The organism is Variovorax sp. YR216, from assembly GCF_900107745.1.
GTDB lineage: Bacteria > Pseudomonadota > Gammaproteobacteria > Burkholderiales > Burkholderiaceae_C > Variovorax.
Window position 1 is genome coordinate 1 of sequence record NZ_FNRO01000002.1, and the last position, 228681, is coordinate 228681.

The window sequence follows — 228681 nt, forward strand, 5'->3', positions numbered from 1 at the left end:
GATAGTGCGGGTTCCCGTGTGAAAGTAGGTCATCGTCAGGCTCTTACAGCCCCAAAAAGCCCAGCCCCACAAGGCTGGGCTTTTTGCTTTTTGCGGGGTGCTTCGCGTCATCGACAAGAAGGCAAGCAGTCGTTGCTCAGTTGCACGTAGATGACGCCGATTTCGGGACCTACGTGAAATCCTGTCCCATAGCGCCTTCGATTTCCTTGAATCCGAAATGAGCGCTCCAGCGAGCTCAAGCACCGCTGGGTGCACGTACGCCTTCCTGCAGACCGCAGGCGTATTGCCGAGTCGCGCGGCGACCGCGCACAGGAGCATCCTTGATGCTCACCCACCCGGACGGACGATTGGGTCCACATCATCACAGGCGAATCGGACGCGGATCCACTCGAACGCCTGAACCGTTCCGTGCCAAGTCCTGAAGTCTTTGGCGCTGAAATCTCTTCCCGCGATCTCGCGCAGGTAGTCGTTAACGTCGGTCGATGAGATGCTCCGCGGATTGCCGTCCTGCCTTCGTACTGAAACAGCTCCTGCCCCGCCAATAGCTGGCAACGCCGAACCACCTTGGCGATGCGCGGATCATCGATCCTCGTCTCGTGAAGGACGCCGCTCTTCCCGCGGAAACGCAACCGAAGGCTGCTTCCGCGCAGGTCAACGTGTCTGTTGCGGAGCGTGGTGAGTGGCGTGGGGCAGGCATGGCCTTTGCAAAAAATTGCGGTCACGGCAAACGCCGCAGCTGAAAATCCCCGAAAGAGTGCTCATCCGCTGCGCCAGCCGCTGTAGGACGCCGCATCGGCTTCCGGTCCGCCACCGCCCAGCGTCCTGCACCCCCTTCTTCTTGCCAACGAAAGAATCCCATGTCGCTCCTCTGGTCCAGCCGCGCCCGCGCCTTCGCGCTTTCAGCAGCCGTCGTGCTTTTCGCCGGCTGCGCTTCCACGACCCAGCCGCGCGCAACCGAGCCGGTGAAGGTCAAGGTCTTCGTCGCCGCGATGTTCGAGATAGGCCAGAACACCGGCGACCGCGCCGGTGAGTTCCAGCACTGGTACGAGCGCTACTGGAAGGGCGCGACGCCGATTGCCGTCCCAGGTGCCTTGCAGCCTGTGTACTGCAATGCGGATGGCGTCTGCGGCGCAGTCCTCGGCATGGGCAAAGTGAATTCGTCCTCATCCATGCAAGCGATCCTGCTGAATCCGAAGTTCGATTTCTCGCAGACCTACTACGTCATCTCGGGCGTGGCCGGCACGCCGCCTTCTCGCGGGACCATCGGGGAGGTGAGCTGGGCCACGTGGCTTGTCGACTACGACCTCGGACATCGTTGGGCGCCGGAGGAAAACAAGGCCGGGGAGCCGACCTTCATGCCGCGCAAAGGCTACGAGGAGTACCGCCGATTCAAGCTCAACCCGGATCTGGTGGCGTGGGCGATGAAGCTCTCTGCCGACACCCCCCTGAAGGACTCGGACTCGGCCCGCGCCTACCGCCTTCGCTACCCGCAGGCCGCAGCGCGCCGCGCGCCCTTCGTTGGCACCGGCACCCACATGACCGGCGACACCTTCTTCCACGGCCCCGGCATGTCCAACCAGGCGCAGTACATCGCCAAGCTGTACGGCGCGGACGACTATGTCATCACCGAAATGGAAGCCGCGGCCGTGACCCTGGTGATCAAGCGCACCCACGGCACCGATCGCGTGATGAGCCTGCGTGGCGCCGTCAATTTCGATCAGGGCAATCCTCGCGAGACCACGCTGCAGCATCTCGACCCGGCGCCGGGCGAGACCGCCGGTGGCTTCGCAGAGACGGTGGAGAACATCGAACTGGTGGGCAGCCGGGTCGTGGATCACATCGTCGCGAACTGGCCCCAGTGGCAGAACGGCGTGCCAGCCCGCTGAAGCAGCCGGCGCGGCGGGCAGCCAGGCTAGAAGAGCGAAGCCGTCCTGGCCGTGGCGTCGAGGGTGTCCGCGGCTTGGCGCCCTCCGCCCGGATTCGCGCGCGCCAGCTTCGCCGCATCCGCCTCTGTCGCCTTCAGCAGCGCACCCACGCGCACGCCGAGCAGCCTCAGCGGCCGCTCCAGCGGCACCCGCTTGAGGCACTGTCCCCCGACCTGCCGGATCGCCTTCGCATCGGCCGTGAAATGGTCGATGGTCTGGTCGCGCGTCGCGATCTTGAAATCGTCGTAGCGCAGCTTGATGCCGATGGTCTTGCCCACGTAGCCCTTGCGCTGGAGATCTTCCGCGACTTTCTCGCACAGGTGCGTGAAGATGGCGCCCAACTCGGCGCGATCCCGCACCGCGTGCAGGTCCCTGTCGAACGTGGTCTCGCGGCTCATCGACACCGGCTCGCTCTCCGTGACCACCGGCCGCTCGTCGCGCCCCCAGGCCACTTCGTGCATCCATGCGCCCGTGGCCTTGCCGAAGTTCGCGATCAGCCAGTCGCGATCGCGTGCCGCGAGCTCGCCGATGGTGCGGATGTCGTGACGTTGCAGCTTCTCATCGGCCTTCGGCCCGATGCCATTGACCTTGCGGCAGGGGAGCGGCCAGATGCGGCCCTGGAGGTCGTTCTCGAACACCACCGAGATCCCGTTCGGCTTGTCGAACTCGCTCGCCATCTTCGCGATGAGCTTGTTGGGCGCCACGCCGATCGAGCACGTCAGACCCGTGGCCTCGAAGATCGACTTCTGGATCAGCCGCGCCAGCACGCGGCCGCCCTCGCGCTGACCGCCCGCCACCTGGGTGAAGTCGATGTAGACCTCGTCGACCCCACGGTCTTCCATCACCGGCGCGATCTCGGTGATGACCTGCTTGAAGCGACGGGAATACTTGCGGTACTCGTCGAAGTCCACAGGCAGGATGATCGCCTGCGGGCACAGCTTCGCTGCCTTCATGAGCCCCATCGCCGATCCGACGCCGAACTGCCGCGCCGGATAGGTTGCGGTGGTGATCACGCCGCGTCCGACGTAGTCCTTGAGCAGGGGAAAGGCTCCGACGGGAATATCGGCGAGCGTGCCGCCGTCGGGGACGTCGCGCAACGCCTCGTCGATTTTGCGCCGCCCGCCGCCGATCACCACCGGCAGCCCCTTGAGCTGCGGATAGCGCAGCAACTCGACGGAAGCATAGAAGGCGTCCATGTCGAGATGGGCAATACGGCGGATCGGGGCGGCACTCACGGATGTCATTTTCGCCGCGACACTGCTGGTTGGTTGCCCAGGGTTGCGCACAGCGGGCACCCGGTGCCATCATGCGCCGTATGCAGTCCGTTGCCTTCATGCTCTGGCGCCGCCTCGATGCTCCGGGACACGACGTCTGTCGCCTGGACCGCAACGGCGACAACTGGCAGATCGATGGCGCCGCGGCCTTTCGCCACGAGGATGGCCGCGCCGCGCAACTGCACTACCGGGTACGCTGCGATCGCGCCTGGCACACGCAGTGGAGCACGGTGCGCGGCTGGCTCGGCAACGAGCAGATCGATTTCTCCATCGTGCACGACGCGCACGGCGCGTGGAAGCTCAACGATGCGCCGCTACCCGATCTCGGGCACTGCGTCGATCTCGACCTTGGCTTCACGCCGGCCACCAATCTGCTGCCGCTGCGCCGCCTGCATCTCGCGCAAGGCGAAGCGGCCGACGCACCTGCTGCATGGCTCGATCTCGAGAGCGGCAGCCTGGTCGAACTCAAGCAACGTTACGAGCGACGCGGCGAATCAGACTACTGGTACATCTCCCCGCGCTTCGACTACGCCGAGATGCTGAAGGTCACCGGCGACGGCTTCGTGAGCCGCTATCCGAAGCTCTGGGAAGCCGAGGCCTGAGCGCCGCTCAGTGATCGTGGCGCAGGTAGGTCGCCTGGCGGGGCAGCCGCAGACTCACCAGGAAGGCGATCACCATCATGGCCGTGACGTACCAGTAGAAGGCCGTCTCGTGGCCGATCGACTTGAGGCCCAGTGCCACGTATTCGGCTGACCCGCCGAACAGCGCATTCGCCACCGCATACGCCAACCCGACGCCGAGTGCGCGCACTTCGGGCGGGAACATCTCGGCCTTCACGATGCCGCTGATCGAGGTGTAGAAGCTCACGATCGCCAGCGCCAGGATGATCAGCACGAAAGCCACCAACGGACTCGTGACCCCTTGAAGCGCGGTGAGGATCGGCACGGTGCACAGCGCGCCGAGGCCGCCGAACAGCAGCATGTTGTTGCGCCGGCCGATGCGGTCCGACAGCGCGCCGAACGCCGGCTGAATGCACATGTAGACGAAGAGCGCGAAGGTCATCACGTAGCTGGTCGTCTTGATCGGAAGGCCCACCGTGTTGACCAGGTACTTCTGCATGTACGTGGTGAAGGTATAGAAGATCAGCGAGCCACCGGCGGTGTAGCCCAGCACGGTGAAGAACGCGGCCTTGTGGTGGCGGAAGATGCCCGCCAGCGAGCCCGCCTCCTTGTTCGCACGCGATTCGGCAGTCTGCGTCTCGTGCAGTGTGCGGCGCAGGAACAGCGCCACCACCGCCGCGATCGCGCCGATCACGAACGGGATGCGCCAGCCCCAGGCCTTGAGTTCGGCTTCGCTCAGCAGCTGTTCGAGCACGACGATCACGAGCACCGCGAGCAACTGCCCGCCGATCAGCGTGACGTACTGGAAGGACGAGAAGAAGCCGCGCTGTCCGCGAAGCGCAACTTCGCTCATGTACGTGGCCGTGGTGCCGTATTCGCCACCGACCGAGAGGCCCTGGAACAGCCGGCAGATCAACAGGAGGAAGGGCGCCCACGCGCCGATGGCCGCGTAGGTGGGAAGGCAGGCAATCGCGAGCGAACCGGCGCACATCATCGTCACCGAGATCAGCATGGAGGTCCTGCGGCCGTACCGGTCCGCGACGCGGCCGAAAAGCCATCCGCCGATCGGGCGCATCAGGAAGCCCGCTGCGAACACCCCCGCGGTGTTCAGGAGCTGCGCCGTCGGGTCCGACTTCGGAAAGAACGATGGCGCGAAGTACAGCGCGCTGAAGGCATAGACATAGAAGTCGAACCACTCGACCAGGTTGCCCGACGAGGCCGCCATGATCGCGAAGATGCGATGGCGTTTCTCTTCGCTGGTGTAGGCGCGTGAGGAAATCGCGGAATCGACGATGGCCGATCCCGCGGAGGATGTGACGGAGCTCATGCGGGTGCCTCTCTGCGTGTTGCTAGGGCAATCCCCTAGTTTGCCCCGCCGCAGGAGCCGGCGCCGTCAGCCGGTGCCGTAACCCTGCCTAGAAAGTGCCGGGCAGCAGGATGCTCGAGTCGACCTCGTCGACCTGCGTGCGCCCGCAGAAGGCCATGGTGATGTCGAGTTCCTTGTGGATGATCTGCAGCGCGCGGGTCACGCCCGCTTCGCCGAAGGCACCGAGCCCGTAGAGGAAGCTGCGGCCGATCAGCACGCCACGCGCACCGAGCGCGCGTGCCTTCAGCACGTCCTGCCCGCTGCGGATGCCGCCGTCCATCCACACCTCGATCTCCGTGCCGACCGCCTCGGCGATCGCCGGGAGCGCGGCGATGGAGGAGGGCGCGCCGTCGAGCTGCCGGCCGCCGTGGTTGGACACGATCAGGGCATCCGCGCCGCTGGAGGCCGCGAGGCGCGCATCCTCCACGTCCATGATCCCCTTCAGGATCAGCTTGCCGCCCCAGAGCTTCTTGATCCATTCGACGTCGGCCCAGCTCAGCGTCGGGTCGAACTGCTCTGCGGTCCACGACGACAGCGACGACAGGTCCTTCACGCCCTTCGCATGGCCGGCGATGTTGCCGAAGGTGCGGCGCTTGGTGCCCAGCATGCCCATGCACCAGCGCGGCTTGGTCGCGAGGTTCATGAGGTTCTTCAGCGTGGGCTTGGGCGGGGCGGTCAGGCCGTTCTTGATGTCCTTGTGCCGCTGGCCGAGGATCTGCAGGTCGAGCGTGAGCTGGAGCGCCGAGACGTTCGCGGCCTTCGCGCGCTCGATCAGCTGCTCGATGAACTCGCGATCGCGCATCACATAGAGCTGGAACCAGAAGGGATGGCGGTCGGTGTGCTCCGCGATGTCTTCCAGCGAACAGATGCTCATCGTCGAGAGCGTGAACGGAATGCCGAAGGCCTTCGCGGCGCGGGCGCCGAGGATCTCGCCGTCCGCGTGCTGCATGCCGGTGAGGCCCGTGGGCGCGATCGCCACGGGCATTGCAACTTCCTGGCCGATCATCGTCGTGCGGGTCGAGCGGCCCTCCATGTTGACCGCCACGCGCTGGCGCAGCTTGATCTTCTGGAAGTCATCCTCGTTGGACCGGTAGGTGCCTTCGGTCCATGCTCCCGAGTCGGCGTAGTCATAGAACATGCGTGGCACGCGGCGTTCGGCAATGACTCGCAGGTCTTCGATGTTCGTGATCTTGGAGAGGTCTGGCACAGGGGGTGGCTCCTAGGTTGTCTGATCTTTGCGCGGTGCCTATTATCCGCAGGGCTTCGACCGACCAACTCCTGACAACAAAAGGCGGACATCTATGACATGGCAGCAGGTCTACAACCCGTTCGGAAACATGGTGCTCTCGACGGCACTGGCGGCCATACCGGTCGTCGTGATGCTGGTGTGTCTCGGCTTCCTCCACATGAAGGCGCACATCGCCGCCGGGCTCGGGCTGATCAGCGCGCTGCTCATTGCCGTCGTCGCCTTCGGCATGCCGGCCGGTCTCGCGGGCCGCGCAGCCTTCCTTGGCGGACTCACGGGACTGTTGCCCATCGGCTGGATCGTCCTGAACATCATCTTCCTGCAGCAGCTCGCCGAGCAGAACGGCAGCTTCAAGGTGCTGCAGGACTCGCTCTCCGACATCACCGAGGACCGTCGTCTCCAGTTGCTGCTGATCGCCTTTGCCTTCGGTGCGTTCTTCGAAGGTGCGGCCGGCTTCGGCACGCCGGTGGCCGTGACGGCCGCGATTCTCATCGGCCTCGGCTTTTCGCCGCTGGCGGCTTCGGGCCTTTCGCTGATCGCCAACACCGCGCCTGTCGCCTTCGGCGCCCTGGGCACGCCGGTGATCACGCTCGCCAAGGTGCATGGCTATGACCTGATGGCGGTCACCGCGATGATCGGCCGGCAGTTGCCGTTCTTTTCGCTGCTGGTGCCTTTCTGGCTGATCTGGGCCTTCGCAGGCCGCAAGGGCATGCTGGAGATCTGGCCCGCCATTCTCGTGACCGGCGCCTCGTTCGCCATCCCGCAGTTCCTCGTGTCGAACTTCATCGGCCCCGAGCTCGTGGACATCATCGCGGCCATCGTCTCGATGGTGTCGCTCATCCTCTTCCTGCGTGTCTGGCAGCCGCGCAACATCTGGCGCTCGGTCTCGCTCAAGGGGCACGAGGACGACGGTGGGACGCCGGCGGCCACGGCCACTGCCAAGCGCTCGCCCCATTCGACGGCCGAACTCGTGCGCGCATGGACACCGTGGGCGATCATGACCGTCTTCGTGTTCATCTGGGGCCTGCCGCCAGTCAAGACCTGGCTCAACGGTCTCTTCGCGCCCAACTTCCCGATCGACGGCCTGCACAACATGGTCGAGAAAGTGCCGCCGATCGTGCCGTCGCCCACCAAGGAGGGCGCGGTCTACGCCTTCACGTTGCTCTCGGCCACCGGCACCGGCATCCTTCTGTCGGCCATCGTGGGCGGCCTGGTCGCCAAGTACAGCGTCGGTCAGCTCATCGTCGCCTACGGGCGCACGCTCAATCTTGTGAAGTACTCGCTGCTCACCATCGCGCTGATGCTCGCGCTGGGCACGTTGACGCGTTACTCGGGCCTCGACAGCACGCTGGGTCTCGCATTCGCCAACACCGGCGTCCTCTATCCCTTCTTCGGCACGCTCATGGGCTGGCTCGGCGTGGCGCTGACCGGATCGGACACCGCCTCGAACGTGCTCTTCGGCGGCATGCAGAAGGTCGCTGCCGACCAGCTGGGCCTGTCGCCGAACCTCATGGGCGCGGCCAACAGTTCGGGTGGCGTCATGGGCAAGATGATCGATGCGCAATCCATCGTGGTGGCTTCCACCGCCACGCGGTGGTTCAACCACGAGGGCGACATCCTGCGCTATGTGTTCTTCCACTCCATCGCGCTGGCATCCCTCGTCGGCATCTTCGTGACGCTGCAGGCCTATGTGTGGCCGTTCACGCTGATGGTCGTGAAGTAGGAGGCGGAAGGCGACGATGCGATTCCTGGTCGTGGGCGCGGGTGCGCTCGGCGGATATTTCGGCGGCAGGCTGCTCGATGCGGGCGGAGACGTCACCTTCCTGCTGCGCCCCCGCCGCGCCGCGCAGCTCGCGAAGACTGGGCTGGTGGTGAAGAGCCCGCACGGCAACCTCCGCCTGCCTGCGCCGCCGTCGGTGCAAAGCGCGAACATCGCGGGGCCCTACGACGTCGTGATCGTCGGTTGCAAGGCCTACGATCTCGGCGAGACCATGGAGTCGTTCGCGCCTGCAGTGGGGCCGGGTACGGCGATCCTGCCGGTGCTCAACGGCATGCGGCACCTCGACGATCTCGCGCAGCGCTTCGGCAAGGACCGCATCCTCGGCGGCCTTTGCATGATCTCGGCAGTGCTCGACGGCGAGGGCGCGGTGCTGCACCTCAGCGACGTGCATGGACTGACCTATGGCGAGCTGGACGGCGCGCATTCGCCGCGCATGAACGCGCTGCAGGCGGCCTTCGGCAAGGCGCGCTTCGATGCCGTCGCATCGGACAACATCCTTCAGGACATGTGGGAGAAGTGGGTGCTGATCGCATCGGCGGCTGGCATGACCTGCCTGATGCGCGCCGCGGTCGGCGACATCGTGCGCGCCGGCGCGACGGATCTCTGCGTCGGCATGGTCGACGAGTGCGCCGCCATCGCGGCCCGCAACGGCTTTGTGCTGCGTCCCGCGGCACTCGAAAGGGCGCGTGCGATCGTCACTGCGCCGGACTCACTCATGACGGCCTCCATGTTCAAGGACATCGAACGTGGGGGGCCGATCGAGGCGGATCACATCGTCGGCGACCTGCTGCGTCGCGGCGGTGCGAGCCAAAGCTTGTCTCTGCTGCGCGTCGCGTATGCCCACCTCAAGGCCTACGAAGCGCGCAGAGCGCGAGAGTCGGCACCGAGTTAGCCGAGCCATCTACTTGAGAGGGCAGAAGGGCCAGCCCTCGACGCTTGCCCAGATGCATGCGCGAATCCAGGCGATGACGACTTGCGGATCCTGCCGTTGCGGCACGGTTCTCATCGATATCAACATCTCGCACCTCGTTGTGGTGGTGACTGTTGTGAAAGTTATAGATCGCACAAGGGGCGCGCTCCAGCGGCGTCCTGCGTTCGTCGCCGTGGGCCGGCATGGGCAGCGGCTGTCCGCCATCCGGTGGTGCGGCAGCGTCGGCTGCCGCTGACAGGCGTCGGACGAAACCGCCGACCGCCGTTCAGCGGCTGGCGTTCTTCGCGCCGGTGGCCGCCACGCCGGCGCCCCGCACTTCCAGGCGGATGCTGTCCGCCACCTGGCCGCGCGCATCGATGAGCTCGACGACGTGCCGTCCCGGCCAGGGCAGCCACTGCGCGCGGTTGCCGCGTGCCAAGGGCTTGCCGTCGATGCGCCATTGCACCGCGCGGCCGTCGGCCTCGAAGCGCACACGCTGGCTGCCGGGGGGAATGTCCGGATCGATGGCGATGATGGTCCCGTCCGCCGGCGAGGCAATGCGTGGCGCCGCCTCGGCGACGGCGTCGGGCGCGATCGCGAACACCGCCTGTTCCGTGCCGGCGACGAACCATTCGCTGCGCGCCGCCTCCAGTTCGTCGCCGAAACGCACCTGCTTCTGCACCACGCCGGCCGGCGGCCTGGGCGCGCGGCTCGGCACGCCGCGATGCAGGAAGCCCATCACCTCGGCCCACACCGGCGCCGCGCCGCTGGTGCCGCTCACGTCCCACATCGGCGCGCCGCTCGCGTTGCCGACCCACACGCCGACGGTGTAGCGCTGCGACCAGCCGATCGCCCAGTTGTCCCGCATGTCCTTGCTGGTGCCGGTCTTCACTGCGGTCCAGAAGCGCGTGCCGAGCACGCTGTCGAGCCCGAACGTGCGTGCCCGCGCATTGGCGTCACTCAGGATGTCGCCGACGATGAACGCTGCGCGCGGATCGATGGCCGGCGCACTGCCCGGTTGCGAGGTGGCCGGCGCGGGCAGATAACGCGTCTCGCCGAAGCGCCCGCCGTTCGCCAGCGTGCGATAGGCATTCGTCAGCGCGAGAAGCGACACCTCCGCGCTGCCGAGCGCGAGGCTGTAGCCGTAGTAGTCGCCGCTCTGCGCCAGCGGCAGGCCGGCCGCGCGCAGCTGCCGCGCGAAGGCTTCGGGCGACACCATGACCAGCGTGCGCACCGCCGGCACGTTGAGCGAGGCCGCGAGCGCGGTGCGCACCGAGACGTGGCCCTTGAACTGCCGGTCGTAGTTCTGCGGGATATAGAGGCCGCTTGCGGTATTGATCTGCGCGGACGAATCGTCGAGCAGCGAAGCCGCAGTGAGCCGACGCTCGGCGATGGCTTCGGCATAGAGAAAGGGCTTGAGCGTGGATCCGGGCTGCCGTTGCGCCAGCACGCCGTCCACCTCGGCCGCGCGGCTCAGGGTGCCCGAGGAGCCGATCCACGCGAGCACTTCGCCGCTCGCGTTGTCGAGGACCACCACCGCGCCGTCTTCCACGTTGCGCCCGCGCAGCTCGCGCAGGTGCCTGTGCAGGGTGTCGAGCGCGAAGCGTTGCAGCGGCGCTCGCAGCGTGGTGCGAACGTCGCCGTGCGTGTCTTCAGTGCGCGCCGCCACCGCGCGGCGGGCGAGATGCGGCGCGATGCCTTCGCTCGCATCGAAGCTGCGCCGCTGCAGCGCGGCGCTGGTGAACATGTCGACGGCGTCGCAATCCGGCCGACTGCCGGCTTCCATCGTGCGCATCAGTTCGCAGGCGCGCTGGGCGACCAGGGTGGGCTTCGCGTTCGGCGCGCGCACCAGCGCGGCTGCCACGGCCGCCTCGCGCGCATCGAGGCCGTGCGGCGCCTTGCCGAAGAGCGTTCGCGAGAGCGCGTCGATGCCCACGATCTCGCCGCGGAACGGCACGATGTTGAGGTAGGCCTCCAGGATCTGGTCCTTGCGCCAGGTGTGCTCCAGCCGCTGCGCCGCGACCGTCTGCCCGAGCTTCTGGCCGAGGCTGCGGCCGCTCCCGCCGCGCCGCAGGTCGTCGTCCAGCAGCCCGGCGAGCTGCATCGTGATCGTGGAGGCGCCGCGCGTGCGCGTGTTCCAGAGATTGCCCCAGGCGGCGGCAGAGACGGCGCGCCAATCGACGCCGCTGTGTTCGTAGAAGCGCTGGTCCTCGCTCAGCACCATGGCCGTGCGTAGCGCGGGCGAGATGTCGGCGAGGGCGGTCCATTGACCCCGGCGGACCGCCGGATCGATGCGCACGCGCTGCAGCAACTGGCCGTCGCGGTCCAGCACCAGCGTGTCGGACGGGCGGAAGTCGTGCCGAACTTCATCGAAGGTGGCGAGCGCCCAGACCGGCCGCGCCAGCACGAGGGCAAGCGTCGATAGCAGAAGCGAAACGGACAGACGGGATGGCGACATGGGAAGCGGTAGCGACCGCACCCATGCGGCCGCGCGCTAGCTTGCCACAGCCGTGCCTGCGGTGACCGTCGCCATGTGCGCGCAGATCGCGCCGGGCGTGGTGAGCCAGATCTCACCCTCGTCGCGCAGGCGTGCGAGGTGCTTCAGCGCGCGGCGCAGGTGCCGCAGCCGGTAGGGTTGCCCGACGATGTACGGATGCAGGGCCACGCCCATCACCAGCGGCTGGCGGCGCGACTGATCGAGCATCTCGTCGGCGTTGTCGATGATCATCTGCGCGAAGTCCTTCGCGTCCATCTGCCGGGCGATGATCATCGGGATGTCGTTCAGCTCCTGCGGGTAGGGCACCGACCACAGCGTGCGGCCGCTGCGGGTGCGCATCGGAATCGGCTGGTCGTCATGGCACCAGTTCAGCGTATAGCGGTAGCCGGCCTCGGCGAGCAGGTCGGGCGTGAGGTGGCTTTCGGAGATCCACGGCGACAGCCAGCCCGAGGGCGCCTTGCCGCTTTCCGCGAGCATCCGGGCGCGGCATCGGGCGAGCAGCGCTGCTTCGCCGGCTTCGTCCATGTCGCCCTGACGCTCCGCATTGCTGTGGCCGTGGCCGATGAGCTCGTCGCCGCGCGCGACCGACGCCGCGATCAGGTCGGGGCAGTGGTCGTACAGCGCGGTGTTGAGCAGCGTGCCGCAGACCATGCCCAGGCTGTCGAAAAGTTCGAGGCAGCGCCACGCGCCGACGCGGTTCCCGTATTCGCGCCACGAGAAGTTCAGCACATCCGGATGCGGCGACGCGGGGCCGATGCAGGCGCCCATGCCCTCGCCGAACGCGAAATGCTCCAGATTGAGGCCGAGGTACACCGCCAGCCGGGCGCCATTGGGCCACGCATGGTCCGCGCGGCGGGTGATCGGCGCGTAGTCGAACCGGCCGTGCGTGGGCAGCGGGCCGGTGTACTTGGGGCTCATTGGGCGACCCTCGCGCAGCGGCCCTTCGGGATTCGCCTACGGGCGGCCGGGCGGCTCATGCAGGGCGACGTGCGAGCAGCGCCCAGACGCCCGCCGCCGACAGCAGCGAGCCGCCCGCCAGGTTGAAGCGCCGCTGCGCACGCGGCGAAGCCAGCAGCCTGCGTGCCGAACCGGCGAACACCGCATAGAGCGTGGCGTTGAGCGTTGCCATCGTCACGAAGGTGAGGGCGAGGAGCCAGAGCTGGTGCGTCACGTCCGCGCGCGGGTTGATGAACTGCGGCAGGAAGGCGACGAAGAACACGATGCCCTTGGGGTTCAGCGCCGTCACCAGCCAGGTGTTGGCGAACAGCCGCCAGCGCGACCGGGGCGCGGCCGGCGCAGCGAGTTCGGCCGGCGAGATGCCCGCGCGCAGCAGCTTCACGCCGAGGTAGAGCAGGTACAGCCCGCCGACCCACTTGATCACCATGAACCAGAACGCCGAAGTCGCCAGCAGCGCACCCAGTCCGAGCAGCGAGAGCACCAGCGCGGTCGAGTCGCCCAGCGCGACCGCCGCCACCAGCGGCACGTTGGCCCGCCGCCCATGCGCGACGGAATAGCTGATGACCGTGAGGATCGTCGGCCCGGGGATGATCAGCAGCACGGCGGACGCGGCGACGAAGGCGAGCCAGAGTTCGATGGACATGCGGAAAACCTTCAGGGATGGGGGATGAACATGGATGCTAGCGCGGTGCCTTCGCCGCCTTGCGACGCTTCGGCTTCGAATGCTTGCGGGGCAGCGCAGCGATCACGAGCGATTCGCGTGCCAGCATGGCTCGAAATCGGACGAAGAGGTCACAGGTGCGTCAAAAGAGCTTCCACTTCACGACCACGAAGGCGGCGCCCGCGAGCGGCAGCAGGTAGATGAGCAGGAAGATCGGCAACTCCTCGCCGAACGAATAGCCGGCCTTGGCGATCCCGATCCACATGTTCGCCGCCGCGATCACGAACCAGAGGGCGGCGAATGCGATGAGGCTCATGCGCATGCCGTCGCCGAAGCCCCCCGCCATCGACTTGCCGGCGGCCAGGCATACGGCCAGCAGCACAAAGCCGCCCAGGATGAAAAGCAGTGTGCGCATGTCAGCCCTCCAGCACGAGTTGCGTCTGCGTCACCACGGCGCAGAGCTTGCCTTCCTCGGACTTGATGGTGGTCTGCCACACCATCGTGGTGCGTCCGCGATGCAGTGCGACCGATTCACCCACCACCGTGGTGTTCACCTTCGCGCCGCCGATGAACTTGGTGCTCGAGTCGGTGGTCGTGGTGCGCTTGCCCTTCGGCAGATTGATAATGGTGCCCACGGCGCCGAGCGTGTCGGCGAAGGCCATGTACGCGCCACCGTGCATGATGCCGCCGGCCGTGCAGAGATCGGGCCGGACCAGCAGGTTCGCGACGACCCGCTCCGGCTCCAACGTCAAGAGGCGCACCCCCATCAGGCCGGGAAAGATCGGATCGAGCATCTGCTGGATCTGCTCGACGGTCGGCATGGACATGGAACTCCTTCGCAGGTGGACGAGGTTCAGTGACTGTGGCCGAAGCGGACGGACGTGCGTTCGCGCGCCTTCGCGGCCTCGACCTCGCGGTCGCGCGGCCCGGCGGTCGTCACCAGCGATCCGATGAGCGTGCGCGCCACGGCGGCGACGTCTTCGACCGCGCGATCGAAGGCCGCTTCATTGGCCTTCGACGGATGGTTGAACCCGCTGAGCTTGCGCACGAACTGCAGGGCCGCGGCGCGCACTTCCTCTTCGGTCGCGGGGGGTTCGAAATTGAACAGGGTCTTGATGCTTCTGCACATGGGCGGTGGCCTTCATGGGACGGTCCTGCGTTCCATCATGCCGTGGAGTCGTCGCCGGTGGAACCACCGGCAATCGACGTGCTACTTCGGCGCCTCCACCTTGATGCGCGGATTGGGCGCCTCGCCGAACATCTCCGGCGCATACAGCGCCTCGACCCGGCTCGGCGGCATCGCGAATTCGCCCACGTTGTTCAGGCGCACCGTGTATTCCACGCGTGTGAGCCCCTTGGGCAGGTAGCCGTAGTAGCTGCGGAAGGCCTCGAAGCTGCGCTCCTCGAAGGCCAGCCAACCACCGCCGGCGCGCTTCTCGCCCTGGGTGGCGATCTGTGAATCGCGCCCGAGCCCGGTGCCGAGGATGGCCGCACCGGCCGGGACCGGGTCGGTAATCGCGACCCAGGTCATGTCCGTGCTCGCGTCCACTTCGAGGCTCACGCGCAGCACGTCGCCCCGGGTGTAGATGCCCGGCACGGCCTGTTCGACCGGCGTGATCGTCCGCTTGATCGCATAGCCCGCCACGAAGGAGGCCTTGAGCGGCACCGCCGCCACCGACTGCAAGGTGAGCCACGGCTTGCCGCTGCCGGTCTGCGTGACGAGCAGCGTGTCATGCGCGGCAGGCGCGGCCGGCCAAGGAATGAACATGCTGTTGTTGCGCAGGTTGCCCGGCGAGGCCGGTGCGCCGAACGCGGTCGTCTGGTTCGGGGCGCCGCTCGCGTCGGTGGTCTTCACGCGCTCGACCTTGCTCCAGTCCACCTGCGCCTTCGCGCCGCCCAGGCTCGCGGCCGTGACGCCCGTCACCGGCGCGCTCTCGAACTTCTTCGAGAACTTCTCCAGCGCGAGGCCGCCCCAGAGATTCGCGTTGGTCGTGAGCCACGCACCCTTTTGCTGGCGGCCGATGAAGCCGTTGGCGAGCTTGGGGATGTCGTCCTTCCACGCCGGGTCGTCCATCACGGTGAGCAGCAGGCGCGCGGTGTTGACGTCGCCATTGGCCATCAGCCACCACCAATGGTCGTCCTGCTCGGTGCTGAAGGCGACGCGCGTGCCCTGGTAGTTCAGGCGCGCCTTCAGGACGTTCATCGCCTCGTCCTGCCGCTGCTGGCGCTGCGGCACGTCCTGCACGCGCCGGAGGATGTTGATCCAGTCGATCACCGCGCTGGTCGGCCACTGGTTGGGCGCGATGGTGATGCTGCCGGTCATGCGGCCCTGCGCCTTGCCGTAGCGCGACAGCGCCTCGAGCGCCGCGAGCTTGCGCACGTCGAGGTCCTTGCGCGGGCTCCAGAAATCGCGCTGGATGCGGCCTTCGACGAAGGCGATCAGCCCTTGCTCCATCGGTGCGCGCGCCGCATCGGGCAGCGCGAAGGCCGGGTCGAGCGCCGCCGCCTCGTTCGTTGCGGCGAGCAGATAGGCGGTCAGGATGTCGCTGCCCCGGTTGGCCTCGCCGTCACGCGGCGGGAAGTAGTTCGCGAGGCCGTCGCCGTCGAGATAGCTCGGCAACTGCGCGACCACCGTCTGCCAACCCTTGCCGTCGCGCAGGCCGATGGACTTGCTGGCTTTCTGTTCCAGGCAGATGTACGGGTAGGCGGCGAACCAGTCGCGTACGCCGCCCAGGCCTTCTGCCAGCTTCGGCTGCAGCGACAGGCGCACCCCGCCGCGGCCGGGCAGGGCATCCGCGGGCGCTGCGACATCGAGGGTGAAGGGCCCGTCGATCTGCGCCAGCGTGGCCTGCTGCACGGTGAGTGGCACCGCGGGCACGATGCGCTGACGCACCTTGAGGGCATCGCGCGCGCCGCTGACCGTGTCATGGGCCTCGATCTCCCACAGGATCGCCTCGGCGCGCAACTGCGCGAGCTGCGCCGGCGCGGTCACCATCCACGCGATCTCGCGCGCTTCGCCGGCCGGGATGTCGATCGTCTGCGGCTCGAGCGCGAGCAGCGTGGCGCGCGGCGTGGCTTCGACCTTCATGTCCTTCTGCGTGGTGTTGCGCAGCGTGATCTGCGCGCGGAACTGGTCGTCCTCGCGCACCAGTGGCGGCAATCCGCTGATGATTTGCAGGTCCTGCGCGGACTGGATCGATGTCTGGCCGGTGCCGAACAGGCCCACGCCCGAATCGGCGACCGCGACGATCCGGAAGGTGGTGAGTGCGTCGTTGAGCGGCACCGTCACCGTGGCCTGCCCGTTGCCGTCGAGCACGATCTTCGGGTTCCACATCAGCAGGGTGTCGAGCAGTTCGCGCGTCGGGCTCTTGCCGCCGCCTCCGCCGGCCGGCACCGCCTTGCGGCCGTAGTGCCGGCGGCCGACGATCTCCATCTGCGCGGTCGATGTGCTCACGCCCCAGCTTCGCCGCTGCAGCATGGCTTCGAGCAGGTTCCAGCTCTCGTTGGGCATCAGCTCCAGCAGCGCCTGGTCGACCGCGGCCAGCGCCACCTCGGCGCCTGCAGCGGGCTTGCCGTCGGGCAGCTTGCCGGTGATGGTGATCTGCGCCTTGCCGCGCACCGGGTAGCTGGGCTTGTCGCTCGCGACCTTGACATCGATCTGGTGCGCCTGGGTGCCGACGCGGATCTCCGCCAGCCCGAGCCGGAAGGCGGGTTTGCTCAGATCGACCAGCGCGGTGGGAGCGACGTATTCCTTGCCCTCGTACCAGAAGGCGGTCCACCATTCGCGCGGCGCGCGGAAGCCCCAGGTAAAGAAGCTGTACCACGGCACCTCGCGCAGCCGGCCGCGCAGCGCCAGCACGCTGACGTACACGTTCGGCCCCCACTCGGGCTTGATCTGCAGGCTCACCGTCGGGTCCTGTCCGTTGAGCTTCACGACGTGCGTTTCGATCAGGCCCTCGCGCTCCACCGACACCAGTGCGGTCGCGAAGCGGAAGGGGCTGCGCACCTGGAACTTCGCGACTTCGCCGGGCTGGTAGTTCTTCTTCTCGGGCAGCACGTCGATGCGGTCGTGATCTTCGCCGCCGAACCAGAGCTCGCCCTGGCGCGTGACGTAGACCGTGCTGGACGCCCGGCTCTCGCGGCCTTCCTTGTCGCTCGCGATCGCGATGAGCTCGATCTCCCCGGGCTCTTTCAGCTCCGCCTCGCACAACAGCAGGCCGCGCACATCGCTCTTGCCACTGCAGACCGTGCCGATCTCCTTCGTCTCGGTCTTGTTGTCGTAGGTGTAGAAGCCGCCCACCATGCGCTTGCGGCTGGTGGTGGTGATGCGGGCGATGGCGCGCACGTTGAGCGTCGCACCTTCGCGCGGCTTGCCCGCGAGATCGAGCGCCACCGCCTGGAAGCGCAGCTTCTGGCTGGTCGAGACCCAGCCTTCGGTCTTGATGCCCGCGATCACGCCGGCGGGCCAGAGCGTCTGCGTGCTGCGCAGCGTCTGGATCTCGCCGTTCGGATCGGCGTAGCTCGCTTCGAGCAGCAGCTCGCGCGGCGTGAACCGCGCGGGCGGGATCTTGTCGATCGTCACCTTGCCCGCACCGTTGCGGTCGAGCGTGAGCGGCAGCTTGTCGGCGACCACGCGCGCGTCGTCGGCGGGGGATTCCGCATCTTCGGCATTGCCGGTCGCCGCGCCTTCCTTGCGTGGCGGCGAGAAGCTGAAGGCTTCGAAATCAGGGAACGACAGCGACTTGCCGCGCACCATCGCCGACACCCGCACCGGCAGGCTTCCCGCACCGCCGCCCGACACATAGTTGATCTGCACATCGACCGGCACCGCCGTCGCTGCGACCAGCGGGTTCTTGTCGCTCGGGGAGATGCGGCCTTCGAACACCGGCAGGCGGAATTCCTCGACACGGAACTGGCCGGTGCTGTAGTTGCGTTCCGTGTCGCGCGACGCGCCCGAGCCGTTGCGCAGTTCGACTTCGTAGAGCCCGAGCTTGGCGGCGGGCGGGATCTCGAAGGTGTTCTCGCCGCTTAGCCCGCCGGTCGCGGTCCTGCGCCACTTGAGTGGCTGCGTGAACTGCTGCCCGCTGCCGACGTGGGTGACGACCATCGTGTCCGGCTGGCTCGTGGGCAAGCCGAAGCCGCTGCGGGTCTGCGTGCGGATCATGTGCTTCATCGACACCGTCTCGCCGGCGCGCAGCAGCGTGCGGTCGAAGATGGTGTGGGCCACGCGGTCGGGCTCGGCCTCCTGGCTCGTGGGCACGTTGAAGCGCCAGGGCTCGATGCCGCGCTGCCAGTCGGTCCAGGTGAAGGCGAGGTCCTCGACGCCGTCGGCATCCTTCGCGCGCGCGCTGACGAAGTAGGCGTCGGCGCTGTATTCCTCATCGTTGGAGCAGCTCGGCGGATTCACGGGAAGGCTGGCGAAGCGCGCGATGCCGTCCGCATCGGTCGTGCCACTCGCGATCTCCTTGCCGTCGCAGCCGGACACGCGAACGCTGGCTTTGGGCACCACCTTGCCCTTGTCGAGCGTCGTGACCCAGGCCAGCGAGTTCTCGCGCCCCAGCTTGAAGTGCACCGCGAGATTGGTCGCGAGCGCGGTGGTGCGCACGTACATCGTGCGGCCGCCGCCGTAGCGTTCGTCGAGCAGGGCATCGCCGAGCTTCTGCGATGCGATCTCGAGCACGTGGAAGCCCGGTGTGAGCGGGATGCCGATCACCTCGAACGGCCGCGGATCGCCGCTCTCGCTCCTGGGCATGTCGAGTGTGCGCACGCCGCCCTGGCCGCCGAGAAGCGACAGCATGCGGGTCTGCACGTTGTCGCGTTCGTCCTTGTCGATCACCTTCGGCAAGGAGCCCTTCACGTCGCGCGCGGCGGATTTGCGGGAGACCGTGTAGTTGTTGTCGTAGCGGCGCACCTTGCGAAACCACGCGATGATTTCCGCGTCGCTGCGCGGATTGAGATCACTCACCTTGCCGGGTGTCAGCGCCTGTACCTGCAGCGCGGGCTCGACGCGGCGGACCGTCACCGGCATCAGGGCCACGCCGCCGGGCTCTGCAAGCCGCTCAAGCACGCCGAAAGGCGACGCCGCGAACTTGGCGAGCGGCGGCATCGCGCCGGTCGCGACCTTCATCGGAAAACTTCCGGGCGAGGCCAGCATGCGGCCCGATGAATCCTCGAACTTCGCTGGCAGCTCGATGGTGAATTGCGTCTGCTCGGGGAAGGGCGGGGCGAAGCTCACGCCATCGACGAGTGCATCCGCGTTGGCCGTGCTGTCCTCGAACTTCGGCTTGAGCTCCTTGCCGCCGCCCTTGAGCGTGATCTGCGCGGCCAGCTGGCGAGAGACCGAGGCGTTGAAGCGCAGCGCCATCGGCCGCAACGGCAGGCAGGCCGACTGCGCGTTCTCGCGCTCGCAGGTGAAGGAGACGGCGAATGGCTCGCGCACCTCGAAGGTGAGGCGCCGCTCGACATTGTTGGCCACGCCCGAGGGCGTTGCGACGCCCTTGCCGTAGACGATCTGCACGCGGCCGCCCGGCGGAAGGGTGCGGTTGCATTGCAGCGTGACGAACCGGCCGGGCTCCTTCGCGGCGTCGCGGTCGCGGCCCAGGACTTTGAGCAATGCGTTGCGCTGCTCGCCTTCGACGAGCCTGACGGGAATGCGCTCGCCGATGCCGTCGGCAGAACACCAGACGTTGTCCTGCAGGCTCTGCGGCGCGGCGGCGCCATTGAGCTCGAGCATGAAGAGCTGCTGCTCGTCGATCTTTCCATAGCTTGGCTGCCAGTTGCGGATGAACGGTCCGCCGCTGTTGAACTGGTAGCGCTCCGGCCCCGTCAGCGCCGAGCCGCTCGCCGACTTGAATCCGTCCACGCGCGTGACGGTGCAGCGCACGCCGGGCGGCAGGTCGCTCTCGAAGTCGAAGACCCATTGCTTCTCGCCGGTCCAGCGCCCGGTGCCCTTGCCGGCCTGCGCATCGGTGCAGCTCACGGTCAGCGGCGCTGGCGCCCGCGGATCGCCGAAGTTCACGGCGGCCTGGTCGAAGCGGGCGACGACCTGCCGGATGCGGGCGACTTCGCCTTGCGGCGTGAGGCTGGCGATCTGCAGGGCGTGGGCGCTCAGTGCGCCAAAGGCCAGCGCAAGGGCGGCGAAACAGCGCGAAGTCTTTCTTGTGTTCAACGAGGCTTCTCCTTCGGCCGGAAGGGTAGCGCATGGCCGTCGCGCGTCTCTGGCACGCGATGTGCCTCCACTATGATCGATCGATATGAAACTGCTGTTCAGCCACCCCGCCGGCAACCAGAACGTTCGTGCCATGCTCGATGGTCTGCAGCGGGAAGACATGCTGGCGCGTTTCGCCACCACCTTCGCCGCCCGGGAAGACAGCCCGCTGCTCAGGCTGGTGCCGCAGAAGCTCGGCAAGGAGCTGCTCCGCCGTCGCTTCGACGTTCCCCCCGAGAAGATCCTGCAGCATCCCTCGCGCGAGTTCGCCCGCATGATCTGCTTCCGGTTCGGCTGGAATCACTGGGTGCGCCACGAGGAAGGCTTCGCATCGATCGACGGCGTGTTGCACGATTTCGATCGCTTCGTGGCCCGGGCGCTTCCCACCGTCCATCGCGAGCACGGCGTCAAGGCGGTCTACAGCTACGAGGATTCCGCGCTCGACACGTTCAGGCAGGCGAAGTCGCTGGGCATGCGATGCGTCTACGACCTGCCGATTTCCTACTGGGAGGTAGGGCGCCGCCTGATGGAAGAAGAAACGCAACGCCTTCCCGAATGGGTCGGCGCGCTCGGCGGCGGCATGTGCGACACCGATGCCAAGCTGGAGCGCAAGGTGCATGAACTCGAGCTCGCGGACCTGGTCGTGGTGCCGAGCAAGTTCGTTGCCGATTCGCTGCCGGATTGGGCGTCGGGCAAGGCCCGGGTGCTCTCGCCCTTCGGCTCGCCGAGTTCCTCCGGCACCTGGTCGCGCACGGCGGAAGACCCATCGCGCCCGCTCCGGGTGCTCTTCGCGGGCTCGATGGGGCAGCGCAAGGGACTGGCCGACCTGCTGCAGGCGATGCACCTGCTGGGCGGCGAGAACATCGAACTGGTGGTGATGGGCGGGCCGCTCGAATCGCTCGATTTCTATCGCAGGCAGTATGCGGGCTTCACCTACGAGCCGGGCCGGCCGCATGCCGAGGTGCTCAAGCTGATGAACAGTTGCGATGTGTTCTGCCTGCCGTCGCTGTACGAAGGCCGCGCGCTCGTGATGCAGGAGGCCATGAGCCAGGGCTTGCCGCTGGTCATCACGCCGAACACCGGTGGCGAGGATCTCGTGATCGAGGGCAAGACCGGATTCCTGGTGCCGATCCGCTCGCCCGAGCAGATTGCCGAGAAGCTCGCCTGGTTCAACCAGAACCGGCAGGCGCTGATGGCGATGAAGGAGCAGGCGATCCGGCACGCCGCCAGCTACACATGGAGCAACTACAGCGCCACCGTGATCGACGCGATCCGCGCGCTGGCCTAGCCGCTGGCAAGGACCTGACCATGCGGCCTCCGAGGCCGGCATGCCGACGATGAAACGCTATTGGGAAATCGATGCACTGCGCGGGCTGATGCTCCTGCTGATGACCCTGACGCATCTGCCGACGCGCCTCACCGATCCGCTCGGGCAGCCCTTCGGCTTCGTGTCGGCGGCGGAGGGCTTCGTGCTGCTGTCGGCGTTCGTCTCGGGGCTCGTCTACAGCCGGGTCAGCTACAACCAGGGCGTGGATTCGATGCGGCGTGCCTTCTGGCGGCGGGCGCTCAAGGTCTACCTCAGCCAGGCCGCGACGCTGCTGTTTCTCTTCACGATCATCTCGGCGGTGAGTCTGCGCATTGACCAGCCGGCGGTGAAGAACCTGCTGTCGTTCTACCTCGCCAATCCGCGTGAAGGCTTTCTCTATTCGCTGCTATTGATCTACGAGCCGGCGCTGCTCGACATCCTGCCGATGTACATCTTCTTCATGCTGCTCAGCCCGTGGGTGCTGGCCTTCGCGTTGCGGCACGGCTGGACCGGCGTGATGGTCGCGAGCGCGGCGCTGTGGGGGCTGGCGCAGTTCGGCCTGAGCGAATGGCTGTACGGGCTGGTGGTGCGGTTCACCGGGCTCGACGTGCCATTTCATGAGATGGGCGCTTTCAACGCCTTTGCCTGGCAGTTCCTGTGGTTCGCGGGCCTGTGGATGGGGGCCAGCCGCAATTCACCCGATGCGCGGCCATTCCGCTTTCCGGCATCGGTGATTGCAATCGCGACCGCCCTGTTGTTCTATGGCTTCCACTGGCGACACTTCGGCATTCACGGGCAGGCACCCTTCGGTGGCGACGTCGAGCGGAACCTCCTGTTCGACAAATGGCAGCTCGGTCCGCTGCGCATCGTCAATCTCGTGGTGCTCGGCATCGTCGCGATCCAGTGGGGGCCGGCGTTCATGCGGTGGATTCCGCGCCTTCATTGGCTCGAAGCGATGGGGCGTGCCTCGCTGCCGGTGTTCTGCGCGCACCTCGTCGCGGTGCTGCTGGTCCTTGCGATCTACGGCGACAGCCAGACCGCGCGCCCCTGGTGGGGCGATGCGTTGCTGCTGGCGGTCGTGTTCTCTGGGCTCTATGCGGTCGCGCGCGTCAGCCAGTGGCTGGACGGGCGCAAGCCGAAATCGTCGGCGCCGTCAGCGCAGCCCCTGGGCGACTGAGGCATCCACGCGCGTCCCCGGCTCCGCGAGGTGCGACGCGATCACCGATTGCCAGAGGCGGTATCCCTCGTCGGTCATGTGGAGCTGATCCGCGCGGAACAGTTCGGGGCGCGGGCGACCGTCGGCGCCCAGCATCGGCGTGTAGACGTCGATGAATTCTGTGTTGGGCATGCGGCGCAGGTAGGCTGCGATCGCGTCGTTGGTCTCGCGCATCTGCGTCATGAGCTTCACGCGCGAGGGGCTCGGCTTGATCGAGATGTAGGCGATGCGTGTGTCCGGCAACTCGCCCCGCACGGTGTTGGCGAAACGGGCGAAGCTCTCGAGCACCTGCATCGGCGTGCGGTTCTCGGCGAGATCGTTGTCGCCCGCATACACCAGCACGAGCCGGGGCTTGTAGCGCACGACGAGGTCCTGCGCGAAGAGACTGGCGTCCTCCATCGTCGAGCCGCCGAAGCCGCGGTTGATGACCACCGGCTGCTGCGGGAAGTCCTGCGCGATATGGGGCCACATCCGGATCGTGGAGCTGCCGACGAACAGCACGCCGCCGGCGGCCGGCGGCCGTTCCCTGTCGGCCGCGTCGAAGGCGCTCAGCTCCTTCTGCCACCTGGCCTTGGCCGCGACGTAAGCCGGCGTTGCCTGGTGGGGCGCGTCGGCCGGCGCGGTCTGGGCATGCGATGCCAGCGCGGTCGCCAGCGCGAGCGAGGAAAGGACGAGGCGGAGGGTGTTCATCAGCGGCTGTTCCGCCCGATCCCCTGATAGACGATGCCGGCTTCGCGCATCGCGGCGGGCTCGTAGAGGTTGCGGCCGTCGAAGATCACCGGCGACTTCATCATCGCCTTGAGCCGGGTCAGGTTCGGGCTGCGGTAGGCCTTCCACTCGGTGACGATGATCAGCGCGTCAGCGCCGTCCAGGGCGCTCATCGGGTCCTTGGGGGCGCAGTAGCTGATTTGATTGAGCAGCTCGGGCGCATCGGCGAAATCCAGCGCCAGCACGCGGCGCGTTTCCTCGACCGCGATCGGGTCGTGCGCCACCACGCGCGCGCCGGCGCGCACCAGCGCATCGATCACCACGCGGCTGGGCGCCTCGCGCATGTCGTCGGTGTTGGGCTTGAAGGCCAGGCCCCAGAGCGCGAAGGTGCGCCCCTTCAGGTCGGCGCCGAAATGGGCGAGCACCTTGTTCGTGAGCGCGTGCTTCTGGTCGTTGTTCACCGCCTCGACCGATTCGAGCACGCGCAGCGAATGGCCGTACTCCTGAGCGATGCGGGTCAGCGCCTTGATGTCCTTCGGAAAGCAGCTTCCGCCGTAGCCGGTGCCCGCGTACAGGAAGCTGTAGCCGATGCGTGGGTCCGAGCCGATGCCCTGGCGCACCGCCTCGATGTCCGCGCCCACGCGGTCGGCCAGGTTCGCCAGCTCGTTCATGAAGCTGATGCGCGTGGCGAGCATCGCGTTGGCCGCGTACTTGGTGAACTCGGCCGAGCGCACGTCCATCACGCGCGTGCGCTCGTGATTGCGATTGAACGGCGCGTAAAGCTTTCGCATGGACGCCAGCGCTTCACGGCCGTCCTCGTCGTCCGCGCAACCGATGACGATGCGGTCCGGCCGCATGAAGTCCTCCACCGCGGCGCCTTCCTTGAGGAACTCGGGGTTGCTCACCACCGAGAAGCGCAGGTCGGCGCGCCCGCGCTTGTCCAGCTCTTCCTGGATCACGGCCTTGACGCGGTCGGCCGTGCCCACCGGCACGGTGGACTTGTCCACCACGACCTTGAAGCTGGTCATGTAGCGGCCGATGTTGCGCGCGGCGGCCAGCACGTACTGCATGTCGGCGCTGCCGTCCTCGTCGGGCGGCGTGCCCACGGCGATGAACTGGACGTCTCCGTGCGCGACCGAGGCTTCGATGTCCGTCGAGAAATCGAGCCGTCCGGCATCGACGTTCGATGCAACGAGGTCTTCAAGACCCGGCTCGTAGATGGGGATGCCGCCCGCGTTGAGCGTGGCGATCTTGCGTTCGTCCACGTCCAGACAGAAGACGTGGTTGCCGAGGTCCGCGAGGCAGGTGCCGGTGACAAGCCCGACGTAGCCGGTGCCGATGATGGTGATGTTCATGAATTCAGGTTGCGGAAGATTCCGACAGGAGCTTGTCGAAGTATGCAATGGTCTTCTTCAGCCCCTCGTCGAGCTGCGTGCGGGGCGCCCAGCCGCCCAGTTCCTTCTGTGCCACCGTGATGTCGGGGCGGCGCTGCTTGGGGTCGTCGGCCGGCAGGGGCATGCGCACGAGTTTGCTCTTCGAGCCGGTCAGTTCGATCACCTTGTTGGCCAGGTCCAGCATCGAGAACTCGCCCGGGTTGCCGATGTTGACCGGGCCCGGCACCTCGTCGCCGGTGGCCATCATGCGCAGCATCGCGTCGACGAGGTCGTCCACGTAGCAGAAGCTGCGCGTCTGCTGGCCGTCGCCGTAGATGGTGATGTCCTGGCCCTTGAGCGCCTGGACGATGAAGTTCGACACCACGCGCCCGTCGTTCATGTGCATCCGCGGCCCGTAGGTGTTGAAGATGCGCACCACCTTGATGCGCAGCTTGTGCTGGCGGTGATAGTCGAAGAACAGCGTTTCGGCGCAGCGCTTGCCTTCGTCGTAGCAGCTTCGGATGCCGATCGGGTTCACGCGGCCCCAGTATTGCTCGACCTGCGGATGGATCTCCGGGTCGCCGTAGACCTCGCTGGTCGATGCCTGCAGGATCTTGGCGCGCACGCGCTTGGCCAGCCCCAGCATGTTGATCGCGCCGTGCACGCTGGTCTTGGTGGTCTGCACCGGGTCGTGCTGGTAGTGCACCGGCGAGGCCGGGCAGGCGAGGTTGAAGATCTCGTCGACCTCCACATAGAGCGGGAAGGTCACGTCATGGCGCATCAGCTCGAAACGCGGATGCTCGTGCAGATGCTCGACATTGCGCTTGGTGCCGGTGAAGAAGTTGTCCACGCACAGCACGTCGTGCCCCTGCTCCAGCAGGCGGTCGCACAGGTGGCTGCCGAGGAAACCGGCGCCGCCGGTGACGAGAATTCGCTTCGAGGCGTTGTATTGCCGCATGGTCTGGATCACTCCTTGAATCAGATCTGGGGTTGCTGTTGCTGGCGCTTTTCGTACATCTTCGCGTCAACCAGCATCCGGAACCAAAGGGCCTGGAAAAAGGCGAAGTAGAAGCCGGTCCTCCCGTCGAGGAAGCCGAGCCGGAACACATAACGGTAGACAAAGTAGCCGAGCGAGCGCAGGCCCGTCGGCAGCTTGTAGTAGATCTCCTTGATGAAGCGCGTTCGCTCGCGCGCGTCGCCCATCAGTCTCGGCTGAAGCACACTGCCGGATGCCGACGCGGGGCTGAGCTTCTCCTTGGCCTCGGCGTCGCTCCAGCGGTTGTGGCTCGCGATCCAGTCGGTGAGCTTGGCGGCGTTCTTGTCGTGCATGAAGCCGCGCAGCCGGCCGGCCTTGGCGGTGCTGATGAAATGCTGGTCGTAGAGCCGCGCCTCGCAGCGCCCGACACCGGAGCGAAACAGGCGCAGATGCCACGGGTTCACACCACTGAAACGCAGGCGCTTGCCCATGAAGTAGTCGCAGCGCCGGATGAGATAGGCATCGAACCCCGGCTGGCCCGAAAGCAGTGCATCGATCTCGGCGACCGCCCGGTCGTCGAGCACTTCGTCGGCGTCGAGGTGCAACTGCCATTGGTAGTCCTGCTCGATCTGCGAGATCGCCCAGTTGCGCTGGTCGCTGTAATTGGAGAACGGGCGCTGCACCACGGTGCAGCCCAGCTCTGCCAGGATGGCGGGAGTTCCGTCCGAGGAATGGGAATCCACCACGTAAACGTGAGGGCTCACCTTCTTCGCCTGGGCAACCGTTTCGCGAATGATCGAAGCGGAATTGAAGGTCAGGATGACAACGACGCAGCGGGGCTTTTCCATAGGCTTGGCTCGATTGCTGCTTCGACAGAAGCGCAAATCATGCCAAACTTTAGCACTACATTTTTACATTTGGGAACACGTCCGACGGATGGTGTTCCCCCTGCCTATGGCGTATTCCTCACAGGAGGCGGGCGCGATGGCGGGCGATCTGCTGGCGCACCTGTGCAGGCGCGGTGCCGCCCAGGATGTTGCGCGCGGTGAGCGAGCCGCGCAGGGAAAGGACGTCGTAGACATCCTTCTCGATCGTCGGGTTGAAGCCCTGCAGCACCGCCAGCGGCAACTCCGACAGGTCGACCTTGTGTGAAATGGCGGCCTTGACCGCATGCGCCACGGTTTCATGCGCGTCGCGGAAGGGCAGGCCCTTCTTGACCAGGTAGTCGGCCAGGTCGGTCGCGGTCGCGTAGCCGCGCAGCGCCGCCATCTCCATGGCCTCGGGCTTGACGGTGATGCCGCCGACCATTTCCGCAAAGATGCGCAGGGTGTCCTTGAGCGTGTCGACGGTGTCGAACAGCGGCTCCTTGTCTTCCTGGTTGTCCTTGTTGTAGGCCAGGGGCTGGCCCTTCATGAGGGTGATGAGGCCCATCAGGTGGCCGACCACGCGGCCGGTCTTGCCGCGGGCGAGTTCGGGAACGTCGGGGTTCTTCTTCTGCGGCATGATCGAACTGCCGGTGCAGAAGCGGTCCGCGATGTCGATGAAGCCGAAGGACTGGCTCATCCAGAGCACCAACTCTTCGCTCAGGCGGCTGATGTGCACCATCGCCAGCGAGGCCGCCGAGGTGAACTCGATCGCGAAGTCGCGGTCGCTCACCGCATCGAGGCTGTTCTGGCAGACGCCGTCCATGCCCAGCGCCTTGGCCACGGCTTCGCGGTCCAGCGGGTAGCTCGTGCCGGCCAGGGCGGCGGCGCCCAGCGGCAGGCGGTTGACGCGCTTGCGCACGTCGCCCATGCGTTCGGCATCGCGCGAGAACATCTCCACGTAGGCCAGCATGTGGTGGCCGAAGCTCACCGGCTGCGCCACCTGCAGGTGCGTGAAGCCGGGGAGGATCACCTCCACGTTCTTCTCGGCGAGGTCGAGCAGCGATTTCTGCAGATCGGCCAGGAGCCCGCCGATCAGGTCGATTTCGCCACGCAGCCAGAGCCGGACGTCGGTGGCGACCTGGTCGTTGCGGCTGCGGCCGGTATGCAGGCGCTTGCCGGCGTCGCCCACGAGTTGCGTGAGGCGGGCCTCGATGTTGAGGTGCACGTCTTCCAGGTCGAGCTTCCACTCGAATTGCCCGGATTCGATTTCCTCGCGAATCTGCTTCATCCCGCGTTCGATTGCGGCGTGGTCCTGCGCGCCGATGATGCCTTGGGCCGCCAACATGCCGGCATGCGCCAGCGAGCCCTCGATATCTGCCTGCCACAGCCGCTTGTCGAAGAACACGCTGGCGGTGTAGCGCTTGACGAGGTCGCTCATCGGTTCGGAGAACAGGGCGGACCAGGCTTCGGATTTCTTGTCGAGTTGGTTTTGAGTCATGGGAGACGGCCGGGAGGCAATAATGGGTTGGTCACCCAGTGTTTCATTGATGCGCAACCCGTCGATTTTATCGGCCACCCCTTCGCCATCGTCCAGGACGAAACCGGCTTCGGTCCCGGCCGCTTCCGTACCCGCGCCTCTGGGTTCGGTGGTTTTCGACGCCTGCCAGATCGGCGTCGTGCTGCGCGCGGTGCTTTTCGTCGAAGTCGTGGTGGCGGTCGCCACGCTGTTTCTGGCGGCCTCGCCGTCCGAATGGCTGCTGCTGGCGGCGACCGTGACGGGTGGCGCGCTGCCGGCGACCCTGCTCTGGCTGCTCGTCGGATGCGCCCTCAAGAAGCCCCTCGGCCGCCTGCCCCTGCGGGCGCAGTACGGGGCTGGCGCGCTACTCGGCGCGGTGGCGGGGCTCTACGGCTGCGGTCTGCTGCGGTTGACCGGTGTGATCGCGGCCTCTGCCTGGGTGGCGAGCGCCCTGGCCGGCGCGCTGTTCGCGAGCCTGATCGTTGCCGCACTGGTGCTGCGCGCGCGGGGGCGAACACCGGCGGCGACCACGGCGCGCCTGGAAGAACTTCAGTCGCGCATCCGACCGCACTTTCTGTTCAACACGCTCAACAGTGCCATCGCGCTGGTGCGCCACGAGCCGGCCAAGGCCGAAGCCATGCTGGAGGACCTGAGCGAACTCTTCCGGCAGGCGCTGGCGGACCCCGGCGAGTCGGTCACGCTGGCCGACGAAATCGCGCTCGCGGAGCGCTACCTCGCCATCGAGCAGGTGCGATTCGGCGACCGGATGCGCGTGCGCTGGGACCTCGACCCGGACGCCAATTCCGCGCGCCTGCCGCCGCTGCTGCTGCAGCCGCTGGTGGAAAACGCAGTCAAGCATGGCGTGGAGCCAAGCCCCGAGGGCGCCAAGTTGCGCATCCGCACGGAACGCCGCGGCAGCATGGTGCTGATCGAGGTCATCAACAGCCTGCCGCCGCTGCGCTGGGCCGACGAACCTTTGCCGCGCGGCCACGGCATTGCGCTCGGCAATGTGCGCGACCGCCTGCATCTCCTGCACGACATGCGGGCGCAGTTCAGCGCCGGCCTGGACCAGAAGCACTATCGCGTGCGCATTGCCATTCCAGCTGAACCATGAATTCTCTTCGCACCTTGATCGTCGATGATGAAGCCTTGGCGCGTTCCCGGATGCGCGCGCTCCTGGCGGATTGCCGCTCGCCAGCCGCCGACATCGTCGGCGAAGCGGCGAACGGCGAAGCCGCCCTGGAGCAGCTTGGTACGCAGCGTCTCGACCTCGTGCTGCTGGACATCCACATGCCCGGCATCGATGGCCTCGAGTTCGCGCGCCACCTGCGCAGCCGGCCGGACGCGCCAGCCGTGATCTTCGTCACTGCCTATGCGGCGCACGCGGTGACGGCGTTCGAGCTCGAGGCGGTCGACTATTTGACGAAGCCGGTGCGCGTCGAACGCCTCCAGCAGGCCTTGCAGAAGGTGGCGCGCCATCTGGGCGACCGCCAGCCGGCTGCCGTGCAGGAGCCCCAGGACGTGCTGCTGATCCTCGATCGCGGCCGGACCGAGCGCGTGCCGCTGTCGGAGGTGCTCTATCTGAAGTCCGAGTTCAAGTACCTCACGGTGCGTACCGCGCAGCGCAGCCACATCTTCGATGGCTCGCTCTCCGACCTGGAGGAGCGCTATCCGAAGCGCTTCGTGCGCGTGCATCGCAACGCGCTCGTGGCGCGGGCCGCGATCCGTGCGCTCGAGAAATACGACGATGGCGAGGAGGCGGAAGGCTGGGCCCTGCGGTTGGACGGCATACCGGAACCTGTCGTGGTGTCGCGGCGGCAGCTTCCAACCGTTCGCGAGGTGCTGAAGGAGCCGCGGTGAGCGACGGCCCGGACACCAGGAACGAAGCGCCCGAAGCGCCCCCCGAGGCCGAGCCCGAGCGCGTGTTGCTGCACATGCCGGTGGACGTGCGCAGTGCGTCGCTGGTGGCGCTCGCGGTCCTCGGGAGCGTGTTCGCGTTGCACTGGGCGGCGGCGGTGTTCATCCCGCTGATGGTGAGCCTGATGCTCACCTACGCCCTGGCGCCGCTGGTCGATCTGCTCGAACGCTGGAAGGTGTCGCGCTGGGTCGGGTCCGCCGTGATCCTGCTCGCCCTCGGCGGCGCAATGGGATGGACGGGCTATTCGCTCTCCGGCAGTGCGCAGGACCTCGTCGATGCGCTGCCCGTCGCGGCGCAGAAGCTACGACTCGCCGTGCGCGGCGACGGCCGGGCGAAGGACCCGAGCACGCTCGACACCGTGCAGAAGGCGGCCGCGCAGATCGAGCAGGCCGCCGAGGAGAATTCGGCCAAGGTCGCTGCGCGCAAGGGCGTCGCGCGCGTGGTCATCGAGCGGCCAGCCTTCAATGTCAGGGACTACCTGTGGAGCGGCACGGTCGGCCTGATCGCGGCGGCGGGGCAGCTCACGCTGATCGCCTTCCTGACCTACTTCGCATTGGGCTCGGGGGACACCTTCCGCCGCAAGCTGGTCAAGATCACCGGCCCAAGCCTGCAGAAGAAGAAGATCACGGTGCATGTGCTCGACGCCATCACGAAGAACATCGAGCGCTTCCTGCTGGTGCAGATCCTGACCAGCGCGCTCGTCGGCATCGCGACGGGATTGGCGTTCTGGGCCATCGGCCTGGAGAGCGCGGCGGTCTGGGGCATCGTGGCCGGCGTGACCAACCTCATTCCCTACATCGGTTCGGTCATCGTGATGGCGACCGCCGGGCTGGTGGCCTTCCTGCAGTTCAACAGCGTGCAGATGGCGCTGCTCGTGGGCGGCAGTTCGTTGCTCATCCATACCCTGGTGGGCAATCTGCTTCTGCCGATCCTCACCAGCCGGACGAGCCAAATGAACCCGGTGGCGGTGTTCGTCGGCGTGATCTTCTGGGGCTGGCTTTGGGGCATCTGGGGTCTGCTGCTGGGCATCCCGATCATGATGGTCGCCAAGGCCATCTGCGATCACGTCGAGGACCTGCAGCCTATCGGGGAACTCCTCGGAGAGTAGATCCCATCACCGTCAAGGCCGTGGAGCGTTAGCCAGGGCACCCCCGGAACCGGCTTCGCCGGGCCGCCGGGTGCGCCCCCTGGAAGGGGGTGCAGAGCCACACGAAGTGGGCGAGGCTGGGGGTCAGCCCGTATTCCTTAGGCCGGCGGCTACCCCGTTGATGGACATGTGAATGCCACTGCGGAGCCGTTCGTCGATCTGCCCCGCGCGATAGCGCCGCATCAACTCCACCTGCAGATGGTGCAGCGGATCGATGTACGGGAAGCGGTGGCGGATCGAGCGTTGCATCTCGGCATTGCCTTCCAGCCGCTGCTTCTCGCCGGTGATGAGCACCAGCGCGTCCGAGGTGCGGTGCCACTCGGCGTCGATCATCGAGAACACCTTCTGCCGCAGCTTGCGGTCGGCAACCAGTTCCGAGTAGCGTGAGGCCAGCGCGAGATCGCTCTTGGCAAGCACCATGTCCATGTTCGACAGCAGGGTGCGGAAGAAAGGCCACTGCGCGTACATGCGCTGCAGCAGCGCCTGCCGTTCCTTGCGCGCGGCGGGGCTGCCGGCGTTGCCCAGGAACTTCTCGATCGCCGAGCCGAAGCCGTACCAGCCCGGCAGCGTGAGACGGCACTGGCCCCAGCTGAAGCTCCATGGCACCGCGCGCAGGTCTTCGATGCTGCGGCTCGGGTTGCGCGAGGCAGGCCGCGAGCCGATGTTGAGCTCCGCGATCTCGCGGATCGGCGTGGCGCTGAAGAAGTAGTCGCCGAAGTTGGGTGTGTCGTACACCAGCGCGCGGTACGCGGCCATGCTCGCCGAGGAGAGTTCCGCCGCAGCGGCCATGAAAGTGCTCGGCGCTGCCTTCGCGCTCGGCAGCAGCGTCGCTTCGAGCGTGGCCGCGACCAGCGTTTCGAGATTGCGGCGCCCGATCTCGTGGTTGGCGTACTTCGAGCCGATCACCTCGCCCTGCTCGGTCAACCGGATCTGTCCGCGCACCGTGCCCGGGGGCTGCGCGAGGATCGCCTGGTAGCTCGGTCCGCCGCCGCGGCCCACCGTGCCGCCGCGGCCATGGAACATGCGCAGGCGGATTGGGGCCCCCACGCTCGGCGCTGACGCGTCCTCGCTGCCCCCCGAGGGGGCGCTCGCCCGCTTGGGGCGGCCCGGCGCGGGACTCGGCACGCGGCTCTCGGCGTTCAGCTCGTCGAACAGCGCCACCAGCGCGAGGCCCGCGCGGTAGAGCTCCCAGTTGCTGGTGAAGATGCCGCCGTCCTTGTTGCTGTCGCTGTAGCCGAGCATCACGTCCTGCTCGGCGCCCGAGCGCTGGATCAGCCCATGGATGCCCGGCAGCGCATAGAAGGCGCGCACGATCGGCGCGGCGTTGCGCAAGTCCTCGATGGTCTCGAACAGCGGCACCACGATCAGGTCGCAGGTCGCGCTCTCGGCGAGGGTTCCGCGCAGCAAGCCGACTTCCTTTTGCAGCAGCAGCGCTTCGAGCAGGTCGCTCACTGTTTCGGTGTGGCTGATGATGTAGTGCCGGATGGCCGCCGCGCCGAAGCGCGCACGCGCGGTGCGTGCGGCGGCGAAGATGGCCAGCTCGCTCTTTGCCAATGGGGAGTAGTCCGCATCGGGCACGCGCAGGGGGCGCGCGTCGTCGAGCAGGCGCAGCAGCAGCGTCTGCTTGGCCTCTTCGGCGAGGGAGGCGTAGCCGGGCTCGATGCGCGCTGTCGCAAGCAGCTCGGCGACGACGGCTTCATGCTTGTCGGAGCTCTGGCGCAGGTCCACCGTCGCGAGATGGAAGCCGAACACTTCCACGGCGCGGATGAGTGGATGCAGCCGTTGCGCCGCCAGCACCGCGCCATGCTGGTCGACGAGCGATTCCTCGATCGTGCGCAGGTCGGCAAGGAACTCTTCGGCGTGCAGATAGGGGTTCTGCGGCGGAACCGCGTGACGCGCGGCCTGGCCACCGGTGAGGTCGCGCAAGGTGGCGGCGAGCCGCGAATAGATGCCGGTGAGCGCGAGGCGATAAGGCTCGTCCACGCGGTGCTCGTTCTTGTCGGGCGAGCGTTCGGCCAGCGCCTGCATCTCGACCGACACATCCACCAAGGTGGCCGACAACGACAGCTCGCCGCCGAGGTAGTGCACTTCCGTCAGATAGTGGCGCAGCGCCAGTTCGGCCTGGCGCCGCAGCGCGTATTCGAGCGTCTCTGCGGTGACGTTGGGATTGCCGTCGCGATCGCCGCCGATCCACTGGCCCATGCGCAGGAAAGGCGCCACGGAGGGCACGGTGTCGCCGTGCGCGAGGGCCTTCTCCAGGTCGGCGTAGACGCGCGGGATCTCGCGCAGGAAGGTGGCTTCGTAGTAGCTCAGCGCGTTCTCGATCTCGTCGGCGACCGTGAGCTTGGAAAAGCGCAGCAGCCGCGTCTGCCAGAGCTGCGTGACGCGGGTGCGCATCTGCTCTTCGTTCTCCGCGTATTCGATCGGCGTCAGCGCGTCCTTCTTGCCCGCAAAGGCCAGCTGGCGCAACGCGATCTCGTCGCGCGCCGCGAGCAACTGGGCGATCGCACGTTCGGCATCCAGGATGCTCTTGCGCTGCACTTCCGTCGGGTGCGCGGTAAGCACGGGCGAGACGTAGCTGTGCGCAAGCGATTCCACGACAGCTTCCGGCTTGATGCCGGCCTTGCGGATGCGCGCGAGCGCGGTCTCCAGGCTGCCCTCGGCGCTTTCGCCGGCGCGTTCGGCCTCGGTGCGGCGGCGGATCTGGTGCCGGTCCTCGGCGAGGTTGGCCAGATGGCTGAAGTAGGTGAAGGCGCGAATCACGCTCACCGTCTCGGCCGCGCTCAGGCCCTTGAGCAGGTTCTTGAGCGCGCGATCGGCGGCATGGTCCGCATCGCGGCGGAAGGCCACCGAGAGCGTGCGGATCTTCTCGACCAGCGCATACGCCGCTTCGCCTTCCTGCTCGCGGATCACGTCGCCGAGGATGCGACCGAGCAGGCGGATGTCGGCGATCAGTGGCAGGTCTTCATCGTTGGCTTTCCGCTTGTGGGCGGTCGGGGCGGGGCTCGTCTTCATCTCGAAACTTCTCCTCGTCGAATAGGCCTGCGGCGAACGTTGCTGCGGCGCAACATGCTAGCATCCCCGCGGTACTTCTCTCTCAATGGAACGGTCTTGAGCAACATCGTGATCGCCACACGCGAAAGCCGTCTGGCGATATGGCAGGCGGAGCACGTGAAGGCGCTTCTGCAAGAACAGGGCCACGCAGTCAGCCTTCTGGGCATGACGACGCGCGGCGACCAGATCCTGGATCGCTCCCTCAGCAAGGTCGGCGGCAAGGGGCTCTTTGTCAAGGAACTCGAGCTTGCGCTCGAGGAAGGCCGTGCCGACATCGCAGTGCATTCGCTCAAGGATGTGCCGATGGATCTGCCCGAGGGCTTTGCGCTGGCCTGCGTGCTGGAGCGTGAAGACCCGCGTGACGCGCTCGTCTCGTCGCGGTTCGATTCGCTCGACGCCTTGCCGCAGGGCGCGGTGGTCGGCACCTCCAGCCTGCGGCGGGTGGTGCTGCTGCGCTCACTGCGGCCCGACCTTCGCATCGAACCGTTGCGCGGCAATCTCGACACCCGTCTGCGCAAGCTCGACGAAGGCCAGTACGACGCGATCGTGCTCGCTGCCGCGGGCCTCAAGCGACTGGGCCTCGGAGGCCGAATCCGCGAGGTCTTCGAACCCGATGCGATGCTGCCCGCGGCCGGGCAGGGCGCGCTGGGCATCGAGGTGCGCGCGGACCGCGCCGACCTGATCGAGCTGCTCGCGGCATTGGGGAGCCGGCCCGACTGGCTCGCCACCGCCGCCGAGCGCGCGGTGAGTCGCGCCATGGGCGGCAGTTGCTCGATGCCGTTGGCCGCACACGCCCGGTGGCAGCCCGGGGGCGAATTGCGCATCGATGCCGCATGGGGCGACCCGGAAGGTGCCGCGCCGCTGGTGCGGGTGCATGTTGAGGCGAACGTGCCGGACTTCGCGCAGGCGGGCGCGCTGGGTGACAGCGCCGCCGACCTCCTGCGCGCGGGCGGTGCGCACTGAGATGCCGCGACGGCGCGTGATCGTCACCCGTCCTGCGCGGGAAGCCTCGCGGTGGGTGGCCGATCTGCGTGGCGCGGGGGTCGATGCCATCGCACTGCCGCTGATCGAGATCGCATCGCTCGAGGACCGGCATCGCGTCGAGGAAGCCTGGCAGCGAATCGCCAGCTACGACGCGCTGATGTTCGTAAGCGCCGCGGCGGCGACGCATTTCTTTGATGGCGCGAGCATCGACGCAGCCGCCCATTGCCGGTTCTGGGCCACCGGCGCCGGCACCGTGCGCGGGCTGCGCGAGGCCGGCGTGCCCGCGTCGTCGATCGACGCGCCTGCGGCCGATGCGGCCCAGTTCGACTCCGAGGCGCTCTGGGCGCTGGTTCGGTCGCAGGTGCGTCCGGGCATGCGCGTGCTGATCGTTCGAGGCGGCGATGCGACCGGTCAGGCCGTGGGCCGCGAATGGCTGGCGCGCGAGATCGCCGAGGCGGGGGCGACATGCGACGCGGTGGCGGCCTATCGCCGGCTCGTACCCGCCATCGGTGAGGCCGAGCGGCGCGTGATTGCGGAAGCCGCCGACGGTTCGGCCATCTGGCTCTTCAGCAGCTCGGAGGCGATCGCCAATCTCCGCGCGCTGGCCCCGACGGTCGAGTGGCACGCCGCAGGTGCACTTGCGACGCACGAGCGCATCGCGCACGCCGCTCGCACCGCCGGCTTCGGCCGCGTGCGGGTGTCCTCACCTTCCCTGTCGTCGTTGGTCGCGTCGATAGAATCCTTCGCATGAGCGACGCTTCCGTCTTGATCGAGCCTGTGCCAGATCCCGCGGTGCGCGCTGCAGCGCCTGTTGCCGCGATGGCCGGCCCTGCCGCCGCAGCCGCCCTGTTGTCGAAGTTGCTGATCGGCGTCCTGGCGGTCGTCGCGCTCGTGGCCCTGGTGATCGCGATCGCGCTGTGGCAGAAGGTCAGCGGCATGCAGGAGCAACTCGCGCGGCAGAGCGCGGACGCCCTCGCGCAGTCGCTCGAGGCCCGTACCCTGGCACGCCAGGCGCACGAAGTCGTGCGTGATACGGCTGCGCGCCTCGCGCTGGCAGAAACGCGCCTCAACGAGGTCGTGCTCCAGCGGTCGCAGCTCGAGGAACTCATGCAAAGCCTCTCGCGTTCGCGCGACGAGAACCTCGTGGTCGACATCGAGGCCGCCGTGCGGACCGCCTTGCAGCAGGCGCAGGTAACGGGCAACGTCCAGCCGCTTCTGGCGACGCTGAAAGCTGGCGACCAGCGCATCGAACGCGCCTCGCAGCCGAGACTCGCGCCGCTGCAGCGCGCGATGCAGCACGATGCCGACCGGCTGCGCGCATCGGCGAGCGCCGACGTGGGTGAGGCGCTCCAGAAGATCGACGAGCTGATCCGCAGCCTCGACGACCTGCCGGTGATCAACGCGGTCGCAATGCGCGGAAGCGGCAATGCACTCCAGGCCGAGCCGGTGCCGCCGGGCGCGCCGTGGTGGGAGCGCATCCTGCTGGTGATCCGCGGCGAGGCGCGCGCGCTGCTGCGCGTGGGCCGCATCGATCGCCCCGAGGCGGTGCTGCTGACGCCCGACCAGACCTTCTTCCTGCGCGAGAACCTGAAGCTCAAGCTGCTCAATGCACGCCTGTCGATCCTCTCGCGCCAGGTCGAAACGGCGCGCGGCGAACTCGCGGCGGTGTCGGCATCGCTCAATCGCTACTTCGACCCGGCATCGCGCCGCGTGCAGGCCGCGGCCACGCTCCTCCAGCAGATCCAGGCGCAGGTGAAGACCACCGAGCCGCCGCGGATCGATGAAACCCTCGCGGCCCTGGCGACGGCCGCTGCCGGGCGCTAGGGATCATGCGCGCGGCTCTCTGGCTACTCGCACTGTTCGGCATCGCGGCCGCGGTCGCGCTTTTCGCGGGCAACAACCAGGGCACGATCACCGTCTTCTGGCCGCCGTGGCGGGTCGACCTGTCGCTGAACCTCGTGTTGCTCCTGCTGTTCGCGGCCTTCGTCTTCCTTCACCTGGCCCTGCGCGGCCTGTCGGCCCTGTTCTCGCTGCCGAAGCAGGCGCGGCAATGGCGGCTCCAGCAGAAGGAGCGCGCCTTGCATGCGTCGCTTCTCGATGCCGCGGTGCAACTGCTGGCGGGGCGCTTCTCGCGTGCCCGCAAGGCAGCATTGGCCGCTCTGGTGCAGGAGCGGGCGCTGGCCGCGCTCGATGCCCACTTGCCGGCCGCGCCGCAGGTCCGCGTGATGGCGCACCTGCTGGCGGCGGAGAGTGCGCAAGCCCTGCAGGACAGGCCCGCGCGCGACGCGCATCTGCAGCAGGCGCTCAACGAAAGCGCGGATCGCGGCGCCATGGCAACGCCGGAGACCCGCGAGGGCGTGCAATTGCGGGCCGCGCGCTGGGCGCTGGACGATCGCGATGCGCCCGGTGCGCTCGCGCGCCTGGAAGAGCTGCCGCACGGCGCGCAGCGGCGCACGCTGGCTCTGCGCATCCGACTGAAGGCTGCCCGGCAGGACCGGCGGACGCTCGAGGCACTGGAAACCGCGCGTCTCCTCGCGAAGCACCGCGCGTTTTCGGACTCGGGGGCGCAGAGCATCGTGCGCGGCCTGGCGACCGAACTGCTGTCGGGTGCGCACGACCCGGCGCAGCTCCTGCGCGCCTGGAACGAGTTCGAGGTGAGCGAGCGCGAGATTCCGGACGTCGCGATTCACGCGGCCCAACGCATGGTCACCCTGCGCGGCGATCTGTCGGTGGCCCGCGCGTGGCTGTTGCCGATCTGGGAGCGGATGATCCAGCAGCCGCAAAGCCTCGGCGAGTCGCTGCGCGTCAAGCTGGTGCGTGCGCTCGAAGCGGGGCTGGATTCCGTGGATGCGGAGTGGCTCTCGCGCATCGAGTCCGCCCAGCGCAACAACCCGCGCGATGCCAATCTGCAGTACCTCGCGGGCATGGCCTGCATGAAGCGCCAGCTGTGGGGCAAGGCGCAACAGTTGCTCACACAGGCCGGCCTCGGCTTGCAGGACGTCAACCTCCATCGGCGGGCTTGGCAGGCGCTGGCCCAACTCGCCGAGGCGCGCGACGACGCCGATCAGGCGTCCGCCGCCTGGAAGCGCGCCGCGCAGACAGAGAATCCCTGATTCAGCCATGCTGGGTGCGGCTCTGGTGCTACTGAATTTGTAGCGTCGGACTCAAAAGGAGGGCTTTCCGATCCGCTGTATGTCGGTAAATTTCTCCTTTTAATGCAGTCTTTTGGCGTACTGCCTTGCAGGCCTTCATCCACCTTACGCACTAAGCCACGAAAGGGTTTGAGTCGTTATCTTTCCTGAGGTACAGTGGTAACTGTTTGCAAAAGTATTCATTTCAGGGTCACGATGCGGGGTTGGTTTTGAAACGTTATTTCCTCCATGCCACTTGCCTGGCGGCGGCCGCTCTGCTGGTCCAAGGCTGCGCGCCGCTGGGGCCAGGCTTCACCTCCGCGAGCGGTGACGCCGCCAAGGCCGTGTCGCCCTCGGGTTTCTCCACGAACGAGATCGATCCGCCGCCGGCGGGCGCGATCACCGAGATCACGCCCGAACTGATTCACGCGCAGCGCGCCGCCACAGCGCAATCGACTGTCGGCCCGGAAGTGAGAAAGCTGATCGGCGACATCGGCCCCTACCGGATCGGCCCGGGTGACGTGCTGGGCATCCTGGTGCTGGATCACCCGGAAATCATCTACAGCACGCCCCCCTCGAGCGGCGGCGGAGATGTCGGCAGCGTGTCTGCGGCGCCCGGCTACATCGTGTCGACGACCGGGCAGTTGAGCTTCCCGTACGCCGGCACGCTGAATGTGAACGGCATGACGATCGAGGAAGTCGAGCAGGCGCTCGTCAAGCGCCTGTCACGTGTCTTCCGGGATCCGCAACTGAGCGTGCGCGTCAACTCTTTCCGCAGCAAGCGCGCCTATATGGAAGGCGAGGTGCGCACGCCCGGCGTGATCGTCTTCAGCGACATCCCGATGACGCTGGCGGAGGCGCTCAATCGGGCGGGAGGCCTGACCGCCAACGGCGATCGCTCCGCCGTCGACCTCACGCGCGACGGCAAGATGATGCAGTTGAACCTGGTGGCCATGGCGGATGCGGGCATCAATCCCAGCCGGATTCCGCTGAAGCCGGGCGACATGCTGTACATCCGGGGTCGCGACGAAAACAAGGTCGCCGTCTTCGGCGAAGTGAACAATCAACTCGGCGTGCCGATGCGCAACGGCCGGCTCAGCCTGAGCGACGCGTTGGTGGAGGCGGGCGGCGTGAACCTCAACACCGCCAATCCGCTGCAGATCTTCGTGATCCGCAACGAGCCGACGGGCGGCCAATCGATCTTCCATCTCGATGCGAAGACGCCGACGGCGATCGCGATGGCGGATGGATTTGCGTTGCGAGCCAAGGACGTGGTCTACGTCGATCCGGTGCAACTGGTCCGCTGGAACCGTGTGCTCAACCTGATCCTGCCGACCGCGACGACCTGGACCTCCTACCGTGGCGTCGTCAGGTCGGGCTCGAGTCAATGACGGGCTGATCGTGACCATCCGCAACGTCCTCGTCGTCTGCCTGGGAAACATCTGCCGAAGCCCGATGGCGGAAGGGCTCTTCGGCGCTGCGCTGCCGAACGCGCAAGTCGCTTCCGCGGGGCTCCAGGCTCTCGTCGGCAAGCCGGCGGACCCCATTGCCCGCGAGCTCATGGAGGAGCGCGGCATCGATATCGCCGATCACCAGGCGCGGCAGCTCGATGCGCAGATGTGCCAGCGCGCGGATCTGATCCTCGTCATGGACCGCGAGCAGCGCCGTGCGGTCGAGGAGCGCTACCAGTTCGCGAGAGGCAAGGTGTTCCGTCTCGGCGAGTTCAGCGACCGCGACGTGCTGGATCCCTACCGGGCCGGCCGGGATGCCTTCCTGCACTCGCTCACGCTCATCGAAGACGGCGCCCAGCAGTGGGCCAAACGCATTTCCAGAGTATCCAGTTAATGAACTCCACTCTTACCCCCAAGGCCGGTCCCAGCGCGTTCGAAACGCCGGAGGAAGAGGACTTCGACATCAGTCGATACCTCGAGGTGCTGCAGTCCAACAAGTGGCTGATCGCCGGGATCGCGCTCGTGGTCTTCGTGGCCGGTTTCATCTATGCGTTTCTCGAAAGGCCCGTGTACGAGGCCGCCATGGTCATCCAGGTCGAAACCTCGGAAGGCGGCGGTGGCAAGGGCGCCCTGGCCGAGGCCGGCGGGCTGATCGACGTGAAGGCGCCTGCCAGTGCGGAAATCGAGATCCTCCGCTCGCGAATGATCGCGACGAAGGCGGCCGAGGCGGCCAATCTCTTCGTCGTCGCGACGCCGCGCTACATCCCGTACATCGGCGGCTGGCTCGCGCGGCGCTCGACCTCGCTGTCGGACCCGGGGTTTCTCGGCCAGGGCGGCTACGTCTCCGGCCAGGAAAGCATCGAGGTCTCGAAGTTCAACGTGCCGGAACCGCTCGAAGGCGCGGGCTTCATCGTCACCGCGAAGGACGGCGGGCGCTATGCGCTCTCCGGGCCCGGCCTGACCGAGCCGCTGAGCGGAACGGTCGGCACGACGTTGAAAGGCACCAGCACCCAGGGACCGATCGAGCTGATGGTCACCGAGCTGGCGGGCAAGCCCGGTGCGGAATTCAATCTTCAGTCCCAGCCCAAGCTGCCCACCATCATCGGCCTGCAGAACAGCCTGAACGTGTACGAGCGCGGCAGGGCATCGGGGATCATCAACGTGTCGCGGCAGGACACCGATCCGCACCAGCTCACGCGTGTGCTGAACGCCGTGGGCGCGGAATACGTGCGACAGAACATCGAACGCAAGGCGGCGGAAGCGCAAAAGACGCTCGCGTTCCTCGACGTGCAGCTGCCGCAGTTCAAGAAGCAGCTCGAGGCCTCCGAAGACGTCTACAACCGCTACCGCAACCAGAAGGGCACGGTGGACTTCAGCCAAGCCGCCTCGATTGCGGTCACCCAGTCGGTGGACCGCCAGACGAAGCTGCTGGAAGCCCAGCAGCGGCGGCGCGAACTCGAGGCGCGCTTCACCTCCGCCCATCCGCTGGTCCAGACGCTGGACGCACAGATTGCCGCGCTCAAGAGCGATCTGGGCGACATCCAGCAGCGCATCAAGCAGCTGCCCGAGGTGCAGCAGGAAGCGGTGCGCATGGAACGCGACGTGAAGGTGAACACCGAGCTGTATCAGTCGCTGCTCAACAACGCGCTGCAACTGCGGCTGGTGAAGGAAGGCAAGATCGGCAACGTGCGCGTGCTCGACGCGGCTGTCGTGCCGCAATACCCGATCAAGCCGAACCGCAAGGTGATCATCGGCGCCGCGCTCGCGCTGGGGCTGTTCCTCGGCATCGTCGCGGCCTTCCTGCGCAACGCCTTCGTCGAACGCCGCATCCGCGATCCGCACGAGGTCGAGGTCAACAGCGGCCTGCCGGTGTTTTCGTCCATTCCGGTGAGCTCGCACCAGGATGCGATCGCCAAGCGGCGCCTGAGCGGCGCCACGGGTGTGAGGCTGCTGGCAATCGAGCATCCCGACGATCCCGCGGTGGAGAGTCTGCGAAGCCTGCGCACGGCGATGCAGTTCGCGATGCTCGAATCGCCGAACAACCGCGTGCTGATCACGGGCCCGACGCCGGGCGTCGGCAAGAGCTTCGTGTCTGCGAACTTCGCGGCGCTGATGGCGGCTGCCGGGCGGCGCACGCTGCTCATCGACGCGGACCTGCGCCGTGGCCACACGCACCAGTACCTCGGGTTGCAGCGGCACGGCGGTCTGTCCGAACTGATCGCGGGCAGCCTGACGATCCAGCAGACAGTTCACAAGCAGGTGGTCCAGAACCTCGACTTTCTGGCGACCGGCCAGCTGCCGCCGAACCCGGCCGAACTGCTGGTGTCGGATTCGTTCAAGACCGCGCTGGAGCGCCTGTCGGAACAGTACGACCTGCTGGTGATCGACTCGCCGCCCGTGCTGGTGGCCGCCGACACGAGCACCGTGGCTGCGCACACAGGCACCGTGCTGCTGGTGGCGCGCGCCGACCTGTCGACCATGGGCGAAATCAAGGAAAGCACGCGGCGCCTTGCAATGAGCGGCAAGGCAGCCACCGGGGTGCTTCTGAATGCGATGAATCTCGGCCGCCGGACGCTGTCGGCATCGAAGTACGGCCGCTATCGCTACACCCACTACAACTACGAAAGCATCCTGCCCGAAGAGCAGTGATCGCGGGGCCGCGTCAGCGGCGCGTGTCCGCCACGCAGGCTTTCAGGTCGCGCTCGAACTGCCTGAGCACTGCGTCGCGGTCGAAGTTCTCTTCCGCATAGGTCCGTGCGCGGATGCCGAGTTCGCGCCGCCGTTCCGGCTGCGAGGCGAGCGAGAGCACCGCATCGGCAAAGGCTTTCGGATCGTCCGGCGGCACCGCGATGCCGCATTTCGCGGTGACCTGGCCGAGCTCCGTCTCTGACCTGGCGCCCGCGACCACGGGCCTGCCGCTGCTCAGGATGCCGGTGAGCTTGGACGGCATCACCAGATCGGCGGCGTCGGCGCGCTGCGGCAGCAGATGGATGTCCGCGAGCCCGAGGAGATCGCCCAGACGCTCCATCGGCTGCAGGTCGAGGAAGCGCACGTTCGACAATTTCTCGCAGCGCTTCATGAGGTCTGCGCGGCCGGCGCCGTTGCCGCAAAAGACGAAGTGGATATCTCGATGCCCGGCGAGCAGCGATGCCGTCTCGGCCAGCAGCTCGAGTCCCTGCTTGGCGCCCATGTTGCCCGAATAGAGCGCGACGACCGCATCGGGCGCAAGGCCCAGTTCGGCGCGATATGGGCTCGCGCCGGCGAGCGGCCGGATGGCCGAGACGTCGGCCCAGTTGGGCAGCGAGACCAGGCGCGCATCCTCGGTCCCTTTGCTGGTCGCGCGCTCCATCATCCGCATGGATATCGTCGAGATGCGATCGAAGCAGCGCATGAGCCGGCGTTCCATCGAGGCGACGATCGAACGCATCCGCCGGCCCTTGAGCAGGCCGAGCTCGAAAGCTGCATCCACCTCGTAGTCCTGGATGTGCAGCCACGCCTTGGCTGAACGCAGCCGCGCGAAGGCGACCGCGGCCGGCGAGCAGAAAAGCGGCGGCTCGGTCACCCATACCACGTCCGGCTTCCAGTGCCACTGGGCCAGCAGCGCGGGAATGCTGCTCAGCGCGAAGCTGGCGAGATGGATCAGGCGGCGTGTGCCCGTGACCTTGCGCGGCACCCACAGCGGCGTGCGGATGACCTTGGCGCCGTTCCAGTTTTCGGTCCTATAGCGCGCCGCGTTGTAGCCGGGCCAGACCGCCCAGTCGGGGTAGTAGGGCGGCGCGGTGACGACGCGCACGTCGTGTCCCTGGGCGGCAAGCCAAGCGACCATCTCGCCGGTGTACTTGCCGATGCCGGTCAGTTCGGGTGCGAAATTGATGCCGTAGACAAGAAGCTTCATTGACCCTCAGGCAGCGTTTCGATGTTGATTCGAGGCGCGCTCGAGAGGGCCGAAATGCGACGCACCGGGCGAGTGGTCGCTGATGATCCGCACGAGCGTCTCGGCGACCTGCTCGATCTGGAAGCGTGCCTGGAAGCAGCGCAGTGCGGCGATGCGCATGGATGCGACGTCGGCGCGCGACAGGGCAAGCCACTCGCGCAGGGTCCCGATGGTGCCCTCTAGCGTGTCGGGGCCGACCAGCCCGGCGCCGTCCTGCTGGATCTCGCGCCAGATGTTCACCTTGTCGCTGATGAGCACCGGCTTGCCACAGGCGAGGGCCTCCACCACCGCGATGCCGAAGTTCTCCTGGTGCGAGGGCAGGCAGAACACGTCGCAGGCGTAGAACGCGCCCCATTTGAGGTCGCCTGACAGGAGGCCGGTCCAGGTGATGCGCTGTGCGATGCCGAGTTGCCCGGCGCGGCTCTTGAGCTGGCTCACGAGGGCGTCGTCGCCGGGCCCTGCCATCACGAGGTGCAGGTCCGGCGCATCGCCGAGCACGCGCGCGAAGGCATCGATGAGCAGGTCGCCGCCCTTCTTCTCGTGGATGCGGCCGAGATAGAGCAGGACACGCTTGCCCTGGATTTCCGGATAGGCGTCGGCGAATCCGGCGGCCAGCGCACGCGCGTTGGTCGGCGGCTGCGAAGTGCCATAGGAACCGACGACTTCCCGGGCGCGGTAGAGCCAGAACGACTGGCGCGCAAGAAGACGCTCCTCCTCGCAGGTGAAGATCACCGCGGCCGCGTCGCGCAGTACGCGGTAGTCAGCCCAGGGCCAGTACAGCCACTTCTTCAGGTGCTTCAGCGGGTAGCGGCGCTTGAACCATGGGTCCAGCATCCCGTGCGTGTAGACGAAATAGGGCGTCGCCGAACGGCCGAGCGCGCGCCAGGTCGCGAAGCCGGCGTATTGCCAGAGCCCGTTGACGATCACGGCGTCGTACTCCGCCGCGTGTGCCTGCAGCCATGGAATCACCCGGTCGTTGTAGAAATAGCCGCTCGAGGACGGACCCAGGGCGGTCACCTGCCCGGGAAAGCCGGTCACGAAGTCGGCATCTGGGCTGTCGAGGCTCAGGATGTCGCCCGGATGGCCCATGGCCGCGAGCGCGTCCCGAAGTCGCCTGACGCCTTCGATGGGGCCGCCGCCGTGTGGATTAACTGATGGAACGAAGTGGAGCAGTCTCACGTTTTCGAGGCACGTCCAGGAAAGATCTCAAGCCTCGGAAACCGGAACAGCAAGAGGGCGAACGCAAGAATGATCCCCAGCAGCCCGTTGGCGGTCAACTGGCCGCTGGAGGGCCATGAGAGGATCGCCAGTGCGGCGGTGAGCCAGACGAGCACCGGGTAGGGCGAATGGGTCTTCATCGACAGCCTGAAGCTCTTGAAGAGGCCGATGACGATCACCAACACCTTCAGGCCCACATAGAGAAATCCCAGCAAGCCGCCTTCCAGCAGGATCCGCCCGCCTTCGGATTCGGCGAGCGCGAAGTAGCCGGACGAGCCGGTGCGCACGAAGTTGGCGAGGTTGGAGCCGAATCCGACCCCCCCGCCCAGCCAGTTGACGGTCTCGAACACATGCTGCTCGCCCACCAGGATGGTCCGCACGCGACCCCAGAAGTCTTCCGCTTCCGATGCCTGCTCGAAGCGCGTTTGCGTCACATCGATCGCATCCCGGAAGAAGGTGGCGAAGATGCCGACCAGCACCAGCGCCATGACGACTCCGACCGCGGCCGCAGGCTTCTGCTGCATCCGGGAGAACACCAGCCTGCCGAGCAGGTAGGCCATGAACATCAGCCCCGATGAAATGACGGCCGTTCTGGAGCCGCTGACCAGCGCTCCGACCAGGAAAGCGATGAAGACAGCAGTCGCGAACAGGTAGTGCTTGTTGCGTGGCTTTCGGGCCGACAGCAGGCCGAAGACCAGCGGCGCCACCAGTCCCATGAACGTCGCATAGCCGGAAGTGAAGCTGAAGGTGCCGGTGGTGCGAACCACGCCGACCACGACGGTGAAGATGCCTTCCTCGTCATCACTGCCTTCCAGCTGTACGTTGATCCAGGCGCCGGGCGGCGAGTAGTGCTGCAGCACGGCGAGCGGCGCCATGAGGATCATCATCCACGCCGCCGTCAGGATGGCTGCGCGATAGTCGGTCTCGTTCATCGAGGCGGCGGCGGCAACGGCAAACCAGGTGTACAGCAGCCAGAAGCGCAGCCCGATGATGAAGATGAGGGGCGAACTCTGGCCTGCGGCGAGCTGGAGCAGACCCCATCCGAACACAATCAGCGACCACGCGAACAGGGCGACGGTGATCTTCATCTGCTGCCGCAGATAGCCGCGCTTCCAGGCGTAGAAGATCAGCCAGGCCGCGCAGAGGTCTCGCAAGCCGATCAGCGGCAGCGATGCCGCCGAGGCCACCCATTTACGTACGGCGCCTTCGTAGACGACGATGATGAACACCGCCAGAAACAGCTGTCCGGCGCGGCTGAGTGCCTGCGGCCTGCTCGCAGCGCGGGGTGGGGCGGATGAAAGCACGGCGCTCATGGCGTGAGCTTCTCGCTGCCCGCCGGTGCCGGTCCACCCGGCGGAAATGCGTCGGCCGCCGTGACGAGAGCGCCCTTGCTGCGGCCCACCCAGGCCTCGTACGGGGCGAGGAAGATGACCGGGTCGTAATCGAGGTCGTGGGGCCGGACGTTCAGGCGCACGGTGGCGGGATTGCCGGTCGCGACCGCGAGCGGGGGAACGTCCTTGGCGACGACCGCGCCGGCGCCGACCACGGCCCCATAGCCGATCGTGACGCCCGGCAGGATCGTCGCGCCGACCGCGATCCATGCGTAGTCTTCAATGCGCACAGGCTTCCTGAACTGGCGCCATGTCGGATCGCCGACGTGGTGGCTGCCCGTGAGCACGGTCACCCGGTCATTGATGACCACCCGCGAGCCGATCGAGATCTTTTCCAGCGCGACGAGCTCCGCGTTGTGTGCGATGAATGTGCGATCGCCGATGCTGAAGTTGGAGCCCGGCCCCTTCAGGTCTTTCGAATCGATCACCGACAGCAAGCCGATTTCCATGCCGCGGGCACGCAGTCTTCGTCTGTGCCGCACGATGGTCAGGAGCGAACGAAACTGGAGCGCGCGCTTGGCCCACACCACGAGCCAGCGCTTCGATCCGAACGCAGGACGTTCGCGTGCGCTCCAGAGAAACTGCAGGTCGTTCATTTCTGCACCTCCGCCGCCATGGCCTGCAGCGCGGCGACATGGGCGTCAATGCGATGCGGCTCGTACCACTCGCGTGCTTCGCGGCCGATGACCTTGGCGTTCGATATCGAGCCGTCCAGCGTATCGAACCCGGGGACGTAGTGCACGTGCGGCGACAGGCCGTCGTACGAACCGTATTCCTTGGCGAGCAGCACAGGGCAGATGCCGTGCGCGCAATAGGCTGCAAAGACGCCACTCTTCGAGACGTAGTCGGTTGGATAGGCGAGGGCGCCGCAGGCCGCGGCGGACAGCTCGATGCTGACCTGTGCGGCGGAGAGCTTGCCGTGCGCCACCACGCCCTCCTGCTCGAACCGCTGGAGCAGTGCCGGGTCCTGTTGCGGCGGGCCGATGTCGTGGATCTCAAGCCCAGCCGTTCGCGCTCGCCGGAAGATTTCGCCGTCGGCCCACTGATAGACGTTGGCGCGCACGCCCGAGCTGCCGAACACGACCATGCGCGGCAGGCGCTCGGTTTCGATGCTGTCCGGCTCGCCCACATTCGAGAACACCGGCAACACGCGGTGCGGCGTGTCGTGATGCTGGTCGAGCAGCCATCGGGCGGACTCGTCGCGGTTGGTCAGCCAGAAATCGGAAAGAGAGAGCACCTCGCGCGCGATCTGCTTCTGGAGGCCGTTGAGCCAGAAAGCCGAACCCCACGGCGGCCCGAAGGCGAAGAGCTCGTGAAAGACGACGCCGAAGGACCTGAACTGCTGGCGAAGGCTGCTGATCCGCTTGACCAGCCAAAGCGGCACGCCGCGCTTCTGGAAGCCGTAGCCGCTGAAATGCAGCAGCAGCAAGTCACCGGACCACGACGAGGAATCGGTGGTGGGGCTGAGCTCCATGGGCGGCGCGCGAAGCGGCCCACCGACGACGACCGCGTAATCCTTGACGCCGCCGCTGCCCGGAGGAATGAGCGAGATCGAGGGTCCTTGCATCACGCGAATCGTATCGGGAGATCCCCGCTCACGCGACCAGTTCTTCGCTGCGGAAATCTTCGTACGCCTTGGCAACGCCTTCGCGCAAAGGCACTCTGGGCATCCAGCCGAGCTGGCGGATGCGGGAGATGTCGAGCAGCTTGCGCGGAGTGCCGTCGGGCTTGCTCGTGTCGTACTGGATCAAGCCTTGGTATCCCACGACGTCGCTCACCAGTTGGGCGAGTTCGGCGATCGATTGGTCCTCGCCCGAACCGATGTTGATGTGGCTGCTCATGACCTCGGTGTGCGCGGCATAGACCTCTCGGGGAAGGTCCATGATGTGGACGCATGCGCTGGCCAGGTCGTCGACGTAGAGGAATTCCCGCTTGGGCGTGCCGGTGCCCCAGATCACGACCGATGGCGCATCCGACATCTTGGCCTCGTGGAAGCGGCGGATCATCGCCGGCAGCACGTGGCTGTTCTCCGGGTGATAGTTGTCGCCGGGCCCATAGAGGTTGGTCGGCATCACGCTGCGGTAGTCGCAGCCGTACTGGCGGTTGTAGCTCTCGCACAGCTTGATGCCTGCGATCTTGGCGATCGCGTAGGGCTCGTTGGTCGGTTCGAGCTTGCCGGTCAGAAGCACGTCCTCCGACATGGGCTGGGCGGCAAGGCGCGGATAGATGCAGCTCGATCCCAGAAACAGCAGCTTGGCAACGCCAGTGCGCCACGATTCGTGGACCACGTTCGCCTCGACCATCAGGTTCGAGTAGATGAATTCGGCCGGGTAGGTATTGTTGGCATGAATGCCGCCGACCAGGGCTGCCGCCACGTACACCTCCTGGGGCTTCTCCTTGGCGAAGAAGGCCCTGACCTGCGCCTGGTCGGTCAGGTCAAGCTCGGCGCGGCTGCGGGTGATGATGTTGGTGTAGCCCCTGCTGGCAAGACCGCGCACGATCGCGCTTCCGACCATGCCGCGATGACCCGCCACGAAGATGGGCTTCTGGAACTCGTTCATTCAGTATCACCTCGATGTTCGCGGATGAGGATCACGCGAGCTTGCGCTGACTGGCGTCGGAGCCCATGCCGTCTTCGTCGTCGAAACGAACGATGTCGTCGTCGGCCAGGTAGCTGCCCGTCTGGACTTCGATCACTTCGAGCGTGGTCTTGCCGGCGTTCTCCAGGCGGTAGACCGCGCCCACGGGGATGTAGATGGACTCGTTTTCCTTCACGAGCTGGGCATCGCCGTCGCAGGTCACCCGGGCCGCGCCCTTCACGACAACCCAGTGCTCGGCGCGATGGTGGTGCATCCTGAGCGCGAGCCGGGCACCGGGCTTCACCGTGAGTCGCTTGACCGCGAAGCGTTCGCCGTCGTCGATGCTGTCGTAAGCACCCCAGGGCCTCGGGACGCGGCGATGGCGAACCGCCTGGCTCTGGCCCTTGGCGGTGAGCAGTGCGACGACGTCCTTGACCTGTTCGACGCAGTCGTTGTGCACCACCAGCAATGCGTCCGGCGTGTCGATCACCAGCAGATCCTTGGTGCCCAGCGTCACGACAGGACGGATGGGCGCATGGATGAAGGTGTTGGCCGAACTCATCGCAAAGCCATTGCCGCTGATGCGATTGCCGTTCGAATCCAGGTCGTGCAGTTCGGCCACCGCATTCCAGCTGCCGACGTCGGTCCAGCGCCCGCGGAACGGGATGACCGCGACTTGATCGGATTTCTCGAGAACCGCGTAGTCCATGCTCTGGCTGCGGCAGTGCTCGAAGGCGGACCGCTCCATGCGCAGGAAGTCGCCATCGACCTCGACCGCCGCAGTGGCTGCCCGGCAGGATTCGAGAATGTCCGGCGCATGCGTTTCCAGTGCCTTGACCAGCACCTTGGCCTGCACGAGCAAGATCCCCGCGTTCCAGAAGTTTCCTCCTTCGAGCAGCAGTTGCTCCGCACGTGCGGCCGCAGGCTTCTCGATGAACGACGCCACCGTGTGACCTGCTTCCTCGGCCAACGGCCCATCGAGCTTCGTGCCCTGGCGGATGTAGCCGTACGCGGTGCTGGGAAAGGTCGGCTCGACGCCGAATGTCACCAGATGACCGCGCAACGCAGCGGGAATGCCCTTGCGGATCGTCTCGGCGAAACCATCGACATCGGGAATGTGATGATCCGCAGGCGCGAAGAGAAGCAACTGGTCCGGCTTGCTCAGCAGTGCCACGGCGGCCATCGCAGCGGCGGTGTTCCGGGCGACCGGTTCGAGCAGTTGCCGTCCGGTCACTTGCGCTGCATCCACGCATTCCTGCACGAGAAACCGGTGCTCTTCCGATGCCACGCAGGTCACTTCGGTGTTGAGCTTTCGAAGGCGCTCGAGCGTGAGCACCAGCAGGCTCTTGTCACCGACGAGCGGAACGAACTGCTTCGGAAGCGTCTTGCGCGAGAGCGGCCACAACCGCGTGCCACTACCCCCGCAGAGAACAACGGGGTGAACGGCTGTCACCGCGAACCCTCTCCGCTGACCACTGCGCGGACGGTCCTGAAGAGGATCTTGATGTCCAGCCAGAGGGACCAGTTGCACACGTATTCGACGTCGAGCTCCACGCGGCGTGCGTAGGAAAGCCTGTTGCGACCGCTCACCTGCCACAAGCCGGTGATGCCCGGACGCACGGCGCAGTAGTGCTCCCATCCCTTGCCGTAGAGGCTCCGTTGGCGCTCCATGCAGGGGCGTGGTCCGACGAGGCTCATGTCACCCTTCAGGACATTCCAGAACTGGGGGAGTTCGTCCAGGCTCAGCTTGCGGATGAACATGCCGATCGGCGTAATCCGTGGATCCTTCTCCAGCTTCTGGAACGTGTCCCACTCGGTGCGGGCCATGTCGTTCCGGCTCAGGAACTCATCCAGGACGTCCTCTGAATTCCGCACCATCGAGCGGAATTTGTAGAAGCGGAAGCGTTGACCGTTCTCGCCGAGCCGGTTCTGCCAGAAGTGGACCGGGCGGCCCATGCTGATCGCCACGCTCAATGCAACGATGACGTAGAGCGGGCCGAACAGGGCGAAGAACGTCAGCGCACCCAAGATGTCGATCGACCGTTTGGCGGTGCGTTCGAAGTAGGACAGTCGGCGCGGCTGTGCATACGTTGCAGGTGCCGAAGAACCGCCCCCGTCGGGAGAAAAACGTCGGACCACGTTGCCGTTTGCGGTCGAGTCAGAACGAAACATTTGAAATTCTCCCGTAACGGGTACTGCTTCAATCAGAGGGCGTTCCAGTGTAACGCTTTACTACTATTCGCAAGAATTTGAACATATGCTGCGGTCGCTGTCGTGTCAACAAAAGCGCTACATCGTCCGCCAAACGGTCTAGTCTTTGTCTCTGTGTGGTGCGGTTGCTTTGCGGTTGATGCAATGCAGCATGCGTCGATTAAGTGTAGTCCTTTTGTTTAACAACATGTTAATGCGGAGGGGCCTGAATGTGTTGTTTACATACGCCGTTTGGCGAAACGTGACTTTGTGCAGGCTCTTTTCTTGTGCGGTGCAGCATCACAAGTCGCATCGCCCGCGAAATCTCGATACAGGCGCCAGGAGGGGCTGACCCGGCACGGCGCTTCGGGAGCGGGCGCTCACGCATGAAAAAAGCCCGGTGCGTACACACCGGGCTTTTTCTTATGGCTCAGAGAAAGGGGCAGCTGCGGCCCCTTTGGTTCAGGGACTGGGGCTTGCGTCCTGCGTTGCCTTCTCGAAGGGCAGCACGATGCCCGCGAGATCCCGACGCGTTTCGACCAGCACCAGCGGACCGTCGTCAAGCACCATGGCCGGCGGCCGCTCGCGGGGAACATGGACCGGCTTGGGCTCCGCCGCGATCGCGGCGCGGACCTGCGCCACGCGGTCGGCGTCGGAGTTCACCCACTGCAGCCCGGAGCCTTCGGCGATCTGGGCCAGTTCGTCCAACGGCAGGACGAAGGGCTGGATCTTGGGCATCGCGCGGGTGGGTGCGGCGCTCGCCGGAACCACGATCGGTTGCGCTCGCGGCACGGCAATCGCTTCTGCAAGCTGGGGTGCCGCGGGCAACTGAGGGGCGAGATCTTCGCTTGCTGGACGTTCCGCGGAGACGGCCCCGTTGGTCTCGGCCTGCTCGCGTGGAGCGCGTTCGCGGCGATCACGGCCGTACCGGTCGCGCGAACGGCCTCGACGCTCTTCGCCTTCACGGCGCGGTGCAGCCTCGGCGCCTTGCTCCTCGGGCGATGCTCCGCTCGCTTCGGCGACGGACTGCTCCGGAGACAGTTCAGGACGCGCAGCGCCGTCATTGCGGCGCTCGCGGCGGCCTTCGCCTCGCTCGCCGCGCGGTGCACGTTCTTCACGGCCGCCGCGGCCGGCGCGCTCGCCGGATGCGCCGCCTTCGGCCACCTCTGCGCCGGGTTCACGCGCAGCGTCGTCGCTGCGATCGCGTCCCGCTTCCGCGCCACGCTCGCCACGATCACGGCGTTCGCCGCGGCCACGCGGCGCGCGTTCGGTCGGGATGGCGGAATCGTTGGCTGCCCCGGTTGCCGCAAGCGCCTGGGCTTCGAGCTGGGCGTCCAGCGCCTCCACGGGCTGCTGGCGGCCTTCGCCTTCGCGGCGTTCGCCGCCGCGGCCGCGGCGCTCGCCTTCGCGGCCCTGGCGCGCTTCGCGCGGCTCGCGTGCCTGGTTTTCAGCGCGGGCTTCGTTGCGGCCCTCGCGGCGTTCGCCTCCTTCACGGCGATCGCCGTTGCGACCGCCTCGACGCTCGCCATCGCGGCCGCTGCGGCCTTCGGCGCGTCCGCGACGCTGGTCGCCATCACGTTGGGCGCGCTGTCCCTCGCCGTCGCGGCCACCTGCGCGGCCATCGCGGCGCGGCTTCGGTGCCTCGACGGGAATCGGTGCGGGCTCAGGCGCAGCGGCGGGCGCGGCGCCGAAGACGCGCTTGATCCAGCCGAAGAAGCCCGTTTCGGCCGCCTTGGCCTGTGCTGCTGAGGCAGCGGCAGCTGTCGCAGCCGGTGCTGCGACGGGCGCCTGCGCCGTTTCGGGCTTCGGGGCCACGACAGGCGCGGGTGCGTCCGGCAGCACGCCCTTGATCACCGGCGTCTGCTTGTTCGTCGGCTCTTGCGAGCGGCGCGTCACCGAGGTCGGGTCCTCGAATTCATCGGCCATCTTGTAGCTGGCGTCGATGTGGTCGAGGCGCGGATCGTCGTGCTTCAGGCGCTCGAGCTTGTAGTTGGGCGTCTCGAGCGTCTTGTTGGGCACCATCAGCACGCTGACGCGCTGCTTGAGTTCGATCTTGGCGATCTCGGTGCGCTTCTCGTTGAGCAGGAAGGAGGCCACTTCGACCGGCACCTGGACGTGCACCGCCGCCGTGTTGTCCTTCATGGACTCTTCTTGAATGATGCGCAGGATCTGCAGTGCGCTCGATTCGGTGTCGCGGATGTGGCCCGAGCCGCCGCAGCGCGGGCAGGGGATCGAAGAGCCTTCGGAGAGCGCCGGCTTCAGGCGCTGGCGGCTCATTTCCATGAGGCCGAACTTGCTGATCGAGCCGAACTGCACGCGGGCGCGGTCCTGGCGCAGCGCTTCGCGCAGCCGGCTTTCGACTTCGCGGCGGTTCTTCGACTCGTCCATGTCGATGAAGTCGATCACGATCAGGCCGCCCAGGTCGCGCAGGCGCATCTGGCGCGCGACTTCGTCAGCGGCTTCGAGGTTGGTGCGGGTCGCGGTTTCCTCGATGTCGCCGCCCTTGATCGCGCGGGCCGAGTTGACGTCGACCGAGACCAGCGCTTCGGTGTGGTCGATCACGATCGCGCCGCCGCTGGGCAGTTGCACCGTGCGGGCGTAGGCCGATTCGATCTGGTGCTCGATCTGGAAGCGGCTGAACAGCGCCGCGTCGTCCCGGTAGCGCTTCACGCGGGCTGCGTGCTCCGGCATCACGTGCGCCATGAACTGCTGCGCCTGGTCGTAGATGTCGTCGGTGTCGATCAGGATGTCGCCGATGTCGTGATTGAAATAGTCACGGATCGCGCGAATGACGAGCGAGGATTCCTGGTAGATCAGGAAGGCGCCCTTGCCGCCCTTGGCGGCGCCGTCGATGGCGGTCCAGAGCTTGAGCAGGTAGTTCAGGTCCCACTGCAGCTCGGGCGCCGAGCGGCCGATGCCGGCGGTGCGCGCGATGATGCTCATGCCCTTCGGGTACTCGAGCTGGTCCATCGCTTCCTTGAGCTCGGCCCTGTCGTCGCCTTCGATGCGCCGGCTCACGCCGCCGCCGCGCGGGTTGTTGGGCATCAGGACGACGTAGCGTCCGGCCAGCGAGATGAAGGTCGTCAGCGCGGCGCCCTTGTTGCCTCGCTCTTCCTTTTCGACCTGGACGACCAGTTCCTGGCCTTCCTTGATCACGTCCTGGATGCGGGCCTGGCTGGCCGAAACGCCCTCGGCGAAATATTGCTTGGAGATTTCCTTGAAGGGGAGGAAGCCGTGGCGGTCCTCGCCGTAGTCCACGAAGCAGGCTTCCAGCGACGGCTCGACGCGCGTCACGACGGCCTTGTAGATGTTGCCCTTGCGCTGCTCGCGTCCCTCGATCTCGATTTCGTAGTCGAGGAGCTTTTGCCCGTCGACAATTGCCAGGCGGCGTTCTTCGGCCTGCGTGGCATTGATCAGCATCCGTTTCATGATGCGTTGTCCTTCTAAATGTTTCGTCTCGTCTTACCGGTCCATGACGGACCTAACGATGCACGGACGGCGCGCCGCGAAACGAAGGAATTGCCGCTATGCCCTGGCTTGAACTGCCGCGCAAACGCCGGCAGCCGCATCGAGATTCAGCTCAATGCGGGCCAGTGCGGGGGCGCGTGGATGGGTGCGAGCCCGATCGGGTGCTGACTTGCTATCTTTTCGACAGCCAGTGGCGCAATGGTGATGCGCACGGCTGGTGGCTCAATGCCTGTGCTCGCCGGCATCAGCCAGCGCAGGACAAGTTGAACCAGCAGCATCAACACAAGGTACTCGCTTCGATCCGCCGGAAGCCTGGAGCTGCCGGCTGGGTATTCCGTAATGGTGTTTCGTGGGCGTCGGCTTGACTCGGATGAAGCGCCTGCCGCCTTGCGCACTTGCGCGTAGCCTGCGGACTCGACATCAAAGCGGCATCGACCTCGCAGCGCCCCGTGCAGTGCTCTAAACTTCTGATTAATCAAGCACTTACATGACCGCGCTGGTGAAAAATATTATAGGTGCGAAGCCAGGCCCCGGGGCGGCGGAAGTTCGCTTTCTCAGGGTTGACGAGGATTCTGCCGGGCAGCGACTGGACAATTTCCTGTTCCGTCAACTCAAGGGTGTGCCGAAGACGCACGTGTACCGGATCATCCGTTCGGGCGAGGTGCGTATCAATAAAGGCAGAGCGCAGGCGGAGACCCGGCTCTCCGAAGGCGACGTTTTGCGCCTGCCCCCGGTGAGGGTCGCCGCGCGTGCGGAAGAGGGCGCGTCGCCGCCCGCCCCACCTCGGGAATTCCCCGTGTTGCACGAAGACGACGCGCTGATTGCCATCAACAAGCCCTCGGGCGTCGCGGTGCACGGCGGCAGTGGCGTGAGCTTCGGCGTGATCGAACAATTGCGGCGGGCGCGGCCCGCGGCCCGCTTTCTCGAACTGGTGCACCGGCTGGACCGGGAGACCTCCGGCATCCTGCTGGTCGCGAAGAAGCGGTCGGCCCTGACTGCGCTGCAGGACCAGTTCCGCGACCGCGAAACCGGAAAGACCTATCTCGCACTGGTCGAGGGGAACTGGCCGACGAACAAGAAGGTGCTCGACGCGCCTCTTGCGAAATACCTGTTGCCGGGCGCGGCTGGCGGGGCCGATGCGGGCGAGAGGCGCGTGCGCGTGGTGGCCAAGGATCACCCGGATGCGATGCGGGCCGTGACGCTGGTCAAGGTGCTCGCCCGCTTCAATCTGTCGGCCGACGCCGAACCGGTGTCGCTGCTCGCGGTCACGATCAAGACCGGCAGGACGCACCAGATCCGGGTTCACCTCGCCTCGGCCGGCCACGCCATCGCCGGGGACGACAAGTACGGCAACTTCGAGCGCAACCGTGCGCTGCAGAAGATCGGCCTCAAACGCATGTTCCTGCACGCATGGCGCCTGCAGTTCACCCATCCCGCGAGCCACCAGCGCATGGCGCTGCAGGCCGATCTTCCGGCGGAGCTGAATGCGCTGATGCCGCCGGAGGCGCTCGAGGTGCTCGCTGCCCATCTATCGACAACGCCTCATGACTGACCCACGCTCCCGCCGTTTCGATCTGATCGCCTTTGATTGGGACGGGACGCTCTATGACTCCACGCAACTCATCGTCCGCTGCATTCAGGCCGCTGTGGTCGATGTGGGGGGCGCCAGGCCCAGCGAGAGCGACGCTGCCTGGGTGATCGGCCTCGGGCTTGCCGAGGCGCTTGCCAAGGCGGCTCCCGATGTTCCGCGCGAAAAGTATCCGGAGCTGGGCGCGCGCTACCGCTACCACTACCTTCAGCACCAGGACGACGTCGTCCTCTTCGACGGCGTGCTCCCGATGCTGGATGCGCTGCGCGCGCGGGGTCATCTGCTCGCCGTCGCCACCGGCAAGTCGCGCCGGGGGTTGAACGAGGCGCTCGCCACGGTCGCGTTGCGCGATCGATTCGATGCCTCGCGTACGGCGGACGAGACCTTCGGCAAGCCGCATCCGCGCATGCTGCTGGAACTCATGGACGAGCTCGACGTGCCGCCTGAGCGCACGCTGATGATCGGGGACACCACGCACGACCTCCAACTCGCGATCAACGCTGGCTGTGCGAGCGTCGGCGTCAGCTACGGGGCGCACGAGCCGGGTGGCTTCGAGCCGCTTTCGCCGCTGCATGTGGCGCATTCGGTGTCCGGCCTCGCGGAATGGCTACTGGGGAACGCATGACAATCCGGCCATGAGCGAGTGCATTCCTCTGTGCAATGCTGGTGAGCTGGTCGAAGGGGGCCGCGCCGTGCCGTTCGACGTGGTGCATGCGGGGCAGACCTGCCGCGCCTTCGCTGTCCGGTTCGAAGGAGTCGCGCATGCCTACCTGAATCGCTGCAGCCACGTGGCGATGGAGCTGGACTTCCAGCCCGATCGCTTTTTCGACGACAGCGGTCAGTGGCTCCTCTGCGCGACGCACGGCGCGGTCTACAAGCCCGACACCGGCGAATGCGTCGGCGGCCCGTGTCGCGGAGGCCTGGTGAAGATCGCGCTCAGCGAGCGTGACGGTGTCGTGCACTGGCATACTGACTGGAACCTCCAACCTCTCGCTTTCTGACATGACAGATTCAAACCGCACGGAGCCCGAAGGTTTCGAACCCTTCGATCGCGCCGCGCCTTCACCAACCGCCCAGGGGGGCTCGAGAAACATGTCGAGAAACGACCCGACCCAGCAACCGGGATGGGAGCGCGCGACGCTGGAGAAGCTCGCCTTCGCCGCGCTCAAGGAACAGAGAGCCGCGCGCCGCTGGCGGACCTTCACACGCCTGGCGTGGCTGACCTTCTTCGTCGCGCTGACGTGGTTCGTGATCGCGCGAGGTTCGCAGACGGCGGCCAAGACGACGGCGCACACCGCCGTGATTGAAATCAAGGGCGAAATCGCCGACGGCGCCGATGCGAGCGCGGAGTTCGTCGTCGCGGCGATGAAGACCGCGTTCGAGGACGAGGGCGCCAAGGGCGTGATCCTGCTCATCAATTCGCCGGGCGGCAGCCCGGTGCAGGCCGGCATCATCAATGATGAGATCAAGCGCATGCGGGCCAAGTACAACAAGCCGATCTATGCGGTGGTCGAGGAGACCTGTGCTTCTGCCGCTTACTACATCGCGGCAGCGACCGACAAGATCTTCGTCGACAAGGCCAGCATCGTCGGCAGCATCGGCGTGCTGATGGACGGCTTCGGGTTCACCGGGATCATGGAGAAGGTCGGCGTGGAGCGCAGGCTCCTGACGGCCGGGGAGAACAAGGGATTCCTCGACCCGTTCAGCCCGATGAGCGACGCCCAGCGCGCGCATGCGCAGCAGATGCTCGACCAGATCCACACGCAGTTCATCGACGTGGTGAAGACCGGTCGTGGCGATCGGCTCAAGGTCAATTCGCCGGGCCTCTTCAGTGGGCTGTTCTGGAGCGGCCAGCAGGCCATCGAGCTCGGCCTGGCGGACCAGCTCGGCAACGTGGACTACGTCGCGCGCGAAGTGATCAAGGCCGAAGAACTCATCGACTACACCCGCCGCGACAACGTGGCCGAGAAGCTGGCGAAGAAATTCGGTGCCGCCCTCGGCGATGCGTCGGTTCGCGCGTTGCGCACGGCGCCGGCGCTGCGGTGAATCAGGCCGAGTCGGCCGAATTGGCGTAGCGCGCGGAAGCCCCGAGCGCTGCCGCAAAGGCCACCACCACGTACAGCGCGGCGGTCAACGAGCTGATCTGCGCCAGGAAGCCGATCATCGGCGGCCCCGCCATGAAGCCCAGATAAGCCGCCGCCGAAACCGCCGCAATGCCTTGCGCCGGCTCGACCCCTGGCACGCGCGCCGATGCCGCGAAAAGAACTGGCACCACATTCGCGAAGCCGACGCCGACCCCCGCGAATCCGGCGAGCGCAACCCAGGAATTGCTGGTGATCAGGACGAGCGTCATCGAAGCAGCAGCCAGCAGCGCGCTGCCGCGCAGAAGCACGGCGGGTGCGAATCGGGCCCGCATCGCGTCGCCGCCGAATCGCGCCAGTGCCATGGCCGCAGAGAAGCTCCCATAGGCAAGCGCCGCCTGTTGCTGCGCGCTGCCGAGTTCCTGCTGGAGGTACAGCACGCTCCAGTCGTAGATCGCGCCTTCGGCGATCAGGCCCAGCGCGGCCAGAAGACCCAGCACGGCCAGGGCGCCGCGCGGCAGGCGAAAGCCCTCGTCGGAGCGCGGAAACGCAGTGGCCTCCTTCGGCAGCATCCACCGCGATGAAAGCGCGATCGTGAGCGCCATCGCAACGGCGACGAGTGTCAAGTGGTGCTGCGGCACCATGCCTGCGGCGATTGCAGCGCCTCCGCTGGTCGCGCCGACCATCCCGCCGAGGCTGAACATGCCGTGCATGCCGCTCATCAGCGGCTTTCCGATGCGCAATTCCAGCTGCGCGGCTTCTGTGTTGATGGCCACATCGAACACACTCGTCGCGATGCCGAATACGGCGAGCAATGCGAGCACGGCGATGAAGCTTGGCGCGAGCAGCAGGCTGGAGAGCAGGAGCGCGTAGATGCAACCGCAGACCGCCGCCATGCGGCGCGCACCGTGGCGGCCGATCCAGCGGCTTGCCTGGGTCAGGCCCAGCAATGCGCCAACACCCGCGGCGAGCATCGCGAAGCCGAGTTGCGCTTCGTTGACGTGGTAGTGCGCCTTCACCGTGGGGATATGCACGCCCCACGTGGCAAAGACGAAACCGGAGCAGAAGAATTGCGCGCGCGAGGCCCAGCGCATCCGTGCGGAGGTGACCGTCATCGTCGAGCGCGGGCCTAGCGACCGATCGCGAACACGGCTGGCATGCGTTCGTCCTGCGGGCCTGGCATTGCGCGCCATGCCTTCACGGTGTGGCTGCGAATCCGGGATGATGAGAGCGTCAGGCCGCTGGCGACTGCCAGACGGGTGTTGTGCTGCAGCGTCTGCGTCAGGGCCTGCAGCAGTGCGGCGTTTCGGTACGGGGTTTCGATGAAGAGCTGGGTCTGGCCCGTTTTGAGTGCCAGCGCCTCCAGTTCACGGATCCGGCGGATTCGAGCATCCGCGTCCTGCGGCAGGTAGCCGACGAAGGCGAAGTTTTGCCCGTTGAGCCCGCTGGCGGCGAGCGTGAGCAGCAGTGACACGGGGCCGACGAGCGGCACGACCGTGATGCCAAGTTCGTGCGCGGCCCTGGCGACGGACGAACCGGGATCGGCGACGGCAGGCATGCCGGCTTCGCTGAGCAGCCCGATGTCATGGCCGTTGAGCGCCGCGGCAAGAAGCGGTCGGGCGTCGAACTGCCCGCCGTGATCGCCCTTCTTGTGGACCTCGCGCGGAAGTTCCTGGATCTGCTGCGCCTGGAGCGGTGCCGCAAGGGGCGTGACCACGTCGATGCGTTTGAGATAGGCGCGCGCCGATTTGGCGTTCTCGCAGATCCAGTGAGTGATGCGTGCGGCGGCTTGCAGCGTGCCGAGCGGCAGGGTTTCCTGGATATCCGGCTGTTCGTCGCACCCGAAGTCCAGCGGGGCAGGGACGAGGTATAGCTTGCCGTGGGTCTGGTCGTTCACAGCAGGTCGACTCCAGCGGCTCGCAGCATGCGGGCAGTGCGAATCAGCGGCAGGCCGACGAGTGCGGTTGGATCGTCGCTCTCGATGGCGTCGAGGAGCGCGATGCCCAGGCCTTCGCTCTTGGCGCTCCCGGCGCAGTCATAGGGCTGTTCGGCGACGAGATAGCGTTCGATCGCTGCGTCACTGAGGTCGCGGAAGACCACACGCACGGGCGCGAGGTCGCATTGCTCGAATGAGGTCGCCTGGCAAACCACGGCCACGGCAGTCTGGAAGATCAGCGTCTGACCGCGCATGCGGCGCAACTGTGCCGATGCGCGCGCATGGTCCCCCGGCTTGCCGAGGGGCTCGCCGGCAAGGTCGGCAACCTGGTCCGATCCGATCACCACGGCTTCCGGGAAGCGGCGCGCGACAGCGCGGGCCTTCTCGAGCGCAAGCCGCTGCGCGAGCGCGCGTGGCGCTTCGCCCTCGAGCGGGGTTTCGTCGACTTCCGGCGCCTGCACCTCGAAGGGCAGATGCAGGCGGAGCATGAGTTCCCGGCGGTATCGCGAGGTCGAGGCGAGGATCACTTGGCGTTGCATGGCCGCGATTGTGCGCGAGCGGTTTAGACTGGCCGGATGACGAGAGAATTTGTCCCTGGCCGACTCGACGTGAATGGTTTTGCCGAAGCCGGTGCCTCCATCTCCGGGAGCGAGTTCGTGCGGAGCTACCGGCGACTGCATGCCGAGTTGCTCGAGCCGCGTGACGACCTGGCAGTGCAGTGGGCGGCGACCGGGGAGCGCCGGAGCAGTGCCGATGGCAGCGCCGTGCCATGGGTGCATCTGACGGCACGCGCGCTGGTTCCCATGGTTTGTCAGCGCTGCCTTGCGGAGGTCGACGTGGGGCTCGATGTCGATCGGTGGTTCCGCTTCGTCTCGGACGAGACCATTGCCGCTGCGGAAGACGAGGAGGCCGAGGAGGACGTCCTGGTCGCCAGTCGGGACTTCGATCTGCACGGTCTCATCGAGGACGAACTCCTGATGGAAATCCCGGTGACGCCGCGCCACGAGGTATGTCCCGAACCGGCAAGGCTGTCGGCGATCGATCCCGATTTCGACGCGGCGGAAGGCGAGAAGCCGAATCCGTTCGCGGTGCTCAAGCAATTGAAGTCGGACGAGGGCAAATAGAGGTGCGGGCGAGAGGGGTGGCGCTCTTTGGTGCCACTAGGCTATAATCATGGGCTTCGCGCGCGCCGCCGCTAGTGCTTTTAGAGCGTTATCGCCGCCTCGCATGCCCGCCAACCCACCCGAATACATCCAGGAGCCATCATGGCCGTCCAGCAAAACAAGAAGTCGCCGTCGAAGCGCGGCATGCACCGCTCGCACAATGCGCTGGGCGTGCCCGGCATCGCCGTCGAGCCCACGACCGGTGAAACCCACCTGCGTCACCACATCAGCCCGAACGGTTTCTACCGCGGTCGCAAGGTTCTCAAGACCAAGTCCGAAGCCTGAGACCGTTTCAAGGTCGAGGCCCGAAGCTACTTTTCCCGTAGCGTCGGGCCTTTGTTTTGATGGCTACGCCGTCTGCACCTTTGTCTGCGCCGTCCGTGATCACGCTTGCCGTTGATTGCATGGGTGGCGACCATGGGCCGCGCGTCACACTCGCGGCCTGCCGTGGCTTTCTCGAGCGACATCCCGAGGCGTCGCTGCTTCTCGTCGGAATTCCCGACGCACTTTCCGGCTTTTCCCATCCCCGGGCGACGGTCGTCGCGGCCACCGAGGTTGTCGGCATGGACGATCCCATCGAAATCGCACTTCGCAAGAAGAAGGATTCGTCGATGCGCGTCGCCATCCAGCAGGTGAAGGATGGGGCCGCCCAGGCAGCCGTCTCCGCCGGTAACACGGGCGCGCTGATGGCGATCGCCCGATACCTCCTCAAGACGCTGGACGGCATCGACCGCCCGGCGATTGCGCCCCAGTTGCCCAACAGCAAGGGCGGTGCGACAACCGTCCTGGATCTGGGCGCGAACGTGGATTGCGACGCGGAAGATCTTCTGCAGTTTGCGGTGCTGGGTTCGGCGCTGGTCTCGGCGCTGACCGGCAACGAGTCCCCCAGCGTGGGTCTGCTGAATGTCGGCGAGGAAGCGATCAAGGGCAGCGAAACGATCAAAAAAGCGAGTCAACTGCTTCGAAAAGCGGCCAACTCCCAGGATCTCAACTTCTACGGCAACGTGGAAGGCAACGACATCTTCAAAGGCACGACCGACATCGTCGTGTGCGACGGTTTCGTCGGCAATGTGACGCTCAAGGCCACCGAGGGCGTTGCTTCGATGATCGTTGATTTCCTGCGTATCGAATATTCCAACGGCCTCTTCAGCAAATTTGCTGCAATCGTCTCCTATCCGGTTCTAAAAGCGCTTAAAAGACGCCTTGATCACCGCAGGTACAACGGCGCTGCCTTGCTCGGGCTTCGTGGGCTGGTCTTCAAGAGCCATGGCTCTGCTGACGAGGTGGCTTTTGGGCATGCCTTGGATCGCGCTTATGATGCCGCTCGCAACAACCTGCTCGATCGCGTGCGGGCCCGCATCGCCCATGCAGCACCTTTGCTTGCGCGGCAAGAACCTGCGGCCGCCGACGCGGCAGCGCTTCACGTCTGATGACATCTTTTTCTCGCATTACCGGCACCGGCAGTTACCTGCCGCCTCGCCGCGTGACCAATGACGATCTGGCGCGGGACCTCGCCGGTCGCGGCATCGAGACCTCCGATCAATGGATCATCGAGCGCACCGGCATCAAGGCCAGGCATTTCGCTGCCCCTGATGTGACCAGCAGCGATCTCGGGCTGGAAGCCGCCAAGGCTGCTCTCGAGGCCGCCGGCCGAAGCGCAGCCGAGGTCGATCTGATCATCGTCGCGACCTCCACGCCGGACATGGTGTTCCCGTCCGTTGCGGCCATTCTTCAGAGCAAGCTGGGCATAGCCGGCTGTCCCGCGTTCGACGTGCAGGCCGTCTGCAGCGGCTTCGTCTATGCGCTGACGGTCGCCGACGCGATGATCCGCACGGGCAGCGCCAAGTGTGCGCTCGTTGTCGGCGCCGAGGTGTTCTCGCGGATCCTGGATTTCAACGATCGCACCACGTGTGTGCTTTTCGGCGATGGCGCCGGCGCGGTGGTTCTCGAAGCCAGCGCCGAACCGGGAATTCTGGCCACCGACCTGCACGCCGACGGCAAGCACGTCGGCATCCTGTGCGTGCCGGGCAACGTGTCTGGCGGCTCCGTGCTTGGAACCCCATTCCTCCACATGGACGGACAGGCGGTGTTCAAGCTCGCGGTGCGCGTGCTGGAAGACGCGGCGCGCACGACCTTGCAAAAGGCCGGCAAGACCGATCAGGACATCGATTGGCTGATCCCCCACCAAGCCAACATCCGCATCATGGAAGGCACCGCCAGGAAGCTCAAGCTTCCTCGCGAGAAGCTGATCGTGACCGTCGACGAGCATGGCAACACGTCGGCGGCATCGGTTCCGTTGGCGCTCGACCACGCAGTGCGATCCGGCAAGGTCAAGAAGGGTGACACCCTCATGCTTGAAGGCGTGGGCGGCGGATTCACCTGGGGCGCGGTGCTGCTGAACTATTGAAGTGAAGTGCGCATCGCCGCGGCGGCGCATATGGAGCCAAGAACAATGAAGTCTTTCGCATTTGTCTTCCCGGGGCAGGGTTCGCAGTCGGTCGGCATGCTCGACGCCTGGGGCGGTCATCCCGCGGTCGCCGAGACGCTTCGCGAAGCGTCGGACGCGCTCGGCGAGGATGTGGGTCGCCTCATCCATGAGGGCCCCAAGGAAGCCCTTGCGCTGACCACCAATACCCAGCCAGTGATGCTTGTCGCCGGCGTCGCCGCATGGCGAGCCTGGCTGGCGGAAGGTGGAGAGCGCCCGTCCGTCGTGGCTGGGCATTCGCTCGGCGAGTACTCTGCGCTGGTCGCTTCCGGCGTGCTGACTCTGGCTCAGGCGGCTCCCTTGGTGCGCTTCCGCGCACAGGCCATGCAGCAGGCGGTTCCCGTGGGCGCCGGCGCGATGGCGGCCATCCTGGGCATGGATGCCCAGAAGGTGAAGGCGGGTTGCGCCGAGGCGGCGGCCAGTTTCGGTCCCGGCAGCGCCGAGGTCGTCGAGGCGGTGAATTTCAATGATCCGATGCAGACGGTGATCGCCGGCAGCAAGGCCGCCGTCGAGAAGGCCTGCGAAGTCCTGAAGGCGAACGGCGCCAAGCGCGCGCTGCCGTTGCCGGTTTCCGCTCCCTTCCACTCCAGCCTGATGAAGCCCGCGGCGGAAGCGCTGCGCGAGCGCCTCGCTTCGGTGACGTTCCTTGCGCCGCAGATCCCCGTGGTCAACAACATCGACGTGGCAGTCGTGACCGATCCTGAATCGATCCGTGACGCGCTCGTGCGTCAGGCCGCTGGCCCCGTGCGCTGGGTCGAAACGGTGCAGGCCTTGAGGGCACGCGGTGTCGACGCCGTGATCGAATGCGGTCCTGGCAAGGTGCTGGCCGGCATGGCCAAGCGGATCGCTCCCGAATTGGCTGCAGCGTCGGTGTATGACACGGCGAGTCTGGCCGAGACCCGACATCTGCTCGCTGCTTGAGCGTTGATCTTCCAGAGTTATTCCATGAGCACTCTCAAATTTGAAGGACAGGTCGCCTTGGTGACCGGAGCGTCTCGCGGCATCGGCGCCGCCATCGCGCTCGAGTTGGCCCAGCGCGGCCTCAGGGTCATCGGAACAGGCACGACGGAAGACGGTGCCGCAAAGATCACCGCGGCGCTGAGTGCCTACGGTGGTCGCGGTTGCGCGCTGGACGTCAATGACGGCGCCGCGGTCGAAGCGCTGATCGATGAAATCGTCAAGGTCTACGGAGCCATCCATGTGCTCGTCAACAATGCCGGCATCACGCGCGACACGCTCGCGATGCGGCTCAAGGATTCCGATTGGGATGCCGTTCTCGACACGAATCTCAAGGCTGTCTTCCGGCTGTCGCGCGCCGTGATCCGACCCATGATGAAGCAGCGCTACGGGCGCATCATCAGCATTACCAGCGTGGTCGGTGCTTCGGGCAATGCGGGGCAGGCCAACTACGCGGCCGCAAAGGCCGGCGTTGCGGGCATGACGAGGGCGCTGGCGCGCGAACTCGGCAGCCGCAGCATCACGGTCAATTGTGTTGCGCCGGGTTTCATCGAGACCGACATGACGGCCAGCCTGCCGGAGGCTCAGCAGCAAGCCCTGCTGGCCCAGATCCCCCTCGGTCATCTTGGCAAGCCTGCCGACATCGCCCATGCCGTCGCGTTCCTTGCGTCTCCCCAGGCGGCCTACGTCACCGGTCAGGAACTGCACGTCAACGGCGGTATGCACATGTAAGCCGCCAACGCAATACCTTCAGCCTACGGTCGAGCGGCAAATGCCACAATCCGGCCGGCTAAAATCCACCGATTACTTACAACCCTCAGAGGGAACCAAATGAGCGATATCGAAGCACGTGTCAAGAAAATCATTGCCGAACAACTCGGCGTTGAAGAGTCCCAAGTCACCAATGAAAAGGCTTTCGTTGCTGACCTCGGCGCTGACTCGCTCGACACGGTCGAACTCGTGATGGCGCTCGAAGACGAGTTCGGCATCGAAATTCCGGACGAGGACGCCGAGAAGATCACCACGGTGCAAAACGCCGTCGACTACGCCACCAAGAATCAAAAGGCCTGATCGGCCACGCTGAGATACCGTTCCTTCGGCCCGCGGCGTTGATGCTTGCGATGGCCCTGCAGCGGTCTCAGTGCTTCCAGAAAGGTTTGCCGGCATGACCAAACGCCGCGTCGTTGTGACCGGGCTCGGTTGCCTCGCTCCTGTCGGAAACACGGTCACCGAATCCTGGGCCAATTTGTTGGCCGGGAAGTCGGGTATCGACACCATCACCAAGTTCGACGCGAGCGGCTTCGCCTGCAAGTTTGCGGGCGAAGTGAAGGATTTCGACATCAAGCAGTACATCTCCGAGAAGGAAGCGCGCCACATGGATCGCTTCATTCATCTCGGGCTTGCCGCCGCCATGCAGGCGGTGCAGGACAGCGGTCTGCCTACCGGCGACGCACTGTCGGAAGAAGAGGCCGTGCGCATCGGGTGCAATATCGGCTCCGGTATTGGTGGTCTCCCCCTCATCGAGGAAACCCACGCCGAACTGGTGAATCGCGGTCCGCGCCGCGTGTCGCCGTTCTTCGTCCCGGCTTCGATCATCAACATGATCTCGGGTCATGTTTCGATCCAGTACGGATTCAAAGGCCCGAACATTGCAGTGGTGACCGCGTGCACCACCGGCTTGCATGCGATCGGTACGTCCGCGCGCATGATCGAGTACGGCGATGCCGATGTGATGATCGCCGGCGGCGCTGAGTCCACCGTCTCTCCGCTCGGATTGGGCGGCTTTGCCGCGGCGCGTGCCTTGTCCACCCGCAACGACGATCCCAAGACGGCGTCCCGCCCATGGGACAAGGATCGTGACGGCTTCGTCCTGGGCGAGGGCGCGGGCGTGCTGGTGCTCGAGGAATACGAACGTGCGAAAGCTCGTGGCGCCAAGATCTATGCCGAGGTTTCAGGGTTCGGGATGAGCGGCGACGCATTTCACATGACGGCGCCGAACGTGGACGGGCCGCGGCGGTCCATGGAAATGGCCTTGGCCAATGCGGGCGTCAATCCAGACCAGGTGCAGTACATCAACGCCCATGGGACGTCGACCCCGCTCGGCGATTTGAACGAGACCAATGCAATCAAGAACGCATTCGGCGACCACGCCAGAAGGCTCGTTGTCAATTCGACCAAGTCCATGACCGGCCACCTGCTGGGCGGCGCCGGCGGCATCGAGTCGGTGTTTACCGTGCTGGCGCTGCATCATCAGAAGAGCCCGCCGACGATCAACATCTTCAATCAGGATCCTGAGTGCGATCTCGACTATTGCGCCAATGAAGCGCGCGACCTGAAGATCGACATCGCGGTCAAGAACAACTTCGGGTTTGGCGGCACCAACGGAACGCTGGTGTTCAAGCGCGTTTGATCCTCTTCCATCCCCATGCATAGCGCCCCATCGGTGATTTATCCGGTGGGGCGCTCGCGCAATGCGGAGCGGCTCTTGCTCGTTCTGTGGGTGCTTGGCGTGTCCGCCGTCGTCGTTGCCGCCATCCAATCGCCCGGGATCGACTGGCGGGACGGCATGCTGCTTCTTTGCGCGATCATTGCGACGGTGGCGGCGTGGACGGGGGTGTTTCGTACTTCAGGCTGCGCGAATCTGATCTTCGACGGCCAATCCTGGTCGATGTCCGGCGGCATCGACTTGCCCACCGCGCAGGTCGCCGTGATGCTGGACTTGCAGCAGTTGCTGCTCGTCCGACTCAGGGAGCCGCTCGGCGCGACCCGGTGGATTTGGGTCGAGCGCGATGCCATGCCCCATCGGTGGCGAGATTTGCGCCGTGCGCTATATTCGCGCGCCATTCCAACGGAAGCGGCGGTCAGCACGCCCGAATCCGTCTCGGCCGACGCGCACCACCTCTCGCCATGACAGCTTCACCGCCGCCAGTTCCACCGGATGCCGGTCCGGCAGGTGCGCCCGCCGAAGCGGTTAGGCCGGGCGAAGTCGACTTTCAGCTGGTCCAGAGAACCGTCGCGGGCGACCAGAAGGCGTTCGAGCTGCTTGTCGTGAAGTACCAGCGCCGGATAGAGAGGTTGATCGGCCGCATGGTGCGGGACGTCAACCTGATCGAGGATATCGCCCAGGAAACCTTCATCCGTGCCTACCGGGCGCTGCACCAGTTTCGCGGCGAGGCTCAGTTCTATACCTGGCTCTATCGGATCGCCGTGAATACCGCCAAGAAGGCGTTGGTCGACATGAAGCGGGATCCGACCGTGACCGAGAGCGCCTTGCGTTCGTCTTCCGAAGAGGACGATGAAACTTACCGGCCCGGAAACGAACCAATCAGCGACGAGACCCCCGAGTCCGTGCTGGCGGCCAATGAAATTGCGGCGGCTGTCGAGGCGGCCATGGAAGCGCTGCCGGCTGAGCTCCGGCAGGCGGTGACGCTGCGAGAAATCGAGGGTATGAGTTACGAAGAAATCGCCGAGGTCATGAATTGTCCGATCGGCACCGTGCGATCGCGGATTTTCCGGGCCCGCGAGGCGATTTCTGCCAAGGTCAAGCCTTTGCTGGACAACCAGTCCGGCAAGCGATGGTAAGCAGGTGAATGAAATGAAGCACACAAACACAGTTCGTGAGCAGGTGTCGGCGCTTGCTGATGGCCATTTGCGAGGCGAGGAATTTGCCCATTTGGTCGGCAGCATTGGCGCTGACGAGGAATTGCGTGCGACGTGGCAGACCTATCACCTCGTCGGCGATGTACTTCGTTCGGGCTTTCACGCGCCGTGCAGCGACACGACAACCTTCCTTTCGCGATTCCAGGATCGGCTGGCGGCGGAGCCCCCGCTGCAAGCCGTGGCATCGTTGCCTGAAGCGCAGCCTGTGCAGCGTTCGCGCGTGGAGGCGGCCAACGAGCCTGTCTTCCGCTGGAAGCTCGTCGCCGGGGCGGCATCGCTGGCGGCTGCAGCGGCCATCGGTTGGAACTGGGTTGGCATCGAGGGATCCCGTGCGTCCGGGACACAGTTGGCACAGCAACAGGCCGCCCCTGCTGCGATGGTCGCGACAGCCAATGTCACCCCTGCGCCGGTCCAAACCCTTGTCCCTGCGCGAGTCCTGGTCGGAAACGGCAATCCGCAGGTCATGCTGCGTGATCCGCGACTCGACCAGTTGCTCGAAGCCCACCAGCAGGTCAGTGGCGCATCGCAGCTGCCGTCAGGGTTCCTGCGCAATGCCACCTTCGAAAGGCCTTCGCGCTGAGCGCTTGCATCTGCGATGAGTGTTTCGATTCCAATCCCCGAGCGTCGCTACATGATCCTTGCCGCTGCACTGTGCGCGGCACAGGCGGCAACGGCGCAGACCCGGAGCACCGCGCCGCCGGCAAAGGCAAGCCCTGGCAATGGCGAAGCGCCAACCCTCGGGGTCGTCGAATGGCTCCAGCGCATGCATGCGGCGTCGAGGCAGCGCAGCTACGCCGGCACCTTTGTCGTTTCGGCGGAAGCCGGCGATCTCTCGAGCGCGCGCATCTGGCACGTTTGCGAAGGCGATCTTCAGATGGAGCGCATCGAGGCGCTTTCCGGGCCGCCTCGGTCGACGTTCCGGCGCAATGACCGCGTCGTCACCTTCCTGCCTGAATCGAAGGTGGTCAAGAGCGAGAAGAGGGAGAACCTGGAGCTGTTTCCGAATCTCATCGGTGCGCCGGACTCGTCCATCGCCGACTTCTACGTCGCGCGGGTCGTGGGAAAGGGGCGCGTCGCCGGCTTTGATGCCGACGTGGTTCTGCTGGAGCCTCGAGACGAGTTCCGATTCGGTTACCGGGTGTGGAGCGAACGACGATCCGGCCTGGTCGTGAAGCTGCAGACGCTCGATCGCGACAACAAGGTCATAGAACAGTCGGCCTTCTCCGAGCTGCAACTCGACGTGCCGATCAAGGTTCATGCCCTGAACCAGATGATGACCAGCACCTCGGGCTATCGCGTGGAGAAATCGGAGCTTGAACGTACGTCGCCGCAGCGCGAGGGCTGGACACTCAAGAAGCCGGTTGCGGGGTTCAAGCCGGTCAATTGCTATCGGCGTCCGGCTGGCGGCGAATCGCAGGGACACACGATGCAGTGGACCTTCTCGGATGGCCTCGCTTCCGTGTCGCTTTTCCTGGAGCCTTACGATGCCCAGCGCCAGGCCAAAGAGGTCCTGCTTGCGCTCGGCGCCACTTATACGCTGACGCGCCGATTGACCGACAAGGACGGGGGTTGGTGGCTGACCGCGGTGGGCGAAGTGCCGCCGCAGACTTTGGATGCATTCGCCCAAAGCCTCGCTCGTGCGCGTTGAGCCGTCGCTCATGGATGTTGTTGTGTCCAAGCTCTTAGACGAAAGAAGTTGATGATGCTCAAGTTCGAGAGGAACAAGCTCCGTTCATGCGTGCTGGCCTGTGCGCTGGCTGTCGTGTCGACCACTGGGCTGTTGCCAACGTCGCCTGCATTCGCGCAGGCGCGCGTCCTTCCCGACTTCACTGACTTGGTCGACCAGGTCGGGCCGGCCGTGGTGAACATCCGCACGGTGGAGAAAGTTGCCCAGGGAAGCGGCAACCCGGAAGTGGACGAGGAGATGCAGGAGTTCTTCCGGCGCTTCTTCGGCCAGCCGATGCCGGGTATTCCTCGCCAGGGACGCCCCAACAACCGCCCGGCGCCTCAAGAGGAGGAGCGCCCGCGAGGTGTCGGGTCCGGCTTCATTCTTTCCCCGGACGGCTTCGTGATGACCAACGCGCACGTGGTCGACGGTGCTTCCGAAGTTCTGGTGACGCTGCCGGACAAGCGCGAATTCAAGGCCAGGATCGTTGGCGCCGACAAGCGCACTGACGTTGCCGTGGTGAAGATCGATGCGACTGGCCTTCCCGCCGTCAAGGTCGGTGACGTGTCGAAGCTGCGCGTTGGCGAATGGGTGATGGCAATCGGCTCGCCCTTCGGCCTCGAGAACACCGTGACCGCTGGCATTGTCAGCGCCAAGCAGCGCGACACCGGCGACTACCTGCCGTTCATCCAGACCGACGTTGCCATCAATCCCGGCAATTCCGGCGGCCCGCTGATCAACATGCGTGGAGAGGTCGTCGGCATCAACAGCCAGATCTATTCGCGCTCCGGCGGGTTCATGGGGATCTCGTTCTCGATCCCGATCGACGAGGCGATCCGCGTGAGCGACCAGCTGCGCGCATTCGGCCGCGTGTCGCGCGGGCGGATCGGTGTGCAGATCGATCAGGTCACCAAGGACGTGGCCGAGTCCATCGGCCTCGGCAAGGCGCAGGGCGCACTCGTTCGCGGCGTCGAAGCCGGTTCGCCGGGCGAGAAGGCCGGTATCGAGCCTGGCGACATCATCACCAAGTTCGACGGCAAGTCGATCGAGAAGCCGAGCGATCTGCCGCGTCTCGTGGGGAACACCAAGCCCGGAACCAAGAGTTCGGTGACCGTCTTCCGTCGCGGCAACCTGCGCGACCTGAACGTGACCATTGCCGAGATAGAGCCGGACAAGCCTGCCAAGCGTGCCTCGGATCGAGATGAATCGACAGGCAAGGCGCCTGCATCCGCGGCTGCGAAGTCGATGGGTCTCGCACTGAGCGATCTCCCCGATGCGCAGAGGCGGGAACTCAAGCTCAAGGGGGGCGTGAAGGTCGATTCCGCGACCGATGCAGCAGCTCGTGCGGGCCTGCGCGAAGGTGACGTCATTCTGGCCATCAGCAACACGGAGGTGTCGAGCGTCAAGGAATTCGAGGCCGCACTCGCGAAGGCAGACCGGAGCAAGCCGGTCAGTCTGCTTTTCCGCCGGGGTGATTGGGCGCAGTACGCGCTGGTTCGCCCTGCACGCTGATCACGCCGAAGGCGTCAAGTGGCCCCATCCCGCAGTCGGGTTTGGGGCCATTTTTTCGACGCTGTCGCGCCACGGCCGCACTGCCGAGAAAAATTTTTAAGACCGCCCGGACTGCCCAATCGGTTAGTGAAAACTAACTTAAGGGACTTCTAATGATGGATTTCGGTAGAATAGGGACCCCGCAGCCGCCGGACACCGCATAAGCCGACGTGGGTTCTTCACGATGCGAGATACCTGCAGTCCGTCCACCGACGGTCCACAGTTCGCCCACAAGTTGTTAAGCGATTGCTCCACCGATGCTGTTGATAAGTTGTTTATAAGTGTGATGTTGCTGACCTGCAACGACCGTCCGAGGGCCTTGGCCCGACTGTACGCGCCCCCCTTTTTGCCTACAATGAAGTTCCAACTACTGCAGTTGCCATTGCTTGTTGGTTCAGGGCGCGTCTCTTGTGGACGCGCCCTTTTTTCTTGTCCGTAGCCTGTTGCGCCCGAGCCAATTCAAGTACTTAAGCGTTCCCGTTGATGAATCACATCAGAAATTTTTCGATCATTGCGCACATCGATCATGGCAAGTCGACGCTTGCTGATCGCTTGATCCAACGTTGCGGTGGTCTCGCCGAGCGCGAGATGGAAGCGCAAGTGCTCGACTCAATGGACATCGAGAAAGAGCGTGGGATAACCATCAAGGCGCAGACCGCTGCGCTGCACTACAAGGCACTCGATGGACAGATCTACAACCTCAATCTGATCGATACGCCGGGGCACGTCGACTTCTCGTATGAAGTGAGTCGATCGCTCTCTGCATGCGAAGGTGCGTTGCTCGTCGTCGATGCGAGCCAGGGCGTTGAAGCGCAGACCGTCGCGAACTGCTACACCGCGCTCGACCTCGGCGTTGAAGTGGTGCCCGTGCTCAACAAGATGGATCTGCCGCAGGCGGATCCCGACAACGCGAAGGCCGAGATCGAGGACGTGATCGGCATCGATGCAACCGATGCCATTCCGTGTTCAGCGAAGACCGGCATGGGCATCGACGAGATTCTTGAAGCGATCGTCGCCAAGGTGCCGGCGCCGCGCGGCAATCCCGACGGACCTCTGCGCGCCATGATCGTCGACAGCTGGTTCGATGCCTACGTGGGCGTCGTGATGCTCGTGCGCGTCGTCGATGGCCGTCTCGCGAAGGGCGATCGCATCAAGATGATGGCATCGGGCGCCAGCTACAACGCCGACAACCTGGGCGTGTTCACGCCAGCGAACGAGGCGCGCCAGTCGCTCGAAGCGGGCGAGGTGGGCTACATCATCGCGGGCATCAAGGAACTGCAGGCCGCGAAGGTCGGCGACACGGTCACGCAGATCAAGACAGGCACCGGCGGCGCGGCGGCCACTGCGACCGAGCCTCTGCCCGGCTTCAAGGAAATCCAGCCGCAGGTGTTCGCGGGCCTCTATCCGACCGAGGCGAGCGAGTACGACTCGCTGCGCGATGCGCTCGAGAAGCTCAAGCTCAACGACTCGTCGCTCCACTACGAGCCTGAAGTCTCTCAGGCGCTCGGCTTCGGATTCCGGTGCGGCTTCCTGGGGCTGCTGCACATGGAGATCGTGCAGGAGCGCCTGGAGCGCGAGTTCGACCAGGACCTCATCACGACGGCACCCAGCGTGGTCTACCAGGTCGTGAAGAGCGACGGCGAGGTCATCATGGTCGAGAACCCGTCCAAGATGCCCGATGTCGGCCGCATGGCGGAAATCCGCGAGCCGATCGTCACGGTCCACATCTACATGCCGCAGGAGTACGTAGGGGCGGTGATGACGCTCGCCAACCAGAAGCGCGGCATCCAGATGAACATGGCCTATCACGGTCGGCAGGTCATGCTGACGTACGAGATGCCGCTCGGCGAGATCGTGCTCGACTTCTTCGACAAGCTGAAATCGGTCAGCCGCGGCTATGCGTCCATGGACTACGAGTTCAAGGAATACCGCGCGTCGGACGTCGTCAAGGTCGACATCCTGCTCAACGGCGACAAGGTCGACGCGCTGTCGATCATCGTCCACCGCAGCCAGAGCCTATATCGTTCGCGCGCGGTCGTGAGCAAGATGCGCGAGATCATTTCCCGGCAGATGTTCGACGTCGCGATCCAGGCGGCCATCGGGGCCAACATCATTGCGCGTGAGACAATCAAGGCGCTGCGCAAGAACGTGCTCGCCAAATGCTACGGCGGCGATATCACCCGCAAGCGCAAGCTGCTCGAGAAGCAGAAGGCGGGTAAAAAAAGAATGAAGCAGATCGGCTCGGTCGAGGTCCCTCAAGAGGCCTTTCTCGCCATCCTGCAAGTCGAAGACTAAAAGATGGCATTTATCACCTCATTGGTTCTCGCGGCCTTCGTCGGCTACATCGGCGCCTGGTATTTCGGTGCGGTCGAAGGCAACTTTGCCCTCCTGCTGTTCCTGGCCACCGTCGTCACCGGCATTTACTGGCTGGCCGAACGTTTCTATTTCCTTCCCAAACGGCGGCGCGCTGCGGCTTCGCTCGAGTCTTCGCTCGCGAACCGGCGCGAAGAACTTGCCCGCCAGGGCATCACCCAGGTCGACACCGTCGACGCCAAGGCGGGCGAACGACTGCTCATGCAGCCCTGGTGGCTCGATTGGACCGCGGGGCTGTTCCCCGTGATCCTCGTGGTGTTCCTGCTGCGCTCGTTCATTGCCGAGCCTTTCAAGATTCCATCCGGGTCGATGATGCCGACGCTGCTGGTCGGCGACCTGATCCTGGTCAACAAGTTCGTCTACGGCCTGCGCCTGCCGGTCATCAACACCAAGATCACCGAGGGGCGGTCCCCGGCGCGTGGCGACGTCATGGTGTTCCGCTACCCGCCCAAGCCGAGCATGGACTACATCAAGCGTGTTGTCGGCGTGCCCGGCGACGAGGTGGCCTACCTGAACAAGAAGCTGACCATCAACGGCCAGCCGGTCAGCAAGGATGCCATTCCGGACTATTTCGACGAGGAGACGATGCGCTACCTCAAGCAATACGCCGAAAACCTCAATGGCACGCAGCACAACATCCTCAATGACGATGCGCGCCGTGCCGGCCTCTCCGAGGCTGAAATCATGGCGTTCCCTTTTCAGGAGAATTGCCGCTACAGTGTTGAAGGCTTGGTGTGCAAGGTGCCCGCGGGGTATTACTTCATGATGGGCGACAACCGCGACAATTCGCTGGATTCGCGCTATTGGGGATTTGTCCCGGACCAGAACATCGTTGGCAGAGCATTCCTCATCTGGATGAATTTCAGCGACTGGCGGCGCATCGGCACATTCCAATAACTATTCAGGGCTTACATAGGGAAGAGGGCATGAAGTCTTTAGTGGCAAGAAGGAAGCAGCGCGGGATTTCGTTCATCGGGCTGCTGTTCGTGGCGATCGTCCTGGCTTGCGTCGGTGTGGTTGTGGCGCAGGTCATCCCCACTCTGATCGAATATCAGGCCATCACGAAGGCCGCGAACAAGGCGAAGGAGGGCAACACGGTGCCCGAGGTTCGCGCCATCTTCGATCGCGCCCAGGCGATCGACGACTTCACTTCCGTCACCGGCAAGGATCTCGAAGTGCGAAAGGAGGGCGACAAGGTCGTGGTCTCGTTCGCTTATGACCGCGAGATCCACCTCTTCGGGCCCGCCTACCTCCTGCTGAAGTACCGCGGCCGTTCGAGCTGATGGCCCCCCTTCCCAGGCTTGCCGCACAGTGAACCAAGGCGGCCTTGCTGCGCTCCAGGCGCGGCTCCAGTATTCGTTTGCGGACCTTCGTCTCCTGCAGCGCGCGCTGACGCATCGCAGTTTCTCGGCCGATCACAATGAGCGGCTCGAGTTTCTGGGCGACTCGGTGCTCAGCCTGGCCGTCTCGCATCTGCTGTACGCGCGGCTGACTGCGATGGCGGAAGGCGATCTTTCCCGGGTCCGCGCCAATCTGGTCAAGCAGGACACGCTCCACCAGCTCGCAGTCAAGCTCGCGCTGTCACCGCTTCTGCGGCTGGGCGAAGGCGAGGCGCGCTCGGGCGGCCAGAACCGGCCGTCGATCCTCGCCGACGCGCTCGAGGCGGTGATCGGCGCGGTCTATCTCGATGCGGGTTTCGGCGCCGCGCAAGCGCTGGTTCAGCGCCTCTACGAATCCGTGGAAATCAATCCGCGCATGGATGCGGCCGCCAAGGACCCGAAGACCGAATTGCAGGAATGGCTCCAGGGCCACAAAATGAAGTTGCCGGTCTATCGTGTCGTCGGAACCCTCGGCGCCGCCCACAAGCAGACCTTCGAAGTCGAATGCGAGGCATCCGAGCTGGGGCTGCATGAACACGGCATCGGCGGCTCGCGTCGCGCGGCCGAGCAGGCGGCCGCGGCAGCGATGTTGATCCGGCTCAAGGCGCGCGGCGCGAAGGCATCCCCATGAACGAACCCATCGACACCGCGACCCCTTCTCCCGAAACCCAGCGCTGCGGCCTGGTGGCCATCGTCGGCAAGCCCAACGTCGGCAAGTCGACACTGCTCAACGCGCTGGTCGGCCAGAAGATCAGCATCACCTCACGCAAGGCGCAGACCACCCGGCATCGCATCACCGGCATGCGCACGCTGGGCGCGACGCAGTTCGTGTTCGTCGACACGCCGGGGTTCCAGACCCTGCATGCCAATGCGCTGAACCGGTCGCTCAACAAGACGGTGGTCGGGGCGGTCTCCGACGTGGACCTGATCCTGTTCGTGGTCGAAGCCGGCAGCTTCACGCCGGCGGACGAACGCGTGCTGAAGCTGCTCGGCAGCGGGATTCCCACGGTACTGATCGCCAACAAGCTGGACCATGTGCACCGCCGCGCCGACATTGCGCCCTGGCTTCAGGACATGCAGAAAAAGCACGCCTTCGCCGAGTTCGTGCCGATGTCCGCGAAGAACCCGAAGGACGTCGAGCGCCTCTTCGGCATCTGCGAGAAATACCTGCCCCAACAGGCGTGGTGGTACGCGGAGGACGAGCTGACCGATCGCAGCGAGCAGTTCCTGGCCAGCGAGATGGTGCGCGAGAAGCTCTTCCGCCTGACGGGCGACGAGCTGCCCTACACCTCGACTGTCGTCATCGACAAGTTCACCGAAGAGCCGCCAGCCCGCAAGGGTCAGAAGCGCCTGGTCAAGATCGCCGCCACGATCGTGGTGGAGCGAGACGGCCACAAGGCGATGGTCATCGGCGACAAGGGCGAGCGCATCAAGCGCATCGGCACCGAGACGCGGCAGGAGCTCGAGAAGCTCATGGATGCCAAGGTCTTCATCGAACTGTGGGTCAAGGTGCGCTCCGGTTGGGCCGACGACGAGGCCCGCGTGCGTTCCTTCGGGTACGAGTGAGTGGCGGTCAAGCGCGTCTCGCATGAACCGGCCTACGTGCTCCACCGCTACGACTGGAGCGAGTCCAGCCTGATCCTCGAAGTCTTCGCCCGCCACCACGGCCGCATCGCGCTCGTGGCCAAGGGGGCGAAGCGGCCGAGCTCCAATTTCCGGCCGGTGCTGCTGCCGCTGCAGCCGCTGCAACTGAGCTTTTCCGGTGACGCGGAGATCCGCACCCTCAAGAGCGCCGAATGGATGGGCGGCCATGTGATGCCGACCGGCGAGGCCTTGCTGTCCGGCTACTACGTCAACGAATTGCTGCTGCGCCTGCTGGCGCGCGACGACCCGCACGAGGCGCTTTTCGATGCCTATGCCGGCGTGGTGCAGGTGCTTGCCGGCGACCATGCCGCCGCCCAGGCCGCGACGCAGTCGGCCGCGCTGCGCGCCTTCGAGTTGCTGCTATTGCGGGAGGTGGGGCTGCTGCCGGCGCTGGACGCGCAGACGCTCACGCTCGCGCCGCTCGATGGGGAGGGCCGCTACGCACTCGTGCCGGAGGCGGGGCTGCGTGAAGCCTTCGAAGGCGAGCCCTCGTTGCAAGGGGCCGACTGGCAGGCCTTGCAGGCTGCACTCGACGATCTCGCGCCGTTCGTCGCCACGCTCCGCGCCTGCGCCGGGGTCAATGGCGCCCTGCGCAACCAGTTGCGCACCTTGCTCAACTACCATTGCGGCGTTGCAACGCTGCGTACGCGGCAGATGATGCGGGACCTGCAAGCCCTATGAGCTCTTCGAATTCCACCGCTCTGTCGGTCAATCTCAACAAGGTCGCGCTGGTGCGCAACACGCGTCAGCTCGGCATCCCGAGCGTGCTGTTTGCGGCGTCGATGTGCCTCGACGCCGGTGCGCACGGCATCACCGTGCATCCGCGGCCCGACCAGCGGCACATCCGTCCGCAGGACGTGCGCGATCTCTCGGCGCTGCTTCACAAGGAGTGGCCGAAAGCCGAGTTCAACATCGAAGGCAATCCCTTCCATAACCTGATGGAGTTCGTGCGCGAACTGCGCCCGCATCAGGCCACCTTCGTGCCGGACAGCGAAACCCAGTCGACCAGCGACCATGGGTGGAGCTTCCCGGAAGACGCCGAGCGTCTCCGTCCGGTCATCGCGGAAGCCAAGGCCCTGGGTGTGCGCGTGAGCCTGTTCATGGACCCGAATCCCGAAATGATGGCAGCGGCCAAGGCGGTGGGCGCCGACCGCGTCGAGCTCTACACGGAGGGCTACGCGGCGTCGCGTGATACCTCGAAGGCGCATTCAGTGCTGCGGCTCTATGCCGAGGCCGCGCGTGCCGCGCAGGCGGCCGGCCTCGAAGTCAACGCCGGCCACGACCTCAGCCGCGAGAACCTGACCGAGTTCCTGCGCGTGGTGCCCGGTGTGCGCGAGGTGTCGATCGGCCACGCCTTCGTTTCCGACGCGCTGGAGCTGGGCTATGCCGCCGCGACGCGTGAGTACCTGCGTCGCATCGAAGAAGCCGGCGAGCAGGCTCCCAGGTGATCTACGGTATCGGCACCGACGTCTGCGATGTCCGGCGCATTTCGGCGACGCTGGAGCGCCAGGGCGAGCGCTTCGCGCGCAAGGTCCTCGGCGACGCCGAGTTCGCGGTCTGGCAGGCGCGCAGCGCCCGATGGCCGAAGCGCGGCCTGCGCTATCTCGCGACGCGTTTCTCGGCCAAGGAGGCCTTCAGCAAGGCGATCGGCCTGGGCATGCGGATGCCGATGAGCTGGCGCCTGTGCGAGATCGTCAACCACAAGAGCGGCAAGCCGGTGATCGTGCTGCACGGCGAACTCAAGACCTGGTTCGAAGCCCAGGGCTTGATTGCCCATGTCACCGTGACAGATGAAACCGACTACGCGGCCAGCTTCGTCGTGGTCGAACGCAAAGAATGACCGAAACCGCCCTGCATGCCCCGCTGATCATCGATGTCGCGGGGGCCGAACTGAACGCTGCCGACCGTCGACGGCTGGCTGATCCGCTGGTCGGCGGCGTGATCCACTTTGCCCGCAACTGGCGGGACCGTGCGCAAATGACCGCGCTCAATGCAGAGATCAAGTCGATCCGGCCGGACATCCTGATTTGCGTGGACCACGAGGGTGGCCGAGTCCAGCGCTTTCGCACCGATGGCTTCACGCGGCTGCCTTCCATGCGAATCCTGGGCGAGTTGTGGATGAAGGACGCATTGCGCGCGACGCAGACTGCGGTGGCCTGCGGGCAGGTGTTGGCGGCTGAGCTGCGCGCCTGCGGGGTCGACTTCAGCTTCGCGCCGGTGCTTGATCTGGACTACGGCGAAAGCAGCGTGATCGGCGATCGCAGCTTCCATCGCGATCCGCGTGTCGTCGCCGTGCTGGCCCGCAGCCTGATGCACGGCCTGTTGCAGGCCGGCATGGCCAATTGCGGCAAGCACTTTCCCGGGCACGGGTTCGTGAAGGCGGATTCGCATGTGGCCATTCCTGTCGACCGCCGCAGCCTCAAAGCCATCCTCGCGGACGATGCGCGGCCCTATGACTGGCTCGTCGGTTCGCTCGCGGCGGTGATGCCGGCGCATGTCATCTATCCCAAGGTCGATGCAAGGCCTGCGGGCTTTTCCGCGAAATGGCTGCAGGAGATCCTGCGAGGCAAGCTCGGATTCGACGGAGCCGTATTCAGCGATGACCTCAGCATGGAAGCCGCCCGTCGAATCGACGGCGAGCTGCACAGCTACACCGATGCCGCGCTGGCCGCCTTGAACGCCGGCTGTGATCTGGCGCTGCTCTGCAATCAGAGTGTGGACGACGGCGCCGTGCTCGATGAACTGCTCGATGGCTTCGCCGCCGCAGCGCGCAATGGCCAATGGGTGCCAAATTCCGCGAGCGAGATGCGTCGCCGAAGCCTGTTGCCCAAGTCGCCGGCCATCGGCTGGGATGCGTTGATGCAGACCACGGCCTACCGCCGCGCGGTACAGATGCTTCCGAAGCCTTGACTACAGGTTCGGCCCAGGCGACGCGGTAGCGGGCCATAGGCGGTCGCCGCCGCCATCCAGGTGCGTCAGGTACAGCCGCAAGTCGAATTCGAACTGGTGATAGGCCGGCTCCATGTGCGTGCAGAGCTGATAGAAGGCCTTGTCGTGCTCGCGGACCTTGATGTGCGCCAGTTCGTGCACCACGATCATGCGCAGCCACTCGAGCGGGACTTCCTTGAACAGGCCAGCGACACGAATTTCGCGTTTCGACTTCAGCCTGCTTCCCTGCACGCGAGAGACGGTCGTGTGCGTGCCGAGCGCGTTGCGGATCACGTGGAGCTTGCTGTCGAAGGCGACCTTGGACAGTGGCTCGGCATTGCGCAGGAACTCGTTCTTGAGCTCGCTCACGTAGTCGTACAGCGCGCGATCGGTGCGGATGTCGTGGGCATCGCCATACCGCCCACGCAGCAGATCCGCGAGCCGGCCCTGGGCGATGACCTGTTCGACCTGGGCCCGCAGCGCCGCAGGGTATGCGGCGAGGTATTTCATGCCGGCTGGGGCACCCGCGTCGCGGCGGCCGTGTAGGCGAGGCCGGACGCGACGCCGCCGAAGAAATCGCCTTCGACGAGCTTCGCGTCGGGAAAGGCGCAACGCAGTGCCTGCTGAAATGGACGCAGTGCCGAAGAACCGCCGGTCAGGTAGATCGCGTCCAGTCTGTCATTGCCCAGCGCAGCCAGCCGCACGCAGTCCTGCGCGCAAGCGACCACCCGATCCAGCAGTGGGCCGAGATGACGTGCCATGTCGTCGGCTGTAAGCGCGACAGCCAGGTTCCGTTGGGCGCAGGACAGGTCGATCGCGACTTCGGCGTTCGTCGTCGATGAACGGATCTTCGCGGCTTCGACCTCGTTGGCGACGCGGTGCCCTTCGCGGTTCAGAAGCACATTCATCAGTCGGTCGTGCAACCGGGTGTCGGCGTAGCTGGTGCGCAACTCCTGCACCTGGCGGACCGCCTTGGGCGCGTACAGCCAGTTGATCAGGTGCCACGACGAGAGGTCGAAGAAGGTCCGGCTCGGCACCTCGCGCCCCTGCGGGCCGACGTGGCGGAAGCCGAACTCGGGCATCGCGCATTCGAGGCTGAGCCGCTGGTCGTAGTCCGTGCCGCCGATGTGCACGCCCGTCGTGGCGAGCACGTCCGCGGCGCGATCGCCGGCCGACATGCACGCGGGATCGAGCCGCACCACCGTGAAGTCCGAGGTGCCGCCGCCGATGTCGACGACAAGCACGAGCGATTCCTTCTCGACGCGCCGCTCGTAGTCGAAAGCGGCCGCGATCGGCTCGTACTGAAAGCTGACTTCGCCAAGCCCGGCACTCCTGGCGGCGCGCCGAAGCGTGTCTTCGGCCTGCTGGTCGCGCGCATCGTCATCGTCGACGAAGCGCACCGGGCGGCCGATCACCACCCGACCCGGCTGGGCGCCGAGTTGCGCGCGTGCGCGCTGGCCGAGCTCGGCGAGGAACAGGGTGATGATGTCCTCGAAGCCGACGCGCTCGCCGAAGACTTCGGTCTGCTCCTGCATCAGCGAACTGCCGAGCAGGCTCTTGAGCGATCGCATGAGCCGCCCCTCGATGCCCGCGAGGTACTGCGCGATCGCTTCGCGCCCGAAGTGCGTGGTGCGGTCTTCAGCGTTGAAGAAGATCGCCGTCGGGATGGCCGTGGCCGTGCCTTCGAGCGGCAGAGCCCGCGCGAGTCCGTCGTCGGCCACGAAGGCGACGGCGGAGTTCGAGGTGCCGAAGTCGATGCCGATCGCCGGCGCTCGCTCGCTCAAGATTCGCGCCGCAGGGCAGGGAACAGAATCACGTCGCGAATGCTCGGCGAATCGGTCAGCAGCATCATCAGGCGGTCGATGCCGATGCCGCAACCGCCGGTGGGCGGCATGCCGTATTCGAGCGCGCGCACGAAGTCGTGGTCGAAGAACATGGCCTCATCGTCGCCGCTGTCCTTGGCGGCGACCTGCGCGTTGAAGCGGGCGGCCTGATCCTCGGCGTCATTGAGCTCGCTGAAGCCGTTGCCGAATTCGCGGCCGGTGATGTAGAGCTCGAAGCGCTCGGTGACTTCGGGGCGCTCGTCGTTGGCACGCGCGAGCGGCGAGATTTCCGTCGGGTGTTCCATGATGAAGGTCGGCTGCCAGAGCTTTTCTTCGACGGTCTCTTCGAAGTACATGACCTGCAGCGAGGCGAGGCTGCGCTGGGAGAGCTTGTCCTTCTCTTCGTTCAGGCCCAGCTTGCGCAGCGCATGGATCAGCCAGGAGGCGTCATCGACATTCGAACCCGCGTCCGTGTACTTGAGGATGGCTTCGCGAATCGTCAGGCGCTCGAAAGGCTGGCTCAGGTCCACCGCCTTGCCTTGGTAGGTGAGCTGCTGCGTGCCGACCGCCTTGTCGGCGATCGTGCGGATCAGCGTCTCGGTGAAGTCCATCAGGTCGCGGTAGTTCCAGTACGCCGCGTAGAACTCCATCATCGTGAACTCGGGGTTGTGCCGCACCGAGATGCCTTCGTTGCGGTAGCTCCGGTTGATTTCGAACACGCGCTCGAAGCCGCCGACGATGAGGCGCTTGAGGTACAGCTCGGGGGCGATGCGCAGGAACATCTCCTGGTCCAGCGCGTTGTGGTGCGTCTTGAAGGGCTTCGCGTTGGCGCCGCCCGGAATCGGGTGGAGCATCGGCGTCTCGACTTCGAGGAAGCCGTTGCCCACCATGAAGTCGCGCAGCGCGCTCACCGCACGGCTGCGGGCCGCGAACCGGTCGCGCGCGGCTGAGTCGGTGATGAGGTCGACGTAGCGCTGGCGGTACTTCTGCTCCTGGTCGGCCATCCCGTGGAACTTGTCCGGCAGCGGTCGCAGGCTCTTGGTCAGCAGGCGCAGCGAGGTGACCTTCACGGAGAGCTCGCCGGTCTTGGTCTTCATCAACGTGCCTTCGGCGCCAACGATGTCGCCGAGGTCCCAGCGCTTGAATTCGGCATAGGCTTCCTCGCCGATCGCATCGCGCGTGACGTAGAGCTGGATGCGGCCGGTGGCGTCCTGCACGGTCGCGAAGCTGGCCTTGCCCATGACCCGCTTGAGCATCATGCGGCCGCCGACGCTGATGGCGATCGGCGTCGCCTCGAGCGCCTCGGCCGGCGCTTCGCCGTGCGCGGCGACGAGTGCCGCCGCTCGGTCCGCGGGCTTGAAGTCGTTGGGGAAGGCGACCCCTTTGCCCTCGGCCTGCGCCTGGCGCAGCGCCTTCAGTTTCTCGCGCCGTTCGGCGATGAGCTGGTTGTCGTCGATGGCGGGCGTCGAGGCAGGTGCTGCCGCAGGCGTGGGGACGGAGGGGATCAGGTGGTCAGACATGGCGGGGTAGTGGCGCTGTCGGTGTCGAGCGCAACCCGCCATTTTAACCGCGCAGGGGCTTTGACAGACCCGCGCCTGACCCGCATCGACACTGGACCAGTTGCTATCGAATCCGTAGCGCGCTACTTCGCGATGCCAGTGCGCGCCAGCAGATCGCCGACCAGCTCGAGCCGCATCAGCGGGCTGTCGAGTTCCATCAGGCGCTGCTTGAGCTCGGGCTGCGCCGGCAGCAGTTCGCACCAGCGATTGGCCACCCAGCCGCAGTCGTCGAACTGGTAGGGCTCGGAAATCGGCAGGCGAAGGCCCGGCATGCCCTGCTGTTGGCGTCGCTCTTCCAGCGTATCGACCACGCGGCGCAATGCGTCGGACACATGCCGCAAGTCGGCGGGGACGTCCATCCGCACGTCGTTGGCAATGACTTCGACCTTGGCGGTCCAGAGTCCGTGCTTCTGAAGTTCGCTCGCATGAATTCGGAAGCGCTGGGTGCCGCTGCATTCGATCTGCATCAGGCCGGCCTGCGGAGACTCGAGTTCGCGAATGACCGCGAGCGTGCCGATGGTCGCGAAGGCTTCCACCCCGGCCCCAGCCTTGCGCACTTCCGACCCCTGGGTGAGGCACACGACCCCGAAAGGCTCGCCGCTCTTGTGGCACTTGCGGATCATGTCGAGATAGCGCACCTCGAAGATCCGCAGCGGCAGGAAGCCACCGGGAAACAGCACCGTGCCGAGCGGAAACAAGGGGATCGGCCTGAGAGGGGTTTGTGTCGTCATCGGTGAACCTTGGCGTGGCTATCATCGCATTCCGCTCACGACCTCGCGCCCATGTTCTATCAGATCCCATCGTTCCTGCTCGACGTGATCGTCGGCCTCCTGGGCGGCGCCTGCCTGTTGCGCCTCTACATGCAGTACCACCGGGTACCGTTCGGCAATCCGCTCGGGCGCTTCGTGTTTGCGGTCACCGACTGGATCGTGCTGCCCTTGCGCCGGATCGTGCCATCGGTCAAGCGGTGGGACCTTGCGAGCGGCGTCGCGGCATGGCTGCTCGTGCTGGTGAAGTTCGTGCTGCTGGGGCTGCTGCTGGGCGGCCTCGGACGATGGACGATCCTTCCCCTCATCTCGCTGATCGGGCTGCTCCAGCTCGCGGTCTCAGGGCTCACCGCGCTGCTGATCGTCTATGCGATTCTTTCCTGGGTGCCGAGCGCATCCTCGATGCTGCACGACCTGATCGCGCGTCTCGCGGAGCCGCTGGTGCGGCCGCTGCGCCGGGTCATTCCGGCGGTGGGCGGCGTCGACCTGTCGGCGCTCGTCGCGATCGTGCTCCTTCAGGTCGGCGCGATCATCCTCGGCAACGTGATGGGTTCGGTGTTCACGTTAGGCCGGTAGAGGCGCTACCGGCGCGATGCCGGGAATACCGCGGATCCGGCTCCGCCGGTCCGCTGGTATTGCCCCCTGCAAGGGGGCCTGGGGGTGGGCTAAAGAACCGCATCAGCTGGCTGCCGCAACAGCATGGCCAGCGTGTTCGCGATGGTCTTGCGCAGCTCGCGTCGATCGCAGATGAAATCGACCGCGCCCTTGGTCTGGAGGAACTCGGCGCGCTGGAAGCCCTCCGGCAACGTCACGCGAACCGTCGATTCGATGACGCGCGGGCCGGCGAAGCCGATGAGCGCCTTGGGCTCGGCGATCACCACATCGCCCACGAACGCGAAGCCCGCGCTCACACCGCCCATGGTCGGGTCAGTCAGCACGCTGATGTAGGGCAGGCCCTTCTTCGCGAGATGCGTGAGCGAGGCATTGGTCTTCGCCATCTGCATCAGCGACAACAGGCCTTCCTGCATGCGCGCACCGCCGGTGGCAGTGAAGCAGATGAAAGGCACTTTCTGCTCGATCGCGGTTTCGACGCCGCGCACGAAGCGTTCGCCGACCACGCTGCCCATGCTGCCGCCCATGAAGTCGAACTCGAAGCAGGCGACCACCACGTTGATGCTGTGGACCGAACCGCCCATCACCACGAGGGCGTCGGTCTCGCCGGTGTTCTCCAGCGCTTCCTTGAGCCGCTCGGGGTACTTGCGGCTGTCCTTGAACTTGAGGGCGTCGACCGGCAGGACTTCCTGGCCGAGCTCGTAGCGGCCTTCGGGGTCGAGGAAGGCATCGAGACGCGCACGCGCGCTGATGCGGTGATGGTGGCCGCAGCTCGGGCAAACGTTCTGGTTGTGCTCGAGGTCGGTCTTGTAGAGCACCGTCTCGCAGCTCGGGCATTTGATCCAGAGGCCTTCCGGCATCTGGCGGCGCTCGCTCGGGTCGGTCGGTGCGATTTTCGGGGGAAGAAGTTTTTCAAGCCAGCTCATGGGGGCTCCTTGTGGTGGCGGCGATTATCGGGCAGCCGGGCTTGCGGCGGCCGCGCGGGGCAACGCGTCGAGTGCCTGCCTGATTCCGGCCAGGAACTCGCGCACCACGGGCACGACCTTGTCGCGGGGTTGCTCTTCGATCAGCTGGATGATGCGGCTGCCGATCACGACTGCGTCCGCGGAGGCGCCGACCGCCTGGGCGGTCTGCGCATCGCGGATGCCGAAGCCGACGCCCACCGGTAGCTGCACATGCTCGCGAATGCGCGGAACCATTCGGCCGACCGCGTCGGTGTCGAGGTGTCCGGCGCCGGTCACGCCTTTCAGCGAAACGTAGTAGACGTAGCCGGTGGCGATGCGGCCGACCTGCGCCATCCTCTCGGGGGTGCTGGTCGGTGCGAGCAGAAAGATGAGATCGATACCCTTGGATTTGAGCTCGGCAGCGAAGGCCTCGCATTCTTCTGGCGGGTAGTCGACGATCAGCAGGCCGTCGACGCCCGCCGCGGCCGCATCGCGGATGAAGCTGCCGGCGCCATGGACGAGGTCGTAGCGCTCCACCGGATTCGCGTAACCCATAAGAACCACCGGCGTGCGCGGATCCTTCTGGCGGAAGGCCGCGACCATGGCCAGCACCTGCTTCATGCCGATGCCCAGTGCGAGCGCGGCTTCGCCCGCGCGCTGGATCACGGGCCCGTCGGCCATCGGATCGGAGAAGGGCACGCCGAGCTCGATCACGTCGGCGCCGGCCTCGACCATGCCGAGCATCAGCTCAGGCGTGACGTCTGCGTAGGGGAAGCCCGCGGTGACATAGGGAATCAAAGCCTTGCGACCCGCTTTCTGCAGGGCTTCGAAGGTGGCGGCGATGCGGCTCATGCCTTGCCTCCCTTCACGTTGAGGCCGCGCATCGACGGCCGGTCATAGAAGTCCACGCCGGACAGGTCGGCCACCGTGCCGATGTCCTTGTCGCCGCGGCCCGAGAGATTCACCAGGATGGATTGGTCGGGGTGCATGGTCTTCGCGAGCTTCATGGCGTAGGCCACCGCGTGGCTCGATTCCAGCGCCGGGATGATGCCTTCGGTGCGACACAGGTAATGGAAGGCTTCGAGCGCTTCGGAGTCGGTGATGCCGACGTACTCGGCGCGGCCGATGTCCGCGAGGTAGGCATGTTCCGGCCCGACGCCGGGGTAGTCCAGGCCGGCGCTGATGCTGTGCGTTTCTGTCACTTGGCCGTCCTCGTTCTGGAGCAGGTAGGTGCGGTTGCCGTGCAGCACGCCTGGACTGCCGCGAAGGATCGACGCCGAATGCTTGCCGCTGTCGAGGCCTTTGCCGGCCGCTTCCACGCCGATCAGGCGAGTGCCCGCGAACGGGATGTAGGGATAGAAGATGCCCATCGCATTGCTGCCGCCGCCCACGCAGGCGACGACGACATCAGGCTGCCTGCCTTCGGCCTTGCCGGTGATGCCCTGCGCGGCGAGCATGGCCGGCATCTGCTCGATGCACTCGTTGCCGATCACGCTCTGGAAGTCGCGCACCATCGTCGGGTAGGGGTGAGGTCCGGCGACCGTACCGATGATGTAGAAAGTGTTCTCGACATTCGTGACCCAGTCGCGCATCGCCTCGTTGAGTGCGTCCTTGAGCGTCTTGCTGCCCGATTCGACCGGAACGACCGTCGCGCCGAGCAGGTTCATGCGGTACACGTTGGGGCTCTGGCGCTTGACGTCTTCGCTGCCCATGTAGACCACGCATTCGAGCCCGTAGCGGGCGCAGATGGTGGCGGTGGCCACGCCGTGCTGGCCGGCCCCGGTTTCGGCGATCACGCGGGGCTTGCCCATGCGCCTGGCAAGCATCGCCTGCCCGATGGTGTTGTTCACCTTGTGAGCGCCGGTGTGGTTGAGGTCCTCGCGCTTCAGGTAGATCTGCGCGCCGCCCATTTCGCGGCTGGTGCGGGCCGCGTGATAGACCGGTGAAGGACGGCCCACGAAATGGGCCAGTTCGTAGCGGAATTCCGCGAGGAACTCCGGGTCGTCCTTGTACTTCGCGTAGGCGTCGCGCAGTTCGTTGATGGCGTGCGTCAGCGTCTCGCTGGCGAACGTGCCGCCGTAGATGCCGAAATGGCCGCTGGCGTCGGGTTGCTGGTAGGTGTTCATGGTCTCGATCGGTGGGCCGGCGCCCGGTCGATCGAGGCGGGCAGCCGGCTGCAAACTAGGAAGAGGCATCGGCCGCACGGACAGCGGCCACGAAGTCGCGAATCCTGGCGGCGTCCTTGATGCCCTTGGAGGCCTCGACGCCCGAACTCACGTCAACGGACAGCGACTTGCATCGCGCCCGCAACTGACGAATGCCATCGCCCACGTTTGCAGGTGTGAGCCCACCACTCAAGACGAGGTGAGCGTCGACGGCGGGTGGTAGGAGTGACCAATCGAATGCCTTGCCGCCACCGCCATAGGCTTCGACATGGGCGTCGAGCAGGATGGCCTGGGCGCGGGAGTAATCGGAAGCGTATTTTACGAGGTCGAAGCCCGCGCCGGCTGCACCCAGCGGAATCCGTGCCGCGCGCATGAACCGGTATGCGCCGCTGCCGGCGCCTTCCCAGCACTGCGCTGGCGATTCGTCGCCGTGGAACTGGGCCATCGAACCCGCCACGGAAGACAGCGCCGCCATGCTGCGCGCCGCGTCCTCGTTGACGAAGAGCAGCACGGGCGAAACGAACGGCGGAAGGCGCGACGCGAGTTCGGCTGCGCGTTCGACCGTGACCGCGCGCGGGCTGGCCGGGTAAAGAACGAAACCGATGGCGTCAGCGCCGGCTTCGATCGCGGCATCGACGTCCTGCTCGCGTGTGAGCCCGCAGATTTTGATCCGGGTGCGGGCTGCGAGCGGTGCGGAGGGGTTCATGGCGGGCCATCATACGCAGCGCCCCCGCCTTCGATGGTCGCCTCGGCGGGTAGACCCCATCCGGCGGCGTACAACGGCCCCAGGAAGTACAGGCCGTTCGGCGAGAACGTCGGCGCGGCCACCAGCCGGCTGCGCGCCTCGAGCACTTCGCGCATCCATTCCGGCCGCTCCCTTCCCTGGCCGATGCGCACGAGGCAGCCCATGATGTTCCGGATCATGTGATGCAGGAATGCATCCGCCTCGAATTCGACGTGCCAGCGGCAGCGGTCGGTGTCGCCGTGGCGGCTGATCGCGATGCGCCGCATCTCCTTGACCGGCGAAAGTGCCTGGCACGCCGAGGCGCGGAAGGAGCTGAAGTCATGGCGGCCGAGCAGCATCGCCGCGGCGGCGCGCATGGCATCGCCGTCGAGCACGTGCATCGACCAGCCCACCCGGCCTGCTTCGAGACTGGGCCGGACCGGCGATTGCGAAAGGACGTAGACATAGCGCCGGGTGAGGGCGCTCGCGCGGCAATGGAATGGGTCGGGCACCGGTTGTGCCCACTGCACGGCGATGTCGTCAGGGAGGAAACTGTTGGTGCCTCGCACCCAGGAGAACGGTTCGCGGACCGCGGTGGTGTCGAAGTGCACCACCTGCATCAGCGCATGGACGCCGGCATCGGTGCGGCCGGCACAGAGCGTGGAAATCGGCTGGTCGGCGAACTGCGACAGGGCCGCTTGGAGCTTGTCCTGGACAGTCCGGCCGGAGGGCTGGCTTTGCCAGCCGTCGTAGGCCTGACCGTTGTAGCGGATACCGAGGGCCAGCCTCACGGCAGCATGGCAGCCCGAAGGCCGCTTCAGCGCAGTTGGCCGAGCATCTGCTTTGCTTCGGCCTTCACGTCGCCGGAGCTTTCGGCGGCAACTTCCTCGACCAGCGAGCGGGCGCCTTCGACGTCGCCCAGCGCCTTGAGTTCGCGGGCGAGGGATAGCTTGATGACGTGCGGGTTGTCGCCGCCCTCGTCCGCGGGTTCCAGGCGTCCGCGCTCGGTGTCGGCCGGGGTGCGGGTCGACAGGCCGGCGAGCGAGCTCATGTCGAATTCGATGAAACCTGAATCCGTCGGCAAGCCGGCACGCAACGGAGCAGGCTGGGTGCGCTCCTCGTCGCGAACCACCGAGCCGTTTGCCACCGGTTCGAGGGCGCCAGGCGCAGTGTCGAAGTCGTTTTCGAGGTCGATCTTGGGTGCATGAGTCGACGCACCGCCGTTCAGGCCACCAGGAACAGCGATCGGTCGCGGAATCTCGCGGATCGGCGACGGAATGGGGGCTGCCACGGGGGGCAGGCTCACGCTGACGGGCGCAGGCGCGGTCGACGCCGCTGCAGGCGGGGTGGAAAGATCGAGATCGAAGTCCAGCGGTGCGACCGACGGTACGAAGGCCGGAGGCGGCGCTTCTGCTTCTGCCTGCGCGACCGGGCTCGGTGCCGGGGTCGAGACTGCGGCGGACGCCGCTGCCAGCGTGCCTGCGAATGCCGCAGCTTCCGCAGCCGAGACGGTCTTGCCGTCGGCTTCGTACAGCGGGTTGCCGGGGTCAAGGTCCTTGCCGAGTTCGACGACACGGTTCCATTCGGTGCCGCTGCCGCCAGTCAGCTTGTGGACTTCGGAAGCCAGCGCCTCGTAGGCGCGCAGATCGCGGCGCTTCGCGTGGATTTCGAGCAGCTTGAGATGAATCGCGGTGCGCTCCGGATTGACGCGGAGTGCTTCGCGCAGGATCTCCTCGGCCTGGAGGTCGCGACCATAGGCGAGGTAGACGTCGGCTTCGGCCACCGGATCGACGTCGCCAGCATCGAGCTGGCTCGGCGAGTAGGAAAGCGAAGAAACCACGGAATTGCCGCGGTTCTTGGTGTCCACCGATTCGCCGCCGCTGGCGCCGAAGAACGAGTCCTTCGGGATGCGGCTTTCGATGAAGACGCTGTCGCCCGCATCACGGCGCTTGCGGCCGAGCACGCGGTACAGCAGGAAGCTGATCAGCAGGGCCACCAGGGCGGCGGCTGCGACCATCAACGGGTTTTCCATCAGCTCCCCGAAGAAGCTTTGCTCCTTCGGGGCGGGTGCTGGTGCAGCGGCCTTGACCGGGGGCTTCGCGGCAGGCGCTGGTGCGGGAGCGGCGGCGGGCGCAGGTGCTGGTGACGCGGCAGGTGCTGCGGCAGTGGCCTCGGTCGACGCTGCGGGCGTGGGCGATGCGGCCTGAGCAGCGACGGCAGGCGGGGTTGGTCCCGCCGGTGTGGTTGCTGCGGGAGGCTGGGCTGACCCAGCGGGAGCAGGTGCCGTAGCTACCGGCGTCGCTGGTGCAGTGGCGGGCGCAGCCGCGGCCGGAGCGGGGGCCGGCGCCGGACTCGCAGCGTTGGCGCCGCCTGTGGCAGCGGCCTTGAGCTGGTTCAGGTCCTGGAGGTTCTTGCTCAGCTCTTTTTCGCGATCCTGGCGGGCCTTGGTTTCGGCGGCCTGCGCGATTTGCTCGTCCGTCGGGCGGCCGGGAGCGATGCCCTGGGAGATCTTGAGCTTGTCGGTCGAAGCGTTCGCTGCGTTGCGATCTTCGACATTGGTCTGCACCTTGCCGGCGGCTTGGCGGCCGGCATCGGCCACGGGTGTTTCGGGCGCGTTCTCGGCCAGGCGGCGGCGATACTGGCTGAAATCCTGGCTCTGGGCGGTGACCGTGCGCTTCGCCTCGGGCGCCGGGACGGCTTCGGCTTGGGACGAACTCGGAATGTCGAGGACGGCACCGGTCTTCATCCGGTTGACGTTTCCGCCGACGAACGCATTCGGATTGGCGCGAAGGAGCGCCACCAGCATCTGGTCGAGCGAGACGTCGGCCGGCTTGTACGCCGAGGCGATCTTGCCGGCCGTGTCGCCGGGCTTGACCGTGACCTGCTGGTCGCCGCTGCCGGCACCCGTGCCGGTACGGACGTTGTTCGACTCACCCGACGCAGCGGCCGGAGCGGCAGCGGTGCGTTGGCGACGCGCCGGGGGTGCCTCGACCACGACCGGCGCAGCGGCGCGCTGCGGAGCCGCGGTGATCTGCGGTGCCGTCGGCGCGACTGGTGCAGCCGCTTGACGGGTGGTCGGAGGGTCCAGCAGCACGGTGTAGTCACGAACCACACGACCGGAGCTCCAGTTGGCTTCAAGGAGGAGGTCGATGAACGGCTCGCTCACCAGGCGATTGCTGGACAGGCGCACGACGTAGCGTCCGTCGGCTCGCCGCTGAACGCCGACGCGGACGTCGGAAAGCGCCGGGTTGTAAGGCACGCCCGCTGCCTTGAAGGCGTCGACCGAGGCGATACTGACCTTCAGTCCGTCCGCTTCGGCAGGGGTGATCTCGGTGACTTCGATTTCCGCGCGCAGCGGCTCACCAAGCGCCGACTGGACGTTGAGGCGTCCGAGCGCGAGCGCACTGGCGTCGGCGCTGAAGGCGCCGAGGGCCACCGCGATGGCCGCGCTCAGTACCGAAAGCTGGCTTCGACCCATCGTCGTGGGTGCGGGCGAAGTGGCCGAGAGACGGGCCGCGGGCGATGATGGTCGTGTCATGCTGGAGGGGGGCAGCTCGGCCCAGAAATGTAAGAGGACGTTAACATCATCACCCCGCACTGACAAGGCGACAGGCCTTATCTACCCAGTGCGTGCAAACTTCGTCATGCATGGGACGTTGCGGCATAGCAACGTAGCGCGCCCCGCAGGGCGCGCATGTAACGCTTCAGACTTCCAGCAGGATGCGCAGCATCCGGCGCAGCGGCTCGGCCGCGCCCCAGAGCAGCTGATCTCCGATCGTGAACGCGCCAACGTACTCGGGACCCATGGCCAGCTTGCGGATACGACCGACCGGGATCGACATCGTGCCGGTCACCGCGACGGGCGTGAGATCCTTGACCGTGGCCTCGCGCGTGTTCGGCACGACCTTGGCCCATTCGTTGTCAGCAGCGATCAATGCCTCGATATCGGCAAGCGGCACGTCCTTCTTTAGCTTGAAGGTCAGCGCCTGGCTGTGGCAGCGCATCGCGCCGATTCGCACGCAGAAGCCATCGACGGGCGTCGCGGCAGTGCCGAACCCGGCGCCTTGGCCGAGGATCTTGTTGGTCTCGGCGCCACCCTTCCACTCTTCCTTGCTCATGCCGTCGCCCAGATCCTTGTCGATCCAGGGAATCAGGCTGCCGCCCAGCGGAACGCCGAAATTGGCGGTTTCGAGCGCGGTCAGCGATTGCTGCTTGGCAAGGACCTTGCGGTCGATCTCGAGGATGGCGGACTTCGGGTCGTCGAGCAGGGCGCGCACTTCGGCGTTGAGCGTGCCGAACTGCGTCAGCAGTTCACGCATGTGCTGGGCGCCGCCGCCGGAAGCGGCCTGGTAGGTCATGCTGGTCATCCACTCGACCAGGCCGGCCTTGTACAGCGCGCCCACGCCCATCAGCATGCAGCTCACGGTGCAATTGCCGCCGATCCAGTTCTTGCCGCCCTTGGCCAGGGCGTTCTGGATCACGGGAAGGTTGACCGGGTCGAGCACGATGATCGCGTCGTCATTCATCCGCAACGTGGAGGCTGCGTCGATCCAGTGGCCCTTCCAGCCGGCTGCGCGGAGCTTGGGGAACACCTCCGTGGTGTAGTCGCCGCCCTGGGCCGTGATGACGATGTCGCACTTCTTGAGTGCATCGATGTCATGCGCGTCCTTGAGCGTGGTCTCGTTCTTGGCCATCGCGGGGGCCTTGCCGCCCGCATTGGAGGTCGAGAAGAAGACCGGCTCGATCAGTCCGAAGTCGCCTTCGGCCTGCATGCGGTCCATCAGGACCGAGCCGACCATGCCGCGCCAGCCTACGAGGCCGACCAGAGGTTGATTTGCGTTCGCCATTTCAGTTTGCCCTTGTGAAAAAAGAAATCAGTCTTTTCTTTGCGCCCGGCTCGTCAGAGCCGGGGAGGGCGTGACGAATCGGGCTGCGGTTAGCCGGTAATCGTCTTTTTGGTGATGGCAGCCACCACGGCATCGCCCATCTCGCGGGTTCCGACCTTGGTGGTACCTGCGGACCAGATATCTGCCGTGCGCAGCCCCTGAGCAAGCACGTGCTTGACCGCCGACTCGATCCGGTCGGCGGCTTCAGGCTGGTTCAGGGAGAAACGGAGCATCATGGCAGCAGACAGGATTGTAGCCAAAGGGTTGGCAATCCCTTTGCCCGCGATGTCCGGCGCGCTGCCGTGGCTGGGCTCGTAGAGGCCCTGGTTGCTCGAATTGAGCGACGCCGAGGGCAGCATGCCGATCGAACCGGTGAGCATGGCCGCTTCGTCGGAGAGGATGTCGCCGAACATGTTGCCGGTGACCACCACGTCGAACTTCTTGGGCGCCTTGACCAATTGCATGGCGGCGTTATCGACGTACATATGGTCGAGTTCCACGTCCGGGTATTCCTTGCCGACCTCGGTCACGATGTCCTTCCAGAACTGGAAGGTTTCGAGCACGTTGGCCTTGTCGACGCTGGTCACCCGCTTGCTGCGCTTGCGTGCGGCCTGGAAGGCGACGTGGGCGATGCGCTCGACCTCCGGGCGCGAGTAGCGCATGGTGTCGAAGGCTTCCTCGGCGCCGGGGAAGTGGCCATCGACCGCGGTGCGGCGGCCGCGCGGCTGGCCGAAGTAGATGTCGCCGGTCAGCTCGCGGATGATGAGGATGTCCAGTCCGGCGATGAGTTCGGGCTTGAGGCTCGATGCGTCGACGAGCTGTTCGTAGCAGATCGCCGGGCGGAAGTTGGCGAAGAGGCCCAGGTTCTTGCGCAGGCCCAGGATGGCCTGCTCGGGCCGCAGCGAGCGCTCGAGCTTGTCGTATTTCCAGTCGCCCACGGCGCCGAACAGGACCGCGTCCGCTTCCTTGGCGAGCTTGAGGGTCGATTCGGGCAGCGGATGGCCGTGCGCCTCGTAGGCAGCGCCGCCGACCAGCGCGGTTTCGGTTTCGAAGGAGAGGTCGAGCGCTTCGAGGACGCGCAAGGCTTCCGCGACGATTTCGGTGCCGATGCCGTCACCGGGCAGTACTGCGATCTTCATGAGAGTCTTTTCTGAAGTTGAACGGAGGGTCGGTCAGGCAATCATCTGATGCGCCAGCCAGGGTTTCTTTGCCAGCCGCTCGGCTTCGAAGGCCTGGATCTTGTCCTTGTGGCGCAAGGTCAGGCCGATGTCGTCGAGACCGTTGAGCAGACAGTACTTGCGGAACGGCTGGATGTCGAAGGCGATTTCGCCGCCGTCGGGCTTGACGATGACCTGTCGATCGAGGTCGATCGTGAGGCTGTAGCCCGGGAAGGCGAAGGTCTCGTCGAAGAGTTGCGCGACCTTCGAATCCGGCAGCACGATCGGCAGCAGGCCGTTCTTGAAGCAGTTGTTGAAGAAGATGTCGGCGAAGCTCGGCGCGATGATCGCGCGGAAGCCGTACTGGTCGAGCGCCCACGGCGCGTGTTCGCGCGACGAGCCGCAGCCGAAATTCTTGCGGGCAATGAGAACGGATGCGCCCGCATAGCGCGGCTGGTTCAGTATGAAATCCGGGTTGGGCTTGCGCGAATTCGGGTCTTGTCCCGGTTGGCCCGGGTCGAGGTAGCGCCACTCGTCGAACAGGTTCGGGCCGAAGCCGGTCTTGCGGATCGACTTCAGGAACTGCTTCGGGATGATCGCGTCGGTGTCGACGTTCTCGCGGTCCATCGGCGCGACGAGGCCCTTGTGCACGGTGAATTTCTGCATGGTGTGGCTCCTCTGATCAGGCGAATTGACGGACGTCGACGAAGTGGCCGTTGATGGCCGCAGCCGCCGCCATCGCGGGGCTGACGAGGTGGGTCCGGCCACCGGCGCCCTGCCGTCCTTCGAAGTTGCGGTTGCTGGTGGATGCGCAGCGTTCGCCCGGCTCCAGCCGGTCGGCGTTCATCGCGAGGCACATCGAGCAACCAGGCTCGCGCCACTCGAAACCCGCGGCCTTGAAGATCTGGTCCAGGCCTTCGCGCTCGGCCTGTTCCTTCACCACGCCGGAGCCCGGCACGACCATCGCGAGCTTGACGTTCTTCGCGACCTTCTGGCCCAGCTTCTTGACAATTGCGGCGGCTTCGCGCATGTCCTCGATGCGGCTGTTCGTGCACGAACCGATGAATACCTTGTCGATGAAGATGTCGTTGATCGGCTTGTTCGGCTCCAGGCCCATGTAGGTGAGCGCGCGTTCGATCGCGTCACGCTTGTTGGCGTCTTTTTCCTTGTCCGGGTCGGGTACGCGGCCGTCGATCGGCACGACCATTTCGGGCGACGTGCCCCAGGTGACCTGCGGACGGATCTGCGATGCGTCGAGTTCGACCACGGCATCGAAGTGCGCGCCCGGATCGGAATGCAGCGTCTTCCAGTATTCAACCGCCTGGTCCCACTCGACGCCGGTCGGCGAGAGCGGGCGGCCCTTGACGTAGGCGAGCGTCTTCTCGTCGACGGCGACCAGCCCTGCGCGCGCGCCGGCTTCGATCGCCATGTTGCAGACGGTCATGCGGCCTTCCATGCTGAGATCGCGGATCGCGGAGCCCGCGAATTCGATCGTGTAGCCGGTGCCGCCGGCGGTGCCGATCCTGCCGATGATCGCGAGCACGATGTCCTTGGCGGTGCAGCCCGGCGGCAGCTTGCCTTCGACCTTCACGAGCAGGTTCTTGGCCTTCTTGGCGAGCAGCGTTTGCGTGGCCATGACGTGCTCGACTTCGCTCGTGCCGATGCCATGCGCCAGCGCGCCGAAGGCGCCGTGCGTCGAGGTGTGCGAGTCACCGCAGACCACCGTCATGCCCGGCAGCGTGGCGCCGGATTCGGGGCCGATCACGTGCACGATGCCCTGGCGCTTGCTCAGGAACGGGAAGAAGGCGGCGGCGCCGAATTCCTTGATGTTGCTGTCGAGCGTGGTGATCTGTTCCTTGCTGATCGGATCTTCGATGCCGTCGTACCCGCGCTCCCAGTGGGTGGTCGGCGTGTTGTGGTCGGCGGTGGCGACCACCGAGCTGATGCGCCACAGCTTGCGGCCTGCCTCACGCAGGCCTTCGAAAGCCTGGGGGCTGGTCACTTCATGGACGAGGTGCCGATCGATGTAGAGGATCGCGGTGCCGTCTTCCTCGGTGTGGACGACGTGTTCGTCCCAGAGTTTGTCGTAGAGCGTGCGTGCCATGGTGGTCTCTTTCGTGGGGAAATCTGTCGGCCTTACGCGGCGAGCACTTCGGCTGAAGCGGAAGGGGTATGAAGGTGCTTCACGAGCAGCCGGGCGGCGACGGGAAGCGAGGAAAAATCGCGGGCGACCAGCCGGATCTCGCGGTCGGCCCATGTGTCCTTGAGTGCGATGTTCTTGAGCCCGCGGCCGATCCCGCCTTGCATGAGCTCGAACGCGCGCAGCGGCATCACGCCGATGCCCAGGCCGTTGTCGATCATCCGGCACATGGCGTCGAGGCCGGTGACGTGGATGCGCAGCTTGATCGAGCGGCCTTCCGCAAGTGCCGCCTGGTGCATCGCCACGTAGATCGAGCTGTTGGTGTGCAGGCCGACGTGATCGAAGTCGAGCGATTCCGAGAAGTCGATGGCGTGCCGCTTCGCGAGCGCATGCCGCGCGGGGACCACGAGCACCAGCGCGTCGTGGCGATAGGGCAGGCTCTGGAGTTCTGTCGTGCCCTCGGGTACATGGCAGACGCCGAGGTCGGCAGCGCCTTCGTGCACGGCGCGCACGATCTCGCTGCTGAGATGTTCCTCGAGATCGATCTTGATTGCGTCGTGCTCGCGGGTGAAGGCGCCGAGGTCTTCGGGCAGGAATTGCACGATCGCCGAGATGTTGGCGTGAACGCGGACGTGACCGCGAACGCCATCCGCGTATTCGCTCAGCTCGCCTTGCATCTTTTCAAGGCTGTAGAGCACGGACCGCGCATGGTGCAGCAGGCTTTCGCCCGCGGGGGTCAGGTCGACCCCTCTCGCGTGTCGATAAAGCAGTGGCGTGCCGAGTGTCGCCTCGAGGTCCGACAGGCGCTTGCTGATCGCCGACGCCGCGATGAATTCGCGCTCCGCGGCCCGCCCGATGCTGCCGAGTTCGCAGACAGCCACGAACAACTGCAGCGACGTGAGGTCGATGCGGCGGGCAAAACTGCGTTCGGAAGCGATCATAGGGGCTTGGCATCTCGTTCAGAGATGGAGGCCCCTATTTTCTCCCTGTTTTACCCCCTCAGCCATCGTGATCCACGATGACTTTGCTGCTTTGGCGCGATGGGCGCCAAGCTCAGCTGTTACTGCTTCTTCTGAGCAGCGTCCTCCATCTTCTGGCCGCCCTTCTGGATGTCCTGGCCGGCACCCTTCATGGTGTTGCAGCCGGCCAGCGGGATGGTGAAAGCGAAAGTCACGGCGAGCAATGCGGCAAGTTTCTTCATGACGGACTCCTTGGTCGGATGTTGAATAACGAGAGGAGTAACCCTCCGCGTCAAAAGTTACCGGTCCCGTCATGAGTCGCCTGTAAGCCAAAACGCAAGAAAGCTGCCCGAGGGCAGCTTTCCTGGATGAGCGCAAAGCGGAAATCAGCGTTGCGCGATGGGCTTGACGTCGCGCTTGGCCGAGCCTTCGAACAGCTGGCGCGGGCGGCCGATCTTGTAGTCGGGGTCGCCGATCATTTCGTTCAGCTGGGCGATCCAGCCGACCGTGCGGGCGAGCGCGAAGATGGCAGTGAAGAGCGGCACGGGGATACCGATCGCGCGTTGCACGATGCCGGAATAGAAGTCGACGTTCGGGTAGAGCTTGCGCGACACGAAGTATTCGTCTTCCAGTGCGATCTTCTCGAGCGCCATGGCCAGCTTGAACAGCGGATCGTTCTCGAGACCCAGTTCGCCGAGCACTTCCTTGCAGGTTTCCTGCATGAGCTTGGCGCGCGGGTCGTAGTTCTTGTACACGCGGTGACCGAAGCCCATCAGCTTGACGTTGGAGTTTTTGTCCTTGACCTGCTTGATGAACTCGCCGATCTTCTCGACGCCACCCGCCTTCTGGATGTCGTAGAGCATGTTGAGTGCCGCTTCATTGGCGCCGCCGTGAGCGGGGCCCCAGAGGCATGCGACACCGGCTGCGATCGCGGCGAACGGGTTGGTGCCCGACGAGCCGCACAGGCGCACGGTCGAGGTCGAAGCGTTCTGCTCGTGGTCGGCGTGGAGGATGAAGATGCGGTCGAGCGCGCGCTCGAGCACCGGGCTCACCTTGTACTCTTCGCACGGCGTCGCGAACATCATGTGCAGGAAGTTGCCTGCGTAGCTGAGTTCGTTCTTCGGGTACATGTAGGGCTGGCCCACGGTGTACTTGTAGGCCATGGCGACCAGCGTCGGCATCTTCGCGATCAGGCGGATCGCGGCGATCTCCCGGTGCTTCGGATTGTTGATGTCCGTGCTGTCGTGATAGAAGGCCGACAGCGCGCCGACGAGGCCGGTCATGATCGCCATCGGGTGCGCATCACGACGGAAGCCGCGCAGGAAGAACTGCATCTGCTCGTTGACCATCGTGTGGTTGGTCACCAGCTTCGTGAAGGTGGTCTTCTGGTCTGCGTTGGGGAGCTCTCCATAGAGCAGCAGGTGGCAGGTCTCGAGGAAGTCGCAGTTCGTCGCGAGCTGCTCGATCGGGTAGCCGCGGTACAGCAGCTCGCCCTTGTCGCCATCGATGTAGGTGATGGCCGATTCGCACGACGCGGTGGACATGAAGCCGGGGTCGTACGTGAACATGCCCGTCTGGGCGTAGAGCTTGCGGATGTCGATCACGTCCGGGCCCATGGTGCCCTTGTAGATCGGTAGGTCGACGCTTTGTCCGCCGTTGCTGAACGACAGGGTGGCCTTGGTCTCGGATGCTTTCATTTCGGGGTCTTTCAATGGAATGTTCAGGAAGATAGGGATCGCGCACCGTCAGTGCGCATCAGCTGCAGCAGTTCGATCACCCCGGCCCCGGCCCATGCGGGCTCAGGCTCCTTTCGCGCAAGCAGAAGGTCGAGCAGATCGTTGTCCGACAGGTCCATCAATGTCTCCAGTGCCTGTGCCTGCCTCACGGTCAGGCTTTCTTCGTGCCGTTCGAAAAAACGGGCAATGAACAGGTCGTTTTCGAGCAGGCCCCGGCGACAGCGCCATTTCAGCTTGCTCAGCGCGCGTACGCCGATCGGCTGGTCGAGGTCGTCTGGGGCTTGCATGGGGTCCAAAACCGCTTAGATGGCGCGACGCACCATCAATTCCTTGATCTTGCCGATGGCCTTGGTGGGGTTCAGGCCCTTCGGGCACACATCCACGCAGTTCATGATCGTGTGGCAGCGGAACAGGCGATACGGGTCCTCGAGGTTGTCAAGGCGCTCGCCGGTGGCTTCGTCGCGGCTGTCCGCGATAAAGCGGTAGGCTTGCAGCAGGCCGGCCGGGCCGACGAACTTGTCGGGGTTCCACCAGAAGCTCGGGCAGCTCGTCGAGCAGCTCGCGCACAGGATGCACTCGTACAGGCCGTTGAGCTCGTCGCGCTCTTCGGGCGACTGCAGGCGCTCCTTCTCGGGCGGCACCGTGTCGTTCTGGAGATAGGGCTTGATCGAGTTGTACTGCTTGAAGAACTGCGTCATGTCCACGATCAGGTCGCGGATCACCGGCAGACCAGGCAGCGGCTTGAGGACGATCGTGCCCTTGAGCGTGCGCATGTTGGTCAGGCACGCGAGGCCGTTCTTGCCGTTGATGTTCATCGCGTCCGAGCCGCAAACGCCTTCGCGGCACGAGCGGCGGAACGAGATGGTGGGATCCTGCGCCTTGAGCTTGATCAGGGCGTCGAGCAGCATGCGCTCGTGGCCATCAAGCTCGACCTCGACGGTCTGCATGTAGGGCTTGGCATCCTTGTCGGGATCGTAGCGGTAGATCTGGAAAGTGCGCTTCATCGTGAAAACCTTGTTGTGTGCTCAGAACGTGCGGACCTTGGGCGGCACGGTGTCCACCGTCAGCGGCTTCAGGCGGACGGGCTTGTACGAGAGGCGATTGCCCTCGCTGTACCAGAGGGTGTGCTTCATCCAGTTGGCATCGTCGCGGCCGAGCGGTGCGACCGGATCGTCCGCTGGACGCTCGTAGTCCTCGACCGTGTGGGCGCCGCGGCATTCCTTGCGCGCCGCAGCCGAGACCATGGTGGCCTGCGCGACTTCGATCAGGTTGTCGACTTCGAGCGCTTCGATGCGCGCGGTGTTGAAGACGCGCGACTTGTCCGCCAGCGTGACCTTGGAGACGCGCTCGCGCACCGTGGCGATCTTGCGGACACCTTCGTCCATCGAGGCCTGCTTGCGGAACACGGCGGCATGCTGCTGCATGACCGAGCGGATCTCGTTGGCCACGTCCTGCGCGTATTCGCCACCGGTCGACTTCTCGAGCGCGTTGAGGCGCTCGAGCGTGCGATCGGCCGCATCGGCCGGCAGCGGCTTGTGTTCCTTCTGCTTGTCGTTGAACGCGACGATGTGGTTGCCGGCCGCACGACCAAACACCAGCAGGTCGAGCAGCGAGTTGGTGCCCAGGCGGTTCGCGCCGTGCACGCTCACGCACGAGCATTCGCCGACCGCGTAGAGGCCGTTCACGACAGCGTTGTGCTCGTCGCCCTGCTGCACCACCACCTGTCCGTTGATGTTGGTGGGGATGCCGCCCATCTGGTAGTGGATGGTCGGCACGACCGGGATCGGTTCCTTCGTGATGTCGACGTTCGCGAAGTTGACGCCGATCTCGTACACCGAGGGCAGGCGCTTGTGGATCGTCTCGGCGCCGAGGTGGTCGAGCTTGAGCAGCACGTAGTCCTTGTTCGGACCGCAGCCGCGACCTTCCTTGATTTCCTGGTCCATCGAGCGCGAGACGAAGTCGCGCGGCGCGAGGTCCTTCAGCGTCGGTGCGTAGCGCTCCATGAAGCGCTCGCCGTTGCTGTTCAGCAGGATCGCGCCTTCGCCGCGGCAGCCTTCGGTCAGCAGCACGCCGGCACCGGCGACGCCGGTCGGGTGGAACTGCCAGAACTCCATGTCCTGCAGCGGGATGCCGGCGCGTGCGGCCATGCCGAGACCGTCTCCGGTGTTGATGAAGGCGTTGGTCGAAGCCGCGAAGATGCGGCCTGCGCCGCCGGTCGCCAGCAGCACGGTCTTGGCCTGCAGGATGTGCAGGTCGCCGGTTTCCATTTCGAGGGCGGTCACGCCGACCACGTCACCCTCGGCGTCTCGGATCAGGTCGAGCGCCATCCATTCGACGAAGAACTGGGTGCGAGCCTCGACGTTCTTTTGATAGAGCGTGTGCAGCATCGCGTGGCCGGTACGGTCGGCCGCCGCGCAGGCGCGCTGCACGGGCTTCTCGCCGTAGTTGGCCGTGTGGCCGCCGAAAGGGCGCTGGTAGATGGTGCCATCCGGGTTGCGGTCGAAGGGCATGCCGAAGTGCTCGAGCTCGTACACGACCTTCGGCGCTTCACGGCACATGAACTCGATCGCGTCCTGGTCGCCGAGCCAGTCGGAGCCCTTGACGGTGTCGTAGAAGTGGTAGTGCCAGTTGTCTTCGCTCATGTTGCCGAGCGATGCGCCCACGCCGCCCTGTGCGGCGACGGTGTGCGAACGGGTCGGGAACACCTTCGACAGCACGGCCACGTTGAGACCGGCACGCGAGAGTTGCAGCGATGCGCGCATGCCGGAGCCGCCGGCGCCGATGATGACGACGTCGAACTTGCGCTTGGTGATTTGTTCTTTGGTGTAGGTCATGGGGTCAGGACTCCTGCCGGGCCGCCCCAAGGGAGGCCTCGCCCCCGCGGGGGGCAGCGATTACGTGAAACGAAAAGCGTGGGGGCATCACAGCCTCCAGAGCACTTGAATGGCCCAACCCGCGCATGCCACAAGCCAGACGATCGTGAAAACTTGCAGGACGAGGCGGATGCCGACAGGCTGGACGTAGTCCATCCACACGTCGCGCATGCCGACCCACACGTGATAGAGCAGCGAAGCAATGACGACGAAGGTCAGCACCTTCATCCACTGCGCGGCGAAGATGCCGGCCCAGAGGTCGTAGCCGATGGGGCCTCTCGTGAAGATGACCTGCAGCAGAAGAATCAGGGTGAAGAGCGCCATGAGGGCGCCCGTGATGCGCTGGCTGAGCCAGTCGCGAAGACCATAGTGCGCGCCGACGACGGTACGCTTGGAGCCGTAGTTCACAGACATCGATTGCTCCTAATCAGTACAGGCCGAACAGCTTGGCGCCGAGGATCACGGTCAGCGCGATGCTGATGACGAGCGTCGCGACCGCCGAGCTCTTGCCGAATTCCTTGCTCACGGCGGCGTGGCTCACATCCATCCACAGATGGCGCAGGCCGGCAATGATGTGATGCAGGTAGGCCCAGATCAGTGCGAGGGCCACGAGCTTGATGAACCAGCCCGGAACGAAACCAAGGCCGCTGTTGAAGGCGGCCTTGAAACGGGCAAACGAGATTTCGGAGGAGACCGACGTGTCGAACATCCAGATGATGAACGGCAGCAGCAGGAACATCAGCACGCCGCTCACACGGTGGAGGATCGACACGATGCCCGCAGCGGGCAGGCGGTAGGTCCTGAGGTCGGTGAATGCGTTGATGTTGCGGAATTCGCGCCGCGGTGGTCGGGGTGGTGTGGCCAGCTCTGTCATGTGGGCTTTCGGTATTTTTAGATGGGCGGCTTGATCTGTAGCAGAAATGCAAACAACTCAAAATTCTATTGCAACGCAGCAACCTGTTGCTCGTCCTCAGGCTTGCTCGCTGCGCGTGCGCGTTCGCGAAATACCGCGGAACCGGCTTTGCCGGGCCGCAGGCATTGCCCCCTGAAAGGGGGTGTCCGAGCCACACGCATTGGGCGAGGCTGGGTGTTCATCCCAATTCATTGCGGTAGTGGTGCGTGTCGGTGCGATAGAGGCCGCGGCGCAGCTCCATGGGCGTGTCGTGATAGGTGTGCGCCACGCGCTCGACGCTCAGGAGCGGTGTCGCCGGCGTGACGCCGAGGAGGGCGGCCTGCGCCGCATCGGGCAGGACGGCGCGGATTTTCTCTTCGGCACGCACCATTCGCACGCCGAATTCCGTCTCGAACATTTCGTACATCGGGCCGTGCCACTCGGCGAGGCGCTCGGCCGTCAGACCTTTGAAGGGTGTTCCCGGAAGCCAGAGATCCTCGAGGATGGTCGGCGTGCCGCGGTAGGAGAGAACCCGCCGAACCTGCAGCACCGCATCGCCCGTGCGAAGCGCCAGCAAGCGCGCGACGTCCGCGGTCGCGCGAAGCCGGCGGCAGTCCACGATCCGGCGTTCGGCGGGGCCTTCGGTGTCGACGTCGCCGGTGTCCGGCACCAGTTTCAGGAAGCGGTACTGGACATGCTGCTCTGCGTGCGTCGCGACGAAGGTGCCTTTGCCCTGGCGCCGCACCACGAGGTTCTCGGCGGCGAGCTCGTCGATCGCCTTGCGCACCGTTCCCTGGCTCACGCGAAAGCGCGCCGCGAGGTCGATCTCGCTCGGGATCGGCTCGCCCGGCTTCCATTCGCCGGCATGCAGGCTCTGCAGGATCAGCGACTTGATCTGCTGGTAGAGCGGGCTGAACGACGGCGTCGGCAGCTCCGCGGCGGGCGTGGGGATGGTGCTCATGTCTTCGATCGGCGCCACGTTCGGGCGCCTGCGGGTCGACATCTTATATAAGACATAAGACACGCGCCATCAAAACCCCAAATCGGCATAGAATCGCAGACGGCCTGAAGTCGGGGCGACGCTGCTCCTGGCCGACCTTCGCGGCCGCACCCGGCGGCCTTGCACCGTTTTCATCTTTTCCTGGAGTTTTCCCATGAGCAAAAAGCCTGTTCGCGTTGCCGTCACCGGTGCCGCTGGCCAAATCGGTTACGCCCTGCTGTTCCGCATCGCCTCCGGCGAAATGCTCGGCAAGGACCAGCCGGTCATCCTGCAACTGCTCGAGATCCCCGACGAGAAGGCCCAGAAGGCGCTCAAGGGCGTGATCATGGAACTCGAAGACTGCGCGTTCCCGCTGCTGGCCGGCGTGATCCCCACCGGTGACCCGCTGGTCGCCTTCAAGGATGCCGACTATGCGCTGCTCGTGGGCGCCCGTCCGCGTGGCCCCGGCATGGAGCGTGCCGACCTGCTGGCCGCCAACGCCCAGATCTTCACGGCCCAGGGCAAGGCGCTGGACCAGGTCGCGAGCCGCAACGTCAAGGTGCTGGTGGTCGGCAACCCCGCCAACACCAACGCCTACATCGCGATGAAGAGCGCCCCGAGCCTGCCGCGCAAGAACTTCACGGCCATGCTGCGCCTGGACCACAACCGCGCTGCCAGCCAGATCGCCGCCAAGACCGGCACTGCAGTGGGCGACATCGAGAAGCTGACCGTCTGGGGCAACCACTCGCCCACGATGTACGCCGACTACCGCTTCGCCACCGTCGGCGGCAAGAGCGTCAAGGACCTGATCAACGACCAGGTCTGGAACGCCGACGTGTTCCTGCCCACCGTGGGCAAGCGCGGCGCCGCGATCATCGATGCGCGCGGCCTGTCGTCGGCTGCCTCGGCCGCCAACGCCGCCATCGACCACATGCGCGACTGGGCCCTGGGCTCCAACGGCAAGTGGGTCACGATGGGCATCCCGTCGGACGGCCAGTACGGCATTCCGAAGGACGTGATCTTCGGTTTCCCGGTCACCACCGAGAACGGCGAGTACAAGCTCGTCGAAGGCCTCGAGATCGATGCCTTCAGCCAGGAGCGCATCAACAAGACGCTCAAGGAACTCCAAGACGAGCAAGCTGGCGTCGCGCATCTGCTCTGAGCACGCAACACCAGACATGCTCGACTGGAATCCCGCGCTCTATCGTCGCTACGAGGATGAGCGCACTCGCCCCGCCCAGGAGCTTCTTGCGCGGGTGCCGCTGAACGAGGCGACCCGCGTCTTCGATCTCGGTTGCGGGCCGGGCAATTCCACCGAGCTGCTGGTTCATCGGTTTCCCGGCGCGCAAGTCGTCGGGACCGACAACTCCGAAGCGATGCTGGTCAGCGCGCACGAGCGCCTGCCGCAGGCTCGCTTCGAGTTCAGCGACATTTCCTCCTGGCGGCCCGAGACGCCGCCGGACCTGATCTACGCCAATGCCGCGCTTCAGTGGGTGCCTGACCACGAGGCCTTGATTCCGAGGCTCTTCGCGGCCCTCGCGCCCGCAGGCGTGCTGGCGATCCAGATGCCGGACAACCGGCAGGAGCCGACCCACCGCATCATGCGCGAGGTCGCGTCCGAGGCACCGTGGGCCAATGCGATCGGCGACGCCGACAAGATCCGCACCGAGCTGCTCGGCATCGACGGCTATTACGACCTGCTTGCCGCCGATGCGGCCAAGGTCGATGTCTGGCGCACCGCGTACCAGCACCCCATGGCCTCCGCTGCCGCGATCGTCGAGTGGGTCCGCGCCACGGGGCTGAAGCCCTTCGTGGATCGACTGACGCCGGAGCTGCAGGCCAGCTATCTGGCCGAGTACGAGCGTCGCATCGACACCGCCTACGCGCCACGCGCGGACGGCCGCCGCTTGCTGGCGTTCCCGCGCATGTTCATCGTCGCGCAGCGAAAGGCATGAGGCACACACGATGAGCGCGGCATCTTCTTCCTCGGTTCATCCGCGCGCCGTGCTGCTCGGTGCGCAAGCGGGCGCCGTCGTGCTGCCGGTTTGCGACCACTACAGCGGCGTCGAAGCGCGCATGCGCAAGAGCCTCGCGCTGCAGGCCGAGATGGCCGACGAATTCGGCGCCTGTGTCTTCGACGTCACGCTCGACTGCGAAGACGGCGCGCCCGTTGGCGGCGAGGCCGACCATGCCGCGCTGGTCACCGAGCTTGCATTGGCTGCCGCGCCCGAGATGCGCGTCGGCGTGCGGGTTCATCCGGTCGATCACCCGTCGTTCGCGGGTGACGTGATCACCATCGCGGGGCGTGCAGGCCATCGCCTGAGCCACCTGATGATTCCCAAGGTGGAATCCGTCGAAGACGTGCGGGTGGCCGCCGAGGCGCTCGAAGCGGCCGGTGCAGAAGCCCTGCCGCTGCACGTGCTGATCGAGTCGCCGCTCGCGGTTCACCATGCGTTCGAAATTGCCGCCCATCCGCGCGTGCAGTCCCTGAGCTTCGGGTTGATGGATTTCGTCTCAGCGCATGGCGGCGCGATCCCGGCCGACGGCATGGGCGCCAAAGGGCAGTTCACGCATCCGCTCGTGGTGCGCGCGAAGCTGGAGATCGCTTCTGCGGCCCATGCGCACGGCAAGGTGCCTTCGCATTGTGTGGTGACCGAATTCAGCGACGTCGACGCAATGCGCGCGGCCGCGAAGAAGGCCGCGAACGAGTTTGGCTACACGCGGATGTGGAGCATTCATCCGAGCCAGATCCGCCCCATTCTCGAAGCCTTCGCGCCCGAAGAAGGCCAGATTCAAATCGCAACAAAAATAATCGCTGCCGCGGCCGCTGCCGCGTGGGCGCCGGTCAGTATCGATGGCACATTGCATGACCGCGCCAGTTACCGCCATTTCTGGCAGGTCCTGGAAAGGGCGCATGCCACGGGTCGCGCCTTGCCCTCCGAGGCGCAGGCCTGGTTTGCACCTTCCTCATCCTGAAACCCAACCCGCGAGAGAGAACGACACATGAAGACTATTGCGCTGATTGCCGCTGCTGCGCTGACCTTGCCGCTGGCATCGATGGCCCAAACGAACACCACGGGCTCCTCGGCCAAGCCGGCGGCGAATACGACCGGCAAGAAGGTCGTGCAGAAGGTGGTGCCCAAGCGTGTCATCAAGAAGCTCGAAGAAAGCAAGCCCATCACTGAGGAAACCGACGTCACCCTGTCCGAGCAGGATCTGAAGGTGGCCGCGACCGTGCTGACCGGCACGATCAAGTGCGAGCTCGGCGCCAGCGTGAACATCGAAGCCGATGCGAAGAAGCCCGGCTTCTTCACGCTGACGCACGCCGGCGTCCGCTACCGCCTGCACCCGGTCGAAAGCCGCACCGGCGCGGTGCGACTCGAAGATCCCAGCCGCGGCGCGATGTGGCTGCAGCTCGGCAACAAGTCGATGCTCATGAGCCAGAAGCAGGGCCTGCGTCTGGCCGACGAATGCCAGGCGGCCAAGCAGGTCGAGGTCGCCGAGGAAATGAAGAAGAACCCACCCAAGAGCCTGTTCGAAGGCGCCGATACGCCCAAACAGTAAGTCCCCCGAGGCGCGGCTCTTGCTACATCGCGGGAGCCGCCGCCAATTTGTGTTTCCGGAGAAAAGAAGATGTTGCAAGCCTACGCTGACCACGTTGCCGAACGCGCCGCGCTCGGTATTCCGCCCCTGCCGCTGACCGCGAAGCAGACCGCCGAGCTGATCGAGCTCATGAAGGCCCCGGCCCCGGCGAACGCCGAGCAGTTGATTGACCTGCTGACGAATCGCGTGCCCGCGGGCGTGGACGACGCAGCGAAGGTGAAGGCGAGCTACCTGGCGGCCGTGGCCCATGGCACGGAGAAGAGCGCGCTGCTCTCGCGTGCCCGTGCGACCGAACTGCTCGGCACCATGCTCGGCGGCTACAACATCGGACCGCTGGTCGACCTGCTGGACGACGCCGAAGTCGGCGCTGCCGCCGCGGACGGCCTGAAGAAGACGCTTCTGATGTTCGACCAATTCCATGACGTCAAGGAAAAGGCCGACAAGGGCAACGCCAACGCCAAGGCCGTGCTGCAAAGCTGGGCCGATGCCGAGTGGTTCACCAGCCGCCCCGAAGTGCCGCAGAGCCTGACCATCACGGTGTTCAAGGTGCCCGGCGAAACCAATACCGACGACCTGTCGCCCGCACCCGATGCGACGACGCGTCCCGACATCCCGATGCACGCGCTCGCGATGCTCAAGAACAAGCGCGACGGCGCACCGTTCCAGCCCGAGGAAGACGGCAAGCGCGGCCCGGTCAAGTTCATCGAATCGCTGAAGGCCAAGGGCCATCAGGTCGCCTACGTCGGCGACGTGGTCGGCACCGGCTCCAGCCGCAAGTCGGCCACCAACTCGGTGCTGTGGTTCACCGGTGAAGACATCCCCTTCATCCCCAACAAGCGCTTCGGTGGCGTGTGCCTCGGCAACAAGATCGCGCCGATCTTCTACAACACGATGGAAGATGCCGGCGCCCTGCCGATCGAGCTCGACGTGAGCCAGATGGAAATGGGCGACGTGGTCGAGCTGCGTCCCTACGAGGGCAAGGCGCTGAAGGACGGCAAGGTCATTGCCGAGTTCAAGGTCAAGAGCGACGTGCTCTTCGACGAAGTGCGCGCCGGCGGCCGCATTCCGCTGATCATCGGCCGCGGCCTGACCACCAAGGCGCGCGAGGCGCTGGGTCTGCCGGTCTCGACGCTGTTCCGCCTCCCGGTGAGCCCGGTCGACACCAAGAAGGGCTTCTCGCTCGCGCAGAAGATGGTCGGCCGTGCCTGCGGCCTGCCCGAAGGCCAAGGCGTGCGCCCGGGCACCTACTGCGAGCCGAAGATGACCTCGGTCGGCAGCCAGGACACCACCGGCCCGATGACCCGCGACGAACTCAAGGATCTCGCCTGCCTTGGCTTCAGCGCCGACCTGGTGATGCAGTCGTTCTGCCACACGGCGGCCTATCCGAAGAAGGTCGACGTGAAGATGCACCACGAGCTGCCGGACTTCATCTCGACACGCGGCGGCGTCTCCCTGCGTCCGGGCGACGGCGTGATCCACAGCTGGCTCAACCGCCTGCTGACGCCCGACACCGTGGGCACCGGCGGCGACAGCCATACCCGCTTCCCGATCGGTATCAGCTTCCCGGCGGGCTCGGGCCTCGTGGCCTTTGCCGCCGCGACCGGCGTGATGCCGCTGGACATGCCTGAATCGGTGCTCGTGCGCTTCAAGGGCAAGATGCAGCCGGGCGTGACCCTGCGCGATCTGGTCAACGCGATTCCGCTGTATGCGATCAAGCAGGGCCTGCTGACGGTCGAGAAGAAGGGCAAGAAGAACATCTTCTCGGGCCGCATCCTCGAAATCGAAGGCCTGCCGGAGCTGAAGGTCGAGCAGGCTTTCGAGCTGAGCGACGCTTCGGCCGAACGTTCGGCTGCCGGCTGCACGGTTCACCTGAACAAGGAACCGATCATCGAATACATCAACAGCAACATCACGCTGATGAAGTGGATGATCGCCGAGGGCTACGCCGACGCGCGCACGCTGGCACGCCGCATCGCCGCGCAGGAAGCCTGGCTCAAGAACCCGCAACTGCTCAAGGGCGACGACGACGCCGAGTACGCCGCCGTGATCGAGATCGACCTGGCCGACATCCACGAGCCGATCGTGGCCTGCCCGAACGATCCGGACGACGTGAAGACGCTGTCGGATGTGGCCGGTGCGCAGATCGACGAAGTGTTCATCGGTTCGTGCATGACCAACATCGGGCATTTCCGCGCGGCTTCGAAGCTGCTCGAAGGCAAGCGCGACATCCCGGTCAAGCTGTGGATCGCGCCGCCGACCAAGATGGACGCGCACCAGCTCACCGAGGAAGGCCACTACGGGGTGTTCGGCAACGCGGGCGCGCGTACCGAAATGCCGGGCTGCTCGCTGTGCATGGGCAACCAGGCACAGGTGCGTGAAGGCGCAACGGTGATGTCGACCAGCACGCGGAACTTCCCGAACCGCCTGGGCAAGAACACCAACGTGTACCTCGGCAGCGCCGAACTGGCCGCGATCTGCTCGCGCCTCGGCCGCATCCCGACGAAGGAAGAGTACATGGCCAGCGTCGGCGTGCTGGATGCTGCCAGCTCGCAGATCTACCAGTACCTGAACTTCGACCGTATCGAGGAATACAAGGACGTGGCGGCCGGCGTCGCGGCCTGATCGATTCGCCCTGTGTCCCAAGGAACCCCGCTTCGGCGGGGTTTTTTATTGCCGCCGCTTGTTCAGGTGGCGGACTGCGCGGCAAGTGCCGCAAGGGCCCTGGCCGTTTCCGCATCAGCCGGGAAGAACGACTCCACCGCGAGTTCCTGCAAGGTCACGTCCACCGGCGTGCCGAAGATCGTGGTGGTGCTGATGAAGCTCAGGATGCCGCCGTCCGTCATGAGCTGGAAAGGCACCACCACGTTCGCGAGTTCGCCACCCGCCGGCGGCGCATCGTGGCCGACGTTCGGCATCGGGTAGCCCGCGAGCTCGTCATGCAGCGCCGACAGCGCCGCGTCGCCGGTCGCGGCAATCTGCTGCTGAAGCCGCTCCAGAAGGTGTGCGCGCCATTGCTGCAGGTTGGCGATCCTCGGCGCCAGTCCGCCGGGATGCAGGCTGAGCCTGAGCACGTTGATCGGCGGCTCGACCAGTTCCGGCGCAGCACCGGCCATCAGCAAAGGCACGAGCGCGTTGTGCGCGACCAGGTTCCAGTGCCGGTCCACCGCCAGTGCCGGGAAGGGTTCGTGGCCCTTCAAGACAAGCTCGACCGCCCGACGTGCCGAGACGAGCGCGGGGTCGTCGAGCGAACGCTGCCGGTACATCGGCGCGTAGCCGGCGGCGACCAGCAGCGCATTGCGCTCGCGCAGCGGCACTTCGAGCCGTTCGGCGAGGCGCAGCACCATCTCACGGCTGGGTTCGGCGCGGCCGGTCTCGACGTAGCTCAGATGCCGGGTCGATACCTGCGCCTCGTTCGCGAGGTCGAGCTGGCTCAGCCGGCGATGCTGCCGCCAATGCCTGAGGTGGATGCCGAACGGATCGGCTGCGGTTGGCGGTGTGCTTCGAGGCGTCATGCGCGCATCCTAGTGACCTGGTGCGCGAACACCATGACCTCGGGGGTCATGGCGGGGCTGCGGCACCGGATTACTGCCGATGTCACCGAAGCCTGCTATCTTTGCAAAGCTTCCACGAATCACAGGAGTTTCCCAATGGCCAAAGAACCGGCACACGCCTTTGCCCCCATGCTGAAAACCTTCAAGACCGCATCGGGGAAGGCCGGGAAATACTGGTCGCTCAAGGAGCTTGCCAAGCAATACCCGAACGTCGACAAGCTGCCGGTGTCGATCCGCATCGTCCTTGAATCGGTCCTGCGCAATTGCGACGGCCAGAAGGTCACGGCGGAGCACGTCGAGCAACTCGCCAACTGGGCGCCCAACGCCGAACGCACTGAGGAGATCCCGTTCGTCGTGACGCGCGTGGTGTTGCAGGACTTCACCGGCGTGCCGCTTTTGGCCGACCTGGCCGCCATGCGCAGCGTGGCCTCATCGCTGGGCAAATCGCCGAAGACCATCGAGCCGCTGGTGCCGGTCGATCTCGTGGTCGACCACTCGGTGATGGTGGACTACTACGGCACCCCGAAGGCGCTCGACCTGAACATGAAGCTGGAATTCCAGCGCAACAACGAGCGCTACCAGTTCATGAAGTGGGGCATGCAGGCCTTCGACACCTTCGGCGTCGTGCCGCCGGGCTTCGGCATCGTGCACCAGGTCAACCTCGAGTACTTCGCGCGCGGCGTCTACAAGAGCGCGAACGACAACGGCGATCCGCCGGTCTACTACCCCGATTCACTGGTCGGCACCGACAGCCACACGACCATGATCAACGGCATCGGCGTGGTCGGCTGGGGCGTCGGCGGCATCGAGGCCGAGGCCGCGATGCTGGGGCAGCCGGTGTACTTCCTGACGCCCGACGTGGTGGGCTTCGAGCTCACCGGCAAGCTGCGCGAAGGCGTCACCGCCACCGACCTGGTGCTGTACGTCACCTCGATCCTGCGCAGCGAAAAAGTGGTGGGCAAGTTCGTCGAATTCTTCGGCCCCGGCGCGGCATCGATCGCGGTGCCGGACCGCGCCACGATCGGCAACATGGCGCCCGAGTACGGTGCGACCATGGGCTTCTTCCCGGTCGACGAAATGACGGTCGCCTACTTCAAGGGCACCGGCCGCACCGACGCGGAAGTCGAGCGCTTCGAGGCGTACTACAAGGCGCAGGGCCTCTTCGGCATGCCGGCGCCGGGTGAACTCAACTACACCAAGATCGTCAAGCTCGACCTCGGCACGGTCACCCCGAGCCTCGCCGGCCCGAAGCGTCCGCAGGACCGCATCAATCTGGGCGATCTCGCAACCAAGTTCTCGGAGCTCTACAGCAAGCCGATCGAGGCCAACGGCTTCAACCTGCCCGCGGACACCCTCAAGCAGCGCCATGCGCTGCCGGGCGGCGAGACGGTCGCGATCGGCAACGGCGACGTGCTGATTGCCGCGATCACTTCGTGCACCAATACCTCGAACCCGAGCGTGCTGATCGCGGCCGGCCTGCTGGCCAAGAAGGCGGTGGAGGCGGGGCTCACGGTCAAGCCGCACGTGAAGACCTCGCTGGCACCCGGCTCGCGCATCGTGACCGAGTACCTCGAGAAAGCGGGCCTGTTGCCGTATCTGGAAAAACTCGGCTTCTACCTCGCGGGCTATGGCTGCACCACCTGCATAGGCAACGCGGGCGATCTCGCGCCCGAGATCAATGAGGTGATCACGAAGAACAACCTCGTCGGCGCCGCGGTGCTCTCCGGCAACCGCAATTTCGAGGCGCGGATCCATCCGAACCTCAAGGCCAACTTCCTCGCCTCGCCGCCGCTGGTGGTCGCCTACGCGATCGCGGGCAACGTGATGGTCGACCTGATGACCCAGCCGGTGGGCAAGGGCAAGAAGGGGAAGGACGTCTATCTCGGCGACATCTGGCCGAGTGCGAAGGAGATCGACGAGAACCTGCGCTATGCCATGAACGCCAAGGCCTTCCGCAAGAACTACGAGCAGATCAAGGACAACCCGGGCAAGCTCTGGAGCAGCATCAAGGGCACGAAGGGGCAGGTGTACGACTGGCCCAAATCCACCTACATCGCCGAACCGCCGTTCTTCGACGGATTCAAGATGGAACCGCACGCGGCCGATGCGGGCTTCACCGGCGCGCGGATCATGGCGTTGTTCGGCGACTCGATCACCACCGATCACATTTCGCCCGCCGGCTCCATCAAGGAGAGCTCGCCGGCCGGCATCTGGCTCAAGGCGCACGGCGTACAGAAGGCCGACTTCAACAGCTACGGATCGCGTCGCGGCAACCATGAGGTGATGATGCGCGGCACGTTTGCCAACGTGCGCATCAAGAACCTCATGATTCCTGCCAGCGCCGACGGCTCGCGCGAGGAAGGCGGTGTGACGCTCTTCCAGCCGGGCGGCGAGAAGATGCCGATCTACGACGCCGCGATGAAGTACATCGAGCAGGGCGTGCCGACGATCGTCTTCGGTGGCGAGGAATACGGCACCGGCTCCTCACGCGACTGGGCGGCGAAGGGCACGCAGCTGCTCGGCATCAAGGCCGTGGTGGCGCGCAGCTTCGAGCGCATCCACCGCGCGAACCTCGTCGGCATGGGTGTTCTGCCGCTGCAGTTCCGTGGCGCCGATTCATGGGAGAGCCTGGGCCTCACAGGTGACGAGAAGATCGACGTGGTCATCGGGGGCGAACTCAAGCCGCAGATGGACGTCAAGCTCGTCGTGCACCGCGCTGACGGCAGCCACCAGGAAGTGACGGTGCGGCTGCGCATCGATACGCCGATCGAGGTCGACTACTACAAGCACGGGGGCATCCTGCCGTTTGTGTTGCGGCAACTGCTGGCGGCTTGAGCTCGGCCGCAGCCGGCCGTCGTAGCCCGGCCCGTCGCCTCTAGAGGTCGCGGCAGGCCGGGATTTGTGCCTGCGCGTAACAATGGCTTCGACCGAAGTCCGCCCCAGGTCAGCAGTTTTCGAGAATAATTCTCATTTTTGAAGACTCCTGGATTCTGCGGGTGACCAATTCGACCGGTGCGGCCCTTGCCGCCATCAGCCTCCATCAACTTCCCAATCGACAGTGGGCGACCGTACTCGACGTCGCTCGGCCGGATTCCCCCGAGGACCGCGAGCTGGCCTTGCGGCTGACCGAGATCGGATTCGTTCCCGGCGAGGCGGTCTGCATCGTCGCCAACGGCGTGCCGGGGCGCGAGCCGCTGGCGGTGCGGCTGGGCCATACGACGTTCGCGTTGCGCCGGCACGAGGCGGCGCTGATCCGCGTCACTCCGGGAGCGGCCGGTCATGGTTGAGGCAACGCTCGCATTCAAGCCAGGCGCCGCGTCTTCGTCGAGTCCGCCGGAGCGCATCGCGCTGCTGGGCAATCCCAACTGCGGCAAGACCGCGCTGTTCAACCTGCTCACCGGCAGCCGTCAGAAGGTCGCGAACTACGCGGGCGTGACGGTCGAGCGCAAGGAGGGCCTGCTGCGCACCGCGTCGGGCCGCCGCGTGTTCGTGCTGGACCTGCCCGGCGCCTACAGCCTCAACGCGCTGTCGGCCGACGAGGCCGTCACGCGCGACGTGGTCACCGGCAAGAGCAGCGAGGCACCGCCTGATCTGCTGGTGTGTGTCACCGACGCCACCAACCTGCGCCTCAATCTGCGCCTCGTGCTCGATGCCAAGCGCCTTGGGCTTCCGATGGTGGTCGCGCTGAACATGACCGACATGGCGAGGAAGCAGGGCATCGCGGTCGACACGGCAGCGTTGTCGCGCGAACTCGGCGTGCCGGTGATCGAAACCGTCGGCGTCCAGAGCGACGGCGCACGCGCGCTGGTCGAAGCACTGGATGCGCCCGTGAATGCCGCCGCGCCGCGCGCATGGGACGCGCCGGGCTTCGACGAGGTGCTCGACACCCAGCGCGAAGTGCGCCGCATCCTCGCCATCGCGGTGAAGGAGCCCGTCGGCAGCCTCGCCACCAGCGACCGCATCGACCGCATCGTGATGCATCCGGTGTGGGGCATGCTGGTGCTGGCGGTCACGATGTTCCTGATGTTCCAGGCAGTTTTCAGCTGGGCCGCCGTGCCGATGGACGCCATCAAGGAAGCAACCGGCGCCTTCGGTGAGCTCGTCAAGCACGTGGTGCCCGAAGGCATGCTGCAAAGCCTGCTGGTCGACGGCGTCGTCGCAGGCGCCGGTGGCGTGATCGTGTTCCTGCCGCAGATCCTGATCCTGTTCCTGTTCATCCTTGCGCTGGAGGATTCGGGCTACCTGCCGCGCGCGGCCTTCCTGCTCGATCGCGTCATGGGCACGGTGGGGCTTTCGGGCCGCTCCTTCATCCCGCTGCTGTCGAGCTTTGCCTGCGCGATCCCGGGCGTGATGGCGACGCGCACCATCACCAACTGGCGCGACCGGATCACCACGATCATGATCGCGCCGCTCATGACGTGTTCGGCGCGCTTGCCGGTCTACGCGCTGCTGATTGCCGCCTTCATTCCGTCGCGCACCGTCGGCGGGGTGTTCAATCTTCAAGGCGTGGTGCTGTTCGCGCTGTACGTCTTCGGCATCGTCTCGGCGATGGCGGTGGCGTGGGTCATGAAGCGCTTCCGCGACAGCAAGCAGCATTCGCCGCTGATGATGGAGCTGCCGGCGTATCGCTGGCCCAGTCTGCGCAATCTGGCGCTGGGGCTCTACGAGCGTGCGTGGATCTTCCTCCAGCGCGTGGGCACGATCATCCTCACGCTCACCATCCTGCTGTGGTTCCTCTCGACCTTCCCATCGCCGCCGGAAGGCGCGACCGGACCGGCGATCCAGTACAGCCTGGCCGGCATGATCGGCCGCGGGCTCGAGCACATCTTCGCGCCCATCGGTTTCAACTGGCAGATCTCGATCGCGCTGGTGCCCGGCATGGCCGCGCGCGAAGTCGCGGTGGGCGCTCTGGGCACCGTCTATGCGCTATCCGCCACCGGCGACGACGTGGCAGGGCAGCTCGAACCGCTGATCGCGGGGAGCTGGTCGCTGGCGACGGCCCTGTCGCTGCTTGTCTGGTACGTCTTCGCGCCGCAGTGCATCTCGACGCTGGCCACCGTCAAGCGCGAGACCGGCTCGTGGCGCTACGTGATCATCATGGCTGGCTATTTGTTCGGACTCGCCTACATTGCGTGCTGGGTCACCTATCGGGTGGCCCTGGCTCTCACAGGAGGATGAGATGGCACAACAAATCGTCGTCGCACTGATCGTCGCGCTGGCCGCGATCTACGCGGTCTGGCGCTGGATGCCCGGCAGCTGGCGCCGGGGAATGGCTGCCAAGGTGGCCGCCGGCTCGCAGCGCGCGGGCCTGGTCGATGCGGAACGAGCCGGCCGGCTCGCGCAATCGCTGGGCAAGACCTCGGGTTGCGGTTCGTGCGACAGCTGCGGCAGTTGTTCGACCCCCGCCGGCAAGGCGGCTGAAGCAGGCAAGACATCCGTGCCGCGCTCGCACTGAGTGCGTCGGTCGATGGCGGCACACATCCTGATCGCGGGAGGCGGCATCGCGGGCCTCGCGAGCGCGCTGGCGCTCGCGCGCCGGCGCCACCGCATCGACCTGCTGGAGCAGGCGGTGGCGTTCGGCGAAGTCGGCGCCGGCATCCAGCTCGGGCCGAACGTCACGCGGCGGCTGCAGGCGCTCGGTGTTTCCGAAGCCCTGATGCGCGTCGCGGCGCGGCCGGAGGCCCTGGTGGTCCGCAGCGCAACCGCGGGCGACGAAATTGCTCGCCTGCCGCTCGGCAACGCGATGCTGCACAGCTACGCCGCGCCCTATCTTTGCGTTCACAGGGCGGATCTTCACGCGCTGCTGCTGGCGGCGGTTCGCGGCAGCGGGGCGGTCAGGCTCACCACCGGCGCACGCGTGGCGCAGGTGACCGCGCGCGGTGACTCCGTGTGCGTGGCCAGTTCCGATTCCCGGGTCTGGGAAGCCGATGCGCTGATTGGTGCCGACGGCCTCTGGAGCACGGTCCGCCCCAGCGTGATCGAGGATGCCGTGCCGCCGCGCGCCACGGGGCACACGGCATGGCGTGCGATGGTCGACCAGTCCGCGCTCCCGGCGGCGCTGCGCAGCACGCGCGTCGACGTCTGGCTCGGTCCGCGGCTGCATGCGGTGTCGTATCCGGTGCGCCGGGGTGACGCGCTCAACGTGGTGGTGCTGGCCGAGGCCGCGCCCGAAGGCGATGCCCGCGACTGGGATCGCGGGACGAGTCTTGCCGCCTTGCAGCAGGCCACCGGGCGCACCTGCGGCCAGCTGCAGGCCCTGCTCGAGGCTGTACCTTCATGGCGCGCGTGGACGCTCAACGACCGCCCGCCGCTCACCGGCCCGCATCAGATGGCCGGCGAGCGCATCGCGCTGACCGGCGACGCGGCGCATCCCATGCTGCCGTATCTCGCGCAAGGCGCGGGCATGGCCATCGAGGATGCCGTCGCGCTGGCCGACGCGCTCGACGGAGGCGCAGCAGCGCAGGTGCCGGCGGCCTTTGCGCGCTATGCCGACGAACGCTGGGAGCGCAACGCCAACGTGCAGGCGCGCGCGCGGCGCAACGGCGAGATCTTCCACGCGACCGGCCTCGTGCGCATCGGTCGCGACGCGGCGCTGCGCATGCTCGGCGCCAGGCTGCTCGATGTGCCCTGGCTCTACGACGCCTGAGTCAGAGGCTGAAGCTGCGCAGGTGATCCGCGCGCCGGGTCAGGCCGGCCAGCCCCAGGTAGTGCGTCAGCCGGCCTTCGCGGACCTCGATCAACGAGGATTCCAGCTCGGCGAGCATCTCGTCCCTCGCGGCGGCGTACGCGGCCGGAAGGTCGTCGTGCGACTGCGCATAGGCGCCGGCGATGACACGCGCCGCGGCGGGCGCGCCGCAGGCCACGCATTCCGCGATGGCGGTGGCGCTGGGTTGCGCGCCGTGCGTGAGCAGCAGGTCGGCGAGCTCGGGCGAGATCGCGCTGTCGATGGCGTCCAGCGCATCGGGCGCCACCGGCGCGCCCGCGCGCACCAGCGCGGCCGCAGCGGCATGTGCGCCATGGCCGATCGCCAGGTCGGTCGCGATCGCGCTGCCGCTCAGGGGGCCGTCGAGCGATACACCCGCGGCGTGCAGCTTCGCCACGAGTTCTTCGTCGTCGGTCGCGACCGCGTGGCGCAGTGCGATGCGAGACAGCGGCCCGTTGTCGCCCAGCGTGCCGTCGGCAAGCGGCGCGTGCCAGTCCACCATCGCCTGGCGGTAGAAGGCGATCACCTTGTCCATCAGTTCGATCGGCAGGCCGTCCTCCTGGTGCCGGTCGTCGAGGTATTCGAGCAGCGCCTGCCCGGTGAAGTATTCGCCGGCGGGATGGAGCGGATCCTCGTCGAGGCGCAGTGCATCGAAGGCGGCGTAGAGGTCGTGCGCGACCGTCGTCATGCCGTCTTCGTGCATCTCGTGCGCCCAGGCTTCGGGCAGGCCCTGCTTCCACGCGAGCACGTGCCCGTAGTCGGCGCCGGCCTCGACCACCGCGTAGACGCGGTCGCAGTAATCGAAGCCGCCGAAGGGCAGCAGCGTGAGCTTGCCGTCCCAGGCCTCGGCGCTCTCGGCGGCTGCGTCCCTGGCGCCCTGGAGCTCATGCTCGATCCACCCCTGCAGGTCGTGGTAGGTGTCGCTGCCGTTCCAGAAGAGCTCGTTCCAGCTGAACGACTCTTCGTTGCCGTTCATGTGAAGGTGCAGGTCGTAGTCCAGCCGCCCGCCCGCGGTGACGCGCCAGAGCGAAAGAAGATCCGGCGGAATCGGCCCTGCGCAGACGGCCTGCACGGCCGCGACCTGCTCTGCGGACATCGGCGGCTGCGCGTCGAAGATGACGCGCTTGGCGAAGAGCACGACACCGTGCGTGCGCAGTTGGGCGAGTTCGTCGTCACTGAACATCGGTTACCTCCGTTTCATGCCCTCCATCTCGGGCGTCTGATGGATAGCTTACGCCGCCGGTCCCGGGCGCGCCAGTTCGCGCAGCACCGCGCGCACCGGCGACGCATCCGCATCCACGAGCTTCAGCGGCAGGGCGATGAGCTCGTAGTCGCCTTCCGGCACCTCGTCGAGCACGAGGTTTTCGAGCACCCGCAATCCGAGCCGGCGGATGGCCTGATGGCTGTCGAGGGTCTTGCTGTCGGCCGGATCGATGCTTGCGGTGTCGATGCCGATCAGGACCACGCCGAGGGCCGCCAGGCGTTCGATGGTGCGGGGTGCGAAGGCCGCAAGGTTGGCATCCCACCGGTCTATGGGGGCGCGTTCGTAGGTGCGGACCAGGACGCGCGGCGGCAGCGCATCGATCGCATGCGCAAGATGCGCCCATTCGATCAGCGGACCGCGCCCGATCGCATGGATCACGCGGCACGGACCCAGATAGGGAGAAAGGTCGACCCTGCCGATGGTCGCGCCGCCGGGATCGTAGTGAATCGGCGCATCGGCGTGCGCCCCGATGTGCGGCGACAGCGCGATCTCGCTGACGTTGACGGGGCATTCCGGCGTGATCGTCGCGACCCAGCGCTGCCGGTACGGTGTGTCGCCGGGAAACACCGGTGCGCCTTCGTGCACCGGCGGCGAGATATCCCAGAGTCTTGTGTTCATGGCGCGAAGTTAGCGCGACGGACGGGACTTTCCAAATGACCGTCGGTCGGTCGAGGGGATTCAGTTTCCGAGGGCCAGGCAGGCCTGCAGCAGCGCGGTGCGGCACTGGCCGGCGATCATGCCTCGCCATTCGTCGTCGTCCACGTAGAAGGCGTCGCGAAGTGACCGCTTGATGCCGGCGCGCTGTTCGGCGGCGGTGGCGGCATCCGGGTAGCGATGCAGCCAGTGTTCGGCGCGCAGCGCCTCCATCGCCGTCATCTTGCGCGTGCCGTATTCGAGCGCGATGCCGACGCTCTCGGCTTGCGGACACTCATCGAAGACGGCGCTCACCGCATGGCCCACCACCTGGCGCGAGGTCGAATCGCCTTCCCATGCGGCCACCACATCGGCGCCCCAGATCGCGCGGGTGAGCCGAAGGTTGTCGGGCGTGCCCGGCAGGCCGGCGTGGATCTTCTCGCCGTGTCCGCAGCGGCCCAGGCCGGTATGCACGTCGATCCACGCGATGCGCCTACGCTGGGCTGCATGCCGGTGCAGGATGGCGCGCAGGGTGCGGTTGCTCCAGCTCGGCGCGGTGCCCGAATAGAACAGCCCGTCGGCGAATTCGGACTGGCCGGTCGTCACGGCTTCGCGGAAGGCGATCTCGCCGTGCGTGGCGATGTAGTCGGCCACGGCGCGCGCGTTCTCCTCCGTGGGCGGCCACTGCGCGGGCAGCATGAGGTCATGCAGTCCCGCGTAGGCCGGGTTGTGCGTGGGCCGCGCGAAGTCGATGAAGTTGCGGTTGAGGTCGATGTTGTCCTCGTTGGTGCGGCGGATGTGCGAGAAGCCGTAGGGGTTGATCGCGTGGATCAGCAGCAGCGCAACGCCGCGATCGCGTGCCTGGCTCAGCAGGAGTTCGTCGTGCAGCAGCGCGACCTGGCAACCCGATCCGCAGAAGCCCTCGGCGCCGTGCACGCCCGAGCTGAGCACCACGAGCGAAGTCGCGTCGGCCGTGCCGAGCAGCGCCACGTCGGTCGCAAGCGTCTCGCCGCCTGCGCCGGGGATGCCTTCGAGCAAGTAATGCTCGAGATGTGCGCCCGCGCGCTCGGCGGCGGCGATGAACTTGGCGCGGGCCTCGGCGTAGTTCGCCGAAAAGCAGTTTCGAACAGCGGTGTCGGTCATAGGGGTGTTGTCTTGATGTGGCTTATTGCGGTTGGAAGCCGGACAGGCGAATCACCGGACCCCAGGCATCGGAAATGCGCTGGACGCCCTGGGCCAGCGCTTCCGGGCCGCCGAAGTTCGGCGGCGAACTCAGCGCCTGCATCCGTTCCTTGACCTTGTCCGAAGACAGCACGGTGCGCACGGCTTCGGTGTAGCGCGCGATCACCGCGGGCGGGGTTCCAGCCGGCGCATAGAGGCCCGCGAGATTGGGCAGCTCGAGGCCTTTGATGCCGAGTTCGGCAAAGGTCGGCACGTCCGGCAGGTCCGGGTTCCGCGTCGTGCCGGAAACCGCAAGGAAACGCACCTTCTGACTCTTCGCGAACGGCACGAGCTCGAATGTCGACGTGACGCCGAACGGAATCTGTCCGGCGGACAGATCCATCACCAGTGGCGATCCGCCGCGGTAGGGCGCCGACGTGGCGTCGACCTGCAGCCCCTTGGCGATGAGGCCGACCGCGAACTCCGGCATGCTGCCCGGCGCCGGCACGCCGAAGTTGGCCTTGCCGGGGTTCTGGTGCGCCCACTCGGTGATGTCCTTGAGCTGCTTGATGCCCGTGCCGGGATGCGTCGCCAGTGCGAACACGGTCTTGTCGGTGATGAGGGCGACCGGCGCGAAGTCCTTGGCAGCGCTGAACCCGGGGTTCTTCAGCGTGTGCGGAAGGATCGCGACGGTGTGATCGTTGGTGAGCAGAAGCGTTGCGCCGTCGGCCGGGGCGGCCTTGAGGGCCTGCGCGGCAATCAGGCCGCCGGCGCCCGGTCGGTTCTCGACCACGAACGTCTGGCCAAGGGCCTGCCCCAGGCCTTCGGCAAGGATACGGGCCATCGTGTCCACACCGCCGCCAGCGGCGAAGCCGACCAGGATGCGCACCGGCGGCTTGGTATCGGCATGGGCGGCCACGGCGGCCGCGAGGCCGAGCGAAAGCAGGACCGCGCGGCGGGTCCAGCGGGGGAGTGCGAGTGTCATCGGGGTTCCTTGTCGAGGGGGCTTGCGTGAGCGGGAGCCTCCACTGTAGAAACGCTGCGATATAAATAAAAGACAGAGATTTTTTATCGATGATCAATTCAATTGATAGCCAGGAGCGCGCTTCCTCGGTGGCCCTGGAATACCCGAGCCTTCGCCAGCTCGAGATCTTCCGGGCGGTGGCCGAGTCCGGCAGCATCCGTTCCGCCGCGCGCCGGCTGGCGCTCACCCAGCCGGCGGTGACGCACGCCGTGCGCGAGCTCGAGCGCGGCATCGGCGCCAATCTGTTCGCCCGCAGCGTCAAGGGGGTGGCGCCGACCGACATCGGCGCGGCGCTGTTGCGGCGCAGCCATCTGCTGTTCAACGAGGTGCGGCGCACGCAGGAGGAGATCGCCGAATTGCGCGACGGCACCGGCGGCCGGCTGTCGATCGCATTCAGTTCGACGGCAGCGCAACTGTTGCCGGCGGCGCTGGTCGATTTCCGTGCCCGGCGGCCGGGCGTGGCACTCGAACTGCAGGAGCTCACCTGGCCGAATGCCGACGCGCGCTGGCATGGCGGCGACTACGACTTCGCCGTGATCAGCGAATCAGGCGATCCCCCTCAGGACGGCCTGGAGCGCGAGGTGCTGCTGGAACATCCATTGGTCGTCGCCGCGCGCGCGGGCCATCCGCAGGCCAGGGCGCGCTCCTTGTCCAGCCTGCAGCATTGCCTCTGGCTGGTGCCGGGCTATGGATTGACGCTGCTTAAGAGGCTCTTCGCCGCGCGGCGGACCGCGGCGCCGGCCGACGTGATCGCCTGTCAATCGACGCACATGGCGCTCACGCTGCTCTACAGGACCGACGCGCTGGCGCTGCTGTCGAGCAGCGTGGTGAGCGGACACACGATGTCGAGCGGCCTCGTGCGGTTGTCGCTGGCCGGCCCGGCGCTCGCGAGCCTGCGGATCGCGCTGCTGGTGCGCGACAGCCAGGCGCTGACGCCGGCGGCGCGCGTGTTCATCGATTGCCTGCGGCGCGCTGCGAAGGACGCCGCACAAGCCCAGTGCCCTGTGTGAAGGCTCAGGCCAGCCGACCGAGCAGAAGGTACTCCATGAGCGCCTTCTGCACGTGCATCCGGTTCTCGGCCTCGTCCCAGACCACCGACTGCGGGCCGTCGATGACCTCGGCTTCCACTTCCTCGCCGCGGTGCGCGGGCAGGCAGTGCATGAAGAGGGCGTCCGGCTGCGCGACGCGCATCATCTCGGTGTCGACGCGCCATTCGGCGAAGGCGGCGCGGCGGGCCTCGTTCTCGGCTTCGTAGCCCATGCTGGTCCACACGTCGGTGGTGACCAGATCGGCGCCGCGGCAGGCTTCCATCGGGTCCTTGAACACCTTGTAGCTGTCGCTGGAGCGGATGCCGGCGATCGACTGGTCGACCTCGTAGCCGCTGGGCGTGCTCACGTGAACGGTGAAGCCGAGGATCTCGCTCGCCTGCAGCCAGGTGTTGGCCATGTTGTTGCCGTCGCCGACCCACGCGACCGTCTTGCCGGCGATCGAGCCGCGATGCTCGATGTAGGTGAAGATGTCCGCCAGGATCTGGCAGGGGTGGAACTCGTTGGTCAGGCCGTTGATCACCGGCACGCGCGAGTGCGCGGCAAAGCCTTCGATCTTGGTCTGCTCGAAGGTCCGGATCATCACGAGGTCGACCATGCGGCTGATGACCTTGGCGCTGTCCTCGATCGGCTCGGCGCGCCCGAGCTGGCTGTCGCCGGTGGTGAGGTGCACCACGCTGCCACCGAGCTGGTACATGCCCGCCTCGAAACTCACGCGCGTACGGGTCGAGGCTTTCTCGAAGATCATGGCCAGCGTCCGGTCGACCAGCGGCTGGTGCTTCTCGTAGGCCTTGAACTTCTTCTTGATCAGCGCGGCGCGCGTGAGCAGGTAAGCGTATTCGTCCGCAGTGAGGTCCGAGAACTGCAGGTAGTGCTTGATGGCAGGCGTCTGACTCATGGTTGAGGTTCCGCGAGGAAGGCTTTCACGATCGGGGCGAGGATCGCCACGATTTCGTCCGCTTCGGCGATGCTCAGGATCAATGGTGGCACGAGTCGGATCACGCTGTCGGCCGTCACGCTCAGCAAGAGGCCGGCTTCGCAGGCGCGGTTGAGGATGACGCCGCACGGCCGATCGAGCTCGATGCCGAGCATCAGGCCCTGGCCGCGGACTTCCTTCACGCCGGATACGCCCCCGAGTTCGCGTTCCAGTGCCGCCTTCAGGTGGGCGCCGACGTTCGCGGCGTTCTCGAGCAGCTTCTGCTCCTCCATGATCCGGATCGTCTCGATGCCGGCGCGCATGGCAAGCGGGTTGCCGCCGAAAGTCGTGCCGTGGTTGCCCGGGCCGAAGATGTGGGCTGCACGCGGACCCGCGACCACCGCGCCGACCGGAACCCCCGAGCCGAGTCCCTTGGCCAGCGGCATCACGTCCGGCTTGATGCCGGCCCACTGGTGCGCGAACCACTTGCCGGTGCGGCCCATTCCGCACTGCACCTCGTCGATCATCATGAGCCAGTCGCGCTCGTCGCAGAGCTGGCGCACCTGGCGCAGGTATTCCCAGCGCATGGGGTGGATGCCGCCTTCGCCCTGGATGGTCTCGAAGAACACCGCGACCACGTTCGGGTTGCCTTCCGTGGCCTTCTTCAGCGCGTCGATGTCGTTGAGCGGCACACGGATGAAGCCCTCGACCAGCGGCTCGAAGCCCTTCTGCACCTTGGGATTGCCGGTGGCCGACAGCGTGGCGATGCTGCGGCCGTGGAAGGCTGCCTCGTAGACCACGATCTCGGGCCGCTCGATGCCCTTGTCATGGCCGAACTTGCGCGCGAGCTTGAGGGCCGCCTCGTTGGCCTCCAGGCCGGTCGAGCAGAAGAAGGCGTTGGTCAGGCCGGCGAGCTCGGTGAGCTTGGCCGCGAGCGTTTCCTGGCCGGGGACGTAGTAGTAGTTGGAGCTGTGGATCAGCTTGGAAATCTGGTCCTGCAGCGCGGGCACCAACTCGGGGTGGTTGTGGCCCAGCGTGTTGACGGCGATGCCGCCCAGGCCGTCGAGGTACGCGCGGCCTTCGGTGTCCCAGACTCGGCAGCCCTGGCCGTGCGACATCGCGATCGGCAGGCGGCCATAGGTGTTCATGACATGGGGCGAAGAGGGGGCGGCGGTGGCGCTCATGCGTATCTCCGGAAAAGGGAAGGCGGATTCTAGGCGTCCGTTTTGAAGCCTTCATTGAGGATTGCGCATCACACCAATGCCCCTGCATATGTCGCGCGCGGGACCCCCGGATAGAATCGGTTGTGCGGCGCAGCACGAGCCCGTGCATTCATCCCGCCAACCGACCGATGGTCTCTCCCAACGCCAAAGAAATCTTCATTCAGGGCATCACCCACGATGGCCGGACCTTTCGCCCGAGCGACTGGGCCGAGCGGCTGGCCGGCGTGATGTGTTCGTTCCGCCCGGGTGGACCGCAGCCGGGGAGCCACCTGAGCTATTCGCCCTGGTGCATTCCCACGGTGATCAATGGCGTCAAGTGTGTGGTCGTGAATCGCCAACTCCGCGACGCGGAGCCGATGGCCTGGGATTTCTGCGTCAACTTCGCCAAGGACAACAACCTGCAGGTGGCGGAAGCCTGCCTGGTGCCGGATGCGCCGGAAGCCCCGGTCAGGGCGCCCGCCAAGCCGCCTGTCGTGACGGAAAAGTAACCTCGAGGCGCACGCCCCCCCGCGCCGCCCCAAAAACCAAGCGTCCATGAAAAAACCGCCCGAAGGCGGTTTTTCTTTTCTTTGCTGCAGCGCACCCGGATCAAACGGCGGACCAGCGAACCGGTCCGGGCTGTTTGCCTGAAAGTGTCAGGCGGCGAGGGCCAGGGTCTTGACCTTGGCTGCAAGGCGGCTCTTGTCGCGAGCAGCCTTGTTCTTGTGGAAGATGCCCTTGTCGGCGACGGTGTCGAGGACGCTTTGGGCCTTCGCGAAGTTTTCAGCCGCCTTGGTCTTGTCGCCGGCCAGGACGGCCTTCTCGACATTCTTCACGGCGGTGCGGTATTTGGAGCGCAGCGAGGTGTTCGCAGCGTTGAGCTTGACGTCCTGGCGGGCGCGCTTGCGGCCCGACGCGAGGCGCGGGTTCTTTTTCTTGGGCTTGGTAGATGCCACGGTGATATTCCTTGAGTGTCTGTGGATGTTGCAGCAAAGCCGACCATTATATCGCCCCCAGGCTTCGCGCACTTCGTGTCGCTTCGCCAACCCCCTCTCCGGGGGCACACCCAGCGGCCCGGCGGAGCCGGTTCCGCGGGTGCCCCGGCCGATCCCCATACACTCGCGGGCCGTGTCCCTTTTCAAATCCGCCTCCACCGTTTCGCTTCTGACACTCGCTTCCCGGGTGACGGGGCTTGTCCGCGACGTGCTCATGACCTCCGTGTTCGGGGTCAGCGCGATGACCGACGCCTTCTACGTCGCATTTCGCATCCCGAATTTGTTTCGCCGTGTGTTCGGCGAGGGCGCCTTCAGCCAGGCCTTCGTACCCGTCCTGGCGGCGACGAAGACGGAAGAGGGCGATGAAGGCGCGAAAAAGCTCGTCGACCACGTCTCGACGCTGCTGACATGGACCCTGGTGGTTCTCTGCGCGCTCGGCGTGATCGGCGCCCCCGTCATGGTCTGGGCGATGGCGAGCGGCCTGAAGCCGGGCGGCTTCGATGCCGCCGTCGTCATGACGCGCTGGATGTTCCCCTACATCGGGTTCATGTCGCTCGTGGCGCTGGCGGGAGGCGTGCTCAATACCTGGCGCAGGTTTGCCGTGCCGGCCGCATCGCCGGTGCTGCTGAACGTGGCGCTGATCCTCTCGATCGTGCTGGGCGCGCCGTGGTTTCGCCGCTTGGGCATCGAACCGATCTACGCCCAGTGCGTGGGCGTCCTGGTCGGCGGGATACTGCAGCTTGCGATCCAGATCCCGGCCTTGCGCGGCCTCGGCATGCTGCCCAGGATCGGGGCCAGCGCCGCCGCGATCCGCGCGGCGTGGGCCGACCCGACGACCCGCAAGATCGTCCACCTGATGATTCCCGCGCTGATCGGCGTCAGCGTCGCGCAGATATCGCTGCTCATCAACACGCAGATCGCATCGCACCTGGCGACCGGCAGCGTGACCTGGATCACCAATGCCGACCGCCTCATGGAATTCCCGACCGCGCTGCTGGGTGTGGCGCTGGGCGTGGTGCTGATGCCGCAGCTGGCGAGTGCCCGCGCGGCGAAGGACGACGCGCGCTACTCGTCGATGCTGGACTGGGGCTTGCGCCTCGTCGTGCTGCTGTCCGTGCCTTGCGCGCTCGCATTGCTGGTCTTCTCGCAGCCGCTGGTCGCGGTGCTGTTCCACAACGGTGCGTTCGGCGAGGCGGACGTCCGCCGCACCACCGCGGCGCTCATGGGCTACGGCGTCGGACTGGTGGGCCTGGTGGCCATCAAGGTGCTCGCGCCCGGCTACTACGCCAAGCACGACATGCGCACGCCCATGTTCATCGCGGTGGGCGTTCTGGTGCTCACGCAGGCGCTCAACCTCCTGCTGGTGCCGCTGCTGCAGCACGCGGCACTCACGCTCACCATCGGCATCGGCGCGATGGTCAACGCCGCCTGGCTGCTGGTCGGATTGATCCGGCGCGGCAGCTACAAGCCCGAGCCGGGCTGGGGCAAGTTTCTGCTCCAGGTGACGATCGGCACGGTGGTGCTGGCGGTCCTCCTCCTGTGGGGCGCGCGGCATTTCGACTGGATCGCCCTGCGCGAGGCGCGCCTGCATCGCGTCGGCCTGCTGGCGGCGCTGATCGCCGGCGCCGCGGTCCTCTACTTCGCGGTGCTTGCCGTGGTCGGCGTGAAGCTGCGCAGTTTCGTGCGTCGTTGATCGCCTGCCTCGCGACCTCCGTGTCGGCCGCCTTGACGCTCCCCCTTTGCTCCTCTACAAAGCCACATGACGTTCAGCTTTCAGGCGCCCACTGCCCTTGAGTATTTCGAATCGCTCGTCAAGAGCGACGAGCAGTTTCCATTGCTCGAGGCGGCGGCGAGCATTGCGCAGGACGAATACCCTGAACTCGACGTGCAGCAGGTGCTCGGCGACGTCGATCAGCTGCTGGCGCGCCTCAAGCGCCGCCTGCCGGCCGATGCCGCGCCGCTGCATCGGCTGCGCACGCTCAACCAGTTCTTCTTCCATGACCTGAGCTTCGGCGGCAACGTCAACGACTACTACGACCCGGACAACAGCTACCTCAATGCCGTCCTGCGCACGCGCCGCGGCATTCCGATCTCGCTCGCGGTGTTGTGGATGGAGCTGGCGCATGGTCTTGGGCTGCAGGCGCGCGGCGTGGGCTTTCCTGGGCACTTCATGCTCAAGGTCACGCTGCCCAAGGGGCAGGTGGTCATCGATCCGTTCACCGGCAAGTCGTTGTCACGCGAGGAACTGAGCGAGCGGCTCGAACCCTACAAGCGCAGCAACGGGCTCGTGGGCGATTTCGACGTGCCGCTGGGCCTCTATCTTCAGCCGGCGACGCCGCGGGAAATCATCGGACGGATGCTGCGCAACCTGAAGGAGATTCATCACGCGCAGGAAGACTGGCAGCGCGCGATCGCGGTGCAAGACCGCCTCGTCGCGCTGTTTCCCGAAGCGTGGGGCGAGTACCGCGATCGCGGCCTGGCGCACGCGGAGCAGGGCAATTCGGCGCTCGCGGTCCGCGATCTCGAGACCTATCTCGCGCACGCCGACGAGGCGTTGGACATCGACACCATCGCGGAGCGTGTCGCCGCTCTGCGCCGCGCGGAGAGCTGATGGGATCGCCGCCGGCAGCCGGCCCGCATCAAGGCGGCCAGGGCTCGCCCGGCGTCGAGGGCGCGGGCAGCGTGGTGCCGACGGTCGACCTCGGCACGCTGCATGAGTTCCATGGCATCCAGCCGGTGCTGCCGGTGACCGACGCCGCGCGCGCTGCACGCTATTTCCGCGATGTGCTCGGCTTCGAGATCGACTTCATCGCCGGCGAGCCGCCGAGCTATGCGCGCGTGAAGAAGGGCGATCGCACCTACGGGGACCCGGTCTACATCCGCCTGTGGCAATGCGGCCGGCGCGACGCCCAACCGTGGCGCGGCGAGATCGTGATCCACGTCGGGCGCGATGTGGACGGATTGCACGCCGCGTATGTGAAGCGTGGCGTCAACGTGATCGAGCCGCCGACCTCGCAGCCCTGGGGCCTGCGTGAATTCGCGATCCGTGAGCCCGATGGTCACATCCTGCGCTTCTGCGGATATCTTTAGCTCGACCCCAGCCTCGCCCACTTCGTGTGGCTCTGCACCCCTTTCCAGGGGCAACACCGGCGGCCCGGCGGAGCCGGTTCCGCGGTGTTTCGCGACTGGGCCTCGCCGCGCGGGCCGCTATGAGAGGGGCGCGGCAGTCGAAGGGGAACCCGCCAATCCGAACTGACGCCACGCGCGGCGTAGCTGAGTGTCCGATCCGAATCCCGAGATTTCCGCCGCGCGCGTGACGTTGGCGCCGGATTGCAGCGCGACCTGCGCCGTTGCAAGCCGAAGGCGGCGCAGATACGCGAGCGGCGCGACGCCGGCATGCTCGACGAAGAGCCGCGTCAAGTGGCGCGGCGAGGTGTGTGCAACATCGGCCATCCGCGGCACGGTCCAGTCGGCCTGCGGCTGTTCGCTGACGGCGTCCTGCACCTTGTGCAGTGCCGGATGCAGGTGGTTGCGGTAGGCGAGAAAGGGAGAGAGCTCGGGGTCCTGCGGTCCGCGCCGCATCGCCACCACCATGGTTTGCGCCACGCGCGCAGCGAGCGATTCGCCGCACGTTTCTGCGATACGGTGCAGCACCAGGTCGATGCCGGTCGTCACGCCGGCGCTGCTGTAGAGCGGCGGGTCGAGCACGAAGACGCGATTGGAGACGACGTCGCACCGCGCTTCGACGGCCCGCAGCTCGTCCAGATGGTGATGATGCGTCGTGGCGCGCCGTCCCGCGACGAGGCCGGCGTGCGCCGCGAGCAGCGTACCGGCGCAGATGGTCACGAGTTCGAGGCGACCCTGCTCCAGCTGTAGCCCGCGCAACCAATGCAGCAGCGTCTGCGCGGGCGGGTTGTCCACGGAAATGGTCCGCCCCGGCATGCCGACCAGCACGACCCACGACGTCGACATCCACGCCGAGGGCAACTGCTGCAGCCCCGAGAGCGTGACGCCGACCGAGCTGACCGAGGTCGGTTCGGGGCTCGCGAACACGAGTTCGAATCGCGCGGGCCGGCCACTGGCGATCAGCAGCTGGTTCGCGATGCGAAGCGCCTCGGCCGGACCGGCCCAGTCGAGCACGAGGCTCTGGGGCAGCAAGGCGAAGATGACCCGGATCGGCTTGCCGTCTAGGAAGTGGGGCGCGTCCATGCAAAGTCCATCTGCCGGGCCGTGCGCTGTGCGAGCGCTTCGCCTGCAAGCCGCGACACCAGATGCAGGCTCATGTCGATGCCGGCGGTGATGCCTGCCGACGTCACGACGCGTCCCCGGTCGACCCAGCGCGCGTTCTCCTGGACGTCGAGCTTCGGGAAGCGTTGGCGCAGATCCGCGATGTCTTCCCAGTGCGTCGTGACCGGACCGCTTTCCACGACTTGGGCCTCGGCCAGCAGGAAGGCGCCGGTGCAGACGGATGCGACCAGTTCCGCCTCGCGGCTCGCGCTGGCGATCCAGCCGATCGTTTCGACGCAGGCCATGGCACCGTCGACGACCCCGCCGGGCACGATCAATACGTCCGGCGGCGGTGCGTCCGCGAAGGTGAAGGACGGCAGGATCGACAAGCCCGCCCGCATGCGCACCGGCGCGCTCGTGCGGGCAACACAGGCGACGTCGAACAGCGGCGGTGCGGAAGGCGCGGACCGCTGGTGCATGCGGGCGGCTGTCGTGAAGACCTCGTACGGTCCCGCGAGGTCCAGCGCCTCGACGTCGTCGAACGCGAGGATCGAGACGCGCCGGGTCCTCGCCGGGGGGGTCATGCTGCGACCTTCTCGCCGAGTCGGGCCAGCGCTTCCTCCACGCTGCAGAGCGTCGCGAAGCGCCCCTGCAGCACCGTCGCGGTGCGCATCTTGATGTCGCCCGCCGACAGACGCTGGCCGTCTGGCTGGGTCATATCGAAGGTCAGCGTGGCGTCGGTGACGTAGTCGACCTGCCAGCCCATGTCCGACGCATGGCGGGCGGTGGTCTCGCAGCATTGTTCGGTGCGGATGCCGCTGATGACGACGCGGTCGATGTGGTTGCGTGTGAGCCAGACGTCGAGTCCCGTGCCGACGAGCGCGCTGTGGCGGTTCTTCGTGTAGGTCGCCGCGGCCTGGAAATCGGCGAGGCCCTCGAGCGGGCGGACGTGGCCCGATTCGATCGCGAACGGGTTCTCCGCCGTCCTGGGGCCGTCGCTGTGGAAGACCCGGACGATCGGCGCGCCGGCCTTGGCGAAGCCGGCAATCAGGGCGTTCTGGGCCGACAGGTACGGCGCGATGTCGCGATCGGTAAAGAACGGACGATGGCGGAACGACTCCTGCACGTCGATCACAATGAGACAGGCCTTCATGTGCGAAAACTCCGGAAAACTGGTGGATGATGCGCCCGATTTTCAGGTGGCGGGAGCCGTTTTTGCCGCACCCGGCCGGACCTGAATCGATCAATTCAGGACATCACGCGCTCAGACCAGCTCGGCCGCCTTGAGCTCTTTTTTGAGATAGGCGTAGAAGAGCGGCGCCGCCACGAGCCCCGCCGGGCCGTACACCGCTTCGGCCACGAACATGACCGCGAGCAGCTCCCACACCGCCATCTGCGTGCGGCTGCCGACCACTTTGGCGTTGATCAGGTACTCAGCCTTGTGGATCAGGATCAGGAACGCAAGGCACGCCAGTGCGACGATCGGCGAAACCGACAGGCCCACCAGCGTGATGACGGTGTTGCAGACGAGGTTGCCGACGATCGGCACGAGCCCGGCCACGAAGGTCAGCGTGATCAGTGCCGGCGTGTAGGGCAGTTCCATCTTCCATGTCGGGAGCAGGAACAGCAGGAAGACGGCGGTCAACAGGGTGTTGAAGGCTGCGATCCAGAACTGCGCGGCGACGATCTGCCCGAAGGCTTCGCCGAACAGGATGATGCGCTCACGAAGCTCCCGGGCCAGCGGCCTGCGCGAAGGCGCCTGGTTGGCCACTGCCGCGAGCGCGCCGACGATCAGTCCGACGTAGGCGAAGAGCAGGCCGCCGAGCCAGGCGCGGCCGGTCAGCGCCAGTGAGCCCGCCTGCGTGCGCAGATAACTGGCGACGGTGCGCTGAACTTCGGCAGCGCCCTCCGGCAGGTAGGCGGCGATCTCGGCCGGCAGCTTGAGGCGCAGTTCCAGAATGGTGCGGGCGACGAAGTCGAGCAGTTCCTTGTATTGCTCGGGCGCATCGAGCACGAATTCGCGTGCCTCGGCAAAGCCCAGGATCAGCAGGCCGATCGGCGCCAGCATGACCACCGTCGCGGCGACGACGCGGGCGAAGGGCCGCGTCATGGCCCAGGCCGGATCGTTCGCGCTGAGCCTGCGGGAGCCCCGCAGGGAGGCATCCAGCATGCGGGCGATCCACCGCGTCCCGAGAAAGCCGATGCAGACGCAAAGCAGGCCGGGCAGCAGCCCCTGCCACATGACGAGAAGCAGGGTGCAGGCGATGAGGAGATAGCTGGCCGCGACCACGGACCGCGGCGCGGCTGCGAACGGTTCGCTCACCCGGGTGGGTTGCTCAAGCGACGACGACGGCGGCGCCGGTGCCGCGCTCGGCGATGGCGCCGATTTCATACACAGTCTCTCCGGCGGCACGCAGCGTGTCGGCGCAGGCGGCCGCCTCGGCGGCGTCGATCACGACCACCATGCCGATGCCGTTGTTGAAGGTGCGGTTCATCTCGATGTCGTCGATGCCGGCCACCTTCTGGAGCCAGGCAAAGAGCTCGGTCTGCGGCCAGCTGCCCTTGCGCAGATGGGCGGCGGTGCCGTCGGGCAGCACGCGCGGGATGTTTTCGAGCAGGCCACCGCCGGTGATGTGCGCCAGCGCCTTGATCGGGTGCTTCTCGAGCGCGGCCAGTACGGACTTCACGTAGAGGCGGGTCGGGGCCATCACGGCGTCGCGGAAGGGCTTGCCGTCGAGCGTGGCCGGAAGCGCCGTGCCTGCGCGCTCGATGACCTTGCGCACCAGGCTGAAACCGTTCGAATGCACGCCGGCGGAAGCCAGGCCGAGCACCACGTCGCCCGGCTTCACGTTCTGGCCGGTCAGGATCTTGGATTTTTCAACCGCGCCGACGGCGAAGCCCGCGAGGTCGTATTCGCCGGCCGGGTACATGCCGGGCATCTCGGCGGTCTCGCCGCCGATGAGGGCGCAGCCGCTCAGCTCGCAGCCCCGCGCAATGCCGCCGACCACCGCGGCAGCCGTATCGACGTCCAGCTTGCCGCAGGCGAAGTAGTCGAGGAAGAAGAGGGGCTCGGCACCCTGGACGAGCACGTCGTTCACGCTCATGGCCACGAGGTCGATGCCGACGGTGTCGTGCATGTTCCATTCGAAGGCCAGCTTGAGCTTGGTGCCCACGCCGTCCGTGCCGCTCACGAGAACGGGTTCCTTGTAGCGCTTGGGCACCTCGAAGAGGGCGCCGAACCCGCCGATCCCGGCCAGTACGCCTTCGCGCATCGTCTTCCTGGCGAGCGGCTTGATGCGATCGACCAGCGCATCGCCGGCATCGATGTCGACGCCGGCGTCCTTGTAGCTGAGCGGAGTGGTGGAATTGGAGTTCATGGGCTGACCGGGGCTGGAGAGAGGGGCGAAAGGAGAGGAGGACAATGATGCCGGCAACCAAGACGGTCGGGCCGATAGAATTCCACACGATTTTAAGGGCGCTCACCGACCCACCGACCGTTCCCAGGCGGGTCATGCCGTGAACTTGCACCACCCCTCCCGGAAAGAGGCGAGCGCCTTCCGGCAGCCGCGCGGCGTTCTGCACTGTCCTATGAACCTTTATTTCGCGTCATCCGCGTCACCTCAGCCGCCCCGGGCGGGCCGGGCATGAAGCAGCTCGCGCTCGACATCGGCCTCGCGAGCGGCCCGACGCTGGCGGGCTTCTTTGCCGGGCCGAACGAGCCTGCGCTGCGGCACCTGATGCTGTGGGTCGGCGACGGGCGATCGCCGACGGTCCACTCGCCGGTGCCGACCTACCTCTGGGGCGAGGGCGGGAGCGGTAAGACGCATCTGCTCGAAGGGGTGCGGGCCGCGCTGAAGGAACAGGGCGCGAGCGCCGGCTGGCTGCACCCCGGGATCGCCGATCCGCCGGAGTTCGACGAGCGCTGGGGCGCGATCCTGCTCGATGACGTCCATCTCTACACGGCGGTCCAGCAGCACGCGGCCTTCAACTGGTTCGTCAATGCGCAGAGCCTGCAGCGCGGCGTCGTCGCGGCGGGGGCGGTGCCTCCGGCTGACCTGCCGCTGCGCGAGGACCTGCGCACCCGCCTCGGCTGGGGCCATGTCTTTCACCTGCAGGTGCTGAGCGAGGCCGAGCGTCGCGCGGTGCTGCGCCAGGCGGCGGACAGCCGCGGCGTGATGCTGTCCGACGAGGTGCTCGACTACATGCTCCACCGCTTCAGCCGCGATCTCGGAAGCCTCATGGAGCTGCTCACGCAGCTCGATGGCTACGCCCTGCAGACACAACGTGCGATCACGATCCCCCTGATCCGGTCGATGCTCGAAAATGAATGAGGCGCCCGGCGCCGAATCCCTCCACCCAATGATCAAGCAATTCATCGACAAGCTCCTTGGCAAGTCCGGCGCTGCCGCAACGCGCGGCAAGACACGTTTCGGCAAGCGCCAGGAAGTGGCGGCAGCGGTCCACGGCATCAACCCGGCGCTGGTGGACGAGCGCGCCAGGAACGTCGTCACCACCCTCCAGGAAGCCGGTTTCGAGGCCTACATCGTGGGCGGCGCGGTTCGCGACCTGCTGCTCGGCCTTCGCCCGAAGGATTTCGACGTGGCCACCAACGCGACGCCGGAGCAGGTCAAGGGCCTCTTCCGGCGCGCCTTCATCATCGGGCGGCGCTTTCGCATCGTGCACGTCGTTTACGGCCGGGGCCGCGAACATGAAGTGATCGAGGTCTCGACCTTCCGCGCCTACATGGACAGCAATGACGCGGAGCAGGTTGCCGGCAATGAGCGCACCAGCAAGGGCGAACTGGCCGGCATGAAGCACGCCGTGGATGCCAGCGGGCGCGTGCTGCGCGACAACGTCTGGGGCCCGCAGGAAGAAGACGCCGCGCGGCGCGACTTCACGGTGAACGCGATGTACTACGACCCGGCGAGCCAGATCGTGGTCGACTATCACAACGGCATCCGCGACGCGAAGAAGCTCACGCTGCGCATGATCGGCGACCCGGCGACGCGCTACCGCGAGGACCCGGTCCGCATCATTCGCGCCATCCGTTTCTCCGCCAAGCTGGCCGCGCTCGGCTTCAAGCTGGAGCCCAAGACGGCCGCACCGCTGGTGGCGTCAAGCAAGCTGCTCGCCGATGTGCCGCAAAGCCGACTGTTCGACGAGATGCTCAAGCTCCTGCAGACCGGTCATGCGGTGGCGACCATCGAGCAGCTTCGTGCGCTCGGCATGTCGACCGGGATCTATCCCTTGCTCGACATCGTGGTCGAGCGGGCCGAGCAGCCGTTCGTGCGCGCCGCCCTGCAGGACACCGACCGCCGTGTCGGCGAGGGAAAGCCCGTGGCGCCGAGCTTCCTGCTCGCGTGCGTGCTGTGGGCCGATGTGCGCGACGGCTGGGCAACGCGGATGCAGCCACGTGGCAACGAGCGACCGATGGCGCCATTCCCGGCGCTGCAGGATGCGATCGACGACGTGTTCAATGCGCGCATCGGCGATGTATCCGGCCGCGGCAAGCTCGGGGCCGACATGCGCGAGATCTGGATGATGCAGCCGCGCTTCGACAAGCGCAGCGGCGCCACGCCTTACAGCCTGGTCGAGCAGGCCCGCTTCCGCGCCGCCTTCGACTTCATGCGCCTGCGTGCCGATGTCGGGGAGATCGGCGAGGCCGTCGCCGAGTGGTGGCAGGAATTCAGCACGGCCGACGATGTGCGACGGCAGGACCTGATGGACCAGGTCCGCGACGAGCAGCACAAGAAGGTTCGCCAGCGGGCGCCGAAGTCCGGCGGTGCAGCGGCGGCTCGCCCGGTGGCCTCGCCAGCCGCGGAGGCGGATGCCGCCTTGCCGCCCGACGGCGAAGTCGCGCTGGCGCCGGCTCGCAAGCGCCGCCGCCGGCGCAAGCCGCGCAGTGGCGGCGAAGGTGCGGGCAGTGCGGCGGCGGAATGACCGTCCGCGCCTATGTCGCGATCGGGGCCAACCTCGGCGATGCGCGCGCGGCAGTGTTGCGTGCGATGACGGATCTCAACACCCTGCCTGAATCGCGGGTCGTCTCGCGCTCGTCGCTCTACCGCAGCGCGCCTGTCGATGCGAGCGGGCCGGACTTCATCAACGCGGTGGTCGCGCTCGAAACCGGGCTGGAGCCGGGGCCCTTGCTGCGCGAACTGCAGCGCCTGGAGCTCGGCGCCGGCCGCGAGCGGCCGTACCGGAATGCGCCGCGCACACTCGATCTCGACCTGCTGTATCACGGCGAAGCGGTCATGGCGAGCGAGGCGCTGACGCTCCCGCATCCGCGCATTTCCGAGCGCGCATTCGTCCTGCTTCCGCTGGCCGAGATCGCGCCGGACCGCGTCACGCAGGCGCAGTTGCGCCAGGTAGCCGACCAGCGCATCGAGCGGCTCTGAGGGCCGCATCCGGGCCTGCCCATTACACTTGCGCGGTTTTTTCATGAATTTGTCACACGAAAGTGCTGTGACCGCCGCGAACCCAGGAGAGCGACATGTTCGGCAAGCTGCTGCCCCGCGAGGGGAATTTTTTCGAGATGTTCAATCAGCATGCCGACCGCATCGTCGAAGCCGCACGCGCGTTTGAACACCTGGTGGCGAACTACAGCGACCTGCATCTGCGCGAGCAGTACAACCGCGACGTCGACAACGCCGAGCGCGCCGCGGACCGGGTCACCCACGACGTCAACCGCCTGATCCACAAGACGTTCATCACGCCGATCGACCGCGAGCAGATCCACAAGCTCATCAACACCATGGACGACGTGGCCGACCTGATCCAGGACTCGGCCGAAACCATGGCGCTGTACGACGTGCGCCACATGACCGAGGAGATCTCGCGGCTCACCGCGCTCAGCGTGAAATGCTGCGAGCGGGTGAAGGACGCGGTCGAGTTCCTGGGCAAGATCACCGACCCCGTGAAGGCGGAGGCGACGCTCAAGACCTGCGAGGAAATCGACCGGCTCGAGTCGGACGCCGACCGCGTGATGCGCAGCGCCATGAGCAAGCTCTTCCGCGAGGAGCCCGACGTGCGCGAGGTCATCAAGCTCAAGGCCATCTACGAGCTGCTCGAGACGATCACCGACAAGTGCGAGGACGTCGCCAACGTGATCGAGGGCATCGTCCTCGAGAACTCCTGACCGCGGGCTTCGAATGGCATCGGTTCAAGTCGCCCTCTGGGTGGTCGTGGTGCTGGTCGTGCTGGCCATCCTGTTCGACTTCATGAACGGCTTTCACGACGCGGCGAACTCCATCGCCACCGTGGTGTCGACCGGCGTTCTCCGGCCGGGGCAGGCGGTGGTCTTCGCGGCCTTCTTCAACCTGGTCGCGGTCTTCGTGTTCCACCTGAGCGTGGCCGCGACGATCGGCAAGGGGATCGCGCAGCCGGAAGTGGTCGATGTGCACGTGGTGTTCGGTGCGCTCGTGGGCGCGATCACCTGGAACCTGGTCACCTGGTACTACGGCATTCCCAGCAGCTCTTCGCATGCGCTCATCGGCGGCATCGTGGGCGCGGTGATCGCCAAGGCCGGTGTCGGTGCGCTGATCGCGGCGGGCATCTGGAAGACGGTCGCGTTCATCTTCGTGTCGCCCCTGCTGGGCTTCATGCTGGGCTCGCTCATGATGGTGGCGGTCGCCTGGCTGTTCCGGCACTCCACGCCATCGCGCATCGACAGCTGGTTCCGGCGGCTGCAACTGGTCTCGGCAGGCGCCTACAGCCTGGGCCATGGCGGCAACGACGCGCAGAAGACCATCGGCATCATCTGGATGCTCCTGATCGCCACCGGTTACGCCGCGGCCGATGCGCCGGCGCCGCCGACCTGGACGATCGTCATCTGCTACACCGCCATCTCGCTCGGCACGATGTTCGGCGGATGGCGCATCGTGAAGACGATGGGCCAGAAGATCACCAAGCTCAAGCCCGTGGGCGGCTTCTGTGCAGAGACCGGCGGCGCGCTCACGCTGTTTCTCGCGACGGCGCTCGGCATTCCGGTTTCGACCACGCACACGATCACGGGCGCCATCGTCGGCGTGGGCTCCACCCAGCGCGCCAGCGCGGTGCGCTGGGGCGTCGCCGGCAACATCGTGTGGGCCTGGGTCCTGACGATCCCCGCATCGGCCTTCGTGGCCGCGATTGCGTATTGGGTCGGCATGCAGATCTTCTGACGCCGACCCGGGTGGCGCGGGTGCCGCCACCCACATCGACGCTCAGATGACGCCCTGCGCCAGCATCGCGTCCGCCACCTTGACGAAGCCCGCGATGTTGGCGCCGTCGACGTAGTTGACGGTGCCGTCGGCGCGGCGGCCGTGCTGCACGCAAGTCTCGTGGATGCCCACCATGATGTCGTGCAGGCGGCGGTCGACCTCTTCGCGCGGCCACGACAGGCGCATCGCGTTCTGGCTCATCTCCAGCCCCGACGTCGCCACGCCGCCGGCATTGCTCGCCTTGCCCGGCGCGTAGAGCACGCCCGCGTCCTGCAGGCGCTTGATCGCTTCCATCGTCGTCGGCATGTTGGCGCCCTCGGCGACGCAGCGCACGCCGTTCGCGATCAGCGTGGCCGCGTCGCCCGCGCCCAGCTCGTTTTGCGTGGCGCAAGGCAGCGCGACGTCGACCGGCACGATCCACGGCTTGACGCCAGCCTTGAAGTTGACCTTGGCCCTCTCGGCGTAGTCGCTCACGCGGCCGTAGAGATGGTTCTTGACTTCCATCAGCTCGGCGAGCTTTTCGGGCGTGAAGCCGTCCTCGTCGATCACGGTGCCGCTGGAATCGGACACGGTCACTACCTTCGCGCCCAGCGCCATGGCCTTCTCCACCGCGTACTGCGCGACATTGCCGGAGCCGGACACGCTCACCCGCAATCCCTGGAAACTGCGGCCGGCGCGCTTGAGCATCTGTTCGGCAAAGTAGACCGTCCCGTAGCCGGTGGCTTCCGGCCGGATCAGCGAGCCGCCGAAGCTCAGGCCCTTGCCGGTGAATACGCAGTCTGCGCGATTGCTGAGCTTCTTCATCATGCCGGCCATGAAGCCGACCTCGCGGCCGCCGACGCCGATGTCGCCGGCCGGCACGTCGGTGTCGCTGCCCACGTGACGGAACAGCTCGGTCACCAGGGCCTGGCAGAAGCGCATCACTTCACCGGGGCTCTTGCCCTTCGGGTCGAAATCCGACCCACCCTTGCCGCCGCCCATGGGGAGCGTGGTCAGCGCGTTCTTGAGCGTCTGCTCGAACGCCAGGAACTTGAGGATCGACAGGTTCACCGACGGGTGGAAGCGCATGCCGCCCTTGTAGGGGCCGACCGCCGAGCTGTGCTGGATGCGATAGCCCCGGTTGACCTGCACGTCGCCGTGGTCGTTGATCCACGAGATGCGGAACATGACGATGCGCTCGGGTTCGATCAGCCGCTCCAGCAGTCCGTGTTCCGCGTACTTGGGGTGGGCCGCGATGAACGGCCAGAGGCTTTCCATGACTTCCTGAACGGCTTGCAGGAACTCCGGCTGCCCTGGATTGCGGCCGGCGACGTGGTCGAGAAAGTCATGTGCCGAGGTGAGTTTCATTGGGTTCTCTTCTCCTTATAGGTCTTGGTTACTGCGAGATCCTGCGGCCCGCTTCGATCTCGTGTTCGAAGTAGTGCTGGAAACTGAATGCCAGGCTCGCCATCAACACGGTGCTGCCGACAACAAGTGCCAGGACGATGGCACCGATGGTGAGCCAACTCGAGCTGCCGGCGGTCGATTCGGCGTCCGAGGCTGCTCCGGCGTTGTAGCGCGCGTTCCATTTTTCCGGCGTCATGAGGCCATAGACAATGGCCGTGAGCGCACAACCCGAGACGGTGAATCCCAGGAGCGGGATCAGGACCCAACTCAGGCCGTCGTCCAGTCCGTAGGTCCGCGCGCGCTCGATGCCATAGAGACCGAGCGCGGTCGGGATCGGCAACAGCCATCCGAGGGTGCTCGAAAGCCCGCGCAGATAGAAGCAGTGCAGGCCGAGCGGGCCGCCCAGGAAGGCCAGCCACGCGGCAAGGGTCTTGTTCTTCATTCCGGCTTGGTCGAGCTGCCTTCGCCCAGGACCTTCTCCATCAGGACGACGTCGCGCCATTCGCCGAACTTCCAGCCGCAGTCCTTCAGCACGCCGACGTGGGTGAAGCCCTGGGCGGTGTGCACGCCGATCGATCCGGCGTTGGCGGAGTCGCCGATCACGGCGATGAGCTTGCGCACCCCGACCGCTTCGGCGGCCTGCAAGAGGGCGTCGAGCAGCTTCGAGCCGAGCCCCTGGCCGCGGGCGGCGTTGGCGAGATAGATCGAGTCCTCCGCGGAGAAGCGATAGGCCGGGCGCGGCTTGAACCAGTTGCAATACGCAAAACCGAGAATCTCGCCATCGCGCTCCGCGACGAGGTAGGGGAGCTGCTTGGAGAGCACGTCCGCTCGCCGCACCGCCATGTCCGCGGCGCTCGGTGGATCGGTCTCGAAGGTGCCGGTCCCGTGAAGAACGTGGTGGGCGTAGATGGCGGTGATGGCCTCGACGTCTTCGTCGCGGCTGGGGCGGATGTGGGTCATTTGGTACGTCCTGGCGCTGCCAGGTGTGGGGGAAAAGCGGGTACGGGCTATAATCGTGGGCTTTTCAGCGTGTCGCTGGCCGGGTGGCCATGTCGCGTGTCTCGACGCTGGAAGAACTCCGTGGGCGAGCCCTTAGACAAGATTTGGGTTCGCCGCACCACCCGAAGGATAAATCATGGTCGTTATTCGACTCTCCCGCGGCGGCTCCAAGGGCCGTCCGTTCTTCAACATCGTCGTCTCGGACAAGCGCGAGCGTCGCGATGGCCGGTTCATCGAGCGTCTGGGCTTCTACAACCCGACCGCCAAGGACAACGAGGAAAGCATCCGCATCGCTCAGGATCGCCTTGCCTACTGGAAGGGCGTCGGCGCGCAGCCTTCGCTGACCGTCCTGCGTCTGATCAAGCAGGCGGCTGCCGCCGCTCCCAAGGCGGCTGCCTAAGCCGCTGCCCCGGCGATGCTGCCCACACTCGAAGCCGCCGAATTGCCGGCGGATGCGATCGAAGTGGCGCGCATCGCCGACGCCTGGGGCATCAAGGGCTGGTTCAAGGTCCTGCCCCACAGCGCCGAACCCGAGGCGCTCTTTTCTTCCAAGCGCTGGTTCCTGCTGCCTCCGGGCGCTCCCGCAGGCCGCGCGTTCCGGCTTCCGATCCGCGAAGCCAAGGAACATTCCGACTGCATCGTCGCCTCGTCCGCCGAGGTGCCTGACCGCAACGCGGCCGAGGCATTGCGTGGCGCACGGGTCTTCATCCCCCGATCGAGCTTCCCTACCGCCGGCGACGACGAGTACTACTGGGTCGACCTGATCGGCCTTTCCGTCGTGAATCGCGAAGGTGTCTTGCTGGGCGCCGTCCGCGAATTGCTTGCATCAGGTCCGCAGACCACGCTGGTGCTGGATGCGCAGGAAGACGGCAAGCCCGTGGAGCGCATGGTGCCGTTCGTTTCGGCCTTCGTCGACAAGGTGGACCTGGCCGGCCGCGTGATCACGGTCGACTGGCAGCCGGACTATTGACCGAGGCTCTCGGCCCGGCGCCGTCATGCGCTTCGACGTCATCACCCTGTTTCCCGAACTGTTCGCACCGCTCTTGACCAGCGGCGTGACGCGCCGCGCCTTCGAGTCGAAGCAGGTCGACGTGGTGCTCTGGAATCCGCGCAACTATGCGGACGGAAACTACCGGCGGGTCGACGACCGGCCGTTCGGTGGTGGTCCCGGGATGGTCATGATGGCGCAGCCGCTGTCGGCGTGCCTCGATGCCGCCCTCGCGGATCGGGGCGCTGCGGTGCCTGTCGTCCTCTTTTCGCCCGTGGGAGAAGCACTGCGCCACGAGGCGGTCGAACGGTGGTCTGCGGGTGAAGGTGCGGTCCTGATCTGCGGCCGCTACGAGGGCATCGACCAGCGTTTCATCGACGCCAGGGTCACGCACCAGATCAGCCTGGGCGATTTCGTGCTGTCCGGCGGTGAGATCGCCGCCATGGCCTTTCTCGATTCAATTGCGCGGCTGCAGCCCGGGGTGCTCGGCGATGAGGCGAGCCATGTGCAGGACAGTTTCAATCCCGCGCTCGACGGGCTGCTCGACTGCCCTCACTACACACGGCCCGAGCAATGGAACGGGGAGGGCGTGCCGGCCGTGCTGATGTCGGGCCATCATGTCCAGATCGAGCGCTGGCGGCGGGATCAGCGCCTTGCCATCACGTTGCGAAACCGGCCCGACCTCATCGAGAGCGCTCGTCGCGCCGGCCGCCTCAGCGCGGCAGATGAGGCAGTCCTCAAGAAAAAGCTATAATCTTCGGTTCCCCGATCCTCTGCCCGGCCGCGTCGGCAACTGCCAAACATCTGTTAGATAGCTGGCAAGTGCTTCAAATGACGCCTTTTGTGTAGCGTGGGCACGATCGAAATCAGGAAATCATGAATCTCATCCAGACCCTCGAGCAGGAAGAAATCGCCCGCCTCGGCAAGAAGATCCCCGAGTTCTCGCCTGGTGACACCGTCATCGTCAGCGTGAACGTCGTCGAAGGCAACCGCAAGCGCGTGCAGGCTTACGAAGGTGTCGTGATCGCCAAGCGCAATCGCGGCCTCAACAGCGGCTTCACCGTGCGCAAGATCTCCAGTGGCGAAGGCGTGGAGCGTACGTTCCAGACCTACAGCCCGCTGATCGCCGGTATCGAAGTCAAGCGCCGCGGCGATGTCCGTCGCGCCAAGCTGTATTACCTGCGTGATCGCAGCGGCCGTTCGGCTCGCATCAAGGAAAAGCTGCCCGGCAAGTCGGCAGCGGCCGCTCAATAAGAGGCCTCTCTCCTTGTCATGCAAAAAGCCGCCACTCGAGGCGGCTTTTTGCTTTGGGGCCTCCATTCGAAGAGGCGATCGTGATTTTTTTCGTGGTGCCGTGTCCTACGCAAGCACCGTTTCATCGTTGTACTTCCAAAGTCCATCCACTTGACCCCTACATCACCGGCCATGAGCGCATCCCCCGTCGAAGTGATCAACGTCGTGCCCCCGGCGCCTCGGAGGTCGTTCGATCCGCGCGAGGTGCCGGTGTCCTCCATCGACACCAGCCTGCCGGCCGTGGCAGCCGACCAATTGGGCGTCCGGGCGTTGCGCGCACGATTTGCCACGCCGCCCGTGTGGACGCCCGAGCTGCGTCGCGAGCCTCAACTGAGCGACCGTCCGCCGGCCCAGGCGGCCGTGCTGGTGCCTATCGTGACGCGCGAGCAGCCCACGGTTCTCCTGACCGAGCGCACGGCGCACCTGACGAATCATTCGGGCCAGGTGGCCTTTCCCGGCGGCCGGGTCGACCCTGAGGACGCGAACATCTCCGCGGCCGCGCTGCGCGAAGCCTGGGAGGAAGTCGGCCTTTCGGCGGAGTACATCGAGGTTCTCGGCGCGCTGCCGACCTACACGACGATCACCTCCTTCATCGTGACGCCGGTGGTGGCGCTGGTCCGGCCCGACTTCGAGTTGGCCATCAATCCGCACGAGGTCGCCGAAGCCTTCGAAGTGCCGCTTGCCTTCCTGATGAACCCGGCCAACCACCGCCGGCACACCATGACGGACGACGACCTGCGGTCTCGCGAATGGCTGTCGATGCCCTACCAGGACGGCGCCCACGAGCGGTTCGTCTGGGGCGCGACGGCCGGCATGCTGCGCAACCTTTACCGATTCCTCTCGGCCTGATCCGCGAGGGGTCTCGTTATCATCGACGGATGAGCTTCTTTGCGATCCTGTGCGCATTGCTTATCGAGCAGGTGCGCCCGCTGGCCTTGCGCAACCCCGTCTATGGCGGGGTGCTCGCGTGGACCCGCTGGACCAGCCGCAACTTCGATGCGGGCAAGCCGCACCACGGCTGGGTGGCCTGGTCGCTCGCGGTCTTCGTGCCGACGGTGCTTGCGCTGGCCATCCACTGGCTGCTCATCCTGACGCTGGGCGTGCCTTTCGCGGTGCTCTGGAGCATCGCGATCCTGTACGTCACGCTCGGTTTTCGTCAGTTCAGCCATCACTTCACCGGCATCCGCGATGCCCTCGACGAAGGCGACGAGCCGCTGGCTCGTTCGCTGCTCGCACACTGGCAGCACGTCGACGCCATCAATCTGCCGCGCAGTGAAATCGTGCGGCATGTGATCGAGCACTCCGTCATTGCCGCCCATCGCCATGTCTTTGGTGTGCTGGCATGGTTTTCCATCCTGGCCGCCGTGGGCCTCGGCCCGGCCGGCGCGGTGTTCTACCGCATGAGCGAATTCGTCGCGCGCTATTGGGTGCACAAGAGCGGCGCGTCGACGCAGCCGTCGAGCGTCTGGGTCCAGCAGGCGGCGGAACGCGCCTGGAGGATGATCGACTGGCTGCCGGCGCGCATCACGGCGCTTGGCTTCGCGGTGGTCGGCAGCTTCGAGGAGGCGATCGACTGCTGGCGCAACGACGCGCGCCGCTTTCCGAACGAAAACGACGGCGTGATCCTCGCGGCGACTTCCGGTGCGGTGAATGTCCGGCTTGGCGGCGGCACTTTGCGCGCCGTCCCGGCCGCGGATCCGTTGTCCCGAGCGCAGGCCGGCGATTCGTTCGGCGATGCGCGCGGACCCGACAGCGGCAGCACCCCTGGGCGCGAACCCGAACCCGCGCATCTGCGCAGCGTGGTCGGCCTGGTGTGGCGCTCCGTCGTGATGTGGATGGTCCTGCTGGCGCTTCTGACCCTCGCTCGGCTGCTGGGCTGAATCAAGGGGTCGACGCCTTGCCTTCCGTTCCCAGCTACTGGAGCCCGCGCATCGCGGCGCTCGAACCCTATGTGCCGGGCGAGCAGCCGCGCATCGCGAACCTGATCAAGCTCAACACCAACGAGAACCCGTACCCGCCGTCGCCCGAGGCCATCGAGGCCATCCGCCGCGCGGCCGAGAGCAGGCTCGAGCTCTATCCCGATCCCGAATCCCTGGTGCTGCGTGAAGCGATCGCTGTGCGCCACGGGCTCGCAGCCGCGCAGGTCTTTGCCGGCAATGGCTCGGATGAAGTGCTCGCGCATGCCTTCTTCGCCTTCTTCCAGCAGGCCGAGCCGCTGCTGATTCCGGACGTCACCTACAGCTTCTACCGCGTCTATGCGCAGCTCTACGGCATCGCGTGCGAGCTGCAGCCGGTCGACGAGGGCCTCCGCATCGACGATCGCGCGCTCGCGAGGCGCGCGTCCGAAGGCTGCGCCGGCATGGTCATCGCGAACCCGAATGCGCCCACCGGCATCGGGTTGCCGCTGGCGCGCATCGAAGCGTTGCTCGAGGCGTGCCCCGACCGCGTGGTCCTGGTGGACGAGGCCTATGTCGATTTCGGCGGCGACAGCGCGATCCCGCTGATTGCCCGATATCCGAACCTGCTCGTCGTGCAGACGCTCTCCAAGTCCCGCTCGCTTGCCGGCCTGCGCGTGGGCTTTGCCTGCGGACAGGCGCATCTCGTCGATGCGCTCCAGCGCGTGAAGAACAGCTTCAACTCCTACCCGCTGGACCGGCTCGCAGTGGCCGGCGCGGTGGCTGCCATCGAAGACGAGCGCTGGTTCGCCCGCACGTGCCATGACGTCATCGACACCCGCGAAGGCCTCGTGCTGCAGCTGGAAGACCTCGGTTTCGAGGTGCTGCCCTCACAGGCCAACTTCCTGTTCGTGCGACACCCTGGCCGCGATGCAGGCGAACTGGCAGGCGCGCTGCGCGAGCGCGCGATCCTCGTGCGGCACTTCCGCCAGCCGCGCATCGCGCAGTACCTGCGCATCACCGTGGGCACGCGCGACCAGTGCGCAGCGCTGGTGGTTGCACTGTCCGATATCCTCGGCGGCTAGTACCGACTTTGACTGAGCTCGGCGAACAGCTCGCCGTAGATGCGGTAGCGCGACGGGCTGATGGCGCCTCTCTCCACCTGCGCGATCACGCCGCAGCCCGGTTCATGCAGATGCGTGCAGTTGTAGAACTTGCATTCGGTCGCGTGTTCGGCGACGTCCGGCATCAGGCGCGCGAGCCGCATCGCCTCGATGTGATGCAGGCCGAACTCCTGGAAGCCCGGCGAATCGATCAACGCGGTGTCGCTCGCCTTGTCCATCCAGTACCAGGTGGTGGTGGTGGTCGTGTGCTTGCCGGAGTTGAGCGCCTGCGAGATTTCGCCGGTCTGCGCCGAGGCCCCCGGCACCAGCAGGTTGATGAGCGTGCTCTTGCCGGCGCCGGAAGGGCCGAGCACCAGCGTGGTCTTGCCGGCGAGCAGCCCCGCCAGCGCGTCGCGGTCCGCAGCGTCCGCTGCCGTGAGTGCGAGCGGCAGCACCTGGTAGTTCATCTGCCGATAGGGCGCAAGCCGCTCCCAGGCCCGTGCGAACGCGGTCGTCAGGTCGCGCTTGTTGAGCGCAATCACCGGCGTGATGTGCTCGGCCTCGGCCGCGATGAGCGCCCGCGCAAGCTGGCTCTCGGAGAACTCGGGCTCTGCCGCGACGAGGATCAGCACCTGGTCGAGATTCGCCGCGAACGACTTGGTGCGGATCTCGTCCTGACGGTAGAACAGGTTCGTTCGCGGCAGAACCTTTTCGATCGTGCCTTCGTCCTGGCTGGCCTGCCATTGCACACGGTCGCCGACGACGGCCTGGCTCTTCTTGCCGCGCGGATGGCAGATGACCCGTTCGCCGTCCGGCGTCTCGACGATGCAGTGGCGGCCGTGGCTTCCGACGACGAGTCCCTCGCGCAGCGCGGTGCCCTCCGCGCCGCTGCGTTGCTTAGCCAAGGGAGCGCCCCAACACGCAGTGCGCGAGCCTGGGGGTGAGCTTCATGCGACCAGCGCATCGACCTGCGCCGCGCACTCGAAATCGGTCGCCGAAATGCCAGCCACGTCGTGCGTGTTGAAGCGCACCACACAGCGGTTGTAGTGCACCGACAGATCCGGATGGTGATCCTGGCGGTGCGCGATCAGCGCGAGCGCGTTCACGAAGGCGATGGTTTCGAAGTAGTTCGAGAAAGCGAAGGTCTTCTCGATCGCAACGTCCTTGCCATCGCCCGTGAGCTTCCAGCCTTCGAGTCGGGCGAGGCTCGCCACGATCTCCGTCGCGCTCATCGCGCGGCGTGGGTGGGACTTCCAGTCCTTGATCTTCAGCATGCTGCTCATGGCTTTGGCTCCCTGATCACGCCGCGGACATGCGCGCGAGGCGCTCGGACGCTGGCGGGTGCGAGTAGTAGAACTTGACGAACACCGGATCGGGCGTGAGCGTCGAGGCGTTGTCCTTGTAGAGCTTGAGCAGCGCGGCGGACAGGTCCTTGCCGCTCGTCTGCGCGATGGCGTAGGCATCCGCCTCGAACTCGTGCTTGCGTGAAATCAGCACCGGCAGCGGTGCGACGAAGAAGCCGAACACCGGCACCGACAACATGAACACAAGAATCGCCAGTGCATCGTTGGGCGCCGAGAGATTCGGCTGCACGCCAAGCCCCGTGTAGAACCAGGTGTGACCCGAGAGCCAACCCAGCAGGGCGAACCCGGCAAGGCTCAGCGCGAACATCGCCGCCATCCGCTTCACCACATGCCGGTGCTTGAAGTGGCCGAGCTCGTGCGCCAGTACCGCTTCGATCTCGCCGGCGTTGAGCTGGCGCAGCAGCGTGTCGTAGAACACCACGCGCTTGCTCGCGCCGAAGCCGGTGAAGTAGGCATTGGCGTGCGCGCTGCGCGTGCTGCCGTCCATCACGAACAGGCCCTTTGCCGAGAAGCCGCAGCGTTGCATGAGTGCATTGACGCGGGTCTTGAGGGCGGCGTCGTCCAGCGGCTGGAACTTGTTGAATAGCGGCGCGATGAAGGTCGGATAGACCAGCATCAGCAGAAGATTGAAGCCCATCCAGACGCCCCACGCCCACAGCCACCAGAGCGCGCCAGCGGCATGCATGAGCCAGAGAAACAGCGCCGCGAGCGGGAGCCCGATCGCGACGCCCAGCAGCACGCCCTTGACGGCGTCCTTGACCCACAGGCGCCAGGTCATCTTGTTGAATCCGAAGCGTTCCTCGAGCACGAAGGTCTGCCACAGGGTGAAGGGCAGTTCCAGGATGCCGCCGATGAGCGCAAACGCGCCGAACAGGGCGAGCTGCTGCCACATTCCGCCGCCCAGGGCGTCGAGGAGCAGCCTGTTGAGAAGGTCCAGCCCGCCCAGCAGCGTCCATCCGAGCAGGACCGCGGCGGCCCAGGCCATCTCGATGACGCCGAGCCGCGTCTTCGCGATCGTGTAGTCCGCGGCCTTCCGGTGTGCGTCGAGCGTGATCGCCTGCTCGAAGGCGGCCGGCACCGCATCGCGATGGCGGGCCACATGCCGCACCTGCCGCGTCGCGAGCCAGAACTTCACCACCAGCCCGGCGACCAGCGCAAGGGCGAATGCCAGGGTGAAGGCGAGGGATGCGGGCATGGGGGTCGGCATGGCGGCCGAGTTTAGCCCGCGGGCCTTCGCCCGTGGGCTGCCCGGCCGCCGGCAGGGCCATCGACGACAATCGACGGATGCCCGAATCCATCGAAACGACCGCACCGGCGGTCACGCTCGGCAGGAGCGACCAGAACCTCGTCTGGCTCGACTGCGAAATGAGCGGCCTCGACCCCGAGAAAGAACGCCTGCTCGAAATCGCCGTGGTGGTCACCGGCCCCAATCTGACGCCCCGCATCGAGGGCCCCGTGCTCGTCATTCACCAGAGCGACGAAGTGCTCGACGCGATGGATGCCTGGAACAAGGGCACGCACGGCCGCAGCGGGCTGATCGACAAGGTCAAGGCCTCGACGGTCGACGAGGCCGACGCCGAGCGGCAACTGCTCGAATTCATCGCGCGCTACATCCCGAAGAGCGGATCGCCGATGTGCGGCAACACCATCGGCCAGGACCGCCGCTTCCTGGTGAAGTACATGCCCAGGCTGGAGGCGTACTTCCACTACCGGAATCTCGACGTGAGCACGCTCAAGGAGCTTGCCAAGCGCTGGAAGCCCGCGGCCTTCAACGCGTTCAAGAAGCAGCAGGCGCACACTGCGCTGGCGGATGTCCACGAATCGATCGACGAGCTGGAGCACTACCGCGAGACCTTCCTGCGCATTCAGGATTAGGTAAAAACCCGAGGCCGTGCGATAATTGTAGGCTTCGCTGACTGGCCCCAGGTATTTGGGGAAACAGCCGGCGTTTTCCTCGCATCTCCCTATCTTGCACATCGCGCCCGATCGAATGGGCCGCAGCTTCGGCGAAAGCCGGAGCTGAAGTCGTTGGATGGTTGATGTTTTTAACCACCCGACGGAGCGCCGCCCACGGCAGCGCTCGCGTAGAGACTCATTGATGACTGACGCTTTTGAAGCGCAGCGCGATTTCGCGCCTGTGCAATCCGACAACTTTGCCGTTTCCGGCGAAGCCGCTTCCATTTCCACCCCCACCGAACTCGAGGCGCTCGACGCCGCCCCGGTCGACGAGCCGAAGGAGCCCAACGGCTTCATCAAGCTCGGCCTCGCGCCCCAGCTGATCGCCGCGATCGAGGACCTGGGCTTCACCAAGCCGACCGCCGTGCAGGAGCAGGCCATCCCGCGCGCCATGGGCCTGAGCGGCAACGGCGACGGCGCCGCCCGTTTCGTCGACCTGATGGTGTCGAGCCAGACCGGCAGCGGCAAGACCGCGGCCTTCCTGCTGCCCGTGCTGCACACGCTGCTGCAGCGCCAGGTCGAAGCTGAAGAGGCTGCCAAGGCCGAATTCCAGCGCCTCGCCGCCGAGGCCGCCGCCCGCGGCGAAGCGCCGCCGAAGAAGCCCAAGCGCAAGGACCCCACCAACAGCCGCAACTTCAAGCCGGCCACGCCGGGCGCGCTGATCCTGTGCCCGACGCGCGAACTCGCGCAACAGGTGGCGCACGATGCGATCGATCTCGTCCGCCACTGCCGCGGCCTGCGCATTGCCAATGTCGTGGGCGGCATGCCCTACCAGCTGCAGATCCAGCGCCTGCAGAACGCCGACCTGGTGGTCGCCACGCCGGGCCGCCTGCTCGACCTCCAGCGCTCGATGCAGATCAAGCTCGATCAGGTCAAATTCCTCGTCGTCGACGAAGCCGACCGCATGCTCGACCTCGGCTTTGCCGACGATCTGGCCGAGATCAACCAGCTCACCATCGAGCGCCAGCAGACCATGATGTTCAGCGCGACCTTCGCGCCGCGCATTCAGCAACTCGCGACCCGCGTGATGCGCGAGCCGCAGCGCGTCACCATCGACAGCCCGCAAGAGAAGCACGCCAACATCAAGCAGGTGCTGTTCTGGGCCGACAACACCCAGCACAAGCGCAAGCTGCTGGACCACTGGCTGCGTGACACCACCATCAACCAGGCCATCGTCTTCGCGAGCACGCAGATCGAGTGCGACGGCCTCGCCAACGACCTGCAGCAGGACGGCTTCAGCGCCGTCGCGCTGCACGGCGCGCTGAGCCAGGGGCTGCGCAACCGCCGCCTGATGGCGCTGCGCCAGGGCCAGGTGCAGATCCTCGTCGCCACCGACGTGGCCGCGCGCGGCATCGACGTGCCGACCATCACGCACGTCTTCAACTTCGGCCTGCCGATGAAGGCCGAGGACTACACCCACCGCATCGGCCGCACCGGCCGGGCAGGGCGCGACGGCCTCGCCGTGACGTTTGCCGAGTTCCGCGATCGCCGCCGGATCTTCGACATCGAGCAGTACAGCCGCCAGCAGTTCAAGTCGGAAGTGATTCCGGGGCTCGAGCCGCAGCAGCGTGCGCCGCGTCCGCAGGGCGACTTCGGCGGCCGTGGCCGCGAAGGCCATTCGCGCGACCGCAAGTTCGGCGGCGGCCATCGCAGCGGCGGCTATGCCGGTGCGAGCGGCTTCAACGACCGCAACTCGCGCGGTCCGAACGCCGGCTTCGGCGGCGGACGCGACAGCGAAGGCTATGGCCGCAAGACGGGCTGGGGCGACGGCGCGCCGCGCGGCAATGGAAACGGTAGTGGCGCAGGCGCTCCCCGCCGCGACGGCTTCGCGCCGCGCGGCCACGCCGGCGCCGGTGCTGGCAAGGCCTTCGCACCGCGCGATGGGCAGAAGCGGGGCTTCAAGCCGAGCCGCTGACCCGATTCGCGTAGTCACTACCCAAGCCCGCGCTCGCAGAGAGCGCGGGCTTTTTTGTTGCCGCTCGTTTCCGGTGGCTGCCGCGGGACCTATCGGAAACGCGAACAGAGGGTCAAAATTGATTGACTCCTGAACAGTTGAAAAGTAATGTATTGAGGCATCAAGTCCTCCGGACGCGCTTTCGCGGCCGGTTCGTCCACCTCATCTTTCCTCTGTTGCCCTATGAAAATCGCGATTCTTGGTGGTGGTCACGGCGCCTATGCGGCAGCCGCCGACCTGTCCGAAGCCGGACATGAAGTGCGCCTCTGGCGACGTGATGCGGCAGCGCTGGAGCCGGTCATCCGCACCGGCTCGATCACACTGAAAGACGCCGCCGGTTCGCGCGACGTGAAGATTGCGCTCGCCACGCCCGACATCGGTGCAGCAATGAACGACGCGGAGCTCATCGTGCTGCCTACGCCGGCGATCGCGCAGGAAGACATCGCGCGCACGATGGCGCCGCACCTGGTCGACGGCCAGGTCGTGTTCCTCCCGCCCGGCACCTTCGGCAGCTATGTGATGGCGCGCATCGTGGCCGAATCGGGCAACCGCGCGGACGTGGCCTGGGCCGAGACCGGCACGCTGCCGTACCTGGCGCGCAAGCACGGCGAGCGCGAAGTCAACGTCACGATCCGCGCGATCCGCCTGCCGACGGGCGTGTACCCGGCCCGCAAGGAGCAGATGGCGATCGAGGTCATCCGCAAGGCCTATCCGTCGGTGCATGGCTGCGGTAATGCGCTTTCGGGCGCGCTGATGAACGCCGGCCCGGTCATCCACCCGCCGTTGATGGTGATGAACGCCGCACCGCTGCAGCATTTCGAGCGCTGGGACATCCACAACGAAGGTACGCAGCGCGCGGTGCGCGACGTGACCGACAAGCTCGACCAGGAGCGCATGGCGGTGCGCGATGCGCTCGGCCACGGCGCGCCGCATTACCCGCTCGCCGACCACTACAACAACGACCAGTGGATGTATGGCGATGCGCACAAGCAACTGGTCAAGTCGGGCGACTGGCGCGAGAACATCGACCTGCACACGCACCGCTACATCACCGAAGACACCGAGCTTGGCCTCGCCTTCCTCGCATCGGCCGCGCGTTATGCCGGGGTCGATGCACCGATCGCGCACGGGCTGCTGGCGATCGTCGGTGGCTTCCTCGGGCGCGACCTGCGCAAGGGACCGCGCACGCTTGAGGCGCTGGGCCTCGACAAGCTGACGCCAGCCGAGCTGGGCAAGAGGCTGCACGATGGCCAGTGAACCCCTGCGTCGCTTCGCCGCCGTCGGTGCGGGCCGCATGGGCCGTGGCATCGCGATCGCCTTCGCGTACGCGGGCCATCGCATCTCGCTGATCGACCTGCGCCCGCGCACTGACGAAGCTTGGCAGAAGCTGCGCGCGGAGGCAGAGGCCGAAATCACGGCCAGCCTCTCCGGCCTCGCGCAGCTTGGCGTGATCGATGCGGCACAGGTGCCCGCGATCGCGGCGCGCGTCGAACTCGTCAAGGCCGAAGAAGCGTCCGCTGCGTTGGCCGCGGCGGAGCTGCTCTTCGAAGGGGTGCCGGAAACGCTGGACGCCAAGCGTGAAGCTTTCGAGCACATCAACCGCCATTGCCGCGACGACGCAATCCTTACTTCGACCACCAGCAGCATCCTCGTGACCGAGCTCGCGGCGATGGTGCGGCGGCCCGAGCGCTTCCTCAACATGCACTGGCTCAATCCAGCGTATGTGATTCCGGTGGTCGAACTGAGCTGCCATGCCGGCACCGATGCCGCCGTGCTCGCGCGCACCAAGGCGCTGATGGAATCGATCGGCAAGCTGCCGGTGGTGTGCGGTCCGACGCCGGGCTACATCGTGCCGAGGCTGCAGGCGCTCGTCATGAACGAGGCCGCGCGCATGATCGAGGAAGGCGCAGCCACTGCCGAGGAAATCGACAAGGCCACGCGCTACGGCCTGGGGCTGCGCTTCGCCGCGCTCGGGGTGGTGGAGTTCATCGACTTCGGTGGTTGCGACATCCTGCATCACGCGAGCCGCGAGATGTCGGGCTCGATCGACCGCGCGCGCTATACCGCGCCGGCGATCGTGGACCGCATGGTCGAGGAAGGGCGCCTCGGCCTCAAGAGCGGCAGCGGCTTCTACGAATACGAAGGCCGCGATGTGCCGGCGTACCGGCGCGATGTGCTGTCGCGCACGCTCGGCATGCTCAAGCACGCCGGGCTGTGGAAGCCGCCCGCGAGCCAGACGCAGTCATGAAGATCCGGCGCGCCTTCGCGGATCTCTCGCCGGGGCAGATCCACTACGCCGAGTGCGGCGATCGCGAAGCGCCCGCCGTGCTGCTGCTGCACCAGTCGCCGCGAAGCTGGCTGGAGTACCGCGAAGTGCTGCCGCTGATTGGTGCGCACCGCCGCGCGATTGCGATGGATACGGTCGGCTTCGGTGATTCCGCAGCGGGCGATGCGCCGGCCAGCATCGAGTGGTGGGCGAGGGTTGCCTGCGAATTGCTCGATGCATTGAAGATCGAGAAGGCCGACGTGGTGGGCCATCACACCGGCGGCGTGATCGCGGTCGAACTCGCCGCCGCATTCCCGGGTCGGGTGCGTGCGCTGGTCTTGTCGTCCACGCCGTTCACGAACGCCGCTTTCCGCACCGCCCGCGCCGAGCGCCCGCCGATCGACGAAGTCGCGCCGAGCGAGGACGGCAGCCATCTCGCTGCGCTGTGGCAGCGCCGGCAAGGCTTTTATCCGCCGAAGCGGCCCGAGCTGCTCGAGGCATTCGTGCGCGATGCGCTGAAGGCCAGCGGCAGCCCCGAAGACGGCCATCGCGCGGTCGCGGCCTACCGGATGGAAGACCGCATCCACCTCGTCACGCAGACCACGTTGCTGATTCGCGCGACGGACGATCCTTTCGCATCGCCGCACGCTGCCGAGTTGCACGAAGAACTCGCGAATGCGCGCATCGTCGATATCGAAGGCGGCATGGTGCCGCTGCCTGACCAGATGCCGGAAGCCTTTGCGGAAACGGTGCTCACCTTTCTGGAGACGCTGAAATGAAAGCCGTCCGCGTGCATGCCTTCGACGCCACGCCGGTGCTCGAAGACATTCCCGAGCCCGTGCCGCGACCGGGCCGCACCCTCGTGCGCATGGAGGCGGCGACGGTCGGCCACATCGATCGCACCGTGTGGCGCGGCAGCTTCCTGAAGCATCCGCCGTTCCCTTACACACCGGGCGTGGAGGCTTCAGGCGTGGTCGTCGCCAGCGCGGCTCATCCCGAAGGCCAGCGGGTCTGGCTTCGCGGCAGCGGGCTGGGCACGCTCTTCGATGGCACCTGGTGCGAGCTGATCGATGCGCCCGACGAGGCGGTGGGCTTGCTGCCCGATGGCGTGCCGGCCGCCGTCGGCTCCGCCTTCTTTTCCCCGAGCACATCGGCCTGGGTCGCGCTGCACGATGTCGCGCGCCTCTCGGCGGGCGAATGCGTGCTCGTGACCGGGGCAACCGGCGCGGTCGGGTCGCTCGCCGTGCAGTTGGCCCTCGACGCCGGTGCCGAGGTGACTGCGCTCGTCGCCGATGCGGCGCAGGCTGCCTGGATGCCGCCCGCCGCCAAGGTGGTCGTGCTCGGCAGCAACCTCGCGGCTTCGCTGGAATCGGTCTCCGTGGACCTGTTGATCGACACGGTCGGCGGACCCGTGCTTGCGGCCGTACTGCCGCGCGTGCGGCCGGGTGGCCGGGCAGTGCTCGTCGGCTACACCGCCGGCAATACGCTCACGCTCGACATTGCGCACTTCCTGCAACGGGATGTTTCGCTGCTGCCTCTGAACATGTTCCGCCGCGAATCGGCGGGCCGAGTTGCTGCACCTGAATTGCTCGCGCGACTCGCCGACGGCCGACTGGAACTGGACGTCCGGCCCTTCGCGCTGCAAGACGCGGCGAAGGCCATGGACTGGATCAGCCAGCGTGGCCATCGCGGCCGTGCGGTGCTCGTGACGGGGCGCTGAGCAGGCATGTATTGGCCGATTCCCGGCGCGCGCTGCCCGAACTTGCCGGCAGGTTCAGTCACTCTTCCTCGTTGATCGCGTCCGTCGGCGCATCGCCCGGCGTACGCGCATGGAGTTCGATGATGTGCCGAAGGGTGCTCTTGAGTTCCTCCGCGCGCTGAAGACCGAAGGGTTCGAGCACGCGCATCTCGTGCTCGCGCGCGAGTTCCATCAGGTGCTCCACCGCGTTGGAGCCCTTGCGCGTGATCCGCACCAAAGTGACCCGTCGGTCACTCTCGTGGGGCAGGCGCTCGACCTGACCGCGCGCTTCCATGCGGTCCAGCAGACGCGTCACGGTCGGCTGCTTGGTGACGGTGACCTGTGCAAGCTGCCCGATGCTGATCGCCTCGCCCCCCGCAAGCGACGCCATCACCCGCCATTCCGACACCGAAAAGCCGTGCTTTCGCGCAACTTCGTGGAACTCGGAGGAAATCAGCTGGCTGGCCTGCGCCAGCAGCGCCGGCAGGTAGTCGTCGACGAACCGGAGCTCGCTCACCGGTCTTTCTCCCTCGAATGAATCCGAAACCGCGGCGGGCACGCTGCTTGCATGTTTAGGGTTATTCATGATTGTGGATACATTCAGTTCTAAACATTATAGAGACCGAGGTTTCTATTGGAACCCCACGATTCCAGACAAGAAAGGGCGCCATGGCTGAGCGATCGTTCGTCGAAGAAGTGAAGAAACTGCGGCTCTCGGGCGGCGACGTGTTCCGCGGTGAGGGCATTCTGGCAGTCACCAAGGCGTTGCTGGAATCTGGTGTTTCCTATGTCGCCGGCTACCAGGGAGCGCCGATTTCGCACCTGATGGACGTCCTGGCCGACGCGCAGGACATCCTGACCGAGCACGGCATCCGTTTCGAGAACAGCGCGAGCGAGGCCACCGCCGCCGCCACGCTCGCCGCCTCGGTCAACTACCCGCTGCGCGGCGCGGTGACGTTCAAGGCCACCGTGGGCACCAACGTGGCGTCGGATGCGCTCGCCAACCTCGCCTCGGGCGGCGTCACCGGCGGCGCGCTGATCATCGTGGGCGAGGACTATGGCGAGGGCTCATCGATCATGCAGGAGCGCAGCCACGCCTTCGCGATGAAGTCGCAGATCTGGCTGCTCGATCCGCGCCCGAACCTGCCGAGCATCGTGGACGCGGTCAAGCAGGGCTTCGATCTCTCGGAAGCCAGCCATACGCCGGTGATGCTCCAGTTGCGCATCCGTGCCTGCCATGTGCACGGCCAGTTCGTCGCGGGCGACAACCGGCGCGCGAAGTTCACGCTGAAGGAGGCGCTCGAGAACCCGCAGCGCGACGTGAGCCGCATCGTGCTCCCGCCCGCGAGCTTCCTGCACGAGCAGGAAAAGGTGAAGGACCGCTGGCCCGCCGCCGTCAAGTTCATCGAGGAGCGCCAGCTCAACGAGTTCTTCTCCGAAGGCGCCGACGACATCGGCATCATCGTGCAGGGCGGCAGCTACAACACGCTGGTCCGCGCGCTCGAACGGCTCGACCTCGCCGACGTCTATGGCAACACCAAGGTGCCGCTCTACGTGATGAACGTGGCCTACCCCGTCATCGAAAGCGAAGTGCTGCGCTTCTGCGAAGGCAAGCGCGCGGTGCTGGTGGTCGAGGAAGGGCAGCCGAACTTTATCGAGCAGAACCTCGCGACCATCCTGCGGCAGGCCGGCTCCACGACCGCGCTGCACGGCAAGGACATGCTGCCCGTGGCCGGCGAATACACCGCGGCGGAGTTGCTGAAGGGGGCGCGCGCTTTCGGCGAACGCTACGGCCGCCTGCAACCGCTGCCTGTGCCAGCGCCGGTGCGCAAGGTGATCCCGCTCGTCGCTGCCGCGCCCGAACCTGCGAAGCCGCTCGCCGAGAGCGTCCACGCCCGCCCGCCGGGCTTCTGCACCGGCTGCCCCGAGCGCCCGATCTTCAGCGCAATGAAGCTGGTGGAGCGCGAGCTCGGAGCGCACCATGTGAGCGCGGACATCGGCTGCCACCTGTTCTCGATCCTGCCGCCCTTCAACATCGGCAACACCACGATGGGCTACGGCCTCGGCGCGGCCGGTGCAGCGGCGCTCAACACCCAGGCCGGCAAGCGCGCAATCGCGGTGATGGGCGATGGCGGCTTCTGGCATAACGGCCTGACCAGCGGCATCGCCAACGCCGTCTTCAACGAGAGCGACAACCTCACGATCGTCGTCGACAACAACTACACCTCCGCGACCGGCGGGCAGGACATCCTCTCTTCAAAGGCGGTCAACGCGACGCGCAGCACCGGCCACGAGATCGAGCGCGCGGTGCGCGGCGTCGGCGTGAAGTGGGTGAAGACCCTGCGCCGCACCTACGACGTCGCGGGCATGCGCGATGCGCTCAAGGACGCGCTGACCACGAAGCAGAAGGGGCCCAAGGTTCTCGTCGCGCAATCGGAATGCATGCTGAACCGCCAGCGGCGCGAGAAGCCGTTGGTGCGCAAGGCGATCGCCGACGGCAAGCGCCAGGTGCGCGAGAAGTTCGGCGTCGATTCCGACACCTGCACCGGCGACCACTCGTGCATCCGCCTGTCGGGCTGCCCGTCGCTGTCGATCAAGCCCAACCCCGATCCGCTGCGCACCGACCCGGTGGCACACGTGCTCGACAGCTGCGTGGGCTGCGGCGTGTGCGGCGAGGTCTCGCACGCGGCCGTGCTGTGCCCCTCGTTCTACAAGGCGCAGATCGTGAGCAACCCGAGCCGCTGGGATCGCCTGCGCGACGGGCTGCGCCAGCGCGTGATCGGCTGGCTGCAGAAGGGCGAGGCCAAGCGCCGCGAAGCCTACTCGTTTTGAACGGAACCTGACATGCAGAACAAGCGATTCCAGGGATACCGCGGAACCGGCTCTGCCGGGCCGCTGGTATCGCCCCCGGTCGGGGGTGGGCGGCTACACGAAGTGAGCAAGCCTGGGGGCGAGCAATGAGTCCAATCAAGATTGCAATCCTCGCGATGGGCGGCGAAGGCGGAGGCGTACTCGCCGACTGGATCGTCGACATGGGCGAAGCCAACGGCTACGTCGCGCAGACCACCTCGGTGCCGGGCGTCGCGCAGCGCACCGGCGCGACCATCTACTACGTCGAGCTGTACCCGCAGGCGCAGGCCGATTCCGATGGTGGCAAGCCGGTGCTCGCGCTGATGCCGCTTCCGGGCGATGTCGATGTCGTGCTTGCATCGGAGCTGATGGAAGCCGGCCGCGCCGTGCAGCGCGGACTGGTCACGAACGACCGAACCACGCTCGTCGCTTCCACCCACCGCGTCTACTCGATCGCCGAGAAAAGCGCGATGGGCGATGGCCGTGTCGACAGCGCCGAGCTGCTCGCGCACGCCGAGCGTGCGGCCAAGCGCTTCATCCGCTTCGACATGGCGCAGGCCGCCGAAGCCTCGGGCAGCGTGATCAGCGCGGTGCTCTTCGGCGCGCTCTGCGGTGCCGGCGTGCTTCCTTTCAGCCGCGCGCAGTTCGAAGCGACCATCGAGCGGGGCGGCGTCGGCGTCAAGCCCAGCCTGAAGGCCTTCGGCGCGGCCTTCGCGCGTGCGCAGGGCGAGCCCGAAGCGCAGGCAGCCTTCCAGCAGGCAGCCATCCAGCAAGCCGCCGCGCCGCAACCGCGCCATCCCGCTGTGCGCGCACTGGTCGAACGTACGCAGCGCGAGTTTTCGGCCGACGCACAGCCGGTCCTGCTCGAAGGCGTGCGCCGCCTCATCGACTACCAGGACGTCGACTACGCCGGGCTGTATCTCGACCGCGTGGCCTCCATTGCTGGGCTGCCGACGAACGACGGCGGCAAGCTGCTGCGCGAAACCGCGCGCCATCTCGCGCTGTGGATGTCGTACGAAGACACCGCGCGCGTCGCCCAGCTCAAGACCCGCGCGACCCGCTTCGAGCGCGTGCGCGACGAAGCGCGCGTACAGCAGGGCCAGGTGCTCGCGATCAACGAATACATGCATCCGCGCCTGCAGGAGATCTGCGAGACCCTGCCGGGCGGCATCGGCCGCTGGCTGATGGAATCGACCCTGCCGCGCAAGCTGGTCGAACGCTTCACGCAAAAGGGCCGCGTGATCCAGACCAGCTCGCTGCGTGGCTACCTGATGCTGCGGACCGTCGCGTGGATGAAGCGCTGGCGCCGGACGACGCTGCGCTACGCGGACGAGAACCGCCGCATCGAGGAATGGCTTGGGCAGATTGCCGGCATTGCCGCACGCAACCCCGAGCTGGCCGTCGAAGTCGCGCAGTGCCAGGGGCTCGTGAAGGGCTACAGCGACACGCACGAGCGCGGCCTTCGCAACTACGACACCGTGATGGCGGCGCTGCAACGCGCAGGCGCAGCCATCGCGCCCGCCACCCTGCGCGAACTGCGCGATGCGGCGCTGGCCGACGAGCACGGCCACAAGCTGCGCGCCGCGCTCGTCCAGCACGCGCTCGCCTGAACCGGGATCGATCCATGACCGCTTCATTGCCCACCCTGCAACTGCGCGTCGCCGAGGCGCGCGCGCTCAATCCGCTGATCAAGACGTTCCGGCTCCGCGCGGCCGACGGCGCGGTGCTGCCGGCCTTCACCGCCGGCGCGCACATCCGCATCGAAGTCGAACTGCCGGACGGCAAGAAGGACTGGCGGCACTACTCGCTGATCAACTTCGCCGCGCAGCCTGAAGCCACCCAGGCGCCCACCGAATACGTGATCGCGGTGCGCCGCGAGGAAGACGGCCGTGGCGGCTCGCGCTTCATGCACGAGCGCCTGAAGGAAGGCGACACCGTCACCATCGAAGTGCCGAAGAACGACTTCCCGCTGCACACCGGCCCCGGCAGCACCGTGCTGCTGGCGGGCGGCATCGGCATCACGCCGCTCGCGAGCATGGCCACGCGCCGCCGCGCCGAGGGCCTGCCGGTGCGCCTGCACTACGCCGGCCGCAGCCGCGACCTCATGGCCTTCCTGCCCGAGTTGCAGAAGCTGCTTGGCGACGACCTGCGCGTGCATGCCGACACCGAACAGGGCGGGCCCTTCGACATCGGCGCGCTGCTCGACAGCTTTCCGGCTGGCGACCGCCTCTACGTATGCGGCCCCAAGGTCATGCTCGACGCGGTGCTCGCGCAGACGCAGGCGCGCGGATGGACGCACGACCGCGTGCACTTCGAGCTCTTCACCACGCCGGCAGTGGAAGAGGGCGACCACCCCTTCGAGGTCGAGCTCGCGCAATCGGGCCAGCGTTTCACGGTGCCGGCCGACCAGAGCATCCTCGACTGCCTGATCGAACACGGCTGCGACCCGATGTTCGACTGCAAGCGCGGCGAATGCGGCGTGTGCGCGACGCCAGTGATCGACGGCGAGATCGACCACCGCGACTATGTGCTCACCGCGCGCGAGAAGGCCGAAGGCAATGTGATGCAGATCTGCATATCGCGCGCCAAGGGGCAGCGCATCGTCCTGGACATCTGAAGGAGACCCACGACATGACTTCATACCGAGGCAACCCGGAAGCGGTGCGGGCGCTGGTGCAGAACGATCGCGTGCATCGCGACCTCTACATCAGCCAGGAGCTGTTCGAGCTGGAGCAGGAGCACTTCTTCGCGAACACCTGGAACTACGCCGGCCATGAAAGCCAGATCCCGAAGCCCGGCGACTACATCACCAACGAGATCGCCGGCCGGCCGCTGATCATCACGCGCCACACCGACGGTTCGGTGCGCGTGATGATGAACCGCTGCGCCCACAAGGGCTCGCGCCTCGTGAGCTCGCCGTGCGGCAACACCGGCAAGTTTTTCCGCTGCCCGTACCACGCGTGGACCTTCAAGACAGATGGATCGCTGCTGTCGATCCCGCTCAAGAACGGCTACGAGGGCACACAGCTCCACGAATGCGAATCGGCCAAGGGCCTGACGACGCTGAAGAACGTGCGCAGCTACCGCGGCTTCATCTTCGTGAAGATCAACGACGTCGGCCCGGACTTCGAGGAATACTTCGGCGACTCGCTGAGCTCCATCGACAACATGGCCGACCGCTCGCCCGAGGGTGAACTGGAAATCGCGGGTGGCTGCCTGCGCTTCATGCACCAGTGCAACTGGAAGATGTTCGTCGAGAACCTCAACGACACCATGCATCCGATGGTGGCGCACGAATCGTCGGCCGGCACCGCCAAGAGCATGTGGGCCGACAAGCCAGCCGACGAACCGAAGCCGATGGCCATCGAGCAGTTCGTGCCTTTCATGTCCGACTACAAGTTCTTCGAGGACATGGGCGTTCGCACCTACGACAACGGCCACAGCTTCACCGGCGTGCACTTCAGCATCCACAGCAAGTACAAGGCGATCCCCGAGTACGACAACGCGATGAAGGCCAGGTACGGCGAGGAACGTACCGCGCAGATTCTCGGCATGGCGCGGCACAACACGGTGTACTACCCGAACCTCACGATCAAGGGTGCGATCCAGTCGATCCGCGTGGTCAAGCCAATCGCGGCGGACAAGTGCCTGATCGAGAGCTGGACCTTCCGCCTGAAGGGCGCGCCGCCGGAGTTGCTGCAGCGCACCGCCATGTACAACCGGCTGATCAACTCGCCGTTCTCGGTCGTGGGCCACGACGACCTGCAAGCCTATCGCGGCATCCAGGCCGGCTTGCATGCGAGCGGCAACGAGTGGGTGAGCCTGCATCGCAACTACGACCCGGCGGAGCTGAAGGGTGGCGAGATCACGACCGTCGGCACGAACGAATTGCCAATGAGAAATCAGTACAGGAGCTGGGCCCGCTACATGACGGAGACGATGTGATGCAGAACGAGATCACGCGCCAGCAACTCATCGACTTCGTGGTCCAGGAATCGCGCCTGCTCGATGCCAAGCGCTACGACGAGTGGAACGCGCTCTTCACCGACGACGCCTTCTACTGGGTGCCGGCGCAGCCCGACCAGGAGGACGGGATCAACTACTGTTCGCACCTCTATGAGGACAAGCTGCTGCGCGAGCTGCGCATCGAGCGCCTGAAGAGCCCGCGTGCCTTCTCGCAGCAGCCGCCGAGCCGGTGCCACCACCTGCTGCAGACGCCGACCGTCGAGACGTTCGACGAAGCCGCCAACCGTTACGTGGTGCGCACCGAGTTCCACTACACCGAGTCGCAGGGCGACGAGCTGCAGTTCTATGTCGGCACGTTCTTCCACCACCTCACGGTGCAGGAAGGCGCGCTGCGCATGACGCTCAAGCGCGTGAACCTGCTCAACTGCGACGCGGCGCTGCCGGCGGTGCAGCTTTTCATCTAGGGCCGCCATGCATCACACCGTTCACGATGCCTTCAGCGCGAGCGCGCGGCGCACGCCCAGGGCCGAGTTCCTGTTCACCGAGTCGGTCACCGCGCAGGCCTATGACATCGCGCCGGGCGCCATCCTCTGGAGCGAAGCCGCCGCGCAGGTGGATCGCCTGCGTGCCGCCTACGCGAAGGCAGGCTACGGCCACGGTCATCGCGTCGGCTTGCTGCTGGAGAACCGGCCGGCCTTTCTGTTCCACTGGTTCGCGCTCAACGCACTGGGCGTGAGCGTGGTGCCGATCAATGCCGAGATGCGCTCGGCCGAGCTGAGCTACCTCATCGGCCACAGCGAGATCGGCCTCGCCGTGACCTTGCCGCACCGCGCCGACGACCTGCGCGCCGCTGCGAAGGTCGCTGACATCGCCTTCGAGACGATGGGCCCGGACGATGCGGTGCCGCCCGCCACGCAGCCCGCGCCGCACGCCTCGGAGCCGGTCGGCCTCGCCACCGAATGCGCGCTGCTCTACACGTCTGGCACCACTGGTCGTCCCAAGGGCTGCATGCTGAGCAACGAGTACTTCCTGCGTGCCGGCCAGTGGTATGCGGAACTCGGCGACCTCTGTCCGGTGCGCCCCGATGCCGAACGCATCATCACGCCGCTGCCGCTCAACCACGTCAACGCGATGGCGTTCTCGACCATGGTGATCCTGGTCGCCGGTGGCTGTCTTGTCCAGCTTGACCGCTTCCACCCGAAGAGCTGGCTCCAGAGTGCGCGCGAAAGCCGCGCGACCATCGTCCACTACCTCGGCGTGATGCCGGCGATGCTGCTGTCGGCGCCCGCCGTCGCGGCGGACCGCGAGCACGACATCCGCTGGGGCTTCGGCGCCGGCGTGGACCGCAAGAACCACGCGCCTTTCGAGGAACGCTTCGGCTTCCCGCTCGTCGAGGCCTGGGCGATGACCGAAACCGGCGCCGCCGCCTGCGTGATGGCGAACCATGAGCCGCGCCATGTCGGCACCAGCTGCTTCGGCCGCCGCGAGGACTTCGCCCTGATCCGCCTCGTCGACGACGAAGGCCGCGACGTGCCCGACGGTACGCCGGGCGAACTGCTGGTGCGCTCGTCGGGCGACGACCCGAAGCGCTACTTCTTCTCCGGCTACCTCAAGGACGAGGAAGCCACCCGCGAAGCCTGGGCCGATGGCTGGTTCCACACCGGCGACATGGTGCGCCGCGACGCCGAGGGCAACTACTACTTCGTCGATCGCAAGAAGAACGTGATCCGCCGCAGTGGCGAGAACATCTCGGCGGTCGAGGTGGAGAGCGTGCTCAACCAGCACCCGGCGGTGAAGACGTCGGCAGTGGCCGCGACGCCCGACACGGTGCGCGGCGACGAAGTGCTCGCCTGCATCGTGTTGCGCGAGGACGCCGATGGTTCCGCCCCGGCGCAGTTGGCCGCGAGTATCGTGGACCACGCGCTGGCGCAACTCGCCTACTACAAGGCGCCGGGCTATGTCGCCTTCGTCGATGCACTGCCGCTCACCGCGTCGCAGAAGATCCAGCGCGGGCAGTTGCGAGAACTCGCGCAGTCGCTGCCCGGTCGCGCGAACTGCATCGACACCCGCTCGATGAAGAAGAGGCAATCATGACCCGGCGACTCTCTTACGAAGGTGTGGCCGTCGCGGTGCCGGTGACGGTGCCCTATGTGCGCTACTCGACGCGCAGCGCGCACTGGTTCCTCGGTCAGGCGATCGAAGCGCTGGTGAAGAACAGCGGCGTGAAGAAGGACGAGATCGACGGCTTGTGCGTCAGCAGCTTCTCGCTCATGCCCGACACCGCGGTCGGCGTCACGCAACATCTGGGCCTCTCGCCGCGCTGGCTCGACCATGTGCCCACCGGCGGTGCATCCGGCGTGATGTGCCTGCGCCGCGCCGCGCGTGCGGTGCAGTCGGGTGATGCGGAGGTGGTGGCGTGCGTGGCCGCCGACACCAACCACGTCGATTCGTTCCGCCTCACGCTCGGCAGCTTCAGCAACTTCGCGCGCGATGCCACCTACCCGTATGGCTCGGGCGGGCCGAACTCGATCTTCGCGATGATCACCTCGCACTACATGCGCACTTTCGGCGCGAAGCGCGAGGACTTCGGCCGCATCTGCGTGGACCAGCGCAGCAACGCGCTGAAGAACCCGCACGCGATGTTCAAGAAGCCGCTGACGCTGGACGAGTACATGTCCGCGCGGCCGATCTCCGACCCGATCCACCTTTTCGACTGCGTGATGCCCTGTGCGGGCGCGGAAGCCTTCCTCGTGATGAGCGAGGAACGCGCACGGGACCTGGGCCTGCCGCATGCGGTGATCCGCGGCGCGATCGAGCGGCACAACGCCTATTCCGAAGACCCGGTGATGGTGCGCGGCGGCTGGCGCATGGACCGCGACGATCTCTATGCGCAGGCCGGCGTGAAGCCCGCCGACATCGACTTCGTGCAGACCTACGACGACTATCCGGTCATCGTGATGATGCAGTTCGAGGACCTCGGCTTCTGCGAGAAGGGTGAAGGTTCGGCCTTCGTGCAGTCGCATGTGATGACGAACGATGGGAGCTTTCCGAACAACACCAGCGGCGGGCAGCTTTCCGCCGGACAGGCTGGTGCGGCGGGTGGCTTTCTCGGCATGACGGAAACCATTCGCCAGTTGACCGATACAGCCGATTCGCGCGCCGTGCCAAATGCGCAACTGGGCCTTGTCGCCGGCTTCGGCATGGTCACCTATGACCGGTGCCTCTGCACCGGCGCCATCATCCTCGGGAGGCCGGCATGACCATGCCCCTGATGCGCCCCAAGCGCAAGAACCCCGTCCTGCGCACCCGGCAGATGAACCTGCCGCCATGGGCACGCGGCCGTGTCGCGCTCGGCATCACGGCCGGTGCAGCGGAAGGCCGCTTCGTGCTGCAGACCTGCGAGGACTGCGGCACCGTGCAGTACCCACCGCGCGAGGCCTGCCACAAGTGCCTATCGCCCAATCTGCACTGGCGCGAGCAGAGCGGCGAAGGCGAGCTGCTCAGCACCACCACGCTGCACCACAGCAACGACCTGTTCTTCCGCGAACGGCTGCCATGGCGGCTGGGTCTCGTGCATCTCGATGCCGGGCCGACGCTGATGGTCCACCTCCACGGCGAAGTCGGCGACGCTCCATCCCGCGTGCGCGTCGGCGCCCGGCTCGATCGTGCCGGCCAAGCCGTCCTCATTGGATTTCCGAACGAAGGGAGCCCCCACATGGCTGACGACAAGATGCTCCGCGAAATGACGAGCGACCCCAAATTCCGCAAGGTGCTGGTCACCGACGGCAAGACCGAAGTGGGCCAGGCGATCGTGCGCGCGCTGGTCAAGGCCGGCGCCGACATCGTCTGGGTCGGCCACACCGAGCCGTGGAAGAAGATGGGCGGCCTCGAGGACATCACCGCGCTGCCGCAGGTCACGCTGGTGCCGCTGGACCTGACCAACGGCCGCTCGGTGAGCGAACTTGCTGGCGAGATCGGCGGCAAGGTCGACATCGTGATCAACAACGCCGAAGTCCATCGCACCTTCGGCATCGGCGCGCGTCGCGGCACCGACGTGGCCAAGGCCGAGATGGACATCAACTACTTCGGCCTGCTGCGATTGGCCCAGGAGTTCGGCCCGGCGCTCAAGGGCCGCTCGGCCGATGGCGTGACCGGCGCGACTGCATGGGTCAATCTCCTGTCGATCTATGCGCTGTCCAACTTCCCGCCGCACGGCACCTTCAGCGCGTCGAAGGCGGCGGCGCATTCGCTCGCGCAGTGCCTGCGCGCCGAGATGCGGCCGGCCGGTATCCGCGTGATCAATGTCTTCCCCGGTCCGATCGACGACGAGTGGAACCAGCACACGCCGCCGCCCAAGCTCGCGCCGAGCGGTCTGGCCAGCGCGATCGTGAAGGCATTGCGCGATGGCGTCGAGGACGTGTACCCCGGCGATGTGGCGCAGGAGTGGCTGGAGCGCTGGCGCGACAACCCCAAGGTGTTGGAGCGCGAACTGGCCGCTGGCGGTAGCTGATCCCGGAGAAATCGAATGACGACCATGACTGACCTGATCTCCACCGCCGAAATCCTCGGCGGCCTCGTGACCGCGATGGCGAGCGGCCGCATCCGCGTCATCGACCTCACGCAGACGCTCACGCCCGAATTCCCGCAGATTGCGCTGCCGCCCGAGATGGGCCAGTGCTGGCCCTTCCGCATCGAGGAAGTGTCGAGGTATGACGAGCGCGGACCGGGCTGGTACTGGAACAACTTCTCCTGCGGCGAGCACACCGGCACGCACTTCGATGCGCCGATCCACTGGATCTCCGGCCGCGACCTGCCGAACAACTCGGTCGACACCATTCCCGTGCAGCACTTCGTCGCGCCGGCCTGCGTGATCGATTGCTCGCCGCAGGTGAAGGACGATCCCGACTACCTGCTCACCATCGAAGACATCGAGCAATACGAGTCGAAGCACGGCCGCATCCCGAAGGGCGCCTGGGTGCTGATGCGCACCGACTGGTCGAAGCGCCAGGACCCGGAGGCGTATCAGAACTTCGACGAGACCGGCCAGCACACGCCCGGCCCGAGCACGGAGGCGGTGCGCTTCCTGGTCGAGCAGCGCGATGTGCTCGGCTTCGGCTCGGAGGCGATCGGCACCGACGCGGGGCAGGGCTACCACCTGCGGCCGCCGTATCCGTGCCACTACTACATGCATGGCGCGGGGCGCTATGGCCTGCAATGCCTGAGCAACCTCGACCTGCTGCCGCCGAGCGGCGCGGTGCTGATCTGCCCGCCGCTCAAGATCGAGAAGGGCAGCGGCAGCCCCTTGCGCGTGCTGGCGCTGGTGGGAGCTTCGGCATGAGCGCGGGGACGAAGGTCGCAGCCGTCACGGGCGGCAGCGCGGGCATCGGCAAGGCGATCTGCGAGGACCTGCTCGCACAGGGCTACGAAGTGGTGTCGCTCGCGCGGCGCCGCTGCGAGATCGACCATCCGAAGCTGCACAGCATCGAGGTCGACCTGATGGACCGCGCCGCCACCGCGCAAGCGGCGGCAGAACTCGCACGGCGCTTCGAGGTGACCACGGTCGTGCACAACGCCGGCGTGATCCGGCCCGCGCTGCTCGCGGACGTGAAGCTCGACGATCTCGACGCACTCGTGGAGCTGCACCTGGGCTGCGCGATCCAGCTCGTTCAGGCCGCGTTGCCCACGATGCGCGCGAAGCGCTTCGGCCGGGTGGTGCTGCTGTCGTCGCGCGCAGCCGTAGGGCTCCAGACGCGCACCAGCTATTCCGCCACCAAGGCCGGCATGCTCGGCATGGCGCGCACCTGGGCGCTCGAGTTGGCGCCCGACGGCATCACGGTCAATGTCGTCGCGCCGGGACCGATCCGCACCGACATGTTCTACGACGTGGTCGAAGCGGGCAGCGACAAGGAGCGCTCGCTCGCCGCATCCATTCCCGTCAAGCGACTGGGTGAATCCGCCGACGTCGCGCGTGCGGTGCGCTTCTTCGCCGAGCCCGCAAACAGCTTCGTCACGGGCCAGGTCCTCTATGTGTGCGGTGGCACCAGCGTGGGCAGCCTGGCCCTTTAGTAGTGCACATGAACCTCACGCCCCAAATGCCAGGAACCCCGCGGAACCGGCTTTGCCGGGCCGCTGGGGTTGAGCTTTAGCCATACCCCTCGTTTTCACTGCCTTGTCATCGCGACACGCGCCCGCTAGCATGGTTTACCTCTAAACATTTCACAAATCATTGGTTGGCGTGAGTCCTGCTTATCACCATCGGAATCTCAAGGAGCCCTGCATGAAAGTTCTGACTCGTCTCTTCACGATGGCCGGCGTCGCCGCCGCCATCGGCGTTCTCACCGCCGCGAATGCGTTGGCGGCCGATCTGAAGGTCGGCTTCATCACCTCGCTGTCGGGGCCGGTGTCTTCGCTCGGCATTCCCTACGACAAGGGCATGAAGGCGGCGATCGCCTACAAGTCGGAACTCAATGGCAAGAAGATCCAGGTGGTGTCGCTCGACGATGCATCGGACCCGTCGACCGCCGCGCGCAATGCCCGCAAGCTGATTGATGAAGACAAGGTCGACGTCATCATCGGCACCGCCGGCTCGCCAGGTGCACTCGCGATCGCCGCCGTGGCGCGCGAAACCAAGACACCGCTGATCTCCATCGCCAACGCCAACCTGCCGGGCGAGGAGGGCGCATGGATGGTCACGCTGCCGCAGCCCGCGCCGCTGATGGTGAGCGCGGTGGTCGAGCGCATGAAGCAGTCGGGCGTGAAGACGGTCGGCTACATCGGCTTCTCCGATGCCTGGGGCGACCTCGTCTATGACGCGCTGCAAAAGAGCGCCGAGCCCGCGGGCATCAAGGTGGTGTCGAACGAGCGTTATGCGCGTGCCGATGCGTCGGTGACGGGGCAGGTGCTGAAGATCGTCGCGCTGCGTCCCGACGCGGTGATCACCGGCACCTCGGGCACGCCGGGCGCGCTGCCTTACCTCGCGCTGCAGGAGCGTGGCTACAAGGGCCAGATCTACGGCACGCACGCGCTGATCAACCCCGACTTCGTGCGGGTCGGCGGCCCGGCCGTCGAAGGGCTGCTCGCGCCCACCGGTCCGGTGATCGTCGCCGAGCAGTTGCCCGAGAGCAATCCGATCCGCAAGGTCTCGATGGACTTCCGCAGCGCCTACCAGAAGGCCAACGGCGCGTTGCCGACGGACGCGTTCTCTGCGTATTCGTTCGACGCATGGCTGCTGTTCCTCGATGCCGCTTCGCGCACCAAGGGCGAGCCCGGCACGCCGGCGTATCGCGTTGCATTGCGCGACTCGATCGTGAACACGAAGGAGCTGGTCGGCACGCACAGCGTCTACAACTTCAAGCCCGACAACCGCTATGGCTCCGACGAGCGTTCCCGCGTCATCGTCAAGCTCGAAAAAGGTCAATGGAAACTTGTTCCCTGACCCCCAGGCTCGCGCACTTCGTGTCGCTCTCCACCCCCTTTCAGGGGGCGATGCCAGCGGCCCGGCGAAGCCGGTTCCGCGGCATCCCTGGCAAAACCACCCAAACCATCTGAACGATGAAAAAGCTTTCTTCTCTCCTCTGTGCATCGGCCATTGCCCTTGCAGCCACACAGGCCCTCGCGGCTGATCTCAAGGTCGGCTTCATCAGCTCGCTTTCAGGGCCCGTCTCGGCGCTCGGCATTCCCTATGAGAAGGGCATCCGCGCCGCGATCGCCGAGCACCCGGTACTGGCGGGCCACAAGGTCGAGCTCATCGTGCTCGACGATGCGTCGGACCCGACGACCGCCGGCCGCAATGCGCGCAAGCTGGTGACGGAAGACAAGGTCGATGTGCTGATCGGCACCTCCGGCGTGCCGGGCGCGATGGCCATCGCTGCCGTTGCGCGCGAACTCAACACGCCACTGATTTCTCCCACGCCGGTGACGATCCCCGGCCCCGAAGGCGCATGGACCGTGACCGTGTCGCAGCCGTTCCCGCTGATGGTCTCGGCCGTGGTCGACAAGATGAAGCAGTCGGGCGTGAAGACGGTGGCCTTCATCGGCTTCTCCGACGCACTCGGCGATCTCGCCTACGACTCGCTGGTCAAGAGCGCCGAGACCGCCGGCATCAAGGTCGTCGCCAACGAGCGCTATGCGCGCAGCGATTCGTCCGTCGCCGGGCAGGTGCTGAAGATCATCTCGGCGCGGCCCGATGCGGTGTTTGCCGGCAACTCCGGCACGCCGGGCGCGCTGCCGTACCTCGCGCTCGCCGAGCGTGGCTACAAGGGCAGGATCTACGGCACCCACGGTTTGATCAATGCCGACTTCGTTCGCGTGGGCGGTGCGTCCATCGAAGGCCTGGAGGTGCCGAGCGGCCCGGTGCTGGTGGCGGACCAATTGCCCGACAGCAACCCGATCAAGAAGGTGTCGATGAACTTCCGCGACGCCTACAAGAAGGCGAACGGCTCGCTGCCGAACGATGCCTTCTCGTCCTACACCTACGACGCCTACCTGCTGCTGGCCGATGCCGCGTCGCGCGTGAAGGGCGAGCCCGGTACGCCGCAGTACCGCACCGCGCTGCGCGATGCGATCGTGAGCACCAAGGAGCTGGTCGGCACGCACGGCATCTACAACTTCAAGCCCGACGACCGCTATGGCTCCGACAAGCGCGCGGTCGTTATTGTGAAGAGCGAAAAGGGCCAGTGGAAACTGGTGCCCTGAACCTGACCTCACCGAGCAGGCCCGGCGATGAGCAGCTACCGCAACAAGCCCGAAGCCATCCGCGCGCTGGTGCAGGACGATCGCGTGCACCGCGACATCTACCTGAGCGAAGAAATCTTCGCGCTGGAGCAGGAGCAGTTCTTCGCCAACACCTGGCTCTATGTCGGCCACGCCAGCCAGGTGCCGAACGCGGGCGACTTCTGGTCGCTCGACCTCGCGGGCCGGCCGGTGATGATGGTGCGGCAGGCCGACGGCCAGGTGCGTGTGCTCTACAACCGCTGCGCGCACAAGGGCGCGCGGCTCGTGTCGGACGAGTGCGGCAACGCCGGCAAGTTCTTCCGCTGTCCGTACCACGCCTGGACCTACAAGCTCGACGGCGCTCCGCTCGCGATCCCGCTGAAGAATGGCTATGAAGGCACGCGCCTCAAGGAATGCGAATCGGGCCAGGGCCTGAGCGAACTGAAGCACGTCGCGATCTACCGCGACTTCGTCTTTGCGCGCATCGCCGACGAAGGCCCTGAATTCCACGAATACTTCGGCGAAGTGCTCGGCGCGATCGACAACATGGTCGACCGCTCACCCGAAGGAAAGCTGACCGCGTCCGGCGGCGTGATGCGCAACATCATCCATTGCAACTGGAAGATGTATCTGGAGAACATCAACGACACGGTGCATCCGATGTCGACGCACGAATCCGCCACGCAGGCCGCCGACGCACTCTGGCAGGGCCGCGCGGCCGATGAGCCCAAGCCGATGGCGATGGAGCAGATCCTGCCCTTCGGCTCCGGCTACGACTTCTTCGACAGGATGGGCGGCCGGGTGTTCGCCAACGGGCACAGCGTGCTCGGGGTGAACTTCAGCATCCATTCGAACTACGCGCAGTTGCCGGACTACGAAGCGGCGATGCGCGAAGCGCACGGCGACGAGCGCGCGATGGAGATCCTCCAGCGCTCGCCACAGAACTCGGTCTTCTTCCCGAGCCTCTCGGTGAAGGGCTCGCCGCAGGCGATCCGCGTGATCCGGCCGCTTTCCGCCAACCGCACGCTGATCGAAGCCTGGGCCTTCCGCGCGGCGGGCGCGCCAGACCTGCTGTTCGAGCGCGCGATGAGCTACAACCGGCTCGTCTTCTCGCCGATGTCGATCGTTGCGCATGACGACGTGCACCTCTTCGAGAGCATTCAGGTCGGCCTGCACGCCGAAGGCAACGAGTGGGTGAGCCTGCATCGCAACTTCGACGCGGGCGAGCTGTCGCAATCGTCGATCACCACGAACGGCACCAATGAGCTGCTGATGCGCAACCAGTTCCGCGCATGGGCGAAGTTCATGACGGCCGGGATGGAGTCGCAAGCATGACCGATCCGCGCGACTTCATCGCCGAAGAGGCGGCGCTGCTCGATGCCGGCCGCTTCGACGAATGGCTTGCGCTCTTCGCCGAGGACGGCCGCTACTGGGTGCCGCTGCTCGGCGCGGCGCAGGCCGATCCGCACTCGCACAACTCCATCGCCTACGAAGACCGCCTGCTGCTCCAACTGCGCATCGACCGGCTCAAGAACCCGCGCGCGCATTCGCAGCATCCTGCGAGCCACTGCCAGCATGTGTTGCAGCGCTCCGTCATCGAGCGCGAAGACTCGGCGACCGGCGAGGTCGACCTGCGCACCCCTTTCGTCTATGTCGAGGCGCGCGGCGACGAGCAGGTGATGCTCGCCGGCACCTACCGGCATCGACTCGTACGCGACGCGGCCGGCTGGTCCATCCGCCAGAAGCGCGTCGATCTTCTCAATGCCGCGCGCGCGTTGCCGGCCATCCAGTTGTTCATCTGAGCAATTCGCTCACCCATCCCCACCCCACCAGGAGTCACGACATGAAGAGCTTGATGCAGACCTTGACGCGCACCGCGCTGGCAGCCGCGATGGGCGCCGGCCTCGCGATGACGGCATTCGCGGCCGATCTCAAGGTCGGCCTGAGCGTTTCGCTTTCCGGCCCCAACTCGTCGCTCGGCGTGCCGTATGCCAAGGGCATGCAGGCGGCGCTCGCGTACAAGCCGGAAGTCAACGGCCGCAAGATCCAGCTCATCGTGCTCGACGACGGCTCGGACCCGACGACCGCCGGCCGCAACGCGCGCAAGCTGGTGGAAGAAGACAAGGTCGACGTGTTGATGGGCACCTCGGGCGTGCCCGCTGCGATCGCGATGGCGCAGGTCGGCCGCGATGCCAAGGTGCCGATGATCGGCCTCACGCCGATCCAGCTCGACCCGGCGGAAAATGCATGGGTCTTCACCGTCGCGCAGCCCACGCAGCTCATGATCGACGCGGTCGTCCAGCGCATGAAGAAGGACGGCGTGAAGACGGTCGGCTACATCGGCTTCTCCGATGCGTGGGGCGATCTCGTCTACAACGCACTGATGAAGTCCGCGCCCGAGGCCGGCATCAAGGTGCTGGGCAACGAGCGCTATGCGCGCGCCGATGCGTCGGTGACCGGCCAGATCCTCAAGCTGCTCGCGATGAAGCCCGATGCGGTGATGACCGGCGGCGCCGGCACGCCGGGCGCGCTGCCCTTCCTGGCGCTCAACGAGCGCGGCTTCAAGGGACCGGTGTACGGCCAGCACGGCCTGATCAACCCCGACTTCGTGCGCGTGGTCGGTGCGGCAGGGCAGGGCGCGCTGATGCCGACCGGCCCGGTGATCGTCGCCGAGCAGCTCCCGGCCGAGTACCCGACCAAGAAGATCGCGATGGACTTCCGCGCCATCTTCCAGAAGGTCAACAACGCGCCGACCAGCGACGCCTTCTCGGCCTATTCGTTCGACGGCTGGCTGGTGTTCACCGATGCCGCCGCGCGCGCCAAGGGCGAGCCGGGCACGCCGGAGTTCCGCCAGTCGCTGCGCGATGCAATCGCGAGCACGAAGGAAGTTGTTGGCACGCACGGCGTCTACAACTTCAAGCCCGGCAACCTGTACGGCGTCGACGAGCGCGCTCGCGTGATCGTGAAGCTCGACAACGGCCAATGGAAATTGGCCCCCTGACCGTGTGATCGCGCGCTCGATACGAAGACACCACTGAGAGGACTTTTCAATGACATGGGACGTGGCGCTCATCCTGGGCATCGACGGGCTCGCCAATGGCGCGGTCTATCTGCTCGCCGGGCTGGGGCTGGTACTGATCTTTTCCGTCACGCGGGTGGTGTTCGTGCCGTTCGGCGATATCGCTGCCTTCGCGGCGCTGACGCTGGCGGCCTTCGAAACCAACCGCCTTCCGCCGACCATCGGCCTGGTCGCTGTGCTGGCCGCCATTGCAACGCTGACTGAAATCGGCAGCCTCATCCGAAAGGGCGAAGCGGCCGCGATTCCGAAGGCGGTCCTTGCCTGGGGTGTCCTTCCGCTGGTGCCTTGCGCGCTGGCCTGGGCCGCATCGCGCGCCGGTGCGCCTGCTGCGGTGCAAATCGCCGTGACGGTGCTGCTCGTGGTCCCGATCGGGCCGCTCTTGGCGCGCATCGTGTTCCAGCCGATCGCGGATGCCTCGGTGCTGGTGCTGCTGATCGTGTCGCTTGCGCTGCACTTCCTGCTGTCGGGCCTCGGCCTGCTGTTCTTCGGGCCGGAAGGCTCGCGCACCCAGCCGCTGGCAAGCGGCACCATCCCTCTTGGCGAAGGGTTCACGGTGAGTGGGCAGATCGTGCTGATGGTGGCCTCGGCCATCGTGCTGAGCGGCCTGTTCTTCCTGGTGTTCGAACGCACCGTGGCCGGCAAGGCATTGCGCGCGACCGCGGTCAATCGCGTTGGTGCGCGGCTGGTCGGCATCCGGCCGGCGCGCACCGCGTTGCTGGCCTATGGCAGCGCTTCGCTGCTGGCCGGGCTCATCGGCGTGCTGATCGCGCCGGTGACCACGATGTATTACGACTCGGGCTTCATCATCGGCCTGAAGGCCTTCGTGGCCGCGATCATCGGCGGCCTCGTGAGCTACCCGATGACGGCGGTCGGCGCGCTCGCGGTGGGCGTGGTCGAGAGCTTCGCGTCGTTCTGGAGCGGCGCGTTGAAGGACGTGATCGTGTTCAGCTTGCTGATCCCGGTGCTGATGCTGAGGTCGTTCCTCAGCGTGCACTCCGAAGAGGAAGAAGACGAGGTGGAGCAATGAGCCGCACGGCCGCCCCGAAGGCGAATCCCGAAGCGCTGCTGCGCGAGGGTGTTTCAATGAACCGGACCATTGGAAGACAGGACGAGGCGGCGCTGGCGCTGGGCGCGAAGGCGGCCGTGTCGCGCGCCGCCGTGGCCAAGGGCGGCGGGCTGGCCTCGCGCAGGCTCTGGATCGGCGTGCTGGTCGTCGCACTCGCGCTCGCGCCGATGGTGGCGGGCAACTTCACCGTCTCGCTGCTCAACGACATCGGCATCGGTGCGCTGGTCGCGCTGGGGCTGGTGCTGCTGACCGGCATCGGCGGCGCGACCTCCTTCGGGCAGGCGGCCTTCGTCGGCATCGCGGCCTATGCCTCGGCCTGGCTCACCACGACGCAGGGCATGTCGCCGTGGATCGGACTGGTGTTCGCGCTGGCGCTCACCGGCCTTTCCGCGCTCGCGATCGGCCTGCTCACGCTGCGGCTGGGCGGGCACTTCCTGCCGCTCTCGACCATCGCGTGGGGGTTGTCGATCGCCATGCTGTTCGGCAATGTCGATGCGCTGGGCCGTCACACGGGCCTGTCGAACATTCCGCCGCTGTCGATCGCCGGGGCCTCGCTGGCCGATCCGCGGGCGATCTACTACCTGATCTGGGTGATCGTCGGGCTGGCCTTCCTGTTCAGCAGCAACCTGCTGCAGTCGCGGCCCGGCCGTGCGATCCGCAGCCTGCGCGGCGGCTCGATCCTGCTGGCGAGCGTCGGCGAAGACGCGTACCGCGTGCGTCTTTCGCTGTTCGTCACCGCGGCGCTCTACGCCGGCCTCGCGGGTTGGCTGTATGCGCACATGAACCGCTTCGTGAGCCCGTCGCCCTTCGATGTGCGCGCGAGTATCGAGTACCTGCTGATGGCGGTTGCCGGCGGCCTCGGGCAACTTGCTGGCGCACTGGTGGGTGCGGCCCTCGTGCTGGTGATGAAGAACGCGCTGCAGGACGTGCTGCCGCTGCTCACGCAGCGCGCCGGGCAGCTCGAGGCAGTGGCTTTCGCGACGCTTTTCATCCTGCTGCTGCACTTTGCGCGCGGCGGCCTGATGGGCTTCGTGCGGCGCTTCACGCGCGGTCGCTTCGCTGCGCCGACGCGCGAGGCATCAGGCCCGGTCGAGCCGCTGCCGCATCGGACCCTGCCTGAACGCGGCACGCCGATCCTGTCGGTGAACGGTGTGGTCAAGCGCTTCGGTGGCCTGGTCGCGGTCAACGAGGTGAGCTTCGACGTCAATGCCGGCGAGATCCTCGGCCTGATCGGTCCGAACGGCGCGGGCAAGTCGACCATGTTCAACCTGCTGACCTGCACGCTGCCCATGACGGCCGGGCAGGTGCGCTTCCTGGGCCACGACATCGCGGGCATGCCGCAGCGCAAGGTGGCGCGGCTGGGCCTCGCGCGCACCTTCCAGCATGTGAAGCTGCGGCCGCACATGACGCTGCTCGACAACGTCGCGCTCGGCGCGCATTCGCGGACCGGCTCGGGCTTGCTCAAGGCGGGCCTGCGGCTGGATCGCGTGGAGGAACAGCAGATCCTGCAAGAGGCACAGCGCCAACTCGACCGCATCGGCCTCGGCGATCGTGCGCACGAGCTTGCGGGCAGTCTGCCGCTGGGCACCCAGCGCATCCTGGAAATCGCCCGAGCGCTCGCGGCCGACCCGGTGCTGCTGGTGCTCGACGAACCGGCGGCGGGCCTCCGACGCAAGGAAAAGATGGCGCTCGGCGACCTGCTGCGCAAGCTGCGCGAGGAGGGCGTGACCATCCTCATCGTCGAGCACGACATGGACTTCGTGATGAAACTCGTGGATCGGTTGGTGGTGATGAACTTCGGCTCCAAGCTGGTGGAAGGCGTGCCGGCCGCGGTGCGCGCCGACGAGCGCGTGCAGGCTGCGTACCTCGGGAGCGTCGTATGAGCGCCGCACGGCCGCCCGAAGGCGCGGGCCCCCTGGAAGGGGGTGGAGAAGTACACGAAGTGACAAGCCTGGGGGTGAATCAATGACCGCAATGCTGGAAATTGGCGACCTGCATGTGTCCTACGGTCAGGTCGATGCAGTGCGCGGCGTGTCGCTCAAGCTGGACAAGGGGCAGATCATTTCCGTGATCGGCCCGAACGGCGCGGGCAAGACCACGCTGCTGGCTGCCGCGATGGGCCTGCTGCCGTGCAAGGGCGTGCTGCGCTTCGAAGGCGAGGATCTTCACGGTCTCGACGTCGAAGCGCGCGTGGAACGCGGCCTGTGCCTCGTGCCCGAGAAGCGCGAGCTCTTCGGTGAACTGAGCGTGCTGGACAACCTCCAGCTGGGCGCCTTCTCGAAGCGCCTGAAGAGCGATGCGCTGAAGCGCCGCCTGCAGTTCGTCTACGACCGCTTCCCGCGCCTGGCCGAGCGCCGCACGCAGCGCGCCGACACCCTCTCGGGCGGCGAGCGCCAGATGCTCGCGGTCGGCCGCGCGCTGATGTCCGAGCCGCGCCTGCTGATGCTCGACGAGCCCAGCCTGGGCCTGGCCCCGCTGATCGTGCGCGACATCCTCACCATCGTGCGCAAGCTGCGCGACGACGGCGTCTCGATCCTGCTGGTCGAGCAGAACGCGCGCGCGGCGCTCGAAAGCTCCGACCACGGCTACGTGCTCGAAACCGGCGAGATCGCGCTGTCCGGGCCATCGGCGCAACTGGAGAGCGACCCCCGCGTGCAGGCCACCTACCTGGGTGGAGGCACCCACGATGACGATTGAAGCCCGCGCGATTGCGCCCCCGCAGCGCACGCTGCCGGCGCTGCTGCAGCGGCAGACCGCGCTGTTTGCGGGCCGCCGGCTGTTGAAGATCGCCGGGCGCGAGTGGTCGCATGAAGACGCGGCCGCCGCCGCCGCCACGCGTGCCGGCGCATTGACGCGAGCCGGCGTTGCGCGCGGCGATCGCATCGCGCTGATGTGCGGCAATCGCGTGGAGTTTCTCGAGGTCTTCCTCGGCGCAGGGTGGATGGGCGCTGTGACGGTGCCGATCAACACCGCTTCGATGGGGCCGCAGATCGAATACTTCCTCGCCAACAGCGAAGCGAAGTTGCTGGTGATCGAAGCCGAATTCCTCGAACGCCTGAGCACCTCCGACCTCGCGCGGACCAAGCTGCGTGAAATCTGGGTGATCGGCGGTGCGCAGGCGGGATGGCAGGCGCCGTCTTCAGTGCGCGTGTCGCAATACCCCGAAGCTTCCGAAGCGGCTCCCGCGGCCCAGGTGCAACCCGGCGAGCCGATCGCCATCCTCTACACCTCCGGCACCACCGGCCCCGCGAAGGGCGTGGTGTGCCCGCATGCGCAGTACTTCTGGTGGGGCGTGAACAGCGCCGAAGTGCTCGGCGTCGGCGCCGAGGACGTGCTGTGCACCACGCTGCCGCTCTTTCACATCAACGCGCTCAACACCTTCGCGCAGGCGGCGGTGACGGGCTGCGAAGTGGTCTTCGAATCGCGCTTTTCCGCCTCGGGCTTCTGGCCTGCGATGCGCGCGAGCGGCGCCACCGTCGTCTACCTGCTCGGCGCGATGGTGCCGATCCTGCTCGCGCAGCCCGAAGGCGACGGCGAGCGCGACCACCGCGTGCGCATCGGCCTCGGCCCTGGCGTGCCGGCGGCAGCGGGCAAGGCCTTCTTCGGGCGCACGGGTGTGCGGCTGCTGGAAGGCTACGGTTCCACCGAAACCAACTTCGTGATCGCGACCGCACCCGATTCGCCGCGCGGCGGCGTGATGGGCTGGGCGCGCCAGGGCTTCCAGGCCCGGGTGGCCGATGCGGACGACGTCGAAGTCGCGCCTGGCGAAGCCGGCGAACTGCTGCTGCGCGCCGATGAGCCCTATGCCTTCGCGAGCGGCTACTTCAACATGCCCGGGAAGACCGTCGAGGCCTGGCGCAACCTGTGGTTCCACACTGGCGACCGCGTGATCCGCGAGGCCGATGGCGCTTTCCGGTTCGTCGATCGCATCAAGGACGCGATCCGGCGGCGCGGCGAGAACATCTCGTCGTTCGAAGTCGAGCAGGTGCTGCTGAGCCATCCCTCGGTCGCGTCATGCGCCGTCTACCCGGTGCGCTCCGAACTCGCGGAAGACGAAGTGATGGCGGCGCTGGTCGCGCGCGAGGGCAGCCGCATCGACTTCGCCGAGCTCGCGAGCTTCTGCGAGGCGCGCCTGCCGTACTTCGCGGTACCGCGCTATATCGACCTGATGGATGACCTGCCGCGCACCGAGAACGGCAAGGTGCAGAAATACAAGCTGCGCGAGCGCGGCGTCAACGAATCCACCTGGGACCGGCGGCCCGCCGGGCGCGGCAGGTAAGGCGATGTTCTCTTTGTCCGGTCGGGCTGCTTTCGTGACGGGTGCGGGCCGCGGGCTGGGTGAAGGCATTGCGCGCGGACTGGCCGAGGCGGGCGCGCGCGTCGTCCTGGCTGACATCGATGGCGAGTCAGCGCAGGCGGCCGCCGACGCGATGCAGGCCGAAGGCCGGGAATGCATCGCGATGCCGCTCGACGTGCGCGACGAAGCCGCATTCGCACGGTGCTTCGAAGCTGCCGTGCAGCGCTTCGGCGCGATCGACGTCATGGTCAACAACGCCGCGCTCACGCCCTCGACCTCGCTGTGGGACATCAGCGGCGACGAATGGGACCACGTGATGGCGGTCAACCTGCGCGGCAGCTTCTTCGGCTGCCGCATCGCCGGTCGCCACATGCGCGCGCGCAAATCGGGGCGGATCGTCAATCTCTCTTCGATGGCCGGCCAGCAGGCGAGCGCGGCCACCGGCGCGCACTACGCGGCCTCGAAAGCGGCGTTGCTGGCGCTCACCCGCTCGTTTGCGCAGGAGCTCGCGTCGCACGGCGTCACGGTCAACGCGATCGCGCCCGCAGCCATCCGCAGCCCGGTGCTCGACGCGATGGACGAATCGCGCCAGCGTGCGGTGCAGGCCACCATTCCGCTTGGCCGCTTCGGGGAGGCGCGCGAAGTGGCGGCTGCGGTGGTCTACCTCGCATCGGAGGCGGGTGCCTTCACCACCGGCACGACGCTCGACCTCAATGGCGGGCGCTTCATGCGCTGAAGCGCCATCACCCGCGCCGAAGCCCCACGCAGTAGAATTGATTTAGTTGTCAATCTTTTAGGTATGCCATGAACACTGCCCTCAAAGGTCGCCACGCCGTCGTTACCGGAGCCGCGCGAGGCATCGGTGCGGAGATCGCCCGGACGCTCGCAGCCGAAGGCGCGCGCGTCAGCCTGATCGGACGCGACCGCGCCGCGCTGGAGAAGGTGCAGAAGGAGCTGGCGGGCAGCGGCCACGCGGTCGCCGCTGCCGACGTGAGCGACGAAGCCTCGGTGCGCGCCGCCTTCGATGCGCTTCGGGCGGCTTCGGGGCCGGTCGCCATCCTCGTCAACAACGCGGGCCAGGCCGAGAGCGCACCTTTCCTCAAGACCTCGGTCGATCTCTGGCAGCGCATGCTCGCGGTCAACCTCACCGGCAGCTTTCTGTGCGCGCAGGCGGCGCTGCCGGACATGCTCGACGCCGGCTGGGGCCGCATCGTCAACATTGCGAGCACCGCGGGGCAGAAGGGCTACGCCTACGTCTCGGCCTACACGGCGGCCAAGCACGGCGTGATCGGCCTCACGCGCTCGCTGGCGCTCGAGGTGGCGCGCAAGGGCATCACGGTCAACGCGGTGTGCCCGGGCTATACGGAAACCGACATCCTGCGCAACAGCGTCGCCAACGTGGTCGGCAAGACCGGCCGCAGCGAAGCCGATGCGCTGGCGGAGTTCGCCGCGGTCAATCCGCAGCGCCGCATCGTGCAGCCGGCCGAGGTGGCCGACGCGGTGCGCTGGCTGTGCGGAGAAGGGGCCGCCTCGATGAATGGACAATCGATCTCCGTTTCAGGGGGAGAAGTCACACCATGATCGACAGTACCAACGACCCATCGCACGCCGCGCTCAGCGACGCGGAGGAACTCGGCCACGAGGCCCGCGCGCGCCACGACGACCACGCGGTGCTCAAGCTCTGGCTGCGCATGCTCGCGAGCACCACGCAGATCGAGGCCGAGATCCGCAAGCGCCTGCGCGAGCGCTTCGACATCACGCTCGCGCGCTTCGACTACATGGCGCAGCTCTACCGTTACCGCGAGGGCCTGAAGATGCGCGTGCTCTCGCGCTATCTGATGGTGACCGGCGGCAACGTCACCGGCTTGACGGACGAGCTGGAGCGCGAAGGCTTCGTCTCGCGCACGCCGAGCCCGGACGATCGCCGCGCGTGGATCGTGAGCCTCACCGCCAAGGGACGCCGCAGCTTCGAGGCGATGGCGAAGGAGCATGAGCAGTGGATCCTGGAGATGTTCTCCGGCCTCGACACGAAGACGGTGCGGCAGCTCTACGCGCAACTGGGCCAGCTGCGGGTGCATGTGATGCGCAACGAGCCGTCCGCCGAGGAGAACGCGTGACCGGAGCAGTCGGCGGCGAGTTCCGCCGCGAACGGCTGATCCGTTTTTCCGATTGCGATCCGGCGGGCATCGTTTTCTACCCGCAGTACTTCGTGATGTTCAACGGCCTCGTCGAAGACTGGGTCAGCGACGGCCTCGGCATCGGCTACCGCAATCTGATCGTCGAGCAGCGCATCGGGCTGCCCACGGTGCGGCTCGAAGCCGACTTCCGCGCGGTGAGCCGCATGGGCGACCACGTGATCCTCGGGCTGACGGTGGAGCAACTCGGCACCCGCTCGATCACGCTTGGCCTGCATTGCTTCGACGCCGAAGGCGAAACCCGCATGCGGATGCGGCAGGTGCTGGTCACCACCTCGCTCGAAACCCACCGGGCGATCGAGATCCCTGCGCACCTGCGCGCGGCCATCGAGCGCGGGGCCGCTTAGGCGCTCGTGGCGGCTTCGGGTTTCGGCGCCACCGCCTCGAACCCGACCGGTTCCAGCTCCGCGCTCCGCTGCACCACCACCGGCTCGCGCCGCGTCTTGTTGAACAGCAGCCGCGTCACGTCCGGCCTCGAATAGTGCCCCGCCGGATCGCCCGCCGCTTTGGCGAGCGAGATCATCCCGAGATCGATGTCCGCCACCACCAGACCTTCCTGGTCTTCCGGCAGGTTGGTGCCCAGTGGCGAGCCGTCCGGCCCGTAGATGCGCGCGAAGCCGCCGCCCACCAGCAGCATCTGCTGCTTGCCCGCATCGGTGCACAGCATCTCGTGCATCGCCTTCGACACCGTGGCGCAGGGCGCGACCACGAAGCACTGGCCCTCGGCCGCATACACCTGGCTCGCGGCGTTGTTGACCTCCGCGCCAAGCGCGTACGCGCCGCCTCGGTAGAGCGAGAAGCTTGGCCACGCGGCGCAGTGGATCTGTTCGTTCTGCGAGTACATCGCGTACTTGCTGAGCGGCTGAAGATGCTCCCAGCACGACAGCGATCCGATGTTGCCGATCGGCGTCTCGATCACGGCGAGGTCCGATCCGTCGCCTTCGCCGAACACGGTGCGTTCCACATGCGTGGGCTTGAGCTTGCGCCTCGTCTGCAGCACCTTGCCCTGGTCGTCGATCAGCGCCTGTGCGATGTAGAGGCTGCCCGCCGCCTTCTCGCTGAAGCCGAGCGAGACCCACATGCCATGCTTGCGCGCCGCGTCGCGGATGCGGTCGAACTCGGGCGAGCCGATCACCAGCGAGTTGTCGTGGTAGCGCTGCACGTACTGCATGCCCCAGGCCGGCGAATCGAGCCAGATCCACCACGGATAGCCCGGCGCCCAGGTTTCCGGGAAGGCGATGAGTTGCACCTTGTCACGCGCGGCCTGCGCGATCAGGTCGATGGTCTTGTCGATCGTGCCGTCGAGGTCGAGGAATACGGGCGCGGCCTGCACGGCGGCGACGCGAAGGCGGGGATGGGTCTTGCTGGACATGGCGAACTCCGAGTGGGTTGAAGACGGGGGCTCCGGGTTAGCGCTGTGGCATGCGCGTTGCTTGAAGCGTAAGTTCGCGGCCTGCGCCGGCCTTGCTCCGGACGCGCAGCGTTCTTGATCCAGCGTTGCAAAGGATTCCTGATGAACCGGCTGCTCAGCACCGACGTCGTTCCCCATGACCAGCGGCTCGCCTACTGGACGGACATGATCTGCAATGTCTATGTACAGCTCGGCTGCGATCCGGTCGCCAACGCGGGTGCGCGGGGGAATTTCGAAGGCAGCATCCGCCAGCACACGCTGCCGAGCCTCGACGTCTCGGTGGTCACGTCGGGGCCGCAGAAGGTCATGCGCACGCCGGGGCATATCGCGCGCTCGTCGGACGACTACTTTCTTGTCAGCATCCAGGCGCGCGGCCAGGGGGTCGTGCGGCAGGACGGGCGTGATGCGGTGCTCTCGGTGGGCGACTTTGCGCTCTACGACAGCACGCGGCCGTACCAGCTTCTCTTCGACGACGCCTTCGAGCAGATCGTGCTCAAGCTGCCCGGCGAGCGCCTGCGCAGCGAACTGCGCGACACCGAGGCGCTGACGGCCACCACCGTGTCCGGGCGCGAAGGCGCGGGCCACCTGATGCTCAGCATGATCCGCACGCTGCGCGAGGACATCGACACGCTGCAGCCGGCTTCGGCGCTCGCGGTCGCCAACGGGGTGCTCAACATCCTGGTCGCCGGCCTGCAGACGCTGCCGGCCGCGCGTTCGCCCTCATTGAGCCACCTCACCGCCTTTCATCTGGCGCGCATCAAGCGCTGCATCGATGTGCGCATGGACGATCCTGCGCTGTCGGTCAGCATGCTGGCGGCGGAGCTCGGCATGTCCGCGAGCCAGATCCACCGCGTGTTCAAGAGCGAGCCGCTGACGCTGTCGCAGTACATCTGGGAGCGCCGTCTCGAAGCCTGCAGCCGCGACCTGCTCGATCCTCGAGAGGCGGGGCGCACCGTGGGAGAGATCGCCTACGGACGCGGCTTCAGCGACCCGGCGCATTTCAGCCGCGCCTTCAGGGAACGCTTCGGATGTTCGCCGCGCGACTGGCGGCTGGGGCGGCGCCACTGACGGCGTGAAAAGCGTCTCCGTGCGGCCTGGGTGAAGCAGAATGTTCCCCGTGCCCACACCACGGAGCGAGGAATGGCGCGTCACAACGGGATCTCGGTCATCGGCCCCATCACGGCGTCGGTCGAGGAGCTGATGCATGCGTTCACCGCCAAGAGGCCCGGCGTCGAAGAGCGCATGGCGGCCGGCAAGGCACTGCGCGAACGCATTCCGCGCACGAGTCATGCGGATTTCGAGCGTCCGCGCGGTGTCGATCCGGTGGCCATCCTGCGCCGGCAGGCGAAGACGCGCATTCCCGAGCTGATCCCGGTGCGCCATGCGCGCATGATGCAGTCGCCCTTCGCCTTCCTGCGCGGGTCGGCGGCGGTGATGGCGGCCGACCTTGCGCGCAGCCGCACCACCGGCCTCGAAGTGCAGGCGTGCGGCGACATGCACGTCGCGAATTTCGGCGTCTTCGCATCGGCGGAGCGCCAGCTCGTCTTCGCGATCAACGACTTCGACGAGACGCAGCACGGCCCCTGGGAATGGGACGTGAAGCGCCTGGCGGCCAGCGCCTACGTGGCCGCACAGCACCTCGGCGGCAGCATTGCCGACAGCGAGGCCGCGGCCCATCAGGCCGCATCGACCTACCGCGAGCGCATGCGGCGCTATGCCGGCAAGGCCACGCTCGAGGTCTGGTACGACACCATCGACAGCCATCGCCTGATCGAATCCCTGCCCCCCGCGTACCACGATGCCGCGTCCGCCGTGCTGGAAAAGGCACGCAGGCGCACGCACCTGCAGGTCCTCGACAAGCTGACTGACCTTGTGGACGAACGGCACCGCATCGTCGAGCAGCATCCTTTCATCGTGCGTTCCACGCACACGTCGATGGGTCGCCCGGTGCAGGAGGCACTCGGGCACGCCCTTGCCGCATACCTCGAATCGCTCGCGCCCGATCGCCGGCTGCTGCTCTCGCGCTACCGCGTCATCGACGTGGCGCAGAAGGTGGTCGGCGTAGGCAGCGTGGGCACGCGCTGCTGGGTGGTGCTGCTGCAGGGCCGCGACGAGGACGACCCGCTGTTCCTCCAGATGAAGGAGGCCCAGCCCTCGGTGCTGGCCGCGCATCTGCCCGCGCGCAGCGATGTACCAGCCAACCAGGGTCAGCGCGTGGTGATGGGGCAGCGGTTGATCCAGGGATCGCCCGACATCTTCCTCGGCTGGGGACACATCGACGGCGTGGACTTCTACATCCGCCAGTTGCGCGACATGAAGGGCGGCATCGACCTGGAGCCCGGCATGACGACGCCGGCGGGCTTCGTCGAATACTGCGGCCTTTGCGGCTGGGCGCTCGCGCTCGCGCATGCGAAGTCGGGCGATGCGGCCTTGATCGGCGGCTACCTCGGCAAGTCGGATGTGTTCGACGACGCCATGGTGCGCTTCGCCGCGGCCTACGCCGGGCAGACGCAGCACGACTACAACGCCTTCGCGTCCGCCGCGCGCGAAGGCGTCATCGAAGTCGCCGCGCTGGAGCGGCTCGCAGCGCAGGGACAGCCTCAGGCGGCCGGGTAGTCCAGAGAGGGATACCAGTCCTTCGCGCGCCCGGCAGGGGTGTGGTCGAGGATGTTCCAGATCGGCATCAGGTCCGGCGCGCCGCGCGGGTCCTGGCCCGGGTCGGCGGTCTCCATGTTCATCTCGTCGCCCCAGAAGTGGCGGATCACGCCGCCTTCCCGGCGGAAGACGTTGAAGGCCGGAACGTCTTCGTTCGCATCGGGGTCTTCGAAGGCATAGAGCCGGTTGAAGTCATTGCCCTGCGACGAATACAGCGGCAGGTACCGCCAGGCGCGTTCCTTCGCGAACGCGGTCATCTTCGCGACTGGCGACCGTGCGATCACCGCGAAGGCCACGCGCTGCAGGATGTCCGGCATCTCGCCATCGAAGGCGCCGAGCAGCGAAGTGCACATCGGGCACGGCCGCTCGCGCTGCGGGCCGAACATCCAGTTGTAGGTGACGAGGGTGTCGTGGCGCCCGAACAGCGCCGACAGGCGTGCCGGCCCGTGCGCACCCTCGAACACGTAGTCCTCGGGCACCGCGCCACCCGGCGGCAGCTTGCGCCGCTGCTCGGCCACGCGTTCGATATGGCGGCGCAGTTCGATCTCTTCGGCCAGCAGCGCGGTGCGGGCTTCACGGTAGGCGCTGCTTTCGCCGGGAAAGTGGCGGTTGCTGCGGCGCGCGAGTTCCATCGCGCCCAGGCGTTCGGTCGAGGCGGGCATCGGCATCTCCGAGGACACCCGGCGCGGACACGTCGCCGGGCGGATTCAGATGATCGCCCGCTCCCTCAGGGCCTGCAATTGCCTTTCGTCGATGCCCAGCTCATCGTGAAGCACGCGCGCGCTGTGCTCACCGAGCATCGGCGACGCGCGATGTTCGACCGGCGTGCCCGAGAAGCGCAGCGGGCTGCGCAGGCTCGGCACTTCCACGCCGCGGCTGTGCGGCAGGCGCAGCGCGATCTCGCGATGGCGCGTCTGCGGGTCCTCGAACACCCCGGCCATGTCGTTGATCGGGCCGCAGGGCACGCTCACCACCTCGAAGGCCGCCAGCAGCTCGGCGCGGTGGCGCTTCAGTAGAACCGGCGCGAGCACCGCGCGCAGCGCCGCGCGATTGGCGACGCGCTGCGCGTTGGTGTTGAAGCGCTCGTCCCTCACCCATTCCGGATGGCCCAGCACGCCGCACATCGCCCGGAACTGCCCGTTGTTGCCCACCGCGAGGATGAGCTGGCCATCCGCGCAGGTCAGCACTTCCGACGGCGAAGCGATCGGATTGGTGTTGCCCACGCGCGCGGGCACTTGGCCCGTCATGAGGTAGCCGAGCGCAAGGTGGCCGTTGAGCGCCACCGAGGCATCGAGCATCGCCGCGTCCACATGCTGGCCTTCTCCGGTGGCCTGGCGGTGGTAGAGCGCGCTGACCACGCCGATCGCGGCATAGAGGCCGGTCACCACGTCGGTGATCGGGATCGCGGTGCGCATCGCGCCCGCGCCGGGTGCATCGTCCGGTTGGCCGCAGGTGCTCATCACGCCGGCCAGGCCTTGCAGGATGAAGTCGTAGGCAGGGCGCGCGGCATACGGTCCGCCCTGGCCGAAGCCGGTCACCGAGCAGTAGACGATGTCCGGCCGACGCTCGCGGATGCTGGCTTCGTCCAGCCCGTACTTCGCGAGCGACCCGACCTTGTAGTTCTCGACCACGACGTCGCAACGCGCCGCGAGGTCCTGCGCGAGCCGCGCGCCCTCGGGGGTGGCAATGTCCAGTGTCACCGAATGCTTGCCGCGGTTGTAGGCCAGGTAGAGCGCCGAATCGTTGCTGTCCGCGCCAGTCCGGGCATCCGGCAGGAACGGCCCCATGCGCCGCGTGTCGTCGCCTTCGCCGGGCTTTTCGATCTTGTAGACCGTCGCGCCCATGTCGGCCAGGATCTGCGTGCACAGCGGGCCGGCAATGACCCGCGTCAGGTCGAGAATCTTGATGCCTTCGAGGATGGAAGCCATGTGACGTTCACTCCAGCCGGATGTCGGCCTTCTTCACCACCTCGGCCCAGCGCTTCGCCTCGCTCTGGATGAAGGCGTCGAACTGCTCGGGCGTGCCGCCCACCGGATCGATGCCGTATTCGATCAGCTTTTCGCGCACCTCGGGCGTGTCCAGCACCTTCTGTGTTTCGGCGGAGAGCCGGGCCACGATCTCCTTCGGTGTCTTCGCCGGCGCGAGCAGGCCGATCCAGCTGCCGCCGGTCATGCCCGGGTAGCCGGCTTCCGCCATCGTCGGCACATCGGGCGCGGCAGGCCAGCGCTTGGCACTGGTCATCGCGAGCGCGTGCAGCTTGCCGGCCTTCACGTGCGGCATCATCGTCTGCACCGAGTCGAAGATGATCGCGACCTGGCCCGCGAACAGATCCGGCAGCGCGGGCGCGATGCCCTTGTAGGGCACATGCGTCATCGGCACGCCGACCGTCTGCGAGAAGAGTTCCGCCACCAGGTGCGCGCCCGAGCCCGCGCCGCTCGACGCGAAGGTCGCCGACTGGGGATTCGCCTTCGCCCAGGCCACGAACTCCTTGAGGTTCTTCGGCGGCAGCTGCGCGCTGGAGACCATCAGCAGCGGGATGGCGCCGAACTCGCTCACGCCGCGCAGGTCCTGCAGCGGCGAATAGGTCATCTTCGGATAGAGGCTCGGGTTGATCGCGTGGGCTGCCACGACCACCAGCAGCGTGTAGCCGTCGGGCGTCGATCGCGCGACGGCCGACGAGCCGATCTGGCCGTTCGCGCCGCCCTGGTTGTCCACGATGATCGTGCCTTTCAGCCGCTCGGCGAGCTTCTGCATCACCAGCCGGGTCACCGTGTCGGACACGCCGCCCGGCGTGTAGGGCACCACCACGCGGATGGGCCTGGTGGGGTAGGTGTCCTGCGCGAAGGCGGGCGCCGTGCCGGCCAGCGCCAGGGTGGTTGCCGCGATCGCGGAAAGAATCTTGCGGCGATACGTCGATGTCATGTTTGTCTCCTTGAACCGTTGGATGCCTGGGATGGAAGTGCTTCAAGCGGGGTGCGCGGCCACGAGGCCGTCGTCGAGCCAGCGCCGGGGAATGCGGACGGGGTGATCGAGCAGCATCTGCGCGAAGGACTTGCCGAGCGGGTCCGAGCGCAGGCTCGCGACGCCGCCGCCGTCGAGCGCGCGATGCAGCACGAAGTTCATGGCATGAAGGCCGGGCACCTCGAAGCGCTCGACGTCGCCTTCCACCAGATGCGCGAAGTACGCACGGACCTGCGCCGCGCCGAGTTGCGCGCGCAGCAACGGCAGGAACGCCGCGCGGCGCGCAATCACGCCGATGTTCTCGTCGTCGCCCTTGTCGCCGCTGCGCGCCCAGGCGAGGGCGACGAGCGGCACTTCGGTCGTGTCCCCGTCAGGCAGGGCGCCGGAAGGCTGGGGCGGCAGCGGCTCGGCCGCGACCGCGGGCCCCGACGCCGGTGCAGCGACCGTGCTCACGGCGTCGCTGAACTCGACTTGCAGCGTCACCTGCTCCTTCGGAACGAGGAACGAGAAGACCTTGATGACCGGCTGCACATCGGCCCGCCCCGCGAACGAGGAGCGCGTGGCCGGCCCCATCGAGGTGCCTGCCGAGGCGCATTCGCGCTGCAGGAACCCCAGCGCCTTCGGATCGGCATGCCGCGCCGCGATGCGCAGCACCACCTCGCGCGTCGGCAGCGCCCGCGCGTTCGCGCCGTACAGTGATTCGCAGCCCAGCAGCTCGACACAGGTCTGGGTGTAGTCGGGCATGCCGCGCTGGCGCAGTTGCGCGCGGGTGCGCACCAGCAGCGCATCGGCGGTCTTGCGCGCCTTGGCCGGCGCGTCGATGCCGCGGATCGCCATCATGAGTTGCAGCTGATGGCCGTCGCGCCAGGTGCCGTTGGCCTTGTAGGTGCCGGTCGGCGCACGGCCGCGCGCGCCGCTCACCCGGACCGCGCCGGGCGAATGTGCCTCGACTTGCACCTGCCGGAAATCGCAGGTCGCGTCTGGCATGAGGTAGTTCGCCGGGTCGCCGACCTCGTAGAGGATCTGCTCCGACACCGCGCCTGGATGGATCAATCCGCCGGTGCCTTCGGGCTTGGTCAGCACGAAGCTGCCGTCGCCCTCGCAATCGATCACCGGATAGCCCATGTCCGCCCAGCCGGGCACCTGCTGCCAGTCGGTGAAGAGCCCGCCGGTGGCCTGCGCGCCGCATTCGATCACGTGGCCCGCGAGCGTCCCTGCGGCGATGCGGTCCCAGTCGTCCCAGCGCCAGCCGAATTCGTGGGCCAGCACGCCGACGACGACCGCGCTGTCCACGCAGCGGCCGGTGATCACGATCTCGGCGCCGAGTTCGAGCGCCTGCGCGATGCCGCGCGCACCCACGTAGGCATTGGCCGAATACAGCTCGGCGGGCGGCGCCTCGCCGGTGTGCAGGTCGCGCACGCCTTCGGCGCGCAGGCGCTCGAACTGCGGCATCACGTCGTCGCCGCTCACCACCGCGATGCGGGGCGAGAGGCCCTGCTTCTTCGCGATCTCCACCAGCGCATCGCGGCAGGCCTGCGGGTTCAGGCCGCCGGCATTGGCGATCACGCGCACGCCCTTGCCGCAGATCGCGGCGAGATTCGGCGCCATCGCCGCGTGGACGAAGTCGGTCGCGTAGCCCAGTGCCGGGTCCTTGGCGCGTGCGCGCGCGAGGATCGACATCGTGGTCTCCGCGAGGTAGTCGTAGACCAGGTATTGCAGGCCCGGCACCGCGAGCAGTTGCGGCGTGGCGATGGCCGAATCGCCCCAGAAGCCGCTCGCGCCGCCGATGCGGGTCGTCTTGCTCATGCCTTGGCCTCTTCGATGCGCAGCAGGAGTGTGCCCTTCGACGCCTGCCCGCCGGCCTGCACGCAGACCTCGGCGACCACGCCGGCGATCGGCGCGGTCAGCGTGTGTTCCATCTTCATCGCCTCGAGGACCACGAGCCGCTGGCCGGCCTGGACCGTCTCCCCTGCGCGCACCGCGACATCGACGATGCGGGCGGTCAGCGGCGCGGTCACCGCGCCCCCGCCGCCTTCGGCGACGCGGCTCTTGCGCTCGCTCACCCGCTCGAAACTCCAGGCGCGGCCGGCGTGGAAGAGCTGCACCGCATCGGCCTGCAGTGCGAGCACGGCGCTTTCGAGCATGCCGTCGCATTCGACGCTGAAGGCGGTGCGGTCGGCGTCGTGCCATTGCGCGTCGCGAAGCGCCAGGGCGGAAGCAGCCGCTTCGGCACCAAGGCGGCGAACCGTGGCGTTCCACTGCGACGCCTGCGCCTGCAAGCGCACCTCCCAGCGCGCTTCGCCCTGCCCGAGCGTCAGACGGGCCACATGCTGGCCCAGTGCCGGTCCGACGATGCGGCCTGCCGGCATGTCTGCAGCCAGTGCGCCGAAGGCAGCGAGCGCAAGGGTTCGCGTGTCCGGCGTTGCCCGCTCGGCGAGACGGTCGCCGAATCGCTCCTGCACGAAGCCGGTATGCACCGCCTTGCCATCGGCGAACACCTCGTCCGCAAGGCAGTCGGCCAGAAAGCCCTGATTGCTCGGCAAGCCCAGCAGCACGCAGTGCTCCACCGCGCGCAGCAGCTTGCGGCGGGCTTCGTCACGGGTCGGGCCGTGGGCGACCAGCTTGGCGACCATCGAGTCGTAGTGCGGCGAAACGGTTGCGCCTTCGACGAGGCCGTGGTCCACCCGGACGTCATGGCCGTCGGCTGGTGGCCGCCAGCGCAGCACCGGCCCGGTTTGCGGCAGGAAGCCCGCGGGCACATCCTCCGCGGTGAGCCGCACCTCGATGGCGTGGCCGTCCAACCGCACATCGACCTGCCCGACCGTCAGGGGCTCGCCCGCCGCCACGCGCAATTGCCATTCGACGAGGTCCAGCCCGGTGATCGCTTCGGTCACCGCATGCTCGACCTGCAGCCGGGTGTTCATCTCCATGAAGTAGAAGCGGCCTTCACGGTCGAGAAGGAACTCCATCGTGCCTGCGCCGATGTAGCCGATGGCCCTGGCGCTCTGCACCGCTGCCTCGCCCATGCGTGCGCGCAGCTCGGCATCGACGGCCGGCGAGGGCGCTTCCTCGATCACCTTCTGGTGGCGCCGCTGCACCGAGCAGTCGCGCTCGCCGAGATGGATCGCATGCCCATGGCTGTCCGCCAGCACCTGGATCTCGACATGGCGCGGCGCGATCACCGCGCGTTCGAGGATCAGCTCGCCCGAGCCGAAAGCGACCTCCGCTTCCGAGCGCGCGGAGGCGAGCGCCTGGGGCAGCGCGGCGGCCTCATGCACCAGCCGCATGCCGCGCCCGCCGCCGCCCGCAGCGGCCTTGACCATCACCGGAAAGCCGATGTCCGCCGCCGCATGCACGAAGGCCGCGTCGCTCTGGTCCTCGCCCTGATAACCCGGGATGCACGGCATCCCGGCGGCCATCACCAGCCGCTTGGCTTGCGCCTTGTTGCCCATCGCGCGGATCGCATCGCCGGAGGGACCGATGAACACCAGCCCGGCCGCATCGACCGCGTCCGCGAAGTCCTCGTTCTCGGCGAGAAAGCCATAGCCGGGATGCACCGCATCCGCACCGGCGCGGCGTGCCGCATCGATGATCGCGGCGATGTTCAGGTAGGAGTCGCGCGGCGCCGCGCCGCCGATCCGTACCGCGCGGTCGGCGGCTCGAACGTGGGGGCTTGCGCGGTCCGCTTCGGAATACACCGCCACGGTGCCGTAGCCCATGCGGCGCACGGTGCGAAGAATGCGGATCGCGATCTCGCCGCGATTGGCGACGAGCACGTTGTGAAAGGGGCGGATCTGTTTGCGGGTGGTGGTCATGAACGGATTCCTCACGCGGCGGATGCGGCGTTGACCGCCTGGGCGTCGCGCACTTCCTGGGCGCTGAACTCGCGCCGCCATGCGGATGCGCGCTTCTCCCGGAAAGCGGCAATGCCTTCGGCGCCTTCGTCGCGCATGCAGTTGGCGAACAGGCGCGCCGCGTCATCGAGCAGCGCGCCTTCTGCCTCATGGCCGCAACGCTGCAGCAGGGGCTTGAGCGCGCGATTGGCATGCGGCGCGCACGCGCCGATGCGGCTGATCCATTGAGCGAGCAGCTCGTCGAGCGTTTGGCTGTCGATGGCGAGCTCGTCGACCATGCCGAGTCGCAGGGCCGTCTCGCCGTGGATGCGCTCGCCGCTGAGCCCCAGGCGGCGCGCTAAGCGATGCCCGAGCCGCGCGACCACGAAGGGCGCGATCTGCGCCGGAATGATGCCGAGCGATGTCTCGCTCAAGGCAAAGCGCGCATCGCGCGTCGCCAGCACGATATCCGCGCCGCAGGCGAGCCCCATGCCACCGCCCATCGCCGCGCCTTCGACCGCCGCGATCACCGGCACCGGCAGCGCCGCGAGCCGTTGCATGAAGTCACCGAACTCGCGGTTGCGCGCGGCCACAGGGTCAACGCCCTTGGCGGCTTCCGCATCGAGCCGCGACTGGAAATTGCCGACGTTGCCGCCGGCACAGAAGAAGCCGCCGCCGCCGCGCAACACCAGCGCACGAACCGCGTCGTCGGATTCCGCGAGATCGAGCACCCGCGCCAGCTCCGCCACCACATCGGGCGAAAGCGCGTTGCGCGTTTCCGGGCGGTTCAGCGTCGCGAAGAGCACATCCTGCCGGCGGCGCAGAACGATGTGGCTGAAGTCGAGAGAGCCTTCGGGCATGGTCGTGCTCCTCAGGCGTTCATGTTCATGAGGCCCATGTGCCGGGCGATGACCATCAGCATCACTTCGTCAGCACCGCCACCGATCGAACCCAACCGGTAGTCGCGGTACGCACGCGACACCGGGTTGTCCCACGTGTAGCCCATGCCGCCCTGGAACTGCATGCACCAGTCCGCGATCTCCCGCGAGAGCCGGCCGGCCTTGAGCTTCGCCATCGAGGCCAGCTCGACCACATCGCCGCCTTCGATGTAGGTCTTGGTCGCGACATAGACCAGCGCGCGCAGTGCCTCCAACTCGGTCTTGAGCTCCGCCAGCTTGTATTGGATGAACTGGTTGTCCAGGAGCGGCCTGCCGAACGCCTGGCGCTGCCGCAGGTAGTCGGCCGTCTCCTGGATCCACGCGATGGCCGACAGCCGCCGCGCCGCGCCGTCGAGGCGCTCTTCCTGGAACTGCTTCATCTGGTAGATGAAGCCCATGCCTTCCTCGCCGATGCGGTGGCGCACCGGCACGCGCACCTCGTCGAAGAAGATCTGGGCCGTGTCGGAACTCCACATGCCGAACTTCCTGATCTTCTGGATCTCGACGCCGCGCGCGCGTTTTCCGTTCTCCTTCAGCGGCACGATGATCAGCGACTTGTTCTTGTGCGCCGATCCGCGTTCCGAACGCCCCCAGGTCCGGGCTGCGCCCGGCCCGCCCCCCGAGGGGGGCAAGAAAACTTGGGGCGGCCCGGCGTTTTCTTGAGAGGTGTTGCACAAGAGGCAGATCCAGTCGGCCTGCGTGCCGTTGGTGATCCACATCTTCGAGCCGCTGATGACGTAGTCGTCGCCGTCGCGCCGCGCGCGCGTCTTGAGCGAAGCCACGTCCGAGCCCGCGCCCTGTTCCGACACACCGATGGACGCGACCATGTCGCCCGCGATGGCTGGCGCGAGGAACTCGCGCCTGAGCTCGTCCGAGCCGAAGGCCGCGAGGGCGGGTGTCGCCATGTTCGACTGCACGCCGACACCCATCGCCACGCCCTGCGCGCGGGCATAGCCCATCGCCTCGGCGGCAGCCACGCCGTAGGAGAAGTCGAGCCCGAGCCCGCCATAGGCCTCGGGCTTGGTGATGCCGAGGAAGCCGAGGTTGCCCATCTTCTTGAACAGCTCGTGCGCAGGGAAGATCTCGGCGGCTTCCCATTCGTCGATGAAGGGGTCGATCTCGGCGCTGATGAAGCGGCGGATGCTGTCCATCATCTCGCGGTGCTCGGGGGTGTAGATCATCGATGTCTCCTGGTGACTGGATGGCGGGCGCTCGTCAGAACCGCGCGACGCCGAATTGCATGGGGTTCGTCTTGCGCTGCGCTGCTTCGCGGGTGGTTGCAAGCACGAAGGCGAGCACGGCGCGCGTGTCGCGCGGGTCGATCACGCCGTCGTCCAGCAGGTGGCCGCTGGTGTAGAAGGCGCTCGCCTGCCGCTCGAAGTGGGCGATGATTTCCTGCTTCTGCGCCGCGAGCTTCGCGTCGTCCAGCGCTGCGCCTTTGCGCTCCGCCTGCTGGCGCGCGACGATCTCCAGCGTGGTCGCGGCCTGCTCGCCGCCCATCACCGCGGTGCGCGCGTTGGGCCACGAGAAGCAGAAGCGCGGATGAAACGCCCGCCCGCACATGCCGTAGTTGCCCGCGCCGAAGGATGCGCCGCAGTAGATGGTGACCTGCGGCACCTGCGAATTCGCCAGCGCCTGGATCATCTTGCTGCCATGCTTGATCATCCCGGCCTCTTCCGAGTGCCGTCCGACGATGAAGCCCGTGGTGTTTTGCAGGAAGACGATCGGCGTCCCCGACTGATTGCAGAGCTGGATGAACTGCGCCGCTTTGGTCGCGCCGGCCGGATCGATCGGGCCGTTGTTGCTGATGAATCCGACCGGATAGCCCTCGATGCGACCATGGCCGCAAACGGTGGCGGGGCCATAGTCGGGCTTGAAGTCCATCCAGCCCGAATCGTCGACCACGCGCGCGATCACTTCGCGCATGTCGATGGGCTTCCTGTGCTCCAGCACCATCACGCCCGCGAGCTCTTCGGGGTCGAGGCGTGGCGGCTGCGATGCGGGTGCGTCCTCCGCGCGCTGCCAGCCCAGGTTGGCCATGATGTCGCGCGCGATCGCAAGGCCGTGCGCATCGTCCTCGGCCACGTATTCCGCGAGGCCGCTCACGCTGGCGTGCATGTCGGTGCCGCCGAGTTCCTCGTCCGTGGCGATCTCTCCCGTTGCGGCCTTGAGCAGCGGCGGTCCGGCCAGGAAGGCCTTCGCGCGGCCGCGCACCATCACCACATAGTCCGACAGACCGGGCATGTAGGCGCCGCCGGCCGTCGACGAGCCATGCACCACCGTCACCACCGGCAGCCCGGCCGCCGAGAGGCGCGCAAGGTTGTAGAACATGCCGCCGCCGCGAATGAACTTCTCCACCCGGTACTTGCGCAGGTTGGAGCCGGCCGATTCGACCAGATGGACGAAGGGCAGCTTGTTCTCCAGCGCCAGTTCCTGGCAGCGCATCAGCTTCTGGTTGCCCGATTCGGTCAGCGCGCCGGCATCGATGCCCGAATCGGTCGCCACCACCATGCAGCGCACGCCGCTCACGAAGCCGATGCCGGCAATCTGGGAACCGCCGGGCACACACGTGGCCGGATCGGGATCGTCCATGCCGTAGCCGGCGAGATTGGCGATCGGCAGGAAGGGCCGGCCGGGATCGAGCAGCCGGCTCATGCGCTCGCGCGGCAACAGCGCGCCGCGCTTGCCGAAACTGGCAGCGGCGCGCGCGGAGGCATCGGCGGCGCGCTGCTCCAGTGCGTGCAGTTCGTCGATCAGCGCGAGCATGCCGGCGCGCTGCGCCTGGAAGGCCTCCGACGCGGAATGAAGACGGGATTGGAACGGAGTCATCGTGGGGCTTTTGCGGTGAGTGCGTTTGGCTGAAACGCATTGCAGACCAGCGGCCCCGCGCCCGCAATCGCAAAGTGCCCGCGTGTGCACAATGTGCACAGCGCGCCTTCGCACTGCGGGATTACCCTTGATGGTGGATGCCCAGGATCAGTCTGGGCCAGATGTCAGGCGTGGTCACGCCGGACGCACGCGCCGCGCAGGTCGCCCTGGACGCTGGGGCGCTGCGCGACTCGATGATTGAGTTGGAGCGAATCCAGGCGGCGTTCCCGACCGCCCGGTTCGTCGTCAGCCCTTGCGAGGTCTTCGCCAGGCGAAGGGGCTGTGTTTCTCCTGACGGCGGAGCTCGGTGCGACCGAGCAGCGTGATCTCGCTGATCACCACCCGTTGATAGGTGAACTGATCGTCATCGACGCAAGTGGATTCTTCGCGGATCGTGATCATGCCCGCAAGCCGCAATGACTCGGCATTGGTGATCTCGTCGGGGTCCGTCACCTCGAGCGGGAACAGCGCGTGTTCGATCCTGCGCAAGTATTCGAAGTACATCGATGACTCGGGCGGAGCCGGCTGCGCGGCCAGGGAGATCACCTCCGGATCAGTAGCCGTGGCCGCCATTGCGGTTGTAGCCACCGCTGCGGCCATCCTCGCGGGGGCCTCGCGGTTCCATCGGGCGGGCCAGATTGACGGTCAGCGCGCGGCCGTCGACCTGCTTGCCGTTCATGCCTTGGATCGCGGCCTGCGCTTCCGCGGGCGAGCTCATCTCGACGAAGCCGAAGCCCTTCGAGCGACCCGAATCGCGTTCCATCATGACCTTGGCCGAATCGACCTGGCCGAATGCAGTGAACTGCTGCCGGAGGGTGTCGTCGCGCATCGAGTAGGAGAGATTGCCGACGTAGAGTTTGTTGTCCATAAAAACCTTTGAATTGGTGGAGGGTTGGGGTGAATGTGAAGGCGCCTAGCGGCGTGGCCGTCTCGCGGCGGAGGCGGCCCCAGGGGCGCGTGGCTCCAGGTGTCGGAAGGTCAGCCGCCCCTTGGTCAGGTCGTAGGGCGACATTTCGAGCGACACGCGGTCGCCCGCAAGGACGCGGATGCGGTGCTTGCGCATGCGGCCGCCTGAATAGGCAATGAGCGTGTGTCCGTTGTCGAGCACGACGCGGAAGCGCGAATCGGGCAGAACCTCTTCGATTCGGCCTTGCATTTCGATGAGATCTTCTTTGGCCACTGGGCTCCCATGGTTGAAGTCGTGAAGGAAACGCTCACAGCAACTGGTTGTGAGTCACCATGAGCCTTCCTTGGTCGAGCGCGTAGCGCAGGGCTTGCGTTTCGTTCGTGAAGCTGGGCAGCAGCCGGAAGATCCGGTCGTGCATGCCTTGGCGGACGGAGACCGATGCGGCGTAGGCATTGGCTCCAATGAGTCTCGTGAGCGGCGTGACAAGGTATTTGCCCACCGCAATGGTGTTGTTCTGCATGTAGGTGGCGCGCAGCTCGGGGCTCGCGGCAAGAGCGAACGACCTTCGTCCCATGGCGGGAGTAGCCGTTCTGAAGTTCGGAGAGAAAGCGGTCCGGGGCGTTGTGTGGATGGACCGGCGAGGAGCTTGCCGAATGAAGACTGACCATCTTCAAGGGGAGTCCGGGAAGAGTGCGGGCTGCGCGATTTGCAGCCAGGTCAAGCAACCAATGCGGCAGCAAGCAAGCCGCAGCGGTGGGGCAGTGTACACGAGGCGCGCTTTACGTGCACGAGCAGGTGATCTGGACGGGTGTTCCTGCGTGTGCACAATGTGCACAGATCACCCTCGCACGGCGAACACGACCCTCGATGACCGGCCCGAAACCCTCGACACGTTCCGCGCCCGTGCGCGGCTCGCAGAGCATTGACCGCGCGATGGAGGTGCTGCGTCACATCGCCGCGCACCACGCGCAAGGCATCGCGCTCCCCGAACTGGTGGAGGCCGCGCAGCTCGACCGAACCACCGCCTACCGCATCGCGACCTCGCTGGTGCGCGCGGGCCTCGTCGCGCGCGACGGCACCGCTGGCTTGTATCGGCTGGGCATCGAGGCCATGGCGCTCGGCCTGACCGCGATGCAGCGCGCGCCGCTCATCGAACGCTGCCTGCCGGCCATGAAGGCGCTCGCGCGGCGGACCGAGGAACATGTGTTCCTGGTCGTGCGATCAGGCGACCACAGCCATTGCCTGCATCTGGAGCAGGGCGTGCATCCGATTCGCAGTTTTTTCGAGACCGTCGGCAGCATGCGTCTGCTGGGGCTGGGCATTCCGAGCTTTTCGTTTCTTGCCGCCATGTCGGATGCGGACATCGCCGCGCACTACGCGCGGCATCAGGTCGAATACCAGAGCCACAACATGAGCGCGAGCAAGCTGCAGCGGTGGATTCGTCAGACGCGCGAACTGGGCCATGCGCACATCAGCGCCAAGGGGATCGCGGGTGTCGGCATGCGCTTCGCGGTGGGGTCTTGCGGGGATGCGGCGTTGGGGATCGTGGTGCCGGCGTCGCGGATGTCACGCGCGAGAGGCGAGGTCTTGGGAGGGATGTTGAAGGGAGAGATCGGGCGAATGGCATAGGCACGGCGCACCGAGGCGACGGCTTCGGATCCAAACGCGAAGTGTCGGATGAAGGCGCCCAGTCAGCGTGCGAGAGCCGCTGCTCCCGTATCGCTACCGGGCGGTCGCCTCAGCGCTTGTGGCGCGGGTTCACACTCGCGCCCATCCAGGCACCGGTCCAGAACTCGACGACCTGCCGCTCGAATTCGGCTTGCATCGCGGCAGCTTGTCGTTGAAATTCTGCCGCGACCAAGCTCTGTGTCGTGCCCATGATTTGATTTGCAGCGGTGAGCCACATGCTCATGAAGGGATTCTTCGTCAGCCATGGATTGATCATTCTGGTTCCTTGTTCCAGAGGACGAGTTCAGAGTCCGTAGTACTTGTCGACGCCGGAACGATAGGTGTCGTCGTACTCGGGCACGGAATCACCCGTGTAGCGCGGTGCTCCTTCGAGCTGGGCCTTGTCCAGCGGCACCACGTAGCCGTCCTGTGACGTGTCGTACTTGAGCATGTTCCATGGAATGGGGTAGCGATCCGTCCCCATGCCGAGGAAGCCGCCGAACTCCAGCACTGCATAGCGCACCTGACCGGACATCTTGTCGATCATGAGATCGTCGATGCTGCCGAGCTTGTCGCCCGCTGCGTTGTAGACATTGGTACCTTCGACACGTTCGGAAGAAATGACATCAGAAGCCATAAGGGTCTCCACGCCGGCAGGGCTGGGACTACCGGCTTGACTGCTAAGCCCAGCAGTAGAGGTATGGCCCGAGCGAAGCCTCTTGCGCATAGGCATCGCGTCCGTCTTGATGTAGGCGCTTTCGTAGCCGGCCGAACATTCCGTTCTCCATGGGCCCTGAGACTCAAAGCTCCAGCACCTGCCGCGCCAGGATGTTCCGCTGGATCTCGTTGGTGCCGCCGTAGATCATGGCGGAGGTCGATCCGATCAGCGGCGAGAGCGCGTTGAACGCCTGCCCGTCGAGGTCCTGGTCGCCGGCCACGGCGCCCTGTTCCTCGCTGGCTTCCACCAGCAGCGCGCCGATGCGGTGGTAGGTCTCGCTGGCCCAGATCTTCAGCAGCGACACCGACGGCGGCAGCGGCTTGCCGGCCTTCACGATGTTCGCGAAATCGGTGTAGGTCGCGGCAAGGTCGGCCACGTCCAGGCGCAGCGCGGTGTAGCGCTGCGTGAACACCGGGTCGGCGAACGGGCGCTTGGCGTTGGCTAGGCGCGCGAGCTGGCCCAGCGCGTATTGCGACTGCTTGGGGCTGCCCAGGAAGATCCGCTCGAAGCCGAGCAGCGCCTTCGCGATGGTCCAGCCGCCGTGCAGCTTGCCCACGAGGTTTTCGGCGGGCACGCGGACGTTGTCGAAGAACACCTCGCAGAACTCGGGCTCGCCCGCGAGGGTGTGGATCGGCCGGATGGTGATGCCCGCCGTGCGCAGGTCGCACAGCAGGAAGCTGATGCCTTCCTGCTTCTTCGCGTCCTTGTCGGTGCGCACGAGCATGAAGATGTGATTGGCGTCCTGCGCGAGCGTGGTCCAGATCTTCTGGCCGTTGACGATGAAGTGGTCGCCCTCGGCATCGCGCGCCTGCATGGCGTCGGTGCGCAGGCCCGCGAGGTCGGAGCCGGCGTTGGGCTCGGAATAGCCCTGGCACCACACATGCTCGCCCGCGAGGATGCGCGGCAGAAAGCGCTGTTGCTGCTCGGGTGTGCCGTGCTGGATGAGCAGCGGTCCGATCATCACGATGCCCTGGTCGGGCGCACGCGCGACGCCGTACTGCTCCAGCTCCTCGATCCACGCGATCATCTTGTCCGCCGGCAGCCCCATGCCGCCGTGCGCCTGCGGCCATGCGGGTGCGACCCAGCCTTGCGCGGAGAGGGTGAGATACCACTCGCGCATTTCGCTCCAGCGCGCGCGGTGCGAGAGATACCGCAGCTGCGACGGATAGCGCTGTTGCAGGAAGGCGCGCACCATGCGGCGGAAGTCGGCCTCGGTCATCGCGCTCCAGTCGGCGGTGCGCGGGAATGCGCCGATCCATTCGACGGGCTCGTGGGTGCGCGCACCCGCTTCGGCGAGCGATGCGTAGCGGCGCTGGTGCGTCGTGACGTTGCCGAGCCAGGCGGACAGGCGCAGCGTGCGCTTGTAGAAGAGGCTCAGGTCGCATTCCTGCGTGTAGCCGATCGCGCCGTGCAGCTGCACCGCCGATCGCGAGGCCTGCAGGGCGGCCGCGGTGCAGCGCGCGTTGACGCGGCTGGCTTCGGCTTCGAGGCGTTCGATGCCAACGTTCGGGTCGTCGGCCAGCGCGAGCACCTCGGCGAGCGTGGCGCGCGCGACTTCGAGGTGGATGAACATGTCGACCGCGCGATGCTGCAAGGCCTGGAAGGTGCCAATCGGCTTGCCGAACTGCACGCGGGTGCGCAGGTAGGCGAGGGTCTGCTGGAGTATCGCCTGGCCGGTGCCGGCGAGTTCGGCGGCTTGCAGGATCAAGCCGCCGGCCAGCGCGTGGCGTAGCGCGTTGCGTGCCGGTTCGCCTTGCGCGAGCACCGCGCTGGAAGGCAGCGCGACGCGGTCGAAGCGCAGGGTCGCGGCGTGCTCTCCATCCACCAGCCGCGTGAGGGTTTCGGTGACACCCGCGGTGCCGCGCGGCACCCACAGCAGCACGGTGTCGTCGTCGCCGCGTGCGGACACCAGCCAGCCGGTGGCCGCCGCGCCCGGGAGCACCATGAGCTTTTCGCCTTGCAGCAACGCGCCTTGCGGGCCGAGCTCGACGCCGCATTCCAGCGGCACGTCGCTCAGGTCGCCCGCGCTTTCCTGCCAGGCGAGCGCGGGCAGGCCGGTGCCGGCGACGAGTTCTTCGAGCAGCGCGCGCGCGGGGGCGCCGTCGAGCCGGCGCAGCAGCAAGGCGCTCAGGCCGGCGACGGCCAGCAGCGGCTCCGGCGCGACATGCTCGCCGGCCGCGCGCAGCACCTCGGCCGCGCCGGACAGGTCGAAGGCGAGCCCGCCCGCCGATTCGGGCGCGAGCATGCCGGGCCAGCCGAGTGCGGCGATCCCGGCCCAGCTCGCGGCGTCGCGGCCGGCGTCGGCGGGTTGTTCGATGAGCGTGCGGCAGCGGCGGATGCTGCCGCTTCGGGTGAAGTAGTCGGTCGCGGCTTCGCGGATCGCCGCCAGTGATTCGTGGTCCATGGTCTCTCTGTTCGTGCCTGTCTGAAAGCTGGGCCGGAGCGTGCCAGAAGGCCCCGCAAAGCGGCATTCGCATTTCCTGAAGGGAGGGTTCGGCAATCACAGACCACGAACACCCGCAGATGGATAGATTCCCTCCCCATGACCAAGATCAAGAAATCCCTGCACACCGAACTCGGCTTCAGCACGCCCGACAAGATCACCGTGCGCGGCCGCGACCTGCCCTCCGAGATCCTCGGCCACCTCAACCTGGGCGACATGGCCTTCCTGGAACTCACCGGCCGCATCCCGACGCCGCAGGAGTCGGTCACCTTCAACGCCATCGTGGTGACGCTGGTCGAGCACGGCATCACGCCCAGCGCGCTGGCCGCGCGCCTGACCTACACCGGCGCGCCCGAGGCGCTGCAGGCTGCCGTCGCGGCCGGCCTGTGCGGCCTGGGCACCGTGTTCGTCGGCAGCACCGAGGGTGCGGCCAGGATGCTCTACGAGAAGATCCCCTTCGGCACCCAGCCGGAGCGCCCGCTGGAGGAAATGGCCCGCGAGATCGTCGCGGACTTCCGCGCGCGCAAGGCCATCGTGCCGGGGCTCGGCCACCCGATGCACAAGCCGATCGATCCGCGCACGCCGCGCCTGTTCCAGATCGCCGCCGAAAACGGTCTCTCGGGCCACTACGTCGCGCTGATGCAGGCGGTGCAGGCCGAAGCGGAACGCGTGGCAGGCAAGTCACTGCCGATCAATGCCACCGGTGCGATCGGTGCGATTGCAGCGGAGTTCGGCTTTCCGTGGCGCATCATCCGCGGCCTGGGCGTGATGGCGCGTGCCATCGGCCTCGTGGGCCACATCCTCGAGGAGATCGACGATCCGATGGGCATCGAGCTCTGGCAGCGCGTGGAACACGAAGCCGGCGGTCCGCGCAAGGACTGACCGAACCGAGGACGCACACCATGACCGAAGCCCTGGACCTCGACCACCTGCGCAGCTGGATCGGCCGCACCGAGACACACGAGGAGCTGCTCTCTCCCTGGACCGCCAGCGCCATGGCCGCCACCGTGCGCAACGACGGGCAGGCATGGCAACCCGGCCGGGCGCTGCCGCCGTTGTGGCACTGGTGCTATTTCCTGCCGGTCGCGCCGCAGAACGGGCTGGGGCCCGACGGCCATCCGGCGCGCGGCGGCTTCCTGCCTCCAGTGCCGCTGCCGCGCCGCATGTGGGCGGGCAGCCAGCTCGAATTCTTCGAGCCGCTAAAGCTGGGTACGCCGACCACCAAGACCTCCAAGGTCGTCGACGTGACGCTCAAGCAGGGCAAGGGCGGGGCACTGGTGTTCGTCAAGGTGCAGCACGAGGTGCACGCGGGCGGCACGCTGCTCCAGCGCGAATTCCACGACATCGTGTACCGCGAAGCGCCCAAGTCCAGTGCGGCCGGCGAATCCGCGCCGCCGCAAACGCCGCCAGCCGATGCCGCATGGACAGTCGAGCATCTGCCGGATGCGCCGCTGCTGTTCCGCTATTCGGCACTGACCTTCAACAGCCATCGCATCCACTACGACTTTCCGTATGTCACGCAGGTGGAAGGCTATGACGACCTCGTCGTGCACGGTCCGCTCATCGCCACGCTGCTGCTCGAAGCCGCACAGCAGAACAATCCGGGCCGCGCGGTGCGCGCCTACAGCTTCAAGGCGGTGCGGCCGCTGACCTGCGGCAAGCCGCTTCGCGTGCGCGGCCATGCGGCGCAGCCCGATGGCAGCGCCACGCTGTGGGCGGAAGACGGACAGGGCGCGCTGCTGATGCAGGCCACTGCACGTTTCGCCTGATTCGCCTGGACCGACAACGATTCATTCACGACCACCATGAGCCAATCCAACCAGCGTTTCCATGACATCCGCGACGCGGTGCGCGACCTGTGCGCGCAGTTCCCCAACGAGTACTTCCGCAAGATCGACGAGCAGCGGGCCTACCCGGCCGAGTTCGTCGATGCGCTGACCAAGGCCGGCTGGATGGCCGCGCTCATCCCGCAGGAGTACGGCGGTTCGGGCCTCGGGCTGACCGAAGCGTCGGTGATCATGGAAGAGATCAATCGCGCCGGCGGCAACTCCGGCGCCTGCCACGGCCAGATGTACAACATGGGCACGTTGCTGCGTCATGGCTCCGAAGAGCAGAAGCGAAAGTACCTGCCGAAGATCGCGACCGGCGATCTGCGCCTGCAGTCGATGGGCGTGACCGAGCCTTCGACTGGCACCGACACCACCAAGATCAAGACCACCGCGGTGAAGAAGGGTGACCGCTACGTCATCAACGGGCAGAAGGTATGGATCTCCCGAATCCAGCACTCCGACCTGATGATCCTGCTGGCGCGCACCACGCCGCTGGCGGAGGTCAAGAAGAAGTCCGAGGGCATGTCGATCTTCATCGTCGACCTGCGCGAGGCCATCGGCAACGGGCTCACGGTGCGGCCGATCCTCAACATGGTCAACCACGAGACGAACGAGCTGTTCTTCGAGAACCTGGAGATCCCGGCCGAGAACCTCATCGGCGAGGAAGGGCAGGGCTTCAAGTACATCCTCGACGGGTTGAACGCCGAGCGCACGCTGATCGCGGCCGAGTGCATCGGCGATGGCTACTGGTTCATCGACAAGGTCACCGCGTACACCAAGGAGCGCGTGGTGTTCGGCCGGCCGATCGGGCAGAACCAGGGCGTGCAGTTCCCGATCGCAGAGGCCTTCATCGAAGTCGAGGCCGCGAACCTCATGCGCTACGAGGCCTGCCGCCTCTTCGATGCGCACGAGCCCTGCGGCGCGCAGGCCAACATGGCGAAGTACCTCGCGGCCAAGGCTTCGTGGGAGGCGGCCAACGCCTGCCTGCAGTTCCACGGCGGCTTCGGCTTTGCGTGCGAATACGACGTGGAGCGCAAGTTCCGCGAGACTCGGCTGTACCAGGTGGCGCCGATCTCGACCAACCTCATCCTGAGCTACGTCGCCGAGCACATGCTGGGCATGCCGAGGAGCTTCTGATGCGCCCGCTCGAAGGCATCACCGTCCTCACGCTCGAGCATGCGATCGCCGCGCCTTTCTGCACGCGGCAACTTGCCGACCTCGGCGCCCGCGTCATCAAGGTCGAGCGGCCGGGCAGCGGCGACTTCGCGCGTGCCTACGACCAGCGCGTGCACGGGCTCGCGTCGCACTTCGTGTGGACCAATCGCTCGAAGGAAAGCCTCACGCTCGACGTGAAGCATCCGAAGGGGCAGGAGATTCTCCAGCGGCTCGTGGCCGAAGCCGACGTGCTGGTGCAGAACCTCGCGCCGGGCGCGGCGGCTCGGCTCGGGCTGTCGTTCGAGGCGCTGTCGCCCAAGCATCCGGGGCTGATCGTGTGCGACATCTCGGGCTACGGCGACGATGCGGACAAGCCCGGCCCGTACCGCGACAGCAAGGCCTACGACCTGCTCATCCAGAGCGAGTCGGGCTTCCTCTCGGTCACCGGTACGCCGCAGGACATGGCGAAGGCCGGCTGCTCGATCGCGGACATCTCCGCGGGCATGTACGCCTACTCCAACATCCTCGCGGCGCTGCTGCAGCGCGGCAAGACGGGCAAGGGCTGCCGCATCGATGTGTCGATGCTGGAGAGCATGGTCGAGTGGATGAGCTTCCCGCTGTACTACGCCTTCGAAGGCGCCGACCCGCCGCCGCGTGCGGGTGCGGCGCACGCGACGATCTATCCCTACGGGCCGTTCCCGGCGGGCGACGGCAAGCTGGTGATGCTCGGCCTGCAGAACGAGCGCGAATGGCAGGTGTTCTGCAACAGGGTGCTGGAGCAGCCGGGCCTTGCGACCGACGAACGCTTTGCATCGAACACGAAGCGCACCGCATCGCGCGACGCGCTTCGCGAGATCATCGTGCGGGCCTTCTCGCCGTTCACCGCGGCGCAGATCATGAAGCGCCTCGACGACGCGCAGATCGCGACCGCGCAGGTCAACACGATGCACGACGTGTGGAACCACCCGCAGTTGAAGGCGCGCGAGCGGTGGACCGAGGTGAACACCGGTGCGGGGCCGATTCCCGCGCTGCAGCCGCCCGGCGTGCCGCGTGAATGGCATGCGCGCATGGATGCGGTGCCCACGCTGGGTCAGCACACTGACGCGATCCTGGCGCAATGCGGCTATGACGAGGACACCATCGCCGCGCTGCGTGCGGACGGCGCAGTGTGAGGCAATGACCATCAACCGACTTCCAGCAATTCAGCCATGAGCACATCCAACCACCCGAGCCAGACGCTCGCCACCTTCGCCGCCGAACTGTCGTTCGAGCGCATTCCCGATGCGGTCGTGCGCCGCGCCGAAGACCTGATGCTCGACTGGCTGGGCTCCGTGCTTGCCGCGCGTTCGGCGCGGCCGGTGCGCAGCATCCAGCGCTTCGCCGAGATGATGGGGCCGGCCGAGGGGCCGAGCGAGGTGCTGATCTCGGGTCGCACCACGTCGCCTGTCTTCGCGGCGCTCGTCAATGCGGCGGCTTCGCACTATGTCGAGCAGGACGACGTGCACAACGGCTCGGTGTTTCATCCGGCGGCGGTGGTCTTTGCGCCTGCGCTGGCGGTGGCGCAGGCGGTGGGTGCGAGCGGCAAGCAGCTGTTGACGGCGGTGGTTGCGGGCTATGAGGTCGGCATCCGTGTCGGCGAGTTCCTCGGGCGCTCGCACTACCGGACCTTCCACACCACTTCGACGGCCGGCACGCTCGCGGCTGCGGCCGCGGTAGGCCGGCTGCTCGATCTCACGCCGGCGCAGATGCTGCACGCGTTCGGCTCCGCCGGCACGCAGTCCGCGGGCGTGTGGGAATTCCTGCGCGATGCGGCCGACTCCAAGCAATTGCACTGCGCGCACGCCTCGGCAGCGGGCCTGATGTCGGCCTACCTCGCCAAGGACGGCTTCACCGGCGCCGCGCACGTGCTCGAAGGCGCGCAGGGGCTGGGCGTTGGCATGTCGACCGATGCAGATCCCGCGAAGCTCACCGATGGCCTCGGCACGCGCTGGACGTTGGCCGAGACCTCGTTCAAGTTCCACGCCTCGTGCCGCCACACGCACCCGGCCGCCGATGCGCTGCTGCAGGTCATGCAGCAGAACAAGCTCAAGGCCGGCGACGTCGCGCGCGTGGTCACGCATGTGCATCAGGGCGCGATCGATGTGCTCGGCCGCGTCGTGGTGCCGGCGACGGTGCATCAGGCCAAGTTCTCGATGGGCACGGTGCTGGGGCTGATCGCGGTGCACGGCCGCGCAGGCCTCACCGAATTCGATCGCGACTTCCTCGCACCCGAGGTTGCCGCCTTCCGCGACAAGGTGATGATGGAGCTTGACCACGAGGTCGACACCGCCTACCCGGCGCGCTGGATCGGCAAGGTCAGCGTGACCACGGCCGACGGACGCACCTTCTCGGGCCGCGTCGACGAACCCAAGGGCGATCCGGGCAATACGCTGAGCCGCGCGGAGATCGAGGACAAGATGCAGCGCCTCACGCAGTACGGCGAGAGCGCGACGGCGGACGAGGCGAAGGCTGCGTGCGCCAGGATCTGGAATCTTGCGGGCGAGGCGCGCATCGGCCGCCTGCTGGGGTGACGGACATGGCCTCGACCGTCCGCAGCCTCCTTTTCGTGCCCGGCCATCAGGGCACGCGTTTCGACAAGGCGTGCCAGAGTGGCGCGGATGCGATCGTGCTCGACCTGGAAGACGCGGTGCCGCTCGACCGCAAGGACGAAGCCCGCGCGCAGGTTGCGCTGTGGCTGGCCGGCCGCGCCGGGGGCGGTGCGGGACCGCAGCTCGCGATCCGCGTGAACGGCGCGGACACGCCCTGGCACGCGGATGACCTCGCCGTGTGCGCGAATGCGGGCGTCGATGCGCTGATGCTCCCCAAGTCCGAAGACCCGGCCGTGCTGCGCGCCATCGCGGCGAAGCTGCCCACGGTCGCGCTGCTGCCGCTGGTCGAGACCGCGCGCGGCATGGCGCGGCTCGAAGAGATCGCCGCCGCGCCCGGCGTTCAGCGGCTTGTGTTCGGCACCATCGATTTCCAGGCCGATCTCGACATCGAAGGCGATGGTCTGGAGCTGCTTTACTTCCGCTCGCGGATGGTGCTGGCCTCGCGCGTGGCCGGCATCCAGCCACCGGTGGATGGCGTGAGCACGTCGATCGACGATCCAGCGCGCGTCGAGGCCGACGCGCTGCAGGCACGGCGGCTTGGCTTTGGCGCCAAGCTGTGCATCCATCCGAAACAGGTCGCGATGGTGAACCAGGGCTTCTCGCCAACCCAGGCGCAGGTCGACTGGGCGCGCCACGTGATCGAGGCCGATGCGGCGAGCGGCGGCGCACCGGTTGCGGTCGACGGCAAGATGGTCGACCGGCCGGTGGTGCTCAAGGCAGAGGCGCTGCTGCGTGCGGCCGAACGGCGCTGACGTCTTGCGCGAACAGGCGTCCGTGCCCGGGTGCGCGCGGGTCCAGCCCGGCACAGCGCACCAGGTCCCAGAACCCGGCGGGTGAGCTCGACACCACGGGAGCGCCCAGTTCGGCTTCGACCTGCCGCACGGCGTCGAGCGTGACCAGTCCGCCGCATGAGATGAGGATGCCGTCCGCGCCGGGGCTTGCCTTGAAGACCGTCCTGCAAAGGTCCACCAGCACCTCGGTGGGCACGGCCGCGACCGCCTGCACGTCGGAGATCGAAAGGCCATGGATGGCCAGCGGCTCGAAGCCGCTGTCGTCGAGGTAGCGGCGCAGCAGCCGGTTGACCTCGTCGATGTAGGCGGTCGCGACCGCCACCCGCTTGACGCCGAGGCTGGCGAGGCCGTTGACGATGGCGTCGCTCATCGTGCTGCTGGGCAGGCCCGTGGCCCGGGTCAGTTCGGCCTGCAGTTCGCGGTTGAATGCGGCGCCGCGGAAGAAGCTCAGCGAGGTGCCCATCAGCGAGACGGCCTCGACCCCCTCCGCTGCCAGTTCGCGCGCCTTGCCGATCACCGCGTCGATGACTTCGACATAGCCGCGCGTGGAGATCTCGCCGAGGCCCAGTCCGCGCGCGCTGAAGCGGATGCGATCGCCGTAGAGCAGCGGGCCGTCCACCGGGACCGCGCCGGCGGCCGGCGGCACGATCAGGCCCAGATGAGGCTGTGCCATGTCAGTTGCCCTCCGCGACGATGCGCTGGTCGGCGATGATGCCTTTCCAGCGGGCCGTTTCGTCGTTCAGGGCGCTGCGCAACTGCGCCGGACCGGCGTAGGCCCGCAGCATGCCCTGAGCGGCCGCGGCGCCGGCGGCCTCGGGCGTGTCGAGCACGTTTTTCACTGCGGCCGAAAGCCGCTCGACGATGTCGTCGGGCGTGCCGGCGGGCGCGAGTACGAAGAGGCGCGGCGCGACATCGAAGCCAGGCAGCGCATCGGACAGCGGCGCGACGTCTTCCGCGCCTTCGAGCCTGGTCGTGTTCATCAGCGCCACCGCGCGCAGCTTGCCGGCCTTGGCCTGCGCCATGCCGGCCGTGGCGCTGACCACGCCGATCGGCACCTGGCCGCCGACCACGTCCGGCACGATCTGGGCGGCCCCGCGGTACGGCACGTGCAGCACGAAGCTGCCGGTGCGCTGCTTGAGCATTTCGAATCCCAGGTGCTGCACCGTGCCGACGCCCGAGGTCGCGAACGAGTAGCGGCCCGGATGGGCCTTGAGCTCGGCGATGAAGTCCTTCGGCGTGCGCGCTGGGAAGTCGTTGCCGGTCACGATCATCAGCGGCGAGACGAACGCGCCCGCCACCGGCTTGAAGCTGGTCAGCGGATCGATCGCGATCTTCGGCTGCAGCAGCTTGGCAATCAGCAAGGCACTGTCGCCCAGCATCAGCGTGTAGCCGTCGGGCGCGGCCTTGGCGACCACGTCGGCCGCGATCAGGCCGGTCGCGCCGGTGCGGTTCTCGACCACCACCTGCTGGCCCAAAGCGGTCGACAGGCGGGCGCCCAGCAGGCGGGCCGCGGCATCCACGCCGCCGCCGGCCGAATAGCCGACCATGAGGCGGATGGGTCTTTCAGGGTATTTCTGGGCCCAGGCGGCCGGCGCTGCGAGTGCGGCGGCCGTGCCGAGTGCGAGCGCGACGGCCGCGGCGCAGACCGCCCGCCGGCGAGGCTGTTTCATCGTGGCGAAGGGTGTTGTTGTCTCCATCGTGTCTCCGTGATTTCAGGCTTTGCCCTTGCCGTGGGATGTGGGCAGCTTCGCGAGTTCGCGTACGCGATCCGGGTTCGGGGCAAAGCCCAGCCCCGGCGTTTCGGGCAAGGTGAGCCATCCCTGCTCGGGCACCGGCAGCCCGTCGAAGATCTGCCGCAGCATCTGCACCGCCACGTAGTGATATTCGACCAGGCCGCCATTGGCGACGCCCGCATGCAGGTGCATGTTGTGGAAGGGCCAGGCGCCACCGTTGTCGATCGGCACGTTGAAGGCCTGGGCCATGCCGGCGATCTTCAGGCACTGCGAATAGCCACCGGAGATCGTCACGTTGGGTTGCAGCACGTCGGCCGCCTGGTGGACCAGCAGGTCGCGGAATCGGAACGCCAGGCCTTCGTTCTGGCCGCAGGCGAGCGGAATCCGGGTGCGCCGGCGCAGCTCCGCCATCTGGCGCACGTCGTTCTGCGTGAGCGGCTCCTCGAAGAAGCTGATGCCGTACGGCTCGATGCGCCGCGCAAGGTCGCTCGCATGGAACAGGTCGAGGCCGCAGTTGGCATCCACGTAGAGCTTCACATCGGGGCCGACCGCCTCGCGGACCGCGGCCACGCGCCGGACGTCCTCGTCGATGACTTCGTCGATCGGCCGGGGTTCGTCGCGTCGCGCCAGCGCATGGCCGCCCACCGTCATCTTCAACCGCTGGAATCCCTGCGACACCCACAGCTTCGCGGCCTCGGCGAGCTGGTCGCGCTCGAAGAAGCCGAAGCCGAAGGTGGCATAGACCGGCACCCGTGCCCGCGCGCCGCCGAGCAGGCGCCACAGCGGCTGGCCCAGTGCCTTGGCCTTGAGGTCCCACAGGGCGATGTCGAGCGCCGCGATGGTGTGGCTCGCATAGCCGGTCTGGCCGCGCGGCGACAGCAGCCAGTAGAGCTTGTCCCAGAGCCGCTCGGTGGCCATCGGGTCCTCGCCGAGCAGCGCCGGCGCGGCCACTTCGCGCACCGCGGCGGCAATGATCTCCTCCTCGGTGATGGCGGTCATGCCGTGGCCGACCAGGCCGGTGTCGGTTTCGATCTCGGTCAGGCACAGCGAGAGCGAGGTCTGCTTGTCGAGGCCCAGCACGTCGATGGTGACCGGGACGTTCAGCGGCGTGGCGCTGACGCGGATGATCTTCAAGAATGTCTCCTTTGAATGGTTGTCGCGCCGATTCTTGACGCGCCGCCCAGGGAGAACAATTCGTTTGTGGTCATCGCGAGCCTTCGCCGGGCGCGAAGGCTCGCGCGGGGTCAGGCGCCATCCGGGCTGCGCAGATGCTCCAGCACCGACCGCGCGGCGGCGGTCAGATCCTGCTCGCGTCGCACGCACAGAAGGTGGCGCCGCGAGGCCCAGGGCGCATCGAGCCGGAGGCAGCGCAGGCGCAGCACCTGCAGCTGCGGCAGGATCGCCGCGAACGGAAGCACGCCGATGCCCACGCCCTGTTCGACCATGCGGCACACCATGTCGAAACTGCCGACCTGCATGCGCACCTTGAGCGGCGCCTGCGCTTCCTGCGCAGCGGCGAGCAGCACGCGGTGCAATGCCGTGCCTTCGCGCACCACGATATGGTCGTGGCGCAGGAGTTCCGGCACGCCGATGCGCTTGCGCCGCGCCAGCGGATGGTCGCGCCCGACCACCACCGCGAGTTCATCGCTGCGGTACGGCAGGCATTCCAGTCCCTGTGCCGGCGTGTGGCCCTCGATCACCCCGATGTCGGCCAGGCCCGCACTCACCGCCTTGACGACTTCGGTGCTCGCGCGCTCCTGAAGGTCGATCTTGAGCACCGGATGCAGCCTGAGAAAGGAGCCGATCTGGTCCGGCAGGAACTGCGCGATGGCCGACGCGTTGGCCGTGATGCTGACCACGCCGGTCACGCCGTGCTGGAAGTCGTCGAGCTCCGCGTCGAGCCGGTCCATGGCCGACAGCACGGCGCGCGCATGCAGCAGGAATCCGTGGCCGGCCGACGTCAGCGCGACACCGCGCGCATGGCGCACCAGCAGGGGCAGGCGCGCTCGTGCCTCCAGGTCGGACATCCGCTTGCTGGCCGCCGCCAGGGCGATGTGGCAGCGCTTGGCGCCTTCGCTGATGCTGCCGTGCTCTGCCACGGCGACGAACAGGCGCAAAGATCGGAGATCGGCCGACATCGTGCCGCTTACGCCGGGCGTGGCTGCTGCGACAGATAGTCGAACAGCTCTCGCGCCGATGCGGGCAGCTGCTCGCGATTGCGCGCGACGATCTTCAGTTCTCGCTCGGCCCAGGCATCGGCCAGCGGCACGATGCCGATCCGCATCGAACGCGCATGGCGCCGGGCGGATGAAGCGGGCAGCACGCCGACGCCCACCCCGGCCTCGATCATCAGGCAGATGGCCTCGAAGCTGCCGACCTGGATGCGCGGGCTGTACCCGCGGCCGGCGAGTTCGGCCTTCAGCAACAGGAAGCGGTGGATCGCGCTGCCGTGGTGCAGGCCGACGTGCTGCTCTTCGAGCGTGTCGACGAAGGACACCGCGCCCGCGCCCGCGAGGTGGTGGGTGTTCGGCACCACCAGCACGAGCTGGTTGCGCCCGAAGGGGCGGGCGTCGAAGTCGCCGGTGTGCACGTCGCCGGCGAGGATGCCGAGGTCCGCGCTGCCGTCGGCGACCGAACGCACGATCTCCTCGCTGAGGTATTCGCGCAGGTCCACCTGGACGGCCGGGTGCTGCGTGAGGAAGCCGGCGAGCTTCTCCGGCAGGTATTCGGTGATCGAAGTGGTGTTGGCGAACACCCGCACATGCCCCTTGATGCCCTTGCCGAAGTCCTGCATGTCGATGCGCAGGTGCTCCATCTGCTGCATGACGCGCTTGGCGTGGTAGAGCAGCGCCTCGCCCGCAGCGGTCAGGCTCACGCCCTGTGCGTTGCGGTGCAGCAGTTTGCCGCCGACCGCCTCTTCCATCTGCTTGATCCGCGTGGAAGCGGCCGCGAGCGAGATGCACGCCTTGTCGGCGCCGCGCGTGAGGCTCCGAGCGTCCGCCACATAGGCGAACAGCTTGAGATCGAAAAGGTCGAAATGCAGGTTCAAGCGACGAGGGCGCGGTCACGCGCGGCTGGAGAATGCCCGATTGTCCCGCGAAGCCGGGACCCTTCGCGAAACACCGCGGAACCGGCTTTGCCGGGCCGCCGGTGTTGCCCCCGGTCGGGGGTGCAGAGCCACACGGAGTGGGCGAGGCTGGGGGCGAGCCTATACCGGATCCCAGCTGAAAACGTCTGCCGAGCGGTCGAGTGGGTAGAAATTCGCCCGCATCGCCGGCATTGCGTGTTCCGCGATCGTCTGCGGCGTCCAGCCTTCGGACCGGTGGATGGTCCGGACCGGCCGCGGCTGGCTGATCAGCGAGATCTCGTTGTTGCGGACCGAGAAGATCTGGCCGTTGACTTCCCTCGCGGCATCGCTGGCGAGGTACACCGCCAGCGGCGCGATCTTGGCCGGCGTCATCTGCTGGATCCTGGCGACGCGGGCCTTCTGCTCGTCCGTGTCGGTGGGGATGGCGCCGATCATCCGGCTCCAGGCGAAGGGCGCGATGCAGTTGGACCGCACGTTGAACTTCAGCATGTCCAGCGCAATGGACTTCGACAGCGCCACGATGCCCAGCTTGGCGGCCGAGTAGTTGGCCTGCCCGAAGTTGCCGATCAGCCCCGAGGTCGAGGTCATGTGCACCATCGCGCCCGAGTTCTGTTCCTTGAAGAAGGTGGCGGCGGCGCGGCTCACGAAGTACGCACCGTAGAGGTGCACCTTGATGACCGCGTCCCATTCGTCCACCGACATCTTGTGGAAGAACCGGTCGCGCAGGATGCCGGCGTTGTTGACCACCGCGTCGATGCGGCCGAAGTGGTCGACCGCGCACTGGACGATCTTCGCGGCGCTGGCGGCGTCGGCCACGCTGTCGGTGCTGGGCACCGCCTCGCCGCCCAGGGCGTGGATCTCGTCGACCACCTGCTGCGCCGGGCCGGCGCTGCGGCCTTCGCCGTCGACGGCGGCGCCGATGTCGTTGACCACCACCCGCGCGCCGTGGCTCGCCATGGCGAGCGCGATGTCCCGACCGATGCCGCCACCCGCGCCGGTGACGACCACGACTTTTCCTTCAACCATCGGAATGCTCCAGAAATTGCTGCTTGACGACCCCGCCAGAATGCCATGGAGGGAATTGCGGCGGTTCGCCATTCCGAAAGAGGGCGTTCGGCGACAATCGCGGGTTGGGCGAACCGGTTACCCGCGGTTCGGACATTCCAGTATCACGAAAGTAAGCGCATGAGCACGACCCAATCCTCCATCATCTACACGCTCACCGACGAAGCTCCCTACCTGGCGACCGCCGCGTTCCTGCCGATCATCCGGACGTTCGCGGCGCCGGCCGGCATCGATGTCGCCACCAGCGACATTTCCGTGGCGGCGCGGATCCTGGGGAGTTTCCCGGAGTGCCTGACCGATGAGCAGAAGGTGCCGGACAACCTCGCCGAACTGGGCCGTCTGACCCTCAAGCCCGAAGCCAACATCATCAAGCTGCCCAACATCAGCGCCTCGGTGGCCCAGCTCAAGGCCGGCATCAAGGAACTGCAGGACAAGGGCTACAAGATTCCCGATTTCCCCGAGAACCCCCAGACGGCGGAAGAAAAGGACATCCGCGCGCGCTACAACAAGTGCACCGGCAGCGCGGTGAACCCGGTGCTGCGCGAGGGCAATTCGGACCGCCGCGCGCCCAAGGCGGTGAAGGAATACGCGCGCAAGAACCCGCACAGCATGGCCGACTGGAGCCAGGCCTCGCGCAGCCACGTTTCGCACATGCACCACGGCGACTTCTATCACGGCGAAAAGTCGATGACGCTGGACCGCGCCCGCGACGTCAAGATGGAGCTGATCACCAAGAGCGGCAAGACCATCGTGCTCAAGCCGAAGGTCGCGCTGCAGGATCGCGAGGTCATCGACAGCATGTTCATGAGCAAGAAGGCGCTGCTGGACTTCTACGAGCAGCAGATCGAGGACGCCCGCAAGACCGGCGTGATGTTCTCGCTGCACGTCAAGGCCACCATGATGAAGGTCTCGCACCCGATCGTGTTCGGCCATTGCGTCAAGATCTTCTATCGGGACGCCTTCGCCAAGCACGGCAAGCTGTTCGACGAACTGGGCATCAACGTCAACAACGGCATGGTCGATCTCTACAACAAGATCGCCACGCTGCCCCAGAGCAAGCAGGACGAGATCAAGCGTGATCTGCACGCCTGCCACGAGCACCGCCCCGAGCTGGCGATGGTCGACTCGGCCAAGGGCATCACCAACTTCCACTCGCCCAACGACGTGATCGTCGATGCGTCGATGCCCGCCATGATCCGCAACGGCGGCAAGATGTGGGGCGCCGACGGCCGCCTGAAGGACGTCAAGGCCGTGATGCCCGAGAGCACCTTCGCCCGCATCTACCAGGAGATGATCAACTTCTGCAAGTGGCACGGCGCCTTCGACCCGAAGACCATGGGCACCGTGCCCAACGTCGGCCTGATGGCGCAGCAGGCCGAGGAATACGGCTCGCACGACAAGACCTTCGAGATTCCCGAGGACGGCGTGGCCAACATCACCGACCTCGCGACCGGCGAGGTGCTGATGAGCCAGGACGTCGAGCAGGGCGACATCTGGCGCATGTGCCAGGTCAAGGACGCCGCCATCCGCGACTGGGTCAAGCTGGCCGTCACGCGTGCGCGCAACTCCGGCATGCCGGTGGTGTTCTGGCTCGACGCCTACCGCCCGCACGAGGCGCAGCTCATCACCAAGGTCAAGATGTACCTGCACGAGCACGACACCACGGGCCTGGACATCCAGATCATGAGCCAGGTGCGTGCGATGCGCTACACGCTGGAACGCGTGGTGCGCGGCATGGACACCATCTCGGCGACCGGCAACATCCTGCGCGATTACCTGACCGACCTGTTCCCGATCATGGAGCTCGGCACCAGCGCGAAGATGCTCTCGGTGGTTCCGCTGATGGCTGGCGGTGGCATGTACGAAACCGGTGCCGGCGGCTCGGCACCCAAGCACGTCCAGCAGCTGGTCGAGGAGAACCACCTGCGCTGGGATTCGCTCGGCGAGTTCCTTGCTCTCGCGGTGTCGCTGGAAGACCTCGGCATCAAGACCGGCAACGCCAAGGCCAAGCTTCTTGCCAAGACGCTCGATGCGGCCACCGGCAAGCTGCTGGACAACAACAAGTCCCCGTCGCCGCGCACCGGCGAGCTGGACAACCGCGGCAGCCAGTTCTACCTGGCCAAGTACTGGGCGGAAGAACTCGCCACACAGACCGAGGACAAGGATCTGGCGGCGCATTTCGCTCCCTTGGCCGCAGCGTTGGCCAAGGACGAGCAGAAGATCGTCGGCGAACTGGCTGCGGTGCAGGGCAAACCGGTGGACATCGGCGGCTACTACCTGCCGGACACGAAGAAACTGGAAGCCGTGATGCGTCCGAGCGCGACCCTGAACGCCGCTCTCGCAGCGGCGAATGCCTGAGCGCAAGGCGAGGGCTGCGGACGGGGTGCGGTAGCTCGCCGTCCTGTCCGCGGTGATCCTGGCCGGCGCGGTCGCGGGATGCGCGTCCCGCCCGGCGCCGCGGGTCACGATGCTCGGCGATGGCGTCCTCAAGTCGCCGACTGCGCAGGAAGCCGAGGCCTACTGCCGCAACTTCGGCGCACCGATGCGCTTCCTCGTCTTCAAGGGGCCGGGCGTGCCGGCCGGCGAAGTCACCTTCCGCTGCGACTGACGCGGCGGCCGCCAGGAAAGTCACACCTCGCGGGTCGCCTTCGAGGCGCCCGTGGATCGCGGTCAGGCTCTGGACCCGCGCCGGGTGTGCGCCAGCGCCAGCGCGAGACGCGCGCCGACCGCCGCGTTGTGCTTCACCAGTGCAATGTTCGTGGCCAGGCTTCGGTCGCCCGACAGCTCCCTGATGCGTGCCAGCACGAAAGGTGTGATGGCCTTGCCGGTGATGCCCTGCGCACCCGCCTCGGCGAGCGCCTGCCGCTGCAGCGCGTCGATCTCCCCGACGGACATTTCCGCGGACTCGGGCACCGGCACGCTCAGCACCACGCCGCCGGCGAGGCCGAGGTCCCATTTGGTGCGGATGAGCCGGGCCTGTTCGGCCGGATCGTCCAGCCGGTAGTCCGCACTGAAGCCGCTGTCGCGCGTGTAGAAGGCCGCGAAGTTGTCCTGCTCGCAACTGAGCACCGGGACGCCGTGCGTCTCCAGGTATTCGAGCGTGAGGCCGATGTCGAGGATGGACTTCGCGCCTGCGCAGACCACCGCGATCGAGGTCCGGGCGAGTTCCTGCAGGTCGGCGGAGATGTCGAAGCTTTCCTGCGCGCCGCGATGCACGCCGCCGATGCCGCCGGTCACGAAGACCTCGATGCCGGCAAGCGCGGCGCAGATCATCGTGCCCGCCACCGTGGTGGCGCCCACGCGGCCATTCGCGAGGACGGCGGGGAGGTCGCGCCGGCTCACCTTCTGCGCCTGGCCCGAACGGCCGAGGAACTCGAGTTCTTCATCCGACAGGCCGATGCGGATGCGTCCGCGCATGACCGCGATCGTCGCCGGCTCGGCGCCGAGGCTGCGGATCACGGCCTCCACCTCGCGCGCGGTCCGGACGTTGTCCGGGTACGGCATGCCGTGCGCGATGATCGTCGATTCGAGCGCCACCAGCGGCCGGCCCGCGGCCTGCGCCGCCATCACGGGGGCGCTGAAGGTGAGCCAGGAGCGAGGAAGGTCGGCCAGGGCCATGGCGGCACTATGCCAGAGCCATGGCCGCGATCGGGCAAAAAATCTGCGGCCTCGCTGCCTGGACGTGCTAGGCCCTGAGCAGGTGCTTCAGCAGCTTCCCGGTCGCCGTGCGGGGCAGCGCATCGACGAACTCGTAGCCGCGCGGGATCTTGTAGCGGGCCAGCTTCGGGACCAGGAATTCGCGCAGCGACTCCGCGTCGAGCGTGCGGCCCGGCTTCGCGGCCAGAACCGCCGTCACGGTCTCGCCCCATTCGGGGTGCGGCCGGCCGATCACCGCCACGTCCTGCACGTCGGGGTGCGTCGACAGCACGTCCTCGACCTCCTTCGAGTAGACGTTCTCTCCGCCGGTGATGATCATGTCGCGCAGCCGGTCGACGACGAACAGGAAGCCGTCCTCGTCGACGCGCGCCAGATCGCCGGTGCGATACCAGCCCTGCGGATCGAAGGCCGCCGCCGTGGCCTCGGGGTTGTCGAGGTAGCCCTTCATGATGGCGGGCGAGCGCAGGTGGATCTCGCCGACCGCGCCCGCCGAGCAGCGCCGACCGTCCGCGTGGCGCACTTCGATCGCCACGCCGGGAACGCCCGCGCGGCCGATGGAGCCGGCCTTGGCGATGGCTTCCTCCGGGTAGAGCACCGTGCCGAGCGGCCCGGATTCGGTCATGCCGTAGACCTGCACGAAACGGTCGCTGCCGTAGCTCTCGGCCAGCTTGCGCGCCATGTCCGCGCCGAGCGGGCCGCCGCCGTAGGCCCACATGCGCATCGCGCTGAAGTCGTAGGACTTGACGTCGGGCACGACCGCCAGCGGCGCGAGGAACGCGATCGGCGCGCCGAAGGTGAAGCTGATGCGCTCCTGCGAGAGTGCATCGAGAAACGGCTTCGGCGCGTACTCACGCAGCATCACCGCGCTGCCGCCCATCAGCAGCGTGCCGAGCAGCCAGTTGTTGAGCGGCGACGAGTGCCACACCGGCATCGCGATCAGCGTGCGCTCGTTGCGCGTGAGGCCGGTGCCCGCCGCCGCGCAGATCGCCGCGAAGAACACATTGCCGTGCGTGTGCAGGCAGCCCTTGGGCTTGCCGGTGGTGCCGGAGGTGTAGAGGATCTGCGCCAGCGCGTCGGAAGCGGGCGCGGGCAGGTCGTCGGTCTCGGGCGCGGCCCGCTCCAGCAGTTCTTCGAGCAGCGGCAGGCCGCCGGCGGCGGTGTCGGTGGCGATCCACGTCACCGGGTGGGCGACGCGCTGCGCAACCGGTGCGAGCGCACCGTCCACCACGCAGAGCCGGCTGCCCGAGTGGCCGAGGATGTAGTCGATCTCCGGCGCCTGCAGCTTTTGGTTGATCGGCACCACGGCGGCACCGAGCCGCCATGCACCGAACATCGCGATCACGAAGCCCGGCGTGTTGAAGCACAGCAGCGCGACCTTGTCGCCCGCGCCCACGCCCTGGGCACGCAGAACGGCGGCGGCGCGTCGCGAGAGTTCGGCGAACTCGGCGTAGCTGTAGGAGCGGCCGGCGGCGCGCAGGCATTCCTTGTCGGCCTGCACGCGCGCGTGCTGGTCGATCACCGAAACGAAATCCGTCATCGTGCGCCGCGCCTCACTGCCAGGCGGCGCGCAGCAGCGCGGCCGGATCGGTGGTGCCCGCGCTGATGCCGGTCACTGGTCCCCAGTCGGGATCGAAGCGGCTGCCGATGAAGGCGGCCGATGCCTCGGGGCTCGCATGTTGCAGCATCAGGCAGGCCTGCGCCGCGAGCACCAGGCGCTGCGTGAAGCGGCGGGCCTGCCGTTCGAGCTGCTCCGGCGGGAGCTGGATGGCGTCGCGCAGCCATTGGGTCTGCGCCAGCACCGTCGTGTCCTGCGAGGCGATGTCCTGGAGATGGTCGAGCACAAGATGCACGTCGCCCGGATTGCGCGAGACCGCGCGCAGCACGTCCAGGCTCATCACGTTGCCCGAGCCTTCCCAGATCGAGTTGACCGGCGCTTCGCGGAACAGGCGGCCCATGGGGCCGGTTTCCACATAGCCGTTGCCGCCGAAGACTTCCATCGCCTCGCCGGTCAATGCCACGGCGCGCTTGCAGTTCCAGAACTTGGCGGCTGGCGTCATCAGGCGGCGCCACGCGACGTCGAGCGGCTCGGTCGAGCCGAAGTGCGATGCGAGGTCCATCGCCAGCAGCGTCGCGGCTTCGGATTCGAGGGCCATGTCACCGAGGAGCTCGGTCATCACCGGCTGGTCGGCCAGCGCTTTGCCGAAGGCGTGGCGGTTGCGGGTGTAGTGCATCGCCTGCGCGAGCGCCTGGCGGATGAAGCCGGCGCTCGACAGCGCGCAGTCGAGCCGCGTGTAGGTCGCCATCTCGATGATGGTCGGGATGCCGCGGCCTTCCTCGCCGACCAGCACGGCCCAGGCTTCCTTGAACTCCACCTCGCTGCTGGAGTTGGAGCGGTTGCCCACCTTGTCCTTCAGGCGCTGGATGTGGATCGCGTTCTTGGTGCCGTCCGGCCGCCAGCGCGGCACGAAGAAGCACGACGAGCCGCGCTCGTCCGTCTTCGCGAGCACCAGGTGGCCGTCGCACATCGGCGCGGAGAAGAACCACTTGTGGCCGGTGATGAGGAACTCGCTGCCCCACGGACCCTGGCCGTGCGGCACGGCGCGCGTGGTGTTGGTGCGCACGTCGCTGCCGCCCTGTTTCTCGGTCATGCCCATGCCGACCGTCATCGAACGCTTCTGTTCGAGCGGCACGTCACGCTCGTCGTGTTCGGTCGCGGCCAGCTTCGATGCGACCGCGCCATAGAGCGCGCCGTTGAGGCGCATCACCGGGATGCACGCCTTGGTCATCGTCGTCGGGCAGGTCGAGCCGGATTCGATCTGGCTGTGCATGTAGAGCGATGCGCCGTAGCCGGTCCACGCGGAAGGCCGCTCGTCGAAGAAGGGCAGGTTGGCGATGCCGTTGCGACGCGCGATCGACATCATGGTGTGCCACGCGGGATGGAACTTCACGAAGTCGATGCGCTGGCCGGTGGGCGAATGCGTGTGCAGTTCGGGCTCGTAGTGATTGGCGTCCTCGGCTGCGCGCAGCGTGGCCTCGCTGCCGTATTCGGCGCCCTGGCGTACGAGTTCCGCATCGCGCCACTCGGCCCCGCCGCGCGCGACCGCACGGCACAAGGCCGGGTCGCTGGTGTAGACGTTGTAGTCCTTGAGTTCGGGAACCTGGTTGTCCGGGTGGATGCCGATCATGGTGTGTCTCCCTGGAGGGTTGAGAAAAGTAGATGCGTCAGGCGCGCTCGCGCAGCACCAGCGTCTGGATGGCCACGCCGATGGGGCCCCGCTCGTCGTACAGGCGCGAAAGCGTCGTGCCCGTGCCGGCGCCATCGGCCTGCGTTTCGGCGGCCACGCCGATCCATTCGCCGAGGGGCTGGCGCGTCAGGTGCACGCTGAGGTCGGCGTTGGAAAACAGGTAGCGCTGCGCCGGCAGGACCCAGCTCAGCCCATTGCCGAAGTCGGCCGCGGCGCACGCGCGCATGGCCGGCGACGTGGGCGTGTCCTGCACCATCGGCACGACGAGCCGGAACCATGCGGCGGCCGGTCCAGGCTGCGATGGATCGCCGTGCGCCACCCGCGATTCGATGGCGCCGCGGTGGAAATAGACGCCTTCGGGCAGGCCGGGAATGCGCACCTGCCGATCGCATTGCTGCGGCGGCGGCAGCAGTTGCGCGGGCGACCAGCCGGGCAGGCCGTCGGGCAGGTCGAGCGTCTGCGTGCGCAGCAAGAGCGCATGCGCGCGCGCGACCAGCGTGTCGCCGGCCAGCAGGTCGATGCCGATGCGGGTGGTGGAGCGGGACGCCTGCGTGGTGCAGCGCGAGCTCAGCGTGCCGAGCGGCACCGGCTTGACGAGTTCGACGCTCAGTCGCGCGAGCTGCCAGCCCGGCTCGGTGACGGAGGTTTCGGCGATGTGCGCGAGAAGCGCGGAGGGCGCGCCGCCGTGCTGTGCGCGCGGGTCCCAAGGCCCCCGCGCCAGTTCGGTGGCATGCCAGGTCTCGCGTTCACGGACGAACACGGCGGACGGTCGGCTGTCGGTCATGGGGTGTCTCCTGTGCGGCTTGCTTTGTGCGGCTCCGACCGGGCTGCACAATGCGCTCCGATGGGCGCCAAAAATTCTAGGAAGAAGATGCGTCGAAGGTGTTCGGTTTCTGCCGCATGAAGACAAAGGTCGGTCGTTCCGCGTCTCTCCCCCGGAGAAAGCCGCGCCAGTCCCGTGCGCGCCACACCTCGCAGGCGCTTCAGGACGCCTTTGTTCGGCTTTTGGTGGAGCGGGGCTATGCGGGCATCACCATCCGCGAACTGGTCGCGGTGGCCGGCACCGGGCTCGGCAGCTTCTACGAATACTTCGCCAGCAAGGAAGACTTGGCGCGCGTCTGCCTGCACTTGCGCTCGAAGGCGCTCCTGATGGCGCTGCACGATGCGGTGGAATGGAATACCGGCCGGCCGTTTCGCGAGATCGTCCAGGCGGTCATCGAGTCGCAGGCGGAGGCCCATCGCGAACAACCGCAGGAGTGGGGCGCGCACTACCTGCTGGAGCGGCACCTGTCGGGCCCCGAGGCCTATCGCAAGATGTACGACCGCTTCGTCGTCGAATGGGTCGCTGCGCTCGATGCGGCGGTGGACCTCTCACCGGCATGCGACAAGCGCGAAGCCGCGCGCGTGAGCTTCTCCATCATGTACGGCCTGTTCGCCCATTCGCACATCGGCGCGAGCGGAAGTCCCGACCTGCAGGCGTTGTCGCGGCAAGCGTGCACGGCGATCTGCGCCTATCTGGAAACGCAAAGGAAGTGAGGGCTGGATGCTGAGGATCGTGAAACGGATCGCGCTCGTGGCGGTGACGGCCGTCGTGGTGCTTGTCGGTGTTCGGATCTACGACATCCAGCGGGGACCACCGCTCTCGTCGTGGCACACGCATGTGCCGCACGAGCTCTCGGGCGAGGCGCTGCGCACGGCGAACTGGCCGGCCTACCTCGCCGCGGAAAGCGCGGCCTTCGCGGAAGTGCGGGCCGAGGTGACCGGCAAGCTCCCGGCCGAGGCGCGGATCGCGAGCAACCGCTACTTCGAGGGCAGCCCGATGTACCCGGGCCGGTTCAAGCAGGACTGGAACCGCTCGTACGTGCTCGAGCCCGAAGGCACGCCCAGGGGCGTCGTCGTGCTGCTGCACGGGCTGACCGATTCGCCCTACAGCCTGCGCCACATCGCCGGGCTCTACCGCGACCACGGCTTCGTCGCCATCGGCATCCGCATGCCGGGCCACGGCACCGTGCCGGCGGGCCTCACGCGCGTGGAGTGGCGCGACTGGCTCGAAGCCGCGAAGCTCGCGGTGCGGGAGGCACGTCGCCGCGTGGCGGCGCCATTGCCGCTGCACATCGTCGGCTATTCCAACGGCGGCGCGCTGGCGATGAAGTACGTGCTCGATGCGCTGGACGACAAGAGCCTCGCACGGCCCGATCGGCTGGTGCTCCTCACGCCGATGATCGGCGTCACCGAGCTGTCGCGCTTCGCCGGCATCCTCGGCTGGCCTGCGGTGGTTCCGCCTTTCGCGAAGGCGGCCTGGCTCGGCATCGTGCCGGAGTTCAATCCGTTCAAGTACAACTCGTTCCCGGTGAACGGCGCGCGTCAATCGTCGCTGCTCACGCGGGACCTGCAGGAGCACATCGTGCGTGAGGAGCGCGCGGGGCGGCTTGCGCAATTGCCGCCGATCCTGACCTTCCAGTCGCTCGCGGATGCGACCGTGAGCACGAGCGCGATCGTGACCGCGCTCTACGCGCGGCTCCCGGCCAACGGCAGCGAGCTGGTGCTGTTCGACCTCAATCGCAACGCCAAGTTCGGCCCGCTGCTTCGCGATGCGAGCGATCCGCAAAGCAGCCGCCTGCTGCCGCCCGCGCCCAGAAGCTTCAGGGTCACGTGGATCGCCAATGTCGATGCGGACACGCCTCGCATGGTCGAGCGGGTGACCGAGGCCGGCGCGTCTGCCGAGCACGCGCGGCCGCTCGCGTTCGAATATCCGCCCGACGTGTTCTCGCTGTCGCACGTCTCGCTGCCGTTTCCGGTGAGCGATGCGCTGTACGGGCTGCATCCCGACGGCAAGGAAGACTTCGGCATCCGCATCGGCGCGCTGGCGGTGCGCGGCGAGAACCGCACGCTGGTGGTGGGCTTCGACATGCTGTCGAGGCTGCAGTCGAACCCGTTCTATCCGTACATGGCCGAGCGGATCGGCGAGACGATCCCGGCGAAGTGAGTGCGCCTATGCAGCCGGATCGGGCGACTGCGAAGTGGCGGCGGCCCGTCGCTGCTGCCATATCACGTAGGGCATCGAAAGCGCGATGTTGACGAGCAGGTAGAGCATGATGGCTGCCGTCACGCCGTGTTCGTTCGGATAGTTGAAACTCGCCAGCGTCAGCGCGATTCCAGGATGGCGCGAGGCGGTCGACAGGCCCAGCACCACGCGGTCCTCCAGCTCGGGGCCGCCCAGCCAATGGCCCGCCGCGAGACCCACGACGACGAAGACGGCGATGGCCAGGAGCGTCCCGTTGCCAATGAGCGCCATGATCGCGTTCCTGCTGTTGAAGACGACCAGAAGCGCCACCGCCACCAGCAAGAGATTCCCGAGGGTCACGAGCGGGCCTGCGAAGCGGGCGGCGGTCGCCGAGACCAGGACGCGAACCGCCATGCCTGCAGCGAGCGGCAGGATGATGGACTTGAGGATCACCTTGATGACGGCGACGGGCTGCAATGCGAAGGACCGGTCGAAGACAAGCTCGAGAAGCCTCATGCCCAGCGGCAGGACCACGAGCGACAGGATCGCCATCGTCACGAGCAGACCCAATGCGTAGGACGCCCGCCCGCCGGCCTTGCCGCCTTTCTTGAGCAGCAGCGGTGGCACTGGCGACAACGCCAGCGCCACCAGCGCGACCTCGATCTCGTGACGAAATTCGAACGTCTTGTCTGGCGCAATGGCGACGATCGGCATGACGAAAAACATCGCCACGAAAGAGCGGGCGAAGCGCCGGGGCCGGCGCACGACGTAGAGCATGTCGTCCAAGGTGGCCGTCAGGCCGAATCCGAAGACGGTGGCCATGACGCTCGCCTGCATTGCGAGCACGATCATTTCCTGCGCGCTCATTTCGGGCTCCCAGCACTGACAGGCCAGGGTCTCGAGGTACTCATCGATCGATCCCTCCGGTTGTCGATGGCGACGGCTACAGGAGCGCGCCGACCAGCTTCCCCAACACTTCGTCGAACGGCACCAGCGTCAACGCCACCAGGCCGAAGGGCAAGGCACTGGCTGCACCCAGCGCGATCACGCTGCGCAGTTCGACGGGCACCAACCTCAGGGTGTGTGCCTTGTCGACGGACTGAAACAGATCCGCCACTGCCGAGAAATCGGCCGAGGACAGCGGCTCGGATGTTTCCTCGCCCTGATTGCCGTGCATCCATTTGTCTTCGAACTCCTCGCCGACACGCTGCGCGAGTGCGCCATAGGTCGCAACGGCCCGGTGCCAGGTCCGCAAGAGGGGGCCGCTGAACACGAGCAGCGGCGCCGTGAAGACGATCACCACGCCGACGACGGTTCCGAATGCCGCGCGGCCCAGTTGTTCGAGGGACACCGTCCCGCCCGTCAGGAGATGCGCCATCTCCATCGCCGCCACGGTCACGCCGATCGCGACGCCGAGGATCGAGAAGCTGGGGAGGGAATAGCTCACGAACATCAGTCCGGCAGCGCCTTCCGGATGTGCCGCGACCAGGCGCAGCTCCAGCCGGGACACCAGCCAGAGGTAGCGCGCCCAAAGAAACACGCGCCAGCACCACCCGAGCAACAGGACCAGGAGGATCGGAAGGCTGACCAGCGCATGCCACCAGCTCGCGAGCGAGCGGCCCAGCGGAGCACCGGTCGGGCTTCGATGCCAGTCGGGCAGGAAGGATGCGGGAACGTGCTGGATGAGCAGCAACGCGATCACATAGGCCAGCACGACGGCGAGGGCTTCGACGGGCCATCCGTCGCGCAATCGCCGGATGGAGCGGACGATCTTTTCGTAGGCCGGTGCCTGCGACGACGGCACGATGCCTCGTTCGCGGAACGTGTGGGCCAGGGCGCCCAGGCGAGGGATGCAGATCGCTTCGGCCAGCACGAAGAGCGGTGCCACGATCAGGGAGCGCGCATGCACCGAGGCATCGCGCAGGAAGGCTTGCCATACATCGACGTTGCCGACGGCCAGGGCGACCAGCGCCAGCGCCAGCAGGGGCAGCCAGCCCACGCACACGACGACGATCGCGCGGCGCACGACGTGCCGGTGTTGCGGATCGAAGCGCCCCCACAGCCGCAACAGGCGCAGCGGCGGGCCTCCGTCGAAAAGACCGTATTCATTGCCGGGGCCGGACGCGGGCCCGGCGGAAGTCTTGTCGGGTCCCATTGCTTCAGTCGACCATGAGCCAGACGGCGCTGGCGGCCCCCAGCACGATGATGGCGATCGTCAGGAGCGAGACCGACAGCGAACTCGGCTCGAAGCGCTCCTCGACGATCTGCGCGTGGACTCGGCGATAGCGAAGCAGCGCCCAGAGCAACAGCGCGATGCCCAGGACGACCATGCCCAGTCCGACGTTGGCCGTGTCGCGAAACGGAAACGAGGCATGGCCGAGCTTGTCCGCCTCGCCGCGTTGCTGAAGGTAGATGCTGAAGCGGTTGATCGTGATGCCGAAGCTCATCAGCGAGAGGCTGGTGCGCAGGTAGGCCAGATGGGTTCGCTCGTTGGCGAGGTGAGATCGCGCGTCGGACAGCGCGGTGCGATGCTCCGCCAGCTGCGTCGACGACCGGCCAGAGGATGTCTGCGGGCTGGCGCCGACGGCCTTGGCCGGATCCGGCGGGAGGTCGGGGAGTTGGGGTTCGGTCATGAACGCTCTCCTTGGTTGGCGCGGGCGAGTTCCGCGTTCTCGCGAGCGATCTTTCGCGCGGTCTCGAGGTCGCGCCCCAGGAAGAAGCCGAGCACGGTCCGGATCGCCGCGATGGTTCCGAGGCGGCCGAGTTCATCCCAGCTCGGCGAAACCACGGTCGAGACCAGGTCCGCCGCAAGAAGGAATTCGAGGCCCACCATCGTCCAGCGCGACAGGCCTTGCCAGACGTCCAGTGCGACCTCGCTCGGCGAGTGGCGCTGGAGCAGGCCGGCCACGAGGTTCCATAGCGCATGCAACGCACCGAGGGTGAGCAACGCCAGCGTCGCTGCTTCCAGCAATTGCGACAGCAGGTGTGCGGAGGCATGCAGCGCTTCTTCCATGTGGACTCCGAGGGCTTGCTAGGGCGACGGGGGCTGCTCGTCATTCCCCTGGGCCATGGCGATGCCCACGGCCTCCAGCAGATCGTCGCTCGAGAAGGGCTTGCGCAGCAGGCGAATGCCGCTCGCCTCGAGCGCCGTGCGTTCGAGGGACGCCTCGTCGCTGGCAGTGATGAAGACGACCGGGATCCGCCGCCTCGCCGCGCGCAAGCGCGCTTGCACCTCGAAGCCGGACAGTCCCGGCATGTGGATGTCCAGAATCGCGCACGTCGGTTGCTCGGCCGTCGCGGAAGTGAGGGAGGCCAGGAAGTCCTCGCCCGATGCGAACGCAGCCACCCGGTAGTCGGCCAGCCGAAGAACGCGGCCGAGCATGGTCCGCACTGGAGGTTCGTCGTCCACCACGGCAATTAATGGAACGGTGCTGTCCACCGTTGCAAGATACCGCTTCGTACCGGCGCTCGCGACTGATCTTTGGTTTAGTGCGACGTCTCGATGCCGAGCCTTGCCGCGATGTGCATCAGCTCCGCGACCGTGTGTGCCTGCATGCGTTCCATGATCCGGGCGCGGTGGAACTTGACGGTCTGCTCGACGATGCCGAGATCGCTGGCGATCTGCTTGTTGAGCCGGCCTTTCGCCAGCGCGGCAAGCACCTCGCGCTCACGGGTGGTCAACATGGCGAGGCGGTCCTTGTAGGCCGTGATTTCTTCCCTCGCGCGGCAAGCTGACGCGTCCTCCCTGATGGCTGCGCGCACGGCAGCGGCCAATGCGCTGCAGGTGACCGGCTTGGTCAGGAAGTCCGCGGCGCCTGCCTTGATGGCCTGCACCGACATCGGGATGTCGCCGTGCCCGGTGAGAAAGACGATCGGCAGCGTGTCACCCGATTCGGTCAGCCGTCGCTGCAGGCCCAGTCCGTCGAGGCCGGGCATGG

General features: G+C 66.7%; 216 protein-coding genes (1 of these 216 only partly in view). 112 read left to right on the top strand and 104 right to left on the bottom strand.

What is annotated here, in order from left to right:
* Positions 1-327 precede the first annotated feature (327 nt).
* Positions 328-552, bottom strand: coding sequence for a hypothetical protein (locus BLW05_RS36775; RefSeq protein ID WP_143044772.1), 225 nt, complete (start codon positions 550-552; stop codon positions 328-330).
* A gap of 305 nt (positions 553-857) precedes the next feature.
* Between BLW05_RS36775 and BLW05_RS04855 the strand changes: the two genes are divergently transcribed.
* A complete protein-coding gene (locus BLW05_RS04855; RefSeq protein WP_093160534.1) occupies positions 858-1886 on the top strand; it encodes a purine-nucleoside phosphorylase in 1029 nt (342 codons plus the stop codon).
* Between the two features lie 26 nt (positions 1887-1912).
* Here the strand turns inward: BLW05_RS04855 and dinB are convergent, their stop codons facing one another.
* Complete coding sequence (gene dinB / locus BLW05_RS04860; protein WP_093160537.1) at positions 1913-3169, bottom strand: DNA polymerase IV; 1257 nt, start codon at positions 3167-3169, stop codon at positions 1913-1915.
* Between the two features lie 62 nt (positions 3170-3231).
* Here dinB and BLW05_RS04865 point away from each other — a divergent pair, with 62 nt between their 5' ends.
* A complete protein-coding gene (locus BLW05_RS04865) occupies positions 3232-3801 on the top strand; it encodes a putative glycolipid-binding domain-containing protein (protein ID WP_256330047.1) in 570 nt (189 codons plus the stop codon).
* A 7-nt stretch (positions 3802-3808) separates the two neighbouring features.
* Here BLW05_RS04865 and BLW05_RS04870 read toward each other — a convergent pair whose 3' ends face one another.
* Together BLW05_RS04870 and BLW05_RS04875 are read right to left on the bottom strand one after the other, a co-directional pair.
* A complete protein-coding gene (locus BLW05_RS04870; RefSeq protein WP_093160542.1) occupies positions 3809-5146 on the bottom strand; it encodes an MFS family transporter in 1338 nt (445 codons plus the stop codon).
* An 88-nt stretch (positions 5147-5234) separates the two neighbouring features.
* A complete protein-coding gene (locus BLW05_RS04875; RefSeq protein WP_093160544.1) occupies positions 5235-6392 on the bottom strand; it encodes an alpha-hydroxy acid oxidase in 1158 nt (385 codons plus the stop codon).
* A 94-nt stretch (positions 6393-6486) separates the two neighbouring features.
* Between BLW05_RS04875 and BLW05_RS04880 the strand changes: the two genes are divergently transcribed.
* Both BLW05_RS04880 and panE read left to right on the top strand, forming a co-directional pair.
* Positions 6487-8154, top strand: coding sequence for an L-lactate permease (locus tag BLW05_RS04880; protein WP_093160547.1), 1668 nt, complete (start codon positions 6487-6489; stop codon positions 8152-8154).
* Between the two features lie 16 nt (positions 8155-8170).
* A complete protein-coding gene (gene panE, locus BLW05_RS04885; protein WP_093160550.1) occupies positions 8171-9103 on the top strand; it encodes a 2-dehydropantoate 2-reductase in 933 nt (310 codons plus the stop codon).
* Positions 9104-9407: 304 nt separating this feature from the next.
* Here the strand turns inward: panE and pbpC are convergent, their stop codons facing one another.
* The 7 genes from pbpC to BLW05_RS04920 form a co-directional block, all read right to left on the bottom strand.
* Positions 9408-11579 (bottom strand): penicillin-binding protein 1C, encoded by a 2172-nt coding sequence (gene pbpC / locus BLW05_RS04890; RefSeq protein WP_177142565.1) that lies wholly within the window; start codon positions 11577-11579, stop codon positions 9408-9410.
* Positions 11580-11615: 36 nt separating this feature from the next.
* On the bottom strand, positions 11616-12536 hold the full coding sequence (locus BLW05_RS04895) for a polysaccharide deacetylase family protein (protein WP_093160552.1): 921 nt from the start codon (positions 12534-12536) through the stop codon (positions 11616-11618).
* Between the two features lie 55 nt (positions 12537-12591).
* Positions 12592-13218, bottom strand: a complete 627-nt coding sequence (locus BLW05_RS04900; protein ID WP_093160555.1) for a LysE family translocator — start codon at positions 13216-13218, stop codon at positions 12592-12594.
* Between the two features lie 160 nt (positions 13219-13378).
* Positions 13379-13651 carry a hypothetical protein gene (locus BLW05_RS04905; RefSeq protein ID WP_093160557.1) on the bottom strand — a complete coding sequence of 91 codons (273 nt, stop codon included), beginning with the start codon at positions 13649-13651 and terminating at the stop codon, positions 13379-13381.
* A 1-nt stretch (position 13652) separates the two neighbouring features.
* Positions 13653-14063, bottom strand: a complete 411-nt coding sequence (locus BLW05_RS04910; RefSeq protein ID WP_256330048.1) for a PaaI family thioesterase — start codon at positions 14061-14063, stop codon at positions 13653-13655.
* A 26-nt stretch (positions 14064-14089) separates the two neighbouring features.
* The gene (locus BLW05_RS04915) at positions 14090-14365 is read right to left on the bottom strand and encodes a DUF2277 domain-containing protein (protein WP_093160560.1); all 276 of its coding nucleotides are present in this window, start codon (positions 14363-14365) and stop codon (positions 14090-14092) included.
* 81 nt (positions 14366-14446) lie between these two features.
* Positions 14447-20539 carry an alpha-2-macroglobulin family protein gene (locus BLW05_RS04920; RefSeq protein WP_371126916.1) on the bottom strand — a complete coding sequence of 2031 codons (6093 nt, stop codon included), beginning with the start codon at positions 20537-20539 and terminating at the stop codon, positions 14447-14449.
* Here BLW05_RS04920 and BLW05_RS04925 point away from each other — a divergent pair.
* Positions 20490-21731, top strand: a complete 1242-nt coding sequence (locus BLW05_RS04925) for a glycosyltransferase family 4 protein (protein WP_093160562.1) — start codon at positions 20490-20492, stop codon at positions 21729-21731. The genes BLW05_RS04920 and BLW05_RS04925 overlap by 50 nt on opposite strands.
* 49 nt (positions 21732-21780) lie before the next feature.
* Positions 21781-22926: an OpgC domain-containing protein gene (gene opgC, locus BLW05_RS04930; RefSeq protein WP_093162055.1), complete on the top strand. Its 1146-nt coding sequence runs from the start codon at positions 21781-21783 to the stop codon at positions 22924-22926.
* Here opgC and BLW05_RS04935 read toward each other — a convergent pair.
* From BLW05_RS04935 to argH, 5 genes are all read right to left on the bottom strand, one after another.
* A complete protein-coding gene (locus tag BLW05_RS04935) occupies positions 22903-23655 on the bottom strand; it encodes an SGNH/GDSL hydrolase family protein (RefSeq protein WP_143044773.1) in 753 nt (250 codons plus the stop codon). The genes opgC and BLW05_RS04935 overlap by 24 nt on opposite strands.
* Positions 23655-25028 carry a UDP-glucose dehydrogenase family protein gene (locus tag BLW05_RS04940; protein ID WP_093160565.1) on the bottom strand — a complete coding sequence of 458 codons (1374 nt, stop codon included), beginning with the start codon at positions 25026-25028 and terminating at the stop codon, positions 23655-23657. The genes BLW05_RS04935 and BLW05_RS04940 overlap by 1 nt, the downstream gene beginning before the upstream one ends.
* A gap of 4 nt (positions 25029-25032) precedes the next feature.
* Positions 25033-26004 (bottom strand): UDP-glucuronic acid decarboxylase family protein, encoded by a 972-nt coding sequence (locus tag BLW05_RS04945; RefSeq protein WP_093160567.1) that lies wholly within the window; start codon positions 26002-26004, stop codon positions 25033-25035.
* Between the two features lie 20 nt (positions 26005-26024).
* Entirely contained in the window at positions 26025-26870 is an 846-nt protein-coding gene (locus tag BLW05_RS04950; RefSeq protein WP_093160570.1) for a glycosyltransferase family 2 protein, read from the bottom strand.
* A gap of 118 nt (positions 26871-26988) precedes the next feature.
* Positions 26989-28386 (bottom strand): argininosuccinate lyase, encoded by a 1398-nt coding sequence (gene argH, locus BLW05_RS04955; RefSeq protein ID WP_093160572.1) that lies wholly within the window; start codon positions 28384-28386, stop codon positions 26989-26991.
* Positions 28387-28435: 49 nt separating this feature from the next.
* Here argH and BLW05_RS04960 point away from each other — a divergent pair, with 49 nt between their 5' ends.
* The 3 genes from BLW05_RS04960 to BLW05_RS04970 are packed head-to-tail and all read left to right on the top strand — an operon-like array spanning position 28436 to position 31430.
* Positions 28436-29518, top strand: coding sequence for a histidine kinase (locus BLW05_RS04960; protein WP_371126917.1), 1083 nt, complete (start codon positions 28436-28438; stop codon positions 29516-29518).
* The gene (locus tag BLW05_RS04965; RefSeq protein WP_093160577.1) at positions 29515-30264 is read left to right on the top strand and encodes a LytR/AlgR family response regulator transcription factor; all 750 of its coding nucleotides are present in this window, start codon (positions 29515-29517) and stop codon (positions 30262-30264) included. The genes BLW05_RS04960 and BLW05_RS04965 overlap by 4 nt, the downstream gene beginning before the upstream one ends.
* Entirely contained in the window at positions 30261-31430 is a 1170-nt protein-coding gene (locus BLW05_RS04970; RefSeq protein ID WP_256330049.1) for an AI-2E family transporter, read from the top strand. Before BLW05_RS04965 ends, BLW05_RS04970 begins: the two co-directional genes overlap by 4 nt.
* Positions 31431-31553: 123 nt before the next feature.
* Here BLW05_RS04970 and BLW05_RS04975 read toward each other — a convergent pair whose 3' ends face one another.
* The gene (locus BLW05_RS04975; RefSeq protein WP_093160580.1) at positions 31554-34484 is read right to left on the bottom strand and encodes a phosphoenolpyruvate carboxylase; all 2931 of its coding nucleotides are present in this window, start codon (positions 34482-34484) and stop codon (positions 31554-31556) included.
* 54 nt (positions 34485-34538) lie between these two features.
* Here BLW05_RS04975 and hemC point away from each other — a divergent pair, with 54 nt between their 5' ends.
* The 7 genes from hemC (at position 34539) to BLW05_RS05010 (ending at position 42738) form a co-directional block, all read left to right on the top strand.
* Positions 34539-35486 (top strand): hydroxymethylbilane synthase, encoded by a 948-nt coding sequence (hemC, locus tag BLW05_RS04980; RefSeq protein WP_093162058.1) that lies wholly within the window; start codon positions 34539-34541, stop codon positions 35484-35486.
* Between the two features lies 1 nt (position 35487).
* Entirely contained in the window at positions 35488-36258 is a 771-nt protein-coding gene (locus BLW05_RS04985) for a uroporphyrinogen-III synthase (RefSeq protein ID WP_093160583.1), read from the top strand.
* Complete coding sequence (locus BLW05_RS04990) at positions 36255-37331, top strand: uroporphyrinogen-III C-methyltransferase (RefSeq protein ID WP_093160585.1); 1077 nt, start codon at positions 36255-36257, stop codon at positions 37329-37331. Before BLW05_RS04985 ends, BLW05_RS04990 begins: the two co-directional genes overlap by 4 nt.
* 5 nt (positions 37332-37336) lie before the next feature.
* Entirely contained in the window at positions 37337-38620 is a 1284-nt protein-coding gene (locus tag BLW05_RS04995) for a heme biosynthesis protein HemY (protein WP_093160589.1), read from the top strand.
* Between the two features lie 248 nt (positions 38621-38868).
* Positions 38869-40029, top strand: coding sequence for a polysaccharide biosynthesis/export family protein (locus tag BLW05_RS05000; RefSeq protein WP_143044774.1), 1161 nt, complete (start codon positions 38869-38871; stop codon positions 40027-40029).
* Between the two features lie 64 nt (positions 40030-40093).
* Positions 40094-40483: a low molecular weight protein-tyrosine-phosphatase gene (locus tag BLW05_RS05005; RefSeq protein WP_371126928.1), complete on the top strand. Its 390-nt coding sequence runs from the start codon at positions 40094-40096 to the stop codon at positions 40481-40483.
* Positions 40483-42738, top strand: a complete 2256-nt coding sequence (locus BLW05_RS05010; protein ID WP_093160594.1) for a polysaccharide biosynthesis tyrosine autokinase — start codon at positions 40483-40485, stop codon at positions 42736-42738. The genes BLW05_RS05005 and BLW05_RS05010 overlap by 1 nt, the downstream gene beginning before the upstream one ends.
* A 13-nt stretch (positions 42739-42751) precedes the next feature.
* Here the strand turns inward: BLW05_RS05010 and BLW05_RS05015 are convergent, their stop codons facing one another.
* The 9 genes from BLW05_RS05015 to BLW05_RS05055 all read right to left on the bottom strand — a co-directional run bounded on the left by BLW05_RS05015 (position 42752) and on the right by BLW05_RS05055 (position 54830).
* Positions 42752-43984: a glycosyltransferase WbuB gene (locus BLW05_RS05015; protein WP_093160596.1), complete on the bottom strand. Its 1233-nt coding sequence runs from the start codon at positions 43982-43984 to the stop codon at positions 42752-42754.
* 6 nt (positions 43985-43990) lie between these two features.
* On the bottom strand, positions 43991-45202 hold the full coding sequence (locus BLW05_RS05020; protein WP_093160599.1) for a glycosyltransferase: 1212 nt from the start codon (positions 45200-45202) through the stop codon (positions 43991-43993).
* Positions 45199-46554 carry an O-antigen polysaccharide polymerase Wzy gene (gene wzy, locus BLW05_RS05025; RefSeq protein WP_093160601.1) on the bottom strand — a complete coding sequence of 452 codons (1356 nt, stop codon included), beginning with the start codon at positions 46552-46554 and terminating at the stop codon, positions 45199-45201. The genes BLW05_RS05020 and wzy overlap by 4 nt, the downstream gene beginning before the upstream one ends.
* Positions 46551-47228, bottom strand: a complete 678-nt coding sequence (locus BLW05_RS36740; RefSeq protein WP_093160604.1) for an acyltransferase — start codon at positions 47226-47228, stop codon at positions 46551-46553. Before BLW05_RS36740 ends, wzy begins: the two co-directional genes overlap by 4 nt.
* The gene (locus BLW05_RS05035) at positions 47225-48199 is read right to left on the bottom strand and encodes a hypothetical protein (protein ID WP_093160606.1); all 975 of its coding nucleotides are present in this window, start codon (positions 48197-48199) and stop codon (positions 47225-47227) included. Before BLW05_RS05035 ends, BLW05_RS36740 begins: the two co-directional genes overlap by 4 nt.
* 28 nt (positions 48200-48227) lie before the next feature.
* Positions 48228-49193 carry a GDP-L-fucose synthase gene (locus BLW05_RS05040; protein ID WP_093160609.1) on the bottom strand — a complete coding sequence of 322 codons (966 nt, stop codon included), beginning with the start codon at positions 49191-49193 and terminating at the stop codon, positions 48228-48230.
* A 31-nt stretch (positions 49194-49224) separates the two neighbouring features.
* The gene (locus BLW05_RS05045) at positions 49225-50664 is read right to left on the bottom strand and encodes a mannose-1-phosphate guanylyltransferase/mannose-6-phosphate isomerase (protein ID WP_093160611.1); all 1440 of its coding nucleotides are present in this window, start codon (positions 50662-50664) and stop codon (positions 49225-49227) included.
* On the bottom strand, positions 50661-51383 hold the full coding sequence (locus tag BLW05_RS05050; RefSeq protein ID WP_093160614.1) for a sugar transferase: 723 nt from the start codon (positions 51381-51383) through the stop codon (positions 50661-50663). The genes BLW05_RS05045 and BLW05_RS05050 overlap by 4 nt, the downstream gene beginning before the upstream one ends.
* Before the next feature lie 480 nt (positions 51384-51863).
* Positions 51864-54830 carry a ribonuclease E/G gene (locus BLW05_RS05055; protein WP_093160616.1) on the bottom strand — a complete coding sequence of 989 codons (2967 nt, stop codon included), beginning with the start codon at positions 54828-54830 and terminating at the stop codon, positions 51864-51866.
* 526 nt (positions 54831-55356) lie between these two features.
* On the opposite strand from BLW05_RS05055, the gene BLW05_RS05060 reads away from it, so the two are divergent.
* The 4 genes from BLW05_RS05060 to BLW05_RS05075 are packed head-to-tail and all read left to right on the top strand — an operon-like array spanning position 55357 to position 58503.
* Positions 55357-56421, top strand: a complete 1065-nt coding sequence (locus BLW05_RS05060; protein WP_093160619.1) for an RluA family pseudouridine synthase — start codon at positions 55357-55359, stop codon at positions 56419-56421.
* Positions 56414-57082: an HAD-IA family hydrolase gene (locus BLW05_RS05065; protein ID WP_093160621.1), complete on the top strand. Its 669-nt coding sequence runs from the start codon at positions 56414-56416 to the stop codon at positions 57080-57082. The genes BLW05_RS05060 and BLW05_RS05065 overlap by 8 nt, the downstream gene beginning before the upstream one ends.
* A gap of 10 nt (positions 57083-57092) precedes the next feature.
* Positions 57093-57458 (top strand): Rieske (2Fe-2S) protein, encoded by a 366-nt coding sequence (locus tag BLW05_RS05070; RefSeq protein WP_093160624.1) that lies wholly within the window; start codon positions 57093-57095, stop codon positions 57456-57458.
* Position 57459: 1 nt separating this feature from the next.
* The gene (locus tag BLW05_RS05075) at positions 57460-58503 is read left to right on the top strand and encodes a S49 family peptidase (RefSeq protein ID WP_093160626.1); all 1044 of its coding nucleotides are present in this window, start codon (positions 57460-57462) and stop codon (positions 58501-58503) included.
* 1 nt (position 58504) lies between these two features.
* Here BLW05_RS05075 and BLW05_RS05080 read toward each other — a convergent pair whose 3' ends face one another.
* From BLW05_RS05080 to BLW05_RS05090, 3 genes are read right to left on the bottom strand one after another with little or no spacing between them, the layout of a single operon-like run.
* A complete protein-coding gene (locus BLW05_RS05080; RefSeq protein ID WP_093160629.1) occupies positions 58505-59653 on the bottom strand; it encodes an MFS transporter in 1149 nt (382 codons plus the stop codon).
* Positions 59654-59667: 14 nt separating this feature from the next.
* The gene (locus BLW05_RS05085; RefSeq protein WP_093160631.1) at positions 59668-60435 is read right to left on the bottom strand and encodes an SAM-dependent methyltransferase; all 768 of its coding nucleotides are present in this window, start codon (positions 60433-60435) and stop codon (positions 59668-59670) included.
* Positions 60432-61013: a Maf family protein gene (locus BLW05_RS05090; protein ID WP_093160634.1), complete on the bottom strand. Its 582-nt coding sequence runs from the start codon at positions 61011-61013 to the stop codon at positions 60432-60434. Before BLW05_RS05090 ends, BLW05_RS05085 begins: the two co-directional genes overlap by 4 nt.
* Before the next feature lie 36 nt (positions 61014-61049).
* On the opposite strand from BLW05_RS05090, the gene BLW05_RS05095 reads away from it, so the two are divergent.
* The 22 genes from BLW05_RS05095 to nagZ all read left to right on the top strand — a co-directional run bounded on the left by BLW05_RS05095 (position 61050) and on the right by nagZ (position 80262).
* Positions 61050-61598: a YceD family protein gene (locus tag BLW05_RS05095; protein WP_093160636.1), complete on the top strand. Its 549-nt coding sequence runs from the start codon at positions 61050-61052 to the stop codon at positions 61596-61598.
* 141 nt (positions 61599-61739) lie between these two features.
* Positions 61740-61922, top strand: coding sequence for a 50S ribosomal protein L32 (rpmF, locus tag BLW05_RS05100; RefSeq protein WP_028248601.1), 183 nt, complete (start codon positions 61740-61742; stop codon positions 61920-61922).
* Between the two features lie 95 nt (positions 61923-62017).
* A complete protein-coding gene (gene plsX / locus BLW05_RS05105; protein WP_093160638.1) occupies positions 62018-63067 on the top strand; it encodes a phosphate acyltransferase PlsX in 1050 nt (349 codons plus the stop codon).
* Complete coding sequence (locus tag BLW05_RS05110; RefSeq protein ID WP_093160640.1) at positions 63067-64044, top strand: beta-ketoacyl-ACP synthase III; 978 nt, start codon at positions 63067-63069, stop codon at positions 64042-64044. Before plsX ends, BLW05_RS05110 begins: the two co-directional genes overlap by 1 nt.
* 45 nt (positions 64045-64089) lie before the next feature.
* A complete protein-coding gene (fabD, locus tag BLW05_RS05115; protein ID WP_093160643.1) occupies positions 64090-65043 on the top strand; it encodes an ACP S-malonyltransferase in 954 nt (317 codons plus the stop codon).
* 24 nt (positions 65044-65067) lie between these two features.
* A complete protein-coding gene (fabG, locus tag BLW05_RS05120) occupies positions 65068-65811 on the top strand; it encodes a 3-oxoacyl-ACP reductase FabG (RefSeq protein ID WP_093160645.1) in 744 nt (247 codons plus the stop codon).
* Between the two features lie 99 nt (positions 65812-65910).
* Positions 65911-66150, top strand: a complete 240-nt coding sequence (acpP, locus tag BLW05_RS05125) for an acyl carrier protein (RefSeq protein ID WP_007830471.1) — start codon at positions 65911-65913, stop codon at positions 66148-66150.
* Between the two features lie 94 nt (positions 66151-66244).
* Complete coding sequence (gene fabF / locus BLW05_RS05130) at positions 66245-67489, top strand: beta-ketoacyl-ACP synthase II (RefSeq protein ID WP_093160648.1); 1245 nt, start codon at positions 66245-66247, stop codon at positions 67487-67489.
* A 99-nt stretch (positions 67490-67588) separates the two neighbouring features.
* Complete coding sequence (locus BLW05_RS05135; protein ID WP_177142566.1) at positions 67589-67990, top strand: hypothetical protein; 402 nt, start codon at positions 67589-67591, stop codon at positions 67988-67990.
* Positions 67987-68661 carry an RNA polymerase sigma factor RpoE gene (gene rpoE / locus BLW05_RS05140; protein ID WP_093160650.1) on the top strand — a complete coding sequence of 225 codons (675 nt, stop codon included), beginning with the start codon at positions 67987-67989 and terminating at the stop codon, positions 68659-68661. The genes BLW05_RS05135 and rpoE overlap by 4 nt, the downstream gene beginning before the upstream one ends.
* Before the next feature lie 13 nt (positions 68662-68674).
* Entirely contained in the window at positions 68675-69319 is a 645-nt protein-coding gene (locus BLW05_RS05145) for a sigma-E factor negative regulatory protein (protein WP_093160653.1), read from the top strand.
* 183 nt (positions 69320-69502) lie between these two features.
* Positions 69503-70387, top strand: coding sequence for a MucB/RseB C-terminal domain-containing protein (locus tag BLW05_RS05150; RefSeq protein WP_371126929.1), 885 nt, complete (start codon positions 69503-69505; stop codon positions 70385-70387).
* A gap of 54 nt (positions 70388-70441) precedes the next feature.
* Positions 70442-71917 (top strand): DegQ family serine endoprotease, encoded by a 1476-nt coding sequence (locus BLW05_RS05155; RefSeq protein WP_371126930.1) that lies wholly within the window; start codon positions 70442-70444, stop codon positions 71915-71917.
* Between the two features lie 522 nt (positions 71918-72439).
* Positions 72440-74251, top strand: a complete 1812-nt coding sequence (gene lepA / locus BLW05_RS05160; RefSeq protein ID WP_093160660.1) for a translation elongation factor 4 — start codon at positions 72440-72442, stop codon at positions 74249-74251.
* A gap of 3 nt (positions 74252-74254) precedes the next feature.
* Positions 74255-75226, top strand: coding sequence for a signal peptidase I (gene lepB / locus BLW05_RS05165; RefSeq protein WP_093160663.1), 972 nt, complete (start codon positions 74255-74257; stop codon positions 75224-75226).
* 29 nt (positions 75227-75255) lie between these two features.
* The gene (locus BLW05_RS05170) at positions 75256-75612 is read left to right on the top strand and encodes a DUF4845 domain-containing protein (RefSeq protein ID WP_093160666.1); all 357 of its coding nucleotides are present in this window, start codon (positions 75256-75258) and stop codon (positions 75610-75612) included.
* Between the two features lie 28 nt (positions 75613-75640).
* Positions 75641-76339 carry a ribonuclease III gene (rnc, locus tag BLW05_RS05175; protein ID WP_093160668.1) on the top strand — a complete coding sequence of 233 codons (699 nt, stop codon included), beginning with the start codon at positions 75641-75643 and terminating at the stop codon, positions 76337-76339.
* Complete coding sequence (gene era, locus BLW05_RS05180) at positions 76336-77274, top strand: GTPase Era (protein WP_093160670.1); 939 nt, start codon at positions 76336-76338, stop codon at positions 77272-77274. Before rnc ends, era begins: the two co-directional genes overlap by 4 nt.
* The gene (gene recO, locus BLW05_RS05185; RefSeq protein ID WP_093160674.1) at positions 77275-78033 is read left to right on the top strand and encodes a DNA repair protein RecO; all 759 of its coding nucleotides are present in this window, start codon (positions 77275-77277) and stop codon (positions 78031-78033) included.
* Positions 78030-78800, top strand: a complete 771-nt coding sequence (locus BLW05_RS05190) for a pyridoxine 5'-phosphate synthase (RefSeq protein WP_093160677.1) — start codon at positions 78030-78032, stop codon at positions 78798-78800. Before recO ends, BLW05_RS05190 begins: the two co-directional genes overlap by 4 nt.
* Positions 78797-79192 carry a holo-ACP synthase gene (acpS, locus tag BLW05_RS05195; protein ID WP_093160680.1) on the top strand — a complete coding sequence of 132 codons (396 nt, stop codon included), beginning with the start codon at positions 78797-78799 and terminating at the stop codon, positions 79190-79192. Before BLW05_RS05190 ends, acpS begins: the two co-directional genes overlap by 4 nt.
* A complete protein-coding gene (gene nagZ / locus BLW05_RS05200; RefSeq protein ID WP_093160683.1) occupies positions 79189-80262 on the top strand; it encodes a beta-N-acetylhexosaminidase in 1074 nt (357 codons plus the stop codon). The genes acpS and nagZ overlap by 4 nt, the downstream gene beginning before the upstream one ends.
* Here the strand turns inward: nagZ and BLW05_RS05205 are convergent, their stop codons facing one another.
* The 4 genes from BLW05_RS05205 to BLW05_RS05220 form a co-directional block, all read right to left on the bottom strand.
* Entirely contained in the window at positions 80263-80790 is a 528-nt protein-coding gene (locus BLW05_RS05205) for a YgjP-like metallopeptidase domain-containing protein (RefSeq protein WP_093160685.1), read from the bottom strand.
* On the bottom strand, positions 80787-82067 hold the full coding sequence (locus BLW05_RS05210) for an Hsp70 family protein (protein WP_093162061.1): 1281 nt from the start codon (positions 82065-82067) through the stop codon (positions 80787-80789). The genes BLW05_RS05205 and BLW05_RS05210 overlap by 4 nt, the downstream gene beginning before the upstream one ends.
* The gene (gene lysS, locus BLW05_RS05215) at positions 82061-83623 is read right to left on the bottom strand and encodes a lysine--tRNA ligase (protein ID WP_093160688.1); all 1563 of its coding nucleotides are present in this window, start codon (positions 83621-83623) and stop codon (positions 82061-82063) included. Before lysS ends, BLW05_RS05210 begins: the two co-directional genes overlap by 7 nt.
* A 122-nt stretch (positions 83624-83745) precedes the next feature.
* Complete coding sequence (locus BLW05_RS05220) at positions 83746-84393, bottom strand: LON peptidase substrate-binding domain-containing protein (protein WP_093160690.1); 648 nt, start codon at positions 84391-84393, stop codon at positions 83746-83748.
* Positions 84394-84444: 51 nt separating this feature from the next.
* Between BLW05_RS05220 and BLW05_RS05225 the strand changes: the two genes are divergently transcribed.
* Complete coding sequence (locus BLW05_RS05225) at positions 84445-85005, top strand: YggT family protein (protein ID WP_093160692.1); 561 nt, start codon at positions 84445-84447, stop codon at positions 85003-85005.
* A gap of 89 nt (positions 85006-85094) precedes the next feature.
* Here BLW05_RS05225 and accD read toward each other — a convergent pair whose 3' ends face one another.
* The 19 genes from accD to BLW05_RS05320 form a co-directional block, all read right to left on the bottom strand.
* A complete protein-coding gene (gene accD / locus BLW05_RS05230; protein ID WP_093160695.1) occupies positions 85095-85967 on the bottom strand; it encodes an acetyl-CoA carboxylase, carboxyltransferase subunit beta in 873 nt (290 codons plus the stop codon).
* A 24-nt stretch (positions 85968-85991) separates the two neighbouring features.
* Entirely contained in the window at positions 85992-86837 is an 846-nt protein-coding gene (gene trpA / locus BLW05_RS05235; RefSeq protein WP_093160698.1) for a tryptophan synthase subunit alpha, read from the bottom strand.
* Positions 86834-88111: a tryptophan synthase subunit beta gene (trpB, locus tag BLW05_RS05240; RefSeq protein WP_093160700.1), complete on the bottom strand. Its 1278-nt coding sequence runs from the start codon at positions 88109-88111 to the stop codon at positions 86834-86836. The genes trpA and trpB overlap by 4 nt, the downstream gene beginning before the upstream one ends.
* Positions 88112-88166: 55 nt before the next feature.
* Positions 88167-88856: a phosphoribosylanthranilate isomerase gene (locus BLW05_RS05245; RefSeq protein ID WP_093160703.1), complete on the bottom strand. Its 690-nt coding sequence runs from the start codon at positions 88854-88856 to the stop codon at positions 88167-88169.
* Complete coding sequence (gene truA, locus BLW05_RS05250; RefSeq protein WP_093160705.1) at positions 88853-89665, bottom strand: tRNA pseudouridine(38-40) synthase TruA; 813 nt, start codon at positions 89663-89665, stop codon at positions 88853-88855. The genes BLW05_RS05245 and truA overlap by 4 nt, the downstream gene beginning before the upstream one ends.
* Before the next feature lie 26 nt (positions 89666-89691).
* Complete coding sequence (locus BLW05_RS05255; protein WP_371126931.1) at positions 89692-92472, bottom strand: motility hub landmark protein FimV; 2781 nt, start codon at positions 92470-92472, stop codon at positions 89692-89694.
* A 106-nt stretch (positions 92473-92578) separates the two neighbouring features.
* Positions 92579-93721: an aspartate-semialdehyde dehydrogenase gene (gene asd / locus BLW05_RS05260; RefSeq protein WP_093160711.1), complete on the bottom strand. Its 1143-nt coding sequence runs from the start codon at positions 93719-93721 to the stop codon at positions 92579-92581.
* A gap of 89 nt (positions 93722-93810) precedes the next feature.
* Positions 93811-94899 (bottom strand): 3-isopropylmalate dehydrogenase, encoded by a 1089-nt coding sequence (gene leuB / locus BLW05_RS05265; protein ID WP_093160713.1) that lies wholly within the window; start codon positions 94897-94899, stop codon positions 93811-93813.
* Positions 94900-94932: 33 nt separating this feature from the next.
* On the bottom strand, positions 94933-95583 hold the full coding sequence (gene leuD, locus BLW05_RS05270) for a 3-isopropylmalate dehydratase small subunit (RefSeq protein ID WP_093160716.1): 651 nt from the start codon (positions 95581-95583) through the stop codon (positions 94933-94935).
* A gap of 16 nt (positions 95584-95599) precedes the next feature.
* The gene (leuC, locus tag BLW05_RS05275) at positions 95600-97021 is read right to left on the bottom strand and encodes a 3-isopropylmalate dehydratase large subunit (RefSeq protein ID WP_093160718.1); all 1422 of its coding nucleotides are present in this window, start codon (positions 97019-97021) and stop codon (positions 95600-95602) included.
* A gap of 32 nt (positions 97022-97053) precedes the next feature.
* Complete coding sequence (locus tag BLW05_RS05280) at positions 97054-97998, bottom strand: LysR substrate-binding domain-containing protein (protein ID WP_093160721.1); 945 nt, start codon at positions 97996-97998, stop codon at positions 97054-97056.
* Positions 97999-98117: 119 nt separating this feature from the next.
* The gene (locus BLW05_RS05285) at positions 98118-98258 is read right to left on the bottom strand and encodes an entericidin A/B family lipoprotein (RefSeq protein WP_093160723.1); all 141 of its coding nucleotides are present in this window, start codon (positions 98256-98258) and stop codon (positions 98118-98120) included.
* Positions 98259-98402: 144 nt separating this feature from the next.
* Entirely contained in the window at positions 98403-99713 is a 1311-nt protein-coding gene (gene gltA / locus BLW05_RS05290) for a citrate synthase (protein WP_093160726.1), read from the bottom strand.
* 23 nt (positions 99714-99736) lie between these two features.
* Positions 99737-100039: an FAD assembly factor SdhE gene (locus BLW05_RS05295; protein ID WP_093162062.1), complete on the bottom strand. Its 303-nt coding sequence runs from the start codon at positions 100037-100039 to the stop codon at positions 99737-99739.
* 15 nt (positions 100040-100054) lie between these two features.
* Entirely contained in the window at positions 100055-100756 is a 702-nt protein-coding gene (locus BLW05_RS05300; RefSeq protein ID WP_093160728.1) for a succinate dehydrogenase iron-sulfur subunit, read from the bottom strand.
* A 21-nt stretch (positions 100757-100777) separates the two neighbouring features.
* Positions 100778-102586 (bottom strand): succinate dehydrogenase flavoprotein subunit, encoded by a 1809-nt coding sequence (gene sdhA / locus BLW05_RS05305; RefSeq protein WP_093160731.1) that lies wholly within the window; start codon positions 102584-102586, stop codon positions 100778-100780.
* Between the two features lie 87 nt (positions 102587-102673).
* A complete protein-coding gene (gene sdhD, locus BLW05_RS05310) occupies positions 102674-103039 on the bottom strand; it encodes a succinate dehydrogenase, hydrophobic membrane anchor protein (RefSeq protein ID WP_093160733.1) in 366 nt (121 codons plus the stop codon).
* Between the two features lie 13 nt (positions 103040-103052).
* Positions 103053-103499 carry a succinate dehydrogenase, cytochrome b556 subunit gene (sdhC, locus tag BLW05_RS05315; protein ID WP_093160736.1) on the bottom strand — a complete coding sequence of 149 codons (447 nt, stop codon included), beginning with the start codon at positions 103497-103499 and terminating at the stop codon, positions 103053-103055.
* Positions 103500-103716: 217 nt separating this feature from the next.
* The gene (locus BLW05_RS05320; protein ID WP_093162064.1) at positions 103717-104478 is read right to left on the bottom strand and encodes a GntR family transcriptional regulator; all 762 of its coding nucleotides are present in this window, start codon (positions 104476-104478) and stop codon (positions 103717-103719) included.
* Positions 104479-104671: 193 nt separating this feature from the next.
* On the opposite strand from BLW05_RS05320, the gene BLW05_RS05325 reads away from it, so the two are divergent.
* From BLW05_RS05325 to BLW05_RS05345, 5 genes are all read left to right on the top strand, one after another.
* Positions 104672-105658: a malate dehydrogenase gene (locus BLW05_RS05325; RefSeq protein ID WP_093160738.1), complete on the top strand. Its 987-nt coding sequence runs from the start codon at positions 104672-104674 to the stop codon at positions 105656-105658.
* Between the two features lie 16 nt (positions 105659-105674).
* Positions 105675-106451, top strand: coding sequence for a trans-aconitate 2-methyltransferase (tam, locus tag BLW05_RS05330; protein WP_093160741.1), 777 nt, complete (start codon positions 105675-105677; stop codon positions 106449-106451).
* A 10-nt stretch (positions 106452-106461) separates the two neighbouring features.
* The gene (locus BLW05_RS05335) at positions 106462-107472 is read left to right on the top strand and encodes an HpcH/HpaI aldolase/citrate lyase family protein (protein ID WP_093160743.1); all 1011 of its coding nucleotides are present in this window, start codon (positions 106462-106464) and stop codon (positions 107470-107472) included.
* A gap of 27 nt (positions 107473-107499) precedes the next feature.
* A complete protein-coding gene (locus BLW05_RS05340) occupies positions 107500-108060 on the top strand; it encodes a hypothetical protein (protein WP_093160746.1) in 561 nt (186 codons plus the stop codon).
* 69 nt (positions 108061-108129) lie between these two features.
* A complete protein-coding gene (locus BLW05_RS05345) occupies positions 108130-110721 on the top strand; it encodes a bifunctional aconitate hydratase 2/2-methylisocitrate dehydratase (protein WP_093160748.1) in 2592 nt (863 codons plus the stop codon).
* Between the two features lie 62 nt (positions 110722-110783).
* Here the strand turns inward: BLW05_RS05345 and BLW05_RS05350 are convergent, their stop codons facing one another.
* The gene (locus BLW05_RS05350) at positions 110784-111611 is read right to left on the bottom strand and encodes a helix-turn-helix domain-containing protein (RefSeq protein WP_093160751.1); all 828 of its coding nucleotides are present in this window, start codon (positions 111609-111611) and stop codon (positions 110784-110786) included.
* Positions 111612-111746: 135 nt separating this feature from the next.
* Here BLW05_RS05350 and acnA point away from each other — a divergent pair, with 135 nt between their 5' ends.
* From acnA to BLW05_RS05375, 5 genes are all read left to right on the top strand, one after another.
* Entirely contained in the window at positions 111747-114485 is a 2739-nt protein-coding gene (acnA, locus tag BLW05_RS05355) for an aconitate hydratase AcnA (RefSeq protein WP_093160753.1), read from the top strand.
* Positions 114486-114646: 161 nt separating this feature from the next.
* Positions 114647-114937: a FeoA family protein gene (locus BLW05_RS05360; protein ID WP_256330052.1), complete on the top strand. Its 291-nt coding sequence runs from the start codon at positions 114647-114649 to the stop codon at positions 114935-114937.
* On the top strand, positions 114930-116828 hold the full coding sequence (locus BLW05_RS05365; protein WP_093160757.1) for a ferrous iron transporter B: 1899 nt from the start codon (positions 114930-114932) through the stop codon (positions 116826-116828). The genes BLW05_RS05360 and BLW05_RS05365 overlap by 8 nt, the downstream gene beginning before the upstream one ends.
* Position 116829: 1 nt before the next feature.
* A complete protein-coding gene (locus BLW05_RS05370; protein ID WP_093160760.1) occupies positions 116830-117105 on the top strand; it encodes a DUF6587 family protein in 276 nt (91 codons plus the stop codon).
* A gap of 12 nt (positions 117106-117117) precedes the next feature.
* Positions 117118-118296: an FAD-dependent monooxygenase gene (locus tag BLW05_RS05375; protein WP_093160762.1), complete on the top strand. Its 1179-nt coding sequence runs from the start codon at positions 117118-117120 to the stop codon at positions 118294-118296.
* 1 nt (position 118297) lies between these two features.
* Here the strand turns inward: BLW05_RS05375 and BLW05_RS05380 are convergent, their stop codons facing one another.
* From BLW05_RS05380 to BLW05_RS05395, 4 genes are read right to left on the bottom strand one after another with little or no spacing between them, the layout of a single operon-like run.
* On the bottom strand, positions 118298-119536 hold the full coding sequence (locus BLW05_RS05380; RefSeq protein ID WP_093160765.1) for an SMI1/KNR4 family protein: 1239 nt from the start codon (positions 119534-119536) through the stop codon (positions 118298-118300).
* 48 nt (positions 119537-119584) lie between these two features.
* Positions 119585-120235, bottom strand: a complete 651-nt coding sequence (kynB, locus tag BLW05_RS05385; RefSeq protein WP_093160767.1) for an arylformamidase — start codon at positions 120233-120235, stop codon at positions 119585-119587.
* A 60-nt stretch (positions 120236-120295) separates the two neighbouring features.
* Positions 120296-121393 (bottom strand): M14 family metallopeptidase, encoded by a 1098-nt coding sequence (locus BLW05_RS05390; protein ID WP_093160769.1) that lies wholly within the window; start codon positions 121391-121393, stop codon positions 120296-120298.
* Positions 121394-121415: 22 nt separating this feature from the next.
* A complete protein-coding gene (locus BLW05_RS05395; RefSeq protein WP_093160772.1) occupies positions 121416-122396 on the bottom strand; it encodes a tripartite tricarboxylate transporter substrate-binding protein in 981 nt (326 codons plus the stop codon).
* 89 nt (positions 122397-122485) lie between these two features.
* Between BLW05_RS05395 and BLW05_RS05400 the strand changes: the two genes are divergently transcribed.
* Positions 122486-123445, top strand: a complete 960-nt coding sequence (locus BLW05_RS05400) for a LysR family transcriptional regulator (protein WP_093160774.1) — start codon at positions 122486-122488, stop codon at positions 123443-123445.
* A gap of 4 nt (positions 123446-123449) precedes the next feature.
* On the opposite strand, the gene argF is transcribed toward BLW05_RS05400, so the two are convergent.
* Together argF and BLW05_RS05410 are read right to left on the bottom strand one after the other, a co-directional pair.
* Positions 123450-124379 (bottom strand): ornithine carbamoyltransferase, encoded by a 930-nt coding sequence (gene argF / locus BLW05_RS05405; protein ID WP_093160777.1) that lies wholly within the window; start codon positions 124377-124379, stop codon positions 123450-123452.
* Complete coding sequence (locus BLW05_RS05410; RefSeq protein ID WP_093160780.1) at positions 124376-125581, bottom strand: aspartate aminotransferase family protein; 1206 nt, start codon at positions 125579-125581, stop codon at positions 124376-124378. Before BLW05_RS05410 ends, argF begins: the two co-directional genes overlap by 4 nt.
* A 167-nt stretch (positions 125582-125748) precedes the next feature.
* Here BLW05_RS05410 and BLW05_RS05415 point away from each other — a divergent pair, with 167 nt between their 5' ends.
* Positions 125749-126108: a DUF3579 domain-containing protein gene (locus BLW05_RS05415; protein WP_093160782.1), complete on the top strand. Its 360-nt coding sequence runs from the start codon at positions 125749-125751 to the stop codon at positions 126106-126108.
* A gap of 147 nt (positions 126109-126255) precedes the next feature.
* On the opposite strand, the gene rpsT is transcribed toward BLW05_RS05415, so the two are convergent.
* Entirely contained in the window at positions 126256-126555 is a 300-nt protein-coding gene (gene rpsT / locus BLW05_RS05420; protein WP_093160785.1) for a 30S ribosomal protein S20, read from the bottom strand.
* Between the two features lie 172 nt (positions 126556-126727).
* Here rpsT and murJ point away from each other — a divergent pair, with 172 nt between their 5' ends.
* From murJ to BLW05_RS05440, 3 genes are all read left to right on the top strand, one after another.
* A complete protein-coding gene (gene murJ, locus BLW05_RS05430) occupies positions 126728-128287 on the top strand; it encodes a murein biosynthesis integral membrane protein MurJ (protein ID WP_093160790.1) in 1560 nt (519 codons plus the stop codon).
* A gap of 66 nt (positions 128288-128353) precedes the next feature.
* Positions 128354-129205 carry a SirB1 family protein gene (locus tag BLW05_RS05435; protein WP_093160793.1) on the top strand — a complete coding sequence of 284 codons (852 nt, stop codon included), beginning with the start codon at positions 128354-128356 and terminating at the stop codon, positions 129203-129205.
* Entirely contained in the window at positions 129205-129684 is a 480-nt protein-coding gene (locus tag BLW05_RS05440) for a bleomycin resistance protein (protein WP_093160795.1), read from the top strand. Before BLW05_RS05435 ends, BLW05_RS05440 begins: the two co-directional genes overlap by 1 nt.
* A gap of 117 nt (positions 129685-129801) precedes the next feature.
* On the opposite strand, the gene BLW05_RS05445 is transcribed toward BLW05_RS05440, so the two are convergent.
* The 5 genes from BLW05_RS05445 to purM form a co-directional block, all read right to left on the bottom strand.
* The gene (locus BLW05_RS05445; RefSeq protein WP_093160798.1) at positions 129802-130803 is read right to left on the bottom strand and encodes a GlxA family transcriptional regulator; all 1002 of its coding nucleotides are present in this window, start codon (positions 130801-130803) and stop codon (positions 129802-129804) included.
* Positions 130782-131405: a DJ-1/PfpI family protein gene (locus BLW05_RS05450; RefSeq protein ID WP_093160800.1), complete on the bottom strand. Its 624-nt coding sequence runs from the start codon at positions 131403-131405 to the stop codon at positions 130782-130784. Before BLW05_RS05450 ends, BLW05_RS05445 begins: the two co-directional genes overlap by 22 nt.
* A complete protein-coding gene (locus BLW05_RS05455; protein WP_093160803.1) occupies positions 131402-131974 on the bottom strand; it encodes an isochorismatase family protein in 573 nt (190 codons plus the stop codon). Before BLW05_RS05455 ends, BLW05_RS05450 begins: the two co-directional genes overlap by 4 nt.
* A 111-nt stretch (positions 131975-132085) precedes the next feature.
* Positions 132086-133213: an AI-2E family transporter gene (locus tag BLW05_RS05460; protein ID WP_256330053.1), complete on the bottom strand. Its 1128-nt coding sequence runs from the start codon at positions 133211-133213 to the stop codon at positions 132086-132088.
* Positions 133158-134198, bottom strand: a complete 1041-nt coding sequence (gene purM, locus BLW05_RS05465; protein WP_093160806.1) for a phosphoribosylformylglycinamidine cyclo-ligase — start codon at positions 134196-134198, stop codon at positions 133158-133160. The genes BLW05_RS05460 and purM overlap by 56 nt, the downstream gene beginning before the upstream one ends.
* 267 nt (positions 134199-134465) lie before the next feature.
* Here purM and hda point away from each other — a divergent pair, with 267 nt between their 5' ends.
* The 5 genes from hda (at position 134466) to BLW05_RS05490 (ending at position 138980) form a co-directional block, all read left to right on the top strand.
* Positions 134466-135152, top strand: a complete 687-nt coding sequence (gene hda / locus BLW05_RS05470) for a DnaA regulatory inactivator Hda (protein ID WP_093160808.1) — start codon at positions 134466-134468, stop codon at positions 135150-135152.
* 28 nt (positions 135153-135180) lie between these two features.
* Entirely contained in the window at positions 135181-136761 is a 1581-nt protein-coding gene (gene pcnB / locus BLW05_RS05475; protein ID WP_093160811.1) for a polynucleotide adenylyltransferase PcnB, read from the top strand.
* The gene (gene folK, locus BLW05_RS05480; protein ID WP_093160813.1) at positions 136758-137216 is read left to right on the top strand and encodes a 2-amino-4-hydroxy-6-hydroxymethyldihydropteridine diphosphokinase; all 459 of its coding nucleotides are present in this window, start codon (positions 136758-136760) and stop codon (positions 137214-137216) included. Before pcnB ends, folK begins: the two co-directional genes overlap by 4 nt.
* A 95-nt stretch (positions 137217-137311) precedes the next feature.
* The gene (locus tag BLW05_RS05485; RefSeq protein WP_093160817.1) at positions 137312-137956 is read left to right on the top strand and encodes a DUF47 domain-containing protein; all 645 of its coding nucleotides are present in this window, start codon (positions 137312-137314) and stop codon (positions 137954-137956) included.
* Positions 137957-137969: 13 nt separating this feature from the next.
* A complete protein-coding gene (locus tag BLW05_RS05490) occupies positions 137970-138980 on the top strand; it encodes an inorganic phosphate transporter (protein WP_093160820.1) in 1011 nt (336 codons plus the stop codon).
* Between the two features lie 42 nt (positions 138981-139022).
* Here BLW05_RS05490 and gdhA read toward each other — a convergent pair whose 3' ends face one another.
* From gdhA to BLW05_RS05505, 3 genes are read right to left on the bottom strand one after another with little or no spacing between them, the layout of a single operon-like run.
* Positions 139023-140366 carry an NADP-specific glutamate dehydrogenase gene (gdhA, locus tag BLW05_RS05495; RefSeq protein ID WP_093160822.1) on the bottom strand — a complete coding sequence of 448 codons (1344 nt, stop codon included), beginning with the start codon at positions 140364-140366 and terminating at the stop codon, positions 139023-139025.
* 28 nt (positions 140367-140394) lie between these two features.
* The gene (locus tag BLW05_RS05500) at positions 140395-140847 is read right to left on the bottom strand and encodes a TM2 domain-containing protein (protein ID WP_093160825.1); all 453 of its coding nucleotides are present in this window, start codon (positions 140845-140847) and stop codon (positions 140395-140397) included.
* Positions 140844-141365, bottom strand: a complete 522-nt coding sequence (locus tag BLW05_RS05505; protein ID WP_093160829.1) for a GNAT family N-acetyltransferase — start codon at positions 141363-141365, stop codon at positions 140844-140846. The genes BLW05_RS05500 and BLW05_RS05505 overlap by 4 nt, the downstream gene beginning before the upstream one ends.
* A 175-nt stretch (positions 141366-141540) precedes the next feature.
* Here BLW05_RS05505 and rpsP point away from each other — a divergent pair, with 175 nt between their 5' ends.
* The 7 genes from rpsP to hisC all read left to right on the top strand — a co-directional run bounded on the left by rpsP (position 141541) and on the right by hisC (position 146665).
* The gene (rpsP, locus tag BLW05_RS05510; protein WP_088957973.1) at positions 141541-141804 is read left to right on the top strand and encodes a 30S ribosomal protein S16; all 264 of its coding nucleotides are present in this window, start codon (positions 141541-141543) and stop codon (positions 141802-141804) included.
* A 15-nt stretch (positions 141805-141819) separates the two neighbouring features.
* Positions 141820-142374: a ribosome maturation factor RimM gene (gene rimM / locus BLW05_RS05515; protein ID WP_093160834.1), complete on the top strand. Its 555-nt coding sequence runs from the start codon at positions 141820-141822 to the stop codon at positions 142372-142374.
* Positions 142375-142399: 25 nt separating this feature from the next.
* A complete protein-coding gene (gene trmD, locus BLW05_RS05520) occupies positions 142400-143146 on the top strand; it encodes a tRNA (guanosine(37)-N1)-methyltransferase TrmD (RefSeq protein ID WP_093160837.1) in 747 nt (248 codons plus the stop codon).
* A 122-nt stretch (positions 143147-143268) separates the two neighbouring features.
* On the top strand, positions 143269-143646 hold the full coding sequence (rplS, locus tag BLW05_RS05525; RefSeq protein ID WP_093160839.1) for a 50S ribosomal protein L19: 378 nt from the start codon (positions 143269-143271) through the stop codon (positions 143644-143646).
* A 171-nt stretch (positions 143647-143817) separates the two neighbouring features.
* Positions 143818-144534: a CoA pyrophosphatase gene (locus BLW05_RS05530; RefSeq protein ID WP_093160842.1), complete on the top strand. Its 717-nt coding sequence runs from the start codon at positions 143818-143820 to the stop codon at positions 144532-144534.
* Positions 144535-144563: 29 nt separating this feature from the next.
* Positions 144564-145565 (top strand): CobD/CbiB family protein, encoded by a 1002-nt coding sequence (locus tag BLW05_RS05535; protein WP_093160844.1) that lies wholly within the window; start codon positions 144564-144566, stop codon positions 145563-145565.
* Positions 145566-145582: 17 nt separating this feature from the next.
* Positions 145583-146665, top strand: a complete 1083-nt coding sequence (gene hisC, locus BLW05_RS05540; protein WP_093160847.1) for a histidinol-phosphate transaminase — start codon at positions 145583-145585, stop codon at positions 146663-146665.
* On the opposite strand, the gene rsgA is transcribed toward hisC, so the two are convergent.
* The 3 genes from rsgA to BLW05_RS05555 are packed head-to-tail and all read right to left on the bottom strand — an operon-like array spanning position 146662 to position 149242.
* Positions 146662-147588, bottom strand: coding sequence for a ribosome small subunit-dependent GTPase A (gene rsgA, locus BLW05_RS05545; RefSeq protein WP_093160849.1), 927 nt, complete (start codon positions 147586-147588; stop codon positions 146662-146664). The two genes, hisC and rsgA, sit on opposite strands and share 4 nt — an antisense overlap.
* 42 nt (positions 147589-147630) lie before the next feature.
* Positions 147631-147966, bottom strand: coding sequence for a 4a-hydroxytetrahydrobiopterin dehydratase (locus BLW05_RS05550; RefSeq protein WP_093160852.1), 336 nt, complete (start codon positions 147964-147966; stop codon positions 147631-147633).
* A gap of 16 nt (positions 147967-147982) precedes the next feature.
* Positions 147983-149242: a M48 family metallopeptidase gene (locus BLW05_RS05555; RefSeq protein ID WP_093160854.1), complete on the bottom strand. Its 1260-nt coding sequence runs from the start codon at positions 149240-149242 to the stop codon at positions 147983-147985.
* An 89-nt stretch (positions 149243-149331) separates the two neighbouring features.
* Between BLW05_RS05555 and orn the strand changes: the two genes are divergently transcribed.
* The 6 genes from orn (at position 149332) to BLW05_RS05585 (ending at position 155943) form a co-directional block, all read left to right on the top strand.
* Complete coding sequence (gene orn / locus BLW05_RS05560; RefSeq protein WP_093162067.1) at positions 149332-149922, top strand: oligoribonuclease; 591 nt, start codon at positions 149332-149334, stop codon at positions 149920-149922.
* Positions 149923-150145: 223 nt separating this feature from the next.
* The gene (locus BLW05_RS05565) at positions 150146-151918 is read left to right on the top strand and encodes a DEAD/DEAH box helicase (protein WP_093162068.1); all 1773 of its coding nucleotides are present in this window, start codon (positions 150146-150148) and stop codon (positions 151916-151918) included.
* A gap of 222 nt (positions 151919-152140) precedes the next feature.
* Positions 152141-153214: an NAD/NADP-dependent octopine/nopaline dehydrogenase family protein gene (locus tag BLW05_RS05570; protein ID WP_093160857.1), complete on the top strand. Its 1074-nt coding sequence runs from the start codon at positions 152141-152143 to the stop codon at positions 153212-153214.
* Positions 153204-154205: a 3-hydroxybutyryl-CoA dehydrogenase gene (locus tag BLW05_RS05575; RefSeq protein ID WP_093160859.1), complete on the top strand. Its 1002-nt coding sequence runs from the start codon at positions 153204-153206 to the stop codon at positions 154203-154205. Before BLW05_RS05570 ends, BLW05_RS05575 begins: the two co-directional genes overlap by 11 nt.
* Positions 154202-155002, top strand: a complete 801-nt coding sequence (locus BLW05_RS05580) for an alpha/beta fold hydrolase (protein WP_093160862.1) — start codon at positions 154202-154204, stop codon at positions 155000-155002. Before BLW05_RS05575 ends, BLW05_RS05580 begins: the two co-directional genes overlap by 4 nt.
* Positions 154999-155943: a quinone oxidoreductase family protein gene (locus BLW05_RS05585; RefSeq protein ID WP_093160864.1), complete on the top strand. Its 945-nt coding sequence runs from the start codon at positions 154999-155001 to the stop codon at positions 155941-155943. The genes BLW05_RS05580 and BLW05_RS05585 overlap by 4 nt, the downstream gene beginning before the upstream one ends.
* A gap of 58 nt (positions 155944-156001) precedes the next feature.
* On the opposite strand, the gene BLW05_RS05590 is transcribed toward BLW05_RS05585, so the two are convergent.
* The gene (locus BLW05_RS05590; RefSeq protein ID WP_093160867.1) at positions 156002-156478 is read right to left on the bottom strand and encodes a MarR family winged helix-turn-helix transcriptional regulator; all 477 of its coding nucleotides are present in this window, start codon (positions 156476-156478) and stop codon (positions 156002-156004) included.
* A 152-nt stretch (positions 156479-156630) separates the two neighbouring features.
* Between BLW05_RS05590 and BLW05_RS05595 the strand changes: the two genes are divergently transcribed.
* From BLW05_RS05595 to BLW05_RS05705, 23 genes are all read left to right on the top strand, one after another.
* The gene (locus BLW05_RS05595) at positions 156631-158793 is read left to right on the top strand and encodes a thiamine pyrophosphate-dependent enzyme (RefSeq protein WP_093160870.1); all 2163 of its coding nucleotides are present in this window, start codon (positions 156631-156633) and stop codon (positions 158791-158793) included.
* 68 nt (positions 158794-158861) lie between these two features.
* On the top strand, positions 158862-160421 hold the full coding sequence (locus tag BLW05_RS05600; RefSeq protein ID WP_256330138.1) for an indolepyruvate oxidoreductase subunit beta family protein: 1560 nt from the start codon (positions 158862-158864) through the stop codon (positions 160419-160421).
* 14 nt (positions 160422-160435) lie between these two features.
* Positions 160436-161428: a PDR/VanB family oxidoreductase gene (locus BLW05_RS05605; protein WP_093160875.1), complete on the top strand. Its 993-nt coding sequence runs from the start codon at positions 160436-160438 to the stop codon at positions 161426-161428.
* 14 nt (positions 161429-161442) lie between these two features.
* Positions 161443-162756 carry an aromatic ring-hydroxylating dioxygenase subunit alpha gene (locus BLW05_RS05610; protein ID WP_093160877.1) on the top strand — a complete coding sequence of 438 codons (1314 nt, stop codon included), beginning with the start codon at positions 161443-161445 and terminating at the stop codon, positions 162754-162756.
* Positions 162756-163241, top strand: a complete 486-nt coding sequence (locus BLW05_RS05615) for an aromatic-ring-hydroxylating dioxygenase subunit beta (RefSeq protein ID WP_177142567.1) — start codon at positions 162756-162758, stop codon at positions 163239-163241. The genes BLW05_RS05610 and BLW05_RS05615 overlap by 1 nt, the downstream gene beginning before the upstream one ends.
* Positions 163242-163248: 7 nt before the next feature.
* A complete protein-coding gene (locus tag BLW05_RS05620; protein ID WP_093160887.1) occupies positions 163249-164871 on the top strand; it encodes an AMP-binding protein in 1623 nt (540 codons plus the stop codon).
* Positions 164868-166037: a thiolase family protein gene (locus BLW05_RS05625; RefSeq protein WP_177142568.1), complete on the top strand. Its 1170-nt coding sequence runs from the start codon at positions 164868-164870 to the stop codon at positions 166035-166037. The genes BLW05_RS05620 and BLW05_RS05625 overlap by 4 nt, the downstream gene beginning before the upstream one ends.
* Positions 166034-167287, top strand: a complete 1254-nt coding sequence (locus tag BLW05_RS05630; RefSeq protein ID WP_093160892.1) for an SDR family NAD(P)-dependent oxidoreductase — start codon at positions 166034-166036, stop codon at positions 167285-167287. Before BLW05_RS05625 ends, BLW05_RS05630 begins: the two co-directional genes overlap by 4 nt.
* A gap of 15 nt (positions 167288-167302) precedes the next feature.
* Positions 167303-168115, top strand: a complete 813-nt coding sequence (locus tag BLW05_RS05635; protein ID WP_093160894.1) for a cyclase family protein — start codon at positions 167303-167305, stop codon at positions 168113-168115.
* Positions 168112-168843: an SDR family NAD(P)-dependent oxidoreductase gene (locus tag BLW05_RS05640; protein WP_093160897.1), complete on the top strand. Its 732-nt coding sequence runs from the start codon at positions 168112-168114 to the stop codon at positions 168841-168843. Before BLW05_RS05635 ends, BLW05_RS05640 begins: the two co-directional genes overlap by 4 nt.
* Before the next feature lie 211 nt (positions 168844-169054).
* Entirely contained in the window at positions 169055-170212 is a 1158-nt protein-coding gene (locus BLW05_RS05645) for an ABC transporter substrate-binding protein (RefSeq protein ID WP_093160899.1), read from the top strand.
* Positions 170213-170328: 116 nt separating this feature from the next.
* Positions 170329-171471 (top strand): ABC transporter substrate-binding protein, encoded by a 1143-nt coding sequence (locus tag BLW05_RS05650; protein ID WP_093160902.1) that lies wholly within the window; start codon positions 170329-170331, stop codon positions 171469-171471.
* 27 nt (positions 171472-171498) lie between these two features.
* Positions 171499-172824, top strand: a complete 1326-nt coding sequence (locus BLW05_RS05655; RefSeq protein ID WP_093160904.1) for an aromatic ring-hydroxylating dioxygenase subunit alpha — start codon at positions 171499-171501, stop codon at positions 172822-172824.
* On the top strand, positions 172821-173291 hold the full coding sequence (locus tag BLW05_RS05660) for an aromatic-ring-hydroxylating dioxygenase subunit beta (RefSeq protein WP_093160907.1): 471 nt from the start codon (positions 172821-172823) through the stop codon (positions 173289-173291). Before BLW05_RS05655 ends, BLW05_RS05660 begins: the two co-directional genes overlap by 4 nt.
* Before the next feature lie 41 nt (positions 173292-173332).
* Positions 173333-174490 (top strand): ABC transporter substrate-binding protein, encoded by a 1158-nt coding sequence (locus BLW05_RS05665; protein WP_093160909.1) that lies wholly within the window; start codon positions 173333-173335, stop codon positions 174488-174490.
* A 49-nt stretch (positions 174491-174539) separates the two neighbouring features.
* A complete protein-coding gene (locus BLW05_RS05670) occupies positions 174540-175595 on the top strand; it encodes a branched-chain amino acid ABC transporter permease (protein ID WP_093160911.1) in 1056 nt (351 codons plus the stop codon).
* A 206-nt stretch (positions 175596-175801) separates the two neighbouring features.
* Positions 175802-177517 carry a branched-chain amino acid ABC transporter ATP-binding protein/permease gene (locus BLW05_RS05675; RefSeq protein ID WP_256330139.1) on the top strand — a complete coding sequence of 572 codons (1716 nt, stop codon included), beginning with the start codon at positions 175802-175804 and terminating at the stop codon, positions 177515-177517.
* 82 nt (positions 177518-177599) lie between these two features.
* Positions 177600-178331, top strand: a complete 732-nt coding sequence (locus tag BLW05_RS05680; RefSeq protein ID WP_093160914.1) for an ABC transporter ATP-binding protein — start codon at positions 177600-177602, stop codon at positions 178329-178331.
* Positions 178321-179913, top strand: coding sequence for an ATP-dependent acyl-CoA ligase (locus BLW05_RS05685; RefSeq protein WP_093160916.1), 1593 nt, complete (start codon positions 178321-178323; stop codon positions 179911-179913). Before BLW05_RS05680 ends, BLW05_RS05685 begins: the two co-directional genes overlap by 11 nt.
* 4 nt (positions 179914-179917) lie before the next feature.
* Positions 179918-180667 carry an SDR family NAD(P)-dependent oxidoreductase gene (locus tag BLW05_RS05690; RefSeq protein WP_093160919.1) on the top strand — a complete coding sequence of 250 codons (750 nt, stop codon included), beginning with the start codon at positions 179918-179920 and terminating at the stop codon, positions 180665-180667.
* Between the two features lie 68 nt (positions 180668-180735).
* Positions 180736-181512, top strand: coding sequence for an SDR family NAD(P)-dependent oxidoreductase (locus BLW05_RS05695; RefSeq protein ID WP_093160922.1), 777 nt, complete (start codon positions 180736-180738; stop codon positions 181510-181512).
* Complete coding sequence (locus BLW05_RS05700; protein WP_093160925.1) at positions 181509-182048, top strand: MarR family winged helix-turn-helix transcriptional regulator; 540 nt, start codon at positions 181509-181511, stop codon at positions 182046-182048. Before BLW05_RS05695 ends, BLW05_RS05700 begins: the two co-directional genes overlap by 4 nt.
* The gene (locus BLW05_RS05705) at positions 182045-182473 is read left to right on the top strand and encodes an acyl-CoA thioesterase (protein WP_093160928.1); all 429 of its coding nucleotides are present in this window, start codon (positions 182045-182047) and stop codon (positions 182471-182473) included. The genes BLW05_RS05700 and BLW05_RS05705 overlap by 4 nt, the downstream gene beginning before the upstream one ends.
* On the opposite strand, the gene BLW05_RS05710 is transcribed toward BLW05_RS05705, so the two are convergent.
* The gene (locus tag BLW05_RS05710; RefSeq protein ID WP_093160931.1) at positions 182470-183498 is read right to left on the bottom strand and encodes a carbon-nitrogen hydrolase family protein; all 1029 of its coding nucleotides are present in this window, start codon (positions 183496-183498) and stop codon (positions 182470-182472) included. The genes BLW05_RS05705 and BLW05_RS05710 overlap by 4 nt on opposite strands.
* A gap of 141 nt (positions 183499-183639) precedes the next feature.
* On the opposite strand from BLW05_RS05710, the gene BLW05_RS05715 reads away from it, so the two are divergent.
* Together BLW05_RS05715 and BLW05_RS05720 are read left to right on the top strand one after the other, a co-directional pair.
* On the top strand, positions 183640-184605 hold the full coding sequence (locus tag BLW05_RS05715; protein WP_093160934.1) for an AraC-like ligand-binding domain-containing protein: 966 nt from the start codon (positions 183640-183642) through the stop codon (positions 184603-184605).
* 72 nt (positions 184606-184677) lie between these two features.
* Positions 184678-186153, top strand: a complete 1476-nt coding sequence (locus BLW05_RS05720; RefSeq protein ID WP_218135147.1) for a DUF2252 domain-containing protein — start codon at positions 184678-184680, stop codon at positions 186151-186153.
* On the opposite strand, the gene BLW05_RS05725 is transcribed toward BLW05_RS05720, so the two are convergent.
* From BLW05_RS05725 to BLW05_RS05780, 12 genes are all read right to left on the bottom strand, one after another.
* Positions 186138-186854, bottom strand: a complete 717-nt coding sequence (locus tag BLW05_RS05725) for a DUF899 family protein (protein ID WP_256330057.1) — start codon at positions 186852-186854, stop codon at positions 186138-186140. The genes BLW05_RS05720 and BLW05_RS05725 overlap by 16 nt on opposite strands.
* 45 nt (positions 186855-186899) lie before the next feature.
* Positions 186900-188120 carry a CaiB/BaiF CoA transferase family protein gene (locus tag BLW05_RS05730; RefSeq protein ID WP_093160940.1) on the bottom strand — a complete coding sequence of 407 codons (1221 nt, stop codon included), beginning with the start codon at positions 188118-188120 and terminating at the stop codon, positions 186900-186902.
* A gap of 7 nt (positions 188121-188127) precedes the next feature.
* Positions 188128-189114 (bottom strand): tripartite tricarboxylate transporter substrate binding protein, encoded by a 987-nt coding sequence (locus BLW05_RS05735; protein ID WP_093160942.1) that lies wholly within the window; start codon positions 189112-189114, stop codon positions 188128-188130.
* Positions 189115-189156: 42 nt separating this feature from the next.
* Positions 189157-190959: an acyclic terpene utilization AtuA family protein gene (locus BLW05_RS05740; RefSeq protein WP_093160945.1), complete on the bottom strand. Its 1803-nt coding sequence runs from the start codon at positions 190957-190959 to the stop codon at positions 189157-189159.
* Positions 190956-192968 carry an acetyl/propionyl/methylcrotonyl-CoA carboxylase subunit alpha gene (locus tag BLW05_RS05745; protein WP_093160947.1) on the bottom strand — a complete coding sequence of 671 codons (2013 nt, stop codon included), beginning with the start codon at positions 192966-192968 and terminating at the stop codon, positions 190956-190958. Before BLW05_RS05745 ends, BLW05_RS05740 begins: the two co-directional genes overlap by 4 nt.
* A gap of 11 nt (positions 192969-192979) precedes the next feature.
* Positions 192980-193846 (bottom strand): enoyl-CoA hydratase/isomerase family protein, encoded by an 867-nt coding sequence (locus BLW05_RS05750; RefSeq protein WP_093160950.1) that lies wholly within the window; start codon positions 193844-193846, stop codon positions 192980-192982.
* Between the two features lie 11 nt (positions 193847-193857).
* Complete coding sequence (locus tag BLW05_RS05755) at positions 193858-195105, bottom strand: acyl-CoA dehydrogenase family protein (RefSeq protein ID WP_093160952.1); 1248 nt, start codon at positions 195103-195105, stop codon at positions 193858-193860.
* A gap of 34 nt (positions 195106-195139) precedes the next feature.
* The gene (locus tag BLW05_RS05760) at positions 195140-196753 is read right to left on the bottom strand and encodes an acyl-CoA carboxylase subunit beta (RefSeq protein WP_093160955.1); all 1614 of its coding nucleotides are present in this window, start codon (positions 196751-196753) and stop codon (positions 195140-195142) included.
* Between the two features lie 285 nt (positions 196754-197038).
* Positions 197039-197365, bottom strand: coding sequence for a hypothetical protein (locus tag BLW05_RS05765; protein ID WP_143044775.1), 327 nt, complete (start codon positions 197363-197365; stop codon positions 197039-197041).
* Positions 197346-197660: an RNA recognition motif domain-containing protein gene (locus BLW05_RS05770; RefSeq protein ID WP_093160960.1), complete on the bottom strand. Its 315-nt coding sequence runs from the start codon at positions 197658-197660 to the stop codon at positions 197346-197348. Before BLW05_RS05770 ends, BLW05_RS05765 begins: the two co-directional genes overlap by 20 nt.
* Before the next feature lie 45 nt (positions 197661-197705).
* Entirely contained in the window at positions 197706-197972 is a 267-nt protein-coding gene (gene infA / locus BLW05_RS05775; RefSeq protein ID WP_093160962.1) for a translation initiation factor IF-1, read from the bottom strand.
* Positions 197973-198006: 34 nt separating this feature from the next.
* The gene (locus BLW05_RS05780; RefSeq protein ID WP_256330058.1) at positions 198007-198273 is read right to left on the bottom strand and encodes a hypothetical protein; all 267 of its coding nucleotides are present in this window, start codon (positions 198271-198273) and stop codon (positions 198007-198009) included.
* A gap of 293 nt (positions 198274-198566) precedes the next feature.
* On the opposite strand from BLW05_RS05780, the gene BLW05_RS05785 reads away from it, so the two are divergent.
* Positions 198567-199328: an IclR family transcriptional regulator gene (locus BLW05_RS05785; RefSeq protein WP_093160965.1), complete on the top strand. Its 762-nt coding sequence runs from the start codon at positions 198567-198569 to the stop codon at positions 199326-199328.
* A gap of 109 nt (positions 199329-199437) precedes the next feature.
* On the opposite strand, the gene BLW05_RS05790 is transcribed toward BLW05_RS05785, so the two are convergent.
* From BLW05_RS05790 to BLW05_RS05800, 3 genes are all read right to left on the bottom strand, one after another.
* On the bottom strand, positions 199438-199644 hold the full coding sequence (locus BLW05_RS05790) for a hypothetical protein (protein ID WP_093160967.1): 207 nt from the start codon (positions 199642-199644) through the stop codon (positions 199438-199440).
* A gap of 27 nt (positions 199645-199671) precedes the next feature.
* Entirely contained in the window at positions 199672-200004 is a 333-nt protein-coding gene (locus tag BLW05_RS05795; protein WP_093160970.1) for a PRC-barrel domain-containing protein, read from the bottom strand.
* A 163-nt stretch (positions 200005-200167) separates the two neighbouring features.
* A complete protein-coding gene (locus BLW05_RS05800) occupies positions 200168-202489 on the bottom strand; it encodes an acyl-CoA dehydrogenase family protein (protein ID WP_093160972.1) in 2322 nt (773 codons plus the stop codon).
* 138 nt (positions 202490-202627) lie between these two features.
* Here BLW05_RS05800 and BLW05_RS05805 point away from each other — a divergent pair, with 138 nt between their 5' ends.
* Genes BLW05_RS05805 through BLW05_RS05830 form a run of 6 tightly spaced genes read left to right on the top strand, consistent with a single transcriptional unit; the run spans position 202628 to position 208912 of the window.
* Positions 202628-203410, top strand: coding sequence for a citryl-CoA lyase (locus BLW05_RS05805; protein ID WP_093160975.1), 783 nt, complete (start codon positions 202628-202630; stop codon positions 203408-203410).
* A 20-nt stretch (positions 203411-203430) separates the two neighbouring features.
* The gene (locus BLW05_RS05810) at positions 203431-204297 is read left to right on the top strand and encodes an HTD2 family dehydratase (protein WP_093160977.1); all 867 of its coding nucleotides are present in this window, start codon (positions 203431-203433) and stop codon (positions 204295-204297) included.
* Positions 204298-204333: 36 nt separating this feature from the next.
* Positions 204334-205494, top strand: a complete 1161-nt coding sequence (locus BLW05_RS05815; protein ID WP_093160980.1) for an acyl-CoA dehydrogenase family protein — start codon at positions 204334-204336, stop codon at positions 205492-205494.
* Positions 205494-206684, top strand: coding sequence for a CaiB/BaiF CoA transferase family protein (locus BLW05_RS05820; protein WP_093160982.1), 1191 nt, complete (start codon positions 205494-205496; stop codon positions 206682-206684). The genes BLW05_RS05815 and BLW05_RS05820 overlap by 1 nt, the downstream gene beginning before the upstream one ends.
* 36 nt (positions 206685-206720) lie before the next feature.
* Positions 206721-208082, top strand: coding sequence for an MmgE/PrpD family protein (locus BLW05_RS05825; protein WP_093160985.1), 1362 nt, complete (start codon positions 206721-206723; stop codon positions 208080-208082).
* A gap of 5 nt (positions 208083-208087) precedes the next feature.
* Positions 208088-208912, top strand: a complete 825-nt coding sequence (locus BLW05_RS05830; RefSeq protein ID WP_093160987.1) for an HpcH/HpaI aldolase/citrate lyase family protein — start codon at positions 208088-208090, stop codon at positions 208910-208912.
* Here the strand turns inward: BLW05_RS05830 and BLW05_RS05835 are convergent.
* From BLW05_RS05835 to BLW05_RS05860, 6 genes are all read right to left on the bottom strand, one after another.
* Positions 208872-209624, bottom strand: a complete 753-nt coding sequence (locus BLW05_RS05835; protein ID WP_093160990.1) for an arylmalonate decarboxylase — start codon at positions 209622-209624, stop codon at positions 208872-208874. The genes BLW05_RS05830 and BLW05_RS05835 overlap by 41 nt on opposite strands.
* A 1-nt stretch (position 209625) precedes the next feature.
* The gene (locus tag BLW05_RS05840) at positions 209626-210648 is read right to left on the bottom strand and encodes a Bug family tripartite tricarboxylate transporter substrate binding protein (RefSeq protein WP_256330061.1); all 1023 of its coding nucleotides are present in this window, start codon (positions 210646-210648) and stop codon (positions 209626-209628) included.
* Positions 210649-210663: 15 nt separating this feature from the next.
* Complete coding sequence (locus tag BLW05_RS05845; protein WP_093160995.1) at positions 210664-211818, bottom strand: mandelate racemase/muconate lactonizing enzyme family protein; 1155 nt, start codon at positions 211816-211818, stop codon at positions 210664-210666.
* A gap of 110 nt (positions 211819-211928) precedes the next feature.
* Positions 211929-212822 carry a LysR family transcriptional regulator gene (locus tag BLW05_RS05850; protein ID WP_093160998.1) on the bottom strand — a complete coding sequence of 298 codons (894 nt, stop codon included), beginning with the start codon at positions 212820-212822 and terminating at the stop codon, positions 211929-211931.
* 8 nt (positions 212823-212830) lie between these two features.
* Entirely contained in the window at positions 212831-213733 is a 903-nt protein-coding gene (locus BLW05_RS05855) for a LysR family transcriptional regulator (protein ID WP_093161000.1), read from the bottom strand.
* A 159-nt stretch (positions 213734-213892) separates the two neighbouring features.
* Entirely contained in the window at positions 213893-214798 is a 906-nt protein-coding gene (locus BLW05_RS05860) for an SDR family NAD(P)-dependent oxidoreductase (protein ID WP_093161003.1), read from the bottom strand.
* A 159-nt stretch (positions 214799-214957) separates the two neighbouring features.
* On the opposite strand from BLW05_RS05860, the gene BLW05_RS05865 reads away from it, so the two are divergent.
* Both BLW05_RS05865 and BLW05_RS05870 read left to right on the top strand, forming a co-directional pair.
* Positions 214958-217195, top strand: coding sequence for an NADP-dependent isocitrate dehydrogenase (locus BLW05_RS05865; protein WP_093161005.1), 2238 nt, complete (start codon positions 214958-214960; stop codon positions 217193-217195).
* Positions 217196-217247: 52 nt separating this feature from the next.
* The gene (locus tag BLW05_RS05870) at positions 217248-217445 is read left to right on the top strand and encodes a hypothetical protein (protein WP_256330062.1); all 198 of its coding nucleotides are present in this window, start codon (positions 217248-217250) and stop codon (positions 217443-217445) included.
* A gap of 62 nt (positions 217446-217507) precedes the next feature.
* Here BLW05_RS05870 and BLW05_RS05875 read toward each other — a convergent pair whose 3' ends face one another.
* From BLW05_RS05875 to BLW05_RS05890, 4 genes are all read right to left on the bottom strand, one after another.
* The gene (locus BLW05_RS05875) at positions 217508-218455 is read right to left on the bottom strand and encodes a pseudouridine-5'-phosphate glycosidase (protein ID WP_093161011.1); all 948 of its coding nucleotides are present in this window, start codon (positions 218453-218455) and stop codon (positions 217508-217510) included.
* 67 nt (positions 218456-218522) lie between these two features.
* A complete protein-coding gene (locus BLW05_RS05880) occupies positions 218523-220031 on the bottom strand; it encodes a class I adenylate-forming enzyme family protein (RefSeq protein WP_093161014.1) in 1509 nt (502 codons plus the stop codon).
* A 13-nt stretch (positions 220032-220044) separates the two neighbouring features.
* A complete protein-coding gene (locus BLW05_RS05885; protein ID WP_093161017.1) occupies positions 220045-221679 on the bottom strand; it encodes an acyl-CoA dehydrogenase family protein in 1635 nt (544 codons plus the stop codon).
* A 37-nt stretch (positions 221680-221716) separates the two neighbouring features.
* On the bottom strand, positions 221717-222523 hold the full coding sequence (locus tag BLW05_RS05890; RefSeq protein WP_093161019.1) for a thioesterase family protein: 807 nt from the start codon (positions 222521-222523) through the stop codon (positions 221717-221719).
* Between the two features lie 116 nt (positions 222524-222639).
* Here BLW05_RS05890 and BLW05_RS05895 point away from each other — a divergent pair, with 116 nt between their 5' ends.
* Both BLW05_RS05895 and BLW05_RS05900 read left to right on the top strand, forming a co-directional pair.
* A complete protein-coding gene (locus BLW05_RS05895) occupies positions 222640-223275 on the top strand; it encodes a TetR/AcrR family transcriptional regulator (protein WP_093161022.1) in 636 nt (211 codons plus the stop codon).
* A 19-nt stretch (positions 223276-223294) separates the two neighbouring features.
* On the top strand, positions 223295-224725 hold the full coding sequence (locus tag BLW05_RS05900; RefSeq protein ID WP_256330063.1) for an alpha/beta hydrolase: 1431 nt from the start codon (positions 223295-223297) through the stop codon (positions 224723-224725).
* A gap of 6 nt (positions 224726-224731) precedes the next feature.
* On the opposite strand, the gene BLW05_RS05905 is transcribed toward BLW05_RS05900, so the two are convergent.
* The 6 genes from BLW05_RS05905 to BLW05_RS05930 form a co-directional block, all read right to left on the bottom strand.
* Positions 224732-225610, bottom strand: coding sequence for a bile acid:sodium symporter family protein (locus BLW05_RS05905; RefSeq protein ID WP_093161027.1), 879 nt, complete (start codon positions 225608-225610; stop codon positions 224732-224734).
* A 76-nt stretch (positions 225611-225686) separates the two neighbouring features.
* Positions 225687-226898, bottom strand: coding sequence for a hypothetical protein (locus BLW05_RS05910; RefSeq protein WP_093161029.1), 1212 nt, complete (start codon positions 226896-226898; stop codon positions 225687-225689).
* Positions 226899-226902: 4 nt separating this feature from the next.
* A complete protein-coding gene (locus tag BLW05_RS05915) occupies positions 226903-227376 on the bottom strand; it encodes a YidH family protein (RefSeq protein ID WP_093161032.1) in 474 nt (157 codons plus the stop codon).
* Positions 227373-227756, bottom strand: a complete 384-nt coding sequence (locus BLW05_RS05920; protein ID WP_093161034.1) for a DUF1622 domain-containing protein — start codon at positions 227754-227756, stop codon at positions 227373-227375. Before BLW05_RS05920 ends, BLW05_RS05915 begins: the two co-directional genes overlap by 4 nt.
* 18 nt (positions 227757-227774) lie before the next feature.
* Positions 227775-228182 carry a response regulator transcription factor gene (locus BLW05_RS05925; RefSeq protein ID WP_143044776.1) on the bottom strand — a complete coding sequence of 136 codons (408 nt, stop codon included), beginning with the start codon at positions 228180-228182 and terminating at the stop codon, positions 227775-227777.
* 47 nt (positions 228183-228229) lie between these two features.
* Positions 228230-228681, bottom strand: the 3' portion of a protein-coding gene (locus tag BLW05_RS05930) for a response regulator transcription factor (RefSeq protein ID WP_093162074.1). It continues 160 nt past the right edge of the window; only the last 452 of its 612 coding nucleotides appear in the window; its start codon lies beyond the right edge, outside the window; it ends in the stop codon at positions 228230-228232.

Coding starts and splice junctions, on each gene's coding strand:
- BLW05_RS05810 (WP_093160977.1), top strand. CDS start 203,431: ATGACCGAAGCCCTGGACCTCGACCACCTGCGCAGCTGGATCGGCCGC.
- BLW05_RS05790 (WP_093160967.1), bottom strand. CDS start 199,644: ATGATCAATCCATGGCTGACGAAGAATCCCTTCATGAGCATGTGGCTC.
- asd (WP_093160711.1), bottom strand. CDS start 93,721: ATGGCGAACGCAAATCAACCTCTGGTCGGCCTCGTAGGCTGGCGCGGC.
- BLW05_RS05840 (WP_256330061.1), bottom strand. CDS start 210,648: ATGGAGACAACAACACCCTTCGCCACGATGAAACAGCCTCGCCGGCGG.
- BLW05_RS05825 (WP_093160985.1), top strand. CDS start 206,721: ATGAGCACATCCAACCACCCGAGCCAGACGCTCGCCACCTTCGCCGCC.
- BLW05_RS05760 (WP_093160955.1), bottom strand. CDS start 196,753: ATGACTCCGTTCCAATCCCGTCTTCATTCCGCGTCGGAGGCCTTCCAG.
- rplS (WP_093160839.1), top strand. CDS start 143,269: ATGAATCTCATCCAGACCCTCGAGCAGGAAGAAATCGCCCGCCTCGGC.
- BLW05_RS04940 (WP_093160565.1), bottom strand. CDS start 25,028: ATGAACATCACCATCATCGGCACCGGCTACGTCGGGCTTGTCACCGGC.
- BLW05_RS04870 (WP_093160542.1), bottom strand. CDS start 5,146: ATGAGCTCCGTCACATCCTCCGCGGGATCGGCCATCGTCGATTCCGCG.
- BLW05_RS05220 (WP_093160690.1), bottom strand. CDS start 84,393: ATGACGACACAAACCCCTCTCAGGCCGATCCCCTTGTTTCCGCTCGGC.
- BLW05_RS05050 (WP_093160614.1), bottom strand. CDS start 51,383: ATGTTTCGTTCTGACTCGACCGCAAACGGCAACGTGGTCCGACGTTTT.
- fabG (WP_093160645.1), top strand. CDS start 65,068: ATGAGCACTCTCAAATTTGAAGGACAGGTCGCCTTGGTGACCGGAGCG.
- tam (WP_093160741.1), top strand. CDS start 105,675: ATGCTCGACTGGAATCCCGCGCTCTATCGTCGCTACGAGGATGAGCGC.
- sdhD (WP_093160733.1), bottom strand. CDS start 103,039: ATGTCTGTGAACTACGGCTCCAAGCGTACCGTCGTCGGCGCGCACTAT.
- BLW05_RS05460 (WP_256330053.1), bottom strand. CDS start 133,213: ATGAAATCGGCGCCATCGCCGAGCGCGGCACCGGCGCCGCCGTCGTCG.
- BLW05_RS05565 (WP_093162068.1), top strand. CDS start 150,146: ATGACTGACGCTTTTGAAGCGCAGCGCGATTTCGCGCCTGTGCAATCC.
- BLW05_RS05040 (WP_093160609.1), bottom strand. CDS start 49,193: ATGAACGAGTTCCAGAAGCCCATCTTCGTGGCGGGTCATCGCGGCATG.
- BLW05_RS05005 (WP_371126928.1), top strand. CDS start 40,094: ATGGCGGAAGGGCTCTTCGGCGCTGCGCTGCCGAACGCGCAAGTCGCT.
- BLW05_RS05575 (WP_093160859.1), top strand. CDS start 153,204: ATGGCCAGTGAACCCCTGCGTCGCTTCGCCGCCGTCGGTGCGGGCCGC.
- BLW05_RS05675 (WP_256330139.1), top strand. CDS start 175,802: ATGGTGGCGGGCAACTTCACCGTCTCGCTGCTCAACGACATCGGCATC.
- leuD (WP_093160716.1), bottom strand. CDS start 95,583: ATGCAGAAATTCACCGTGCACAAGGGCCTCGTCGCGCCGATGGACCGC.
- BLW05_RS05860 (WP_093161003.1), bottom strand. CDS start 214,798: ATGGTTGAAGGAAAAGTCGTGGTCGTCACCGGCGCGGGTGGCGGCATC.
- BLW05_RS05885 (WP_093161017.1), bottom strand. CDS start 221,679: ATGATCGGCATCCACCCGGACAACCAGGTTCCCGAACTCAAGGACTAC.
- BLW05_RS05170 (WP_093160666.1), top strand. CDS start 75,256: ATGAAGTCTTTAGTGGCAAGAAGGAAGCAGCGCGGGATTTCGTTCATC.
- BLW05_RS05345 (WP_093160748.1), top strand. CDS start 108,130: ATGTTGCAAGCCTACGCTGACCACGTTGCCGAACGCGCCGCGCTCGGT.
- BLW05_RS05295 (WP_093162062.1), bottom strand. CDS start 100,039: ATGCAAGCCCCAGACGACCTCGACCAGCCGATCGGCGTACGCGCGCTG.
- BLW05_RS04905 (WP_093160557.1), bottom strand. CDS start 13,651: ATGCGCACACTGCTTTTCATCCTGGGCGGCTTTGTGCTGCTGGCCGTA.
- BLW05_RS05395 (WP_093160772.1), bottom strand. CDS start 122,396: ATGACACTCGCACTCCCCCGCTGGACCCGCCGCGCGGTCCTGCTTTCG.
- BLW05_RS05820 (WP_093160982.1), top strand. CDS start 205,494: ATGCGCCCGCTCGAAGGCATCACCGTCCTCACGCTCGAGCATGCGATC.
- BLW05_RS05145 (WP_093160653.1), top strand. CDS start 68,675: ATGAAGCACACAAACACAGTTCGTGAGCAGGTGTCGGCGCTTGCTGAT.
- BLW05_RS05755 (WP_093160952.1), bottom strand. CDS start 195,105: ATGATCTACACCCCCGAGCACCGCGAGATGATGGACAGCATCCGCCGC.
- BLW05_RS05190 (WP_093160677.1), top strand. CDS start 78,030: ATGAGCTCTTCGAATTCCACCGCTCTGTCGGTCAATCTCAACAAGGTC.
- BLW05_RS05610 (WP_093160877.1), top strand. CDS start 161,443: ATGACTTCATACCGAGGCAACCCGGAAGCGGTGCGGGCGCTGGTGCAG.
- BLW05_RS05550 (WP_093160852.1), bottom strand. CDS start 147,966: ATGAGCAGCATGCTGAAGATCAAGGACTGGAAGTCCCACCCACGCCGC.
- BLW05_RS05605 (WP_093160875.1), top strand. CDS start 160,436: ATGACCGCTTCATTGCCCACCCTGCAACTGCGCGTCGCCGAGGCGCGC.
- BLW05_RS05320 (WP_093162064.1), bottom strand. CDS start 104,478: ATGAGCACCATCCCCACGCCCGCCGCGGAGCTGCCGACGCCGTCGTTC.
- gltA (WP_093160726.1), bottom strand. CDS start 99,713: ATGAAAGCATCCGAGACCAAGGCCACCCTGTCGTTCAGCAACGGCGGA.
- BLW05_RS05585 (WP_093160864.1), top strand. CDS start 154,999: ATGAAAGCCGTCCGCGTGCATGCCTTCGACGCCACGCCGGTGCTCGAA.
- panE (WP_093160550.1), top strand. CDS start 8,171: ATGCGATTCCTGGTCGTGGGCGCGGGTGCGCTCGGCGGATATTTCGGC.
- hemC (WP_093162058.1), top strand. CDS start 34,539: ATGCTAGCATCCCCGCGGTACTTCTCTCTCAATGGAACGGTCTTGAGC.
- folK (WP_093160813.1), top strand. CDS start 136,758: ATGACCGTCCGCGCCTATGTCGCGATCGGGGCCAACCTCGGCGATGCG.
- hda (WP_093160808.1), top strand. CDS start 134,466: ATGAAGCAGCTCGCGCTCGACATCGGCCTCGCGAGCGGCCCGACGCTG.
- argF (WP_093160777.1), bottom strand. CDS start 124,379: ATGAGTCAGACGCCTGCCATCAAGCACTACCTGCAGTTCTCGGACCTC.
- BLW05_RS05090 (WP_093160634.1), bottom strand. CDS start 61,013: ATGCAACGCCAAGTGATCCTCGCCTCGACCTCGCGATACCGCCGGGAA.
- BLW05_RS05630 (WP_093160892.1), top strand. CDS start 166,034: ATGACCATGCCCCTGATGCGCCCCAAGCGCAAGAACCCCGTCCTGCGC.
- BLW05_RS05765 (WP_143044775.1), bottom strand. CDS start 197,365: ATGGCGGCCACGGCTACTGATCCGGAGGTGATCTCCCTGGCCGCGCAG.
- BLW05_RS05335 (WP_093160743.1), top strand. CDS start 106,462: ATGAGCGCGGCATCTTCTTCCTCGGTTCATCCGCGCGCCGTGCTGCTC.
- BLW05_RS04880 (WP_093160547.1), top strand. CDS start 6,487: ATGACATGGCAGCAGGTCTACAACCCGTTCGGAAACATGGTGCTCTCG.
- BLW05_RS04965 (WP_093160577.1), top strand. CDS start 29,515: ATGAATTCTCTTCGCACCTTGATCGTCGATGATGAAGCCTTGGCGCGT.
- BLW05_RS05325 (WP_093160738.1), top strand. CDS start 104,672: ATGAGCAAAAAGCCTGTTCGCGTTGCCGTCACCGGTGCCGCTGGCCAA.
- BLW05_RS04975 (WP_093160580.1), bottom strand. CDS start 34,484: ATGAAGACGAGCCCCGCCCCGACCGCCCACAAGCGGAAAGCCAACGAT.
- BLW05_RS05110 (WP_093160640.1), top strand. CDS start 63,067: ATGACATCTTTTTCTCGCATTACCGGCACCGGCAGTTACCTGCCGCCT.
- BLW05_RS05390 (WP_093160769.1), bottom strand. CDS start 121,393: ATGACCGACACCGCTGTTCGAAACTGCTTTTCGGCGAACTACGCCGAG.
- BLW05_RS05280 (WP_093160721.1), bottom strand. CDS start 97,998: ATGATCGCTTCCGAACGCAGTTTTGCCCGCCGCATCGACCTCACGTCG.
- BLW05_RS05780 (WP_256330058.1), bottom strand. CDS start 198,273: ATGGGACGAAGGTCGTTCGCTCTTGCCGCGAGCCCCGAGCTGCGCGCC.
- BLW05_RS05570 (WP_093160857.1), top strand. CDS start 152,141: ATGAAAATCGCGATTCTTGGTGGTGGTCACGGCGCCTATGCGGCAGCC.
- BLW05_RS05895 (WP_093161022.1), top strand. CDS start 222,640: ATGAAGACAAAGGTCGGTCGTTCCGCGTCTCTCCCCCGGAGAAAGCCG.
- rpsP (WP_088957973.1), top strand. CDS start 141,541: ATGGTCGTTATTCGACTCTCCCGCGGCGGCTCCAAGGGCCGTCCGTTC.
- pbpC (WP_177142565.1), bottom strand. CDS start 11,579: ATGTCGCCATCCCGTCTGTCCGTTTCGCTTCTGCTATCGACGCTTGCC.
- BLW05_RS05505 (WP_093160829.1), bottom strand. CDS start 141,365: ATGACCCACATCCGCCCCAGCCGCGACGAAGACGTCGAGGCCATCACC.
- BLW05_RS05645 (WP_093160899.1), top strand. CDS start 169,055: ATGAAAGTTCTGACTCGTCTCTTCACGATGGCCGGCGTCGCCGCCGCC.
- BLW05_RS05665 (WP_093160909.1), top strand. CDS start 173,333: ATGAAGAGCTTGATGCAGACCTTGACGCGCACCGCGCTGGCAGCCGCG.
- trmD (WP_093160837.1), top strand. CDS start 142,400: ATGCGCTTCGACGTCATCACCCTGTTTCCCGAACTGTTCGCACCGCTC.
- orn (WP_093162067.1), top strand. CDS start 149,332: ATGCCCGAATCCATCGAAACGACCGCACCGGCGGTCACGCTCGGCAGG.
- BLW05_RS04895 (WP_093160552.1), bottom strand. CDS start 12,536: ATGAGCCCCAAGTACACCGGCCCGCTGCCCACGCACGGCCGGTTCGAC.
- BLW05_RS05920 (WP_093161034.1), bottom strand. CDS start 227,756: ATGGAAGAAGCGCTGCATGCCTCCGCACACCTGCTGTCGCAATTGCTG.
- BLW05_RS05690 (WP_093160919.1), top strand. CDS start 179,918: ATGTTCTCTTTGTCCGGTCGGGCTGCTTTCGTGACGGGTGCGGGCCGC.
- BLW05_RS05750 (WP_093160950.1), bottom strand. CDS start 193,846: ATGCCCGAAGGCTCTCTCGACTTCAGCCACATCGTTCTGCGCCGCCGG.
- BLW05_RS04950 (WP_093160570.1), bottom strand. CDS start 26,870: ATGGAAAAGCCCCGCTGCGTCGTTGTCATCCTGACCTTCAATTCCGCT.
- BLW05_RS04990 (WP_093160585.1), top strand. CDS start 36,255: ATGAGCGACGCTTCCGTCTTGATCGAGCCTGTGCCAGATCCCGCGGTG.
- rimM (WP_093160834.1), top strand. CDS start 141,820: ATGCTGCCCACACTCGAAGCCGCCGAATTGCCGGCGGATGCGATCGAA.
- BLW05_RS05655 (WP_093160904.1), top strand. CDS start 171,499: ATGAGCAGCTACCGCAACAAGCCCGAAGCCATCCGCGCGCTGGTGCAG.
- BLW05_RS05450 (WP_093160800.1), bottom strand. CDS start 131,405: ATGACCCCCCCGGCGAGGACCCGGCGCGTCTCGATCCTCGCGTTCGAC.
- BLW05_RS05800 (WP_093160972.1), bottom strand. CDS start 202,489: ATGGACCACGAATCACTGGCGGCGATCCGCGAAGCCGCGACCGACTAC.
- BLW05_RS05365 (WP_093160757.1), top strand. CDS start 114,930: ATGGTTGAGGCAACGCTCGCATTCAAGCCAGGCGCCGCGTCTTCGTCG.
- BLW05_RS05435 (WP_093160793.1), top strand. CDS start 128,354: ATGACGTTCAGCTTTCAGGCGCCCACTGCCCTTGAGTATTTCGAATCG.
- BLW05_RS05080 (WP_093160629.1), bottom strand. CDS start 59,653: ATGACGGTCACCTCCGCACGGATGCGCTGGGCCTCGCGCGCGCAATTC.
- BLW05_RS04855 (WP_093160534.1), top strand. CDS start 858: ATGTCGCTCCTCTGGTCCAGCCGCGCCCGCGCCTTCGCGCTTTCAGCA.
- BLW05_RS05625 (WP_177142568.1), top strand. CDS start 164,868: ATGACCCGGCGACTCTCTTACGAAGGTGTGGCCGTCGCGGTGCCGGTG.
- BLW05_RS05155 (WP_371126930.1), top strand. CDS start 70,442: ATGCTCAAGTTCGAGAGGAACAAGCTCCGTTCATGCGTGCTGGCCTGT.
- BLW05_RS05490 (WP_093160820.1), top strand. CDS start 137,970: ATGGCATCGGTTCAAGTCGCCCTCTGGGTGGTCGTGGTGCTGGTCGTG.
- BLW05_RS05715 (WP_093160934.1), top strand. CDS start 183,640: ATGAACCGGCTGCTCAGCACCGACGTCGTTCCCCATGACCAGCGGCTC.
- acnA (WP_093160753.1), top strand. CDS start 111,747: ATGGCCAAAGAACCGGCACACGCCTTTGCCCCCATGCTGAAAACCTTC.
- BLW05_RS05835 (WP_093160990.1), bottom strand. CDS start 209,624: ATGGCACAGCCTCATCTGGGCCTGATCGTGCCGCCGGCCGCCGGCGCG.
- fabF (WP_093160648.1), top strand. CDS start 66,245: ATGACCAAACGCCGCGTCGTTGTGACCGGGCTCGGTTGCCTCGCTCCT.
- BLW05_RS05620 (WP_093160887.1), top strand. CDS start 163,249: ATGCATCACACCGTTCACGATGCCTTCAGCGCGAGCGCGCGGCGCACG.
- BLW05_RS05440 (WP_093160795.1), top strand. CDS start 129,205: ATGGGATCGCCGCCGGCAGCCGGCCCGCATCAAGGCGGCCAGGGCTCG.
- BLW05_RS05350 (WP_093160751.1), bottom strand. CDS start 111,611: ATGACGCCTCGAAGCACACCGCCAACCGCAGCCGATCCGTTCGGCATC.
- BLW05_RS05735 (WP_093160942.1), bottom strand. CDS start 189,114: ATGACATCGACGTATCGCCGCAAGATTCTTTCCGCGATCGCGGCAACC.
- BLW05_RS04960 (WP_371126917.1), top strand. CDS start 28,436: ATGCGCAACCCGTCGATTTTATCGGCCACCCCTTCGCCATCGTCCAGG.
- BLW05_RS05740 (WP_093160945.1), bottom strand. CDS start 190,959: ATGAGCAAGACGACCCGCATCGGCGGCGCGAGCGGCTTCTGGGGCGAT.
- BLW05_RS05850 (WP_093160998.1), bottom strand. CDS start 212,822: ATGTCGGCCGATCTCCGATCTTTGCGCCTGTTCGTCGCCGTGGCAGAG.
- BLW05_RS05745 (WP_093160947.1), bottom strand. CDS start 192,968: ATGACCACCACCCGCAAACAGATCCGCCCCTTTCACAACGTGCTCGTC.
- BLW05_RS05285 (WP_093160723.1), bottom strand. CDS start 98,258: ATGAAGAAACTTGCCGCATTGCTCGCCGTGACTTTCGCTTTCACCATC.
- BLW05_RS05595 (WP_093160870.1), top strand. CDS start 156,631: ATGGCTGAGCGATCGTTCGTCGAAGAAGTGAAGAAACTGCGGCTCTCG.
- BLW05_RS05555 (WP_093160854.1), bottom strand. CDS start 149,242: ATGCCCGCATCCCTCGCCTTCACCCTGGCATTCGCCCTTGCGCTGGTC.
- BLW05_RS05150 (WP_371126929.1), top strand. CDS start 69,503: ATGCATGCGGCGTCGAGGCAGCGCAGCTACGCCGGCACCTTTGTCGTT.
- opgC (WP_093162055.1), top strand. CDS start 21,781: ATGAAACGCTATTGGGAAATCGATGCACTGCGCGGGCTGATGCTCCTG.
- BLW05_RS05500 (WP_093160825.1), bottom strand. CDS start 140,847: ATGAAGAACAAGACCCTTGCCGCGTGGCTGGCCTTCCTGGGCGGCCCG.
- BLW05_RS04985 (WP_093160583.1), top strand. CDS start 35,488: ATGCCGCGACGGCGCGTGATCGTCACCCGTCCTGCGCGGGAAGCCTCG.
- BLW05_RS05640 (WP_093160897.1), top strand. CDS start 168,112: ATGAGCGCGGGGACGAAGGTCGCAGCCGTCACGGGCGGCAGCGCGGGC.
- BLW05_RS05300 (WP_093160728.1), bottom strand. CDS start 100,756: ATGAAGCGCACTTTCCAGATCTACCGCTACGATCCCGACAAGGATGCC.
- rpmF (WP_028248601.1), top strand. CDS start 61,740: ATGGCCGTCCAGCAAAACAAGAAGTCGCCGTCGAAGCGCGGCATGCAC.
- BLW05_RS05880 (WP_093161014.1), bottom strand. CDS start 220,031: ATGACGGATTTCGTTTCGGTGATCGACCAGCACGCGCGCGTGCAGGCC.
- BLW05_RS05065 (WP_093160621.1), top strand. CDS start 56,414: ATGACTGACCCACGCTCCCGCCGTTTCGATCTGATCGCCTTTGATTGG.
- BLW05_RS05455 (WP_093160803.1), bottom strand. CDS start 131,974: ATGAAGGCCTGTCTCATTGTGATCGACGTGCAGGAGTCGTTCCGCCAT.
- era (WP_093160670.1), top strand. CDS start 76,336: ATGAACGAACCCATCGACACCGCGACCCCTTCTCCCGAAACCCAGCGC.
- BLW05_RS05805 (WP_093160975.1), top strand. CDS start 202,628: ATGACCAAGATCAAGAAATCCCTGCACACCGAACTCGGCTTCAGCACG.
- BLW05_RS05770 (WP_093160960.1), bottom strand. CDS start 197,660: ATGGACAACAAACTCTACGTCGGCAATCTCTCCTACTCGATGCGCGAC.
- BLW05_RS05580 (WP_093160862.1), top strand. CDS start 154,202: ATGAAGATCCGGCGCGCCTTCGCGGATCTCTCGCCGGGGCAGATCCAC.
- BLW05_RS05910 (WP_093161029.1), bottom strand. CDS start 226,898: ATGGGACCCGACAAGACTTCCGCCGGGCCCGCGTCCGGCCCCGGCAAT.
- BLW05_RS05225 (WP_093160692.1), top strand. CDS start 84,445: ATGTTCTATCAGATCCCATCGTTCCTGCTCGACGTGATCGTCGGCCTC.
- BLW05_RS05445 (WP_093160798.1), bottom strand. CDS start 130,803: ATGGACGCGCCCCACTTCCTAGACGGCAAGCCGATCCGGGTCATCTTC.
- BLW05_RS05680 (WP_093160914.1), top strand. CDS start 177,600: ATGACCGCAATGCTGGAAATTGGCGACCTGCATGTGTCCTACGGTCAG.
- lepB (WP_093160663.1), top strand. CDS start 74,255: ATGGCATTTATCACCTCATTGGTTCTCGCGGCCTTCGTCGGCTACATC.
- BLW05_RS05795 (WP_093160970.1), bottom strand. CDS start 200,004: ATGGCTTCTGATGTCATTTCTTCCGAACGTGTCGAAGGTACCAATGTC.
- BLW05_RS05815 (WP_093160980.1), top strand. CDS start 204,334: ATGAGCCAATCCAACCAGCGTTTCCATGACATCCGCGACGCGGTGCGC.
- leuC (WP_093160718.1), bottom strand. CDS start 97,021: ATGGCACGCACGCTCTACGACAAACTCTGGGACGAACACGTCGTCCAC.
- accD (WP_093160695.1), bottom strand. CDS start 85,967: ATGAGCTGGCTTGAAAAACTTCTTCCCCCGAAAATCGCACCGACCGAC.
- BLW05_RS05865 (WP_093161005.1), top strand. CDS start 214,958: ATGAGCACGACCCAATCCTCCATCATCTACACGCTCACCGACGAAGCT.
- BLW05_RS05685 (WP_093160916.1), top strand. CDS start 178,321: ATGACGATTGAAGCCCGCGCGATTGCGCCCCCGCAGCGCACGCTGCCG.
- BLW05_RS05205 (WP_093160685.1), bottom strand. CDS start 80,790: ATGAAATACCTCGCCGCATACCCTGCGGCGCTGCGGGCCCAGGTCGAA.
- dinB (WP_093160537.1), bottom strand. CDS start 3,169: ATGACATCCGTGAGTGCCGCCCCGATCCGCCGTATTGCCCATCTCGAC.
- BLW05_RS05730 (WP_093160940.1), bottom strand. CDS start 188,120: ATGGCTTCCATCCTCGAAGGCATCAAGATTCTCGACCTGACGCGGGTC.
- rpoE (WP_093160650.1), top strand. CDS start 67,987: ATGACAGCTTCACCGCCGCCAGTTCCACCGGATGCCGGTCCGGCAGGT.
- BLW05_RS04925 (WP_093160562.1), top strand. CDS start 20,490: ATGAAACTGCTGTTCAGCCACCCCGCCGGCAACCAGAACGTTCGTGCC.
- BLW05_RS05695 (WP_093160922.1), top strand. CDS start 180,736: ATGAACACTGCCCTCAAAGGTCGCCACGCCGTCGTTACCGGAGCCGCG.
- BLW05_RS05710 (WP_093160931.1), bottom strand. CDS start 183,498: ATGTCCAGCAAGACCCATCCCCGCCTTCGCGTCGCCGCCGTGCAGGCC.
- leuB (WP_093160713.1), bottom strand. CDS start 94,899: ATGAAGATCGCAGTACTGCCCGGTGACGGCATCGGCACCGAAATCGTC.
- BLW05_RS04935 (WP_143044773.1), bottom strand. CDS start 23,655: ATGAACACCCTCCGCCTCGTCCTTTCCTCGCTCGCGCTGGCGACCGCG.
- BLW05_RS05905 (WP_093161027.1), bottom strand. CDS start 225,610: ATGAGCGCGCAGGAAATGATCGTGCTCGCAATGCAGGCGAGCGTCATG.
- trpA (WP_093160698.1), bottom strand. CDS start 86,837: ATGAGCCGCATCGCCGCCACCTTCGAAGCCCTGCAGAAAGCGGGTCGC.
- BLW05_RS05055 (WP_093160616.1), bottom strand. CDS start 54,830: ATGAAACGGATGCTGATCAATGCCACGCAGGCCGAAGAACGCCGCCTG.
- BLW05_RS05650 (WP_093160902.1), top strand. CDS start 170,329: ATGAAAAAGCTTTCTTCTCTCCTCTGTGCATCGGCCATTGCCCTTGCA.
- BLW05_RS05370 (WP_093160760.1), top strand. CDS start 116,830: ATGGCACAACAAATCGTCGTCGCACTGATCGTCGCGCTGGCCGCGATC.
- BLW05_RS05245 (WP_093160703.1), bottom strand. CDS start 88,856: ATGAACCCCTCCGCACCGCTCGCAGCCCGCACCCGGATCAAAATCTGC.
- BLW05_RS05410 (WP_093160780.1), bottom strand. CDS start 125,581: ATGAGCGCCACCGCCGCCCCCTCTTCGCCCCATGTCATGAACACCTAT.
- BLW05_RS04865 (WP_256330047.1), top strand. CDS start 3,232: ATGCGCCGTATGCAGTCCGTTGCCTTCATGCTCTGGCGCCGCCTCGAT.
- argH (WP_093160572.1), bottom strand. CDS start 28,386: ATGACTCAAAACCAACTCGACAAGAAATCCGAAGCCTGGTCCGCCCTG.
- gdhA (WP_093160822.1), bottom strand. CDS start 140,366: ATGAAACTCACCTCGGCACATGACTTTCTCGACCACGTCGCCGGCCGC.
- BLW05_RS05785 (WP_093160965.1), top strand. CDS start 198,567: ATGACCGGCCCGAAACCCTCGACACGTTCCGCGCCCGTGCGCGGCTCG.
- BLW05_RS04920 (WP_371126916.1), bottom strand. CDS start 20,539: ATGGCACGAACGTTCTGGTTGCCGGCGGGGTGGCTGAACAGCAGTTTC.
- fabD (WP_093160643.1), top strand. CDS start 64,090: ATGAAGTCTTTCGCATTTGTCTTCCCGGGGCAGGGTTCGCAGTCGGTC.
- trpB (WP_093160700.1), bottom strand. CDS start 88,111: ATGAACACCTACCAGCAACCCGACGCCAGCGGCCATTTCGGCATCTAC.
- lysS (WP_093160688.1), bottom strand. CDS start 83,623: ATGTCTGACCACCTGATCCCCTCCGTCCCCACGCCTGCGGCAGCACCT.
- BLW05_RS05615 (WP_177142567.1), top strand. CDS start 162,756: ATGCAGAACGAGATCACGCGCCAGCAACTCATCGACTTCGTGGTCCAG.
- BLW05_RS05035 (WP_093160606.1), bottom strand. CDS start 48,199: ATGCAAGGACCCTCGATCTCGCTCATTCCTCCGGGCAGCGGCGGCGTC.
- BLW05_RS05725 (WP_256330057.1), bottom strand. CDS start 186,854: ATGCCCGCCTCGACCGAACGCCTGGGCGCGATGGAACTCGCGCGCCGC.
- BLW05_RS05660 (WP_093160907.1), top strand. CDS start 172,821: ATGACCGATCCGCGCGACTTCATCGCCGAAGAGGCGGCGCTGCTCGAT.
- BLW05_RS05375 (WP_093160762.1), top strand. CDS start 117,118: ATGGCGGCACACATCCTGATCGCGGGAGGCGGCATCGCGGGCCTCGCG.
- sdhC (WP_093160736.1), bottom strand. CDS start 103,499: ATGACAGAGCTGGCCACACCACCCCGACCACCGCGGCGCGAATTCCGC.
- sdhA (WP_093160731.1), bottom strand. CDS start 102,586: ATGACCTACACCAAAGAACAAATCACCAAGCGCAAGTTCGACGTCGTC.
- BLW05_RS36740 (WP_093160604.1), bottom strand. CDS start 47,228: ATGAACGACCTGCAGTTTCTCTGGAGCGCACGCGAACGTCCTGCGTTC.
- BLW05_RS05915 (WP_093161032.1), bottom strand. CDS start 227,376: ATGACCGAACCCCAACTCCCCGACCTCCCGCCGGATCCGGCCAAGGCC.
- BLW05_RS05060 (WP_093160619.1), top strand. CDS start 55,357: ATGACCGCGCTGGTGAAAAATATTATAGGTGCGAAGCCAGGCCCCGGG.
- BLW05_RS04945 (WP_093160567.1), bottom strand. CDS start 26,004: ATGCGGCAATACAACGCCTCGAAGCGAATTCTCGTCACCGGCGGCGCC.
- acpP (WP_007830471.1), top strand. CDS start 65,911: ATGAGCGATATCGAAGCACGTGTCAAGAAAATCATTGCCGAACAACTC.
- BLW05_RS05010 (WP_093160594.1), top strand. CDS start 40,483: ATGAACTCCACTCTTACCCCCAAGGCCGGTCCCAGCGCGTTCGAAACG.
- wzy (WP_093160601.1), bottom strand. CDS start 46,554: ATGAGCGCCGTGCTTTCATCCGCCCCACCCCGCGCTGCGAGCAGGCCG.
- BLW05_RS05830 (WP_093160987.1), top strand. CDS start 208,088: ATGGCCTCGACCGTCCGCAGCCTCCTTTTCGTGCCCGGCCATCAGGGC.
- BLW05_RS05875 (WP_093161011.1), bottom strand. CDS start 218,455: ATGGCCCTGGCCGACCTTCCTCGCTCCTGGCTCACCTTCAGCGCCCCC.
- BLW05_RS05700 (WP_093160925.1), top strand. CDS start 181,509: ATGATCGACAGTACCAACGACCCATCGCACGCCGCGCTCAGCGACGCG.
- lepA (WP_093160660.1), top strand. CDS start 72,440: ATGAATCACATCAGAAATTTTTCGATCATTGCGCACATCGATCATGGC.
- pcnB (WP_093160811.1), top strand. CDS start 135,181: ATGATCAAGCAATTCATCGACAAGCTCCTTGGCAAGTCCGGCGCTGCC.
- BLW05_RS04900 (WP_093160555.1), bottom strand. CDS start 13,218: ATGTCCATCGAACTCTGGCTCGCCTTCGTCGCCGCGTCCGCCGTGCTG.
- BLW05_RS05015 (WP_093160596.1), bottom strand. CDS start 43,984: ATGAAGCTTCTTGTCTACGGCATCAATTTCGCACCCGAACTGACCGGC.
- BLW05_RS05380 (WP_093160765.1), bottom strand. CDS start 119,536: ATGTTCAGTGACGACGAACTCGCCCAACTGCGCACGCACGGTGTCGTG.
- BLW05_RS05635 (WP_093160894.1), top strand. CDS start 167,303: ATGACGACCATGACTGACCTGATCTCCACCGCCGAAATCCTCGGCGGC.
- nagZ (WP_093160683.1), top strand. CDS start 79,189: ATGACCGAAACCGCCCTGCATGCCCCGCTGATCATCGATGTCGCGGGG.
- BLW05_RS05095 (WP_093160636.1), top strand. CDS start 61,050: ATGACGAGAGAATTTGTCCCTGGCCGACTCGACGTGAATGGTTTTGCC.
- BLW05_RS04995 (WP_093160589.1), top strand. CDS start 37,337: ATGCGCGCGGCTCTCTGGCTACTCGCACTGTTCGGCATCGCGGCCGCG.
- BLW05_RS04915 (WP_093160560.1), bottom strand. CDS start 14,365: ATGTGCAGAAGCATCAAGACCCTGTTCAATTTCGAACCCCCCGCGACC.
- BLW05_RS05400 (WP_093160774.1), top strand. CDS start 122,486: ATGATCAATTCAATTGATAGCCAGGAGCGCGCTTCCTCGGTGGCCCTG.
- BLW05_RS05720 (WP_218135147.1), top strand. CDS start 184,678: ATGGCGCGTCACAACGGGATCTCGGTCATCGGCCCCATCACGGCGTCG.
- BLW05_RS04910 (WP_256330048.1), bottom strand. CDS start 14,063: ATGTCCATGCCGACCGTCGAGCAGATCCAGCAGATGCTCGATCCGATC.
- BLW05_RS05670 (WP_093160911.1), top strand. CDS start 174,540: ATGACATGGGACGTGGCGCTCATCCTGGGCATCGACGGGCTCGCCAAT.
- kynB (WP_093160767.1), bottom strand. CDS start 120,235: ATGAACACAAGACTCTGGGATATCTCGCCGCCGGTGCACGAAGGCGCA.
- BLW05_RS05070 (WP_093160624.1), top strand. CDS start 57,093: ATGAGCGAGTGCATTCCTCTGTGCAATGCTGGTGAGCTGGTCGAAGGG.
- BLW05_RS05485 (WP_093160817.1), top strand. CDS start 137,312: ATGTTCGGCAAGCTGCTGCCCCGCGAGGGGAATTTTTTCGAGATGTTC.
- BLW05_RS05530 (WP_093160842.1), top strand. CDS start 143,818: ATGAGCGCATCCCCCGTCGAAGTGATCAACGTCGTGCCCCCGGCGCCT.
- BLW05_RS05075 (WP_093160626.1), top strand. CDS start 57,460: ATGACAGATTCAAACCGCACGGAGCCCGAAGGTTTCGAACCCTTCGAT.
- BLW05_RS05890 (WP_093161019.1), bottom strand. CDS start 222,523: ATGACCGACAGCCGACCGTCCGCCGTGTTCGTCCGTGAACGCGAGACC.
- BLW05_RS05415 (WP_093160782.1), top strand. CDS start 125,749: ATGGTCTCTCCCAACGCCAAAGAAATCTTCATTCAGGGCATCACCCAC.
- BLW05_RS05535 (WP_093160844.1), top strand. CDS start 144,564: ATGAGCTTCTTTGCGATCCTGTGCGCATTGCTTATCGAGCAGGTGCGC.
- BLW05_RS05340 (WP_093160746.1), top strand. CDS start 107,500: ATGAAGACTATTGCGCTGATTGCCGCTGCTGCGCTGACCTTGCCGCTG.
- purM (WP_093160806.1), bottom strand. CDS start 134,198: ATGAACTCCAATTCCACCACTCCGCTCAGCTACAAGGACGCCGGCGTC.